190 protein-coding genes and 4 pseudogenes (1 of these 194 cut by a window edge) are annotated in these 230,686 nt (G+C 62.0%); 98 read left to right on the forward strand and 96 right to left on the reverse strand.

All coding sequences use genetic code 11. The annotated features are described in order from the left end of the window. Positions 1 to 126: 126 nt before the first annotated feature. The 4 genes and pseudogenes from NP503_RS12145 to NP503_RS12160 form a co-directional block, all read left to right on the forward strand. Positions 127 to 339: pseudogene (locus NP503_RS12145) on the forward strand (aldehyde dehydrogenase family protein); the annotation flags it as partial. Between the two features lie 25 nt (positions 340 to 364). Next, positions 365 to 1,867 (forward strand): aldehyde dehydrogenase family protein, encoded by a 1,503-nt coding sequence (locus tag NP503_RS12150; RefSeq protein WP_236383216.1) that lies wholly within the window; start codon positions 365 to 367, stop codon positions 1,865 to 1,867. A gap of 12 nt (positions 1,868 to 1,879) precedes the next feature. Then, entirely contained in the window at positions 1,880 to 2,794 is a 915-nt protein-coding gene (locus NP503_RS12155) for an SMP-30/gluconolactonase/LRE family protein (RefSeq protein WP_127330553.1), read from the forward strand. Between the two features lie 58 nt (positions 2,795 to 2,852). Continuing rightward, positions 2,853 to 3,779, forward strand: coding sequence for a LysR substrate-binding domain-containing protein (locus tag NP503_RS12160; protein ID WP_112619573.1), 927 nt, complete (start codon positions 2,853 to 2,855; stop codon positions 3,777 to 3,779). A 314-nt stretch (positions 3,780 to 4,093) separates the two neighbouring features. Here NP503_RS12160 and NP503_RS12165 read toward each other — a convergent pair whose 3' ends face one another. Then, positions 4,094 to 4,351, reverse strand: coding sequence for a hypothetical protein (locus NP503_RS12165; protein ID WP_236383215.1), 258 nt, complete (start codon positions 4,349 to 4,351; stop codon positions 4,094 to 4,096). Further along, complete coding sequence (locus tag NP503_RS12170) at positions 4,348 to 4,563, reverse strand: hypothetical protein (RefSeq protein ID WP_127330549.1); 216 nt, start codon at positions 4,561 to 4,563, stop codon at positions 4,348 to 4,350. The genes NP503_RS12165 and NP503_RS12170 overlap by 4 nt, the downstream gene beginning before the upstream one ends. Positions 4,564 to 4,644: 81 nt before the next feature. Here NP503_RS12170 and NP503_RS12175 point away from each other — a divergent pair, with 81 nt between their 5' ends. From NP503_RS12175 to NP503_RS12185, 3 genes and pseudogenes are all read left to right on the forward strand, one after another. Next, complete coding sequence (locus NP503_RS12175; RefSeq protein WP_164762717.1) at positions 4,645 to 4,800, forward strand: hypothetical protein; 156 nt, start codon at positions 4,645 to 4,647, stop codon at positions 4,798 to 4,800. Positions 4,801 to 4,878: 78 nt separating this feature from the next. After that, the gene (locus NP503_RS12180; protein WP_256754972.1) at positions 4,879 to 5,262 is read left to right on the forward strand and encodes a hypothetical protein; all 384 of its coding nucleotides are present in this window, start codon (positions 4,879 to 4,881) and stop codon (positions 5,260 to 5,262) included. 76 nt (positions 5,263 to 5,338) lie between these two features. Then, a pseudogene (locus NP503_RS12185) lies at positions 5,339 to 5,672 on the forward strand (carbohydrate ABC transporter permease); the annotation flags it as partial. A gap of 55 nt (positions 5,673 to 5,727) precedes the next feature. On the opposite strand, the gene dhaL (NP503_RS12190) reads toward NP503_RS12185, so the two are convergent. The 8 genes from dhaL (NP503_RS12190) to NP503_RS12225 all read right to left on the reverse strand — a co-directional run bounded on the left by dhaL (NP503_RS12190) (position 5,728) and on the right by NP503_RS12225 (position 14,917). After that, a complete protein-coding gene (dhaL, locus tag NP503_RS12190) occupies positions 5,728 to 6,378 on the reverse strand; it encodes a dihydroxyacetone kinase subunit DhaL (RefSeq protein WP_127330547.1) in 651 nt (216 codons plus the stop codon). Positions 6,379 to 6,436: 58 nt separating this feature from the next. Further along, a complete protein-coding gene (locus NP503_RS12195) occupies positions 6,437 to 8,533 on the reverse strand; it encodes a bifunctional sugar-binding transcriptional regulator/dihydroxyacetone kinase subunit DhaK (protein WP_236383214.1) in 2,097 nt (698 codons plus the stop codon). 268 nt (positions 8,534 to 8,801) lie between these two features. After that, on the reverse strand, positions 8,802 to 9,464 hold the full coding sequence (gene dhaL, locus NP503_RS12200) for a dihydroxyacetone kinase subunit DhaL (protein WP_127330543.1): 663 nt from the start codon (positions 9,462 to 9,464) through the stop codon (positions 8,802 to 8,804). Between the two features lie 11 nt (positions 9,465 to 9,475). Beyond that, positions 9,476 to 10,468, reverse strand: coding sequence for a dihydroxyacetone kinase subunit DhaK (locus NP503_RS12205; protein ID WP_127330541.1), 993 nt, complete (start codon positions 10,466 to 10,468; stop codon positions 9,476 to 9,478). A 22-nt stretch (positions 10,469 to 10,490) separates the two neighbouring features. Continuing rightward, positions 10,491 to 11,261 carry an SDR family oxidoreductase gene (locus NP503_RS12210; RefSeq protein WP_127330539.1) on the reverse strand — a complete coding sequence of 257 codons (771 nt, stop codon included), beginning with the start codon at positions 11,259 to 11,261 and terminating at the stop codon, positions 10,491 to 10,493. 60 nt (positions 11,262 to 11,321) lie between these two features. Further along, a complete protein-coding gene (locus NP503_RS12215; RefSeq protein ID WP_127330537.1) occupies positions 11,322 to 12,308 on the reverse strand; it encodes a substrate-binding domain-containing protein in 987 nt (328 codons plus the stop codon). Between the two features lie 85 nt (positions 12,309 to 12,393). Continuing rightward, positions 12,394 to 13,398, reverse strand: coding sequence for an ABC transporter permease (locus NP503_RS12220; protein WP_127330535.1), 1,005 nt, complete (start codon positions 13,396 to 13,398; stop codon positions 12,394 to 12,396). Positions 13,399 to 13,438: 40 nt separating this feature from the next. Further along, entirely contained in the window at positions 13,439 to 14,917 is a 1,479-nt protein-coding gene (locus NP503_RS12225) for a sugar ABC transporter ATP-binding protein (protein WP_236383213.1), read from the reverse strand. A 241-nt stretch (positions 14,918 to 15,158) separates the two neighbouring features. Here NP503_RS12225 and NP503_RS12230 point away from each other — a divergent pair. Then, positions 15,159 to 15,335, forward strand: a pseudogene (locus NP503_RS12230) (ribose-5-phosphate isomerase); the annotation flags it as partial. Between the two features lie 2,034 nt (positions 15,336 to 17,369). Here NP503_RS12230 and NP503_RS12235 read toward each other — a convergent pair. The 6 genes from NP503_RS12235 to NP503_RS12260 all read right to left on the reverse strand — a co-directional run bounded on the left by NP503_RS12235 (position 17,370) and on the right by NP503_RS12260 (position 23,286). Further along, on the reverse strand, positions 17,370 to 18,680 hold the full coding sequence (locus tag NP503_RS12235; protein WP_236383211.1) for an HlyD family type I secretion periplasmic adaptor subunit: 1,311 nt from the start codon (positions 18,678 to 18,680) through the stop codon (positions 17,370 to 17,372). Beyond that, positions 18,680 to 20,425, reverse strand: coding sequence for a type I secretion system permease/ATPase (locus tag NP503_RS12240; protein ID WP_236383210.1), 1,746 nt, complete (start codon positions 20,423 to 20,425; stop codon positions 18,680 to 18,682). Before NP503_RS12240 ends, NP503_RS12235 begins: the two co-directional genes overlap by 1 nt. Before the next feature lie 101 nt (positions 20,426 to 20,526). Next, the gene (locus NP503_RS12245; RefSeq protein WP_236383208.1) at positions 20,527 to 21,918 is read right to left on the reverse strand and encodes a family 16 glycosylhydrolase; all 1,392 of its coding nucleotides are present in this window, start codon (positions 21,916 to 21,918) and stop codon (positions 20,527 to 20,529) included. A gap of 591 nt (positions 21,919 to 22,509) precedes the next feature. Further along, on the reverse strand, positions 22,510 to 22,773 hold the full coding sequence (locus tag NP503_RS12250; RefSeq protein WP_127396655.1) for a hypothetical protein: 264 nt from the start codon (positions 22,771 to 22,773) through the stop codon (positions 22,510 to 22,512). Beyond that, a complete protein-coding gene (locus NP503_RS12255) occupies positions 22,757 to 23,020 on the reverse strand; it encodes a hypothetical protein (protein ID WP_236383204.1) in 264 nt (87 codons plus the stop codon). Before NP503_RS12255 ends, NP503_RS12250 begins: the two co-directional genes overlap by 17 nt. 122 nt (positions 23,021 to 23,142) lie before the next feature. Continuing rightward, complete coding sequence (locus NP503_RS12260) at positions 23,143 to 23,286, reverse strand: hypothetical protein (RefSeq protein WP_236383202.1); 144 nt, start codon at positions 23,284 to 23,286, stop codon at positions 23,143 to 23,145. A gap of 298 nt (positions 23,287 to 23,584) precedes the next feature. Here NP503_RS12260 and NP503_RS12265 point away from each other — a divergent pair, with 298 nt between their 5' ends. Next, a complete protein-coding gene (locus tag NP503_RS12265) occupies positions 23,585 to 24,667 on the forward strand; it encodes a RelA/SpoT domain-containing protein (protein ID WP_236383200.1) in 1,083 nt (360 codons plus the stop codon). A 16-nt stretch (positions 24,668 to 24,683) separates the two neighbouring features. Here the strand turns inward: NP503_RS12265 and NP503_RS12270 are convergent. Together NP503_RS12270 and NP503_RS12275 are read right to left on the reverse strand one after the other, a co-directional pair. Next, positions 24,684 to 24,880: pseudogene (locus NP503_RS12270) on the reverse strand (IS1595 family transposase); the annotation flags it as partial. A 157-nt stretch (positions 24,881 to 25,037) separates the two neighbouring features. Next, on the reverse strand, positions 25,038 to 27,944 hold the full coding sequence (locus NP503_RS12275) for a trifunctional glycosyltransferase/class I SAM-dependent methyltransferase/polysaccharide deacetylase (protein ID WP_236383198.1): 2,907 nt from the start codon (positions 27,942 to 27,944) through the stop codon (positions 25,038 to 25,040). Between the two features lie 903 nt (positions 27,945 to 28,847). On the opposite strand from NP503_RS12275, the gene NP503_RS12280 reads away from it, so the two are divergent. Genes NP503_RS12280 through NP503_RS12295 form a run of 4 tightly spaced genes read left to right on the forward strand, consistent with a single transcriptional unit; the run spans position 28,848 to position 33,790 of the window. Then, positions 28,848 to 29,522, forward strand: coding sequence for a hypothetical protein (locus tag NP503_RS12280; RefSeq protein WP_031212622.1), 675 nt, complete (start codon positions 28,848 to 28,850; stop codon positions 29,520 to 29,522). Positions 29,523 to 29,529: 7 nt separating this feature from the next. Continuing rightward, positions 29,530 to 32,208: an OmpA family protein gene (locus NP503_RS12285; protein ID WP_236383196.1), complete on the forward strand. Its 2,679-nt coding sequence runs from the start codon at positions 29,530 to 29,532 to the stop codon at positions 32,206 to 32,208. 13 nt (positions 32,209 to 32,221) lie between these two features. Continuing rightward, positions 32,222 to 32,716: a Rab family GTPase gene (locus NP503_RS12290; protein ID WP_236383194.1), complete on the forward strand. Its 495-nt coding sequence runs from the start codon at positions 32,222 to 32,224 to the stop codon at positions 32,714 to 32,716. A gap of 3 nt (positions 32,717 to 32,719) precedes the next feature. Next, positions 32,720 to 33,790 carry an adenylate/guanylate cyclase domain-containing protein gene (locus NP503_RS12295; RefSeq protein WP_236383192.1) on the forward strand — a complete coding sequence of 357 codons (1,071 nt, stop codon included), beginning with the start codon at positions 32,720 to 32,722 and terminating at the stop codon, positions 33,788 to 33,790. A 77-nt stretch (positions 33,791 to 33,867) separates the two neighbouring features. Here NP503_RS12295 and NP503_RS12300 read toward each other — a convergent pair whose 3' ends face one another. Together NP503_RS12300 and NP503_RS12305 are read right to left on the reverse strand one after the other, a co-directional pair. Beyond that, entirely contained in the window at positions 33,868 to 34,548 is a 681-nt protein-coding gene (locus NP503_RS12300) for a redoxin domain-containing protein (protein ID WP_127380484.1), read from the reverse strand. Between the two features lie 19 nt (positions 34,549 to 34,567). Further along, positions 34,568 to 37,864, reverse strand: coding sequence for an adenylate/guanylate cyclase domain-containing protein (locus NP503_RS12305; protein WP_236383190.1), 3,297 nt, complete (start codon positions 37,862 to 37,864; stop codon positions 34,568 to 34,570). A 384-nt stretch (positions 37,865 to 38,248) separates the two neighbouring features. Between NP503_RS12305 and NP503_RS12310 the strand changes: the two genes are divergently transcribed. Then, entirely contained in the window at positions 38,249 to 38,431 is a 183-nt protein-coding gene (locus NP503_RS12310) for a hypothetical protein (protein WP_236383221.1), read from the forward strand. A gap of 122 nt (positions 38,432 to 38,553) precedes the next feature. Here the strand turns inward: NP503_RS12310 and NP503_RS12315 are convergent, their stop codons facing one another. The 3 genes from NP503_RS12315 to NP503_RS12325 form a co-directional block, all read right to left on the reverse strand. Then, the gene (locus tag NP503_RS12315; RefSeq protein ID WP_236383188.1) at positions 38,554 to 39,933 is read right to left on the reverse strand and encodes a hypothetical protein; all 1,380 of its coding nucleotides are present in this window, start codon (positions 39,931 to 39,933) and stop codon (positions 38,554 to 38,556) included. Then, complete coding sequence (locus NP503_RS12320) at positions 39,933 to 40,457, reverse strand: GNAT family N-acetyltransferase (RefSeq protein ID WP_127319620.1); 525 nt, start codon at positions 40,455 to 40,457, stop codon at positions 39,933 to 39,935. Before NP503_RS12320 ends, NP503_RS12315 begins: the two co-directional genes overlap by 1 nt. Before the next feature lie 74 nt (positions 40,458 to 40,531). Next, the gene (locus NP503_RS12325) at positions 40,532 to 41,371 is read right to left on the reverse strand and encodes a hypothetical protein (protein ID WP_256754966.1); all 840 of its coding nucleotides are present in this window, start codon (positions 41,369 to 41,371) and stop codon (positions 40,532 to 40,534) included. 187 nt (positions 41,372 to 41,558) lie between these two features. On the opposite strand from NP503_RS12325, the gene NP503_RS12330 reads away from it, so the two are divergent. Then, positions 41,559 to 42,974, forward strand: coding sequence for an adenylate/guanylate cyclase domain-containing protein (locus NP503_RS12330; protein WP_127326879.1), 1,416 nt, complete (start codon positions 41,559 to 41,561; stop codon positions 42,972 to 42,974). A gap of 127 nt (positions 42,975 to 43,101) precedes the next feature. On the opposite strand, the gene NP503_RS12335 is transcribed toward NP503_RS12330, so the two are convergent. The 7 genes from NP503_RS12335 to NP503_RS12365 all read right to left on the reverse strand — a co-directional run bounded on the left by NP503_RS12335 (position 43,102) and on the right by NP503_RS12365 (position 52,967). Next, positions 43,102 to 43,581, reverse strand: coding sequence for a class I SAM-dependent methyltransferase (locus NP503_RS12335; RefSeq protein ID WP_127380495.1), 480 nt, complete (start codon positions 43,579 to 43,581; stop codon positions 43,102 to 43,104). A 208-nt stretch (positions 43,582 to 43,789) separates the two neighbouring features. Then, entirely contained in the window at positions 43,790 to 44,971 is a 1,182-nt protein-coding gene (locus tag NP503_RS12340) for an ABC transporter permease (RefSeq protein WP_127319624.1), read from the reverse strand. Beyond that, positions 44,968 to 45,966 carry an ABC transporter permease gene (locus NP503_RS12345; RefSeq protein WP_127326880.1) on the reverse strand — a complete coding sequence of 333 codons (999 nt, stop codon included), beginning with the start codon at positions 45,964 to 45,966 and terminating at the stop codon, positions 44,968 to 44,970. The genes NP503_RS12340 and NP503_RS12345 overlap by 4 nt, the downstream gene beginning before the upstream one ends. 2 nt (positions 45,967 to 45,968) lie before the next feature. Then, the gene (locus NP503_RS12350; protein WP_236383185.1) at positions 45,969 to 47,867 is read right to left on the reverse strand and encodes an ABC transporter substrate-binding protein; all 1,899 of its coding nucleotides are present in this window, start codon (positions 47,865 to 47,867) and stop codon (positions 45,969 to 45,971) included. Continuing rightward, complete coding sequence (locus tag NP503_RS12355; protein ID WP_127320273.1) at positions 47,864 to 49,759, reverse strand: ABC transporter ATP-binding protein; 1,896 nt, start codon at positions 49,757 to 49,759, stop codon at positions 47,864 to 47,866. The genes NP503_RS12350 and NP503_RS12355 overlap by 4 nt, the downstream gene beginning before the upstream one ends. 157 nt (positions 49,760 to 49,916) lie before the next feature. Beyond that, complete coding sequence (locus NP503_RS12360) at positions 49,917 to 51,251, reverse strand: adenylate/guanylate cyclase domain-containing protein (protein ID WP_127320275.1); 1,335 nt, start codon at positions 51,249 to 51,251, stop codon at positions 49,917 to 49,919. Positions 51,252 to 51,803: 552 nt separating this feature from the next. After that, positions 51,804 to 52,967, reverse strand: a complete 1,164-nt coding sequence (locus NP503_RS12365) for a DUF3095 domain-containing protein (RefSeq protein WP_236383220.1) — start codon at positions 52,965 to 52,967, stop codon at positions 51,804 to 51,806. 92 nt (positions 52,968 to 53,059) lie between these two features. On the opposite strand from NP503_RS12365, the gene NP503_RS12370 reads away from it, so the two are divergent. Next, positions 53,060 to 54,148 (forward strand): glycosyltransferase family 4 protein, encoded by a 1,089-nt coding sequence (locus NP503_RS12370; RefSeq protein WP_236383184.1) that lies wholly within the window; start codon positions 53,060 to 53,062, stop codon positions 54,146 to 54,148. Further along, the gene (locus NP503_RS12375) at positions 54,145 to 54,906 is read left to right on the forward strand and encodes a polysaccharide deacetylase family protein (protein ID WP_236383183.1); all 762 of its coding nucleotides are present in this window, start codon (positions 54,145 to 54,147) and stop codon (positions 54,904 to 54,906) included. Before NP503_RS12370 ends, NP503_RS12375 begins: the two co-directional genes overlap by 4 nt. Position 54,907: 1 nt before the next feature. On the opposite strand, the gene NP503_RS12380 is transcribed toward NP503_RS12375, so the two are convergent. Genes NP503_RS12380 through NP503_RS12390 form a run of 3 tightly spaced genes read right to left on the reverse strand, consistent with a single transcriptional unit; the run spans position 54,908 to position 58,981 of the window. Next, on the reverse strand, positions 54,908 to 55,762 hold the full coding sequence (locus NP503_RS12380) for an MBL fold metallo-hydrolase (protein ID WP_127320283.1): 855 nt from the start codon (positions 55,760 to 55,762) through the stop codon (positions 54,908 to 54,910). Positions 55,763 to 55,785: 23 nt separating this feature from the next. Next, complete coding sequence (locus tag NP503_RS12385; protein WP_127292062.1) at positions 55,786 to 56,232, reverse strand: cyclic nucleotide-binding domain-containing protein; 447 nt, start codon at positions 56,230 to 56,232, stop codon at positions 55,786 to 55,788. Between the two features lie 34 nt (positions 56,233 to 56,266). Continuing rightward, complete coding sequence (locus NP503_RS12390; protein ID WP_236383182.1) at positions 56,267 to 58,981, reverse strand: ABC transporter ATP-binding protein; 2,715 nt, start codon at positions 58,979 to 58,981, stop codon at positions 56,267 to 56,269. A gap of 230 nt (positions 58,982 to 59,211) precedes the next feature. On the opposite strand from NP503_RS12390, the gene NP503_RS12395 reads away from it, so the two are divergent. Beyond that, positions 59,212 to 59,886, forward strand: coding sequence for a class I SAM-dependent methyltransferase (locus NP503_RS12395; RefSeq protein WP_164762521.1), 675 nt, complete (start codon positions 59,212 to 59,214; stop codon positions 59,884 to 59,886). 37 nt (positions 59,887 to 59,923) lie between these two features. On the opposite strand, the gene NP503_RS12400 is transcribed toward NP503_RS12395, so the two are convergent. The 11 genes from NP503_RS12400 to NP503_RS12450 all read right to left on the reverse strand — a co-directional run bounded on the left by NP503_RS12400 (position 59,924) and on the right by NP503_RS12450 (position 73,689). Then, complete coding sequence (locus tag NP503_RS12400; protein ID WP_236383181.1) at positions 59,924 to 61,075, reverse strand: glycosyltransferase family protein; 1,152 nt, start codon at positions 61,073 to 61,075, stop codon at positions 59,924 to 59,926. Then, complete coding sequence (locus tag NP503_RS12405; RefSeq protein WP_128307758.1) at positions 61,072 to 62,316, reverse strand: glycosyltransferase; 1,245 nt, start codon at positions 62,314 to 62,316, stop codon at positions 61,072 to 61,074. Before NP503_RS12405 ends, NP503_RS12400 begins: the two co-directional genes overlap by 4 nt. 1 nt (position 62,317) lies before the next feature. Beyond that, entirely contained in the window at positions 62,318 to 63,532 is a 1,215-nt protein-coding gene (locus tag NP503_RS12410; protein ID WP_127396319.1) for a glycosyltransferase family protein, read from the reverse strand. A gap of 1,060 nt (positions 63,533 to 64,592) precedes the next feature. After that, entirely contained in the window at positions 64,593 to 65,693 is a 1,101-nt protein-coding gene (locus NP503_RS12415; protein WP_236383180.1) for a class II histone deacetylase, read from the reverse strand. A gap of 10 nt (positions 65,694 to 65,703) precedes the next feature. Beyond that, positions 65,704 to 67,287 carry a GMC family oxidoreductase gene (locus tag NP503_RS12420; protein ID WP_236383179.1) on the reverse strand — a complete coding sequence of 528 codons (1,584 nt, stop codon included), beginning with the start codon at positions 67,285 to 67,287 and terminating at the stop codon, positions 65,704 to 65,706. Between the two features lie 10 nt (positions 67,288 to 67,297). Beyond that, on the reverse strand, positions 67,298 to 68,365 hold the full coding sequence (locus NP503_RS12425; RefSeq protein WP_236383177.1) for a branched-chain amino acid ABC transporter permease: 1,068 nt from the start codon (positions 68,363 to 68,365) through the stop codon (positions 67,298 to 67,300). A gap of 25 nt (positions 68,366 to 68,390) precedes the next feature. Further along, a complete protein-coding gene (locus tag NP503_RS12430; protein ID WP_128308601.1) occupies positions 68,391 to 69,278 on the reverse strand; it encodes a branched-chain amino acid ABC transporter permease in 888 nt (295 codons plus the stop codon). 4 nt (positions 69,279 to 69,282) lie between these two features. After that, positions 69,283 to 70,011: an ABC transporter ATP-binding protein gene (locus NP503_RS12435; RefSeq protein WP_127326892.1), complete on the reverse strand. Its 729-nt coding sequence runs from the start codon at positions 70,009 to 70,011 to the stop codon at positions 69,283 to 69,285. Then, the gene (locus NP503_RS12440) at positions 70,008 to 70,832 is read right to left on the reverse strand and encodes an ABC transporter ATP-binding protein (protein WP_236383175.1); all 825 of its coding nucleotides are present in this window, start codon (positions 70,830 to 70,832) and stop codon (positions 70,008 to 70,010) included. Before NP503_RS12440 ends, NP503_RS12435 begins: the two co-directional genes overlap by 4 nt. Before the next feature lie 70 nt (positions 70,833 to 70,902). Further along, entirely contained in the window at positions 70,903 to 72,201 is a 1,299-nt protein-coding gene (locus NP503_RS12445) for an ABC transporter substrate-binding protein (RefSeq protein WP_236383174.1), read from the reverse strand. A 54-nt stretch (positions 72,202 to 72,255) separates the two neighbouring features. Further along, positions 72,256 to 73,689 carry an amidase gene (locus tag NP503_RS12450; protein WP_236383173.1) on the reverse strand — a complete coding sequence of 478 codons (1,434 nt, stop codon included), beginning with the start codon at positions 73,687 to 73,689 and terminating at the stop codon, positions 72,256 to 72,258. 131 nt (positions 73,690 to 73,820) lie between these two features. Here NP503_RS12450 and NP503_RS12455 point away from each other — a divergent pair, with 131 nt between their 5' ends. The 16 genes from NP503_RS12455 (at position 73,821) to NP503_RS33290 (ending at position 94,503) form a co-directional block, all read left to right on the forward strand. Continuing rightward, positions 73,821 to 74,789, forward strand: a complete 969-nt coding sequence (locus NP503_RS12455) for a LysR family transcriptional regulator (protein ID WP_127811219.1) — start codon at positions 73,821 to 73,823, stop codon at positions 74,787 to 74,789. A 497-nt stretch (positions 74,790 to 75,286) separates the two neighbouring features. Then, complete coding sequence (coxB, locus tag NP503_RS12460; protein WP_236383171.1) at positions 75,287 to 76,264, forward strand: cytochrome c oxidase subunit II; 978 nt, start codon at positions 75,287 to 75,289, stop codon at positions 76,262 to 76,264. Next, positions 76,261 to 78,789, forward strand: a complete 2,529-nt coding sequence (ctaD, locus tag NP503_RS12465) for a cytochrome c oxidase subunit I (protein WP_127317781.1) — start codon at positions 76,261 to 76,263, stop codon at positions 78,787 to 78,789. The genes coxB and ctaD overlap by 4 nt, the downstream gene beginning before the upstream one ends. Positions 78,790 to 78,796: 7 nt before the next feature. Further along, on the forward strand, positions 78,797 to 79,171 hold the full coding sequence (locus tag NP503_RS12470; RefSeq protein WP_236383169.1) for a hypothetical protein: 375 nt from the start codon (positions 78,797 to 78,799) through the stop codon (positions 79,169 to 79,171). After that, on the forward strand, positions 79,168 to 79,788 hold the full coding sequence (locus NP503_RS12475) for a cytochrome c oxidase assembly protein (RefSeq protein WP_236383168.1): 621 nt from the start codon (positions 79,168 to 79,170) through the stop codon (positions 79,786 to 79,788). The genes NP503_RS12470 and NP503_RS12475 overlap by 4 nt, the downstream gene beginning before the upstream one ends. A gap of 41 nt (positions 79,789 to 79,829) precedes the next feature. Then, positions 79,830 to 80,870: a c-type cytochrome gene (locus tag NP503_RS12480; RefSeq protein ID WP_236383167.1), complete on the forward strand. Its 1,041-nt coding sequence runs from the start codon at positions 79,830 to 79,832 to the stop codon at positions 80,868 to 80,870. Between the two features lie 38 nt (positions 80,871 to 80,908). Continuing rightward, the gene (locus NP503_RS12485) at positions 80,909 to 82,243 is read left to right on the forward strand and encodes a sorbosone dehydrogenase family protein (protein ID WP_236383166.1); all 1,335 of its coding nucleotides are present in this window, start codon (positions 80,909 to 80,911) and stop codon (positions 82,241 to 82,243) included. 226 nt (positions 82,244 to 82,469) lie between these two features. After that, complete coding sequence (locus NP503_RS12490; protein WP_236383165.1) at positions 82,470 to 83,666, forward strand: helix-turn-helix domain-containing protein; 1,197 nt, start codon at positions 82,470 to 82,472, stop codon at positions 83,664 to 83,666. Between the two features lie 103 nt (positions 83,667 to 83,769). Next, on the forward strand, positions 83,770 to 85,797 hold the full coding sequence (locus NP503_RS12495) for a hydantoinase/oxoprolinase family protein (RefSeq protein WP_236383164.1): 2,028 nt from the start codon (positions 83,770 to 83,772) through the stop codon (positions 85,795 to 85,797). Between the two features lie 3 nt (positions 85,798 to 85,800). After that, positions 85,801 to 87,768 (forward strand): hydantoinase B/oxoprolinase family protein, encoded by a 1,968-nt coding sequence (locus NP503_RS12500; protein WP_236383163.1) that lies wholly within the window; start codon positions 85,801 to 85,803, stop codon positions 87,766 to 87,768. Positions 87,769 to 87,930: 162 nt separating this feature from the next. Further along, positions 87,931 to 88,782, forward strand: coding sequence for a xanthine dehydrogenase family protein subunit M (locus tag NP503_RS12505; RefSeq protein WP_236383162.1), 852 nt, complete (start codon positions 87,931 to 87,933; stop codon positions 88,780 to 88,782). Further along, entirely contained in the window at positions 88,779 to 89,276 is a 498-nt protein-coding gene (locus NP503_RS12510) for a (2Fe-2S)-binding protein (protein ID WP_127811213.1), read from the forward strand. Before NP503_RS12505 ends, NP503_RS12510 begins: the two co-directional genes overlap by 4 nt. Further along, positions 89,269 to 91,617 (forward strand): xanthine dehydrogenase family protein molybdopterin-binding subunit, encoded by a 2,349-nt coding sequence (locus tag NP503_RS12515; RefSeq protein WP_236383160.1) that lies wholly within the window; start codon positions 89,269 to 89,271, stop codon positions 91,615 to 91,617. The genes NP503_RS12510 and NP503_RS12515 overlap by 8 nt, the downstream gene beginning before the upstream one ends. 12 nt (positions 91,618 to 91,629) lie before the next feature. After that, on the forward strand, positions 91,630 to 92,361 hold the full coding sequence (locus NP503_RS12520) for a LamB/YcsF family protein (RefSeq protein ID WP_236383158.1): 732 nt from the start codon (positions 91,630 to 91,632) through the stop codon (positions 92,359 to 92,361). 94 nt (positions 92,362 to 92,455) lie between these two features. Beyond that, positions 92,456 to 93,838 (forward strand): aspartate aminotransferase family protein, encoded by a 1,383-nt coding sequence (locus NP503_RS12525; RefSeq protein WP_236383156.1) that lies wholly within the window; start codon positions 92,456 to 92,458, stop codon positions 93,836 to 93,838. Further along, complete coding sequence (locus NP503_RS33290) at positions 93,835 to 94,503, forward strand: nuclear transport factor 2 family protein (protein WP_127380456.1); 669 nt, start codon at positions 93,835 to 93,837, stop codon at positions 94,501 to 94,503. Before NP503_RS12525 ends, NP503_RS33290 begins: the two co-directional genes overlap by 4 nt. Positions 94,504 to 94,659: 156 nt before the next feature. Here the strand turns inward: NP503_RS33290 and NP503_RS12540 are convergent, their stop codons facing one another. From NP503_RS12540 to pxpA, 10 genes are all read right to left on the reverse strand, one after another. After that, complete coding sequence (locus tag NP503_RS12540) at positions 94,660 to 95,853, reverse strand: ABC transporter substrate-binding protein (protein WP_127326908.1); 1,194 nt, start codon at positions 95,851 to 95,853, stop codon at positions 94,660 to 94,662. Between the two features lie 43 nt (positions 95,854 to 95,896). Then, on the reverse strand, positions 95,897 to 96,988 hold the full coding sequence (locus tag NP503_RS12545; protein WP_236383154.1) for a branched-chain amino acid ABC transporter permease: 1,092 nt from the start codon (positions 96,986 to 96,988) through the stop codon (positions 95,897 to 95,899). Positions 96,989 to 96,992: 4 nt separating this feature from the next. After that, positions 96,993 to 97,898 carry a branched-chain amino acid ABC transporter permease gene (locus tag NP503_RS12550; protein ID WP_027036291.1) on the reverse strand — a complete coding sequence of 302 codons (906 nt, stop codon included), beginning with the start codon at positions 97,896 to 97,898 and terminating at the stop codon, positions 96,993 to 96,995. 1 nt (position 97,899) lies between these two features. After that, positions 97,900 to 98,634 carry an ABC transporter ATP-binding protein gene (locus tag NP503_RS12555; RefSeq protein ID WP_027036290.1) on the reverse strand — a complete coding sequence of 245 codons (735 nt, stop codon included), beginning with the start codon at positions 98,632 to 98,634 and terminating at the stop codon, positions 97,900 to 97,902. Then, a complete protein-coding gene (locus NP503_RS12560; RefSeq protein ID WP_027163992.1) occupies positions 98,631 to 99,383 on the reverse strand; it encodes an ABC transporter ATP-binding protein in 753 nt (250 codons plus the stop codon). Before NP503_RS12560 ends, NP503_RS12555 begins: the two co-directional genes overlap by 4 nt. 249 nt (positions 99,384 to 99,632) lie before the next feature. Further along, positions 99,633 to 100,604 carry a biotin-dependent carboxyltransferase family protein gene (locus NP503_RS12565; RefSeq protein WP_127319973.1) on the reverse strand — a complete coding sequence of 324 codons (972 nt, stop codon included), beginning with the start codon at positions 100,602 to 100,604 and terminating at the stop codon, positions 99,633 to 99,635. Next, the gene (locus NP503_RS12570) at positions 100,594 to 101,469 is read right to left on the reverse strand and encodes an allophanate hydrolase subunit 1 (RefSeq protein ID WP_127326913.1); all 876 of its coding nucleotides are present in this window, start codon (positions 101,467 to 101,469) and stop codon (positions 100,594 to 100,596) included. The genes NP503_RS12565 and NP503_RS12570 overlap by 11 nt, the downstream gene beginning before the upstream one ends. 9 nt (positions 101,470 to 101,478) lie before the next feature. Next, a complete protein-coding gene (locus tag NP503_RS12575; RefSeq protein WP_236383151.1) occupies positions 101,479 to 102,843 on the reverse strand; it encodes an acetyl-CoA carboxylase biotin carboxylase subunit in 1,365 nt (454 codons plus the stop codon). Next, positions 102,843 to 103,076 (reverse strand): acetyl-CoA carboxylase, encoded by a 234-nt coding sequence (locus NP503_RS12580; RefSeq protein WP_013533152.1) that lies wholly within the window; start codon positions 103,074 to 103,076, stop codon positions 102,843 to 102,845. The genes NP503_RS12575 and NP503_RS12580 overlap by 1 nt, the downstream gene beginning before the upstream one ends. A gap of 66 nt (positions 103,077 to 103,142) precedes the next feature. Continuing rightward, positions 103,143 to 103,865, reverse strand: coding sequence for a 5-oxoprolinase subunit PxpA (pxpA, locus tag NP503_RS12585; RefSeq protein ID WP_236383150.1), 723 nt, complete (start codon positions 103,863 to 103,865; stop codon positions 103,143 to 103,145). A 135-nt stretch (positions 103,866 to 104,000) separates the two neighbouring features. Here pxpA and NP503_RS12590 point away from each other — a divergent pair, with 135 nt between their 5' ends. After that, positions 104,001 to 104,906 carry a LysR family transcriptional regulator gene (locus tag NP503_RS12590; RefSeq protein WP_013533150.1) on the forward strand — a complete coding sequence of 302 codons (906 nt, stop codon included), beginning with the start codon at positions 104,001 to 104,003 and terminating at the stop codon, positions 104,904 to 104,906. A 259-nt stretch (positions 104,907 to 105,165) separates the two neighbouring features. On the opposite strand, the gene NP503_RS12595 is transcribed toward NP503_RS12590, so the two are convergent. After that, the gene (locus tag NP503_RS12595) at positions 105,166 to 105,906 is read right to left on the reverse strand and encodes an NADPH-dependent F420 reductase (RefSeq protein WP_236383148.1); all 741 of its coding nucleotides are present in this window, start codon (positions 105,904 to 105,906) and stop codon (positions 105,166 to 105,168) included. A 209-nt stretch (positions 105,907 to 106,115) separates the two neighbouring features. Here NP503_RS12595 and NP503_RS12600 point away from each other — a divergent pair, with 209 nt between their 5' ends. After that, on the forward strand, positions 106,116 to 106,865 hold the full coding sequence (locus NP503_RS12600) for a TetR/AcrR family transcriptional regulator (protein WP_236383147.1): 750 nt from the start codon (positions 106,116 to 106,118) through the stop codon (positions 106,863 to 106,865). 198 nt (positions 106,866 to 107,063) lie between these two features. Here NP503_RS12600 and NP503_RS12605 read toward each other — a convergent pair whose 3' ends face one another. From NP503_RS12605 to NP503_RS12615, 3 genes are all read right to left on the reverse strand, one after another. Further along, entirely contained in the window at positions 107,064 to 108,200 is a 1,137-nt protein-coding gene (locus tag NP503_RS12605) for an alpha-hydroxy acid oxidase (RefSeq protein WP_236383146.1), read from the reverse strand. 103 nt (positions 108,201 to 108,303) lie between these two features. Next, positions 108,304 to 109,401 carry an isocitrate/isopropylmalate dehydrogenase family protein gene (locus tag NP503_RS12610; RefSeq protein WP_236383145.1) on the reverse strand — a complete coding sequence of 366 codons (1,098 nt, stop codon included), beginning with the start codon at positions 109,399 to 109,401 and terminating at the stop codon, positions 108,304 to 108,306. Between the two features lie 25 nt (positions 109,402 to 109,426). After that, positions 109,427 to 110,170, reverse strand: a complete 744-nt coding sequence (locus NP503_RS12615) for a glucose 1-dehydrogenase (RefSeq protein ID WP_023808968.1) — start codon at positions 110,168 to 110,170, stop codon at positions 109,427 to 109,429. A gap of 141 nt (positions 110,171 to 110,311) precedes the next feature. Here NP503_RS12615 and NP503_RS12620 point away from each other — a divergent pair, with 141 nt between their 5' ends. After that, complete coding sequence (locus NP503_RS12620; protein WP_236383144.1) at positions 110,312 to 111,808, forward strand: aldehyde dehydrogenase; 1,497 nt, start codon at positions 110,312 to 110,314, stop codon at positions 111,806 to 111,808. 97 nt (positions 111,809 to 111,905) lie between these two features. Here the strand turns inward: NP503_RS12620 and NP503_RS12625 are convergent, their stop codons facing one another. From NP503_RS12625 to NP503_RS12665, 9 genes are all read right to left on the reverse strand, one after another. Beyond that, positions 111,906 to 112,802 (reverse strand): LysR family transcriptional regulator, encoded by an 897-nt coding sequence (locus tag NP503_RS12625; protein ID WP_236383143.1) that lies wholly within the window; start codon positions 112,800 to 112,802, stop codon positions 111,906 to 111,908. Positions 112,803 to 112,927: 125 nt separating this feature from the next. After that, positions 112,928 to 114,427: a sugar ABC transporter ATP-binding protein gene (locus NP503_RS12630; RefSeq protein WP_236383142.1), complete on the reverse strand. Its 1,500-nt coding sequence runs from the start codon at positions 114,425 to 114,427 to the stop codon at positions 112,928 to 112,930. Between the two features lie 3 nt (positions 114,428 to 114,430). Continuing rightward, positions 114,431 to 115,525, reverse strand: coding sequence for a strictosidine synthase (locus NP503_RS12635; RefSeq protein ID WP_236383140.1), 1,095 nt, complete (start codon positions 115,523 to 115,525; stop codon positions 114,431 to 114,433). Continuing rightward, positions 115,522 to 117,639 (reverse strand): SMP-30/gluconolactonase/LRE family protein, encoded by a 2,118-nt coding sequence (locus NP503_RS12640; RefSeq protein ID WP_127326922.1) that lies wholly within the window; start codon positions 117,637 to 117,639, stop codon positions 115,522 to 115,524. The genes NP503_RS12635 and NP503_RS12640 overlap by 4 nt, the downstream gene beginning before the upstream one ends. A gap of 12 nt (positions 117,640 to 117,651) precedes the next feature. After that, on the reverse strand, positions 117,652 to 118,668 hold the full coding sequence (locus NP503_RS12645) for a sugar ABC transporter substrate-binding protein (protein ID WP_127320431.1): 1,017 nt from the start codon (positions 118,666 to 118,668) through the stop codon (positions 117,652 to 117,654). A 34-nt stretch (positions 118,669 to 118,702) separates the two neighbouring features. Then, positions 118,703 to 119,656 carry an ABC transporter permease gene (locus NP503_RS12650; protein ID WP_236383139.1) on the reverse strand — a complete coding sequence of 318 codons (954 nt, stop codon included), beginning with the start codon at positions 119,654 to 119,656 and terminating at the stop codon, positions 118,703 to 118,705. A gap of 391 nt (positions 119,657 to 120,047) precedes the next feature. After that, positions 120,048 to 120,872 (reverse strand): alpha/beta hydrolase, encoded by an 825-nt coding sequence (locus NP503_RS12655; RefSeq protein WP_164748775.1) that lies wholly within the window; start codon positions 120,870 to 120,872, stop codon positions 120,048 to 120,050. Between the two features lie 10 nt (positions 120,873 to 120,882). Then, entirely contained in the window at positions 120,883 to 122,364 is a 1,482-nt protein-coding gene (locus NP503_RS12660; RefSeq protein WP_127267876.1) for an NAD-dependent succinate-semialdehyde dehydrogenase, read from the reverse strand. A gap of 16 nt (positions 122,365 to 122,380) precedes the next feature. Continuing rightward, on the reverse strand, positions 122,381 to 123,607 hold the full coding sequence (locus NP503_RS12665) for an iron-containing alcohol dehydrogenase (RefSeq protein ID WP_127267875.1): 1,227 nt from the start codon (positions 123,605 to 123,607) through the stop codon (positions 122,381 to 122,383). A gap of 176 nt (positions 123,608 to 123,783) precedes the next feature. Here NP503_RS12665 and NP503_RS12670 point away from each other — a divergent pair, with 176 nt between their 5' ends. The 10 genes from NP503_RS12670 to NP503_RS12715 all read left to right on the forward strand — a co-directional run bounded on the left by NP503_RS12670 (position 123,784) and on the right by NP503_RS12715 (position 137,624). Beyond that, a complete protein-coding gene (locus tag NP503_RS12670) occupies positions 123,784 to 124,485 on the forward strand; it encodes a GntR family transcriptional regulator (protein WP_127267874.1) in 702 nt (233 codons plus the stop codon). A gap of 11 nt (positions 124,486 to 124,496) precedes the next feature. Next, complete coding sequence (locus NP503_RS12675; protein ID WP_127267873.1) at positions 124,497 to 126,089, forward strand: sugar ABC transporter ATP-binding protein; 1,593 nt, start codon at positions 124,497 to 124,499, stop codon at positions 126,087 to 126,089. Then, positions 126,086 to 127,075 (forward strand): ABC transporter permease, encoded by a 990-nt coding sequence (locus NP503_RS12680; RefSeq protein ID WP_236383218.1) that lies wholly within the window; start codon positions 126,086 to 126,088, stop codon positions 127,073 to 127,075. The genes NP503_RS12675 and NP503_RS12680 overlap by 4 nt, the downstream gene beginning before the upstream one ends. A gap of 54 nt (positions 127,076 to 127,129) precedes the next feature. Further along, the gene (locus tag NP503_RS12685) at positions 127,130 to 128,080 is read left to right on the forward strand and encodes a substrate-binding domain-containing protein (RefSeq protein ID WP_127267871.1); all 951 of its coding nucleotides are present in this window, start codon (positions 127,130 to 127,132) and stop codon (positions 128,078 to 128,080) included. A gap of 72 nt (positions 128,081 to 128,152) precedes the next feature. Then, positions 128,153 to 128,746: a DJ-1/PfpI family protein gene (locus NP503_RS12690; protein WP_013533129.1), complete on the forward strand. Its 594-nt coding sequence runs from the start codon at positions 128,153 to 128,155 to the stop codon at positions 128,744 to 128,746. 1,281 nt (positions 128,747 to 130,027) lie between these two features. After that, positions 130,028 to 132,763 carry an AMP-binding protein gene (locus NP503_RS12695; protein WP_372958884.1) on the forward strand — a complete coding sequence of 912 codons (2,736 nt, stop codon included), beginning with the start codon at positions 130,028 to 130,030 and terminating at the stop codon, positions 132,761 to 132,763. Further along, a complete protein-coding gene (gene nadE / locus NP503_RS12700) occupies positions 132,760 to 133,743 on the forward strand; it encodes an NAD(+) synthase (RefSeq protein ID WP_256754971.1) in 984 nt (327 codons plus the stop codon). Before NP503_RS12695 ends, nadE begins: the two co-directional genes overlap by 4 nt. A 3-nt stretch (positions 133,744 to 133,746) precedes the next feature. Further along, complete coding sequence (gene asnB / locus NP503_RS12705; protein ID WP_127267488.1) at positions 133,747 to 135,768, forward strand: asparagine synthase (glutamine-hydrolyzing); 2,022 nt, start codon at positions 133,747 to 133,749, stop codon at positions 135,766 to 135,768. Next, the gene (locus NP503_RS12710; RefSeq protein WP_164748773.1) at positions 135,765 to 137,318 is read left to right on the forward strand and encodes a class I adenylate-forming enzyme family protein; all 1,554 of its coding nucleotides are present in this window, start codon (positions 135,765 to 135,767) and stop codon (positions 137,316 to 137,318) included. The genes asnB (NP503_RS12705) and NP503_RS12710 overlap by 4 nt, the downstream gene beginning before the upstream one ends. A 39-nt stretch (positions 137,319 to 137,357) precedes the next feature. After that, complete coding sequence (locus NP503_RS12715; RefSeq protein WP_027036262.1) at positions 137,358 to 137,624, forward strand: acyl carrier protein; 267 nt, start codon at positions 137,358 to 137,360, stop codon at positions 137,622 to 137,624. A gap of 57 nt (positions 137,625 to 137,681) precedes the next feature. Here the strand turns inward: NP503_RS12715 and NP503_RS12720 are convergent, their stop codons facing one another. The 7 genes from NP503_RS12720 to NP503_RS12750 form a co-directional block, all read right to left on the reverse strand. Continuing rightward, complete coding sequence (locus NP503_RS12720; protein WP_127267487.1) at positions 137,682 to 138,374, reverse strand: class I SAM-dependent methyltransferase; 693 nt, start codon at positions 138,372 to 138,374, stop codon at positions 137,682 to 137,684. Between the two features lie 110 nt (positions 138,375 to 138,484). Next, on the reverse strand, positions 138,485 to 139,696 hold the full coding sequence (locus tag NP503_RS12725; RefSeq protein ID WP_236383137.1) for a polysaccharide biosynthesis/export family protein: 1,212 nt from the start codon (positions 139,694 to 139,696) through the stop codon (positions 138,485 to 138,487). Between the two features lie 37 nt (positions 139,697 to 139,733). Further along, a complete protein-coding gene (locus NP503_RS12730; protein ID WP_127269814.1) occupies positions 139,734 to 140,993 on the reverse strand; it encodes a hypothetical protein in 1,260 nt (419 codons plus the stop codon). Beyond that, positions 140,990 to 141,994, reverse strand: coding sequence for an SDR family NAD(P)-dependent oxidoreductase (locus NP503_RS12735; RefSeq protein WP_127267501.1), 1,005 nt, complete (start codon positions 141,992 to 141,994; stop codon positions 140,990 to 140,992). The genes NP503_RS12730 and NP503_RS12735 overlap by 4 nt, the downstream gene beginning before the upstream one ends. An 85-nt stretch (positions 141,995 to 142,079) precedes the next feature. Next, on the reverse strand, positions 142,080 to 142,754 hold the full coding sequence (locus tag NP503_RS12740; RefSeq protein ID WP_127267500.1) for a sugar transferase: 675 nt from the start codon (positions 142,752 to 142,754) through the stop codon (positions 142,080 to 142,082). Next, entirely contained in the window at positions 142,751 to 143,887 is a 1,137-nt protein-coding gene (locus NP503_RS12745) for a DegT/DnrJ/EryC1/StrS aminotransferase family protein (RefSeq protein WP_127267499.1), read from the reverse strand. Before NP503_RS12745 ends, NP503_RS12740 begins: the two co-directional genes overlap by 4 nt. Positions 143,888 to 143,926: 39 nt before the next feature. Next, positions 143,927 to 144,649, reverse strand: a complete 723-nt coding sequence (locus tag NP503_RS12750) for a sugar phosphate nucleotidyltransferase (RefSeq protein WP_127267498.1) — start codon at positions 144,647 to 144,649, stop codon at positions 143,927 to 143,929. Positions 144,650 to 145,160: 511 nt separating this feature from the next. Here NP503_RS12750 and NP503_RS12755 point away from each other — a divergent pair. After that, complete coding sequence (locus NP503_RS12755; RefSeq protein ID WP_127267497.1) at positions 145,161 to 145,835, forward strand: response regulator transcription factor; 675 nt, start codon at positions 145,161 to 145,163, stop codon at positions 145,833 to 145,835. On the opposite strand, the gene NP503_RS12760 is transcribed toward NP503_RS12755, so the two are convergent. Beyond that, the gene (locus NP503_RS12760) at positions 145,828 to 147,570 is read right to left on the reverse strand and encodes a PAS domain-containing protein (protein ID WP_127267496.1); all 1,743 of its coding nucleotides are present in this window, start codon (positions 147,568 to 147,570) and stop codon (positions 145,828 to 145,830) included. The genes NP503_RS12755 and NP503_RS12760 overlap by 8 nt on opposite strands. A gap of 213 nt (positions 147,571 to 147,783) precedes the next feature. Between NP503_RS12760 and NP503_RS12765 the strand changes: the two genes are divergently transcribed. After that, positions 147,784 to 148,491 (forward strand): helix-turn-helix transcriptional regulator, encoded by a 708-nt coding sequence (locus tag NP503_RS12765; RefSeq protein ID WP_127267495.1) that lies wholly within the window; start codon positions 147,784 to 147,786, stop codon positions 148,489 to 148,491. 82 nt (positions 148,492 to 148,573) lie between these two features. On the opposite strand, the gene NP503_RS12770 is transcribed toward NP503_RS12765, so the two are convergent. The 7 genes from NP503_RS12770 to NP503_RS12800 form a co-directional block, all read right to left on the reverse strand. After that, the gene (locus NP503_RS12770; protein WP_127267494.1) at positions 148,574 to 149,614 is read right to left on the reverse strand and encodes a glycosyltransferase family 2 protein; all 1,041 of its coding nucleotides are present in this window, start codon (positions 149,612 to 149,614) and stop codon (positions 148,574 to 148,576) included. Beyond that, positions 149,611 to 150,978, reverse strand: coding sequence for a lipopolysaccharide biosynthesis protein (locus NP503_RS12775; RefSeq protein ID WP_127267493.1), 1,368 nt, complete (start codon positions 150,976 to 150,978; stop codon positions 149,611 to 149,613). Before NP503_RS12775 ends, NP503_RS12770 begins: the two co-directional genes overlap by 4 nt. A 183-nt stretch (positions 150,979 to 151,161) precedes the next feature. Continuing rightward, positions 151,162 to 153,393 (reverse strand): exopolysaccharide transport family protein, encoded by a 2,232-nt coding sequence (locus tag NP503_RS12780; RefSeq protein ID WP_127269812.1) that lies wholly within the window; start codon positions 153,391 to 153,393, stop codon positions 151,162 to 151,164. 1 nt (position 153,394) lies between these two features. Next, complete coding sequence (gene asnB / locus NP503_RS12785) at positions 153,395 to 155,392, reverse strand: asparagine synthase (glutamine-hydrolyzing) (RefSeq protein ID WP_127269810.1); 1,998 nt, start codon at positions 155,390 to 155,392, stop codon at positions 153,395 to 153,397. Beyond that, positions 155,392 to 156,651, reverse strand: a complete 1,260-nt coding sequence (locus NP503_RS12790) for an O-antigen ligase (protein WP_127266448.1) — start codon at positions 156,649 to 156,651, stop codon at positions 155,392 to 155,394. Before NP503_RS12790 ends, asnB (NP503_RS12785) begins: the two co-directional genes overlap by 1 nt. Then, positions 156,648 to 157,856: a glycosyltransferase family 4 protein gene (locus NP503_RS12795; RefSeq protein WP_127266447.1), complete on the reverse strand. Its 1,209-nt coding sequence runs from the start codon at positions 157,854 to 157,856 to the stop codon at positions 156,648 to 156,650. The genes NP503_RS12790 and NP503_RS12795 overlap by 4 nt, the downstream gene beginning before the upstream one ends. A gap of 511 nt (positions 157,857 to 158,367) precedes the next feature. Next, positions 158,368 to 160,023 carry a calcium-binding protein gene (locus NP503_RS12800; RefSeq protein WP_236383136.1) on the reverse strand — a complete coding sequence of 552 codons (1,656 nt, stop codon included), beginning with the start codon at positions 160,021 to 160,023 and terminating at the stop codon, positions 158,368 to 158,370. A 562-nt stretch (positions 160,024 to 160,585) separates the two neighbouring features. Here NP503_RS12800 and NP503_RS12805 point away from each other — a divergent pair. Both NP503_RS12805 and NP503_RS12810 read left to right on the forward strand, forming a co-directional pair. Next, a complete protein-coding gene (locus tag NP503_RS12805; RefSeq protein ID WP_164748771.1) occupies positions 160,586 to 162,337 on the forward strand; it encodes a type I secretion system permease/ATPase in 1,752 nt (583 codons plus the stop codon). Beyond that, positions 162,330 to 163,706, forward strand: coding sequence for an HlyD family type I secretion periplasmic adaptor subunit (locus tag NP503_RS12810; protein ID WP_127266444.1), 1,377 nt, complete (start codon positions 162,330 to 162,332; stop codon positions 163,704 to 163,706). Before NP503_RS12805 ends, NP503_RS12810 begins: the two co-directional genes overlap by 8 nt. Positions 163,707 to 163,880: 174 nt before the next feature. Here NP503_RS12810 and NP503_RS12815 read toward each other — a convergent pair whose 3' ends face one another. Then, positions 163,881 to 164,831, reverse strand: coding sequence for a LysR family transcriptional regulator (locus NP503_RS12815; RefSeq protein WP_127269808.1), 951 nt, complete (start codon positions 164,829 to 164,831; stop codon positions 163,881 to 163,883). Between the two features lie 93 nt (positions 164,832 to 164,924). Between NP503_RS12815 and NP503_RS12820 the strand changes: the two genes are divergently transcribed. The 34 genes from NP503_RS12820 to NP503_RS12985 all read left to right on the forward strand — a co-directional run bounded on the left by NP503_RS12820 (position 164,925) and on the right by NP503_RS12985 (position 200,788). Continuing rightward, entirely contained in the window at positions 164,925 to 165,830 is a 906-nt protein-coding gene (locus tag NP503_RS12820; RefSeq protein ID WP_127266442.1) for a dioxygenase, read from the forward strand. Between the two features lie 3 nt (positions 165,831 to 165,833). After that, entirely contained in the window at positions 165,834 to 166,793 is a 960-nt protein-coding gene (locus NP503_RS12825) for a VOC family protein (protein ID WP_127266441.1), read from the forward strand. Beyond that, complete coding sequence (locus tag NP503_RS12830) at positions 166,790 to 167,449, forward strand: alpha/beta hydrolase (RefSeq protein WP_127266440.1); 660 nt, start codon at positions 166,790 to 166,792, stop codon at positions 167,447 to 167,449. The genes NP503_RS12825 and NP503_RS12830 overlap by 4 nt, the downstream gene beginning before the upstream one ends. Continuing rightward, a complete protein-coding gene (locus NP503_RS12835) occupies positions 167,446 to 168,510 on the forward strand; it encodes a maleylacetate reductase (protein ID WP_127266439.1) in 1,065 nt (354 codons plus the stop codon). The genes NP503_RS12830 and NP503_RS12835 overlap by 4 nt, the downstream gene beginning before the upstream one ends. A 26-nt stretch (positions 168,511 to 168,536) precedes the next feature. Then, positions 168,537 to 169,811 (forward strand): ABC transporter substrate-binding protein, encoded by a 1,275-nt coding sequence (locus NP503_RS12840; protein WP_127266438.1) that lies wholly within the window; start codon positions 168,537 to 168,539, stop codon positions 169,809 to 169,811. Positions 169,812 to 169,870: 59 nt separating this feature from the next. Continuing rightward, on the forward strand, positions 169,871 to 170,587 hold the full coding sequence (locus NP503_RS12845; RefSeq protein WP_127266437.1) for an ABC transporter ATP-binding protein: 717 nt from the start codon (positions 169,871 to 169,873) through the stop codon (positions 170,585 to 170,587). Next, positions 170,587 to 171,288, forward strand: coding sequence for an ABC transporter ATP-binding protein (locus tag NP503_RS12850; protein ID WP_127266436.1), 702 nt, complete (start codon positions 170,587 to 170,589; stop codon positions 171,286 to 171,288). The genes NP503_RS12845 and NP503_RS12850 overlap by 1 nt, the downstream gene beginning before the upstream one ends. 67 nt (positions 171,289 to 171,355) lie before the next feature. After that, entirely contained in the window at positions 171,356 to 172,219 is an 864-nt protein-coding gene (locus NP503_RS12855) for a branched-chain amino acid ABC transporter permease (protein ID WP_127266435.1), read from the forward strand. An 8-nt stretch (positions 172,220 to 172,227) separates the two neighbouring features. Then, positions 172,228 to 173,277, forward strand: a complete 1,050-nt coding sequence (locus NP503_RS12860; RefSeq protein WP_127266434.1) for a branched-chain amino acid ABC transporter permease — start codon at positions 172,228 to 172,230, stop codon at positions 173,275 to 173,277. Then, positions 173,277 to 175,031: an FAD-dependent monooxygenase gene (locus tag NP503_RS12865; RefSeq protein ID WP_127266433.1), complete on the forward strand. Its 1,755-nt coding sequence runs from the start codon at positions 173,277 to 173,279 to the stop codon at positions 175,029 to 175,031. The genes NP503_RS12860 and NP503_RS12865 overlap by 1 nt, the downstream gene beginning before the upstream one ends. A gap of 10 nt (positions 175,032 to 175,041) precedes the next feature. Continuing rightward, positions 175,042 to 175,932, forward strand: coding sequence for an intradiol ring-cleavage dioxygenase (locus NP503_RS12870; RefSeq protein WP_127266432.1), 891 nt, complete (start codon positions 175,042 to 175,044; stop codon positions 175,930 to 175,932). After that, positions 175,932 to 176,750 carry an SDR family NAD(P)-dependent oxidoreductase gene (locus NP503_RS12875; protein WP_127266431.1) on the forward strand — a complete coding sequence of 273 codons (819 nt, stop codon included), beginning with the start codon at positions 175,932 to 175,934 and terminating at the stop codon, positions 176,748 to 176,750. The genes NP503_RS12870 and NP503_RS12875 overlap by 1 nt, the downstream gene beginning before the upstream one ends. Before the next feature lie 63 nt (positions 176,751 to 176,813). Continuing rightward, entirely contained in the window at positions 176,814 to 178,121 is a 1,308-nt protein-coding gene (locus NP503_RS12880; protein ID WP_127266430.1) for an ABC transporter substrate-binding protein, read from the forward strand. 25 nt (positions 178,122 to 178,146) lie between these two features. Next, the gene (locus tag NP503_RS12885) at positions 178,147 to 178,875 is read left to right on the forward strand and encodes an ABC transporter ATP-binding protein (RefSeq protein WP_127266429.1); all 729 of its coding nucleotides are present in this window, start codon (positions 178,147 to 178,149) and stop codon (positions 178,873 to 178,875) included. Continuing rightward, positions 178,872 to 179,600, forward strand: coding sequence for an ABC transporter ATP-binding protein (locus NP503_RS12890; RefSeq protein ID WP_127266428.1), 729 nt, complete (start codon positions 178,872 to 178,874; stop codon positions 179,598 to 179,600). Before NP503_RS12885 ends, NP503_RS12890 begins: the two co-directional genes overlap by 4 nt. Next, a complete protein-coding gene (locus NP503_RS12895; protein WP_127266427.1) occupies positions 179,587 to 180,450 on the forward strand; it encodes a branched-chain amino acid ABC transporter permease in 864 nt (287 codons plus the stop codon). The genes NP503_RS12890 and NP503_RS12895 overlap by 14 nt, the downstream gene beginning before the upstream one ends. Continuing rightward, positions 180,447 to 181,472, forward strand: a complete 1,026-nt coding sequence (locus tag NP503_RS12900) for a branched-chain amino acid ABC transporter permease (protein WP_127266426.1) — start codon at positions 180,447 to 180,449, stop codon at positions 181,470 to 181,472. The genes NP503_RS12895 and NP503_RS12900 overlap by 4 nt, the downstream gene beginning before the upstream one ends. Before the next feature lie 12 nt (positions 181,473 to 181,484). Beyond that, positions 181,485 to 182,501: a zinc-binding dehydrogenase gene (locus NP503_RS12905; RefSeq protein WP_127266425.1), complete on the forward strand. Its 1,017-nt coding sequence runs from the start codon at positions 181,485 to 181,487 to the stop codon at positions 182,499 to 182,501. A 27-nt stretch (positions 182,502 to 182,528) separates the two neighbouring features. Continuing rightward, positions 182,529 to 183,317, forward strand: coding sequence for an alpha/beta fold hydrolase (locus NP503_RS12910; RefSeq protein WP_127266424.1), 789 nt, complete (start codon positions 182,529 to 182,531; stop codon positions 183,315 to 183,317). A gap of 27 nt (positions 183,318 to 183,344) precedes the next feature. Beyond that, positions 183,345 to 184,565 (forward strand): acyl-CoA dehydrogenase family protein, encoded by a 1,221-nt coding sequence (locus NP503_RS12915; RefSeq protein WP_127266423.1) that lies wholly within the window; start codon positions 183,345 to 183,347, stop codon positions 184,563 to 184,565. Between the two features lie 57 nt (positions 184,566 to 184,622). Beyond that, entirely contained in the window at positions 184,623 to 185,177 is a 555-nt protein-coding gene (locus NP503_RS12920) for a flavin reductase family protein (protein ID WP_236383135.1), read from the forward strand. Positions 185,178 to 185,567: 390 nt separating this feature from the next. Next, positions 185,568 to 187,103 carry an FGGY-family carbohydrate kinase gene (locus tag NP503_RS12925; protein ID WP_127269806.1) on the forward strand — a complete coding sequence of 512 codons (1,536 nt, stop codon included), beginning with the start codon at positions 185,568 to 185,570 and terminating at the stop codon, positions 187,101 to 187,103. Continuing rightward, positions 187,100 to 187,876: a DeoR/GlpR family DNA-binding transcription regulator gene (locus NP503_RS12930; RefSeq protein ID WP_127269804.1), complete on the forward strand. Its 777-nt coding sequence runs from the start codon at positions 187,100 to 187,102 to the stop codon at positions 187,874 to 187,876. Before NP503_RS12925 ends, NP503_RS12930 begins: the two co-directional genes overlap by 4 nt. After that, positions 187,873 to 189,585, forward strand: a complete 1,713-nt coding sequence (locus NP503_RS12935; protein ID WP_127269802.1) for a glycerol-3-phosphate dehydrogenase/oxidase — start codon at positions 187,873 to 187,875, stop codon at positions 189,583 to 189,585. The genes NP503_RS12930 and NP503_RS12935 overlap by 4 nt, the downstream gene beginning before the upstream one ends. A 423-nt stretch (positions 189,586 to 190,008) precedes the next feature. Beyond that, on the forward strand, positions 190,009 to 191,019 hold the full coding sequence (locus NP503_RS12940) for a sugar-binding transcriptional regulator (RefSeq protein ID WP_127269800.1): 1,011 nt from the start codon (positions 190,009 to 190,011) through the stop codon (positions 191,017 to 191,019). A 33-nt stretch (positions 191,020 to 191,052) separates the two neighbouring features. Continuing rightward, positions 191,053 to 191,709, forward strand: a complete 657-nt coding sequence (locus NP503_RS12945) for a DUF2291 domain-containing protein (protein WP_127269798.1) — start codon at positions 191,053 to 191,055, stop codon at positions 191,707 to 191,709. Next, positions 191,706 to 193,247 (forward strand): sugar ABC transporter ATP-binding protein, encoded by a 1,542-nt coding sequence (locus NP503_RS12950; RefSeq protein WP_127269796.1) that lies wholly within the window; start codon positions 191,706 to 191,708, stop codon positions 193,245 to 193,247. Before NP503_RS12945 ends, NP503_RS12950 begins: the two co-directional genes overlap by 4 nt. A gap of 26 nt (positions 193,248 to 193,273) precedes the next feature. Then, positions 193,274 to 194,404, forward strand: coding sequence for an ABC transporter permease (locus NP503_RS12955; RefSeq protein WP_127268473.1), 1,131 nt, complete (start codon positions 193,274 to 193,276; stop codon positions 194,402 to 194,404). Positions 194,405 to 194,442: 38 nt separating this feature from the next. After that, positions 194,443 to 195,384, forward strand: coding sequence for a D-ribose ABC transporter substrate-binding protein (locus tag NP503_RS12960; protein ID WP_013533072.1), 942 nt, complete (start codon positions 194,443 to 194,445; stop codon positions 195,382 to 195,384). 96 nt (positions 195,385 to 195,480) lie between these two features. Beyond that, positions 195,481 to 197,040, forward strand: coding sequence for an FGGY-family carbohydrate kinase (locus NP503_RS12965; RefSeq protein WP_127268472.1), 1,560 nt, complete (start codon positions 195,481 to 195,483; stop codon positions 197,038 to 197,040). Further along, positions 197,037 to 198,554, forward strand: coding sequence for a glycerol-3-phosphate dehydrogenase (locus NP503_RS12970; RefSeq protein ID WP_127268471.1), 1,518 nt, complete (start codon positions 197,037 to 197,039; stop codon positions 198,552 to 198,554). The genes NP503_RS12965 and NP503_RS12970 overlap by 4 nt, the downstream gene beginning before the upstream one ends. Continuing rightward, on the forward strand, positions 198,554 to 199,492 hold the full coding sequence (locus tag NP503_RS12975) for a sugar phosphate isomerase/epimerase (RefSeq protein ID WP_127268470.1): 939 nt from the start codon (positions 198,554 to 198,556) through the stop codon (positions 199,490 to 199,492). The genes NP503_RS12970 and NP503_RS12975 overlap by 1 nt, the downstream gene beginning before the upstream one ends. Before the next feature lie 57 nt (positions 199,493 to 199,549). Continuing rightward, entirely contained in the window at positions 199,550 to 200,317 is a 768-nt protein-coding gene (locus tag NP503_RS12980) for a triose-phosphate isomerase (protein ID WP_127269794.1), read from the forward strand. 33 nt (positions 200,318 to 200,350) lie between these two features. Continuing rightward, on the forward strand, positions 200,351 to 200,788 hold the full coding sequence (locus tag NP503_RS12985; protein WP_013533067.1) for an RpiB/LacA/LacB family sugar-phosphate isomerase: 438 nt from the start codon (positions 200,351 to 200,353) through the stop codon (positions 200,786 to 200,788). Between the two features lie 25 nt (positions 200,789 to 200,813). On the opposite strand, the gene dhaL (NP503_RS12990) is transcribed toward NP503_RS12985, so the two are convergent. The 4 genes from dhaL (NP503_RS12990) to oiaX form a co-directional block, all read right to left on the reverse strand. Beyond that, positions 200,814 to 201,455, reverse strand: a complete 642-nt coding sequence (dhaL, locus tag NP503_RS12990; protein ID WP_127269792.1) for a dihydroxyacetone kinase subunit DhaL — start codon at positions 201,453 to 201,455, stop codon at positions 200,814 to 200,816. Positions 201,456 to 201,482: 27 nt separating this feature from the next. Further along, positions 201,483 to 202,490, reverse strand: a complete 1,008-nt coding sequence (locus NP503_RS12995) for a dihydroxyacetone kinase subunit DhaK (RefSeq protein ID WP_127269790.1) — start codon at positions 202,488 to 202,490, stop codon at positions 201,483 to 201,485. Positions 202,491 to 202,620: 130 nt separating this feature from the next. Beyond that, a complete protein-coding gene (locus NP503_RS13000; protein WP_127269788.1) occupies positions 202,621 to 203,955 on the reverse strand; it encodes a four-carbon acid sugar kinase family protein in 1,335 nt (444 codons plus the stop codon). A 4-nt stretch (positions 203,956 to 203,959) separates the two neighbouring features. After that, the gene (oiaX, locus tag NP503_RS13005) at positions 203,960 to 205,210 is read right to left on the reverse strand and encodes a 3-oxo-isoapionate-4-phosphate decarboxylase OiaX (RefSeq protein WP_127268636.1); all 1,251 of its coding nucleotides are present in this window, start codon (positions 205,208 to 205,210) and stop codon (positions 203,960 to 203,962) included. Between the two features lie 174 nt (positions 205,211 to 205,384). On the opposite strand from oiaX, the gene NP503_RS13010 reads away from it, so the two are divergent. Continuing rightward, entirely contained in the window at positions 205,385 to 206,098 is a 714-nt protein-coding gene (locus tag NP503_RS13010; protein ID WP_063167520.1) for a transcriptional regulator NanR, read from the forward strand. A 2-nt stretch (positions 206,099 to 206,100) separates the two neighbouring features. Here NP503_RS13010 and NP503_RS13015 read toward each other — a convergent pair whose 3' ends face one another. The 8 genes from NP503_RS13015 to NP503_RS13050 form a co-directional block, all read right to left on the reverse strand. Continuing rightward, entirely contained in the window at positions 206,101 to 207,942 is a 1,842-nt protein-coding gene (locus NP503_RS13015) for a hypothetical protein (RefSeq protein WP_127268637.1), read from the reverse strand. Further along, positions 207,939 to 208,973 (reverse strand): Gfo/Idh/MocA family protein, encoded by a 1,035-nt coding sequence (locus NP503_RS13020; protein WP_127268638.1) that lies wholly within the window; start codon positions 208,971 to 208,973, stop codon positions 207,939 to 207,941. The genes NP503_RS13015 and NP503_RS13020 overlap by 4 nt, the downstream gene beginning before the upstream one ends. A gap of 2 nt (positions 208,974 to 208,975) precedes the next feature. After that, on the reverse strand, positions 208,976 to 210,040 hold the full coding sequence (locus NP503_RS13025; RefSeq protein WP_027036223.1) for an ABC transporter permease: 1,065 nt from the start codon (positions 210,038 to 210,040) through the stop codon (positions 208,976 to 208,978). Next, positions 210,033 to 211,589 carry a sugar ABC transporter ATP-binding protein gene (locus NP503_RS13030; RefSeq protein WP_127269784.1) on the reverse strand — a complete coding sequence of 519 codons (1,557 nt, stop codon included), beginning with the start codon at positions 211,587 to 211,589 and terminating at the stop codon, positions 210,033 to 210,035. The genes NP503_RS13025 and NP503_RS13030 overlap by 8 nt, the downstream gene beginning before the upstream one ends. After that, positions 211,586 to 212,230: a DUF2291 family protein gene (locus NP503_RS13035; RefSeq protein WP_127269050.1), complete on the reverse strand. Its 645-nt coding sequence runs from the start codon at positions 212,228 to 212,230 to the stop codon at positions 211,586 to 211,588. The genes NP503_RS13030 and NP503_RS13035 overlap by 4 nt, the downstream gene beginning before the upstream one ends. 95 nt (positions 212,231 to 212,325) lie before the next feature. Further along, positions 212,326 to 213,267 carry a D-ribose ABC transporter substrate-binding protein gene (locus tag NP503_RS13040; protein WP_127269049.1) on the reverse strand — a complete coding sequence of 314 codons (942 nt, stop codon included), beginning with the start codon at positions 213,265 to 213,267 and terminating at the stop codon, positions 212,326 to 212,328. A gap of 328 nt (positions 213,268 to 213,595) precedes the next feature. Next, complete coding sequence (locus tag NP503_RS13045) at positions 213,596 to 214,423, reverse strand: phosphogluconate dehydrogenase C-terminal domain-containing protein (RefSeq protein ID WP_127269048.1); 828 nt, start codon at positions 214,421 to 214,423, stop codon at positions 213,596 to 213,598. Between the two features lie 283 nt (positions 214,424 to 214,706). Further along, entirely contained in the window at positions 214,707 to 215,381 is a 675-nt protein-coding gene (locus NP503_RS13050) for a GntR family transcriptional regulator (protein ID WP_013533053.1), read from the reverse strand. Positions 215,382 to 215,600: 219 nt separating this feature from the next. Here NP503_RS13050 and NP503_RS13055 point away from each other — a divergent pair, with 219 nt between their 5' ends. The 7 genes from NP503_RS13055 (at position 215,601) to NP503_RS13085 (ending at position 224,086) form a co-directional block, all read left to right on the forward strand. Further along, positions 215,601 to 216,728 carry a sugar ABC transporter substrate-binding protein gene (locus NP503_RS13055; RefSeq protein WP_127273122.1) on the forward strand — a complete coding sequence of 376 codons (1,128 nt, stop codon included), beginning with the start codon at positions 215,601 to 215,603 and terminating at the stop codon, positions 216,726 to 216,728. A gap of 83 nt (positions 216,729 to 216,811) precedes the next feature. After that, entirely contained in the window at positions 216,812 to 218,341 is a 1,530-nt protein-coding gene (locus tag NP503_RS13060; RefSeq protein ID WP_127271393.1) for a sugar ABC transporter ATP-binding protein, read from the forward strand. After that, the gene (locus NP503_RS13065) at positions 218,338 to 220,422 is read left to right on the forward strand and encodes an ABC transporter permease (protein ID WP_127272523.1); all 2,085 of its coding nucleotides are present in this window, start codon (positions 218,338 to 218,340) and stop codon (positions 220,420 to 220,422) included. Before NP503_RS13060 ends, NP503_RS13065 begins: the two co-directional genes overlap by 4 nt. 13 nt (positions 220,423 to 220,435) lie before the next feature. Continuing rightward, complete coding sequence (locus tag NP503_RS13070) at positions 220,436 to 221,242, forward strand: SDR family oxidoreductase (protein ID WP_027036215.1); 807 nt, start codon at positions 220,436 to 220,438, stop codon at positions 221,240 to 221,242. A gap of 11 nt (positions 221,243 to 221,253) precedes the next feature. Next, entirely contained in the window at positions 221,254 to 222,201 is a 948-nt protein-coding gene (locus NP503_RS13075) for a 3-hydroxyacyl-CoA dehydrogenase (RefSeq protein ID WP_127268275.1), read from the forward strand. Further along, the gene (locus NP503_RS13080; protein ID WP_127268274.1) at positions 222,198 to 223,160 is read left to right on the forward strand and encodes a 3-keto-5-aminohexanoate cleavage protein; all 963 of its coding nucleotides are present in this window, start codon (positions 222,198 to 222,200) and stop codon (positions 223,158 to 223,160) included. Before NP503_RS13075 ends, NP503_RS13080 begins: the two co-directional genes overlap by 4 nt. 47 nt (positions 223,161 to 223,207) lie before the next feature. Then, positions 223,208 to 224,086, forward strand: a complete 879-nt coding sequence (locus NP503_RS13085) for an SMP-30/gluconolactonase/LRE family protein (protein ID WP_127268273.1) — start codon at positions 223,208 to 223,210, stop codon at positions 224,084 to 224,086. Between the two features lie 130 nt (positions 224,087 to 224,216). Here the strand turns inward: NP503_RS13085 and NP503_RS13090 are convergent, their stop codons facing one another. Continuing rightward, positions 224,217 to 224,978, reverse strand: a complete 762-nt coding sequence (locus NP503_RS13090; RefSeq protein ID WP_127268272.1) for a GntR family transcriptional regulator — start codon at positions 224,976 to 224,978, stop codon at positions 224,217 to 224,219. 150 nt (positions 224,979 to 225,128) lie between these two features. Between NP503_RS13090 and NP503_RS13095 the strand changes: the two genes are divergently transcribed. The 5 genes from NP503_RS13095 to NP503_RS13115 all read left to right on the forward strand — a co-directional run. Beyond that, a complete protein-coding gene (locus tag NP503_RS13095; protein ID WP_127268271.1) occupies positions 225,129 to 226,376 on the forward strand; it encodes an enolase C-terminal domain-like protein in 1,248 nt (415 codons plus the stop codon). Positions 226,377 to 226,438: 62 nt separating this feature from the next. Next, on the forward strand, positions 226,439 to 227,515 hold the full coding sequence (locus tag NP503_RS13100) for an ABC transporter substrate-binding protein (RefSeq protein WP_127273121.1): 1,077 nt from the start codon (positions 226,439 to 226,441) through the stop codon (positions 227,513 to 227,515). A 13-nt stretch (positions 227,516 to 227,528) separates the two neighbouring features. Continuing rightward, positions 227,529 to 229,019 carry a sugar ABC transporter ATP-binding protein gene (locus NP503_RS13105; protein ID WP_236383134.1) on the forward strand — a complete coding sequence of 497 codons (1,491 nt, stop codon included), beginning with the start codon at positions 227,529 to 227,531 and terminating at the stop codon, positions 229,017 to 229,019. Positions 229,020 to 229,080: 61 nt separating this feature from the next. Beyond that, positions 229,081 to 229,986, forward strand: coding sequence for an ABC transporter permease (locus tag NP503_RS13110; RefSeq protein WP_245456869.1), 906 nt, complete (start codon positions 229,081 to 229,083; stop codon positions 229,984 to 229,986). Further along, positions 229,983 to 230,686: the 5' portion of an ABC transporter permease gene (locus tag NP503_RS13115; RefSeq protein WP_127269554.1), read on the forward strand. 235 nt of this gene lie beyond the right edge of the window; 704 of the gene's 939 nt are visible here — the first part of the coding sequence; it begins with the start codon at positions 229,983 to 229,985; its stop codon lies off the right edge, out of view. The genes NP503_RS13110 and NP503_RS13115 overlap by 4 nt, the downstream gene beginning before the upstream one ends.

Below are 230,686 nucleotides of genomic sequence, written 5' to 3' on the forward strand. Positions count from 1 at the left end.
ACGCAGCGGTGTGAGACGGGCATTCTTGTGGATGTTCATTCGGACCCTCCGATGGATGCTGAAGCGTGGTAACTCCAGTCTCCTCGGTCCGGTCCGAATGGACAACCTCTCGAAAGCTCACACCTAGGACGTGCAATCCGCTTGCCCGAGCGGCTCGAGGCCGGCAGCGTCTGGGTCAACATGTACCGCGCCACCAGCTATCTCTCGCCTTTCGGCGGCTACAAGCAGTCGGGCATCGGCCGGGAGAACGGCCAGACCGCCATCTACGAATATCTTCAGGAAAAAAGCATCTGGATCGATGCCGGGAATTCCGTTCCCGCGCCTTTCGTCCAGCGCTGATCGAAGAGACCGTTCGGAGGAAGTCATGAACATACGTTTCGATGCCGTGCCACCACTCGATCCCAAGGTGGCGGCGTTCGTCGGCGGCAAGCACGCGATGCTGATCGGCAACGCATGGCTGCCGGCGGCCTCCGGACGGTCGCTCGACGTCATCGACCCCTCGAATGGCCGGGTCATCGCGCAGGTGCCGGCCGGAGATGGCGCCGATGTCGATCTGGCGGTCAGGGCCGCGCGAACGGCGATCGACGGTCCATGGTCGAAAATGGTGCCGGCCGAGCGCGCCAGGCTGATCTGGAAACTCGCCGATCTGATCGATACCAATGTCGATATGCTGGCGACGCTCAATTCCTATGAGAGTGGCAAACCGATCGGCGATTCCCGCAATGGCGAGGTGCCGTTCACGGCCGAGACGCTCCGCTACTATGCGGGGTGGGCCACCAAGATCAATGGCGAGACGATGACGGTCAACGCACCGGGCGACTGGCATGCCTACACCCGCCGCGAGCCGGTCGGCGTCGTCGGCCAGATCATCCCGTGGAACTTCCCGCTCAGCATGCTCGCCTGGAAGGTGGGGCCGGCACTGGCGGCCGGCTGCACCATCGTGCTCAAGCCGGCCGAGCAGACGCCGCTCGGAGCGCTCTACTTTGGCAAGCTGGTTCAGGAAGCCGGCTTTCCGGAAGGTGTGGTCAATATCCTGACCGGCTTTGGCCAAACGGTTGGCGCGGCGATGGCGGCCCATCCCGATATCGACAAGGTGGCTTTCACCGGTTCGACCGAAGTCGGTCGGCTGATCGCTCGCGCCGCGACCGGCAATCTCAAGAAGGTCAGCCTTGAGCTTGGTGGCAAGGCGCCGACCATCGTGCTGGGCGACGCCGATATCGACATGGCGGTGGCCGGCGCCTCGAGCGCGGCATTCTTCAATGCCGGGCAGAGCTGCGGCGCGGGAACGCGTTTCTTCGTTCACAAGAAGATCTACGACAAGGTCATGTCCGGGATCGCGGCGCGCGCCGAAAAGCTGAAGCTCGGCGCCGGGCTTGACCCTGCGACGGAGCTTGGCCCCGTCGTCTCTCAGCAGCAGATGGAACGCATCACCCGACTGATCTCGGAAGGCAGGAGTGACGGCGCCGAGATCGTCACGGGCGGCGGGCGTGCGGGTGACGTCGGCTATTTCGTCAAGCCGACGGTCATTTCCCGGACGCGGCCGGACATGTCGGTGATCCGCGAAGAGATATTCGGACCGGTGGCCTGTGCGATGCCTTTCGACGACGAGGACCTGGACAAACTCGCCAAGGATGCCAACGACACCGAGTATGGCCTTGCCGCATCGATCTGGACCAACAATCTGGGCACCGCGCATCGGCTGGCCGCAAAGATTAAATCCGGCACGGTCTGGGTGAACTGCCACAACTTCAATGACGTCACCATGCCCTTCGGCGGGTTCAAACAATCGGGCTGGGGGCGCGAACTCGGCGAGCAGGCGCTCCAACTCTACACCGAGACCAAGACCGTCGCGATCCGGCTGCCATAGGCGAGGTGGCCGATGTCCTGCTACGAAATGATCGACGCGCGGTTCGGCGACCTGATCGATCCGGTCGCATTCCTCGAAACCATCCATTCGGGAAATCGCTGGGCGGAGGGACCGGTCTATTTCGCCGATCTTCGCTCCCTGATCTGGAGCGATATCCCCAACGACCGCATGCTGCGATGGGACGAGGACACGGGGGCGGTTTCGCTGTTCCGAAGCCATGTCTGCAACCCGAACGGCAGCACACGCGATCGCAACGGAAGGCTGATCACATGCATGCAGGGGGAGCGCCGCGTCGTGCGTACCGAATGGGACGGCTCGATCACCGTGCTGGCCGCCTCTTTCGATGGCAAGCCTTTGAACTCGCCGAACGATGTGGTCGTGAAATCCGACGGCAGCATCTGGTTCACCGATCCTAATTATGGGATCATTTCAGACTATGTCGGGCGCAAGGGCCTACAGGAGCAGGCTGGCTGCCGCGTTTACAGGATCGATCCGCAGTCGGGGATGATCACAGTCGTTGCCGATGATTTCTCCATGCCGAACGGGCTCGCCTTCTCGCCTGACGAGAAGCACCTTTATATTTCGGACTCCGGCTTCCTCACCGACCGCAGCGCTCCACATCACGTCAGGCAGTTTGACGTCGACGGCGACAGATTGGTAAATTCCCGCGTCTTCGCAAACATATCGCCCGGCATTCCAGATGGCTTTCGCGTTGATATCGCGGGTAATCTCTGGATCAGCGCATGGGATGGCGTACAATGCCATACGCCCGAAGGTGAACTCATCGGGAAAATTCAGGTGCCGGAAATGGTTGCGAACCTGGCCTTTGGTGGGCCGCGCAACAATCGGCTGTTCATCACGGCGACAACGTCTGTCTATGCCGTGTTCTTGAATGTCCGAGGCCAGAAGTACCCGTTCGGCATGTGACACGGACGCCGATGGGTCAGCCCGGAGGCTCTGCAGCAGCGGACGGTTGGGGTGAGAGTTGGACACGAAGCAGCTACAGGTATTCATCGCCGTCGGTGCGGCTGGCAGCTTCTCAAAGGCCGCTCTCGACCTCAATGTCACCCAGCCTATGGTCACGCGCCATATTCGCGGGCTTGAGGAGGAGCTCGGCGTTGAGCTGTTTTATCGCAACGGCCGCGGTGTCGTGCTGACCGAGGCGGGCGTGCTTTTGAAGGCTCATGCCGACGAGATCGTCGAGCGGATGCGGCTGGCGCAAAATGCCGTCTCGAACCTCAAATCCTCGCCGAAGGGAAGGTTGGTGCTGGCCGTGCCGCCTTCGGTCGGCACCGTGCTCACGGTGCCGCTGGTCAAGAAGATCAAGAACGAGTTTCCCAATGTCGCGCTGCAAGTCATCGAAGGCTTCAGCGGCCATATCCTGGAATGGCTGATCGCCGGTCGCATCGATGCCGCGGTGCTCTACAATTCGCCGAACCATCCTTCCGTGCTGACCGAACCGCTCGCCGATGACGAACTGTTTCTGATCGGACCGGTCTTGTCCGAGCGCGTGTTGCCGCGCGGGCCAGTCGGCCTCAACATCTTCGCTGAGCTGCCGATGATACTGCCCAGCCGCCCGCACGGGCTGCGGCGGCTCATTGATAATACCCTGGCGGAGCATGGCATCTATCCGCGTGTCGAGATGGAGCTGGAGGCGATGCCTTCAACCTTGCTGCTGGTCGAGGAAGGTACTGGCTATACGGTTCTGCCCTATGCTTCCGTGCATCTCCTTGTCGAGGCTGGCCGCATCGAGGTCTGGCCATTCGACCCGCCGATTACCCGACAGCTGATCCTCGCGACCTCCTCGCAGCGACCAATGTCCTCGAACTTTCGCCCACTCTTCCGCGCGGTACGCACGGAACTGCGAGACATCATTTCCACCCACATCTGGAAACCATTGACGCCATCTTGAAAACCGATGGGCTCGGACTTGCCTGGTGCAGATAGAAGCCTCGGCGGCGACGTTCGGTTATCATTGTTCGTCGATTCGATCGATAAATTCATCCGCCGAAGCGACCGTAGGCGCGGCCAAACAAAGGGCCAATGCGCCCAAGATGAGGGTTTTTATTTCGAATCCCTTAAAAGGAAAAACGCCCTTCGTTGGGTAAACCTTGTTCAACGACTTTCGTTCCGCTGCCATCGTGTCGCGCGCCGGGTCAAGCAGGCTTAAGCGATGCTCGGCGAACGGGGTTGGAATCGCTTCCGCTTCCTCGGCGATCGAGGGACTCAGAGCCCGAGTGTCTGACCCGCTTCGAGGCGAAGGAACGCCGACGAATTCCTGAAAACCGCTTCCTGAAAAGCGTCGACGGCAGAGCCGTGGGTAACATCAACCAGCACGGCGGCCGCACGCTCAACCTTGTCGGCCGCTTCGTCAACCTTGTCGAATCGCATCAGCGTTCGATCATGGAGCATCGACAACCGCGCTGCGTGGTAAAGCACGCTTCGCTTGTGACCGTCCGAGTCCAGTGGTTCGAACAATATCATGGTCTAGACTCCTCAATGGGTGTGATCTTCAGCAGCCGCCGGCGGGCTGCTTGCGCTCGGGCCTGCCCGGCTCTTATGCGGCTGCACAGTGCAAGGCTGATCGCAAGCCCGTGCTTGCCGTCGAGCATCGTCTTCGCCTGATTGAGGGAGAGTTCGGCTCTCTTCGCGCGTTGTCTGGCGACCGCCATTTCCAAATTCAAAAGTTCAACCATTCCTCGGCGTCCTGATTGCCATCCATTCCATTAGCAAACCGTCATTTACCGCTTTGGTTCCGATTCCGGCGAGGGGGAAGCATGACGGACCCGCTCGGCATCCTCGCCGATCATCTGCAGGGCCTCGCCGATCAGGTAGCTGCTGCTCTACAGCTGCGCCGGCAATGCAGGCTGAACGCAACGAACCTGTCGATTTTCAGCCGCTCAGACATTACCCCGACTTCAGCGACGACCTGACGCGGCTCGTTGACCTTGGCCTGCGGGCCTAAGCCATCCCTCCGACATCGCGCTGTGTCATTCGCCCGCGAAAAAGGGGTGAAGTCCGAACGCGCCTGCCGCCACGAAGCGGTCGAGCGAACTGATCGCAATATTGTCCTCCACCGAATGGTCGAGGAACAGCCCTTGCTCCTTGCGGTTCTCTGGCACCATGCCGATGCCGTCGGCTATTGCCTCGAACGGATCCGCAGGACGGCTGGGGCGACCTCCAATGCGGACCGAACCGGCTGTGCGAAGGTCGGCGCCGAACGGCCACCGCATCGGGCCTCGCTCGGCATGGGCTACATGGAATGCGAGGACGGCGTCGACGATACCTGGCTCGCAGCCGCGCCACTTGAGATCGAAGTCGCGTGGAAGCGATACACCGCTATCGCGCAGCTCACGCCTTGGTACGACCCCAAGGGAGAGCGTTTGAGACTGTAATGCCAAGGCTTGGTCTCGGACACAGGTTTGTTGCAACGACTGAATCGGGGCGCAACGGGGTCTGTGGCCGCTGGTCGATGTGCCGGCCGAACTCGACGAGGCAGCGAAAGTCGATGGCGCAAGCTCCTTGCAGGTGATGATGATGATCGTCCGGCCGGTGATCCGCCCGGCTGGTCACAACCTTCATCTCCGCCTGAAACGAATTCCTCTTCGGCCTTATGCTGACAACCAGTCGTGCCGTCCCGATGACGGTCGGCGCGTCCTTCTTCTTCGCCGCAAGCGGCGGTGGCGTAAAATGGGGAACCGCTTCCGCGGTCATGATGCTGGGCGCCTTGCCGCCGGCATTGCTGGGGCTTGTGATGTATCGGCAGATATCGGAATCCATGACCGCTGGAGCGGTCAAAGGCTAACTCGGTGACAGGCCATCGTTCGGCGTGCGCCGCCTGCCACGGCCGCCAGAACCGCCTATCCCTGCGGTTCGCCAAAAGTGTCCTTCATCGCGCGCAGGATGATGACGGCCGAGGCGGCACCCGGATCCATGTGTCCCAGGGATCGCTCGCCCAGCCTGGCGGCCCTGCCGCGCGCAGCGACCATGGATCGTGTCGAATTGGCGCCGGCTTCCGCTGCCTCCAGGATGCTTTTCCACATTTCCATGCTTGAAGCTGCGCGGGCTCGCGCACTGGCGGCGGCTTCCGTTGCAGGAATCCATGCATCCAGCATCGTCTTGTCGCCGCGTTGGCCCTTGCCGCGCTCCATGATGCCGGTCGTCATTGCCTCGACAATTGCCGCCTGGCCTGTGGATGAAAGGCAATCTTCCTGCTTGAGGGCTTGCGCTGCTCTCCGGAACGCTGTCGCATAAAGCGGTCCCGTAGATGCGCCGACCGCATCGAGAAAGGCTGACGCTGCCGCAGTCAAAACCTCCGACGGAAGCGTGTCGTCGAGGTTGAGTTTGGCCAGCTCCGCATTCACTGCCATGAAGCCGAGGGACATGGTGATGCCGTGGTCGGCGTCGCCAATGGCACCGTCCAGATCCGAGAGATGGTCTTTTCCCGCCTCGATGGCGATGGAAATGCGATAGAACATCCGGCTCAGTTGCCGCGCCGCGTTGTCCGCCATCGTGTTCCTCCCAGTTCAAGCAGGATGCAGCCCTTCGTGGGGCGCATGTCTTGTGTTCTCAGCCGACCCTCAGGAAGGCGGTATCGCAAGGATGATGCAACAAGTCCGTCAACTCGGTGTCGAGATGCAAGATCGAGATCGACGCACCGACCATGTCGAGCGACGTGCAATAGTGCCCGACCCAGTTCGCCTCTATCTTGATGTCCTTGGCACTCAGCCGCTGCTCGACGCGTCTGAAGAGAATGTAGAGCTCCATCAGTGGCGTCGCCCCAAATGAATTGATCAGCACCGCGACTCGGTCGCCCGATGCCGGTTTCATCTCCGAAAAGATGCGGTCCATCACCCGATCCGTGATCTCATCGGCGCTCATCATCTTTTCGCGGAGAACACCACGTTCTCCGTGGATGCCCATGCCGATTTCGATATCGTCGGGACCGATTTCGAAATTGTGGCGGCGGGTCTGCGGCAGGGAGCAGGGCTCCAGCGCGACGCCCATAGTGAATGTCCGTGCATTCGCCTTGCGGGTTGCTGCCTCGCAGGCCTCGAGCGACCAGCCGCGGTCGCAGGCGGCTCCGGCGATCTTGAACATGAAGAAGTTGCCGGCAACGCCGCGGCGTCCCTCCCTGTCCTCCAGCGGCGAGGAGGCAATATCGTCCGTCGTCACGACCGTCCGCACCTCGATGCTGTTTTCCGCCGCCATCTCGGCCGCCATTTCGAAATTCATCACGTCGCCGGCGTAATTGCCGTAGACGAAGAGCACGCCTTGGCCGCCCGACGCGGCCTGGGCGCACTGGAAGATCGGACCCGGAGGAGGCGACGAGAAGATGTTGCCGACCGCCACCGCATCGGCGAGGCCCTTGCCGACATAGCCGAGAAAGCAGGGCTCATGCCCGGTGCCGCCGCCGATGACAAGCCCTACCTTGCCTGGCCTCGGCCCGTTTCGGGCGACAAGGGCACGATGGGACCCCTTGATCGGCTTGATGTAGGCGGCGTGGGCTTTCAACGCGCCGTCAAGCATCTCCTCGACAACATCGTCGGGGTCGTTCAGGAATTTCTTGATATGGGTCCGGAAGTTGCTGGGCAGCGCCACGCTGTTGTCGACCTTCGGGCGTTGCGACAGCTTCTGGTCAAGCTCTGTCACGCCATCGGCGTTCAGGATGCCGCGCCCCGTGGCAGCGTCGGTGATAAGCACATTGACGTAGCCGCCGCGCAGCGCGGCGAGGATTGCCGGCACCTTGTCGAAACCGCCGGCAACCGCGATCCGCAGGCCGATGGACTTCAGCATCTGCAGCGATATCCCGATCGTCCGGTCGTCGAGCGGGCCGGCCACCGGATGGCCTTGACCATCGATGAAGCGGCCGGCAACCACGCCCACCGCACCCTTGGCGAGATATTGCTGCAACGAAACCGATTCAAAGAAGCCGCTGGTGTGGATCGTTGAATTTGGCCGTAGCGAAGAGACGCCGAACAGCGCCTTGTTGGCTTTGGAAAGCGCGTCGAACTGGCTTGCAATGAGCGTCTCGCGCAACAGGATGTCGCGCACTTCAGCCGTGGAAACCACCGCAGGCGCTGTGATGTTGATCAGCTTTGCCTTGATCGCGCTGGCGATGGCGGAGGCGCAGAGCTCCGGCGTGTAAGCAAAACTGGCGCTCGTTCCGCCGGTGGCCTGAACGACGGTGACGTCCTGAAGGGCAGGCACCGACGCCTGCTCGCCGATCGCCAGCACCGTTCGTCCCCAGGCAACCGCAAGCGTGTCGCCGGATTTCAAAAGCTTGTTCAGGGCTTGGCCCGCAGCACCGCCAAGGCGATCGATCAGCGGCCGCGCATTGTCGTCGCTCGGCACGACGAGACAGTCATGCAGGCCGAAGTGACGTTTGAGTTCCTGCGCGATCGAGAGTGAACTCAGCCGCGATGGCTCGAGGGAAATGTTGACGATCCCCCTGGCGCGCGCATCAGCCAAATAACTGTTCACCGTCGCCCGCGAAATGCCCATGATGTCGGCGATATCGCCCTGCGTCATGCGATCTTCGTAATAGAGCCAGCAGGCCCAGACATAGGGGTCGTCGCCATAGCGCAACGGAATGGGTTCAGCCGTAGCGTCGGCTCCGGCTCGCACGGTTCCGTTCTTCCGTGCTGATGGTGTCTTGACGGTCATGCTGCCCGGTTTCCCCGAATCCCAAGATCGATCGCCAAGATGAGCGCAAACGGGCGAACTCTCAATCTGGCTCCGATCAGGCACCAGAACCTGCCCCATCCCGATGAGATCTGGATGGGGCTCTGGCTCTGTTTGAGCATGATCTCTGGACAAATGGTTTCCGTTTGTCCGAGAAAACCGAATTCCACTTTTCGGGATCATGCTCTGGCTCGCTCCCGGCTGGAAGGTCAGCCGGGAGCCATTGCTCGGGAGGAGCATACTTCACAATTCAACGACCTGCCGTCGCCGACAGCTGCAGTTTCTGCCTGGCACCAAGCGCCAGGGCCTTCAGGATCAAGGCACAGGATGTGGCGCCGGCATCGAGGACGCCGAGCGAGCGTTCGCCCAGGCGGCTGGCCCGGCCAATCTTCGCCACCAGATCCTTCGTGCCGTCGCGACCCTTTTCGGCCGCGACAACCAGCGCATCCAGGGCTTCCGGGAACGGCTTGCCGTCGGCGTTGGCGCCGTCGAAAGCCTCGATGGCCGGAACGAGGGTATCAAGCAGCGTCTTGTCGCCGACCTTGGCGGATCCGATCGCCTGGACGCCTTCAAGACCGTTGGTTAGCATGGCACTGAAGGTCTTTGCGTCGATGGACGGCGATGTCTCGATGGTTTCGGCGAATTGCGTGAACATGACGCCGTAGAGTGGTCCCATCGAGCCACCGATCTCCGTCATCAACACCGTGCCCAGCGTATCGAGCGCCGTGGCCAGCGACACGTCGTTGCCCCTGATTCGCTCCGCGGCCATGCCGAAGCCCTTGGCCATGTTGACGCCGTGGTCGCCGTCACCGATCTTGCCGTCGATCTCGCTCAGATAGGCCCGATTTTCGATGATCCGATCCGCGATCGAAAGAACGATGTCGCCGGCGGAAGCGTTGTCAAAGTGCTGCATTCGTCTGTCTCCTAGAGCCTTGCGGGACAATCGACGTCCACGTCCAGCAGCCTTTTCAGTTCGGCGTCGAGCGCCATGACCGTGAGCGTGGCTCCGACCATTTCCAGCGAGGTGAAATAGTTGCCGATGTAGGTTCTGTAGATGTTCAATCCGCGCCCGGCGATTTCCTGTTCGATCGTGCCGTTGAGGATGTAGAGTTCGTTGACCGGCGTTGCGCCGAGGCCGGACACCAGGACCGCAACCTCGGTTCCGGCCGCAAGGTCATGATCGTCCAGGACGATCTTGACCATGTCCCGCGCGATCTCGGCCGCGGGCTTCAGCGGCTCGATCCTGACGCCCGGTTCACCGTGATGGCCGATGCCGACTTCCATCGTGCCCGGTTCGATCAGAAAGTTGGGGTGCCCCACGGCGGGCAGCGTACAAGGGCCAAGGCCAACACCAATCGAGCGGCAGTTGTCGATCGCCCTTTGCGCCACTGCCTGCACGTCCGCGAGATCGGCACTTTCCGCGGCCTTGGCGCCGGCGCATTTCCACATGAAGATCTCGCCGGCAACGCCGCGGCGCTTGTGGCGCTCATCCGGTCCCGCCGAGCACACATCGTCGTTGGCAACGACCGTTGCGATCTCGATGCCGTCCTTGGCGGCGAGCTTGATGGCCATTTTCACATTCATGTTGTCGCCGGCATAATTACCGTACAGGCAGACGACACCCTTGCCGCCATTGGCTTCGCGCGCGGCGTCGAAGAAGCTCTTTGCTGTCGGCGACGAAAACAGCTCGCCGACCGCAACCGCGTCCAGCATGTTGCGTCCGGCATAGCCGATGAAGGCAGGCTCGTGGCCGGAGCCGCCGCCGGTGATGACGCCGACCTTGCCGCTGACCGGCGCCTGGCGGGCGACGATGACGCGGGGATTGTCGCCGAGCCTGACGATGTCGGCATGCGCCTTGACGAAGCCCTTGACCGTATCCTCGACGACCTCGTCGGGATTGTTGATAAACCGCTGCATTGTTGCTCCAATCTTGCGCCGGTCAGATTATGGTGTAGCCGCCATCGACCAGCAGGTCGGCGCCGTTGATCATGTCGGCGGCGTTCGATGCCAGAAACACCGCCGCGGCGGCTATTTCTTCGGGGAAGGCAAAGCGGCCGGTCGGAATGCGTTGCTTCAGCGCCTCGCCACGTGGGCCGTCCCAGGCTTTTTTGCCAAGCTCGGTCAGAACCACGGTAGGCGATATCGTATTCACGGTGATGCCATGCTTGCCCCATTCGGCGGCCAGCGTCTTGGACAGGCCGATGACGCCGAATTTCGAGGCGCAATAGGCAACGTGCTGGTCGATCGCGACGGTGCCGGCCTGCGACGCCATGTTGATGATCTTGCCGCCTTTGCCGGCCTTGATCAGGACGCGTCCCGCGGCCTGGGACACAAGGAACGTTCCCTTAAGATTGATGGCGATGGTCTTGTCCCAGGCATCGAGACTGAGCTCCTCGGCGGGAGCAAGCATAACGACGCCGGCGCTGTTGACGACGATGTCTATGTGACCGAAAGCGGCTTGCGCCGCGGCAAACACGGCCTCCACGGATTGCGGATCGGACACATCGCAGACGAAGGACTTCGCGCCGTTGCCGAGTTCGTCGGCCTTCGATCGCGCAACCGATTCATTGATATCGATCACGCCGACCGCAGCCCCTTTCTCGGCAAATGCCGAGGCAATCGCACTGCCGATGCCGGAGGCGCCGCCGGTGACCAGAGCGACCTTGCCGCCAAGTGAAAAGTTGAGATCAACCCGTACTGAATCCGTCATGGTTCTCTTCTCGGCCTGTTGAAAAGTGGGGTGTGCAAGAAAGCACACCCCAGTGCTGCGTTACTTGCGCGTCGCAAGAAGCTTGTCGACGTTTTCCGCCGTCACCGGCGTCCATGGCACATTGTAGATCTTCTCCTTGCCGTCCTTCCACGGCATGTCCTTGTAGGTTGCCCAGATGTCGGACTGTGGTTTGTAGTCGCCCTTCTTGGCATTGAAGATGGCAAGATCGAGCGCGCCTTGTGCCTGGGCGCGCGCGTCCTGAAGGATCGATGTCATCTCGCCGGCCTTGACGGCGTGCAGCGCATCGGTGATGCCGTCGATGCCGGCAATGGCGAAGCTCTTCACGTCCAGGCCTGCGGCCTTGATCGCCTCGATCGCCCCGAGCGCCATTTCGTCGTTCTGGCCGATCACGCCATTGATCTGCTTGGGGTGCGCGGTGAGCCAGTTTTCCATCAGCGTCTGGGCTTCGGCGCGCGACCAGTTTGCTGTCTGATCTTCGAGGATCTTGACATCCGGGCACTCGGCAAGCGCCTTCTTGTTGCCTTCGAGACGAGAGATCTGCGCGGACTGCCCCACTGGTCCTTCGAGGATGACCACATTGCCCTTGCAGCCGATCTTGTCGAGCACGGTCTTGGCTTCCATGTAGCCAGAGATCGTGTCGTCGGATCCGACATAAGAGGCCAGCAGGTCGGAATTGACGCGGGTGTTCGAGCCGACAACCGGGATGCCGGCATCGGCGGCCGACTGCACGGCAGCCGCGCCCGCGTCGACATCGATCGGCGCGAAGATGATCGCATTGTATTTCTGCGTGACCATCGTCTTGAACTGGTCCTGCTGGACCAGGGCATCATAGCGGCCGTCGAAGATCGTCAGCTCGACTTCACCGCTCTTGACGGCCGGATGATCCTGAAGCGCTGCCGCCCAGATCTGCATGAACTCGGCATTCAATCCGTAAGGCGCCGCGCCGATCTTGATCTTCTCCTGCGCCATGGCCGGCGAGGCCAACAACGCGGTCGCGGATGCGAGCGCTATCATCAATCTTTTCATTTCGTACCTCCACCTCAAGTGAGCGACCGACATGGTTCGCCTATCAACGGACACGCGTTGTGCAGGTCCGATCCCGAAAGGGGGCTTAGGCCCCGTAGTTTCTCTTCTGGTCGAGCATCACGGCGCCGACGATGAGGGCGCCCTTGAGCACTTGCTGGTAATAGGATTGGATTCCCATCAGGTCGAGGCCGTTGTTCATGACGCCGATGATCAGCGCGCCAATCAGCGTGCCGGTCACCCGGCCGACCCCTCCCGAAAGGCTGGTTCCTCCGATCACCACCGCCGCGATCGCGTCCAGTTCATAGGCAATGCCGGCCTGCGGCAGCGCGGAGCCGGTGCGGGCGCTGAGCAGCATTCCGGCGAGGCCGGCAAGACCGCCGGAGATGACATAGACGACGAACTGAATGCGGGTCGTGTTGATGCCCGAGGTCCTGGCGGCGTGAGGGTTGCCGCCAACGGCATAGATGTAACGGCCGAAGCGGGTCCGGTTGAGGATCCACCAGGAGACGGCGAACACCACCACCAGAATGATGACCGGTGCGGGCAAGCCAAGGACGTCGCCCGTGCCGATCCAGCGAAAGGCCGGCGTCAGCGCGGGAACAGGTCGGCCGCCGCCATAGATCAGCGTCAGTCCGCGTGCCGCCGACAGCATGCCGAGCGTCGCCACGAAGGCCGGCACGGAAAACCGCGACACAATCACGCCGGAGACGGCGCCGCAGGCAACGCCGACCAGCAGGCCGATGCCGAGGCCGAAGACGACAGGGTAGGGCGCGCCTGCAATCCCGGCGGTGGCGGATGTGGTGACGAAGCTGGCGCTGATGAGGCCGGCAAGCGCGACGATGGAACCGACCGAAAGGTCGATGCCGCGCGTGAGGATCACGAAGGTCATGCCGATGGCGAGGACACCGTTGATAGAGGTCTGCAACAGCACGTTGGAGATGTTGCCGGCGGTCAAAAAGAACTCGTTGGAGACCGACAGCACGGCCGCCAGGATGAGGAACGCAAGGAAGATGCCGTATTCCTGGATCAGCATCCGGCGCTGCTCCGAACCGAGCCAGCCATTCGTATTCTCCTTGTCGCCAACCGACATTACTGACTCCTCTGCTGCCGGACGGGCACCCAGTCCTTGCTCATGTTGAAAGGTGGACGAGTGATTGGGCATCCGTTTCCTCCCGGCTGTAGATGCCGGCGCTTCGGCCGGCGCGCATCACCATGATCCGATCCGACATGCCCAGAACCTCGTCGATTTCCGACGAGATCATGACCACCGTGCCGCCGACAGCGGCGAATTCGCAGATGATTCGATAGATTTCACGCTTGGCGCCGACGTCGACGCCGCGGGTCGGCTCGTCCAGAAGAAGGACCTTCGGATTTCGAAGGAACCATTTGCCCAGCACCACCTTCTGCTGGTTGCCGCCTGAAAGGCCGGAAACCGGCATCGTGTCGCGCGCCGCCTTGATCTGAAACCGCTCCTGCATCTGCTGGCTTGCCTGCGCCTCCCGGGCGCGATCCATGGCAAAGGCAGGGCTCATTTCCGGCAGGCTCGCCATGCAAATGTTGGCACGAACGGAGGCGCTCGGATTGAGGCCGGTCAGCTTGCGGTCCTCGGTGACTAGTGCCAGCCCATGCGCCATGGCATCCGATGGCTTCGAAACGGCTATCTTCACTCCGTCGACCGAGACGCTTCCCGCCGAAGGCTTGTCGAGCCCGAACAGACAATTGAAGATCTCCGTCCGTCCGGCGCCCATCAGGCCGTAGATGCCGAAGATCTCGCCCTTGCGCACGGAGAAGGAGATATCCTCGATTTTGTTGGGGCAACTCAGCCCGGCAACTTCGAGGCCGGTTTCCAAGGTGGGTGTGTTGGTCTTGATGTATTCTTCCGACAGCTCGCGGCCGACGATCATGCGAATGAGACCGGGTCGGTCGATGTCGGCCAGCGTCCCGCTGCCGACATAGGCCCCGTCGCGAAAGACCGTGTAGGAATCGGCGATCTGGAAGATCTCCGACAGCCGGTGGGAAACATAGACGATGCCGCGGCCCTGGGCCTGCAGGCGGCGGATCGCCGCAAACAGATGCTGCGCCTCGCGCTCGCCGATCGCCGAGGTCGGCTCATCCATGAAGATGACCTCGGCATCGTGGCTGAGCGCCTTGGCAATCTCGACGAGCTGCATCTGCGCGACCGAGAGGGTCATCATGTATTGCGTGGCTCGGATATCGAATTCGAGATCGTCCAGCAGCTTCTGCGCGGACCGGTTCATCGCGCGGAAATCGATGCCGCCGAACCGCGCCGAAGGCTCGCGGCCGAGATAGATGTTCTCCGCAACCGACATGTGAGGGACGGGGCTGAGTTCCTGCTCGATAATGGCAATGCCCGAGGCCAATGCGTCGGCCGGGCCTGCGAATTCCACGTCCTTGCCGCGGCGGCGGATCGAGCCGGCATCGCGCTTGAGGATACCCATCAGGGTCTTGAGAAAGGTCGACTTGCCCGCGCCGTTGCCGCCGCAGAGTGCATGGACGGTGCCGGCGCGAAGTTGAAGGCGGCCCTCGCGCAGGGCTGCGACGCCACCGAAGGACTTCTTCAGCCCTTCCACCTCGAGCAAAAATTGCAATTTCTCTCTCCCATGGACGCCCGGCACCCTCCCTTGGCGCGAGCGGATCGACACGACTGGTCTTCGTTCCTCGATGTCGATTTTTACAATAGTCGATTAGAGATCGACAAATGTCAAGCAGTGGGAGGATATACGAAAGCTCACCATTGGCCGAAATGTCTGGTGAGCACGCCCCGAGCAAGGTCCCCAACGCCGTTGAGGGCGTTGAACGGACGAACAGCAAAAACGGAAGGAAGGACCAATGAAGATTGCAGTCGGCGCCGACAGCGCAGGAAAGCCGCTTCTGGATGTGATTGCGGCACATATGGCCGGCAAGGCCGGCGTCACGGTAACGGATCTTAGCCAGCCTGGCTTTTACGCCGACATCTCGCAGAGGCTTGCTCAACGGGTTGTTGATGGCGAATTCGAGCGCGGTTTGCGGCCGTCAGTCTAGCGCGCTTCCCGACGATTGCCGAAGTGTCCACTGCTTCATCTCTATCCGTTTCTCAAGTTGTAAGTACGCTGGTCGTTAAAGCTGGCATCCCGAAGCGTTTGGTTCTGGATGCGGTTCGCGAGTCTCCTGGGGAAGGTCTGTTTGTCAGGGAACCGTCTTCTAGGATTTCGATCACCTACGACGCAGGGCATTAGACACGAGGCGCTATTCGGATTCGCACATCGAGCTTTACCGATAGGACCGAAGAACGAAGTCTTGAATAAGGTCACCCGCTCGGGGCGGTGTCCCCCTGAAGATCCTGAGGGGAATGCATCCTGAGACCGTGGCCGCCACCATCGATCGGATCATCCGGCCCTGTCCGCTTGGGGCCAAATGGCGCAAGTTGTGTGGCGTGAAATGGCCCGCTGACGGTACTTTTCGAAGCGGAGTAGGGCGCTCCGTTAGGCGCGGCAAAGTGCAAAAAACGTCCGATTGACGTCGATAGTTGGTGAAACCTCAAAATATTTTCTGCGGCGATTTCCCCTTCAAAATCAAAAGCGTAACTTTTTGACGGTCTCATGTCGGAGTTTGCACGGCGCTGAAAAATATTTGACAGTGATTTCAATGGCTTATACGCTGTTTGAACAATCGAGTGGGAGTAGGGAAGCTACGGCGATAAAGTCATTCGGCGGACTAGCCGACCTCCGTTTGCGACCACGCAGGTGACGCACGCAACAGACCTCACCCCCGCTCCGCGAACTGCGCCCGCGAGCGCGGCCTTATACGCCTCATCGAGGTTGGAGTGCCCGAGCAGCGGCAGCCTTATCGGCCGCGTGAAGACCTTCAAGCGCCAGGACAAACTACGCCATGCGACCTTGCGAGCTATCCGAGAGGCGAAGCCACGGGCCCTCGACGCGACGACGCATCCACTCAACACTGCACATCTCGGAGGCGACCGAGGCGAGGGTGGCCGACGCCTGTGGCGGGTTTGTTGGGACGTTAGGCGCCGGCCGGGCGGGCGGGGGTGGGCCGCCGCAAGCACAAGCTAATATATGACCGGCTTTAATGCCTATGGTGTGATCGCGGAATCGCTTGACGGGCAGTCTAGGCCATCGGGACTAATTGCTGCGCTTTCATTCTGCCAGTAGCTTGTAGGTCTGGTCATTTAGCCACCTTTGTGCCCAGATTGGTCGGCATGCTCACCGTCACCGGTGCTTGGTAGTTGATCGTGCCGACCTCCCTTTTTGCTACGTGGAATCGATGCCCCTGTGGCAACCGAAGAAATTGGCGAACGCGCCGCATTGAAGCTAGTCCGAGCGCTGGCGAAGGCCATTATTGAGACCGTGGAGCGTTTGACGCGAAAATAGTTGTGCCGGATAATAACGGGCGATTGTACGTTTCCGACAATCCACAATCCGGAACTATTAGTCACAGTCACAGTACCGCAGTATAGCGGCCGATTCCGCGAGGCTTTTAGCGGCTTCAAGGCCCTCTATCGTCCCTTGATGGTGGGCTATTTCTTAGCAGACCAAAGTCTTATTCTTGAAATCCAATGTCTGATACATGCATTTCACTCCCTTTGCGTTCATTGGATGTTCTATTAGTTTAGAGAATACTTATATAACATTCGGCGACAGACGAAATAGGCCCGCCACTGAGGACACAACTACAGCGGCGGGCCTTGCTTTTGAGGCTTGGCCGGGGTTGGAAGCCAAGCTGCAAACCCAACTTCGATTCAGAAACAGGTTCCAGCCTTATGAAAAGATTTAACGCTTGCCGGCTTTGCAGGTAGGCTCGCCGCTGAGGTCACAGCGACGGGCCCTGCACCAGAGCTTGGACTTGAGGGAGGGAGTGTTCTCACACCATGCAAATCCGAACTTCGCTTGCGGATGCATGTTCCTCACGTCGGTTCGAAAAGGGATTGTCGCGGTCATCGATTTCGGTTGTGACACCCGAGCCCGCCGGCAGCATCACGCAGGCGGCAGGCCCAATGAAGAGCTCGAGACGGGGAGCGGCCGGTCGCTGCAGCCCGGGCGCGTTTCACTCCTCCCGGAATGCTCGCTGGATCTGATCGGCCAAGGGCTTGACGAGATAGGACAGCATCGTGCGGCTGCTGGTCGAGAAGAACACCTCGACCGGCATGCCGGGCGCCAGGGTCAGTCTTTTGAGTCTGGCAAGTTCCGTGCGCGGCAAAACGATATGCACGGTGTAATAACCGGTGCCGGTGCGCTCGTCGGTGCTGAGATCGGCGGAGATCTTGCTGACGGTTCCGTTGAGTTCAGGCGTTGTGCGCTGATTGAAGGCCGAAAGCCGCAGCGTCGCCTCCTGCCCCTGTTTCATCTGATCGATGTCCTGTGGGGCGACACGGGCTTCGACGGTCAGTTGGTCCGCGACCGGCACGATGAGCATGACCGGTTCGCCCGCAGTGATGACACCCCCAATCGTATGTACGGCAAGCTGGAGGACGACGCCGGCCTGCGGGCTGCGAATGTCGATGCGCTTGAGCTGGTCCTCGGCCGATACCTTGCGTTCGACGAGTTCCGAGAGTTTTGCCTGGACCTCACGCAGTTCGGTGGCGACTTCGCTGCGCAGATCCTGATCGATCTGGATGATTTGCAGGCGGATTTCCGACGTGCGGCCTTTCGACTGCGCTATCGCGGCGGTCAGCTGCCCATGTTCAGCCTCCAGCCGCACGGCCTCGCGCTCGAGAGCGGTGATGCGATCGATCGAGACCAGCTTGCGCTGCCATAGTGTGCGCATACCCGCGAGCTCGGTTCCGATCAGCTTGATTTCCTGGCTCTTGGCGTCCTTTTGCTCGGTCAGGCCGGAGACTTCTTCGGCGAGCTGGGAGATACGTTCCGCCAACTGCGCCTTCTGGCCAGCGCGCGCCTGCCGGCGGAACTCGAAGAGCGACTGCTCTCCGGCCATTGTGCCGCTGGCATCCGGATCGTCCCGCCGAGACATCAGCGACGGCGGAAAACCGATGGCGTCCGCACCGTCGCGCTCGGCTTTGAGACGTGCCAGGCGGGCATCGAGTTCATCCGCGCTCTTGGTGACAATGGCCAGATTGGCGCGGGTGACGGTTTCATCGAGATGAATCAAAACCTGTCCCGCTTGCACGGCATCGCCTTCGCGCACGAAGATCTGGCCGACCACGCCGCCGGTTGGATGCTGCACCTTTTTGACGCTGGAATCGACAACCAGCTTTCCCGAGGCAATGACTGCGCCGGAGAGGTCGGTCACCGCTGCAAGGCTGCCCGCTCCACCGACCAGAAGGATGGAGGTCGCAACGCCGCCGAGCAGATAACGTCGAATGGTCCGGTCGATCACCGATGTCGCTCTCTCCGCCATCAGAGCGCCGCCTCTTCAGGACTTGAGACAACTTTTAACGGAACACTGATGGGGCGGGTCACCTTGGTCATGATCTCATTCTTCGGGCCAAAGGCCTGAATACTGCCGTTCGTCATGACAAGGATCTGGTCAAGGCTTTGCAATGCACTCGGGCGATGCGCCACCACGATGGCCATGCCGCCTCTGTCGCGCACGCCCTGGATCGCCGCCGTCAAGGCGGCTTCGCCGTCGGCATCGAGATTGGAATTCGGCTCGTCGAGTATGACAAGAAACGGATCGCCATAGAGAGCACGCGCCAAGGCGACCCTCTGTCGCTGGCCCGCCGAAAGCGCCGCCCCGGCCTCGCCGATACGCGTTTCATAACCGTCAGGCAGGTGAACCACCAGATCATGAACACCGGCGGCGCGCGCGGCGGCCAGTATTTTGTCCGAGGGGGGCTGGGGTTCGAAGCGAGCTATGTTCTCGGCAATGGTGCCATCGAACAACTCGACATCCTGCGGCAGATAACCGACATGCTTGCCGAGTTCTTCCGACGACCACTGGTCGAGCGTCGCACCGTCGAGCCTGACGGTACCGCGCACTGGCAGCCAGACGCCGGCGATCGCTCTGACGAGCGAGGATTTTCCCGAAGCGCTCGGACCGATGATGCCGAGGCCGGCGCCCTTCTGCAGCACGAAGCCCGCATCCTGAACGACAAGGCGACGCTCGCCCGGCGGCGCCACACTGATGCCCTCTACCGAGAGGCGAAACGACGGTGGCGGAAGCGAGACACTTGTTGCTGCCTCGGGCAGCAGCCCCAGAAGCTGAGTCAGGCGCGCCCAGGCCTGTCGGGCGCTGACGAAGCTCTTCCAATGCGCGATCGCGAGTTCGATCGGCGCCAGCGCCCGGCTCATCATGATCGAACTGGCGATCATGATGCCGCCCGTCGCCTCCTGATGGATGACGAGCCAGGCGCCGATCGCCAGGATGCCGGATTGAAGCATCATGCGCACGACTTTCGATGTCGTTCCGAGCGTCCCCGCCAAATCGCTCGCCTTGGCATTGGTGCTGAGATAGTCGGCGTTGATGCCTGACCAGCGCTCGGCGATGCGTGGGCCAAAACCCATTGCCTGAAGCACCTCGACATTGCGGCGCGTCGCCTCCGCCAGCGTGTTGCGCGCAGCGGCCTGCGTGTTGGCACGTTTCGCGGGCTGCCTGGTGCGCACCTCCGCAAGCAAGGTCAGGCCAAACAGGATGACGGCGCCGAGCAGCGCAGTCATGCCGATCCAGAAATGGAACAGGAAACAGATTGCGAGGTAAAGCGGCATCCAAGGCAGGTCGAACAGCGCGGTCGGCCCAGCGCTCGACAGGAACGACCGGACCTGATCGAGGTCCCGCAATGATTGCAAGCCATCGCCGGTGAGCTTCGTGCGCAACGGCAGACGCATCAGTGCGATGTACACCTGCCCGCTGAGCCGCGCATCGAGCGCCATGCCGATACGCACCAGCAGCCGCGATCGGATCAGTTCGAGGACGCCCTGAAAGACGAACAGCGTGCCCGCAAACACGCAAAGGCCGACCAACGTCGGCACGCTGCGGCCGGGAATGACGCGATCGTAGACCTGCAGCATGAAGAACGAGCCGGTCAGCGCCAGGACGTTGACGACCCCGCTCATCAAGGCGATGCCGGCGAATGCCCGGCGAAAGGAAGCGAATATCGCCGTGAGCGTCGTTCGCGGCGGCTCAGATGGATGGATGTGAGACATCTTCCTTCACCTCGGGTCCAGCGCGGGCGCAAGCGGCAATGAACGCGTCCAAGACCGGTTGGCGAAGGGTGTCGGTTTCACTCCATCTTCCAGCATGGCACCTAGATGAACCAATCATTCAGCGCGTAGGCATGGACATAGTCGACGTGCATTTCAGAAGGGGTGGCAAGCCCGTCGGCGGGCGCTCCCGCCATGCCGCCGACAGCCTGGTTGACCAGCATATACATTGGCTTGTGCATGTCGGCAGGCGTTGGTGCGCGGGCAACTTCGACATCGTCGAAATACCAGACCAGCTCGCTCGGGGTCCAAAGCACCCCATATTTGTGGAACCCTTCGGTATCCGCTGCATATACGGTCGATGTCACTTTCGTATGCGACCCCGTCGCGTTCGAGTGGCTGGTCAGGGTGAGCTTGTTGGGATCCTGGCCGACCATCTCCACTGCGTCCAGTTCCGGCGGCCAGGAGCCATCCGCCGGAAGAAGCCAGAAGGCCGGCCATGCACCCTGCTTTTCGGGCATGTCAGCTCGAATTTCGAAATAGCCGTAGGTCTGTGCGAAGGAATGGTAGGTCGTCAACAGACCTGACGTGTAATCATAGTTGTTTATGTAGGGCTTGATCGCGTCGGGAGCCCGGGCGGCCGTAATGGTGAGAACACCGTCCTGGACGCTGAACGGGTTGACCGAACTCGTGGGGGCGTAGCTGGTGTCGATATACCACTGAAGCTCGCTGTTGGTGGTGAGCGAGCTGCCGTTCGGAGCACCCCACCAGAAGTTCGTGTCCCAGGTCCCGCTAGAACCGCTGTGCAGGTTCAAAGTATTGAACTCGTCCGAGAAGGTGAGCGTCAGATGCGACTTGTCCAGGGCGAGATCGAACTGGTTGGCGCTGAACTGGTCGATGGTCTTGTTGGCGAAGACGAGAAACTCGGTTGGCGACAGGGTGAGTCGGACGTTCGATCCCGACTGCACCATGTTGGCGTGCACCTGGTCGAAGGAGGTGAAGCCGTAGCCTCCGACGCGCACGGTGTCGTCGGCGCCGAAGTCGAGAATGAGGTCGCTGCCATTGCCCGGTTTGACGACAAAAATGTCAGCGCCGGAGCCACCCTTGAGAACATCGTCGCCTTTCAAGCCGTCGAGCGTCTGCTGGCCGGAACCGCCGACGATGATATTGTTCAGAGCGTTTCCGAAGGCATATTGTTTATCGCCCGTGACCGTCAGATTCTCAAAATTCGCCGGCAGCCTGTAGCTCATCCAGGTCGAGATCGTATCGATGCCCTCGTTGGGCAGCTCCACCGCTTTGTTTTTCGCGGAGTACAGGTAGTAAATATCGTCGCCCTTGCCGCCATACATCGTGACGCTGACGCTGCCGTCGCCATACAGCGAATCGTTATAGATGCTGCCGTAGAGGGCCGGGCCCGAATTCGTTGCCGAGTACCACTTTGCGGAGGACCCACTATAGGGGAGCGGAACACCCTTGGCGTTGGTTACGGTGGCCATTTTACTCACAGCTCCGTTGGTTTGTTCCAAGCCCTAACACGATGGAAGGCAAAAGGAGCCGATACGTTTTGTCTTCCGACTTCGGAGGGTTACCAAAGAGTAAATGCGGAGGGGCCGGACGCGTCCGTCAGGCAGTCGGTGGGGAACTTGAGACTGTTTTCGACGGCGCACTCAAACCACAATTAAGGCGTCCGAAAGGGCGGCGAACTTGCGCCAGCAACGTCAGCGTTAGCGGGCCGCCGGCGATGGGGGCCGCTCCGGGTGACGGTTGCACCACCGTCTCGCAGAAGTCTATTTGGGGCGGAATAATGCGGACCACGCGAAGCTGCGCCGGAACCCGGTCGAGCGTCTCGATGACGTAGGCGGTCGCGCCGCAGTCAGTTCCCTTCGGTTTCCTCTCGGGCCACCAAAGGCCGACGCGAATTGACATCGGTATTCACTATGATGCCGCATTCGCGGCCGCTGCCTCGAATGCGGGAAAGACCAACTGGACCGCTCGCCGATCCAGATAATGCAGAAAGCTACATTGAGACGCCCCAAGCGGGCGCAGGCGGCCCTAGCTGCCGAAACACTGGCGTCATCCCTTGCAGTTCAGAGCCCAAGGGTCTGGCCTGTTTCCATCTGAAGGAAATCTGCCGACGAATTCCGGAACACCGCGTCTTGGAACGCATCGACGGCAGAGCCGTGGGTGACATCGACCAGCACGGCCGCTGCGGCTTCAACCTTGTCGGCCGCTTCGTCAACCTTGTTGAAACGCATCAGCATTCGATCGTGGAGCATCGACAACCGCGTGGCGTGATAAAGCACGCTGCGCTTGTGGTAATCCGAGTCCAGCGGCTCAAACAGTATTGTCATGACGGCAACTCCTCGCCATTTCATGTCCATTCGGGGTGATTTGGAGGCCTCCCACGTATAGATATTGGTCTGGCGCTCCCGGGGCCTCCGTCACGCGCTTTTGAGCTGCCCGGATCCTGCAGCACAGGGCGATATTCACCACGCCATTTTTCCTGTCCGTTTCTTCCTTTGCGCGCTTCAACGATTTCTCGGCACGTTTGACGCGCAACCTTGAACTGCCAAGTTCGAGATCAAGAATTTCAGCCATCGTTCCGCTTCCTATGCGGTTGCGGTCCCTCGGCTGATAATTACGGCTGTTCTGTTTGGTTCCGGCCAATCGCGACCCGGCTCCAGATTTTACAGGAGCCAGGCCGATCTGGCCCTGCCGATTTAAATCTCTCCGGCAATGGGCTTGAGCGCATCTTCTGTCGCAGGCTCCAGCGGGACGCCGGCGACGTTCTGGAGCATCAAAGCGGCGCGCCGAGATCTGAAATCCGCCTCGGTCGAGGTCTTGCCGGAGATTGCCAGTGACATAGTTCTCCTGCGCCAAATGGCCGACCTTGTGGTCGTGTGCGGTGGCGATGGTTCGGTGTCGGCGGCGGCGATGGCTGTAGTGGAAAGCCGCCTGAGCATGGCGGCATGTACGTCCGCGTCATGTCCAGGGGCGCGATCTAGGCAGATACGGCCGAGACGGTATCTCGCTCGCGGAGATCCGATGTCGCGCGCTATGGTACTTAGCTTACCCAAACGGATATGACTCTTGGGATCTGATTCCCCTGCGATAGTCCCGCCAGTCCAGAATGAGGCGGGCTACCATGACTTCTTGGCTCCAATGACTGAGTACCCGCGCCTTGCCTACAGCATGAAAGCCGTTCGCAAGGCAGGCGACCGGCTGGCAAAACCTATTCAGTTCGGACGAGACATCACTGTCGGCCAGTATGTGGACGCACTCGAAATCTTCTCAATCGCCAATAGCTGGCGCGACTCGCACTTTCTGCCGATGCGCAGCGTTCGGTTCTCTGTCCGTCATCACATAAGAGCCCTGCGACTGGAGGGCGACATGGCATCCCGGCCAAAGCGCATGGCATCCATTCGTCGGAAGCTTCGAGAGTCCACCACCAATTTGGACACCATGAACGACATCGGCGGTTGCCGGGCGATCATGGCCGATATCAAAGGTGTTCGCTCGCTTCTCGCATCGATGCGAGACAAGTTCCCCCATGAGATCCACTCTAGGGAGTTTAACTATATCGATGAGCCGAAGCCGGACGGGTATCGAAGTCACCATATTGTTTTCAAATACCGATCCCGAGATGCCGACACCGAGGCTTTCGACGGACGACGCATCGAGTTGCAAGTTCGTACCAAGCTTCAGCACTCATGGGCAACTGCGGTTGAGGCTGTCGGGCTATTCCGGGGCCAGGATTTGAAGCACGGAGAGGGCGACCAAGATTGGCTTCGCCTTTTCCAGCTTATGTCGGCGGAATTCGCGCACGTTGAGCAGTGCCCCGTTCATGTAAGTGTTCCGGATCACAATGACCGGGTTCGAGAATTGCGGGATCTCAACAAGCGTATAGATGCGATCGGCATACTAAAAAAAATCAAGAATACTACTCGATTCCCAGAAAATTTTATACGGCAAGCGGAAAAAACGCGATACTATTTGCTTCAATATGGGAAAGATCATAAACTGACTGTCGATCATTTCAGGGTAATTACATCAGGCGCACGAAAATTGAAAGAGATCGAGCAAAAAATCGAGCTAAGGGGCAGTGAGGTGAAGGCTGTCTTGGTCGAGGTGGATAAGAAAGAAAAGCTTGCTGAAATGTACCCGAACTACTTCGGAGACGTTTACTTATTTGCTCGTAATCTGAAATCCATCTGCTCGGGAAAAGCGGCTACCGAATACAGTTAGCCTGCACTGGGTCGGCTTAAGCGGCGTCGCTCCGTATGCAGTAACCCGAGCGTTTGCCGACGATACCATCAAGGCTGCGACCGGCCCACGCATCGTCGTTCATGCCAGGGGCTGCGCGTGAATTATGGCGGAAGTCATATTCGGAGAGGTAGCGGTGCAGATGCTTTCTGCGCAGGGCTGATAGGTGCCACGCATGCCACGCTTGAATATGCTGATGCGCCGGGTATTTTGGCAGTGTTTACTCAGCCGCCGGGGCAGGTCATTCCGATCTTGGGGTGACATCGAGCGATCGCGGCAGTCTGGCGAGTGCGGAGCGTTTCGTCGATCTTGCGCACGTGAGCGGAACCGATGACCGTGACAAATTCACCGTTTAATCGAGCATGGCCTCGACGGTGGCGACAAAGTCGTCGAGCGAGCGATCCCCGCGAATCTCGATGCGTGGAAGGTCGATGGGATCGCAATTAAGGTCCGCCGGCCCGTGTCTGCTGCCGAAGCCGATCCGATAGCCGGACTCCTTGGCCAGTCTGCCGAGCCGTCGGTCGGTGACAGAGAAGGGTGCCGCGAACGCCGAGGTTGGCCGACCGGTCCAATGTTCGATGAACATACGAGAGCGCAGCAGTTCGGCGGCCAAGTCAGAACTCGACAGACCATCGATCGCGCGATGCGTCGCGAGATGGCTTCCGAAGAACGCGCCTTCGGCGGCGAGCCGCCGCACCGTCCCGGCATCCATAAGCTGCGTCGGCGGACCGTTTTCGGAATCCCACTGCGCGCTTTCACCCACCAGGTCAGTCACCAGGAACACTTCCGCGGTCAGGTCGTTCGCGCGCAAGGTTGGCCAGGCATGGTCGGCAAAATTCTGGAAGCCGTCATCGAAGGTGATGAGCACTGGGCGGCCAGCGAAAGGCTGACGGTTGGCGATGGACCGTTCCAGTTGCTCGGATGTGGTTGCGTGAAAGCCATTGGCGCGCAGCCATGCCATCTGGCTGGCGAATGCGGCAGGCGTTAGCCGAAAACGGGCGAGGGCGGCCGGACCTTCTTCGGCGACGCTGTGGTACATGAGGACAGGGATACGTGGCCGCCGCTCGCTGCGCGCGACGTCGCGGCGCAAGGCCCGCGCCCCGCCCCAGACGATATTTCGGGCGACCCCGAGTCCGATAGGCGCGCGGATCGGCGCATGATCAATCCTCGGTTCCGTCACCACATCGTCCGGTGACAGGCGGCGGAATCGGTCTATGCGATAGAGCTCGGTCTGGATCGACTGCTCGAGGACGAGACCTTCGGTCGCTGCGAGCGCCTCTGAGATCGCTTGTGCCCCGAATGTGTTCCAGTCGAAGCCCGTCCTTTCAACATTGTCACGCAGCACGAATGCGTGGGCGCTGATGAAACTGCCGCCAGGCGCCAACGCCTCTGCGAATTTTTTGGCAATGCGCCGCAACTCGGCGAGATCATCCAGATAGTAGAGCACTTCCGAACAGAAGATCAGATCCATCTCACCCGGCAGCGTGTCGGCGGAGAAATCCAGTACGCCGAATTCAATATTCGGCTGATCGCTGCATCGCGCGCGGGCCCGTCCGACGGCTATGGCGGAGATGTCGGTTGCGGTCAGATGGCCCACTCGCGGCGCCAGCTGCCGCGTGAAGTGGCCCTCCGCGCAGGCCAGCTCAAGCGCCCGTCCGATGGGACCCGCAGGCAGAATCTCGAGCTGCCGCTCATATTTTTCCTGCTCATAGGACGAACCGTAGTTCCAGGGATCCTCGGTCGCGAAATAGCCATTCCAGAACGACGTGCGATCCTCGTCGTGCCTGACCCGTGCACGCCGCGGCGCCGCGGGAGGCTCCGCTGGTTCGGCGCTCGACCGGACCAATTCCCGCGCTTGCGCAGCCAATCGCGCGAGTTTGCCGAAGTGGCTGTCCGGATCAGGCCCGCGTTCGGCTGTGCCTGACAATGCCCGGGCTGGAAGCGTGTTCGGAGTGTTGGCGCCAGCCTCCTTTTGCGGTGCGAAATACCGGATCAGTTCAATCCAATGATCCCTTGTCACTGTCCCGAGCACGCCGAATTGTACGACGGCCTCGATGTGGCCATCCATCATCAGGTAGGCATAGATTTGGTCGATTCCGTCCGGCAGTTCGGTCGAGGTCGGATTTCGAGCGTCGACGCGGATTCCAAGTGTTCGCGCCAGCCTGCGCGGCGCGCCGAGATCGTCGGCGTCGAGAAGCATTTGCTCAAGCTGGTACTGGATGCGGCGAGCCGCCGCGGGATTGGCCCAGACCTTGCCGAGTTCGGTAATCAACTCGGTGATGGCGCGGCCGAACCTTCCCCACCTGGCAGCCAGTTGCGCCGGCACAGACAGGCTTCCCACCGCAAGGCCGTTGACGGCTACCTTGGCGATCTCACTCGCCCACTTGCGTCCGGCCGGAAGCGCGCGCAGGGACTGCGGGTTGATCGAGCCCGAGCCGCCGCCGCAATCCGACGCGGCGTTCCACAATGCGAACCACGCGAGTGCTTCGGAAGCGGTGCGGCCATCCGCCGAGTTCGCTCCGTTGGCGTGGACAGTCACCGGGTGTTTGACTCTGGAGTCGGCAGAGAAGCCACGGGCGATCACGATTTCCGCGTCGGCCAGCATCTGAGATGAATTGCGGGTGAGCGAGTTGGAGCTAGCCCGGTAAAAGGCGAGCGGCTCATCGACCATTACCCAATTTCTGCCGAGACGGGCGAGGCGCTGCCACAGATCCCAGTCGTCGCATGTGCGCAGCGACACATCGAAACCGCCTAACTCGACGATTGTCTCCCGGTCGACCAGCAGCGCGTGAGTGGCGATGGCACACCGGCGGGCAAATGTTTCAAAGGGCTGGATCGCAACCTCTGACGAGATGCTCAACGGAATAAGTTCGCCATCGGGCATCACGCACTGAGAGCCGCAATAGGCGGCCACTGAATCGGGTGCGGCCTCCAGTGCGGCTAGCATTTTCGCGAGGAAGCTGGCGTCTACCCAATCGTGTGCATCCAGAAACATGAGCCAGTGGCCGCGCGCCGCCGAAATCCCGCTATTGCGCGCGCCGGCGGGGCCATGCGCGCAAGAACTCAACGTCCGAAATCGGGCATCTTGCTCCACATAACCGGCAATGATCGCGGGGGTGCGGTCCGTGGAGGCGTCGTCGACGATGATCGCCTCCCAATCCACGATTTCCTGATCGAGGAGGCAATCGAGTGCGCGCGCCAGCGTTACCTCTGCGTTGTGCGCAGGAACCACGATTGAAACCAATGGATTATGCGCCATGCCGTCTTACCCACGCCTGGTTCGAAGGTACAAGAGTCCCAAGACATAGCCGGCGATTTCCCGCCAAAGGAAACGGTCATCGATGATGCTGCGTCCAAACAGTCTCCCGTGAACTCTTCCGAGCCGTCGCGCCGCCATTTGGCTGCAGGGCGAGCTTGCTCCTGTCCTGCTAGCGACGTTAGAAGCCTGGCGCAGCATTTCATCCGTGCCGCCGAGATCGGGCGCCGGCTGTCGCAGATGCACGTCAAAACCAAGCATGCCGCATACTCATGTCGATCCCTGAAATCGGCACCATGACCACAAGCTGCGGTCCCTGGCACTTGGCTATGGCAAACTGGCGTCCTTTGCAATCGACGACGCAACAATGCAAGCCCACTGAAGCTTTGGTTGAATGACTGCCAGCTATTGGGGCCTATTGCTCTCTCCTATCGACCGAAACACCGCGATTCCGGGCTGCATTCTCGATCGGCGATTCCTCGTGTGAAAAGAAGATGCTCCTTCTACTGTTGAGCTCGCGCCGGAAGCTGATGGTGGCAGTATATAGCGGAGCGAGAGGCAATATGCTGCCCGCTGGAATAGCTATTTTAGCAATTTCTAATAAAAACTTGTTACTTAAATCTGCCTAAATAGATATACATAATGCCATTGTATCACTCGGCTTCATAGTAGATTTCGCCCGATAGCCAATTAGGTTAAATGGCTATGGTTGCTATCACAGAGAGGGGTGAGAGCAACACCTAGCGGTACTGGTGCTTTTTCTGCCAGTGCAAGAGGTGTAAAAAGAGCACCCAAATTGGCTTGCGCCAAGAAGATTCCGGCTTGCGGGTCGCGGATTTTGCTGGCATCTTCATCTGTTTATGGGTCTCTGCACTGTGGCAGGTGTTCAAATAGAGGGGTATAAGGATGGCCAAGGAATCTTCGAGTACTTCGAGTGCCGTTTCCTCCGCAAACAAGGCGGACGCAAATTTGATTGGTAATGCAGACGGAAGCGGGCTGAACTTCATGGCGGCCCAGGTTCGCGAAAACGGGGGCGCCGGCGACGCCGTAGGTGTCGACAAGATACGCGATCTGCTGTTCGGCAACCAGATGCAGGACTATGACCGCCGTTTTTCCAAGCTTGAAGAACGGGTGTTGCAACGCTTCAAGGATGTCGAATCCGAAGCCAAGCGCAATCTTGAGATGTACGAGTCAAATGCAAAGAAGCAGATCGATTCGCTCGCGGCGCAATTGCGGAACGAAAAAGACTCACGAGCCGATGCCGACAAGGAGATTGACCGGAATCTTCGCGAGCAAAACCAGGCACTTGAAAAGCAGGTGCGTGCGTTGTCGGATCAATTGAGCGCGCTTGAGCGGGACGTTTCGGACCGGATAAATCGAAACGATCATTTGCTGCGTGAGGAAATCAAGCAGAAGAATGAAGGCGTTCAGATGCTGATTGAGAAAATGTTTGCCGATCTCAGCAACGTTAAGACCGACCGAAATCTTTTGGCTGGCCTGTTTGTAGAGGTTGCGAAATGTCTGAATCAGGATCCCGTCGGCAGCAAGGGCAACTCGGATCGTAGCTGGAAAGTGAGTTGATGGGACCTTGACGTCAACCGTCGACCCAATCAGTCTTCCACAAAGAACAGCCTCGAACGATACAGAAATTGATCGCGAGGCTCTGGCTCGTCTTTTGGTCGAAATTGCCCGGAACGTTGATCCGGACTATCGTGCGCGTTTCGACGGAGTCCCAACCGCCGATCCTCGCATGGAAACGCTGCGCCAGTTGCTGGTCAGCCGCGAAATTTCGGAGCTTTCACGAGTTACGCATCTGCTGGACGAACCCGAGCAGCTTGCGGCAGCAGTGGGCGACATTCTTCCCAGTGCGGCCGCGCGAGCGCCTCATGCGCAGCTCGGCGAGGCGCTTGCGCCAGCTGTCGAAAGGGCTGTGCAACGGTCAATCCAGAAGAGCCCGCGCACACTGACGGATATATTATACCCGGTGTTTCTGCCGGCAATTCGCAAGTCGATCGGGGAAAAGATCGACCAGACCTTTCAGTCGCTGAACGAAACTCTAAGACATATATTTACCTGGCATGGGCTCAAGTGGAGATTTGAATCTTGGAGGACAGGAGCAAGCTTTTCGGAAGTTGTTCTTAAGCACTCTCTTGTTTATCGTATAGAGCATGCCTTTCTCATTCACCGCAATTCCGGTCTTTTGATAGCGCATGTAACCGCCGATAATGCAACGAGCGAAGATCCTCAACTCATCTCTTCGATGCTTAGTGCAATTCAGGATTTTGTGAAGGACTCGTTTAACGAGAAAGAGCAGAGCGGCCTGGACACAATTCGTTTTGGCGACCTTCGTCTCTGGTCAGAAGTTGGACCGTTTGCGACCCTGGTTTCGGTGATCCGGGGAAATCCGCCAGAGGGATTGCATGAAATAGTTCGCGATGTATTGCTTCGCATCCATGAGGAATCCTCACAGGCTTTAGAGCAGTTTGACGGCGACGGTTCGCAGTTGGCCAGCGTAGAGGCGCAGTTGCAGACCTGCGTCGAGCTCAAGCAGGAGGAATCAAACGAGGGATTTCCGTGGCTGGTGGCGGTGGTTGCCCTGCTGCTTTTGAGCCTGGCAGGCGGTTGGTACTTTCTTTCCTGGCAATCAGCGCAGCGCTGGCAAGCTTATGTGTCGCGCTGGCAGGCCTACGTGTCGCGACTGGAGGCCCAGCCGGGCATCATCGTTGCCGAACAACAGGCGCGCGACGGCCAATTCTATATTGCCGGCCTGAGAGACCCGCTTGCCGCCGACCCGCAGTCCCTGTTGTCTGGAACTGAGGTCGATCCCGCCCGGGTTCATTCGCAGTGGCAATTCTATCAGAGCCTTGAACCGGAGTTCGTGCTGAAGCGGCTGAAGGCGTCGCTGGCTCCGCCGGATTCAGTACGACTATCAATCGACAATGAGCGCATCGTTGCCGAGGGTGAGGCCCCCGACACCTGGATAGATCGGGCGCGTGCAGCGGCCCGACAGCTTTCGGCAGGCGGACCGGAATTCGACATCTCCAAGGTTCGTGACGTAAGCCCCGAAGTACTCGAGGCGAAGCGCTGGCAGGCCTATGTGTCGCGACTGGAGGCCCAGCCGGGCATCATCGTTGCACAACAAAAGATACGCGACGGCCAATTCTATATTGCCGGCCTGAGAGACCCGCTTGCCGACGACCCTCAGTCGCTGTTGTCTGGAACGCAGGTCGATCCCGCCCGGGTTCATTCACAATGGCAATTCTATCAGAGCCTTGAGCCGGAGTTCGTGTTGAAACGGCTGACGGCGTCGCTGTATCCGCCAGATACAGTACGACTTTCGATCGTCAATGATCGCATCATTGCCGAGGGCGAGGCTCCCGACACCTGGATAGATCGGGCGCGCGCAGCGGCCCGACAGCTTTCGGCAGGCGGACCGGAATTCGACATCTCCAAGGTTCGTGATGTGAGCCCCGAAGCACGCGCGGCGGAGCACTGGCAGTATTATGTGTCGCGACTTGAGGCCCAACCGGGAATTGTCGTCGCCCAACAATCGACCAGGGGTGGACATTTCTATATTTCCGGCCTGCGAGACCCGCTCGCCGCCGACCCGCAAGCTCTGCTGTCCGGAACGGAGGTCGATCCTGCCCGCGTTCATTCACAGTGGCAATTCTACCAGAGCCTTGATCCGAAGTTTGTGGTGAAGCGGCTGACGGCGTCGCTGACGCCGCCGAAATCGGTCCGACTTTCGATCATCCAGGGTCGCATCGTTGTCGTGGGCGAGGCTCCTGCCGCCTGGATCAACCGGGCGCAGGCCGCCGCTGAACAACTTTCGGCGGACGGAGTGGTTCTGGATGTCTCGCAGCTGCGTGAACTGGACCTTGCAGAGCTCAATCATTTGAGAGAGGCCATCCAGACGACCGATATTTTCTTCTCTTCCGGCAAAGTTGTGCCGGGACCAGAGCAGACGCCGGTTCTCGACAGATTGGCGGATCAAATAAAGGAATTCGCCCAAAGTGCCCGCAAGTCAGGCGTAACTGCGCGGTTCATGTTGACCGGCCATTCGGACACCACGGGCCGTGAGACGGCCAACGCGTCGATCAGCGCCGCCCGTGCCGAGACAGTTCGTGCGCTTCTCAAAAAGCGCGGCGTCGCTCCGGAACTGCTGCTGGTTCGGGGTGCGGGTACCTTTGAACCGGCGGTGCCTGAAAATAGTCAGGCTGGTAGCTCCACCAATCGCCGGGTTTCGGTTACGGTAAACCTGGACTAGGGCGGAGCCCAAGATGTTGCAAAAAAAGATCTGTATGCTGGGCGGGTTCTCTGTCGGAAAGACGAGCCTGGTCCGCAGGTTTGTGAAAAGCATCTTTTCAGAGACCTACTTGACCACGGTGGGAGTGAAAATCGACAAAAAGAGTGTCGCACTCCCGGACAAAACAGTGGATCTGATTTTATGGGATTTGGCCGGCGAAGATGATATCGGCTCATTCCGCGTCAGCCATGTGCGAGGTGCGACAGGCCTCGTGCTTGTCGTCGATGGAACCCGCGCCGCTACCCTTACCGCCGCGCTCACGCTGCGCGAGCGGGTCGAGGCTGAATTCGGTGCTATGCCGTTCGTATTGCTTTTCAACAAATCCGATCTGGCCGATCGGTGGGTAATACCGGATAGAGAAATTGGCGAACTGAGGCAACGCGGATGGCAAGTCTATCTGACAAGTGCGCTCTCGGGTGAGCATGTCGATGATGCGTTTCTTAAACTCGCTTCGATGGTCACCAAATAGACTATGCAAAGATTGCCAAGAGAGATCGGAAACTGGATTTACGATTTCTTCTACAACGAGCGTGCTATTGCGTATGTGAAAATTGACGCCCAGCTGCGGACAGCGGCGAAGGGCGGTAACGTTGAACATTACGGGCTCTCATCCCTTCGCATCGGTAAGCCTGTTGCCGATCAGCTTGAATTCATGGAAGGTTTGCTGCCTTGCCCGGAGCTTCCATTTCATATGCCTATGGTCGAACTGCCCAGCGGGCGTGTCGCGGACCTTCATCTTTTTGCTGATGATGACTGCGTGTGGCTGCTCTTTCTTGATGCCACTGCCGAACGCGACAACAAGCGGCGGCTTCAACAGAAGGCTTATGAAATGACTCTTCTGCAAGAGAGGGAGCGCCAACTCAACGAGAAGTTACATTCGGCCAATGAGGCGTTGAGGAAGAGTCAGGAGGGATTGTCGCGTGAATACCAGCGCGCCGAAGCCCTGCTCCTCAACATTCTTCCGGCATCGATCGCGGAGCGGTTGAAAGCGCACAAGAAAATTGCAGACAACCACGCAGAGGTGAGTGTGCTTTTTGCCGACATCGTCGGTTTTACGGAAAGAGCGCGCAGCGTCGGAGCGGTGACGACGCTCGCTATCTTGAATTACTTCTTCAAGGCGGCGGATCGACTCGCGGAACGACACGGCTGCGAAAAGATCAAGACAATCGGCGATTGTGTGATGGTGGTCGCGGGCCTGCCCACCGCGCGATCCGATCATGCACAAGCCCTGGCGCACTACGCAGTTGAACTGCGCAAGGCGGTCAAACGCGAGAGCTTCGCAGGAGAACCGATAAGACTGAGAATTGGAATTCACTCGGGACCGATCGTCGCTGGCGTCATAGGCAAAAGACGGTTCGCCTATGACTTGTGGGGCGAGACCGTTAATCTCGCCTCGCGTATTCAAACGTCCGCGGAGCCCAGTGAAATCCGTATTTCCGATGCAACGCGCCAACTGCTGGGACCAAAATTTGCTTGCGATCCACTTGAGGAAACGGAATTGCGTGGTGCAGGTCGTGTACGAATGTGGCGGCTCCCAGCCTGATTGTCGCTTGCCGACGCTGGAGCGCACTGCATCTCAAGCCGCAAATTATTAACGTGAAGATTTGATCAAACGGGACCTCATTGGGCGACTTGCGACACAGCTGACATCAGTTCCTTCGGGTTGGGCGCCCCAAACATGTATCGCCCCCCCTCCGGAACCTCCGTGAAACTCCAGCGGACAATTCCCTGCCTGTCCAGCAGGAATTGACCGACCAATTGTCCGTGTCCTGTTGCGATCATCTGTTCGTCGGCTTCGGTCACTTCGTAAGGGTCCTTCCTATCGAGGATTTCGCTCGCTGCAAAAGGATCCATGGGACCGGGCAACTCGCCTGGTATGTCGACCCGCATATCCTTCGCTGCTGCCATCGAGACCTTGTACGGCCAGTTCGTCTCGTTTTGGGTGAATTCGAGATTGGGTAGTCCAAAAGCACGATGTGAAGCGCGTTCAGGGTCGGAGGCCGCAAGCAGGTTCGGCATCGGGTGGTAGCGGAAATAGAGACGCGCTCGTTCGATCGGCGTGTTGACCACCGTCAGGCTCTCCACGCCCCTTTCGCGCAGCTCCGGATCAAGCCGCGCCTGGGCGGCGATGTGGCGCCGGCAGAAGGCACAATGCAGACCTCGAAACAGGCCGACCAGCACTGGTTTTTGCCCGCGAAAGTCATCGAGCGCGATCTTGCCTTCCTGGGTAATGGCGTCAAGCACCAGGTTCGGCGCACGGTCGCCCGGTTGAAGCGGTACCAAGTCACTAGGCGCGGACATTTCCAACCCCTAACCCCGGCTAGTCGAGAAAAGGCAGCACCACAAGCGCTTCCGGGTCGAGCCCGTGCTGGGCGCATATACCCTGCGCCAGGGAAAAGTAGCGCTCGGCCTCGGCCAGATTGTCGAGGTCCAGATTAAGCGTTGCGAGACCATCATAGCACGGAAAGAGCAGTTGGGGCTCGCCCATTTCGCGGGCGACGTCCAGTGCTTCGTGGAACAGGCCAACCGCCAGTTCAGGACGGCCGTTGCACTGGTGGATCTGCCCAAGCACGATCAACGGCACCGGCAGGTGCTCGCGCTGGTCGAGCGCCCGGTCGATCTCGATAGCCTTCTCGGCGGCAGGCACGCCCTCCGTTGGACAGCGATCCGTGAAAGTACAACAAGCGACCGCCAGATTGGCGAGGAGGCGGGCCTGGAAACCCAGATCACCAATATGGCGCGCCACGTCCAGACCGCGCCGACAGACCTCCATTGCCTTTGCCGGATCGATAGTCGTGTAAAGCACGCCGAGATTGGTGTAGCCGCGGCAGGCCGCACCCAGCAGACCGGCGGCTTCGGCCAATTCAATGCTGCGCTCGACCTGGCCAACGGCTTCACGGTTTCGTCCGAGGCGAGCCAGCGCAACCGCCTTGGTATTAAGTGCCTCGGCGGTCACAAGAGTGGCATCGCGTCCTACGTCGGAAACATGCTCCGTCGTCAAAGTGCATACGCAATCCAGCGCCGCGTCCGCCCATTTTGCCGCGAGGGAGTGATCTCCGCTCCGGAACGCCTGTCGGCCACGTTCTTGCCAGAGATGCGCCTGCTCGATCGGGGCATCCGCTCCATCGAGGAGCGCTGCCGCTTCAGCATAGCGGGATTCTGCGCTGTCCCGCTTGCCGACGTCCCAGAGCAGCCGACCGACCTTACGCAAAACGCGCGCCGAAGCGACACGATCTGCCGACTGGCGGTATGCCAGCAACACCGCCTCGTAGTGGTGGTGCGCGACCTGGCGGCGGCCTGCCGGGCCGCTCAGATCGGCAATGCGCTCTGCAATTGCCAGTTTGAGCGGTGTTTGCCCGATCGCACCCAATGCGGTCAGTGCTCGCTCATAGAAACGAAGGGCGTCATCGTTGGCGTATATCATGCGAGCGCGATCACCCGCCGCCTGCAGGTAATGCGCGCCCCTTTCCCGCTCGGCGCTCTGTGCGAAATGATGACCGAGCACGGCCAAATCCTCGAGCCGTTCCGGCTTGTCGCCGCACAGTTGCTCCAAGGCAGCACCGACCCGTCCGTGGATGTCGGTCCGGCGTTGCAGGAGCAGATTCTGGTAGATCACGTCCTGCAGCAATGTTTGCGTAAAGCGGTAGCTTTGCGACGAGCCCGAGCCAGATCCGGCAACTTCCTCGATGATTTCCGCATCGCAAAGCAGTTCGCAGCCGGCTTCTAGCCGGCCGGGGTCGGATGTAACGGTTTTCAGAAGGGTGGCATCGAAGCGCGGGCCAATTACCGCGGCTTCCTGGGCCAACCGGCGCACCTCTTGGGGCAACCGGTCGACCCGAGCAAGCAACATTGCCTGGATCGTGGCGGGAATGCCGGTTGCGACTTCGCCTGCCACAGTCCGCCATCGCTGGCCCTCGCGCATCAATACACCGCGATCGATAAGGCCGCGAACGATCTCCTCTAAAAAAAGCGGGTTGCCGCCCGAGCGCTCGAGGATCTGGCCGAGAAGCCCTCCTGCGGAGTTTACCCAGCTCTCGCCGAAAAGCGCCGCCAGCAGACTGCGTCCGTCATCATTGTTGAGCGGCGAAAGCCTGAGCGCCGTGTGACTGACCCGATTTGAATCGAGTTGGTCGTTGTCCGGCGCTGGACGATGGGTGACCAGCAACATCAACCGTGTGCGTTCCAACCTGTCCATCACGAAACGCAGTGCCTCAAGTGATGCGGCGTCGGCCCAGTGCAGGTCTTCCACGACAATCAACAGCGGCGACAACGCAAGCCGCCGCTCGATGATTGTGCGGACTGCGTAAAGAATTTGCCGCCGCAGCTGCTCGGGTTCGACATGCTGCAAGGTGGCATCGGGGTCGCCAAGGCCAAGCACATGGTAAAGCAAAGGCATCAGTCGCTTCGCCTCTTCGCCCTGCAGGCCGAGATCGGTAAGCAAGGCTGCGAGCTTCCCCCTTATTTCATCCCCATTTTCGTTCTGCATCATCCCCGCAGCGCTGCGCACAACTGCGTCCAAGGCGCCAAATGATTGTTCGCCCAGCGGTGAGCACGCGGCCTGCCGCACGGCGACGTTGCGAAAACGATCCTCGTCGCCGACGCGGGCGACGAACTCCTTCACCAGCCGCGATTTCCCGATACCGGCTTCTCCGACGAGGCGGACAAGTTGGGCCGAGCCGCCGCACGCCTGGTCAAGGCTCGCCAACATTCTATGAAGCTCCGCACCGCGACCAATCATCGGCGCGCTGAGGCCGAGCGCCTCGAGCCCACGTGCTGCACGCGGGGCCGCAAGCGGTGCATCCAGTCGATGGACGAGCACGCTGCCGGCCTTGCCGCGAAGCACGACATCGCCCAGCGACTCGTAAGAAAAGGCATGCCGGGTCAGCCTGTGAGTGAGTTCGCCTACCAGCACCTCACCCGGTGCGGCCAGCGATTGCAGGCGCTGCGCCGTATTCACGGTGTCGCCGGTCACCGAATAGGATTTGGCGGTGCCGATGCCCAATCCGCCAGTAACCACCGGACCGGTGTTTATGCCGATGTGGAGTAACAGAGGCGAGCCGGAGTGGGGGGTGCCTTCACCGAGCCGCGCCGTCCGGGCGATCATGTCGAGAGCGGCGCAAAGCGCACGTTCCGGGTCGTCTTCATGCGCCACCGGCGCACCGAACAAAGCGAGCAGCGCATCGCCTATGAATTTGTCGACGAAACCGCCAAAGTTCCGCACGGCCGCCGTCAATTCCTTGAACAGCGCGTTCTGCAGAGCTTGCATCACCTCGGGGTCGAGCTGTTCGCTGAGTGTCGTGAAGCCGCAAAGGTCGGCGAACAGGACCGTTACCGTCCGGCGATCGGCGTCAGAGACGGGATGCAGCCCATAGCTTTCGATGTTCGGAGGCAGCGACAGGATTCGAGAAGGCGGCACGATGGTCCCGCTTGGTTTCGGAACAGGCCGTTCGGCGGCTTTTGCGGACGCACCAAGGCTTGCCCCACATTTGGGACAGAACTCGAAATCAGGTGTGCAGGGGTAGCCGCAGCTGGCGCATGGCACAGGCTGGCGCCTGCCACACTTCGGACAGAAGGCGTAACCGCCCTCAATCTCGAAACCGCAGCCCGAGCAGTCCATGGAAACCTCACCCGAGCATGATGCCGAAAAGTGTGAAGCGGTTTTCGGACCACATCCTGCTCTGTCTCTTTGACCTAGAGATGGATTCAGATTTCAGGTCGATTCGGCCTGCAATCATCCGGCTCTTGGGGCCATGACTCGTGATCTCGCCACGCCCTTCACGGCCAGGGTATTCACAATGATGAACCGATAGCCGTCAACCGGCAAGCGGCAGCAAATGGGCATCCGTGGGTCCGGTGGCGGAGCGTTGCCGATTCGGACGGCTGCTTGGCCGTCGTTGCGAAGTTCTCTCTTCGCCCCTCCATCTTTGTGCTATCACGGAGATGAGGAGACGGGCCTTGAGCGAGAATCGCAGACTAGTCGCAATCCTGGCTGCAGATGTGGTTGGATACAGCCGGTCGCCGGCGCGGACGAAGATTCGCCTCGCGTCTGGAGGGCGTCGCGGCGCCCGGCGCCATCTGCCTGTCCGAGGACGCCTATCGCCAGGTCAAGGCGAGTCTCGACCTCTCGGTCAGCGATCTCGGCACGCGTGGGCGGCATGGCAGGAACTGCTCGCGTCAATCCTGACTATTCGCTGGAATACCGTCGCAAAGTCTTGCCTTACAAGAACCATGCCGATTTCGAACTCATGATCGACGGGCTCCGCAAGGCCGGAATAGTGCAATGACAAATGAGGGCATGCGGTCGGATCAGACGCCAAAGGCTCGGCCGATCTTGCGCCATCGGGCGTTTTCACGAACCAGTTTCAGGTCGTCGGTCGTCTCGGCAAAGGTGTGCGAACGGTAGTGCCCGAGCAGGTCAGGAAACAGCCTCCCTGCCGGCAGGCCGGCGACCTGTTCGCGGACCGACATTTTTTCATCGATGACCCGGGTGCCCCAGGCATTTTCCCGAACCTGCAACTCGGCAGCCAGACCGCGCTCTTCCGGCGCGGTTTCATCCAGCGCAGCCAGCAGGATCGAATGGAAAAGCGCTATATAACCGATCTGCCTCAGGCCGCCCACGACCCGCACGCGAGGCAATATGGCAAGAACGAGGAACGTCAGGAACAAGTTCGGCAGCAGCACGCCGTCCAGCAGCGCCTGCTTGAGATGCGCCCGCTCGAACGGGATGGAAAGACCATTCGGCCTTTCAGGCTCGATCAGGTGCCCGTTCTCGAGGACGAGCTTGCGCACGCGCTCCTCGCGAATGCCCCAGAAATAGGCCGTGGCATTGGGCAGGAATCTGCCAAATGGGCCCGATTCGGTCTCTTGCAGGGTACGTTCGAGACGCTGACGCCTTGCGGGCTCAAGGAGCAGCTTGGAAAGAAGGCTGCCGTCATGGTCCAGATGCCGCGCCACGACGGAAGCCGCGAGCCGGTCATCGATGAACACCGGCCGAGCCATGCCAGAACGATCCCAATCGGCGACCAGATCCTCGTTGAGGTCTGTCAGTGCATCGGCGGCGGTTCCAAACACCTTGTCCTGGCTGGCGAGCAGTGTGCCCAGCCAGCGGCTGGCATCCGTTTCGTCGCCCACCGCTTCGAGCGCCCGCTTGTTGAGGGTGACCGGGCCGGCCGCGCAGGCGCTTTTGCGGCATAGTTTGTGGCGCCCCATGCCAAACAAGTTGACCTTGTCGTCGCCGACATCGAGCCATCCCGGCCCCTCCCGGCCAATTGTCTCCATGGTCATCGTCGTTCCCATGAAGCCGACGAACGCCGACAGCCCGTTTTCGACCGCGCCGAGCCAGGCAAACAGGAGGGCATCGAAGGTGATCCTGTCCATCAGCAGCAGGCAGTGGAGGCCGGACTGAATCACCGGTCTGTGGTCGAATTCTTCAAGGGCCTTGCCGACCTCTTCAGGCTGCATGATCAAATCAAGGCGCTGATGCAGTACATCAAGCAGGATCGAACGGGCAGCGATCGCCGGACCCGAAGCAGGCCTTGCCACCGGCCGCCACAGATGGCGGGCGTATTCGGAAACCGGTGCATTCCAGTTCTGCTCGATGTCACGCACGACTTCCGGGCAGAGCAGTGACAGCACTGCCAGAACATCCACCGGAGCCTTAAGGGTCGGATCAAAGTCCCTGGTCATCAGAACCGCAGCCGGGCCATGCTCAGAAGGTCGTGATACCGTCCTTCGGTAAAGCCGGCCTTCACATGCCGGCCTTCGACCTCGAAGCCGTGGCTTGTGTAGAGGCGGATGGCCGGTTCATTGTCGGCATAGACGGTCAATTCGACTCGCTTCAGGGCGCGCCAGTTGTCGGCCACGTCAAGCAGCGCGCCAAGTATGGCAGAGCCGATACCCTTGCCGACAAAGCCATCGTCAAGGCCGATATTGATCTCGCCGATGTGCGAACGGCGCGGCGAACCCTGCACGACAAGGCTGCCATGGCCGACGACCTTGCCGTCCAGCTCGGCAACGATCCAGGTGGTTTCCTGGCCGGACTTGGTGATACGCCGTTCTACCTGCTCCACCATCTCGAATGGCATCCTGAGCGTGCCCCAGCGGAAGCCCGGCATGTTGAAGATGGCGCAAAGCGCCTCCGCATCGCTTGGCCGAATGGCCCGGAGTTGCGGCTGGATTTTCTTTGGGAATGGCGAGGTCGTGCTGGTCATGGCTTTCCCGGCAAAGGCAATAGGCCCGGCACGATGCACCGGACATCATCTGAAAATCCAGCCATCTCATCATCCTATGATGCCGATTGCGCGCCGAAGTACCGGGAGACGGCGTAGAGTTTGAAGATGCCGCTGATTCCGATCCAGCCGAAAAGGGCGAGCCAGCACAATGTTCCCGTCGCCGTCCAGTCGATCCGGTGCATTACGGCCTCGGTGATGACAAGGCCAAGGATGGCAAACAAGCCGACCAGAAACTGCGCCAGACCGAGCACCAGCAGCTCTTCGCGCGGCGCGCTTTTCCAGACGAGATATGTGCCGCCCGCTCCGGCGAGGAAGATGGCGCTGTAAACCTGAGCGTGGAAGGCGTCGATCGGCCACGGCCAAAAGCCGCCGAATGTCAGGGGAAACAGCAACAGACCGACGCCATAAAGCCCAAGGATCGCCATTTCCATCGACATATAGCCGCGCCATGCAGAGTTTAAGGTCACGCCCTTTGCGGAAGGACGGCCCCCGGCCCGTAACAGGAACAGCCCGGATACCGCGACCGAAGCAAGATAGACCAAGAACCAGAGCCAGGGCGCTTTCCGCTCGAAGTTGAAATAGCCGAGATTGATGAACGAAGCCGCCGAAACGATGACGGTGAAGATGAAGGCCATGACAAGCACTAGCCTGCCTGGCGACCAGCGATTCCAGACCAGCAGCGCCGCCATCACGGCCATTTCGGCGGTGTAGAAGCCGCCGAGGAAGCGGGCGTTGAACGGCGTGACGGCCCAAGGCCAGCGCGGCCTGACCAGCGCAGGCGCGAAAAGAAGGCCGGCGCCGACAATCAGGACGATGATGACCCCCGCCGAGAAAAGCCGCAAGGCCGCGGGAAATGGCGGGTTGTCGGGTGTCGGCGCGGGAGAAAGTCCCAAAGATGAATACCCCATGGACCCACCATAGTACCGCTTGCGATCGGTGAAAATCCCGACGGAATTGACACGTCGGCGGGCTTTTCCATTCGAATGGCCGTACGATCCGTTTCGAAGTAAGATGGAGCGCTCGGAACGAAGACCGGTTCCGGTCAACCACCTCGGGGGTGCATTTTCCGGAGCCTGCACGATGACCGAAATTCAGGATCTGTTCTCGCTTTTGCGGCAATCGACCGATGTCGATCCCCAGGCAATCGACGCGATCCGGCGGACCATCGCGGAAGGCAAGGATTATGAACTTTGCCGCATCAATGTGCCGGCTTTCGCCAGCAAGCATGGCCTCGACGAGGAACGCGCCATCAGCGCCTTCCTCCATGCGGCGCGGGTAGGCATCTTCGACATTTCATGGAATGTTCTGTGCCCCGGCTGTGGTGGCGTGCTCGACACCAACGCTACGCTGAAAACCCTGCAGAAGGACGAATACACCTGCGCGCTATGCTCCGAAGGCTATTCGCCGACCCTCGATGAGATGGTTGAGGTGACATTCACCGTCAGCCCTCGCGTGCGCAGGATTGCCGCCCACAATCCACACGAACTGCCGTTGGTGGAATATTTTCGCCAGATTTACTGGGGATCCGGCGTCGATCTGCCGGAAGAGGGTTTGGCGAAAAACATAGAAGCGTTCTCGCTGGAGGATATCGAGCTGGCGCCGGGTGAAAAGGCCGTTCTGCCCATACAGCTTCCGTCCGAATTCATCATCGTCTTCGAGCCGGTCACCCATTCAGCGCAGTTCATCGACGCGAAGGGCGAACCAACAAAAGAGCGGCGAAGCCTGTCGTTGGCTTTCGACCGCGACCATGTCCAGAACCAGACACTGGAAATGCAACCCGGTCCGCTGCGTATTTCGCTGGAAAACAGGACCGACACCCGCGTGCTGCCGGCAGTCTTCATCGCCGGCGAGGCATTGCATAATCTCCTGGGCAAACGCCGGCCTTTTCTGACCGCCAAGCGCCTGCTCACCAACCAGACGTTCCGCGACCTCTATCGTACGGATACGCTCGACATCAACCAGCGCCTGAAGATCACCAGCCTCACCTTCCTGTTCACCGACCTGCGCGGATCGACCGCGCTTTACGAGCGGGTGGGCGACCTTTCAGCCTTCGATCTCGTGCGCGTGCATTTCCAGGTTCTGCACGAGATCGTCGCGGCGGAGGCAGGCGCGGTGGTGAAGACCATCGGTGATGCGGTGATGGCGACATTCGCGACGCCTGATCGCGCGATGGCTGCGGCCCTCAGGATGCGTGATGCCATGCGTGCGCTCAATGACAGAAGCGGGCGCGAGGATCTGCTGCTCAAGATCGGTGTCCATGCCGGCCCCTGCATCGCCGTGTCCATGAACGAGCGACAGGACTATTTCGGCCAGACGGTCAACATTGCCTCACGGGTCCAGAACCTGGCCAACGCACAGGCTATCTTCGCCACCCGCGCGGTGGTCGACGACAATCTCACCGCCGATCTGTTGCGCAGGAACGCTCTGACGCCCGTGCCTCACGAAGTCTCGCTGCGCGGCATCGAGCGGGAGATAGCGGTGTATACAATCCCCTGAGCAATTGGGCCGTCCAGAGCAATCCCAGGGAAAGTGTAAACGGTTTGTCGGGAAAAGCGCGTAGCACTTTCCCTTGGAATTGCGGTGGAGCAGCGTTTGCGTGAAAAGATGAGGCGCTCTCGGCCGCTCACACGCGCTTGCAGAGGAAATAACGATCGGCGGGTTCTGAAGTCGGCGCCGGGAGCCGTTGCAGCAGCGGGTGATCGAGCGGCGTGCCACTGACCGCGAAGCCGCCGACCCGAAGCAGGCTCGCAATCAGATCGGGAAGCCAGGTAGCAGTCACTGCATCCCGATCGTCATAGCCGGTGCCGATGTCGGCATGAACAAGGGCGGCTTCGATGCCAATGAACTTGCGGGCCGTCTCGCGTATTTCGCCGAGCACGAGGTTTTCGGCTTCGGGAATTGAGCTGGCATGTGCGCCGACTTCGCGGTCGAACACCACGATCCGGCGCCCGGGCAGGCGCTCTCGCAGATGGTGGAACGTCCGACCGTTGCCGAGGCCGAGCTCGAATACAAGCCCCTCCATCTTCGCCACCTCGACGCAGACTTGGTCGAGAATGTCGCGCTGTGCGGTCATCCTGCTGATGAAATTCTCGAGGCGACTCATATGCTTTTGTGTGTCCTGAACCAGCAAGAGATCGTCAATGCCGCCGACAAGAACTGTTCACGGGTGAATCCCGAAGGCGCAGTGCCAAACTCGATCACGTGTCGGCACATATAGAGGCGGACCATGAACACTGCAACAACCGTACAGGCAGCCGGCAAGGATCATACCGGGTGGAATAGGCGGCACGGCGCGCGGCAAAATAACAACCTCACTTGTAGGGATCTGCGGCGTCCCGCAAGCCGTCACCGAGGAAGTTAAACGCCATGATGACGAGAATGACGGGAAGCATCGGCAAAAGCAGCCATGGATAGAATGCGATCACGCTGACGCTGCGCGCCTCGGTGAGCAGGATGCCCCAGCTGGTTATCGGCGCTCTCAGGCCGAGCCCGAGGAAGCTCAGCGCCGTTTCGCCCAGGATCATGCCGGGAATGGAGAGCGTCGCCGTCGCGATCAGATGCGACATGAAGCCGGGAATGAGATGCCGGCCGATGATGCGGCTGCTCCCGGCGCCCATCAACTGCGCGGCCAGAACGTAATCCTCCTCGCGCAAGGCCAGAAGCTTTGAACGCACGGCCCGCGCCAGTCCGGTCCAGTCGAGCACTCCGAGGATCACGGTGATGCCGAAATAGATCAGGATCGGACTCCAGGTTATCGGCATGATCGCCGCCAGGGCCAGCCATAGCGGAATGCTGGGAATCGATTGCAGAACTTCGATTATTCGTTGAACGATCAGGTCGAAGATACCGCCGTGATAACCGGCCAGTCCGCCGATGACGATGCCGAGCAGGAAGCTGAAACTGATGCCGACGAGGCCGATTGTCAGTGAAATGCGTGCGCCATAGATCATGCGCGAGAGCACGTCGCGCCCCAGCCTGTCGGTGCCGGCCAGAAAGAGCTGGCCGTTTTCGGCAGCGCAGACAAAATGCCTGTCACCTTCGATCAGGCCCCAGAACCGGTAACTGTCGCCCTTGCAGAAGAAACGGAGCCGCTGAACATCGCCCTGGTCGTCGATGTAGTTCCGCTTGAGCGTGTCCATGTCCAGCGTCATCTGGCGGCCATAGACGAACGGCCCGACGAACTCGCCGTTGTGGAACAGGTGCACCTGCTGCGGCGGCGAATAGATATAGTCCATGTTGCGCGTGTGCAGATTGTACGGCGCCAGAAACTCGCAGATCAATATCCCGAAATAAAGCACTATCAGGAATATGCCGGATACAAGGGCAAGCCGGTGCATGCGGAATTTCCACCACATCAACCGCAACTGCGACGCCTGAAAGACCTTCGACTGCTCCGCCGTCATCGCCTCGACCGACTGCAGGTCAAAGGGCGCGCTGGAAACGTAGTGTTCTAGTGGAGCACCCGGAGCGGGGAGCGGCGAATCCGTCTTCATTTGGTGCTGCCGCCCTGCAAACGAATTCGTGGATCAAGCACCGCCAGCGCCAGGTCGGAAATCAGGACACCGATGACTGTCAGGAAGGCTAGGAACATCAGGAACGACCCCGCCAGATACATGTCCTGGCTTTGCAAGGCCTTGATCAGCATCGGCCCGGTCGTTTCCAAAGACAGCACGATCGCCGTGATTTCGGCGCCGGAGATGATGGCCGGCAGGATAGAGCCGATGTCGGAAATGAAGAAATTGAGCGCCATGCGCAGCGGATATTTGACCAGCGCCTTGAACGGATGAAGGCCTTTGGCGCGCGCGGTCACCACATATTGCTTGTGCAGCTCATCGAGCAGATTGGCGCGCAGCCGACGGATCATGCTTGCCGTGCCGCCGGTGCCGATGATTAAGACCGGGATCCAGAGATGGGCGAGTATCGACTTCGCCTTGGCCCAGCTCATCGGCTCGCTGAGATATTGCGGGTCCATGAGATGGCCGAGGGACGTGCCGAACCAGATGTTGGCGAAATACATCAGGATCAGCGCCAGCATGAAGTTCGGAATGGCAAGGCCTAGGAGGCCGAAAAAGGTCAGGCCGTAATCGCCCCAACTGTATTGATGCGTCGCGGAGTACATGCCGATCGGAAAGGCGATGAGCCAGGTGAAGATGATCGTGACGAAGGAAACCAGCACGGTCAGCCACATTCGGTCCCCGACGACGTCGCGAACCGGCAGCTCATATTCGAAGGAATAGCCGAAATCGCCGTGCAGCATCCCGCCGACCCAGTAGAAGTAGCGAATGATCGGCGGCTTGTCGAAACCATATTCCTTCCGCATCATCTCGATGCGATCGGAATCCACCCCTTCGCCCTGCGCCCGAAGCTCGGCGACATAGCTGTCGAAATAGTCGCCGGGGGGAAGTTCGATGATCGTGAACACCAGCGCTGATATCACCAGCAGCGTTGGAACCATCACAGTAATGCGCCAGACAATATATCGAAGCACGCTCAGGACTCTCCAAGCCAGAATGTATCCGGCATGTAGACACCGAAATAGGCGGTCGGATCGTAGCCGAAGAGCGCCTTGTCAGGCAGATTGCGCAGCCGTGATGACACCAGAATCGGCTGATGCGTTCCGTTCACGGTCCCGATCGAAAACACCTGATCGGTGTAGATCGACAGCATCGAATTCCAGATTTCGGCGCGCTCTGTCGCTTCGGTCGATGCGTTCCAGCGCTTGAGCAAAGCCATCAACTCGATCACTTCAGGAAGATCGGGCGCCTCGCCCATCTTGCCGTGAGACAAGTAGTGAGCACCCCAGAGCGGCCATTGCAGTTGATCGTCGATGGTGGGGGCCAGCTGGCTCGGGTTCATGTCGGCGGTCGGCACGCCATTGTCGATGCCCGACCACATCGACATCATGATCTGGCCGCCAAGCGCGCGGCTGCGGAAGATGTCGCGCTGCGAAGTCCGGATGAACAGGGCGATGCCGATCTTTCGCCAGTGATCGGTGATGAGTTCGAGCGCGTCGGTTTCCAGTGTGCTTTCGCCGGCGGTTTCCACGATTATCTGGGCAGAGCGTCCATCGGGAAGTATCCGCAAGCCGTCATCGTCACGTGCCAGAAGCCCGACCTCGTCGAGCAGTGCATTGGCCTGCTCGGGATCATGGGCAACCCAAGCTTTAGCGAATTCCGGCCGGTAGAGCGGGCTCTCGGACAATACGGTATCGGCGCTTTCCTGCGCCAATCCGTAGAACACGGCCATATTGATCTCGCGCCTGTCCACGGCGAGCGAAAGTGCGCGGCGCACGCGCACGTCACGCAGAAAGCCACGCCACACCTGGTCGGCGCAATTCAGATTCGGCAGCAGCGCCAGCCGAGAACCCTGTGTACGTTTCCACAGGTGCATCTTCACCGGATAGCGCTTCTCCGCGTCTTTCAGGAAGGAGTAGTCGCTGAAGTCAATTCCCATGCATTGCAGGTCGCTCTCGCCCGCACCGGCCTTGGCGGAGATGATCGCCGATGAGCTGACATTCATGATGATCCGGTCAACATAGGGCAGTTGCCGGCCGTTCTCGTCTATTCGATGAAAGAACGGGTTGCGCTCGAAGATGAATTGCTCGGCCGGCGGCTTGGTCCGGTTCTGCCAGGGGTCGAGCGTCGGCAGTTCCGGGTTCTCCGGGCGATACTGCCGCGACATGCGAATATGCAGGAGCGTCCATTTCTGGGTCCGGTTCTCCTTCATCAGGCCGGCGAGCCGGAATGAATCCTGATATTTCTTGTGGAACTGCTTGAGATAGGCGGCCGGCAGGACAAGCGATAGCGGCGAAGCGGCAGCGAGCTTGGGCAGGAAGTCTGGATTGGGCGCATCCCAGCTGTAGCGGACCGTCAACGGATCGACGATCTCGAAGCGTGGCGGCTTGCCGTCCGCCAGCAGGGCGGGGGCGAGCCCGCCTTGCGAAAGCTCGTCGTTCAGCCAGACATCTTCCCAACAATAGCGAAAATCCTCCGTCGTCAGCAGGCTGCCGTCAGACCATTTGTGCCCTTCCCGTATCTTGAAGGTGAAGACGCGATCATCCGCTACGTCGAAACGTTCGAGAATGTCGGGTTGCATGCTGAGCTTTTCGTCATAGCCGACCAGGCGAGAATACCCGTAGATCGTCATCATCCGGATATCTTTCTGGCTGCCGATGATTGTCCGCAGCGTGCCGCCATACTGGCCGGGCAGCCGGCCCATTGCAGCCAGATTCAGCGCGCGCGGACTCTTGGGCAGGCGCTCAGCGAGTGCCGGCAGCGCCTTGACCGTCAGTTGTTGCCGAAGAAATTCCGGCTCCAGATCGCCGGCGCGCGACGTCCCTGGCAGAAAGGCCGAAGCCATGAGACCAAGGACGGTGCGCCGGCTGATCAATGGCGTAACTCACTGATATCGGCCGAATGTCTCGCCAGCACGAGGTGGCCACCGCCAAGATCGAGTGGTGACAGCCTATCTTCGTCGCCCTCGTCGCGGAATTGCGGTCCCCATGCGCTGGTGTCGGAAGCTCCGCTGAGCTTCAGCGTCTTGAAATCCATCGGCCTGTCGAGATCGGGGAAAGGTACCGCGGCGACCAGGGAGCGCGTGTAGGGGTGGATTGGTTTCCTGAGCAGAATTTCGCGCGGCGCAAGCTCGACGATACGCCCGCCGCACATCACCGCGATGCGGTCTGCCATGTAGTCCACCACCGCCAGATTGTGGGATATGAACAGGTAGGTCAGGCCCAGTTCTTTTTGCAGGTCCTTCAGAAGATTCAGGATCTGCGCCTGGACAGAGACATCGAGCGCCGAAACCGGCTCGTCGCAGATCAGGAGTTCGGGCCCTAGCGCCAACGCACGCGCGATGCCGATGCGCTGACGTTGCCCGCCGGAGAAACTGTGCGGATAGCGCTTTATGAAGCGCGGATCGAGCCCGATTGCCTGCATCAGGCTCTTGACCGTGGCGAGTCGGGACGCCGCATTGCCACGTTGATGGATCTCCAGCGGCTCGCTCAAGATGTTCTCCACCGTCATGCGAGGTGAAAGCGACGAAACCGGGTCCTGGAAGACCATCTGGATTTTCGCGCGCAATATGCGCAGGGCATCTCCCTCTGCGCCCAGGACGTCGGTCGGTCCATCGCGGCCGTTGAAGATCACAGAACCGCCGCTGGGGGTGATGGCCCGCATGAGGATCTTGCTGACGGTTGTTTTGCCACAGCCGCTTTCGCCGACCAGACCCAGACACTCACCCCGCCTGATGTCGAAGCTCACGCCATCCACGGCGCGAACAGAGGTTTGATGACCCCCGCTGAACCATCCGGACTTGCGGGTGGTGAAGGTCTTTGTCAGATCCCTCACCGAAAGCAGAATGTCCTCCGGCCCCTTCGATGCCGGCGCAGTCTGCTTGCCGAGCAGGTTCCCAACATTCACCGGCACCTCGCGGAGCGCCTTTAGCCTTTCACCAGGCTTCAGGTCGAAATGCGGAACGGCTGCCATCAGGCCCTTCAGGTAAGGGTGGCCCGGCCGGCGGAATATCGCCTCGACAGGCCCCATTTCCATGATCTCGCCATGGTACATGACCACCACCTCGTCGGCGACATTGGCGACCACGCCAAGGTCGTGCGTGATCAGCAGCATCGCCATGTTCAGCTTGGTCTGAAGCCCGCGCAGCAAATGCAGGATTTGCGCCTGGATGGTGACGTCCAACGCCGTCGTCGGCTCGTCGGCGATCAACAAAGCAGGCCGGCAGATGAGCGCCATGGCGATCATGGCGCGTTGCCGCAATCCTCCCGAAAGTTCAAAGGGATACATGTCATAGGCGCGTTTGGGATTGGGGAAGCCGACAAGGCCGAGCATTTCCTCGGTCCGCGCCTTGCGCTCCGCCCGAGCCATAGGCGTATGAATCTGCAAGGATTCGCTGACCTGGTTGCCGATCGTGTGCAGCGGCGACAGCGATGTCATTGGCTCCTGAAAGATTTTGCCGATGCGGCTGCCTCTCAATGCTCGGATTTCGGTTCCGTCACGCTGCATCTGCAGGATATCCTGCGTCGTTCCGGGCTTTTCAGGATCGGAAAACAGGATACGGCCGCGAACATGGGCCGTATTCGGCAAAATGCCCATCACTGCCTGGCTGAGAACCGATTTTCCGGAACCGGACTCTCCCACAAGCGCGGTAACCTTGCCGGGCAGGACGCGGAGATTTGCGCGTCTGACGGCATGCAACGGTCCCCCGATTATGGCAAAAGAGATGCCAAGATCCTCGATCCGCAGCAGATCAATGCCCGAATTCATCCTCACACCAGCCCCACTCTGGCAGTCTGCCGGGCGGCAGACCCAAAAAACGAGACTAGCGTATTGCCAGCCTAGAGCAACTTGGATTCGAATCGAATTCCACGACGGAACCGGCGACCGGGCTGCACACCAAGGCTTTCGGACCGGATCGTGTCGGTTACTGAAGCTTTCTTCGGTCGCTTGCCGACAACCGCGCGGCATCGCGATGAAGCAGCATGACCTGCTCGGCGTCCGATATCCGGTCGTGAATCGGCGCAGCGTCTTCATCGAGAGCGAGAGCACCCGACAAATCGGGTGAAAGCACCGTCAGCTTCTGCTTGCTACCCGCCAGTTCCTCCGTGCCGAGTGTCAGCCAACTGTTGTCGCCGCAATAGCTGGCGAAGTCCTTGCTGGCGAGAACGCTGTGCGGATATTTCTTGGTCAGGGTCTGGAGACGCTGGACCTCGTTTACAGCCGAGCCGAAGACAGAGAACGTCAGCCGGTCGGTAAGTCCGACGTTGCCGAACATCACATTGCCGACATGCAGGCCGATACCAAACTTAATGTCGCCCAACCCCTGCTCCTTTCTGCGCAGATTGAGCTCCATCATGCGCGCGCTGGCCTTGTGCGCTGCCGCAAGAGCAGCTTGGCAGGCGATCTCGGACTGCGAGCGATGCCTTTCGCAGGGGTAGACGGCGATGAAGCCATCACCCAGGAAACTCATGATCTGCCCGCCTTTGCGATTGAAAGGCGCAGCGATGGCATCGAAAAACTGGTTCAGCGTATCGATGTAGATTTCGCGACCGGAGGTTTCGGCAAGCCTTGTCGACCCGCGCATATCGCCCATGACGAGTGCGGCCCGGATTGTGTCACCTTCGCCGCGCTTGATCTGGCCATCCAGCACACGCCTGCCGGCGTCGCCGCCAAGATAGGTGGTCATCATGTTGTCGGCGAGCTTGGTGAGCACCGCCATCTTGGTGGCGATAGCGAGATAGTTCTGGATCCGCAATAGCGCCGAAATCATGCCGTCGCTGAAGCCTGAAGCACTGTCGGTCGACCAAGACCCCATCATGCCCTGACTGGTATCGCCGTTGAAGGGATGCACGAAAGCCATGTAGTCGGTGACGCCCATACGCCCGAGGTCATCGAAAACAGGAAACTCCGACCGCACCGACGGGTCGAGCCGGCGCCGCAGGTGGTCGAGCTTGTTGCTGAGCAGATGGTAGTATGGGCTGGTCAGGAATCTGTCGGAATGAACGCCGTTCTCACTGCGGAAGCCTTCCACTTCCAGACCCTGGCCGCGAAGCCACGTAAAGCCGAGCGCGTCATAAAGCGGATGAAGCATCGAAAAGCTCAAATGCACCCGCTTCAGCGGCAGGCCGGCAGCAGCCAGCCGTTCACAAAAGCCCTTTACCAATGTTTCCAGGTCGTTGCCCGCCAGCGCCGATTGGCTCAGCCAGTCGGCAACTTTATCCATGAGAATGGTGGAAATTTCTGCTTGCGCTGTGCTCATGCCATCTCAAACCCGTCGAAGACGAGCCATCTCCTTTGATCCGCCACACAATCGAAGTCAGTGAAGCCGGCTTCGGCGACGAAAGCCGGCGAAGAATTTCCTAAATAACTCCTTGCAGGAAGGAAGCAGGCGTAAAACAGCATCTATCACCTGGAACCCTATGTGGCGAGGCTTCCGGCGGAGTGCAATCTCGATCCTGACATCGGGCAAAGAATTCGCCGTCTCAGACACCGTCGGGCCTCGTCACTGCCTCAAGTAGGATTGGCCGTTGTTCAGGCTCTCGACCTTCCGGGTTTCGATGTCGAAGCTGGAAAACCGGGGACCCGGCACGTGCGATCGCAACCGACAGCGGCAACCCGACATAGCCAGCCCGATCACGCCGACATGCGCGGCGCGCCTCGAAATCCGGTTAAGAAGACGGTCATATCGTGAGGCGTCCAAAAAATCTGCTTTCCCGTCAATTCGGACAGGTTACCCGCTCCCATGGCGAGGCTCACCGGTGCCAAGAACCATGAGTGAGGGCATATTGCGGAACTCGAATTCCGCAAGCAGTCAGCAGACCTGCGCCTTCGCCTTCAGGCTTGCGGCAGCCATCGCGTAGCCGCCGGCGGCGCCATCGATGAAGTGAACGTGATCGCGCTGCAGCGGCGAGATGACGAGGCAGGTCATCAAGGCGGACTTCTGGCGGTGCAGGCCATAATTGCAGATGCCCGCTTCTTCCGCCTGCTTCAGCCGGTCTTGGATCCGATGCAGCACATCCGCGTCAACGTCGATGGTCATCTTCAAGCCGTCGTCGAACTTTCGGAAATCCGAATTGCTGGCCACCTCGCGTTTGTAGACCTTCGGATCGAAACGGCCAATCGTCCACCCAAATCGATCGGTTGCAGCCGTAAGCGTCATCAGGAACACGATCCACAGCTTCGACCGCCACCGCCATCCTGCCGGGGCCATCGCCCGCGCCTCGACATCCAGGCCGGCGGGCAGCAGACTGTAGCCCGGGCCGTCCACCGGCACCGGGTGGCCATCGCGCTCTTGCCTGCCGGCGAGGGCGATGATGTCGGAAGCCAGAAACTGAAACCCGCGCAAGTCGCGCGACGCCCCCGGTGTGGCTATGATCGAGACGATTTCGCCATGCCGGGCCTCGATCGGGTTCCAACGGCAGGAGAGGCCGGTCAGATCCGGCCGCGCGCCGGCCGGCGCAGGATCGATGCGGTAGCGCCCCGCTTTCATCTCAGCTTCCGCCCAACTGCCGCCACCGCCGGCGAACATGGCATAGAAGGCCGCTTCGGAAGCCCGGAACCTCGCCACGCGAACGTCGAGGCCATGCGCCCTTATGTCCCCTATAGGCACGATCGCGGCGCGCAAGGTAAGGCCCAGTTCGTCCGCCACCCACCTTTGGACGGCCGCCAGCGCGTTGCGGGCGATCTCCAGCGCCGAGCCGGGAAACGCCACGAGCGCGCCGTCGCCGCCGAAGACAAAGGGGAGGTCTTGCCGACCCAGCGCATTGAGCAGCGCCGAAATGACGCTTGCGCCGGCCATATTGACGGTTTTATAGCGCCCCGCCTCGATCGCCTTGGTCGAGCCGACAATGTCGGCAGTGGCCAGCGCCCAGCCATCGGGGAGGGGCCGATAGTTATCGATGTCGGCAACGCTTTCGAACTTTGCGAAGGCCGGCAAAGAAGCGACAAACGGGTCGGACGCGACAGCTGTTTCCATGGCCATTAGATAGCATATTCCACGGCTTGAAGGTGAAGTCGATTACGCTTGGAAATTGACTTGCGCAGGCTTTCCGGTGATAGGGTCGCGCGATGCGAATTGCCTTCTACGCGCCGCTGAAGTCACCCAATCATCCCGTTGTTTCCGGCGACCGCCAGATGGCACGGATGCTTGTCAAAGCGCTGGAGCACGGAGGGCATAGCGTCGAACTGGCATCTGAGTTGCGCTTCTATCTACGCCAGCCGGAGTCGAAAAGTTTCGAGGCACTAAAGATCGAGGCCGCAGAGGAAGCCGCGCGGCTGACCAAGCTTTGGGGTCGTGACGGCAAGCCCGATCTCTGGTTCACCTACCATCCTTATTACAAGGCGCCCGACTTGATCGGGCCGGAGCTGGCGTCGGCCTTTGCTGTCCCCTATGTGACAGCGGAAGCCTCCTATTCCAGGCGACGCGAAGCCGGCTTGTGGGCCGATAGCCAAGCATTGGTGGCGCGAGCCATCGAACAGGCGGCGATGAACATCTGCTTCACCCAAAGGGATCGTCAGGGACTGGCGGATGCTATTCCCAAGGCCGCTTTCGGTATGCTTTCGCCCTTCATCGACACATCGGCATTCCGGGAAATCCCGGCACGGGGTTGTCCGACGCGCCTCATTACCGTCGCCATGATGCGCCCGGGCGACAAACTGGGCAGCTATCGCATGCTGGCGCAAGCGCTCGGCTTGATAGGTCACCTGCCCTGGACCATGTCGATCGTCGGAGACGGCCCAGCCCGCGACGAGGTCGAAGCGCAATTCGCCGGCCTGCCCGCCGATCGTATCGAGTGGATTGGCTCGATCGAGCCAGCCGCCGTGCCGGATGTCCTTTACACCGGGGGAATCTATGTCTGGCCGGGTTATGGCGAGGCCTACGGTGTTGCCTATCTTGAAGCACAGGCCGCCGGCCTTCCGGTGGTGGCTCAGGACATCGCCGGCGTGCCGGAGGTCGTGCGGGATGGCCAGACCGGGTTTCTAACCCCGCCGGGCGATGTCGCGGCGTTCGCTTCCGCCATTGAAAGGCTTCTGGCCCGTGACGACGAAAGAACCATCATGGCCGCGGAAGCCAGGCGTTTCGTTCTCGAAGAACGTTCCCTCGGTGGCGCAGCTGCGCGTCTGGCCGGACTTATTGCGAAGGTCCCGGTCTCATGACGTCCGATCCGATCTGGCAGCCCTTGGTGGAAGAGCTGGCGCGCCTGCAACGGGCGGGCCGCAAGGCGGAGTTCTGGCTGCGCGACGACGACGCCGTGGATCCGACGCCTGCGCTTAATCGGCTGCTCGACCTCACCGGTGAATTCGCGGTTCCGGTCACTCTGGCCGTCATTCCGGCCCTGACCGACGCGAAGCTTGTCGCCCGGCTTGACGAGGCCCCGCATGCCACGGTCGCGATCCATGGCTGGGCGCACCGAAATCATGCGCCCGAGGACCAGAAAAAGCAGGAACTCGGCGCGCATCGGCCACGCGAGGCGGTGCTCGATGATCTGGCTCGCGGACTGTCGCGAGTAACCGGCCTGCACGGCGCACGTGCCGTTCCGATGCTGGTGCCGCCATGGAACAGGATCGACGCCGGCGTGGTATCCGACCTTGGATCGATAGGTTTTGCGGCCTTGTCAGTCTATGGGCCGCCGAAGCCGGCTTCATTGGCGGTCATCAACAGCAATGTCGACATCATGGATTGGCATAGCACGCGCGGCTGCCTCGATCATGGTCTATTGGTCCAGGCTATCATCACACACTTGCAGCATGCATCCGACGGCGAGCCGATCGGCCTGCTCACCCACCATCTTGTACATGATGAATCGGCCTGGCTTTTCCTCGAACGATTGTTCACAGTCACCGTTCAGGCTGAACCCTGTGCATGGCTTCCGATCAGGACATTGATCGGGCGCCGCGCGGGTAAAGGAAAATAGCTCAGCGCTTTCTGTGCGATGAGACCGGGAATTTGAGCATCTGGCCATCCCGCGCGGCAAAAGCGCCGGCAAACCTGTCCTTGGCCAGCTTCTCCATCTCGTCCAGTTGCTCGTCGGTGCGTGTCGGATCGTGGTGAAACAGCGCAAGCGCCCGTGCACCAGCAGCCTCACAGAGCTTGACGCCCTGTTGCCATGTCGAGTGCCCGTTACCGCGGCGGCGTTCCATTTCCTTCTCGGTGTAGGTGCAATCGTAAATGACGAGGTCGGCATCTTCGATCAGGTCGAGCACCGACTGATCAAGTTTGTCCGGCTCGTGCTCGGTGTCGGTGATCACCGCCACGACGCGGCCGCCCCATTCGATCCGGTAGCCTATGCAGCCTCCCGGATGGGTGAGACTGCCGGTCCGAACCACCACCCCTTCGCGCGGCCGAAGCACGTCTCCGGATACAAAATCGCGGCAGTCGAGATTTGCCTTGCAGACGTTCATTTTCACCGGAAACCACGGCGGCCGTATGAACTCATCGATAATCTGCCGGGTCGTCATGCGTCCTGCAAGATGCCCGGACCAAAGCGTAAGCTTGACGCTCGGGTCGAAGATAGGCGCAAAAGCCGGCAGCCCGATGATGTGATCGTAATGGCAATGGGTGAAAAGCAGGTCGAAATCGGTCACATCCGACGCCTGAAGCGCCCTACCGGCAGGCCGCAGGCCAGAACCTGCGTCGAACAGAAGCGTATGCTTGCCGCATCGCATCTCAATGCAGATTGTGTTGCCGCCATAGCGAGCGAATTCTGGCCCGGATACAGCAATGCTGCCGCGCACGCCCCAAAATCTGACCAGGAAAAAATCGTCGTCCATGCTACCTTTCGCTCATCATAGCTCTAGGCGCTTCGTGCGTCGATCAGATCCGCGGTCGTATGGCTTAGCCGATCGGCAAGAACCCGCAATATCTCGATGGTCATTTCCGGGAACTCCTTCATAAGCCTCAGGAAATGATCCTTGCGGATTCTCAAGGCCTCCAGATCACTTGCCGCGCTGACGGTGGCAGTGCGGGAGCTGTTGCACAATATGGCGATCTCGCCGACGATCGAATTTGGCAGCAGTTCGGCAACCTTTATCGGCCCGCTGTCGGAATCGACCAGAATATCCGCCCTGCCTGAAAGGATGACATAGGCAGCGTCTGCCTCGTCGCCCTGCCGGAAAAGAATCTGGCCGGCGCTGTAATTCACGCGATCGGATGTGAACGCGAGCAGCTTGAGCTTTGCCGGCTCAATGCCGGAGAACAAGGGAACGCGTTGCAGCATTCCAACTTCATCCTTGAGCAGCATTGTCGCAAACCTTCCTAAATTCGCGTCTGCCAGACTATGACAGAAGTTCCTTGAAGATACCGTTCTCTGCCAAAAGTGTCTCGTGTGTACCGTCTTCCACCAATTGCCCCGAGTCAAAGACGATAACGCGATCGAACATCATCGCCATTGCCGGACTCGTCACGACCCACACAATTGCCGGCGAATGGCCGTCGCGTCTGGCTTCCTCGAGCACGTTTCGCAGCACCTTGTCCTGAACGCGCTGGTCGAGCGCCGACAGCGGCCGGTTGAGAATGAGAAAATCGGGACGCTTGAGCAGAGCCCGGGCAACATCGAGCTTCTGTCGCTGTCCGCTGGTCAGCCGCCTTCCACCGGCGCCGACGTTGAAGTCCAGGCCGACATCCAGAAGCTCGGCATAAAGCCCCAGCTCGTCAAGAATGTCATAGACGATGGAGCGTATGCGGTCCGGCGCGTCGGGATGGTTGTTTCCCACACGGCCGAATAGGACATTGTCCATGACGGTGGCCGCGGCAATGTATTTGGCAGGATCATACCGTTCGATCGCGTTGTGCAGCTCGGGCGGCAGGTTTTCATAGAACCGGTTGCGTGCGGCGACGATCTTGCTCATCAACTCGTCGGTCAGCAGGCCGAAGCGGTGCCGGGGCTCGATATAGGCAAAGCTCAAGGTGATGATCATGGCGCGGTCGGCCTCCGAAACCGCCTCGTAGGGGCGGTTCTTGAGCCGCTGCAGCAAGGTCTCGTAGGCGGGGATCTCCTCGGCGCTCATGAAGGCGAGCTGCTGGAAGAACTGGTGATCTGGCGGCAGGTCGGCAAACAGCTCGATCGCCTGTTCGGCGATCTCCATGCCCATCTCGTAGAGCGTGCTGTCGAGGCCGGCCTGCTTCAGCACGGAAGCAAAGTAGGGATTGGCCGCCAGAGCCTTGTCGGCCAGTTCGGGGCCGGCGGCGGCGCCGAAAAGCAGGTTCTGGCCGATCGTCGCTTCCGTGTTGTAAGCGCCCGGCTCGAAAGGAACCACCAGTTCGCGCAGCCCTTCCTGTTCGAGCCGGGTTCGCAGCGCTGCACGCAGTTCGACGATCCGCCCGGCGAGCTTCGTGTGACGCGTGAGGTCGGCCGAAGAGCGCAAGCCAAGATCCAGAATGTCGCGCGACAGAAGAACCGCGTCGAGCACCCGGCGCACCGCTTCAAAGAGGTCGTGCGGGCCGGTAGCACCGGCGGAAGCATAGTCGATCCAGTCGCTGTGGACGTCGAAATCCGGATTGCCCGACCGGCGCGCCTCGTCCATGTTCCAGCGCTGCTGGTCTGCCGCGGTGCCGTCATAAGTCACCGATGTCAGCGGTGCATGCTTCAACCCGTAGAGCAAGTTATCGCGCAGGCTTGCTTGGAACAGGAAAACATCCGACGAGGCGTAGGACATGCGCCGGCCGGTCACGGCTTCGGGGAGTTCAAGCAGGTCATCGGCGCCCAAAGCGACCTTTCCACTCTCTGGCCAGTTCAGACGCGCGAAGGCTTCTGCTAGCGCCTCTGCTCCGCCTGTCGGGGTGCTGACCAGCGCAACCGTCTCAGCCGGCTTGACCTGCATGGAGACACGGTTGAGGAGCATTGCACCGCCATCGTCTGCCATGGACAGACCGACCGCCGACAGCGGGTTTGTCATCGGACCGGGATCGTCGATCGCCAGTGCCGCGATTCCCGGCGCAATGATATCCTCGACGGTGAACTGTTCAACGACCTGCTGATATTTGACCTGGACATCCTGCCGATCCTGATCCCAGTCGATCAGTTCCTTCATCGGTCCGGGCAGGTCCTTGTAGGCTCCGATCACCGCCACGAGCTGACCGACGTCCAGCCGGCCCCCTATGACCAGATACCCGCCGATCATGTAGAACAGAAAGGGCGTGAGCTGTGCGAGAAAATTGTTGAGGAACTTTACCATGAATTTCCATTGGTAAAGATCGAAGCGGATCTTGAAGATGAGCCCTAGCCTAGCAGCTATGTCGGCGCGCTCGTAGTTCGACGTGTCGTGGACGTGAACCGCGCCGATACCGTCGACGATTTCGCCAACCCGGCCGGAAAGCGCGCGCGCCGTCAACTGCCGTTGGCGCCCAAGCACGAGGAGCCGCCGCCGCATCCGCGGGATGAGTACGATCTGGATGATCACGATCACCATCGCTATCATTCCGAGCCAGACGTTCTGGACCATGATGAACAGCATGGCCGTCAGCGCCTGGCCGCCGAGCAGCACCGGCTGCAGGAAGGCATCGCCGATAAAGCCGCCCAGCGGCTCCACCTCATCCTTCACCATGGTCGCCACTTCGGCGGATTTCACCCGCTTGAAGTAAATCGGCGGAAACCGCAGCACACGATCGATCAGATCGAAGCGAATACGCCGCAGCATGCGTTCGCCGAGGCGGCCCTTGTAGGTGTTGATGTAGAGTTTGAACAGGCCGTTGATGACGACCAGCAAGAGGAACACAAGGCTCAGGGCAAGCAGCGTCTCCTTGCGGTCCAGCTGAAAACCGGAGAAGAACTGGACCTCGCCAATGAACGGCAGGTTATAGTGCAATTTCATGAAGGGCAGGGTCGCGCCGGGTTGCTCGAACCCCTTCCCCTGGATCGGGCCGTTGACGATCAGCTTCGGCAGGTCGAAGGACATGAAATATGGGATCATCGAAAGCACGACGATCATCAATATCCAGATCTGCTGCTTCCGGGTGTGCGTCCAGATATAGCGGGCTAGGCTGGGTTCCATATGCGGCTGTCAGTTTGGAGGAAGCAGGCGGTGAAAGCACCTGCTGGCAAACGATGTATCGGCAATGTCTTCGCGGATGGACGCCGCTGGTCCGGACAGACGCAACCGGCCCCCTTCGTGACCGTGCAACGGCGAAACGGCTGGTGGCATAGTCTCATCCGCAAGTCGAACAGCCTTGGGTGAGGCAATATTGCGTTGTGTAGCCCGAAATCCCAACATAGAAGACGAATATGATGGATGTCACGCAAGCACGCAATGCCGGCATTGACGGGCACGAACAAGCCTTGGACCTCGCCCGGGGAATTGCCGCCTATGTCGACCACCCTCTTGTCGCCGGGCTGGCGCGGGTCATCGCCAAGCATCCGACGGCCGATATCGCCAACGCCTTCAACCACAAGCAGGTCGCCTGCAAGATGTGGGCGCTCGACAAGCTGTTCGAAAACGACGGCGGCCGGTTCGGGCGCATATGGGTTCTGGGCGGATGGTACGGCGTATTGCCGGCAATGCTTTTCAACGACGCCCGTTTCGACATTGCGGCGATCGACAGCATCGACATCGATCCTGAAGTCGGGCCGGTCGCCCGGACCCTGAACCGGGAAGCCGGCGACCGCTTCCGGGCGCTGACGGAAGATATGTACGCACTCGACTATGCGGCCGGTCGGCCCGACCTGGTGGTCAATACGAGCTGCGAACACATAGCCGACCTGGGTGCCTGGCTTGCCCTGCTTCCGCGGGGCACGAAGGTGCTACTGCAATCGAACGATTACTTCAGCGAGCCGACGCACATCAACTGCGTGGCTTCGCTTGCAGCCTTCGAAGCAATGGTGGCGCTACGGGAGATCAGGTTCTCCGGCGAACTGCCGACAAAAAAATATACCCGCTTCATGCTGATTGGAACAGTTTGAAGCGCGTTGCGCGAATCCAACCGAGATATGACCTGCGCTAGGATTTCGAGGACCAGGCTCGATGCCGCTCGCGCAGGATTTGCGCCGAGTGACGGGCGCCTTCCAGATCGAGACGATGCGCGGCTGGCGTCGGTCCCGCAAGCGCCTGTTCGATCGCTTGCGCCAGACACTCAGGCGTCAGGTCGTTTTCCCTCAGAACCGTCGCCAAACCCAGTTCTTCGAGCATCAGGGCTCGAACCGTCTGTTCCGTTTCCCCGCCGGCTGCAAAGGGAACGAGCAGCGAGCGACAGCGCGCGCGCAGGACATCGCAGACAGTGTTGTAACCCGCCTGCGAGACCGACAGGCGGGCGCCGGTCAGCAAGCTGGCGAAATCCTCGCGAAACCGAAAGATGGACAGGCCCGGCGTGGCATCGCGTGTAATCGCGTCAAACTCGTCCTTCGGCAGGTTTGGGCCGGTGATCAGACACCATTTCCAGGCGTTGTCGGCATTCCGCGCTGATGCGATGGTGGACCGGACAAGGCTCTTTCCGGCGGCCCCGCCGCCAACCGACACCACAACGTCGAAACGCTCGGAGGCCGCGGGCGCTGGTGGCGCGGCAACGAGCCCCGTGTACGCAACCTCGGCCCTGATCGCTCCCGCCAGTGGAAATGTCTTGTCTAGGGTTGCGAAAGCCGGATCGCCATGGACCATGACAAGGTCAAAATGCCTGTTAACGAGATCGACCGTTTCCTCGTTTCGGCCCGGCTTGACGCGCTCCTGAAGGATATCACGGACGGACGTCACCAGCAGCGGTCTGGGCGACGCCGCGTCGATGGCCTCGATCAGCGGCAAGAGTTCGAAACGCATCTGCCGGCGCCCAAATGGAAACGCCTCGACAATGACGATATCAGGCCTGCAATCCCGGAATGCCTGCAGCAGCATCTCTGAACGCCGTTTCTTGAAATCATCGTCAATGGGCTTGCCCTGCAGGTCGACAAGACCGGAAAATCCTTCATCACCGGAGGTAACAGATGGCAGGGTTACAGATATTGCCCCCAATCCCGGAAACCCCGCGACCGGCGCTCCGCCAGTGACGATGGTTACGTCAAACCCGTCATCGACCAGAGCCGCCGCGACGCGGCTGGAGCGCGCGAGATGGCCGATGCCGAGCAGGTGCTGGACATAGAAGAAAGCGCGCAGCCGCTTCATTCGGCGGCCCGCCACTCCCGTTCGAACAGCTCCTTGAGCTGTCCAATGCTTGCCATGTGATCGAAATTGCCGCGCACGCGCGCCTCTGCGGTGTCGCCGAGGCGGGCACGCAGCACGGGATCACGGATCAGTCGCTCCAGCGCCTGTGCCAGGGCAATTGGGTTTTCCGTCGGAACCAGTAGCCCGGTTTCATCCGGCAATAAAAGCTCCGGCACGCCGGAAATATCGGTCGACACGCAGGCAAGCCGTTGGCTGGCCGCCTCCACCAGAACATTCGGCAGACCATCGCGGTCACCATTTGCGGTGATCCTGCAGGCCAGGGCGAAGATATCGGCGCGGCGGTAGTGCTCAAGCACCTCTTCCTGCGCGAGCGCGCCTTTCCAAGAGATGCGACCATCCAGTCCGAGCTTTTGCGCCAACGCCTTGAGCCGCTCCAATTCCTCGCCGCCGCCAATATGCTCGAAACGCCACGCTAAATCACCGGGCAAGAGGGCAAGGGCCTCCAGCAAGGTGTCGTAACCTTTCTTTGCAACGGCGCGCCCGACACTCAGAACGATAACCGGTTCGTCCGGCGCCGAGCCGTCATGCTGTTTTCGTGCCTCGCCGAAAATGCCGAAGCGATCAAGGTCGAGCCCATGATAGCTCAAATGCACTGACGAGTTGCCGTCGGCGAGTTTTTTCAGACGGTCGAAGCCCGTTTTCGTGCAAGTTACCGTCCAGCGCGCCGAGGAAAGCTTGCTGGCCAGATCCCAATCCGCCGAAGTCCAGATGTCCTTGGCATGGGCCGAGCAGCTCCAGGGCAGACCAAGAAGCTGGCTGGCATAGCGCGTCACCGATGCCGGCGTGTGCGCGAAATGCGCATGCAGCCATACCGCGTCTTCGGGCCATTCGGCCGCTAGCACGAGCGCTTGCCCGAAACGGCGCGCGCGATTGCGCGTAAAGTCGCGCGGCATATCGACGGCCAGCGATCCCAGTGCACGCCAGAAGCCCGGCCGCAGCAAACAAGCAGAAAGCGAGCGAACCACGCGCAGCGGCTCTTCATGCAGATATTCCGGCAGATAATGGACGGGCGCTTTGATCTCGTCATGCACGGGGTGGCGTTTTGCGTCGGTCGGCCGCCTGAGCGCAACGAGTATCAGATCGAACCCCGCACGCTCCAGTCCGAGCAGTTCCTGCGCGATGAAGGTTTCCGACAGCCGCGGATAACCCTTCAGAACCACGACGATCTTGCGATGTTGCAACTCAGTTCATGCCTTCAATAACCGAAAGGTGAGGGCCAGCCTGCCGGTCGAGCAGTTCCGCGACGATTTCGGAAATATGAGGGAGCCCTTCCAGGGTCAGATGTGGATTACTCTGGGATGGACGAGGCCGATTCGGCAGCGCCACCAGTGCATCGGCAAACCGCTGGGAGTCCTTGGCTTCCTCCGGCAAAAGCATTTCGATGAGGCCCAGTTCGGCCGCGCGCCGCGCGCGGATCAGTTGTTCCTGGCGGGGTTCGATGCGCGGCACGATGAGCGCCGGCTTGTCGAAAGAAAGTATCTCGCAATAGGTATTGTAACCGCCCATCGCCACTACCGCCTTGGCGCCGGCAATCAGGTCTTCCATGCGGTTGTCGAACTCGATAATCTTGATGTAGGGGATCGTGGCCCCCTTCTTCAGCAACTTGTTGCGCTTGCGAGCCGGCATGTAAGGCCCAAGCACGATCAGCGCCTTGTGCTGCAATTTCGGATCCTGCTGATAAGCGTCGATGACGTCGTGAATCAATTCGGCCCCGTCGCCGCCGCCACCGGTGGTAACCAGGATATAGTCGCCCTCTGGCCGGTGGCCGGGCAACTGGTTCCGCTGCAGGCTCCGTTGCAGGAAACCGACGAATCTCATTTTTGCCCTGACAGCCGGCGGCACATCCAAACCGGTCAATGGGTCGTAGAAATCCGGCGGGCCATAGGCCCAGACCTTGTCGTAGAACAGGCCTATCTTGCGCATCACATCCCTGCGCGCCCACTCTGCTTCGAGCAGATGCGGTGCATCCATCACCTCGCGCAGGCCAAGCACCAGCGTGGTGCCCCGCGTCTTGAGGTAGGACAGCGTGTCCTCAATCTCACCGCGCAGGCCGAGCGGTTCCTTGTCGACGATGAAGATATCCGGCCGGAAGGTCTCGGCTGTGTGGCGGATGATCGACTGACGCATCCTTAGCGTCTCATGCAGATCGATGTCCTTTTCCAACGAGGTGTATTCGCCGTTGCGCAACTTGATGACGCTGGGGATCTTCACGAAGTCGACACGGGCGCGGTAGTCGAAGGCGCCGGCGATAGTCGCACCCGAAATGATAAGCACCTGAAGCCCACGGAAATCCTCGACTAGCGAATGCGCAATAGTCCGGCAGCGCTGCAAGTGGCCGAGCCCGAACGTGTCGTGGCTGTACATGAGAATTCGAGCGTTTTCTGCGTGCTGGGTCATTCTTGAACGTCTCTTAAAATTCTCGCCTTGAGACCGTGAGCGCCCCCCGGCTTCGAAACCATCCCGGGTGTGAAACACATGGCCGCAATTTCAATTTATATCGCTTCTATGGAATGCCGTTCAGATCTGCTTTCTGATCGCCAGTCCGGAACTAGGTGGGTTGGCGAATATCGCCGCGACGAGTGAGCAGAGACTTCCTGTTGTATTGTGGGATGGATCGAGGAGGAAAACGATGTCAAAAAAATCGGCAGAAGTCATCCCTCTTGATTCCAATCCGGACTGCTAAAAACGATTTCCCCTATCTTGCCCATATAGCCAATTGCTTGATCGGTATACGAAAGGACAAGGTCGCTGGGCGTCGCACGGCGCATTGTTGTAGAGCTCATTCGCGCGCCATTGCACTCGCCTTAGACCAAAGGTGCTGCCCATTATTCTCTTGACGGGCGGTCTGATTGTGATTCACCGACCAGAAATTGAGCCATCTGTCGCCAAGCTAGCCGGAATTTTAGCAATAATCGAGTGGATGCCAGCGCGGTCGCGCCACACCGCCCGCAGCAGGGTGTGTGCGACACCGGTTGCTTGTCGATCATTATGACCCATGCCAATGCCCTATTGGAGCGGTGACGGTACTTTTTTTAAACGGCTTGGGCAGGCGGTCGAACGTCTTGAGGTACAAAAATCGCCCAATTGGTCCCCGATAGTTGGTGAACCCTCGAAAAATTCTTTGCGGCGATTTCCCTTTAGGACCAAGGTGTAATTTTTTGACGGCTCTGGTGTCGGTCTCTTATGGGGCAATAGAAACATTCTAGTGTAATTTCAATTAGTTATAGGCTGTTTGAACAATCGAGTGGGAGTAGGGGTTAGCGTAGTCTGGAGTGCTCCGGCGTAGTTTCTCGCAAAAAACGACGCGCTTTAAGTCTTTGTTTTCGTGCATGTCGTTGTCCCAAACCGGAACTTTTGGGCGACATGCATTAGCCTACCGTCAGCGCATGCCCGCATTTGCGAGATTGGCCGCCGGTGTGTCTTGAGATCGCCTCATTGGCTGACCGCAATCAGAATTCTAGGCGATGCCGTCCAAAAGTTCCTCCGCCCTGGAAACAGCGGCCGCCTGATGTGGCTGCAAGGGTTGGCCGGCGTAGCTTTCGAAGACAGGCAGGAACGGGTCGTCGATATGCGTCCTGATGCCGGACAACTGCTCCATCACCGCCAGGCCGCAATAGGGAACGTAGGAGGCGGAATAGCCGCCTTCGTGCGACATCATCAGGCGCCCGCCGCAGAGGTCGTCCGCTGCCTGCATCAGCATCCGCGTCATGTCGCGGTAGCTGCCGCTATGCAGCATCATGCGCCCCAGCGGATCGGCCGCCGAGGCGTCGAAGCCCGACGGCACGACGATGAGATCAGGCTTGTAGCGATTGAGCGCCGGTAGCACAACGCGTTCGAAGACGGACATGTAAACGCCGTGGCCGCAGCCGGCCGGCAGCGGTACATTGATGTTGTAGCCTTCGCCCTTGCCCTCGCCGCGTTCCTTGTGAAGACCGCTGTCATGTGGATAAAGCCCGTCCTGATGGATCGAAATGGTCAGTACCGACGGGTCCGAATAGAAGGCGGACTGGGTGCCGTTGCCGTGATGAACATCCCAGTCGACGCAGGCGACCCGCTCGAAGCCATGTTTGGCCCGGTTCTTCAGGATAGCGACCGGAACGTTGCCGAACAGGCAAAAGCCCATGCCTTGCCCGCGCTCGGCATGATGGCCGGGCGGTCGTACCAGCGCATAGCCATTGTCGACATCGCCGCTCAACACCGCATCCATCACCGCCGCCGTGCCGCCGGCGGCCAGACAGGCGATCTCGTAGCTGCCATGGCCGAAGGGGGTGAGATAGCTCGCATCGCCGCCGCGCCCATCACTAAGCAGCTTGATACGGCTGATGTAGTCGCGGTCGTGAAACAGGGCGAGGTCATCCTCGCTCACCGCGATGGAGGCGATTTTGGACAGTTTCTCGGTCAGGCCCGAAACCTCCATCAGATTGCGGAATCGGCGTTTCGTGTCGGCATTCTCCGCATGCTCGCCCGGCTCGATGGTCAGGCTCGGCTGAAAGAACTGCGCGGCATTGCCGGTCTCGTGCCAGAGATAGAGTTCGTGGAAATTCCAGCCTGTCGTCATGTTTTGTCTCCTAGCCGGCCAGGATCATTGACGCGGCGCGTTCGGCGATCATGATCGTCGGCGCGTTCGTGTTGCCCGACACCATTTTCGGAAAGACCGAGGCGTCGGCGATGTAAAGCCCGTCCAGCCCATGAACCTTCATCGACGTCGGATCGACGACGGCCATCGCATCTGAACCCATGCGGCAGGTGCTGGTCGGGTGATAGAGCGTCGTGCAGTGGCCGCGTATATAGTCGGCGATCTCGGCGTCGCTCTCGCATTCGGCGCTCGGCGTGATTTCGCCGGCGAGCATTTCGGCAAGCGGCGACTGCGCCGCGATGCGCCGGCTGATGCGGATGCCTTCGACCAGCGTGGCGATGTCCGAGCCATCCTCGTCGCTGATGAAGTAACGTGGGTCGATCGCCGGATATTCGATCGGATTGGCCGAGCGCAGGCGAATCTCGCCGCGGCTGTCTGGCCGCTGCAGCGTGGTGTGCAGCGTGATGCCGGGTCTGGACGAAAGGAACCGAACATAGTCTCGATGCGGGCTGATGGCGCCGTAAAGCTGCAGGTCCGGCTCGATATCGGGCCGGCTCTTGACGAAGCCGCCCGCCGCCACCCAGGGTGAGGAACGCGGGCCGCTGCGCGATGTCTGCCATTCGGCGAAGTCGCGCTGCAGCGTCTCGTCGGTCCAGGCGCCGACGCCGATCTTGTCCTTGGTATAGAAGGTGATCGGAATGTTGATGTGGTCCTGCAGATCCTTGCCCACGCCCGGCAGGTCGTGCACGGGAGCAACGCCGACCTGGGCGAGTTCGTCGGCCGGCCCGATGCCCGAAAGCAGCATCAGCTGGCAACTGCCAATCGAGCCCGAGGACAGCACCACCTCGCTGTCGGCGAAAGCGGTCTCAGGTTCGCCATTGACGAGATAGCGGATGCCCTTGACCCGGCCCTTCTCGACGATCAGGCCCGTCGCCAGCACACCGGTTTTCACGGTCAGGTTGGGTCGTTCCCGCGCCGGGCGCAGATAGGCCTTGCCGGTGCCCCAGCGTTCGCCATTCTTGATGGTGAACTGGAACAGGCCGACGCCTTCCTGCTCGACGCCGTTGAAATCGCGGTTCTGCTTGTAGCCTGCGGCCTTGCAGGCCTCGATCCAGGCAAGCTCGTTGGGATCGACATGTCCGACATTGCCGATATGCAGCGGCCCGTCGGCGCCGTGCAGCGGGTCGTTGCCGAGTTCGGCATTGCTTTCACTGGCCTTGAACACCGGCAGCACGTCAGCCCACGCCCAGCCGGGGCAGCCCATCGCCGCCCAGCCATCATAGTCGGACGGCAGGCCGCGAATATAGATCATGGCGTTCAGCGCGCCGGAGCCGCCGATCATCTTGCCGCGCGGCCAGAACACCCGCCTGCCGCGGCAGCCGGCCTGCGGCTCGGTGTAGTAGCCCCAATCGACTTCCGTGTTGAACATGGTCGGCCAGTCCGACGGCACGTCCGAGGCGAGCGGCGCCTCGCGCCCGGCCTCCAGCAGCAGCACCTTGCGGGCAGGATCGGCGCTGAGCCGGTTTGCCAGCACGCAGCCGGCCGAGCCGGCGCCCACTATGATCGTATCGAACATCGTCAGTCTCTCACTTTCCGGCCGGGGTCGGGCTTTGCACAATGCTGCTTGCTGCTGGCTTGCTGTCGGGGCTGGCGCGACGGCGCCCGAGCCAGTCGATGACATCGCCAAAACGGCCGACCAGCCCCTTGGGCATCAGCACCACCGACAGGGCGATGATCAGGCCGAGCCCGAGCGTGCGGAACTCGCCGCTCTCTCGCATCAATTCGTCAGCCAGCACCAGCACCACCGTCCCGACCAGCGGTCCCCAGAACGTGCCGACGCCGCCGACCACGACGATGGCGATGATGAACATAAGTTGCGACATCGACAGCACACCGGGGCCGATCGCCTGGAAATGCGCGGCATAGAAACCGCCGGCCAGCCCGGTGAAGAAGGCGGAGATGCCGAACACCAGAAGCTGCGCCTGGAAGCGGTTGACGCCGCGGGCCACCGCATAGCCCGGATTGTCCTTCAGCGCCCGGAAGGCAAGGCCGATCGGGCTTTTGACGATCGCGTAGGTGAAGACCATGGTGAGCGCGAACAGCACCGCGATGATGGCGTAATTGCCGACCAGCCACTGCGCCCGGAGCAAGGCCCTGGTGCCGAGGTCGCCGAAGCGGGCAAAGCCGACGGCGCCGCCGGTGAACTGGCGGCAGACGGAGCCGACCATGACGAAACATTCGGTATCGGTGACGATCAGCAGATACATCGTCTGGGCGATCGCCAGCGTCAGCAGCGCCACATAGACGCCGGTCAGGCGAAGGCAGGCGAGGCCGACGACCAGCGAGAACAGCACGGCGCCCAGCGCGCCAGGCACAAGTGCTGCCCAGACGTTCCAGCCGAAATAGAAGCAGAGCATCGCCGTCGCATAGCCGCCGAAGGCAAAGATCGCCATTTGCGCCAGCGAGAAGATGCCCGAGAAGCCGAACAGGAGGTTCCACTGCGAGGCGATCGTCGCATAGAACAGCGCCAGCACGATCTGGCCAAGGATGTAGCGGCTGTCGACCAGGAACGGCAGCGCGATCGCAGCCGCGATCAGCATCAAGCTGATGGCAAGATCAGTCCTGGCCGAGCGGGACATGGAGGAACGGGACATGGGACGTGTCTCTGTCATGATGCCCTCACATGCGCCGGATTTCGGCGTGGCCGAAAAGGCCGGACGGCCGCCAGATCAGCACGCCAATGACGACGAACAGCAGCGATGGAAAGCCCCACCTGGCGCCCAAGGCGTACTGGACGAAGGATTCGAGCAACGCCAGCCCAAGTGCTGCTGCGATGGCGCCCGGCAGATTGCCGAGACCGGCGACCACGCACATGATGAAGGCCTTCAGCATCGGGTCGTTGCCGAGTGGCGGCGACAATTGCGTCATCGACGAGACCATGACGCCGCAGATGCCGGCGAGCGCGCCCGACAGCATCAGCACCTGCAGGTAGACGCGGTTGACGGCGACGCCCATGAGTTGCGCCGCGTCGCGGTTCTGCGCCGTCGCCCGGATCGCACGGCCCATCCGCGTGCGGCCGAGCGCCGCCGAGACGACCACCATCATCACGACCACCACCGCGATGATCAGAAGGTTCTGCCAGGGCAGCGTCAGCGGCCCCAGGCGTAAGGCACCGGCGATCGAGACCGGCTGCTTCAGCGGCTGCCCGCCATAGGTCAGGAGGATGGCATTCTCGAGGGCGATGCCGATGCCGACCGTGGCGATCATGACGTTGGCTTCGAATGTCGATTTGTCGTTCTGCAGGAGATTGCGAACGATCGCGAAATAGAGGATGGCGCCGGCCAAAGCACCGGCGACGATGGCACCGGCGAAACCGATCGCGACCGGCAGGCCGAGCGAGGTGATCACCGTGAAGGCGACGTAGCCGCCAAGCGTCAGCATCGCCGCATGGGCCATGTTGAGCATGCCCATCGAACCCCAGACCAGCGACAGCCCGACCGTCGCCAGCGCATAGAGCGCGCCCGAGGTGAAGCCGGCGACGAGAATGGCCATGAGAACGTCGGTCATGGCGTCAGCCTCCGAGATAGGTTGCGAGGAGTTCGTCGCGCGCCATCAGTTCGGCGGGCTTGCCTGACCAGACGATGGCGCCGTCGTCGAGCAGATGCAGGCGGTCGGCGAGGTCCTCGACCCGGGCCGGGTTCTCCTCCACCAGCAGGATCGTGCGCCCAGCCTTGCTCAGTTGCGAAATGACGTCGTAGACCTGATCGATGATCAGTGGCGCGAGGCCAAGCGACGGCTCGTCGATCAAAAGGATGCGCCCGCCCATCATCAGGCCGCGGCCTATGCCGACCATGCGCCGTTCGCCGCCCGACAGGCTCGAGGCGATCTGGTTGCGACGGTCGGCAAGCTTCGGCAGAAGCGCGTAGACCTCGTCCAGCCGACGCGCGATCTCGGCCTTGTCCGGCGCGAGATAGCCGCCCATCAAAAGGTTTTCGAGCACGCTCATCTGCGCGAACAGCATATCGCCCTGCGGCACGTGGGCGACGCCCAACATCGCCGTCTCATGCGGCTTGCCGGACAGGCGCCGGCCGTCGATGCTGATCTGACCGCCGCGCAGCGGCACCAGGCCGGAAATGGTCTTGAGCAATGTCGACTTGCCATGGCCGTTCGGGCCGACGACGGTGACGAATTCACCGGCATGAACGGTCAGCGAAATGCCCTTGAGCACGTCGAGTCCGTCATAGCCGCAGACGATGCCGTCGAGTTGCAGGACAGGTGGTTTTGCGGCTGCGCCCGTCATGGCGTTCCCCCCACCGCCGGATTCGTCGCGGCAGCTTGCTCATCGAAGAATTTCTTCAGCCGTTTCTGCGTGCCCTGGCCGAGATAGGTTTCTACAACGGTCTGGTCCTCGGCGACCTTGTCCGGCCGGCCTTCGAATATCACCTTGCCATGGTGCATGATGATCACGCGGCTGGAGAGCGCCAGGAGAAAGCGCATGACGTGCTCGATCAGGACGATGGTCAGTCCCTGGTCGCGCAGTTTCAGCACCATCGCCATGATCTGGTCGATCTCGGCGATGTTGAGCCCGCCCACCGGCTCGTCGAGGAAGAGCATTTTCGGCCGGGTGGCGATGGCGCCGGCAATCATCAGCAGCTTGCGGTCGAGCACCGGCAGCCGCGCCACGGTCTCGTCGGCCTTGGCCGCAAGCCCGACGAAGTCCAGCGCTTCGATCGTTGCCTGCCGGACATCCTCGCCGAGGCGGAAGCCGGCCAGCCTTCGCCGCTGCCGGCCGAAATAGGCGGCGATCTCGATGTTTTCGCGAACGGTCAAGCTGTCGAAGGCGGCATTGAGCTGGAAGGTGCGGGCGATGCCGAGTTGGCAGATGCGGTCGGCCGGAAGCGCCGAAATGTCGGTGTCGCCGAAATGCACCCGGCCGCCACTGGCCGGCGTGATCCCGGTCACCACGTCGAAGAAAGTTGTCTTGCCGGCGCCGTTTGGCCCACCAATGCCAACGATCTCGCCCGCATTGACCACCATCGACACGCCGTCGACGGCGGCCAGCGAGCCGAACCGTTTGACCACACTGTCACAAACCAGCATCGGACCGGCGGCCTCAGTCATATTTCTCACCCAATGGAGCCGGTCGGGCAAACGGCCCGGCCGGTGTCGTTGGTTTCATTTCCGCGTCCGGTCACTTGATCCATGGCGGCAGGATGAAGCTGTTCGTGGCATAGAGCACCGGCGCGATCAGCTTCGGATCGGTTTTGTAATCCTGATGCTGCAGGAACTGGTGCGGCATGCCAAGCGACGGATCGGCTACCTGCGTCGGATAGCAGAAGGCCGATTGGCCGGCCGGATCGGCCCGGTAGGTGCCGTTGACCCCGCGATAGACCAGGCGCTTCATCGCATTGGCCACCTTGGTGGTCTGCGCCTTGTCCATCGGTTCGCCTGGACCACCGGCGATTGCCGCGGCAAGCGCCCACATCCACAGGCCGTCATAGGTCTGCGATCCTGTGATGTAGGCCGAGTTCGGACCGAATTTGGCCCGGTAGCTCTCGCGGAACGGCTTGGAGAAGTCGTCCGGCAGGCAGCCGATCACCGTCGAATAGACGACGCCGTTGACCGCCTCGCCGCCGATCTCGCGGAAAGCCGGCAGCGATGGTCCGTACTGCATGTAGATCAGGCTGTTGATCGGCTCGGCGAGGAACTGGACCATGAACTGCGCCAGGTCCTGCGGCAGGAAGTGCGTGACCAGGATCGCCGCCGGCGGGTCCTGGCGGAGTTTCGCCAGCGTCGGTCCCCATTGGTTGGTCGGGAACGGAACGGTCTCGAACAGACTAACCTCGAAGCCGTATTCGGCGGCCTTGTCGCGGATCGCGTTGGCGATGACGATCGAATATTCGTTGGCAGACGGGATGATGGCGATCTTCTTGTTGGGCGCCTTCCATTTGCCGTCCGCGGCAAGCGTCTTGAGGAAGTTCAGGCAGCCCGGTCCATACCAGAACTCCGGCGGATCGCCCTGGAAGGAGCTGTAATAGCGGGCAGGGTCGGTCTTGAACTTCTCATTGTGCGAAATCAGCGTGTTGTAGTGCATCATGATGACGTCGTTGTCGGCGGCGACGTCCATCTCGATCATGTTGGTGCCGAGATTGTAGCCATTGATGATGACCGGCGCCTCGAAACGGTCGATCAGGCGCTGCATCGACTGGCTGACGAGGTCGGCGCCCATTTCCTTGGTGTCTTCGATGTGGATCTCGACAGGCCGGCCGAGAATGCCGCCCGCCGCATTGATCTCCTCGGCGGCAAGTTCGAGACCGTTCTTGAACTCGATGCCGTCGGCGGCGGCGATGCCGGACATCGGCAGGGCCGAGCCGACCGGAATGGGCTTGGTGTCCTGGGCGATCGCCGCAGTGTTCATATCGGCAAGAAGCGCGGCACCGGCCGCACCCGCGCCGACCGCGCCCTGCAGCATTGCACGTCTGTTCATCATGGCAAAGTTCCCCTTTTTGGCGTTGGTTAGAGTCTTTTCTTCATGCGAAATCTTTCACACCAGATCTTTCTGGCGAAACGCGTGGGTCATGGGCACGAAAGCGGCTTCCAGGTCGGCTGCCGCCGAAAGCACGCGGGCATCGTCGCCGCGCGCGCCGATGATCTGGAAGCCGACGGGCAGGCCCACCTCGGTCATGCCGCAAGGGATGACGCAGGCCGGTTGCTGGCTGAGATTGATCGGGTAGCTGAACGCCGCCCATTCGATCCATCGCGAGAGGCCGCTGCCCAGAGGCACTTCAAGGCCAACGTCGAAGGCTGGAATCGATGTCCCCGGCGAAACGATGAAATCATAGTCGTCCAGCAGCCGGTCCATGGCGGCGCCGAATTCGGCGCGCTCCAACTGTGCGGCGACGAGCGTATGGACGTCGAACGCCGCCCCAGCCTGTGCGATCTCCAGGAAGCCCGGATCGATGCCCGCCCGTTCGCTCGGCGGAACCAGCGCCAGCCGCGCCGCGGCGCCGGTGAACCAGTGATGCTGGAACAGATCGAGGAGATCGCCACCGGGAAGATCAATCGGCTCGACCGTCGCGCCGAAGGCGTCGAAACACGTCAAGGCGTGGGAGACGACGGCGGCGATCCCGGAATCCAGCGCTCCTGAAGGCGGCTTCGACCAGTAGCCGATCCGGGCGCCCCGCAAAACTTCTTCGATCCGGCCAAGCGGTGCCAGCGTTCCCACGCCTTGCTGCCAGTCGCTGATATCGCGGCCGGACATGGCGCCGGCCATGACGGAAAGATCGAGTGCTGTCCGCGCCATCGGTCCGATATGGGCGACGGTTCCGAACGCGCTGGACGGATAGGCGGGCACGCGGCCGAAGGTCGGCTTCAATCCGGCGATGCCGGTGAACGAGGCCGGAATGCGGATCGAGCCGCCGCCATCGGTACCGAGATGGAAGACGCCGGCGCCGGTGGCGGCGGCCACCGCCGCTCCGCCGGAGGAACCGCCGGGCGTCTTTTGCGCATTCCAGGGATTGCGCGTGATGCCGCAGAGGCCGCTGTCGGTAATCGCCTTCCAGCCGAATTCGGGCGTCGTCGTCTGTCCGATGAAGACGGTGCCGGCTCTGCGCAGCAGGGCAACGGCGGGGGCATCCTTGTCATAGGCGGCGGAAGTCGTCGTCCTGCTGCCGTAACGCACGCTCCAGCCCTCGACCCAGACGATGTCCTTCAGCGTCGTCGGTATGCCGTCGGCCGCCGACAGCGGCTCGCCTGCCCGCCATCGTTTCTCGGAAGCACCTGCGGCCTCGATCGCACCCTTGCGGTCGATCATGGTGAAAGCGTTGAAAAGCGGATTGATCGCTTCGGCGCGATCCAGCGCCGCCAGCGTCACCTCGACGGGCGACAGCGATCCAGCGCGGTAGGCGGCGCTAAGCTCCGCAGCAGCCAGGCGGCACAGATCATCGGCGTCGGCAATGGGAGACAGCCCATTCGGCATGCAGTTCGAACCCCTCACTTCATGGCCGCTCTTCCGGCAGCCTTGTCAGCCCAGGCAATCTGGCGGGTTTTTTCATCACCATAAAATGTATTGTTGTGGGGAATATTCGCTATTTAATGTAACAAAGAGCCATGAATCTGACCATTCGGCAGTTGCGCTATGTCTGCGAAGTCGCCCGCCTTGGCAGCGTGCTGGCGGCCTCCAGATCGCTCTACATCTCGCAATCCTCCATCCTCGCGGCGATCACTCTGGCCGAGGCCGGGATGGGGGCGCGCATTTTCGACAGGCGGCCGGCGCGCGGCGTCTCCATCACGCCGGCCGGCCAACGCTTCGTCGCCGCCGCCCGCATCATGCTGGCGGCGGAAACGGAGTTCAACCGGTCGATCGGAGACCTCAACGGGCGCGTGCCGAAGGTCCTGCGCATCGGCTGCTTCGAGCCGTTCGGCGCGCTGTTCATGCCGGAGATGCTGCGCAGCTACCTCGACAGCGTCGGCGATGTCGAGATCGACCTTGTCGAGGCCGACCAGGTCCAGTTGCAGGAACGGCTTGTCGCTGGCCAGATCGATCTGGCCATTCTCTACGACATCGGTCCAATCGGTATCGACAGCGTCACCCGCATCTGCAAGGTACCGGCGCATGCCGTGCTCAATGCAGACGATCCCCTTGCCGCGCGCGACGGCATCTGGCTGGCGGAACTGGCGGCACGGCCGCTGGTGCTGCTCGACCTGCCGCACACGGCGACCTATCTCCTGACCCTGTTCGACGTGCTGGCGAAACGACCGGAGGTGCGCTTTCGCACGCGCTCTTACGAAACGGTGCGCTCGGCCGTCGCATCCGGCTTCGGCATGGCCGTCCTCAACATGCGGCCGATCGGTCGCGCCACCGCCGATGGCGAGGAGATCGTTCGAAGACCAATCCTCGATGAACTGCCGCCACCCACGCTGATCGTCGCCGACATGTACGGTTCGGCAAAGCCACTCTTCGTGCGTGTCTTCATCGACATGTTCCATCGCTTTTTCAGCGCGGTGGGCCCTTCGGGCTTTTCGGTGACGACGCCGGAGCGCGAACCTTTTCTACTGGTCGCCAGGGACGATGGCTGAGCCGCCCCCCTGGCGTTGCGGACATTTACAGGACCGGCATTGCAACCGCGCCGGAGGCGCGGGTTCCTGATCGAGATGTTCGAGATCGACGGGCGGCTCGGCGACAACTCTTCGGTGCGCGCCCACGTTTCACCAACACCAATGCTCGGTCGCCTGCTCGCAGGTTGGAGCGGAGACGGTACTTTTCGAGACGGCTTGGGCACGCCGTCGAACGCCGCAAAGTGCAAGAAATCGCTCGATTGGTCCCGATAGTTGGTGAACCTTAAAATAGGTGGCTGCCTGCTGAGACGTACAAAGGATCGCCGGAATCGAGCCTACCGGCGCGACAAATGACGAAACCGGCGCACAGATTGCATGAGCACTGGCCATTGCCGCTAAACTGAAATTTCGGCGCAACCACTCGGTTGCGGGCGCGTTTGTGAGCAAGGGCATCGATCGGAGGGATAGATTCGTCAACAGTTCCAAGCACAAGCGCCCGGATTACGAAACTCGCTGCGGTGCGCTGGCTCGCGCTGTGGTTATGCTTGGGAACCTGTTCCAGCTGCTCGGGAGCCCAGTCGGCGCTTGATCCGGCCGGAGAGGAAGCGCGCCAGATCGCTGACCTTTTCTGGCTCATGGCCATTGCTGGCGGTTTTATCTGGCTGACGGTCATCGGTCTTCTGGCCCACGCGACACGTCATGAGCGCACTCCCATAGACGAGCGTGTTGCAAGCCGGCTGATTTTCTGGGGCGGGGCAGCCATTCCTTCGCTACTCCTCTTTCTCTTGCTAGGCTATGCGCTTTGGTTGATGCCTGGACTGAGACCTTTCGCACGAGCCGGCGAAGCCAATGGTCTCAGGATCGAAGTGACCGGTGAGCAATTCTGGTGGCGGGTCGCCTACCACCCGGCTGACGGCGGAGTTCCTATTCTTTCCGCCAACGAGATCAGGCTGCCGGTTGGCGAGCGCGTCGAGTTCTTGCTGAAAAGCACCGACGTCATCCATTCCTTCTGGATTCCCGCGCTCGGTGGCAAGATGGACATGATCCCGGGTCGCGTGAATCGGCTCTCGTTGCTGGCGACCAAACCTGGCACCTACCGCGGCCCTTGCGCGGAATATTGCGGGACCTCGCACGCGCTGATGACCTTCACGGCCGTCGCCATGCAGCCCGCTGCCTTCCGGGAATGGCTGGCTGTGCGGGCGAACCCTTCGCCCGGCGCATCCTTGCCCGGACGCGACATATTCCTTCGCAACGGCTGCGGCGCGTGCCACCGCGTTGCGGGCACACAAGCTGAGGGTGGTGTCGGCCCGGATCTCTCGCATATGGGTTCGCGGGGAACGATTGGTGCCGGCGTATTGCCCACCGACGATGAGGCCGTTCGTAGCTTCATCGCCCATCCGCATTTGATCAAGCCGGGTTCGAAGATGCCCGACTTCAACATGCTGCCCCAACAGGACATCGCCGAAATCGCCGCCTGGCTGAAGGGGCTCGAATGACAACCCTCAAAGCCCGCATCAAGCGAAACGCCTTGCCCTCCGCAGAGAAGATCGAGGAAGAACAGCTGCGCCTCGTCTGGAAGACGCCGATCGGCTGGCGTTACTGGACTTCGGTCAACAATACGCAGGTTGGCCTCTGGTACGGGGGTGCGGCCTTTGCCTTCATGCTGTTTGGCGGCGTTCTGGCGCTTCTTGTGCGCACGCAACTCGCGGTTCCGGGAAACAATTTCCTCTCTGCCGACTTCTATAACCAGGCCTTTACGCTGCATGGCACCGTGATGATGTTCCTGTTTGCCGTGCCTATCTTCGAGGCCGTCGCCATCTTTCTGCTGCCGCCAATGCTCGGTGCGCGTGAACTGCCATTTCCCCGTCTCGGCGCCTTCGGCTTCTGGAGCTTTCTGATCGGCGGTGTCTTCGTTTGCGGTTCGATCTTCTTCGACGCCGCTCCCTCTTCAGGCTGGTTCATGTATCCGCCTCTTGCCACTGACAAGGCATATTCCGGCATTGGTGCCGACATCTGGCTGCTGGGCCTCTCCTTTATCGAAGTCGCCTCCATTGCTGCGGCGGTCGAACTGATCGTCGGCATCATGAAGTGCCGTGCGCCGGGCATGCGCATCAACCTAATGCCACTGTTCGCCTGGTACCTGCTGATCGTCGCGGGCATGATACTATTCGCTTTTCCGCCGCTGATCGCCGGTGACATCCTGTTTGAGATGCAGCGCATGTTCGACTGGCCGTTCTTCGACCCGACGCGGGGCGGCGACCCACTGCTGTGGCAACACCTGTTCTGGATCTTCGGGCACCCCGAGGTCTACATCATCTTCTTGCCCGCCATCGCGCTGATGGCGATGATCGTGCCAACCTTTTCGCAACGTCCGATCGTCGGCTATTCCTGGATCGTGCTTGCCGCTGTCGGCACCGGCTTCCTATCGTTCGGCCTCTGGGTCCATCACATGTTCGCGACCGGCCTGCCGCAGATCTCGCTGGCATTCTTCTCGGCCGCCTCGGAAGCGGTCGCGATTCCAACCGGCGTGCAGATCTTCGTCTTCATCGCCACCATGCTGGCCGGACGTGTCATCTTCTCGGTGCCGATGCTGTTCGGCGCCGGCGGGCTCGCTATCTTCGTCATCGGCGGGCTGACCGGCGTGATGGTCGCGCTCGTGCCGTTCGACTGGCAGGCGCACGATACCTATTTTATCGTCGCACATCTGCATTACGTGCTGATCGGTGGAATGCTGTTCCCGCTGGTCGCCGGCGTTTACTATTATTACCCGCTGATCAATGCGCGGATGCTCTCGCCCCGTCTCGGGCGCACCGCCTTCTGGCTGATGTTTGCCGGCTTCAACGTCGCGTTCTTTCCGATGCATCTCAGCGGCCTGCGCGGGATGCCGCGCCGCGTCTTCACCTACCCCGAGGGGATCGGTTGGGACTGGCTGAATCTCATCTCCACGATCGGCGCCTATGTTTTCGCGGCAGGGGTGCTGGTGGTTGTCTTCGATGTTGTACGGCCGAAGCATCGCGAACCCCGCAGCGAGCAGAATCCGTGGAAGGCGGGCACGCTCGAATGGCTGAACGAGCCCGAGGAGAACTGGGGCGTTCGATCCATTCCGATCATCGAGAGCCGGTATCCGCTTTGGGACCAGGCGGATCTGATGCAAAAGGTCAATGAGGGCGCCTATTATCTTCGCAGTGCCAAGGAGAATCGCCGCGAGACGCTCATCACCTCGGTGCTCGACGCCCATCCGCTACAGTGCCAGCGCGTGGCGACATCAACCACGATCACAATAATCTCGGCCGCATTGCTCGGCGGCGTCTTCGTCGCGCTCACCTTCGAACTCTGGATCCTCGCCCTATTGTCGGGCATCGGCACGCTCTCTGCCGTTCTGTGGTGGCTCTGGACCGGCACCGGCGAAACCCCGGAAAAGAAGACCAAGGATGTCGGCCTTGGATTGCGCTTGCCGCTCTATGCCTCCGGTCCGGATTCTGTTGGCTGGTGGGCGATGTTCATTACAATGGTTGGCGACGGAACTGCCTTCGCCAGCCTCATCTTCGGCTATTTTTTCTACTGGACCATCCATCCCGACTTCACTCTGGGGCAGCCGGGTCCCGGTATGCGGTGGCCGATGATCGCGCTGTCTCTCTTCGTCGCCGCATGGGCCGCGATGCTTGGCGCGCGCCGACTGAACGCAAGCGGGTGGATCGACGGCGCACGCCTTGCGCTTGTTGCCGCGTTTCTGCTGACGCTTGCTGCCTCTGCAGCCGGTTTTGCCGGACCCTGGCAGCATGACATGCAGCCGACCGCGCATGTCTATCCGGCGATCGTCTGGATTCTCGTCATCTGGGCGCTTGCTCATGCCGCGGTCGGATCCGTCATGCAGCTCTATTGCCTTGCGCGCAGCCTCGCCGGTCGCCTGACGCGGGAGCACGACATGGAACTGCACAACGTCGCGCTCTACTGGCATTTTATGGCGATCACCGCTGTCATCACCTTCGCCGTCATCGGTCTTTTCCCGGAAGCGATGTGAGACGGTGATGCGCATCATTCCCAAAGAGGTCGAAACGCTCTGGACGCTCTTCACCGCGCCCGTGATCTGGGCCGGACATTTCCTCGCCTGTTATGCACTGGCCGCAATCTGGTGTGCCAAGCGCGGTGACCTCGGTTTCGCTGTCGTCCAGGCTGGCATAGTGGCTATGACGCTGGGGGCACTCGCGATGATCGTCTTGTCCGGGTGGCTCGCCTGGAGGCAGTGGGGCTTCGGCACGAACGACCCGCCGCACGACGATCCCACAGCGACGGACCGCAACCTCTTCCAGGGGTTTGCCACGCTACTGCTTTGCGGCCTGAGCTTCGTCGCCGTGCTTTACGTGGCGCTGCCGCTGCTCTTCATCGACGGATGCTCCTCATGAGGACGGCAAGCCTGTTGCTGGGCTTCGTCACCCTCGCGCTGGTCTGGGCGGGACCGCTGCTCGATGCGTGGCGTGGCTCGTTCGCGGCTCACATGCTTGCCCACATGGGCGTCGTCGCGATCGCGGCGCCGCTGATAGCAATCGGTATTGCCAGGACGATACGCTCCGTGGCCACCGCCGCTCCCCTTATCGCCTCTCTCGTCGAACTGATTGTCGTCTGGGGCTGGCATGCGCCGGCTGCGCGCCAGTGGGCCGAGACATCGACCATCGCCACCATGATCGAGCAGGTGTCCTTCCTTGGCGCCGGGCTGTTCCTGTGGCTGACGTGCATGGCGCCGCGCAATGCCGATGCGCCGGCTAGGGACGCTGCCGGCGCCTTCGCGTTGCTCCTGACCTCCATCCACATGACGTTGCTTGGCGCGCTGCTCTCGCTCGCCTCGCGACCGCTCTATGGCCTCGGCGAAGTGACGTGCTTCGGCCTCGTGCTCGGGGCGGGGCAGGACCAGGCGCTCGGCGGCATCATCATGTTGATGATCGGCGCTGCCGTTTACCTCGCCGGAGGCGTCTTCCTGCTTGCCAGGCTCCTGAGCGGCAAAACCGAGAGGCTGGCCGGCTGATGCACGTCAACTGGAAACACTTGGCGATAGGCTTGGCGATCTTGCCGGCCGCGGTGCTTTTCGCGACCTGGATCGGCTTCTTCAACGTTGGTGCCTCGACCGGCCACTGGAAGGTGACCGAATGGTTCCTGCACTTCGCGATGCGCTCGGCCGTGCGGACATACGCACTCACGGTCAAGGTGCCGGACGAGCTGCCGCGCTACGCTATTCAGCCGGCTGCCGGCCATTTCGCGCGCGGCTGCGCCATCTGCCACGGTGCGCCCGGCGAACCGCGGTCGCCCGCCGTCCTTGCGATGCTGCCGCAGCCGCCGGACCTTGCCGGCAAGGTCGGCGAATGGACGGACGCCGAACTCTTCCGCATCGTCCAGCACGGCGTGCGCTTCACCGGCATGCCGGCCTGGCCGACGCAGCAGCGCGACGATGAAGTCTGGGCGATGGTCGCCTTCCTGCGCGAACTGCCGATGATGGACGAGGCGCGGTGGCGCGACCTTGCTTATGGCAGTAGCGAACCGTCGACTGGCCAAACACAAGGCCTCGAACGCGCACTCGCCGACTGTACCCGCTGCCACGGCACGGACGGGCTCGGCCGGAGCCCCGCAACGCCCGTCTTGGCCTCTCAGCGCGAAACCTATCTTCTTGAGAGTTTGAGAGCCTACGCTACCGGCCACCGCCAGAGCGGTGTCATGGGAATTTCTGTCACCGCTGTCGACCCTGCACTCCTCGCCGATCTCGCGCGGCATTTTTCCGAGCTGCCTGCGCCTGCAACGTCGACGCAACCGGACCGTGCCCGGATCGCGCGTGCCGATGAGATCGCGCGACGCGGCATCCCGGAGCGCGACGTTCCGGCATGCCTGGGTTGCCACGGTCGTCCGGACCGCAACCCCATCTATCCGGAACTGTCCGGACAGCCCGCCAAATACATTGCGACCCAGCTCGAGCTTTTCCGCGAGGAAAAGCGCGGCGGCACGCGCTTCGCCCATCTGATGCGCAACGCTGCTAAAAACCTCTCGGACGAAGATATTTCCGCATTGGCCGCCTATTTCGCGCAAATGTCGCGTGCCGCCGCAACCGGAACGCCCTGATGGCGTTACGTCACTGTCCCAATCCTCGGGAATATCCAATGCGAAAAATTCTGGGCGTCTTACTCGTCATTGTCGCCTTCGTCATAATCGCGGGGGCGGGCTTGTTCTTCTTCTCGCGCGAACAGGCCACCGTTCCGATCGAGCAGACCTACGGTCCAAACCCGACGCTTGCCGAACCCAATCCGACCTGGATACCCACGGTCCACGTTGCCGAGGCGACCCCTTGGCCCCAAGGCAAGATGCCGGTCGCCGCCAAAGGCTTCGCCGTCAACGAATTCGCTGGCGGCCTCGACCATCCGCGCTGGCTGCACGTGCTGCCCAATGGCGACGTGCTGGTCGCCGAAAGCAATGCGCCGCCAAAACCTGACGAAGGTTTTTCCATACGTGGCTGGTTCATGAAACTGTTCCAGAGCCGGGCTGGCGCCGAGGTGCGGAGCGCCAACCGTATCTCGTTGTTACGCGACGAGAACGGCGATGGCGTGGTTGAGACCAGGACAGTCCTCCTCAGCAGCCTCTTCTCGCCCTTCGGCATGACGCTGCTCGACGGCAAGCTCTATGTCGCCAATGCCGACGCGGTCGTCGCTTTCCCCTATCGCGATGGCGCCACCGAGATCACTGCTCCGTCCGAGAAGATCGTCGACCTTCCAGCCGGCCGCAATCACCATTGGACCAAGGACGTCATTGCCAGTCCGGACGGAACGAAGCTCTATGCCACCGTGGGCTCCAACTCCAATGTCGGCGAAAACGGCATGGAGGAGGAAGAAGGCCGCGCCGCCGTGCACGAAATCGACCTCGCGACGCGGCAGACGCGGCTCTTTGCGTCGGGTCTGCGCAACCCGAACGGCCTGTCCTGGAACCCTGAAAGCGGGGAACTCTGGGCGGTCGTCAACGAGCGGGACGAGATCGGCAGCGACCTCGTTCCCGACTACATGACATCGGTCAGGGATGGCGCCTTCTACGGCTGGCCCTACAGCTATTTCGGCCAACACATCGATGTCAGGGCGGAGCCACCGCGTCCGGACCTCGTTGGCAAGGCGATCGTGCCCGACTACGCACTCGGGGCGCACACCGGGTCGCTTGGGCTCACCTTCAACACCGCCGACCTGTTCGGCCCGCACATGAAGAATGGCGCCTTTGTCGGCCAGCATGGTTCATGGAATCGCATGCCGCGAAGCGGCTACAAGGTGATCTTCGTGCCGTTTGCCGACGGCAAGCCGTCGGGGCCGCCGCAGGACGTGCTTACCGGATTTCTGAGCAACGATGACAAGGCATTCGGCCGTCCGGTCGGCGTCGCCATCGACCGAACTGGCGCATTGCTGATCGCGGATGATGTGGGCAACAAGATTTGGCGGGTGATCCCGGCGGCCGACTAGGCCGCCGCATTGCTTCGCGCGTGGAAGGGTTTGGGCTTATGCCAAAACGACCGAGGAGCCGAGCGGATCGGCGCCATTTTTGGCGGAACAGGGTTTCTCGGCCGCGGGCTCGTGCAAAGTTGCCTGGCGAAGAAGTTTCGGATGCGCGCTGTGTCCCGCCATCCTCATCGCGCGAAACCAAACACGGCGACGACCGCGCCTAAGGTGCACGAGCCGGTCGAGGCCGATGTATGGTTCCAATTTGGCTTGCGGTTTGCGCGCCCAAGGCTGGTTTGATCAACTGCACACCAGGACCGTGACGATAACTGAAACCGTCGCGAGCTCCGGCTCTTGGGCCAACGGCCACATAAGTTTATTCGTTTTTGACCAATACGCGCCGGCGGATTCCTGTAATCTTCAGAAAAACACCGGGCTAACCGGGGCCAACCAGAAAGGTCGGGGAATGAAATACGTCGTCGATACGATCGGCGGTCCCACAGGCGGTGATGCCTGGCAAGCCGCTGTTACCGAAGCCTATTTTCCGCTCGACACCGAGTATCGGAACCGTCGTGAATTTTCGGGCACGCTGGAAACCTTCTCGCTTGGGCTCGTCAGCGTGTCTAAAATGCGCTGCGATGCCGTAAGCTATCGCCGCCATCGCCGCCACTTCCTCAACGAACGTGACGCCAGCCTGCTCATCACCATCCCGGAGATGTCGGAGGTGAATTTCTCGCAAGGGTCGAGGACCGTCAATTGCGGTCCGGGGGGCTTCCTCGTTGAGAGGGGAGACGCGCCTTACGAATTCTGGCACGGCAAGCCAAACGCGCTGTGGGTCCTGAAGGTGCCATCGTCGAGCGTTCGGGCGCGGATCGGGTCTGCCGAACGGCTCAGTGCGCTCAGTTTCGACGCGACCCAGGGCGTCGCCGCGCTCTTCCTCGACACGGTGCGAACCACGATCGGCCATGTCGATGAGATCACTGAAGTCGCTCGTGAGATGATGGGCAGGCACATCCTGGAAATGCTGTGCCTGTCGATCGTGAGCGACGATCGCGTGCTGGACAGCAGCATCTCGTCGATCCGGGCCGGCCATTTGCATCGTGCCGAGCAGTATATTCGCGACAATCTGAAGAATTCCGGCCTCGGCCCGCAGGCGGTGGCCGATGCCTGCGGGATTTCCCTGCGTTACCTGCAGGTTCTTTTTCAGGACAGCAACCAGTCGATCAACGGCTTCATCCGCGACGCCCGGCTTGAACTTTGCGCCGAGGAACTGATGTCGGTGACCAACATCAGCAGCGTTGCCGAGATTGCTTACCGCTGGGGCTTTGCCGACCAGTCTCAATTCTGCAAGCATTACCGGACGCGGTTCGGTTGCGCACCGACCGATACCCGTCGCGAAGCAGCGAACCGGGCAGGCCGCGCTTCGACCTCAAGAGAGCGGCACTAGACCCGGCGAAATCCGGGCCAATTCCATAATCTATTGCGACGCCGCCCCGGCAAGGGCGGCGAAAGCCGGGCCTTGCCCGCAAATATCCCGCGAAGGAACTGTCATGAGCAGAATAAGAGTTGCCGTCGATGTCGGAGGGACTTTCACCGACATCTGCATCATGGACGAAGACAGCGGCGCGATCCGCATCGAGAAGACCGCCTCCACGCCTGACGATCCCATGCAGGCGATCATGAATGGCGTGGAGCAGGGCCGCATCGATCTTTCGGAGGTGACGCTGTTCTCTCATGGTACGACGGTCGCCACCAATGCGCTGATCACCCGCCGCCTGCCACGCACCGCAATGGTCTGCACCGAGGGTTTCCGTGATGTTGTCGAGATCCGCCGCGCCAACAAGGAAGACCTCTGGGACACCTACAAGGATGTCGCCAAGCCGTATATCCCGCGCCGCGACCGGCTGACAGTCCGGGAACGGGTCAGTGCCGAGGGCACGATCCTGGAAGCACTGGACGAAGAGGCCGCTCATCGCGTCGCGGAAATTCTCCTCAAACGGCAGGTCAAGTCCATCGCCGTCTGCTTCATGAACTCCTATGTCAACGGCGCCAATGAGCGCCGCATGCGTGAGATTCTGAAGGAGGCCATGCCGGATCTGCCGGTCTCGATCTCCTCGGAGGTGATGCCGGAAATCTTCGAGCACGAACGTTTTTCCACCACCATGGCCAACGCCGTCTGCGCCCCGGTCGTCGTCGATTACGTGTCGCGTCTCGGAGAAAAGCTTGCCGCCGCCGGATACAAACGAGATCTCCTGTTGCTGCACAGCGGTGGCGGGGTCATGACGCCCGCGAGCGTCAGGGATTTCTCGGCCCGGCTCGCGGGATCCGGCATCGCCGCCGGCGCGATCGCAAGCCGCTTCATCGGAAATCTCTGTGGCTTCCCGAACTCGATCGGCTTCGACATGGGCGGCACCAGCACCGACGTCTCGCTCGCATGGAACGGGGAGTCGCGCATCACAAAAGACTGGTACATCGAATTCGGATATCCGATCCGCTTCCCCTCCATCGAGGTGCTGACCATCGGCGCGGGCGGCGGGTCGTTGGCATGGCAGGACGAGGGCGGCAGCTTGCGCAACGGACCGCAGTCCGCCGGCGCCTTTCCGGGCCCGGCCTGCTACAAGAATGGCAACCGCACCGCCACCAACACCGATGCCAATGTCGTGCTCGGCCGTCTCGGCACCAGCCTTGCGGGCGGCAAGATCACGCTCGACCCCGCCCTGGCCGCCCAGGCGGTGCAGGAGACTGTGGCGACACCCTTCAGCATGGAACTCCACCAGGCGGCCGAGGCGATCATCGCCGTCGCCAATGCCAATATGGGCAATGCCGTGCGGCTTCTCTCCATCAGCCGGGGCTATGACCCACGCGACTTTGCGCTCGTCGCATTCGGCGGTGCGGGCGCTTTGCACGGAGCGGCCGTGGCGAAGGAGCTTTCGATTCCAACCGTGATCGTGCCGCCTAATCCTGGCGTCACCTCCGCGCTCGGTTGCCTTCTCGTCGACGTGCAGCATGATTTCTCCGAAAGCTTCATGGCCGATGCTTCGACGGTCTCGCCCGCCGAGATGCAGACGGCCTTTGTTCTGATGGAAGAACAGGCCGTTGAGCGCCTGACCCATGAGGGCGTGGCGCGCGAAGACATGGCGCTGCAGCGTACGGTCGAGATGATGTACCAGGGCCAGTGGCGCTCGCTCGCGGTGTCAGCCCCGGCGCGGATCGAGAGCATCTGCTCGCTGATAGAGGCATTCCACAACGAGCACGAACGCGAGTTCAACTACCGCCGCGAAGAGGCGCCGGTGTCGATCTTCCGCATCGCGGTCAAGGCGATCGGCATCGTACCGAAAGCCGAGATGCCGCGGCATGAAGTCTTGCCTCATGTGCCCGAGCCGCTCGGCCGCCGCGGCGTCTGGTTCGACGGCGTATCTCATGATGCGGCTGTCTATGAACGCGACCAACTCAGGGCCGGCGCTGCCTTTGCGGGACCCGCCATCGTCGAACAGTTCGATTCCACCACCGTGGTTCCGCCGGGAATGAGCGCGACCGTCGACGGCTTCCTGAACATTCTCATCGTGACGAAAGGCTGAGACATGACAAAGCTGATTGAAACGAGCCCTGGCCTCGATCCGGTAACGTTCGAGGTGCTGAAGAACTCCTTCATCACCACCGTCGACCAGATGGCCGAACAGATGCTTCGCACCTGCTATTCCTTCGTCATCTACAACCGAGACTTTTCGAATGCCCTGCACGACGCCGATGGCAACTCCGTCGCCCAGGGCAACTACGACATCGCGGTCCATGTCGGCACACTGCACAACACGTGCAAGGAGGTGATCCGGGTCTTCGAAGGCGACATGGCACCCGGTGACGTCTACGCAATCAACGATCCCTATGCCGGCGGTACGCATTTCAGCGATGTTCGGCTCGTCCGGCCGATCTTCGACGAAGACAAACTGATCGGCTTCTCACAGTCGAACGGCCACTGGTCGGATCTTGGCGGCTCGGTGCCGGGTTCCTTCGACGTCACCGCCCGCGACATGTTTCGCGAAGGCCTGCGGATCACGCCGTTGCGCCTTTTCCAGCGCGGCCGCTTCTGCTCCGACGTCGCCAACATGATCGCGGCCAACACGCGCGATCCCGCATCGATCATTGGCGACATCCATTCCCAGGCGCAGGCGACGCAGGCCGCCGAGCGCGAACTGTTGCGGCTGGTCAAGAAGTACGGACGCGGCCAGGTCATGCGCGGGATGGAGGAGGTTCAGGACTACGTCGAACGTGCCGTGCGAAAGCGTCTCGCGGAGCTGCCCGACGGCACCTGGGAGACGGTCGACTACATCGACCGGGATCTCGGTGCCGGCGAAGGCATGATCCCGATCCGCATCAAGATGACGATCAAGGGCGACACGATCCACTACGATTTTACGGGAAGCCATTCGACCATTGCCTCGATGTACAATTCCGCCCCGGGCGCGACCTTCTCGGCCGTGGTCGCCGGCATGAAAACCTTCTTTCCGGACCTTCCACTCAACAGCGGGTTTTACCGGATGATCGAGGTAACCGCGCCAAAGAACAGCATCGTCAGCGCGGAATGGCCGGTGGCGGTGACCGGGTTCCTGATGCCGTTCGAAAAGATCATGAACGCGATCTTCGAGATGTGGTCGAAGATCATGCCCGAACGCGCTATCGCCTGCGCCTTCAACCTCGAATATCTGCTGGCCGGGGGACGGGACGCGCGCAAACCCGAAAAGCCGATCTTCATGTTCTACGAATGGCTGCCCGGCGGTTGGGGCGGGCGCAACGGCAAGGATGGTGCCGATGTCACCACCGCCTGCTTCGGAACCGGGCTGATGTCGCAGCCGAACGAAGGCAACGAGCGGGTGAATCCCACTCGGACACTCGAGTTCCAGATCAAGCAGGATTCAGCCGGGCCGGGCAAATGGCGGGGCGGCGTCGGCGTGCAGAAGACTTCGTTGCTGCTTGAGGCTGAAAATGCCGTCATGTCCTATATTTGCGACCGCGAGCGCGCTGTCGTCTGGGGTGTCGAAGGAGGCCTGCCGTCGATGCCCCACGGCTTGACCATGAAGCGCGCCGGACAAGAGACCGAGATTTGGCTCGGCTCCGTATTCTCCGATTACTCCGTCCACACAGGCGACCAGTTCGCTCGTCCGACGGCCGGCGGCGGCGGTTTCGGCGATCCATTGGAGCGCGAGCCCCGCAAGGTGATGGAGGACGTGATCGACGACTACGTTTCCCTGGAGCGCGCCAGGACTGATTACGGCGTGGTGATCCGCGAAATCGACCGCGACCTGTGCCAGTACGAAATCGACGGGACGGCAACCGAAGCCTGCCGTGCCGACATCCGGGCGAAACGGAAGGACTGGGCACGCATGGATCCCGAGGAGGTCGCGCGCAAATACCGCTCCGGCGAGATCGATACGCTCGATGCGGTTCGGCACTATGCCGTGATCCTCGACTGGGAGACTGGCGAACTGCTCCCCAAAACCACCGCCCAGTTCCGGGAAAGTTTTGAGAAACGGACCGTCGCCCACTGGGTCTGAGCACTAACGAGCGCGCCGCAATCTTGCGGGCGCTCGCGGGATGCCCGAGTTATCTGTTTTTTCGATACGATATTCAAAGAATTACTATTTCACAGGAGCCTAAAGCTGGAGCAACAATGCTGCAGCGCCGCGAAAGTTGGCTGCTTCCGAGGGGTATGACAGATGGCACCAAGCGTGGAACGATCGTTCACCGCAGCCAGCACGATTGAAGAGGCAATGGCCGCACGCCGGCAAGGCGCGGCGGTGCTTGCCGGCGGCACCTGGATGATGCGTGATCCACGGCGCGGGGTCGATCTTCCCGAGGCGTTGGTCGCACTCCACCGAATACCCGCCTTGTCCAAGGTCGAAATCGCACCGGACCATGTCGTGATCGGCGCAGCCGTTAGCCATGCAGTCCTTGGCCGCGCGTTGCACGGGGCGGTGGGCTTCGAAGGTCTGGTTGCCGCGGCGGAGAATGCGGCCAATCCCGGCATCCGAAGGGTCGCCACCGTGGGCGGCAACCTTTGTGCCCTGGACTTTGCCGCCGCCGATCTCCCCCCTGCGCTTCTCGTCTGTGAGGCGACGGTGGAACTGGAGACGTTCGAAGGCCCAAAACTCATCGGTATTTCGGATTTCCTCGAAGACAGGCACGCGCTGCTGGCCGAAGCGATTGTGACGAGAATTCATCTGCGCCGCGACCTTGTCGCCAGTGCTCATATCCGCCTGCCGCTTCGGAAAGCCGGCGACTATCCGGTCGCCATCGTCTCGCTTGCGGTAGACAAGGACAAACGATGTCGCATCGCCGTCGGCTCGGTGGAGCCGGTAGCGCGGCGCTGGGCGGCGCTCGAACAGGCCATGGCGGCGGACTCGGCCTCTGCGCTCGATCCGGAACGCACCGCCGGGCTTGCGCTGGAGCACAATGATTTTCAGGGCCGCGACGGCAAAGAAGCGGAGGGTTGGTACCGGCGCCAGGTTCTTGCGCCACTGGTCAAGCGCGGTGTTGCCGCACTTCTCAAGACCGGGCGCCTGGCATGACCGTGATATTCCAGCTGAATGGCGAGGACTGCCGCTTTGATGGCGATCCGATGACGCCACTCGTCGACATCCTGCGGCAGGAACGATTCCTGACGGGGACCAAAGCCGTGTGCCGCGAAGGCTTCTGCGGCGCGTGCACCGTGCATGTCGACGATGAAGCGGTGCCGTCCTGCCTGAAGCCGATTGGCCTCGTCCAGGGATGCGCGGTGACGACCATCGAGGGATTGAGTTCCGGAAACCAGGCGCTGCACCCGCTCCAGGCCAATTTCGAGGCGGCCGATGCCGTGCAATGCGGCATGTGTTTCCCGGGAATGGTCATGAGCCTTTCGGCGTTCGTGCGCGACAATCCGCATGCGAGCCGTCCCGAAATCAAGGCCGCGATGGTCGGCAACATCTGCCGCTGCACGGGATATGAGCGGATCGTCGACGCCGTGGCCGACTGGCTCGACCAAGCGCGGATGGCTGGCCAAGTGGTAGGAGGCATCCATGTCTGAGCTGTCCGCCACGGTGATGAACCTTCCCCGCCGCGATGCGCAGGACAAGCTGCGCGGGCGCACGAAATACACCAACGACCGGGTTCGCCCCGACATGTTGCATGCCGTGCTGCTGCGGTCGACCGTTGCCGCTGGGCGGATCCGCAAGCTCGACGTTTCGGCAGCACTTCGCTGTCCTGGTGTGCGCGCGGTGGCGACCGGCGCCGATGCGCCAGGGCTGTACGGCATCGGCATTGCCGACCATCCGCTCCTGGCCATCGACACGATCCGCTATCACGGCGAACCAATCGCCGTCATCGCCGCCGAAACGGAGAAGCAGGCGCGGGCGGCGCTTGCAGTCGTCGTGCTTGAGGTCGAACCGCTGGCACCGGTGTCCACCATGGCCGAAGCGCTCCAGCCCGCCGCCCGTCTCGTTCACGAGGGCTGGCGCGGCTATGAGGTGATCACCGAGGGCGGTGCACGTGCCGGCAACATCGCCTGGGAGGCAAAATCCAGTCGCGGCGACGTCGATGCGGCCTTCTCCCGTCCCGACATTCGCATTGTCGAGAGCAGCTTCACCGTCGGCCGGCAGAACCATGTGCCCTTCGAACCGCGCGTTGCCATCGGCTCCTGGGAGGACGGCCGTGCTCACATCCAGACCTCGACGCAGGTGCCTTGGACCGTGCGCAACGTCACCGGAAGGGTCATGCAGCTTCCGCCCGGGCGTGTGCGGGTCACTGTACCCCCTGTCGGCGGCGGGTTCGGCCTGAAATTCGATGCATCCATCGAGCCTATCACGGCACTTCTGGCGCGGATGACCGGGCGCACAGTGGTCCTGGAAAATACCCGGCAGGAAGAGATGGCAACCTGCCTCTGCCGCGAGAATGCGGAAATCCGCATCCGGTCCGCTGTCACTGCCGAAGGATACATTGCCGGGCGCGAGGCGGTCGTGCTGATGGACTGCGGCGCGTATGGAGGCGAACAGGTTTTTCTGACGACGATGACGGCGCACACGCTGGGCGGCAATTACAGGGTTGGCGCAACGCGGCTCGTCAGCCGCGCCGTATACACCAACACACCACCCAATGGTGCTTTCCGAGCTTGCAACGGCGTCTACAACACATTCGCTTTGGAGCGACACACCGACGAAATCTGTGATGCGCTAGGCTTCGACCCGATGGAGTTCCGGAAGAAAAATGTCCTGGGAGATGGAGATCTCGGTGCCACGGGCCAGGTTTTCGAGGCCGACGTGCTGGGTCCGATGCTAGATCGCATGGAGACACTGCGCGCCAGCACCGGTACATCAGAGGCCGAGGCCGACGGCAGGCTCTATGGAATTGCGACCACGGTCGGCACATGGTTCGTTTTCGTCGGGCCTTCGGCGGCGACGGTGAATTTGAACGCTGACGGTAGCGCAACGCTGGTCACCTCGGGTGTGGAGATCGGATCGGGCACGATGGTGCAATCCCTGCCGCAAATCGTGGCCGGGCAACTCGGCCTCGCTCCCGACCAGGTGATCGTGCGCGAAGCCGATACGGATGCCGCCGGTCTCGATGTCGGCGTTGGCGGTGGGCGCACCACCGTCTCCATCGGTGCGGCAAGTGTGGCTGCCTGCGCGGAAGTGCGGGAGAAGCTGCTGCGGACCGCCGGTGAGATGCTCCAGACCCGACCGGAAGACTTGGTGCTGCGGGATGGTCGTGTCGAGATCACGGGACGTCCCGGTTCCGGCATGTCGATCCCCGCTGTCGTCGCCCATGCGCAGGCAACCACCGGCCCGGTCACCGGAAGCGGAGCCTTTACCGCCAGGAACACTCCGGCAATGTCCGGCTGCGCGATGGGGCACTTCATCGATGCGCTCGACATCCCCGTCTTCGTCGTTCACGAGGCCGAGGTGGCGGTTGATCCGGACACCGGCCATGTCGAGGTGCTGGCCTATCGCGTCGTTCAAGATGTCGGCCGCGCACTCAACCCGCGCGCGGTCATGGGCCAGATACAGGGTGGTGTCGTGCAGGGTCTCGGCTACGCCCTGCATGAGGAGGTGACGATCACCGCTGACGGACGCATCGCGCAGGACGATTTCGAGACTTATCGCCTGCCGCTGGCGCAGGACGTGATCCCGGTCGCCGCCGACCTCTACGAGGGCGCACCGTCGATGGGGCCTCTAGGCACCAAGGGCGCGGGCGAGGTCCCGATCCTGGCCGTGGGCGCCGCGATCGGCTGCGCTGTGGCACGCGCTATCGGCAAACCGGTGCGGCAGCTGCCACTGACGCCGCCGCGCGTGCTTCGACTGCTGCATGAGCGCGAACCACCGCCGGAATTCCCGCACATCGCCCCCGGCTGGGCGTCGAACACTCTGGGCTGAGGCAAGCAAACCATGGTAACCCTGAACTGCGACATGGGGGAAAGTTACGGCAACTGGCGTTTCGGCGACGATGCCGGCATCATGCCTCACATCGATTGCGCCAACATCGCATGCGGCTTCCACGCCTCCGATCCATGGACGATGCTGAAGACCGTGCGGCTCGCGCTTTCGCACGGAAAGAAGGTTGGCGCGCATCCGTCCCTTCCCGATCGCGAGGGATTCGGCCGGCGCGAGATGAAACTTCAACCGGAGGAACTGACAGCCGCCTTCCTCTACCAAATCGGTGCTCTGACGGGGATGCTGGCCGCCGAGGGCGGGCAGCTCAGCCATGTCAAGCCGCATGGCATCATCTACGGCATGGCCGCGCACGACATGGACACTGCCCAGGCAATTGCCGCGGCGGTCAAGCCGTTCGGCGTCCCGCTCTTCGGCCTGGCGGGAACCTGTCACGAGACGGCGGCAGCCGAGCTCGGCGTTGCCTTCGTGGGCGAGTTCTTTCCCGATCTTGCCTACGCTCCCGGCGGCAGCCTGATCATCCCGCGCGTCCAGTCGGCCATCGACCTGACGCTTGCCGAGCATCGCATGGTGGGGGCGCTTACCCGACGCGAACTCGTCACGACAGACGGTACGATCCGCCCGGTCGACTTCGACACCGTCTGCATCCACTCCGATCCTCCGAATGCGCGCGACGTCGCCGCGCTGATGCGGCGGATCATCGACACCCATTCCAACAGCCTGCCATGATTCGTTTCCCGAATCGTGAAAGCTCCACGCATGCGATCGAGGACTATCTCGAACTCACCGCCCGAACCATTTCCCCAAGCCGCTGAGGACTTCCATGGATGCGCTTTCCAACTCTCTCGCCGCCGCCGACATCGCCACCTCCATGCACCCCTACACAAACCTGCGTCAGCACGAAGAAACCGGGCCGCTGATCATCAGCCGCGGCGACGGCATCCGTGTGTATGACGAACGCGGCAAGGAATACATCGAAGGGCTCGCCGGGCTGTGGTCAGTGGGCGTCGGCTTTTCGGAAAAGCGGTTGGCCGATGCTGCCTATCAGCAAATGCTGAAGCTGCCCTACTATCACACCTTCTCCTCCAAGGCGCATGAACCGTCCATCCGGCTCGCGGAGAAACTCGTGGAGATGACGCCGGAAAACCTGACGCGTGTCTTCTTCACGTCGTCGGGCTCGGAAGCCAACGACACCATCGTCAAGATGATGTGGTTCATGAACAACGCGCTGGGCCGGCCAAAAAAGAAGAAATTCCTGGCACGGACCAAGGGCTACCACGGCATCACCGTCGCCTCCGGCAGCCTGACAGGCCTGCCGGTCAACCATCGCGACTTCGATCTTCCGGCGATTCCCGTTCGCCACCTGACCTGCCCGCACTTCTATCGCTTCGGCATGGAAGGCGAAGACGAAGCCGCCTTCACGGCGCGTCTGCTCGCCGAGCTGGAAGCGGTGATCGCGGAAGAAGGGGCTGATACCATCGCAGCCTTTATAGGAGAGCCGCTCATGGCAGCCGGCGGCGTTCTGCCGCCGCCGGTCGGGTACTGGGAAGGCGTGGAGAAAATCTGCCGGGCAAATGATATCATCCTGGTAGCAGACGAGGTGATCTGTGGTTTCGGGCGGCTTGGTACGCCCTTCGGCGCTCAGAAATACGGCTTCACGCCTGATATCATGACGGTCTCCAAGCAAATCACGTCGTCTTATATGCCGCTTGCCGCCGTCATTTTCTCCGATGCGATCTATCAAGCGATCGCCGACAACACCGCAACGATCGGCAATTTCGGCCACGGCTTCACTGCGTCGGGTCATCCGGTCGCGACGGCGGTGGGTCTCGAAAACCTCGCCATTTTCGAGGAGCGGGACTTGATCGGAAACGCGGCCCGCCTTGAGACGTCGTTCCAGGCCGGCATCCGCTCATTCGCCGATCACCCGCTTGTCGGCGAAGCGAGGGGTACCGGTCTTATCGGCGCCGTTGAACTGGTGGCAGACAAGGCGACGAAACGCCCCTTCGCCAAGGTTGGGCGTGCAGGGACTATCGCAGCAGGAATCGGCCACGAGGAAGGCCTCATCTTCCGCGCCATCGGCGACCAGCTCGCGCTCTGTCCGCCGATGATCTCGACAGAAGACGATGTGAAGGAAATCATGACGCGCATGGGCCGGACGCTTGAGCGCCTGACCGGTGCGGTCGCCAAGGAGGGACTTGAATGACCCGCATGAAAGCCGAACCGGTCGTCCATATCGACGACGAACGCTTCCGGGTCACCGAATGGCGCTTTGCCACCGGGGCCGAGACCGGCTGGCACATCCATGGCCATGACTACGTCATCGTGCCGCTTACGGACGGCAAGCTCGGTCTCGAAGGCCCGGACGGCGCGCAGTCGCAAGCCGCTCTCACCCAAGGGGTGCCCTATTCGCGGCGGACGGGTGTGGCTCACAACGTCATCAATGCCGGCGATGCACCGCTCGCCTTCCTCGAGGTCGAGGTCGTTGAAGCCGGCGATCTCGCAGCCAGGCGGCTGGCCGTGCTCGACCGGTTCCTCGCGGCCTGGAACGCCCGCGACGTGGGCGCGCTGATGGACTGCATGGCTGAGAATTGCGCTTTCCACGGCTCGGCTGGACCCGATGCCGAAGGGCGCAAGCATATGGGGCGTGACGCCGTGCGCGCCGCCTATGCAGCGCTGTTCGATGCCTTCCCGAAAGCCGAGTGGACCAGGGGACGGCACGTCGTGACGGGCGACACCGGGCTTTCATCATGGCGCTTCGTCGGCACCACGGCAGCGGGGCAGAAAATCGAAGTCGACGGCTGCGATATCTTCGCTTTCTCGGGGGAGCTCATAGCGCTCAAGGATTCCTACCGCAAAGCGCGAGGGTAGCGAAAATCTGAATTCATCGGGCGACAAGGGCGGTCCAAACGGGCCGCCCTCATTTTTTGTCCAAAGGCAAGATCCTCAAAGACGAAAGGCCCGGTCGTCCCAGAGGAACAGGGCCTTTCGTAGATGAAGGGCCGGACTTATCCGGCCCATCTTCTTCTACTTGAGCAAGGCTTCCATCGGTACCGGCTCGGAAATCGTCCAGTTGCCTACAACACCCGGCTTGCCGGCCTTGGTCTCGACGATCAGGTACCGCGTCTGGTTCTGGTGATGCAGTTCCGGCGAGAAGGTACGAGGCCCGAACAGCGTCGGCTCATTCTTCATCTTTTCCAGCTCCGCGACGACCGCGTCGGCATCGGCCGTGCCTGCACGCTCCACCGCCTTGGCCCAGACGTCGACCATGACGTAACCCGGAAAGACATACTGGCTCGAGGGATCGGCGCCTGTCTTCTGCTTGTAGGTGGCATTGAACTTCAGCACGGCCGGATTGGGATCGTCGCCATAGATCGATCCCTGAACGGGGACGTAGAAGTTCGTCAGATCGGGCACAGCCGAGAGCCAATAGCTACCGTCGACGCCCGATCCATTCAGGATCATGGAGTTGATACCCGCGGCGCGAAGCTGCTTGATGGCCGAGACAGCGCCCGGCATCATCGTGCAAAGCATGATCGCATCCGGCTCCTTCGGCAGAGACTTGATGCGGGTGATCTGCGCGGCGATGGAGGCGTCCTCGTTCTTGAAGGTGTCTTCACCGACAAGCTTCGCGCCCTGGGCTTCGAGCTTCGGCATCATCCAGTCGAAGCCGTCGCAGATGCCCTTGTTGTAGGCCGTCCAAGTATCGAGCAGACGGTAGAAGTCCTTTGCGCCCTTTTCCTTGAATGCCCACTCGGCCATGGTTGCGCCCTGCACGGCCGCCAGCACCGACGCGGAGAAGCTGTGCGGGCCGACACCTTGGATACCGGCCTTGACCGATTCCGCGCACAGGAAGAAGGAGATACGGCCCGCGTCCTCGGCCGCGAGCGCAGCCGGCGATCCGAAGTCGTAATCGCAGGACACGACCACGAGATCCGCACCCTGGTCGAGCACGGAGAGGCCCGCCTTGGCGCCTTCGGCCCGGTCGGACTTGGTGTCGGCCTTGACAACCTTGATCTGCTTTCCAAGCAGGCCGCCAGCCGCATTGATCTCGTCGATGCGGATCAAGGCCGCCTCCTGCGCAGGCTTGTCATAAGCTTCCATGAAGCCCGACTCCGCGGTGGCGAAGCCGATGACGATAGTCTTGTCATCGGCCAGCGCCGGATATGCGATGGACATCGAGGCCAGAGCGGTTGCGACAATTCTCATTTTGTATGTCATGCACGTCTCCTTTTTTGTTTTCCGGTCGGGCTTGTGCCGCCGGTCACTTGTTGCGACTGCTGCGAGGTAAGGTGAGCTCGCGGTTGCCCATGAGTCCGGATGGGCGAAGCGCGAGGATCACGATCATGATGACGCCGAGGGCTATTTCCTGGACCCCTTTCGGGAGGGCGAAAGTGGACTCGCCGAGCGATACGCCTGCCTCCAGCCAGCGCAGCGCCTGGATCAGGGCGGACAGCAGGACGACACCCACCACACCCCCCGACAGGCTGCCCATGCCGCCGACGACGAGCATGGAAAGGGTGATGAAGGTGAGACCGAGATAGAATGTATCGGGTGTGACCACGCCGATGGAATGAGCCATAAGCGCACCGCCCAGCCCCATCACCGCGCCCGATACGACGAACGCCACGAGTCTTTCCCTGGGAATGTCGATACCGGAAGCCGCGGCGGCGGTGGGTTCGTCGCGGGCAGCACGAAGGGCCAGGCCGGACCGGGAGATCGCGTGCGCCCAGGCGATGAAGATTGCGACCACGGCGCCGATGAGATACGGCCAGATCATGCGCACGATCGGAATGCCGACGACCGATGAGGTCGCTCCGGTCACGCTCTCCCAATTGGAATAAATTGTGTTGATCATGGCGAGCATCGCGAAGGTCGCGATCGAAGCCGCGATGCCCGATAGCCGCATCAGCACCCGCCCGAAAATGAGAGCGGCGAGGGCGGCGAACAATGCCGCCAGCACAGCCGATTGCCAGTACGGCAAACGGGTCGCCAGCAGCCATTCGGGCAATCCCGGCAGCGAACCGCGTTTCATCATCGGATTGATGGTTAGCCATGCGGCCGCGTAGGCGCCAAGGCAGGTGAAGCCGATATGCCCGAAGCTGAGAACGCCCGAATTTCCGATAAAGATGTATAGGCCCACGACGAGGATGACACGGACGAACACGTCGATCACCGTCTGGTTGAAGGGCCGCGATCCGGTCATCACCGTGATCAGCGCGATGGCCAGCAGCAGCAGAGAAAGCAGGATCGGCGTCAGGATTGTGCGGCGGGCAAGCGCGAAGCGGGCGGGCTTTCGCTCGGCAGCCGCGGCACCGGCAGCGGTAGAGTTGGTGAGGGAGGCGGCGACACCCATGAAATCAGACCCTTTCCTTGGTGCCGCGCGCGGCAATAAGCCCTTGCGGGCGGAAGAGGAGAACGAGGATGACCGCTCCATAGACAAAGGCATCGCGGAACGGCCGGGCGTCGATGGGCAGCATGACCTGCATGATCACCGAGGCGGCACCCAGCAGGAAGCCGGCGAGCACGGCTCCCCCGAGGCTGCCGAGGCCGCCAATGACGGTGGCGATGAAGGCCATCAACATGATCGAGGCGCCCATCTGGATGTCCAGCGTGCCTGTCTGGGCGCCAAAGATCAGTGCAATGGCGGCGGCCAACGCGCCGGAGAGGGCGAACGCGCCCATGATAACCCGGTTCGCACGCACACCCAGCATGCGGGCCATCGAGAAGTTCTCGGCCGCCGCCCGCATCTCCAGGCCGAAGCGGGTTTGACGCAGGAACAGTGTCAGGCCGATCAGGATGACCATCGTGGCGACGATCGTTATGAGCTGGAGGAGGGGAAGCCTGGCACCGAGGATCTCCACCGGCTGGGACAGTTCGGGCAGCAGCGAGATCGATTTCGGCCGACTGGAGAAAAGCATGAGCAGGAAGTAGCGAATGACGAAACCGAGCGCGAAGGAGGCGATCATCATGGTTGCCGGATTTGCCTGGCGGAACCGCCTGAAGACAACGATTTCGCACAGCACCGACAGCCCGGCCCCGCAAAGGAGCACGAAGGGCACCAGCAGGTACCACGGCAATTGGCCAGCGAAGACGATGGCCATGGCGTCTGTTGACGGCCATAGCAGCGCGAAGACGCAGAAGGCGATGACGTCGCCATGCGCGAAGTTCACCAGCCGCATGACGCCGAAGATGAGGGCAATGCCAAGCGCCCCAAGCGCGTAGAGCGAACCAAGCGAGAGTGCGTCGAACAGGATCTGGAGCATCTCAGTGGTCCTCGTAACCGAAATAGGCAGCCTGGATCGCCTCGCCATTGCCGAGCGTCCGCGCGTCGCCATCGAGCACGATCTGTCCGCCACGCATCAGGATCATCCGCCCGCCCACCATCATCGCCCGGGCCGAGCTCTGCTCAACGATCAGGAGCGTGAGCTGGCGCTGCGCACGCAGCGCGATCAGCCGCTCATAGACCTGGTCGTTGATGTTGGGGGCGAGGCCCAGCGAAGGCTCGTCGATGGCTACAAGCCGCGGATTGGTCATCAACGCGCGTCCGATGACCAGCATTTGCTGCTGCCCGCCGGACAGCAATCCCGCCTGCCCATGCCGCCTCTCTTTCAGCATCGGGAAGGTTGCGTAGACGGCTTCAAGTTCGTCGGCCGCTCGGCTGCGCCAGCCGCGTTCGCGGGCGTGCATGCCGGTTCCGACCAGAAGGTTCTCTTCGGTCGTCAGCGAGCCGAAGACATCGCGCCCCTCCGGCACCATGGAGAATCCGAGCCGGGCGATGTTCTCCGGCGCCTGGCCGGTGATCTCATGACCTGCAAGGTCGATCCGGCCGCCCGCCACTGGCGTAACACCGGCGATCGCGCGCAGCAGCGAAGACTTCCCGGCTCCGTTCGGGCCGGTGATGAACAGGATTTCTCCCTCGTCCATGGAGAAGGAGACATTGCGGACCGCCGTGAGACGGCTGTAGCGGATAGTGATATCGGAAAGGGCGAGCAGGCTCATTCCATCGCCTCCAGCACAGGCAGGTCGGTGTTCGCGGCCGTGCCCATATAGGCGTGGCGCACCTTCTCGCTGTCGCGGATCGCGGCAGGCGGGCCTTCCTCGATGATCGCTCCGGAATCGAGCACGACGATATGCTGGCAAAGGCCGAGCACCAGCCCGACATTGTGCTCGATGAGCAGGACACCACAGCCGAGATCGCTGGCGATATGTCTTATCAGGGCCGAAAGCTCCCGCGCCTCCAGCGCGCTCATGCCAGCCGCGGGCTCGTCGAGCAGGATGTACGCGGGCCGTCCCATCAGGGCGCGGCCAATGGCGACGCGGCGCTCGTCCGTATATGGCAACGTTCCGGCGATGCGGGTGCCCAGCGCACCGATGCCTATCCAGTCGAGCATCGCTTCCGCTTCGGCGATGGCAGCGCGCCGGCTCATTCCCAGACCAACGCCGGTTACCTCCAAATTGTCCAGCACAGGCAGGTCGCGGAAGAGCCGCCCACCCTGGAAGGTGCGGGCAATGCCGCGCCGCCGGACCTGATGCGGCTTGAGACCTGTGAGTGCTGCCCCGTCGAGCTTGATGGTGCCTTCCGTCGGTGCCTGGAAGCCGGTCAGCACGTTGACGAGCGTGGTCTTGCCAGCGCCATTCGGGCCGATGAGGCCACTGATGCGGCCGGGCGTAATTTGGAGGTCTACCGATGACAGGGCCTTCAGCCCCGCAAACGATACCGAGACATTCTCCGCGCTCAGATGACTCATGACCCTTTCCTTCTTTCTACCGACGGAAAGGCGCGAAGCATCCGGCCTTGCGGCCAGTCGCGTTGCAAATGTCTTCCCCTGTCGGTTCCGGCGGTCTCTAGCGGACTGCTCGGGTGCCAAATTCACGCCGTTGCCCGGCGTCGTCTTGTCGTTTCGCGCACCGGATTTTGTCTTCCGCCACGCACGGTCGGTTTTGGCCGGCCGATCTCCTCGCCACCGGCTCCTCCGCCGGCATTTTCCCGGCTGACGTCAGCCGGCCAGATGCCCTTCAGCACGCGCCAGCGCGGCGCGCTGTTCGGTTCGCGCGGCAAGCGCGTCTTCCAGCGTCACCGGAACGAAGCGCGCCGGGGTGTGCGGCTGGAGCTGGGCGATAAGGTCCATGTCGGCCGATATCACCACGCCCAGCATCATGTACCCGCCACCCGAAACCGCGTCCCGGTGAAGAACGATCGGCTCCGTGCCACTCGGCACCTGGACGGATCCGTAGGGATAGCAGGCATCGACGATGTTCGAGGGGTCGGAGCCCGCACCGAAAGGCTGCTCGCGCTCGACGAATTCCAGCGGCGTCCCACCCCGGAAGCGATAGCCGATGCGGTCGGCTTCGGGTGCGACCTTCCAGGTTTCCTCAAAGAACCGAGTGCCGGCAGCTTCAGTGATCCGATGCCAGTACATGCCGGGAAGCATTCTGAGTTCCGCCGGACTATTGCCCGCGCGGCGCAGATTTGCAGGCAGTGAAAGACCGGCTTTGCCGGAACCTTCGCCGAGGGGAAGCTCATCACCCGCCTTCAGCGTGCGGCCCTGATGACCGCCGAGTGCGCCCAGAATGTAAGTCGAGCGCGAACCGAGAACCACCGGTACGTCGATGCCGCCGGAGACGGCCAGATAAGCGCGCGCGCCGCCCTTGAGGAAGCCGAAGGAAAGCCGGTCACCGGCCTTCACCGGAAAACTTTCCCAGGTCGGCCGTTCCTCGCCATTGAGTTTGGGGGGGAGTTCTCCTCCCGTGACGGCGACGACCGCGGATTGGGTGAATTCGAGTTCGGGGCCCATGAAGGTGGCTTCGAGCACCGCGGCACCCGGATCGTTGCCGACAAGCAGGTTTGCGATGCGTGTGGCAAAGCGGTCCATGCCGCCGCCTTCGGGAATGCCGACATGGTAGTGGCCTGGTCGGCCAAGGTCCTGCACGGAAGTGGAGAGGCCGGGAGAGATTACCTTAACGGCCATTGATAAGCTCCATCAGCTTTGCATTGGTGCCGTAAATATCGCTGTTGAAATCCTTCAGGCTGAAGGTGCACTCGCGAACCGTCGGCTGCCACCGATTGGCTTCGATTTCCTCCAGCGTGGCGTCGTAGTCATCGCGGCCAATGGCCTTGAACTTGACGATGTCGCCTGGCTTGAACAGGCACATATCATCTGAGAGGTAGCGCACCTTCCTGGTCGGGTCGTAGATCGGAGCCGGGGTTATGCCATACATCTGGTAGCCGCCAGCGCCGCGCACCGAATAGATCGCTGCAAAGCAGCCGCCATGGCCAATGGTGAGCTTGGGAGTGTCGGTGCGTGGACGCAAGTATTTCGGCGCCTGAATCTGTTTCTTGCGCTCAACCATCTGGTACAGGAAGGGGAGGCCGGCGACGAAGCCGACCATGGACACGAACCAGGGCTGGCCGGAATAGGCCGTGATAAACTCTTCCACCGTGGCGTAGCCGTTGATGCGTGCCGAATATTCAAGATCGGTGGAGGAGGGGTCCTGATGGCGCTCGCGGAAGCGCAGGCAGGTTTCACGCGTCCATGGATCCTGGAAATAAACCGGCAGTTCGATGATCCGGGTCTTCAGCACCGGGTCCGCCTTCGAGGCCGCCTCTTCCATCGACTTCAGTTCGCTGAGCAAATCCTGCGGCTTGACGATGTCGGGGTTGAAGCGAATCTGGAAGCTGGCGTTGGCTGGGCAGATCTCGGTGACACCTCGGATGCCTGCCGTACGCACCGCGTTCGTCATCGAAAGGCCGGTAAAGAAGGAGGTGAGCGACATTTCTTCGGACACCTCGCCGAAGATATGTTCGTCACCGCCGAAGTTGAATCGTATCGACATCGGTCCTCCTTAACCCGCCAATGCTGCGGCGTTTTCGATGAGCCAGCCTTCCAGCCAGCGGGTATGCACGTCTCCCGCCCGTACCGCCGGATCGGCGGCCAGCGCAAGAAACAGCGGCTTGGTGGTCTTGAGCCCGCCGATCTTCAACTCGTTGAGCGCGCGGATCAGGCGCACTATCGCCGCCTCGCGCGTCTCTGCATGCACGATCAGCTTGGCAAGCAGCGAGTCATAGAAGGGCGGCACCTGATAGCCTTGATAGAGCATCGAATCGAAGCGTACGCCCGGACCGCCGGGAATGCGAAGCTCGGCCACCTGCCCGGGGAATGGAGCGAACTCCTTCGCCGGGTCTTCGGCATTGAGCCGGACTTCGATCGCATGCCCCTTGACGGAGACATCGCTCTGCCTGAACCTCAGCTTCTCGCCGCCGGCGATGCGAAGCATCTCCGCAACGAGGTCGATGCCGGTGATCGCTTCGGTGACCGGGTGCTCGACCTGGATACGGGTGTTCATCTCGATGAAGTAAAAGCGATCTGCTTCATCGTCATAAAGATACTCTACCGTGCCGGCACCAGAGTATTTGACCGCCTTGGCCAAAGCGACCGCCGAAGCGCAGAGATCCTCGCGCAGCCTGTCTGAAAGTGCGCGAGACGGCGCCTCCTCCCAAACCTTCTGGCGTCGCCGCTGCAGTGAGCACTCCCGCTCGTAGCAGTGAATGGCATCGCTTCCGTCCGCCAGCACCTGCACCTCGATATGGCGGGCCTTGCCGATCACTTTTTCCATGTAGAGGCCACCGTCGCCAAAGGCGGCGAGGGCTTCTGCTTCGGCCTGAGGAAAGGCTTGTTCGAACTCGGCGAGCGAGTTGGCGATGCGGATGCCCCGCCCGCCGCCGCCTGCCGCCGCCTTGATCATCACCGGAAAACCGGTTGCGGTCAGCACCTCGTGGCCAGCCTTGAGGCCCTCGACCCGGCCAGCCGAGCCAGGCACCACAGGGACACCTGCAGCGGCGGCGGCCGATCGCGCCGAGACCTTGTCTCCCATCATCCGGATCGCATCTCCCGACGGGCCGACGAAGACCAATCCAGCGCCTGTGACCGCGTCGGAAAACGCGGCATTCTCGGCAAGGAACCCATAGCCAGGATGAACGCTGTCGCAACCGGTATCGCTGGCAGCCTTCAGAATTGCTTCGACATTGAGATAAGACTTCTTTGCTGCTGGTGGGCCGATGTTGACCGCTTCGTCCGCAAGCTGGACGTGGAGCGACACGGCGTCTGCGGCCGAATACACCGCCACGGTGGCGATCCCCAAATCTTGCGCGGCCCGGATGATCCTGACCGCTATCTCGCCTCGGTTGGCAACCAGAAGCTTTTTCAGCATCAGTCGAGATCCGCAATAGGTGCGCCGGCCATGATGGGGTCCTCATTGTCGGCAATGAAGCGGATGTTCGTACCGGCCGTCTCGGCCCTCACTTCGTGGAACGACTTCATCACTTCGATGAGACCGATTACGTCTCCGGCGGAAACCGCGTCGCCATCCGCCTTGTAGGGCGGCTGGTCTGGCGAGGCGCTCCGATAAAAGGTGCCGGGAAGAGGCGAAAGAATCTGGGCCATAAAAAGCTCCGGAAAACTGCAGACAGACTAATTTGGAACCGCCTGCGCGGGCGGGTTCGGTCGAGTTCAGTGCCAGGGGGCGATTGCGGTGCGCACGGCCCTGGCTATTTCGATGGCGTTCGGCGTATCGGAATGCACGCAGATGGTTTCGCAGCGTACGGGGAAGAAACTGCCGTCCTCTGCCGTGCCCTCGCCCTCCTTGATGGCGCGTATGCACCGCTCGGCCATCTCTGCGGGGTCCTTGGCGTCATGAACGCGTGTCAAGATCAGCTTGCCGGAGGCATCGTAGTCGAGATCGGCATAGAACTCGGCGACGAATGGGATACCGCGCTCTTGATAGATCTTCTCATGCAGGGTGCCCGTCATGCCGAAGAGGGGTACGCCGAAAATCTCTGCCGCGTCGCACACGCCATGGGCGATTGCCTCCTGCTGCATGGCCATGAAGTAGAGGCTGCCATGCGGCTTGATGTGGTGGAGTTCCACACCCTCGGCCCTGAGGAAGCCGGCAAGCGCTCCCACCTGGTAAATGATGGTGTTCCTGACTTCTTCGCGGGTCATCCGCATCTCGCGCCGGCCGAAACCCTGAATGTCGGGCAAGCCTGGATGGGCGCCGATCTTTACGCCACTCGCCTTGGCGCTGCGGACGGCGGCGTGCATGTGATCCGGATCGGAAGCGTGAAAACCACAGGCGACATTGGCAACGTCGATGATGGGCATCATGCCCATATCATCGCCAACCTTGTAGAGGCCAAAGCTTTCGCCCATGTCGCAGTTTAGCGTCACCGCCATCGCATTGTTACCCCTCGAAGCTGCCGTCTTTGCGGCGTTGCAGCATTTTTTGCGCATGCGAGGGCGTTTGTGAAATAGTAGTTTATTGATTGTCATATCAAAAAAACAGATAATGGTTCTGGGCCGGAGCGCACCATGACCATCACCTTGAAACAGCTTGATTATTTTATCGCGACCGCCGAGAGCGGACAGGTCAGTCATGCTGCGGTGGAACTCAACATCTCGCAATCGGCCGTCACTGCGGCGATAAAGACGCTTGAGGCTGACCTGGGCGTACGGCTTTTGGAGCGTAACCACGCTGGCGTAAGACTGACTATGGAGGGCGCGCGGTTTCTTGAACATGCGCGTGTTATCACCGGGGCCGTCGCTGCCGCCGTCCGAAGCCCGTTGCGCGATAGGAAAGGCCTGGCGGGCAAGCTGCGGCTTGGCATGACCTACACGGTCGTCGGCTACTACATGTCGCGCCACTACGCGCGGTTTCGAAAGACCTATCCCGAGATCGAGGTCGAGGTGCTGGAACTGCCCCGAGACGCTCTCGAAAGCGGGTTGATGTGCGGGGACATCGACATGGCCGTGATGCTGGTGTCGAACCTGGAGCACACCAAGGAGTTGGCGCAGGAGGTCTTGATGCGGTCGAACCGCCGGCTCTGGCTCTCGGCTGATCATCATCTGCTCGCGCGACAGGAAATCAGCCTCGCCGATGTGGCGGCGGAAGATTATGTCATGCTGACGGTGGACGAGGCACGTACGACGGCCGCCCGTTACTGGGATGCCGCGGGGCTTTCGCTTCGCGCCGTCCTTACCACCAGTTCGGTCGAGGCCGTGCGGTCGCTCGTGGCTGCCGGCATGGGGGTCACTGTCCTGTCCGACATGGTTTACCGCCCCTGGTCCTTGGAAGGGCAGCGCATCGAAGTGCGCGGGCTTGTCGAGCCCATTCCTACCATGGATGTCGGCCTGGCCTGGTCGCGGGACAGATCAATCGAACCGGCCGCGGCGGCCTTCCGGGCCTTCATGTCCGTGACCATGGGCGGCGGCGGCTAACCGCCTGCCGTCAGGCAGGCGCTATGGCTCAGGCTCGCTGGTTGAGCAGCAGAGCGTGCCGCGCGTGGGAGTTGATGCCTCGCATCATCAAGGGGGATTTCACCTTTGTCGCAAAAAACGCCAAGGGCTTCAGAAAACTCTAAAGAGCCGGTTCACGCCGGCCTCGTCATCGTCGTCTGGCAGGTTGTTCCCGACAAACAGAAGGAACTCTTGGACAGTCTTCTTGGTCACCACCTCGGGCCGGAACCGGAAAAGTCTCTCATTGGAGGGCGGTGACTTCACGGTTGCGGGCTACGATCTGCTCGTGGCGGAGGGGGGTCGTCGCCTCCATGAAGCCCTTGATCAGTGCGTCGCGAGCTCCGGGTGCGCACGCCTTTTCCGCCGTGGACAGCGCATGCTGAAGATCAGGCAACGTCAGTTCCGTGCAGTAGGCTGGCGTGCCCGGTTGCTGGCGCCAGGAATTCGCGAGATCGCCGGCATCAAGTGCGTCGAAACCGGTCTCGTTCACCAGTTCGCGTGCGATCGCTTTGGCATGCGCATCATCACCTGCGACGGGGATCGCGATCCGTTCGGCCGTTCCGGCCGCTGCGCCACCTTCGGCGAGCGTTTGGGCGAGGACCGCATTGAACGTCTTGACCACCGGCCGGCCGAGTTGTTCGCTGGACCAGACGCTTTCCGGCTTGCCATCGTCAACCTCCGCGATGTTCCCGTCGCGCATAGGATAATAATTGGAGGTGTCGATCACGACCACGTCGGCTGGTACATCGGCAAAGATGTTGGCGACATCGGGAATCTTCGCAAACGGGATCGATAGAACGATCGCCTCGACATCCCTGGCTGCTTCGTGCGCGGCAACCGGGAGCGCACCAACCTTCATCGCCTTCTCGCGGATATCATCAGGCCCCTTCGAGCCCGCCAGCTTCACCGCGTGTCCGGCCGCTGTCAGCTTTCGTGCGAGGGTGGTGCCGATATTTCCCGCGCCGATAATGCCGATGTTCATGTCGATTTCCTTCCAGATAATTGTGATTATGAGTTCAGCGCATGATGCGCGGATCGATCCCGTGTTGAGCGGGACATCCAGATGGTCGCGCAGGGTAGTGCCGCCATACGACCGATGGAACAGCCCGCCTCGAACTTGGTATAGCTCGCTCGCGGCATCTACTGACCGCGCGCGCCAGGCCCCAGGCAGGTTGCCGTACCGTTGCCCAGATGCATGCCGGTATCATCTGCCTGATCATCGTCCTCGTTTCGCCGGCTCATGCCGACCTGTTAGAACAGTCGACCACGGGCTATATGGAGACTGTCTCCGCTTCGACTTTAGATACGGAGAGTGTCTCCGATCTTCAAGGGTTCAAAGTCATGTCTCAATCGTCGATCGCGTCAGCCCTCCGCAGGGACGCGCAACACAATCGGGCGCACATTCTCGAGGTAGCGCGACAAGCGTTCGGCAACGACAGTGTTGACGTTTCGATGGATGCTATCGCGAAGCTGGCGGGCGTGGGGGCAGGGACGCTCTACCGCCATTTTCCAAACAAAGACGCCCTCCTGGCTGCGCTGCTAATTCTTCACTATGAAAGCCTCGACCATCGTCGCGTTGAAATCGAAGCCGGGGAGAGCGATGCAGGCCGCGCACTCGAACTCTGGGTTGAAGCTCTCGGCGACTGGATGCTGGCTTATGAGGGCTTGCCTGAACCGTTACGGGCCGCTTGCCGAGTAGAATCCCCGCTGACGCCGACCTGCCATGCTGTCATCGCGACGACGGAGCGAATCCTGAAGGCTGCACAGGACGAAAGGCTTGCACGACGGACGATGACCGGGCGCGACATCTTTTTCGGAGCGCTGGCGATCGCTTGGGCGAGCGGCGCAACGGCAGCGGGCGAAGACACACGGAACGTGCTTCGCGACGTCTTGAAGAACGGGTGGATGGAACCGAAGCCAGCACCGGGCGGCCGAGTTTAGTCCGCCTATCCGACTGCGCAGCCTTTCGAATTCATAACGACTGCCGCCAGGCCCGTGTGCATCAAACAAACGCTTTCTGAATAGGCTGCCGTCGTCTGGATGGACGGCGGCTTTTGGGCCTGGGAAGAGCGGCGTGCGAGGGCGGCAATTGGTGCTGAAACTTTGCGACCAAGCGTGAGCACACGTCTTGGCGCTATGCTATGATTTCTGATCCCGCTTCCTGAAAACGGGGGATCCCGCAGAGAGCCTGAGGCAAGTCACCACTTCGTCCTGGATGATATCGAGTGCCTTGGCCACACCGGCCTCGCCAGCCACGGCGCCGAACAGTGCGGCCCGGCCGATCGCCGCGACGGTGGCGCCGCGTGCCTTGGCCTTGATGATGTCCGTGCCCGTGCGGATACCGGAATCGATGAGGATCGGGACTTGGGCGCCAAGTGCCTGACGGATGGCGGGCAGGGCATCGATGCTCGATACAGCACCGTCGAGCTGACGGCCTCCATGGTTGGACACCCAGATGCCATCGGCACCAGCCGCCACCAGTCGCGACGCGTCGCCCGGGTGCAGGACGCCCTTGACCAGCAGCCGGCCTTTCCACCAGTCGCGGATCTGGCGGAAATCGTCCCAGTCGAAACCTGCATGGAGGCTGCCGCCAACACGCGCGGCGATCGTCAGGCCGGCGCTGTTGTCACCGAGATAGCCGCGGACGTTCTCGAACTGGGGCAGACGACCGCGCAGCAGGCGCAGCGACCAGCCAGGATGAAGCATGCCTTCCCAGAGATGCCGGGCCGAAGGCCGCAGTGGGATGGATATGCCGTTCCTAAGATCCTTTTCGCGCTTGCCCCCGGCTTGCAGATCAACGGTCACCACCAGCGTCGAATAACCAAATTCTTCCGCCCGCCTCACCAGCTGGCGATTGAAGTCGAAATCCTTGAGGACATAAAGCTGGAACCAGAGCGGCCCCTGTACGGCCCGCGCCATGCCTTCGATGCTGGCCGTGGCCATGGTGGAGAGTGTGTAGGGGATGCCGCGAGCGGTTGCCGCCCTCGCGATGGCAATGTCGGCTCCGGGCCTGACCAGCGCGCAGGAACCCATCGGGCTGATCACGAGCGGTGTCGGCAAGGTCTCGGACCAGAGCGTCGTGGAAACGTTCGGATGCGAAACATCGGTAAGCACGCGCGGCAAAAGTCTGATCTTTTCGAAATCGCTTCGGTTGGCGTTAAGGGTGAGTTCCTGCCCCGCCCCGCCGTCGATGAATTCGAAGATGGATTTCGGCAGGCGACGACGGGCAAGCCTGCGAAAATCCTCGACCGAAACCTGGCGATCGAGAGCGCCCATCTCAAGCCTCGCCCTCGTGCCGGTCGGCAATGAATATCCGGCGCATGAGCGTCTGGCCGACCTTGCGAGGTCCAACAAGATCTTTCTTCACCTTGATCATCAGTCACGCCGCTGCCGCGAGCTGGTCGCAGATCGAGCGGGTTATCTCGCTGGTCGACGCCCTGCCTTTCAGGTCGGCGCTCAGAAGCCCGTTGGCCAGGCAGTCCTCGGTCACGCGACGGATGCGCGCCGCGGCCTGGTTGAGCCTCTCGTCGCCATGCTTGTGGCCGAGCCAGTCGAGCATCGAGGCTGCCGACAGGATCGTCCCATACGGATTGGCGATACCTTGGCCGGCAATGTCGGGCGCCGAGCCGTGCGCGGCCTGGAAGAAGCCGTTGGCCGCGCCGATCTCGGCTGAAGGCGCCATGCCCATCCCGCCCACCGTCGCGGCGGCGAGGTCGGACAGGATGTCGCCGAACATGTTCTCGCTGACGATGACGTTGAAATGGCCCGGTTTCAGCACGAGATGCATCGCCATGGCGTCGACCAGCGCGTGCTCGGTCGCGATATCGGGATAGTCCTTCGCCACTTCGTCGAAGACGGAGCGGAAGAAGGCATAGCTGCGCAGCACGTTGGCCTTGTCGCAGCAGGTGACCCGGCGCACGCCGTCACGCGGCGCGCCGCCCGACTGGCGCGCCAGTTCGAAGGCCTTGCGCACGATACGCACGATGCCGGAGCGGGTCTGCACCAGCGTGTCGACCGCCACTTCGCCGCGCAACAGGGCGCCCGATCCCCGCGCGGCGTAAAGCCCTTCGCTGTTCTCGCGCAAGATGATGTAGTCGATATCGCCGGCCTTCACTCCGCTCAACGGGCTAGGCACGCCCTCGAAGAGCCTGATGGGGCGGACGTTGGCATAGAGATCGAGTTCGAAGCGCAGTCTCAGCGTGAAATCCAGGCCTGCTTCGGTTCCATCGGGATGGACGACGCCCGGCAAGCCGCCCGCACCATGCAGGATGGCGTCCGCCGCGCGGCAGGCCTGGAAGGTCGGCTCGGGAAAGCTCTGGCCGGTCTTCAGGAAATGCTCGGCTCCGGCCGGGTATTCGCTGAAGTGCAAGGGGTTGCCGGGACCAAGCGCTGCTTTCACCACTTGAACCGCTGCGGCGCAGACTTCCGGGCCGATGCCGTCGCCATGCACCACGGCGATTTCGTAGACAGGCTTCATCGCCAACTCCCAAATGGTCTAACGCTCAGATGCACTTGCCGCCGTCGACATTGAGGTCGACGCCGGTGATCATGCTGGCTTCGTCGGAGCACAGGAATGCCGCGGCGTTGCCCATGTCCGCCGGCGTAGACAGCCTGCCGATCGGAATGGTGGCGACGACGCGGGCGCGGTTTTCCTCGCCGGAGCCGATGAAGGTGGACAGAAGCGGCGTGTCGCCGGCAACCGGGTTGATGGCGTTGACGCGGATGCCGAAGGGGGCGAGTTCCACGGCCATGGCCCGGGTGGCGGCAATCGCCCAGCCTTTGGAAGCATTGTACCAAGTCAAATTCGGGCGCGGCGAGACGCCGCCGGTGGAGGCGACGTTGAGGATGGCGCCCGATTTGATGGATTTGAAATGCGCAACGACCGCACGGGCGCCATTGTAGATGGATCGCATGTTGACGTTGGCGATCCGGTCGAACATCTCTTCGTCCATCGTCTCGAGCGCCAGGGGCGGCTGGGCCACGCCGGCATTGTTGACCAGTATGTCGAGACCGCCAAAGGCCGAGCGGGCCAGGTCTGCCGCCGCTTCGAAGCTTGCGAGTGTCGAGACGTCGCCAGTGATTGGCCGCACATTTTTGCCGACTTCGGCAGCAACGCGGGCCGCGGCGGCCTCATCACGGTCCATCAACACGACCCGCGCACCTTCGGTGACGAATTTCCTGACGATGCCTTCGCCAAATCCCGAACCGCCGCCAGTGACGATGGCGACCTTGCCAGCAAGTCTCATATCTGTTCCTCCATTGCCGGCACCATCGGGGAAGTCGCGTACATTGCACAGTCCGATTATCTGAACGCCCTTTTAGCTTTCCTTGTTTGAGGTCGACCGGCGTCGGAGGCATAGTCGCCACGGAATTGTGAGGAGGAAGGGATGACGCTGAATTTCGACCCGCGGGCGAAGGCCACGGCGCTCTACCACGGCGAATTCCGGCCGATGTTCGTCGGCGGCAGGTGGGTTCCGGCACAATCCGGCCAGGAGATGCAGGCGCTCAACCCGGCGACTGGCGAAGTGCTGGCCACCGTCCCGCGTGGCTCGGCCGCCGACATCGATGCGGCGGTGGCCGCTGCGCGCACGGCTTCCGAAGGGCCGTGGTCAAAATTCTCGCCCTATGAGCGGCAGTGCGTGCTTCTGCGCATCGCCGATCTCTTCGAGACTCATTGGGAAGAGCTCAGCGTTTCCGACACTCTCGACATGGGACTGCCGATCACGCGCACGCTCGCCAACCGGCGGCGCGTCATCGGCATGCTGCGCTTCTATGCGGGCATGGCGACCGCGCTGCATGGCGAATCCATAGACAATTCGATCCCCGGCGAGATCGTCAGCTTCACAAGGCGCGAGCCGGTGGGCGTTGTCGGCGCGATCATCCCCTGGAACGCTCCGACCGCCGCGTCGATCTGGAAGATCGCACCGGCGCTCGCCACCGGCTGCACCATCGTGCTGAAGCCCTCGGAGGATGCCTCGTTGACGCCGCTGCTGATCGCCAGGCTGATGCAGGAGGCCGGCGTTCCCGACGGCGTCGTCAACGTCGTCACCGGCACCGGGACGGAGGCCGGTGCGCGGCTCGCTGAACATCCCGACGTCAACAAGATCGTCTTCACCGGCTCGACGCTGACCGGCCAGGCCATCGCGCGGGCGAGCGTGACCAACCTCAAGCGCGTTTCCCTGGAACTCGGCGGCAAATCGCCGATCATCGTCTGCCGCGATGCCGACATCGACAAGGCGGTTCCTGTCGCCGCGATGGCGGTGTTCGTGCATTCGGGCCAGATCTGCATCGCCGGATCGCGGCTGTTCGTGGCGCGCGAAATCCATGACGAATTCGTGCGCCGGGTCGCCGAGTTTGCCGGCAGGCTTCGCATCGGCCATGGCATCGAGGCTGAAACCGAAATCGGCCCGCTCATCAATGCCAGGCAGGCCGGCAAGGTGGTGGGCTATATCAAGGCCGGCCGCGACGAAGGCGCTGAACTGATAGCGGGCGGGTCGCGACTGACCGGCGAGCCCTACGACGGCGGCAATTTCATCGCGCCGACCGTCTTCGGCGCGGTGTCGGACAAGATGACCATCGCGCGTGAAGAAATCTTCGGTCCGGTGATTTCGGCGATGCCGTTCGACACGCTCGACGAAGCCGTGGCGCGGGCCAATGCGACGCCCTATGGTCTGGCAGCCGGCATTTTCACCACCCATCTGGGCACCGCGCACAAGCTCGCCCGCCGCATCAAGGCCGGCTCGGTGTGGGTCAACATGTACCACGCCATCGACCCGGCGGTGCCGTTCGGCGGCATGAAGATGTCCGGCTACGGCCGCGAGGGCGGCATCGAACATCTGCATGAATATCTGGAGACCAAGTCGATCTGGATCCAGACCGACTGAGGGTGCGCTGATATTCAGGTGAGGCCGGGCTGCGAATGACGGCGTTCCCGCACCATTCTCGGCGCTCGTGCAAGGTGCCTGTCCGAAGGCGCGATGCTCAGTTTGCCAGTTCGCGCAAATTGGTGCGGATGAGGTTCATCAGCTGTTCGGAGAAGGAGTGGTGCACATAGCCCCGCGCGGTGATGATGCCGACGGAGCGGTGGGCGTCGCGATGGTCGATCGGTACCACTCGCATGCGCTCGTCATTGCGCGAAATGGCGATGCCGGGCACCACGCAGACGCCAAGTCCCGAACACACCAGCGCTACCGCCGTCTGTGCGCTTTCGACCTCGTATTGCGGCTTGAGTTCGATGCCTTCCGCCGCCGTCAGCCGATCGACAAGGCCGCGCACGGCGGTCTTGCGGTTGAGCAGGATGAGCGGATAGCGCAGCAGGTCGGAGAGCAGCAGCTTCTTTTCGCTGCCGTATATTTCCGTGGGAATGCAGGCCATCAGCGGATCGTCGAGGATAGACTCGAACTGGAAGTCCGTCAGGTTTGGCAGTTCGGGGCCGATGTAGAACTCGACCTCCTGCTGTTGCAAAAGGCCAAGCGCGGCCTGCGGCGGGCTCTCGATGACCTCGACGATGCTGCGGGGATAGCGCAACTTGAATGTCGCCAGGATATCGCCCAGCCGGCTTGCCGCGAGCGTCGGGGCGCAGGCGATCTGCACCTTGCCCTTGCGCCGAGCGGCGACCTCCGTCAGCCGGTCGAGGCTGGTCTGCACCTGTGACATCACATTGGCGATCTCCTCGAACAGGATCTGGCCTTCCGGCGTCAGGCTTGCACGCTGTGCGGTGCGGATAAACAGCGAGATGCCGATCTGCTCCTCAAGGTCGCGAATCTGCATCGAGACCGCCGATGGCGAACGATTGCTCTCCTCGGCAGCACGACGGAAGCTGCCGTTTTCGGCGGCAAGCAGGAACGTCTGCAGAAGTTTGAGGTTAATGCTGGGCATATCCGCTCGGGCAGGGTGATCTGACCCTTTGACCTATTCAGACGCGGAACCGATTGCAAGGCAATAGGACCGGCCAGACATTGGTCCTGGCTTGACCGGCAAAAGTGTCTCTCTTGTCGGGCCGCTCAATGAACCGCGGCGAACATTACGCGCTCCTCGGTGGCCTCCGACAGCATCATCTCCTCGACCACGCGGCCGCGCTTGACCACCAGAATGCGATCCGAAACGGCGAGAATTTCAGGCAGATAGGACGAGATGACAACGACGGCCATGCCTTGCTCGGCGAGATCGCTGATGAGCTGGTGGATCTCGACGATGGCGCCGACGTCGACACCGCGTGTCGGCTCGTCGAAGATCACCAGCCTAGGCTTCTGGATCAGCGATTTGGCGATCACGACCTTTTGCTGGTTACCGCCGGAGAGCTCGATCATCCGGGCTCGGTCGCTGGTCTGCCGCAGGCTCAGGCGTTCACCCCATTCGCGGGCAAGTTGCCTGGCCCGCGCCAGCGACACCATGGAGACGGGATTGGCGCCCTCGGTCAGTTCACCCACTTGAAGGTTCTCGCCCGCAGTCATGGTTTCGAAGAAGCCGTCGACCTTGCGATCCTCTGTGACATAGACGATGCCGTCGCGCACCGCAGGCCTGGGCACCCGGTAACGCACCGACTTGCCGAGCAGGCGGATCTCGCCGCCGTGGAAGATGTTGCGCTTCAACAGTCCGGCGACGACCTTGGCCATTTCGGTGCGGCCGGCGCCGACAAGGCCGAACATGCCGGTGACCTGGCCCGAAAACACCGAGAAGGAAGAGTTGCGCACCAGGCCGGCGCAGGACAGGTTCTCGACCGAAAGCACCTTGTCGCCATAAGGCCGCGCCGTGCGCTTGACGTCGCCATGCAGCGTTTCGGTGAGCGTGCGGCCGACCATGGCCTGCACGATCGAAGCGCGGGTGAAGCCCTTGGCTTCGCCGGACGCGACGATCTCGCCATCGCGCATGACCGTGATGCGGTTAGCGACAGCAAGCGCCTCTTCCAGCGCATGGGTGATGAAGATGACGGCGATGCCCTCCTTCACCAGCCGCTGCAAAAGTTTGAAGAAGTGGCTTTTCTCTTCGGGCGTCAGCGTCGCGGTCGGCTCGTCGAAGATGATGACGCGGGCCTTGTGGTGGACGGCGCGCGCGATCTCCACCATCTGCTTGTGCGCCGCGCCCAGCGTGCTGACCTGCGCGGACGGGTCGACCTGGAAGCCCATGCCGGCGAGGAACTGCCGCGCCTGAATATAGAGGCCGCGCAACCGGTTGAACATCTTCTCTTCGCCGAGATAGAGATTCTGCGCCACCGTCATGGCCGGCACCAGGTTGGTTTCCTGGAACACCATGGCGATGCCGGCGCGCAGCGCTTCGGCGGGCGTGGCGAAGGACACATCCTTGCCGTCGAAGGTCATCTTGCCCTCGGTCAGCTTGAAGACACCGGCCATGACCTTGGTCAGCGTCGACTTGCCGGCGCCGTTTTCCCCGAGCAGCGCATGGATTTCGCCCTTGCGCAGGTCGAAATTGACACTCTTGAAGGCCGGAATGCGCGCGAACGCCTTGGCGGCGTCCTTGAGTTCAATGATGTTGGCGTCCGACATAGCTTAGCCTCGCTTGCCACTGGCGGCGCTCGCCACGCGCACGATCCTCGATCCGCCGCGCGAGGCGACCAGAAGGTCATCGCCCAGCTCGCAGGCGCTCAGCGTCCCGTGCACCTTGCCGTCGGCGCGCGAATGGAAACTCGACAGCGGCTTCATGTTCTGGTCGCAAAGGACCACCAGCCCGTAGGACCTTGTCACCGCGTATGGCTTCAGCACGTTCATCTGCTTCAACTGGCTGCCTTGCATGGGCTCGCGATAGTCGCGCCATGAGCCGAGCGACGGCGCCATCCAGTAGGCCTCCGGGACTTCCGCCAGCATGCGGGTGCGGTAGGTCTCCTCGCGCAGGATGAACTCCACCAACTGGTTGCGCACGGAATAGAAGGTCAGCCAGTAGCCGGCGTTGAAGGCCGGAGCGATGCGCGCGGGGTAGGCCGGCAGATGCTCCAGCACGGGCAGCGTCGCCTTGGTGGCAAGGTCGATCGCCAGCACGCGGTGGCGCCAGGCCTCCGAGACGTAGATGCGGTTGGAGCCGGTGGTGGCGATGCCGGCCGGCCAGGCCAAGCCATCCCTGATCAGCTCCAGCCGGCCGTTTTTCAGATCGAGCCGCCAGACCGAACCGGATACGCTCTTCTGCATCAGGTCGCGACGCCAACCGCTCGCCGGCACTGAGGCCGAGCCGTTGGCCACCAGCAAGGTGTTGCTGTCGAGGAAGGTGAGAGCGGTGATGCAGGAGAGGCGGCGAGCCTCCTCGCCCGTCGCCTCGCGCCCGTCATGCAGGCCGCCGCGGATGACGACGCCCTTGCCGTCGATGGCCATCGCGGTCATGCCGCGGGCATGGGCGAGTGCGGTGATCTCGCCCGGAAATTCCTGCAAGGTTTCGGCATGGCCGTCGGCGCTAAAGCGCATCAGCCGGTTCGCGCTGCTTGCCAGGAGGCCCTTTTCGGTGCGCACGAGATTGTCGGCCTCGGCGAGGCCGGCGAATGGCTCGGCTTCCTCCAGTCCTTGGTTGGGCAGCAACGGCCCGTCGAGCGTCGGCACGGTCACGGCCCACTCGCCACGGCCGAGAAAGCGGTCAAGAAGCTGGTTCAAACCGCTCATGACTTTTTGCCCCAGTAGGAATCCGAGCTGAACCAGTCGGGATCGACGCCTTTCAGGGGCAAAGTGCCCATGCGGTTGTTGAAGATGCCGCAGAGATAGAGGATGCCCTTGTGCTCGCGCATCGAGGTGATCATCGGATGCTTTTCGCCTGCCTGGTCCCACAGGCTTTCGAGGATCTGGCCGTTCTCGTCGAAGCGCAGCACGCAGCCGGTGTTGAGATTGGGCATCAGCCACGCATCTTCCGATACGCGCCGCGCCATGCGGCGGCGGAAGCCCGGCATTTCAAGCGAGAGATCCAATGCCGGCGTGCGCATGCCCATCAGGGCCAGCCAGTAGGTGCCGTCGGAGGCGCGGTTGATGTTGTCGGGATAGCCGGGCAAGCCCTCGATGACGCGCTCGACCTGGCCCTTCTTCGGGCCATCGAAATAGTAGCGGCTGATGCGGCAGGCCCAGCTTTCGGCGAACAGCACCGACTGGCCGTCGAAGGCCGTGCAGATGCCATTGGGGAAGACGAGGTTCGACAGCAGTGTGCGTGTCGAACCGGATTTGGGATCATGGACGATGATGCGTCCGTTGCCGCGGCTTTCCAGCGCGTCGGCATACCAGTCATGCATCTCGAAGCGCACTGTCGCTTCCGAGAAGACGATGCGGCCGTCCGGCAGGATGTCGCAGTCGTCGGCGAGCTTCATGGTGGAGTCGTCGACCACCGAGGTCAGTGAGCGGTTGGTCTCGGCGGTCAGCAGTTTTACATCCCCGGCCGGCGAGACCTGGTAGAGGCCCATGCCGGCGACGCAGATGACGAGATTGTCGTCGCGGTCGAAAGCCATGCCGAGCGGCGAGCCGCCAATATGTGCGAACACTTCGCTGTCGGTGTAGTGCGGCGGCTGGAAGCGCAGGATATCGCCTTGGCGGCTGCCGGTGTAGAGGCGGTCCTGCCGGTCGAAGATCACATCTTCCGCGCCGTCGAGAAAGCCGAGGCCGATGACGCCGACGTCCTTCAACCGGTCGTTCACCGCCATCGGCGCGCCGGGCGCGGTCGAGATCGCCTGCGGCATCTTGGCGAAGGTCGGCGAGATGTAGACGCTGCGCAGGATCTTGTGGCGGTTCTTCACCCAGCGTACGTCGAGAAGCACCGACAAGAGCAGCACGATGCCGAGGATCAGGAAATTGACCGGGCCGGGCACGGCCAGCGCAAGCAGGCTGTTCGACAGGACAAGCACAAAGACGGTGCCCATCAGCGCCTTGGCGACCGAGCCGCGCCCGCCGCCGAGCGAGATGCCGCCGAGCACGGTCGCGGTCAACACCTGCAGTTCGAGCCCGGTGCCGATGTCGGAAGCAGCACTGCCGATGCGGGCCGAGAAGAAGAAGCCGGAGAGCGCCACCAGCACCGAGCACAAGACATAGGCGCTGAACAAGATGAAGCGCACATTGATGCCGGCATTGTAGGCAGAGCGCCGCGCGCCGCCGACCGCGAACAGCCGCCAGCCATAGCGGGCGCGCGACAGCACGAGATGGATGATCAGCGCGATGACGACGAAGACCACAAAGGATGTCGGCACGCCCCAGATCGTGCCGAAACCAAGGAAATCATAGGCCGGCGAATCCGAACCGCTGGTGACGATCCGCGTCGAGACCTGCGGGAAGACGATGTCGAAGGTCGAGCGGTAGATGATGAGCGTCACCAGCGTGGTGAGAAAGGCCCGCATGCGCAGGAAGCCAACCAGGAAGCCGTTGATGGCGCCGCAGACGACGCCGAGGCCCAGGCACGCCAGAAGGCCGGTACCAAAGCTCCACTGCTCGACATTCATGCCATACAGCGTGACCAACACGGCGAGCGCGAAGGTCGACCCGACCGACAGATCGATGCCGCCCGACACCATGACGATGGTCATGCCGAGGACGACCAGCCCAAGCTCGGCGGTCTGGCCGCTGAGATTGGTCAGCGTCGCCAGATCGAAGAAGCCCGGCACGATCGAGCCGAAGATCGCGCACAAAATGACCAGCGCCGTGAAGGGGATGACGCTGTCGATCCACTTCTTGGTCAGGATCTCCCCGACCACGTGGTCGGGGAGCAGGCGGTAGCGCCAGCGCACAAGGCTTTCGGCCATGCTCATCAAGGAAGTCCGTTACTTGAGCTCGTCCAGCTTCCAGCAATTCCTGCCGGTCGCATTGGCCTTGTCGACGCGGGTGATCGGACCGAAGAAGATGGTCTTCTCGCTGCCCGCTTGCCGCTCGGGCTGCTGCAGCAGCTCGGAAATCTGCTGTGCGGCGATCTCGGCCTGGATCGGGGCATTAAAGTTGAAGATCACGTCGAGCAGCCCGTTCTTGATGCTCTCGCAGCCCGTGGCGCTGCCGGCGCCATTGGTAACGATCGTCACCTGGTCCTGCTTGCCGGCGGCCGCGACGGCGGCGCCTGCGCCGACCTCGGCATTGTCCCAGATGCCCATGATGCCGCACAGGTCCGGATGCTGCTGGAGGACCGTCTCGGTGATCTGGCGGGCCTTTTCGCTCATGTAATCGGCCGGCTGGTCGGAGACGAGCTGCAGCTCGGGATTGGCCTTCAGCACCTCGTCGATGCCGGTGCGCATGTAGATGTTGGCGGCGCCCGTCTGGACACCGGCGAGCCAGACCACCTTGTGCGAGACGGCATTGGGGCCGGTGCAGTGCTTGGCCAGTTCGCCCATTTCGAGACGGCCCATTTCGATCCAGTCGTTGCCGACATAACTGTCGGTCTGGGTGGCCGACTGCATGTTGACTTGCAGCACCTTGATGCCGGCCGCCTGCGCCTGTTTCAACAGGCGTGCGTAGGTCTGGACGTCGGGGTTCTGCACGATGATCAGGTCCGGCTTCTCGGCGATGGCGCCCTGCATGGCGCGGATGCCGGCATTGGTGTCGCCGGAGGGATCGCGCACTTCAAGGCTGAAGCCGTAGCGTGCCGCGTGACGCTGCCACACCACCACCCATGCCTGGTTGAGGTCCATGCCCTGTGAGATCGGCACGAAGATGACCTTCTTGCCCTTGAGCGCCTCGAGATACGTGGAGCGGCCGACCTGGTCGGTTTCCTGCGCCGTGGTGATTTTCGCCGCGCCCAGCAGCGCGAGCGCTGTCATGCCCGCGAACAGGCAGTTCTTGAACAACTTCATGTTTTTCCTCCCGGATTATGTCTCGGTTCTTGTTTCAGATGTCGCCGCTTTGCGAGGTCTGCTCGTCGCGCGGATTGATGATGGCGTCGATCGCCAGCGCGCCCAGCAGGATCACGCTCTTGATCAGGTTCTGGCTGGTGTAGCTGAAGTTCAGGATCGTCATCCCGTTGGTCAGGATGCCGACCAGAATGGTGCCGACGATGACGTTGCGTACGCCGCCCTGGCCACCGGAGAGGCCGATGCCGCCCAACACGACCACCAGCAGCACGTCGTAGATCAGGCTGGAATTGTAGAGGCGGGTGTCGATGCCGGTGACCAGCCCCAGCATGATGATGCCGGCGGTATAGGCAATGAGGGCGCTGATGACATATTGCGTCACGATGATCGGGCGCGTCGGCAGCCCTGTGGTGCGGGCCGCGTTCGGGTTGTCGCCAGTGGCATAGACGAGCCGGCCGAAGCGGGTCTTCCTCAGGAAGAAGCCCATGAGCGCGGCCACCGCCGCGAAGATGATCACCGACATCGGGATGCCAAGGATGGTTCCGTTGCCGACGAATTTCAGCCAGCCGATATCGGAGGGGGCATAGAGCACGTCGGACGCAAAGACGATGCGGCCAGAGCCGTAGACCGAGGATGCGATGGCAAGGGTGGCGAAGATCGGCGGAATTTCGGCCACTGCCACCATGACGCCGGTGAACAGGCCGATGACCGCGACCAGGATGGCGCCGCACATGATGGCCAGCGTGAAGTCGACGCCCCAGGTGGAGATCCAAATGCTGAAGGCGACGCCGACCACCATCACCGCCACCATGGTCAGGTCGATGCCGCGCCCGACGACGATGAACCCCATGCCGACGGCCAGCGTGCCGAGGATCGAGACATTCTTGAGAATGGCAAGGATGTTGCCCTGGCTCAGGAAATTGTTGAGCGTCGCCGAGAACACCAGGAACAGGACGGCCGAGATCGCGCCGACGACGAGTTCCTGGGACATTTTGATGCCCAAGCGCGCGGTGTCGGATTTGCCCGAACCAGCCAAGTCAGACCCTCCCTCGCTGCCGGTTTGAACCAGCGGCGTGCCAAAGCGGCCTTGCCCAGGGGCTTTGCCGCGACGACGTTTCCTCCACAGCCCTAAGCCGGCTGCTTGCGTAAAGACCATCGCGACTCAGGGCGGCAGGGGCAATTTCGATTTTCTGATGCGCTGTGCAGTTCGTCAGTGTGGAGAAAGAGGATGAGGAGTCGTCGGTTGTGTCCTCTGCCGGATTCACCTGCCGCAAAGCTCAGCCCGATGCCGGTAGCGTGCCGCGATCCCGTGACGGTACTTTCTTGAGTGACGGGAGTGTCTGGCCCGGCAGTCAAGCGGCTCTGCTTCCCCAGGTTCCGTCCTATAGGCCGTTTCCCTCGATCATCGCCATCAGGCAATCGCCAGATTGTGTGCCGCTGATGCCCAGATCACGCGCGCTGTTCATGTGGTTTCGGTCATTCAGGCGGAGGTCGCAGACAAGGTGCCCCTGCGCGCGCAAGCGCTTTCCGAAGTCGGCGGCCTGCTGGTGAAAAGGTGACGTTTCCTGATCTCCCACGAGAATGGTCGCTGCCGTCTCCGGGTCATGCCACCGCGTCATTGGGGTGAAGGCAGCTGCCTCCTCATCGGTGATTCCGATTAGCGGCTGAAGGAAGGACGTCTGAAGGGGCTTGAGGTCGTAAAGGCCGCCTAGCAGCAGCGCCGCACGTATGCGCGATGGCATTGGCGTCTTTTCGAACAGGAATGTGGCCAGGTGTGCGCCCGCCGAATGACCACTTACGCTTAGCCGGGCAGGGTCACCGCCATGGGCGGCTATATTGTCCAGCACCCATTGTTTGGCACGTCGGACCTGGTCGACGATTGCCGCCATCCTGACTTCGGGCATCAGCGCATAGTCGACGATGACCGCGATCGCCCCAGCTTTGGTGACTGTGTTCGCTACATAAGAATAGTCGCTCCTGGAGAACATGCGCCAGTAGCCGCCATGGATGAAGATGTGCACGGGAAGATCCCTGCGCGCGCCGGGCGGAAAGAAGAGGTCCAACCTTTCGGCCTTGCCCTCGCCATAGGCGATATCAGCCGACATCGGCAGGGTCGCCCGGGTTTCGGCGCTGCGGCTTACTATGTCGGCCACGATATCGTCAAAGTCGGCCACATGGTCGCGCGTGCGGAAAGGGTCGTTTGACATGACTGCCGGTTCAGAAGGTGACGGCAATATATTTAGCCTCCATGAACTCGGCGATGCCGTGGTGCTGGCCGCCTTCGCGGCCAAGGCCGCTCTGCTTGACGCCTCCGAATGGTGCGGCCGGATCCGACATCAGTCCTCGGTTGAGACCGATCATGCCGGCCTCGATCCCGGACGCCACCCGCATGCCGCGTCCAATATCGCGTGTGTATATATAAGCGGCCAGGCCATATTCCGTGTTGTTAGCATGTGCGATCGCCTCGGCCTCGGTGTCGAAGCGTGTGATGGGTGCCACCGGGCCGAAAATCTCCTCGTGCGCCATCTCCGCATCGGGCGGCACATCGGACAGCACTGTGGGCGGATAGAAGAACCCTTCTTCCTCCGAAATCGCCCCGCCGCAAAGCACCTTGGCCCCCCGGCCCACGGCGTCCTTGACCAGGCGGTCGATCTTGTCGACAGCCTTTCTGGTGATCATCGGCCCGCATTCTGTGTCTGCATTCGGTCCCGCTCCCACCTTAAGTGCCGCCATACGCTTGCGGAGCCCGTCGGCAAAAGCATCATAAATTCCCGATTGTACATAGAGGCGATTGGCGGCGGTGCAGGCTTCGCCGGCGTTGCGCATTTTGGCGATCATCGCGCCGTCGAGGGCGGCGTCGAGTTCGGCATCGTCGAAGACGACAAACGGGGCATTGCCGCCGAGTTCCATCGAACACGAAATGACATGCTTTGAAGCCTCGCCGAGCAAGGTTCGGCCGACACCCGTCGACCCCGTGAAGGACAGCTTCCTGACGCGCGGATCGGCGAGCATGGCCGAAGTAAGCGGCCCGGGACTGGTCGTGGTCAGCACGTTGACGACACCGGCAGGCACGCCGGCTTCGCTGTAGAGTGCCGCCAGCGCATAGGCCGTCAGCGGTGTTTCACTTGCCGGCTTCAGGACGACAGTGCAGCCTGCCGCCAGCGCCGGCGCGATCTTGCGGGTCGCCATAGCGGCCGGAAAATTCCACGGTGTGATCAGCACGCAAATTCCGATCGGCTCATAATCGACCACGATGCGATTGCTGCCGGAGGGCGCGGTGCCGAACTCACCGGTGATGCGGACCGCTTCCTCAGCATTCCAACGGAAGAACTCGGCGGCGTACGCCACTTCGCCGCGCGCGTCGCGCAACGCCTTGCCGTTCTCCAGCGAGATCAGCATGGCAAGCGTTTCCGAGCGTTCGACCATCAGTTCGAAACAACGCCTGAGGATTTCCGAGCGTTTGCGCGGCGCCGTCTCCCGCCATCCTTTGGCCGCCTTGGCCGCCGCCTCGACGGCGGCGGTGGCGTCCTCGACCGTCGCATCGGGAACTGCCGCGATCACCGCCCCGGAGGAGGGATCGACGACATCGATGAGCCGACCGTCGGAGGACGGCCGCCAAGTGCCGTCGATGTAAAGTCCGTGCGAAAAACCGCGCACGTCATAGCCATCCTGGTCGAGTTGCTGAGCCTTCAAATTCATCGCTTTGTTCCGTTTTTCACATAACGCAGGCGGCGAGGTCGCCGTCATGGGCAGCCTGGACGAGGCGTCGCATCGTGCCGAGATCGAAGGCACGCGGATTGTTCTTGATCAGGCGGTCGATGCCGAGCGCTTGCTCGGCTGTCCAGTCAAGCTTATCGGCGGGGAGGCCTAAATCCGCCAGTGTCGGCGTAATACCGATCGCCGCGAACAATCGCCTGATCTCCTCGATTGTGGCGGCTGCCATCTCGGCGGCGGTTCTGGCCTTGGTCTCCAAGCCAAGTGCCGCGCCGATCTCTGCCATCTCGTGAGCGGCGACGCGGCTGTTATAGGTCATCACGTAAGGCATCATTGTCGCCACGCCCAAACCATGGGCGGTGTGGGTGAGGGCGCCTGCCGGGTATTGCACGGCATGCGCCGCCGCCGTGCCGGCGGTGCCGAATGCGCAGCCCGCCGCGAGCGCGCCCATCATGACATCGGCGCGCGCGTCGGCATCGGTGCCGTCGCTGCAGGCTTTCTCCAGGCTCCGACCAAGCAGTTTTATGGCGAGCAACGCGAAATGGTCGGTCAGCGCAGTCTTGCCGATGAAGACATGCTGTTGCGGCAGATTGGGGTCTTCACCGCGCCGCATGGCGGTGAAGGCCTCGATCGCATGGGTCAGCGCGTCAGCGCCGGCGATCGCGGTCAGGCCAGGCGGACAGGTCATTGTCAACTCGGGATCGCACAGAGCGACGGCGGCGATAAGGTGAGGGCTCGATATGCCCACCTTGAGCGTCCGGTCCGGGTCGGAAATCACCGCGACCGGCGTCACCTCGGAGCCGGTGCCGGCCGTGGTGGGCACGGCGATCAGCGGCAGTGTCGGACCCGGCACCTTGAACTCCCCGTAATAGTCCTGGAGCTTGCCGCCATGGCTGAGAAGCAGGGTGGTGCATTTGGCGAAATCGAGACAGCTGCCGCCGCCGATGCCGATCACAATGTCCGGTCTGAACCCCTTCGCTTCCTCGACACAGATGCCGACCGTGTCGCGTGGCACGTCGGGCAGAACATGATCATGCACCAGAACCTCGATCGAGGCTGACTGAAGGGACTTGATGATGTCGGCGAATACCATTGTGCCCGCGAAACGCTCATCGGTGCAGACCAGCGCGCGTCGGCCGAACCGGGCGGCGACCGTCGGCAGCACATGGCGCTGCCCTTTCCCGAACAGGATTTCACGCGGCAACCGCAGGGCGGCGAAGAGGGTCATGATCGGTCCTTTGACGGCGGCTGACTGGAAACGGAGGCATTGAACTGGGCTTGGATCGGACGGTCTAAGAGCGTGTCTCTCGCCCCTACAAAATATCCGCTTTAAAATCGTATAGGATATAGGATTGCATCGACGGAACCATCGTGTTAGCAGTCCTCACTGTCAAGAGGCAAAATATGCAGACCGCAAACTTACCCGACCCAAGCGACGCCACCATTGGAGCTGGTCGCATCCAGCGCGCCAACAGTCTCGTCGAAGATGTCTATGAAGCCATCTTCGCGCAGTTGATGGCGCTGAAAATCCCGCCAGGCTCACGCATTACAGTCGATAGCCTGGTCAAGGAATTCAACGTCTCGCACACGCCGATCCGCGAAGCCCTTGGCCGGCTCGAAGGCGAAGGCCTCGTGCTCAAGACGCATTTGATCGGTTATCGTGCCGCACCCCAGATCACCCGGCGCCGTTTCGACGAATTGTACGAAATGCGTCTGCTGCTCGAACCGCACGGCGCCGCGAAGGCCGCCGCAATGATGGACGAGGCCAAGTTCAATGTGTTGCTCGAAGCCGCCGGCGTGATGTCACGCCGCGAAGGCAAGGATGATCGCGTACGCTATTCGAACTTCGCCAGGCAGGATGCGATCTTCCACGACAAGATCTTGGAGTTTTCTCAAAACGAACTCATCCGCGAGACGTTGAGCCACCAGCACACGCACTTCCACATCTTCCGCCTGATGTTTCATGCACGTGTGACCGAAGAGGCACTTGACGAACACGAGGCGATTCTTGCCGCGTTCGGCTCTGCCGATCCCGATGCCGCCGCAAAGGCGATGCGCATCCATATAGAGCACTCGCGCGATCGCCTGCTCCCGGCATTCGATTGAGGTCGGAACGGATGTCCATTGCCGCGAATATCGCCGGGGAGGGCGGGAGCACGTTGTCCAGCAATGCGCATGGTTCGCTCGAACCGGTGCTGCGCGCCCAGCAATTGTCCAAGCAATACGGCCCGGTGACGGTGTTGTCGGACATCACCCTAGACGTCCTGCCCGGTGAGATCCACGCCATCATTGGCGAGAACGGTGCCGGCAAGTCGACGTTGATGCGGCTGCTGTCCGGCTATGTCGAGCCAAGCCACGGCACATTGTCGATGAACGGACATGCGGTGAAATTTGCCAAGCCCAGCCAGGCACAGGATGCCGGTATCGCTTTGGTTCACCAGGAGATCCTGCTCGCCGAGGGGCTCACGGTCACCGACAATCTGTTTCTCGGGCGAGAGCTTTCGCGTGGCCTTGTCGTGGATGACCGCACCATGCGCCGGCTGGCGGCCGAGAAACTGGAGCAGATCGGCTGCGCGGTCTCGCCAAGGGCACTGGTGCGCGACGTCTCGCTGGCAGACCGGCAGATGGTGCAGATCGCTCGCGCTCTGCTTGACGACTATAAATTGGTTATCTTCGACGAGCCGACCGCCGTTCTGACCGGTGGCGAGGTCGAGCGCCTGCTGGAGATCGTCCTGCGACTGAAGGCTCACGGCATCGCCGTGCTGTATATCAGCCACCGGTTGGACGAGGTGCAACGGGTGGCCGACAAGGTGACCGTTCTGCGCGACGGCAAGATGGTCGGCATCTATCCCGGCAAGACGCTGAGCCAGATGGATATGGCGCGGCTGATGGTCGGTCGCGAACTGGCCGCACTCTATCCTGAAAGGACCGCAGCGCCTTCGGATGTACCGATGCTGAGCGTGAGGAACGCCTCCGTTCCCGGCTATGCGGAGGACGTGTCGTTCACGGTCCACAAAGGCGAGATCCTCGGGTTCGCCGGCATGGTCGGCGCTGGCCGAACCGAACTCTTCGAGGGCATTATCGGCCTGCGCCCGGCGGCCGCCAAGGTCGAACTTGAGGGCAAGTCGATCCATTTCCAATCGCCGCGCGCGGCGATCGACGCCGGCGTCGGTTACCTGACCGAGGATCGCAAGGGCAAGGGACTGCTGCTGCAGGAGCGCTTGGCGCCTAACCTGACGCTGTCGGCGCTCGGTGTGTTCCATCCCGGCCTCTCGATGGGTCGGCGCCGCGAAGCGGAGGCCCTGGAACAGGCCGTGGAGGCATATGACATCAGGCTGAAGAGCCTCGGCGCCAAAGCGGGCCAGCTTTCCGGGGGCAATCAGCAGAAGCTGCTGCTGGCGAAGGTGCTGCTGACCGATCCTTCGGTGGTCATTATCGACGAGCCCACGCGTGGCATCGACATCGCCAACAAGGCGCAGATCTATGCCTTCATCCAGGAGCTTGTGGCGAAGGGCAAGGCCTGCATCGTCATCTCTTCGGAGATGCAGGAATTGATCGGCATCTGCGACCGCATCCTGGTGATGCGCGAAGGCCGCATCACCGGCGAGGTCAGCGGCGCCGAAATGACCGAAAGCAACGTGGCGGTACTGGCGACCAGTGGCCCCAAGCCAGGGCCAAAAGCCAAGGGAGGCACAGAATGGCTGTCATGACCGAATCCGCACCCGGGCGTCGCGCCCTGGATCTCAATGTCAGTTGGACCGACGTCGGACCCTTCCTTGCGCTGGCGGCCCTCCTGGTCGTGGGTTACCTCATCAACCCCGATTTCCTGTCCGCCACCAATCTCGCCAACGTCATCACTCGCAGCGCCTTCATCGCCATTATCGCGGTCGGCGCGACATTTGTGATCTCGTCCGGCGGGCTCGATCTTTCCGTCGGCTCGATGGCCGCCTTCATCACCGGCATCACCATCATGTTCATGAACACGGTGGCGCCGCATGCCGGTATCTGGGCTATTCCCGCCGGCATGGCGGTGGCGATCCTGGTCGGCCTGCTGTGCGGGCTTGCCAACGGCCTCATCGTCACGGTCGGCAGGATCGAACCGTTTATCGCAACGCTGGGCACGATGGGGATTTTCCGGGCGCTGATAACCTATCTGACCGACGGCGGCACGATACCAATCGACCGATCGCTGCGCGAGGCCTACCGGCCTGTCTATTTCGGCACGGTTGCCGGCATCCCGGTTCCAATCCTCATATCCATCGCCGTCGCCGCGGTCGCATCCTTCATCCTGTACAAGATGAAATACGGCCGCAAATGCGCGGCGGTCGGCGCCAATGAGGATGTCGCCCGTTATTCCGGCATCTCGGTGATCAGGACACGGACCGTCGCCTATATCGTCCAGGGTGTCTGCGTGGCCATTGCCGCGATCTGCTACGTGCCGCGCCTGGGCGCCGCAACGCCGACGACCGGACAGCTTTGGGAACTGCAGGTCATCACCGCAGTGGTAATCGGCGGCACCGCGCTGCGCGGCGGCAAGGGCCATGTGTGGGGAACAGTCGCCGGCGCCGTCATCCTGGAGCTCATCGCCAACCTCATGGTGCTGTCGGACTTCGTCTCCGAATACCTCGTCGCCGCTGTTCAGGGCGTCATCATCATCATCGCCATGCTCATCCAGCGGTTTTCGAATTCGAAATAGCGCCGCGTCCGGACCACGCGGATCAACGTTCTTGTAGGTCCAAGGGAGAAGACAATGTTCAGTAGAAAATGGATTGCGGCGGCGACACTTGGCGCGCTGCTGCTGGCCGGCCAGGCCATGGCGCAAGACACGAAGGTCATCGCGGTGTCGATACCGGCAGCCGACCACGGTTGGACGGCGGGCATCGTCTATCACGCACAAGCGGCGGCCAAGGAAATCAATGCCGCGTTCCCGAACGTCGAAGTGGTCGTGAAGACGTCGCCGTCCGCGGCGGAGCAGGTCAGCGCGCTTGAGGACCTGTCGGCCAGCCGCAAGCTGGACGCTTTGGTGATCCTGCCTTACAGCTCGGAAGAGCTGACTCAGCCGGTCAAGGCTATCAAGGACATGGGCACGTTCATCACCGTCGTCGATCGCGGTCTGACTGACGCCTCCGTCCAGGATCTTTACCTCGCCGGCGACAATATCGCGGTTGGCACCAACACAGCCAAGTTCATGATCGACAAGCTCGGCGGCAAGGGCGACGTCGTTGTGCTGCGCGGCATTCCGACCGTCATCGACGACGAGCGCATCAAGGGCTTCCAGGACACGATCAAGGGTACGAACCTGAAAGTCCTCGACATCCAGTACGCGCATTGGAACAGCGACGAGGCCTTCAAGCTGATGCAGGACTATTTGGCCAAGTACCCGCATATCGATGCGGTCTGGGCCAATGACGACGACATGCTGCTTGGCGTGCTCGAGGCGGTCAAGCAATCGGGCCGGACCGATATCAAGCTGGCGCTCGGTGGCAACGGCATGAAGGACATCGTCAAGAAGGTGATCGACGGCGACGCCATGACGCCGGTCGAGACGCCATATCCGCCGTCGATGATCAAGACCGCGATCTACATGACCGTCGCCAACCTGATCGGCCAGGCACCCGTCCGTGGCACCGTCAAGCTCGACGCGCCGTTGATCACCCAAGCCAACGCCAAGGAATACTATTTCCCTGACTCGCCATTCTAACCCTATCCGATTTCACCGAAAGGCAGGGCGCGGTCTGCGCCTTGCCTAGCTCAAACACTGAGAGGAAGAGCCATGCCAGGCAAAAAGATACTGATGCTGACCGGTGAGTTCACCGAAGAATACGAAATCTTTGTCTATCAGCAAGCCATGGAAGCCGTCGGCCACACCATCCACGTGGTATGCCCGGACAAGAACGCCGGAGATCTGATCAAGACCTCGCTGCACGACTTCGAGGGCGACCAGACCTACACCGAAAAGCTCGGCCACTATGCGCTGATCAACAAGACTTTCTCGGAAGCTGAGAGGCAGCTCGATCAATATCATGCCGTCTACTGCGCGGGCGGCCGCGGCCCGGAATACATCCGCACCGACAAGCGCGTGCAGGCGATCGTGCGCCATTTCCACGAGGCCAAGAAGCCGATCTTCACCATCTGCCACGGTGTGCAGATCCTGATCGCTGTCGACGGCGTGGTGCGTGGCAAGAAGGTCGCAGCACTCGGCGCCTGCGAGCCTGAAGTGACACTGGCGGGTGGCACCTATATCGACCTGTCGCCGACCGAGGCCTATGTGGACGGGACAATGGTTTCTGCCAAAGGCTGGACGGCGCTTGCTGCGTTCATCCGCGAATGTTTGAAGGTGCTGGGAACGGAAATCCGCCACGCGTAAGCTTCTGGAACCGACGCATTCCCCAAGGGATGCGTCGGTTCTCTTCAATAGCGCCTCCATATCCATATCAATTCGGTCGGGATCGCGGCTGTCGAGCGCACCGGTATAGGCGAGATGCTCAAGGAGTGCCGCCTGGTTGCGCTGCTTTCGTCCTTCTTGTGCTGGCGCGCGGCGCTGTTTCGGCGTCCGGATTAGAGGTCGTGTCGTCGACCGTGCGGCCCGTCGTCGCCCCAAGCGATCACGCTCGGTGCCGAGGTCCGGTGACAAGTTCCCACAAAACCTTCTGACGACCGTTCGATCGGCGCTCAGGCGCGACGTCACCATGAAAGCGGGATGCGCCTGAGTTCAGGCCTGCGTCAGTCAAGCTGGCATCGCGGGCAAATGGTCTCCCGGCGTCCGGGTTGGTCATCGGCCTGACGAAAAGAACGGCGTCTAGGAACGATTCCGGCCGGCTGCCGTTGCCTAACATTAGATATCTCTTATGGAAGTTGCGAAAATGCCGCTGTGTCAGAATCTATGCCCTCTTGAAATGACGTTCAAATGCCCGCGTTGCGGATTGGCTTTGCTGAAACCCGGGCGCTGGTTTCAGGTTGCATCCAAATATCGCTGCGAGGGGTGTCACAGCGAAATCCGGATTACTTATCCCGACAAGATTGCACTGTTCCAGAAGTATGCGGCGCAGCGCGAGGGTCCACCTCCGCCAAAGTATAGCTCAGTCCTGACCAAGTCATTCAGCGGCTAGGCCATGGTCCTGCCAGGGCGGCGGGGCGACTGAACGCTGACTGCCGGCGGCAGGGTTGCCTATTGCATGGAACGAAATCCGTTCCCTGCGGTTGGAAGGTCATGCCTCCAGCTACACGCAATTGAACCGGCCATGCCCTGCAGTCAGGAGCAGTGATGCAAACATACCTGGTAGAGCAAATGGAAGGGGACGACGTGGTTGCGGCGAGTAATGTCAATGCGTCCAGCCCGTTCACGGCGGCGACTATATCAACAGGACGCCAGGTTACCCTGAGGACATGGGAAAACAACTGGGTTCGTGTCACGGATGAGCTTGGAGGGGAAGTATTCGCATACTGCTTCGTTTCAGGCACTGGCGAAGCGGACCGCAGCGCACAGCCCGACACTTCGGTAAGGTAGCACAGCCGAGCGAGCGCAGGCTGGCATGCTCAACTTCGAACGATTTAAGCGATCAAGACCGCCTCGCGCATCATCCGAATGATTGATGAAAAGATCATGCCGCGGGGCGATAAGCGGCAACAATCCTAGCGTGGGGCCCTTATGTCTCTGGCGCATTTAGAATCTTCGAGGGCGATTCAAACGGTGCAGACTGACTACCAAGCGGTGGTCTCTTGTCGATGGTCAAAAGTTCCCGATCATGCTCTTGACGAGGGCGGGCCCGTTCTACGTCTGCATCAACGGATGGGAACTGGCTTCGTCGATATTCCGGTCTTTGATCACCTGAGGGAAATCGCCGGGCGTTATTCCGAAAAATTAGCCGCCAGCGACGGCACCAACCGACTGACCTATTCCGAGCTTTTTCGGGCGGTCGAGGCCTTGGCCAGCCGGATTGAAGCCGTCGTCCCCGACGGAAATGCGGTTGGAATACTTCAGGCCAACTCGGTCTGGTACACCGTTGCGATGCTGGCCAGCATGGCATCCGGTCGACCGTCGGTGCCGCTTAACGTGCGAGATCCGGACTCGCGCATCAACGAAATCGTCGCCGACGCGAGGCTCTCCGCCATAATTGGCGACAAAGGCCTCCACGGCCTTGATCTGCCCCAGCACGTTGCCCGGATCGAGATAGCGCAATCGTTGCAGGCAACGCTTCGTCCAGCTGGACACCGTACCGTTTCTGTCGATGCACCGGCAATCGTGCTTTATACCTCCGGCAGCACGGGCCGCCCCAAGGGAATTGTCAACAGCCAGCGGAGCTTGCTGTGCCGGGTGCAGCAATATGTCGACGCGTGCCACATCAATGCGCAGGATGTTTTCTTGCCCATGACCGGCCCGGCAACCATCGCCGGTTGTCGGGAAATACTTGCCGCTCTTCTTACGGGTGCTACGTTGCAGCTTGTGGAGGTCGAAGCCGTCGGCCTACGCGCGGTTCGCGGCCGCATGCAATCGGAAGGCGTGACGATCACCTATCTGGTGCCGGCATTGCTTCGCGCTCTCCTGGCGGATGAGCCCGCGGACGCCTTTGGTTCACTCAGGGTTGCCCGAATTGGAGGCGAGAAGGTGTCCTCGACCGACATCCGCCTGGTGCGCAAGGCTGTCCCGCCAACTTGCCTGGTGCAGATCGGCTATTCATCGACGGAAACGACTGGATCGCAGTGGTTCTTGCCGCACGATTGGCCGGAATTCGATTCCTCAGCTCCCGTCGGTTGGCTGCTTCCGGGTATCAGCTTCGCAGTGGTCGATGAAGAGGGTTACCCGGTTCAGCCCGGCAAGATCGGAGAACTGTTGATCAGAAGCCCGTATGTCGCACTCGGATATTGGGAAAATGGGGCAGTCGTTCCGTTTGAAATAGATCCCGACGACCAGACGCTTCGTATCTTTGCGACGGGCGATCTTGTGCAAATTGGGAGTGATGGCCTGTTGCGGATCATCGGTCGCAAAGGGCGCCAGATAAAGGTCAATGGGCGGCGCGTTGAGCCGGCCGAACTCGAACGGGTTCTGCGTGGCGCGCCGTCGGTGAAGGATGCCGTGGTTATCGTCACCCCGGCGAATGAACTGGTTGCGTTCGCCGTCCCGCACGGCGGGGCGGGAGCCAGTTTTTGCGACGAGCTGCGCCAACTTGCCAGGACAAAATTGCCGCCGGCGCTTTGCCCGCTGCGGCTCCATGCAAGCGCCGAGATACCGCGACTGGCCAGCGGAAAGATCGATATGGCAATGCTGGCTGCAATCGACCTTTCGGTTCGGGAAACAACGCCCCCACCGCAAATCCCCCATGCGGGAAATGAAGTTCCGGCTCATCAGATCGTACGGCGTGCCTGGACCAAGGTCCTCAAGACGCGGGTCGCCCTGGGCTGCTGGGATGAAGCGGGGGGAGATTCGCTGAAGCTGCTGCATTGCGTGATGGAAATCGAAAGCGCGATCGGGCAGGAGCTCGGATTGGAAGCCTTCACGGTTGGAATGAGCTTCGATGAGATGGTTGCAGCGGTCATTTCCGCTCAAGGAGGCGGCGAGCACGCGCCTGCCTGGAAACACGAGCCTCCACTGCTTTTCCTTTTCCCCGGTTCGGTCGGCTATGGTCCGAGCCTTGCTTCGTTCGCATCGGCAATAAGCAAGGTCGCCAGGGTGTCTCCCATCAGATATCCGGCCCTGGGCATGATCCTGCAAGGTCAGAACACTGTCGCCGCAATGGTCGAAGCTGCAATCGATCATATCAACCGCGTGCAGCCTACCGGCTGTGTTCGCCTGCTTGGCCACTCGCTCGGAGGAGCGGTCGCTTTTGAGGTTGCCGCGCGTCTGCTTGATCAAGGGCGAGCGGTAGCGTTCACGGGCATTCTGGATACCAGTCTGGTTGGCGAGCGCAGCAAGCGTTGGGAGACCATTACCCGGACATTTCACCGGATCCGAACCAATCGTATATCGGCTAGTCGGGTGGCGTGCCGCGCGCTTGCCAAGGTCGCGGTCAAAATGCACTGCGAATCCCGGCTTGCCAGCTTCCTCGACCGCTATGCCGAGGGTCAGTTCAACCCGACGAGCTTCAGAACCAAACTGGAACTGCAGGAGGTTCTGCGGGCGCGCGCCTTCTTCCGATGGCTGGCAGAACCCAGGCCGATACTGCCGATCACCGGCACCTTGTTCCGTTGCGCGCGGCCCGGAATGCCGCTTGCACTCGGGTGGGACCGGGCATTCGTCCATCTGGACGTCATTCCGATCGCCGGCACTCACATCGACATGGTCGTGGAGCCCCATCTGACCATCAATCGCCCGCTCATCGAAAACGCTGTGACCGAGACCTACTCTTCAGTCGAGTCACGCCAACAGGAGGCAGTGTCATCGACCTGATCGGGGAATTCAGCAGCGATGTGTTGGCGCTCGATGCCCGGCTGGAGATCGATCGCATCGTCGAGACTTTGCGCGAGCAGGTTCTCGGCACACAACGGCGTCGCGGAGTGGTCGTCGGGCTCTCCGGAGGCATCGACAGTTCGGTCGTCGCAACGCTGTGCGCACGGGCGTTCGGGAAGGACAAGGTGCTCGGCCTGTTCATGCCGGAGCGCCATTCGTCAGGCGACTCGTTGAGGCTTGGCCGCAGTGTCGCCGGGCAGCTTGGCATCGACACAATCCTTGAAGATATCGAGCCGGCGCTTGAAGGCATCGGCGCATACGCCCGACAGATCGAGGCCATCCGAACTGCCGTCCCTGGATATGGCGAAGGCTGGAAATGCAAGCTGGTCATGGCATCGGTGCTGGAGAGCAGCGGCCTCAATATCACGCGCCTTACGGTCGAGGATCCGCACGGAAAGATCGACACCGTGCGTCTGTCGCCGGCGGCTTACCTGCAGATCGTCGCTGCCACCAACTACAAGCAGCGGGTTCGCAAGATGACCGAGTATTATCATGCGGACCGCCTCAACTATGCAGTGGCAGGCACGCCAAACCGGCTCGAATATGACCAGGGCTTCTTCGTCAAACAGGGCGACGGCATCGCCGATGTGATGCCTATCGTCCATCTCTACAAGACCCAGGTTTACCAGCTGGCGGAGTATCTCGGTATTGACAATGAGGTCCGAACAAGGCCGCCGACCACGGACACGTTTTCCATGGCGCAAACCCAGGAGGAGTTCTACTTCGCTTTGCCCTATCAGTTGATGGATTTGTGCCTCTATGGCATGAATCACGGAATTTCGGCCGGCGTGGTTGCCGCCGCCGCTGGCCTCACCGCCGAGCAGGTCGAGAAGGTCTATAAGGATATCGTCAGCAAACGCCGCGCCGCCCGCTATCTTCACGCACGGCCGCAGCTGCCCGCTGCGATGGACAGGGATTGACCCATGTGCGGCATCGCCGGAATTGTGGCGCTGAACGCGGCTGCGGAGCCTCCTTCACGAGCCGCGCTTCTACGAATGGCAGCCGCGCTCTCCCATCGAGGTCCGGACGAAAGCGGCCTTTACCGCGACAGGCGAGCGGGGCTGGCGCATACCCGCCTGTCGGTCATCGATCTCTCGACCGGACAGCAGCCTCTCGCCGACACAGGCAATACCACCTGGATCGTCTTCAACGGCGAGATCTTCAATTACGTCGAGCTGCGTGACCAACTCATAGCCCTGGGACATCGTTTCCGCACCCGCAGCGATACGGAGGTCGTCGTGCATGCCTACCGCGCCTGGGGTGTGGGCGCGTTCGAGCGGCTGAACGGGCAATGGGCACTCGCCATTTGGGACTCGCTGATAGGCCGCCTCGTCCTGTCGCGCGATCGGTTCGGCATCTGCCCGCTGCATTTGTGCGAACACGCTGGCCGCCTGCATTTCGCCAGCGAAGTTAAGGCCATCTTCGCAGCCGACCCGGCGATACCGCGGGCCTTCGATCCGGCGGGGGTCGACCAGACTTTCACGCTGTGGACGGTCGTACCGCCGCAAGGCGTATTTCAGGGGATACAGGAACTTACCCCCGGCCATGTCCGCATCTATGACAATGGCAGCGTTCGTGAGCACGCTTTCTGGAAACCTTGCTATCCCGAGAGCGAGGACCTGGCCCATGGCACCTTCAGGGGCTCGCTGGAGGATGCGGTGGACGAAGTGCGCGGCGCCTTGCAGGCCGCGACGGCGCTTAGAATGGTCAAGGCGGACGTGCCGGTCGGCTGCTACCTTTCCGGCGGGCTCGACAGCTCACTTGTCGCCATGCTCGGGAGGCGCTTCGCCGGCGCGCCGCTCCAGACTTTCTCGTTGCGTTTTGCTGACGCCGAATATGATGAAACCCGTTACCAGCGGCTGGTTGCCGGTGCGAGCGGCGGCGAGCACCACGAGGTGATGGTTTCGCGCGGTGACATCGCCGACATCTTCCCGGATGTGATCCGTCATGCCGAGCGTCCGATTCTCAGGACCGCGCCGGCGCCGTTGTTCCTTCTCTCGAGGCTGGTGCGCGAACATGGCATCAAGGTCGTGCTGACCGGCGAGGGGGCCGACGAGATGTTCGCCGGCTACGACCTGTTCCGTGAAGGCAAGGTCCGCCGCTTCTGGGGGCGGCAGCCCGCATCCGCCCGACGCGCGCGACTGCTGGAACGCCTCTACCCCTATCTGAGCCGCTCGCCGGTCAAGCAGCAGGCGATGGCGCGCCAGTTCTTCGGACACGGTATCCATGCATTTGGCGCGCCCGGCTTCGCGCATGACACCCGCTGGCGCACCACCAGCGCCATCAAACGGCTGTTCTCGGCCGACATGCATGCCGAAGCGGCGCGCCACGACGCAGTGGCGGACCTGCTCTGCCGTCTGCCCGAAGAGTTTCCACGATGGGGTCCTCTCGCGCAGGACCAGTATCTTGAGATCAGGACGCTGATGTCGGGCTACCTGCTCTCCTCTCAGGGTGACAGGATGCTGATGGCCCACTCCGTCGAGGGGCGCTTCCCGTTCCTGGACGACAGGCTCGTGACCTTGGCGAATTCGCTACCGGCCGACTACAAGCTGCGCATTCTGGATGAGAAACACGTGCTGAAGCGTGTGGCGAAATCGATCGTCCCCGCGGAAGTCGTGGCCCGCAAGAAGCAGCCCTACCGGGCGCCCAACGCACTTTGCTTCATGGGCGATAGCGCACCCGCCTATGTCCGCGAAGCACTCTCTGAGACTGCCCTGCGCGCGGCGAATGTCTTTGATCCGAACTCGGTCGCGCGCCTGCTGGGCAAATGCGCTGCCAAGACCGGCGATGGCGATCTGTCCAACTCGGACAATATGGCGTTGGTCGGCGTGCTGTCGACGCAGCTCCTCCATCAGCAGTTTGTCGCAAGCCGTCCATCAAGCGGGCGTGCGGTCGACCTCAGGATAGATGTCGATCGCCTGCACAGGGAAGAGGTGCTGGTATGATGCATGGCGCCGTCCCTCTGCTGCACGACTACCTCAGCCATTCGGCCGGCCGGCTCGGCGACAAGGTGGCGCTGGTGTGCGGCGGGCACCGGCTCGCCTATGATGAGCTTGAGACACGTTCCAACGCGGTCGCCCATCATCTCGTCACGTCCGGGGTCGCCCCCGGTGACCGCGTCATGATCTTCGCCGACAACACCGTCGAGACCGTGGTCAGCTTCTGGGCGGTTCTCAAGGCGAGCGCCGTCGTGTGCGTCGTCAATCCGCTCACCAAGAGCGACAAGCTGGGGTATTTGCTCAACGATTGCCTGCCGGCGGCATTGATCACCGACAAACATTTGCAGCCGATCTTTACTGAACCGGCGCGTAACTGTCCGTCGCTGCGGCGGCTCATCGTCTCCGGTTCGGTGGACGTCGCCGAGCTCCGGGGATTGCCGCATGCCGTGCGCTGGGATGAGGCGGCTGCCGGCCACGGCAAAGCGCCGGCCCGCCGCCGCATCGATATCGATCTCGCAGCCATCATCTACACGTCGGGCTCGACCGGCGAACCCAAAGGCGTGATGCTGACGCACAGGAACATGATGGCAGCCTGCACGTCGATTGCCTCGTACCTCGAACTTGGCGAAGACGATGTGATCCTCAATGTCTTGCCCCTGGCCTTCGACTACGGCCTCTATCAGATGATAATGGCATTCCGTACCGGGGCGCGCTTGGTCCTCGAGCGCTCGTTTGCCTTCCCCGCACAGATACTTGCGATCATCGAAAGGGAGAGAGTTACAGGCTTTCCCGGCGTGCCAACCATCTTTGCCGCGCTGTCGGATCTCAAGACGCTGAAGGCAGATGATTTTGCAAGCATAAGGTATGTCACGAACACTGCCGCGGCACTGCCGCTCAAGCACATTCGCCTGCTCCAGGAACTGTTTGCCGATGCTCGCATCTATTCGATGTACGGCCTGACCGAATGCAAACGCTGCACTTATCTTCCGCCGGAAGATCTTGCGCGAAAACCGTTGAGCGTGGGGATCGCCATCCCGAACACCGAAATGTGGATTGTCGATGAGGATGACCGAAGGGTCGGTCCCAATGTCGTCGGCCAGCTGGTCATTCGCGGGGCAACGGTCATGAAGGGCTACTGGGGTAAGCCGGAGGCTACCGCGAGGAAGCTCAAGCCTGGCCCTTTGCCCGGCGAGCAGGTTCTGTACACCGGCGACTACTGCCGAATGGACGAGGAAGGGTACCTCTATTTTGTCGGCCGCAGCGATGAGATCATAAAATCGCGGGGAGAAAAGGTAGCGCCCAGGGAAGTCGAAAACGTGCTGATGGAAATCCCGGGAGTACGGGAAGCCGCGGTCGTTGGAGTTCCCGACGACCTGCTAGGGCAAGCAGTGAAAGCGTTTGTCGTCATGGAGCAAGGAACGATCATGGGCGAAAAGCAGCTGCGGATGGAATGTCAGAAGCGGCTGGAAAACTTCATGATTCCGAAGTCCATCCAGATTGTGTCCAGTCTACCGATGACGGACACGGGCAAGCTCAAGAAAATAGCGCTTTCATAAAGCGACACCTGGAAATCATTTGGATCGGAGGCCAATTCAATGCTGAGCACGAACAACAGAATTGACACCTACAGCGATCAGATACGCGCCTTTCTGGCGTCAAATTTCTACGTGGCCGACCCGCGTGCCCTGGAGGTTGAAACGTCGTTGCTCGACCAGGGCATCATAGACTCGACTGGAGTGCTTGAAGTTATCGGCTTCGTCGAGGAGACATTCGGCATCACTGTCGAGGACAGTGAACTTCTGCCTGAGAATTTCGATTCCATCCAGGGAATTGCACGTTACGTGCTCAGCAAGGAAAACTGATCGCTGGGCCGCTTTAAGGGCGTCCTCCCAACCGAGCGCGCAAACCAATGGCGCGGCTCACGCTGGCGCTTTGGCCCGTGCACAAACCACCCTGGCTTCACCGGCTTTGTTTGCAACCGCGCGAATGCTCTCGTAGGCTTTGGAACGCTCAACCAAACTCATGACCTGCCGGTCCTGGCCAAGCCCGACCTCGAAAAGCAGCATGCCACCTTGCCGCAGATAGCGCCGCGCCTCCTTGATCACCCGCATGTGAATGCTCAGGCCGTAAGGCCCGGCAGCGAACGCCTCACGTGGTTCAAGTTCCATCAGGTGCGCGCGGTCGTTTTCGAGCCGCTTCTCGGAGATGTAAGGCGGGTTGCAAACGACCAGATCGATCGTGCCTTCGAGCTCCAGACCCGAGAAGGAATTGAACAGGTCGCCCTGCAGCACCGAAATGCGCCCGGCCAGGCCAAGATGGGCGACATTCCGGCAGGTGGTTTCGACACAGCTGTCAGTGAGATCGCTCGCCCAGACGCGCGCGGTGGGGACCTTGTATCCAATGGCGCAGGCGAGATTGCCCGCCCCGCAGCACATGTCCACGACACGCGGGACCGGCCGATTAAGTTCACGAAGCACATTGAGGGCGGTGCTGCCGAGCAATTCCGTCTCCGGGCGAGGGACGAGCACGCCGGGCGCCACAACCAAATTCAGCCCCATGAAGTCGGTACGGCCCGTGCTGTAGGCGCTGGCGACATCCATTTCACCAATCACGACAAACCCGCTTTCTGGATTTTTCCATTTTGATTTCTCGACGCCCCGTCTTCATGCCGTGAGGCGAGGCATTAGCCACCGTCGTTCCCGGGTCGGTTCACGTCGCGCAACTACTGGATCGCCGCGCTCTGCAGGTCGCTGCTGAACCTCACCTCGATGGTGTCTCCAGGCGCGACCTCAGTGTCCTGGTCGACCGGTCGACTTCTCGACGCGTCGCCGGCTCCACCGGTTATTGTGATCCGCGCCTGGAAGGTTTCGCCGGCGACCGGCAGCGGAAGAGCGGACGCCCCTGATGGCTGAAGCTTCTGGCTGGCTGCGTGGAGCCTTGCAGTGGTCTCGGCGAGGCGAAGGTCGGTGTCCCTCAACTCGTTCAGAAGGCCGATCCTTCGTTGATTTTCATTGCGTTCCTGCTGCCTGACGAAGTCTTCCTGCTGGCGCCGCGTTCTCATGAGTTCGACCGAGGTCTCGAGCGCCCGGCTCGACGACATCAGCACCGCACGTCTGACATCGGCGAGCCTGCTGTTGGTCAGGTTGCCCGATTCGAACGATTTGGTGACCCGCGCCAGATCGTCCTCATCCTGTTTCACCGCTGCCGCTTCCGTCTGCTCGCGCTTGAGCAGAACCTCGACCTCAGCCTCGGCATCCTTGGCGGTCTTGTCGAGATAGCTTTGCTCCTGTTGAAAATTGTTCAGCGAAATTCTGAGACCCTCCGCTTCCGCCTGCGCGACCGCCGATATCAATACATTCGACAGGGGCGAGCCCTGCGGCGGCTGCATGTCAAATTCTGCCTGGTTCTGAAGTTCGGCGCGGATGCGGGCGCCATGAAAGTAGTCCCTGATGTAATCCCCCCAGATCGACTCGTAGTCGCGTCGCAGATCAACGGGATCAGGTCCGCTTTGGCTTGCCCGCGACCGCAGAAGGCTGAAACCGCCGGCGACCGCAATCGCCTGCCGGACTGTCATGAGTGGCCGGTAAGCCTGCTGCCCTGGCGTCAGCACATCGCCAGTCACGTAGATCGGCCGGTACTCCGCGATCACGGCCGTGACGTCGCTCGGCTTGATGACGATCATTTGCTCCCGTCCATCAGGCAGACGCTGGTGGACGATCTTGGTTGGCAGCACCGCTTCCATGCGCGTCTGCAATTCGGCCGGCGTCAACCCGCCAACCGGGATCATCCCGAACTCGGGCAGCGCGATCGAGCCATCCATCTGGACAACCGCGCGTTGCGTTCGTTCCGCTATTGAGGCAATTCCTATCTCCACCGTGTCGCCGGGGGAGAGCTTGTAGGCGGCCGGCGCTTCGGCCGCGGTTGCGCTGCTCAAGGCCAGGCATCCGACAAGTGCTGCAAAGGAAATTCGGCTAACGAAGGCCATTGGTGGCAATCTCCTTTTGATTCAGATCCGGCTGCGGCGGCCAATCGAGATGGGCGACGAATTCGTAGACCGGTCCGCCCGGTACCCCCCAATTGCTAGACCAGATCACTTGCGACCCATCAGGGGACGGGGAGGCGTGTGTCTCGCTCCAATAATCGAACGGAGCGTTCCGCGTCTGCACGATCCGTCGGACCTCTCGACTGCCGTCGACACGCAGCGCGATCACCTCGCGCGAGTATGGAGCCCAGTCCGGCTGGCTTCGAACCTCCTCGGGATTGCCCCCGTAACTCATGAATGCCCATTCGGGCCGGTCCAAAGCGCGCAGCGATGCATGCTCGGCCTCGCCGAACTTCATGAGCGACGTGACCTTTCCATCGGACAGCCGACGTTTGATCACCTGATATTTGTCCGGGCTGGATTTGCTGATTCCGACGTAAATTTCGCTGCCGTCCGCGTCGAGAGTCATATCGCCATGGCCGGGCCGATGATGGTCCTTCCACGTCTGGCGCAAGGTGCCGTCGATTGCGAAAATGGCTCGCTGCTCGGTGCCGTCGGCCAGGTTTTGGAAACACAGGATGTTTTCTCCAAGCGGAGAAATGGTGCAGGAACTGGTCGTTCCGGCAACCTGGGCGAGATTGATGTCCGGGTATTTCAGACGCCGGTCGAGATCATATGCGAAGGCGACGGCAGCACCATCATCGCGGGTCGCGCGTACGGCAATGCGGCTGCCGTCACGACTTGGATTTCCCTTGGACGGGCCGAATTTGAGATCCCGATATTTCGCAGCGGCAAAAACTATGTCCTCACGATTGCTGCGGGGTGCCCAGGTCGAGATATTCTGATCATCGACACAAATCATCAGGTCCGCGTTTCGAGGGTGCCATTCGCACTCACCCGGCTTGTTGCGATGGAACAAAGGAACGTAGTTTTTCCCGTCGAGGAAGCACATGCCGTTGCAGCCGTTCATGAGGACGAGGAGGCTCTGATCGGCATTCCACGCTTGCGCGCTCGAGTACCGATGACTGCAATATATTTTGCCGCAGACAATTCCGCCGCCAAGAGCTCCGGGCTGGGTGATCCGAGTGAAGCTGATCCCTGTCGCCGGATCGGTTGCAGGTTTCAGGTAAGCGGGCAGATCCATTGCCGGCTCCGTGCCTGCCGCACCGCTCGGCCGGTTTCCGGCTGTGTGTAGCGCCAGCAGAGCGGCCATCAGCAGCACAGCCGGTATGAGCCGCGGAAAGGTCATGTCATATAGCTCATTTCGCGACGGACGCGGCCGTCGCTGAGGCGCGAACGCCACCACTCGATGGTTCTTTCCAGACCGTCACGCAGGCTTGTATGCGCCCGCCATCCGACTTTACTTTCAAGGTTCGAGGAATCGGCGAGCAACGCGCGAACCTCGGAGTTCTGCGGCCGCATCCGGCTTTCGTCGCGACGTACCGGTTTCCTGGTGCCACTCAACTCGAGCACCAACTCCAAAACGTCCGAGACACTGACGGCGCGCTGGCTGCCGGCATTGTAGGCATGGCCAAATTCAAGCTCGGCCGCCCCTGCCGCCACAAATGCCGCCGCAGTGTCTTCCACAAAGGTAAGGTCGCGGATAGGGCTGGTGTCGCCGACCATGATCGCCGGACAGTTCTCGTCCAGAGCCTGCCTTATGATGGTCGGCACGATGGCCCGCTCGCTCTGGCGCGGCCCGTATGTATTGAACGGTCGCAGGATGACCACCGGCACATCGAAGGACCTGGCATAAGACGCCGCCATCATGTCCGCGCCAATCTTGGATGCGGAGTAGGGGGACTGTCCCTGCAACGGGTGGGATTCGTGAATCGGCATGGTCAGAGCGGTGCCATAAACCTCGCTCGTGGACGTATGCACAATGCGCTCGGTTTCCCAGTGGCGTGCCGCTTCGAGGACATTCACGGTGCCCAGCACATTGGTCTCCACATAGGATTGGGCAGCAGCGTAGGAATAGGGAATCGCAATCAGCGCAGCCAGATGAAACACCACCGCCTGGCCGCGCACGATCCGGTTGATGAACGCGCTGTCACGAACGTCGCCACGAATGCATTGCAACTGGCTTCGAACGTGGTCGGGCAAATCATCCAGCCAGCCATGGCTGTCGAACGAGTTGTAGAGGGCCAGTGCCGTGACATCGGCACCTTCGTGCACCAGCGCTTCCGTGAGGTGGGATCCGATAAATCCATCCGCACCGGTGACCAGGACCTTCCTGCCGCGATAGCTCACGACCGTGCACTCCTTCGATCGTGTGAGCCGTCAAACTGGCGAACGAACAACAATCCATTCATGCCAAACTCCTCGCTTGCCAACTCTACCCACTTGCCGCGGGAGGCAGGGACACACCGAAAACCGCCCTGAAGCCCCGCATTATCCAGACGAGGTCCGATGCAATCGTGCGCCGCGGATAGTAGGCGAGGTCGATCGTTGCCTTGGCCGGGAACAGGACCTCTCGATAAAACAGGAGCGGATCAAGGGAGGGCGGGTAAAAACAGGCTTCGTGACGGAAGAGAACCTGGGTCGGGCCGAGCAGGCCAGGCTTCCACTGTAGGACAGCTTCATTGCCGCCGCGGAAACAATCGGCGAAGGCAAGGCTTTCCGGCCGCGGCCCGACAATTGCCATGTCCCCCGTGAAAACGTTCCACAGTTGGGGCAGCTCATCAAGTTTCGTTGCCGCGAGAAAGCGGCCTACCCGCGTCATGCGGCTGTCATCGTTCATGGTCAGCGCAAGGCCGAAAGGATCGGCTGTCGTCTTGAATTTGCGGAACTTGTACATGCGAAACGGTTTTGCGCCGGCACCCAGGCGCGTCTGTACGAAAAACACCGGCCAACCACCTTCGACAAAAAGTGCAACGGCAATCAGGAGCATCAGTGGAGCGAGTACCATTCCCGCTGCTGCAGCGAGGATGATGTCCATCGCGCGTCTGGCAATTCCGTGGCTGGTGCCAGCTACAGCGGGCCGATGCATGGTCACGTCGAGTGCGTTCATGCCGCAGCTCCCGCACGCCCGCTGCTTTCAATCGCCGTGGCTAATGCGACAACCACCGACTCGATCGCACTTGCCGTAATTTGCGGGTGTAGTGGAATCGTCAGCTCCCGCTGCGCGAAGTCCTCGGTCTTCGGCAGATGGATTTCAGTGAACATTTGGCGATAAAGCGTCATCTGGTGCACGGGCGTATAGTGGATTGTGGTCTGTATTCCCTTCGTTCGCAGATGGTCGATCACCGCTTGCCGGTCGACGTCATGTGGCAGGAGGACAGGCATGATGTGGTAGGCCGAGGTCCGCGGTTTGCCGAACGGGACTGTCACAGCCGAGCAGTAATCTGCGATCAGACGCCGATAGAGGACGACCAATATGCGCCGGATTTCATTCCATTCCTGCAGATTCTGAAGTTGGACCAAGCCAATAGCGGCGCGCAACTCGTCCATGCGATAATTGAAACCGAGCATCGTCACGTCGTATTGCGGCGTGCGGCTGTTCAACCGCTGATGTGTGCCACTGGTCATTCCATGTCCGCGAGCCTGGCGGATCGTTTCACGGAGCTGTCCATCCCGGGCAATAACGGCCCCACCTTCCGCGGTGGTCATGTTCTTGTTGCCGTAGAAGCTGAAGGCCGCGGCCGCACCGTAAGTCCCCACCTCCTTAAGGCCGGGAGCATGCGCGGCATCCTCGACGATATGCAGTCCTCGCACACGGGCAAATCTCTGCCATTCTTCCCGGTCGGCAAGATAGCCGGCAAAGTGGACGAGAATGACAGCCTTGGTACGTCCGGTGCATTTGGCCTCCGCGTCACTTAGGGACATCAGTGGCACTTCGGCCGACTCTATGTCGACGAATACCGGTGTTGCTCCTACGTAGAGCACTGCATTGGCGGTCGCCACGAAGGTCAGCGAGGGAACCAGCACTTCGTCTCCGGGGCCGATCCCAAGTCCATGGAGAATGAGATGCAGGGCGGCGGTGCAAGAGCTGACGGCGACGCAATCGACCGCATCATGCACGGCTGCGAAGGCCTCTTCAAAGGCTCGCACCTGGTCCCCCATCGTCAGCCACCCACTGTCGACAACTTTGGCCAGGGCTGCCTTTTCCGGAAAGCCAAGAATAGGAGCGCTGACCAAGAGCATTACGACCTCCTCATATTGGCGCGGCAGGGCGTTCAGCCCTCAAGCGGCCGCTGCCGAGACCTCGATCGATGCGGACTGCTCTTCCCAGGCGATGGTTTGTGCGTTTTGAAAATCTTCTACGCGTCCGATATCCAGCCAAAGCCCGTCATGTTTGTAGACGTGCACATTCGTGCCGTTTTGCATCATCTGCAGCATGAGGTCGTCGAATCCGAAGGCGATGCCGTCAGGTATAAAACGGAAAACATCTGGATTCATGCAATATATACCCATACTTACCAGATGAGACAGCGTCGGTTTTTCGCGAAATACCTGGACAGTATTGCCGACCTCGTCGATGACGCCGAAGTCCATCTTGATGATGCGGGAAGCTGTGGCTATGGTGACTGGATCAGTGTGAGTCCGGTGTGATGCCACAAACCGGCTGAGACTGAGATCGGTAAGTACGTCCCCATTGAGAACAATGAACGGCTCGTCCAGTTCCTCCCTGATCAGGGAGAGCGGGCCAATAGTGCCCAGAGGTTCCAACTCCTGGGTGTAGCGTATCCTAAGATTCCACTGTGATCCGTCTCCGCATACGGTGCGGATCAAGTGCCCCAGATAGCCGGTCGTTACGTAGACCTCCTGGATGCCGTTCCGTCGCAGCCACTTCAAAAGCAATTCAAGAACCGGCCGAGCACCGATCGGCATGAGAGGCTTGGGCAAGATGGATGTGAAAGGCCGAAGGCGTGTTCCCATTCCACCGCACTGAATGACCGCTTTCATCTCGTCCTCCTATTGATACGACTGTCGCGGTGTGATGGGTCCAGCCCACCCGGCCGGAAGGTACGCCAGTGTTGGTTTCACCTCTCCGGAGTGCAGCGATGGTAAGTGGCGCCCGAGAAGGCGTCGTCGTGCATTTGAATGGCACGTTCCCGGCGTTTTGATTTCAATATTCCAGCCGGTAGGGCATGGGCGCGGCAGGGTGATCAATCAGGGCTGGGAGCTGTAGCCGTTTGAATGGCAATTACCTGTGCAGATTTTCGGCGTCGGTAACGACCTTCCCGCAGAGGCATCGCCACCGTTCGTACGAAAAAAACACTTAACTATCTGGCCCTGAAATGTGTGCGATTGTAAGCTATATTAGAAGGTTGAAATGTGCGGATGGGCGACGGCGAGCGTCGACATACGGGGGATCAGCGGGCGGCTGATCTGTGTTGGGTCACCGTGCAGTCCATCCAAAGGGAGGTTTCGGCAGCTAGGGACACATGCGGGGCTGCCAAAAGGTGGGTGGTTCATGTATCGTATTATCATCGCCGACGATCACGGCTTGTATCGTCGTGGGCTGCGACTGGCATTGATGGCCGGCATTCCGGACTTGGAAATATTCGAAGCGGCATGTTTTGATACCGTCATAAGCCTGCTTGAAGATCAGGCGCCCGTTGATCTCGCCATCATCGACCTGCACATGCCGGGACTGTCGGGTCAGGATGATCTTCGCGACGTCTTACCGGCTCATCCCGACACACGGTTTGCTATTGTCTCAGGGACGGATTCACGCGCCGAGATTCTGACTGCCCTTTCGATTGGGCTTCATGGCTATATCGTAAAATCCCAAACGGACGAGGAGGTGGTCCTGGCGGTGAACGAAATCCTGGCCGGCCGCATTTACGTTCCGGCACTTCTTTCACAAAGGTCCAAGGAGTCGGTACGCCTTCCGTCCGAGGCTCCCATGCAAATGCCCCACAGGACCATCAGCGTCAACAATCTGGGGAGGCTTACGTCCAGACAGAAGGAAGTCCTCAGGTTGATGGCCGAAGGTTACTCGAACAAAGAGATTGCCCGCTCTCTTGAAATTGCGGAAGCGACGACGAAGATTCATGCTGCCGCCGTCCTGCGCGAGCTTGGAGCACGAAATCGGACGGAAGCCGCGGTCTTGCTGAAGACATGGGCCGCCAGAGACATCAACTAGCGCCGATTGCTTTTGGCGGCAGCCGGACCGAATATTTTAGTCCGTGATCCAGCATCTCGAGCTTGGAAGAGTGGCCCACGATAGGCTCACCGTCGGCTCCAATAATCAACGACCCAAAACCACGCCGAGCCGAGGTGGAGACCCGGCGCTCTCCCGATTCCGACCATTCAAACACGATGTCGGCGCCGGGCTCCTGGGCTGCGAATTGCCACGCGACCTCGATCCGGCCTGCCGGAGTGCCGAGAGCCCCATGCTTCACGGAATTGGTCGTAAGTTCGTGAACGATCATTGCGAAGCTCTCAGCCGAACCCTCTGCCATTTTTACTTCGGGTCCACTGATCGAAATGTTGTGCGTCCCCATATAGGGCTGCAATTCCTGAGCAATGAGGTCACGGAGGGAAGCCGACAGGCTGCCATCGCGTGAAAGAAGCAGATGCGTCGCCTGGAGTGCGCCGATTTTTTCGATCAGTATCTGCTTGTAACGGGCGATATCGTTGTCGGGGGCACCGACCATATTCACAAGCGCCGTGATCACCGGAAACAGATTGTTGAGCCTATGGCGCTGTTCAAGCATGGCCCGCTCTCGCTTCTTCGCCGCAGCCCGCAGCAGAATGGTTATGCGTCGATCGGTGAGATCCGCGGCGACTCCTATTCGCTGTGCACGACCGTCGCGCAATTCGTCCCGGCCCCGAAGAGCGATCCAGCGGATATGCCCGCCAGCTCGCCTGATGCGGATCTCCGCATCATAGTCGGCGCCTGATGCAAGCTCTCCCGGGGCCGTCAGATTAGGCAAGTCGGCCGGGTGAACGACAGCGGTCAATTCCTGCAATGGACGACTCGGCGCGGGTGCCAGTCCCATCATTTCCCAGAACGCGGCTGAGCCATTCACGGATCCGCTCTCGAAATCTATACGCCACGTTCCCAACCGGCTGGACGACAGCGCCAAGTCCAACCATTCCTTCTGAGCCCGGAGTGCCTCGCGGGCGGTTCGCTCTCCGGATATATCGTCCATCATTACAAAGATGCTTTGAGGGAGAGCATCGGCTGGCACGGCCAAAGACAGCGCCAATCTTGTCCACAAAACCGTGCCGTCCTTTTTCAGGAGACGGATCTCCGAGCCGAAAGAAGTCGTGTCCTTGAGGCGAGTCAACGCTTCCGCCAAAGTGTGGTTGTCGTCAGGGTGGACGAGTGCCCTGAGCGGTAGACTCGAAAGCTCTTCCTCGACATACCCTGTCATCTCACAGAGACGTTTGTTGGACCGTTGCAACTCTCCGTTCTCGCTCATGTTGGCAAAGCCGATAGCGGCACGTTCGAATGCCCAGCGATAACTGTTTTCGGTTGCCTCCAAGGCCACGAGTCTAGCCTCTGCAACCTGCAAAAGGGTGCGGTAGTCCTGCCTCTGCCGGTGGAAAGTCAGGGCGATCATCGCCCCTGCAACCAGCAGCAGAATGGCCCTAATCCAAACCTCGACGTTAATTGGGTTGCTCAGGATATCCCGCGCCAACAAGCCGACGGCCACCATCACAAACGTTGCCGCAAGGGCAATCAGGCGATCTTCGAGATATGAGATGGCAATAATGGTGGGAACAAATTCAAAAAAGCCGATGTCGTATGCCATGGAGGCGGGCAGCGCCGTCTCGACCGCAAGTGTCGCGATCAGGAGCGACATCGAGGCAAGGTGGGTCAGCAACTTGCTTGAGCTGTTCGGATGCAAATTGAGCGAAAGCAAACGCATGTGCCAAACTATAACCTTCTGACTAGTCCGTCGAGATTAGACCGAAAAGCGTACAGACTAGTCCGACCGCAGGATTGTTCCCTGGGATTGTAGCGCGCATTTTGTCCGATGTCGGGGGCGGATCGGACCGCAATTCTCCAAGCGACCTGACTGACATGTTGAAGGCACCTCCTTTTGACAGGGAGGCGTTGCCGTTTTGCGGGAGGTAAGAAAATGGCACTGGTTGGTAGGCAAGATGATGGAGTTCTTGGTCGCCAATATGGAGGTTTCGGGGGAAAGCCCGTCTCGGCCTTGAGAACGCAGGGTGGCCATGGTTCCGCCTGGCACCAAGCACCACAAAGGTTCGACGGCGTGGCCGTCGAGCCAAAGCAGAGCAGCCTTGCATCTGTTGTGGGAATGCTTGATCGCATCGGGTGTGGCTATCTGATCCTGAACAGCGACAGGAAGGTCATGGAGTGGAATTCAGCCGCTCAAAACACCTTGGAGCGCGAGGGCGAGGCAGCTGATACGGCCGGCAAGGTGTCGGTTGCTCTGAGGCGGCTGATCGCAAACGTGCCGGGGAATTTTCTTCCCGGCACGCTTTCATGGGTGGTGATCCGCGGCATGGGCGACAGGCCCTTGGTTTTGAACGAGAAGGGCATAGCAACGCCTGACGCGACGAGTATCGTGGCGCTGCTGGATCGTGAAAACAGGTCCGGGCCAAATCCCCAGACGCTGCAAAGAATGTTTGGTCTGACGAGTGCCGAAACGCAACTCGCGCTGCGCTTGGCGCAGGGCGATGCCCCTTTGGAGATAGCCCGCAAGCGGCGCTTGAGCCGGACCACGATAAGGTCACAACTGGCGTCGCTGTTCGCCAAGACCGAAACTCGGCGCCAGGCGGAACTGGTAGCTCTTCTTGGGCGCATATGCGTCCTGCCGTGAGGTAACGGCCGTACCATGCGCGCGCGCAACAGGCTTGTGCGCGCGCAATCTGTTGCCGGCGTGCTTGTCCGCCAGACTCACCCTACCGCCGTCGTGTGCGCACCCGGCCCAATCTTGGGCGGATTGCAAACACGTGGTTAAGCACGTGCCAGCCCGCCACCTTCATGACGGAAGGCCGGAAGATCTGAATCCCGTCCAGGAACGTGGTCAACCAGGACTGCTGGTGGAACCTCATGGGAATACGAGCAACCCGCAATGCCCGCAGCAATGTCTCGGGAGGCGGGAGATGGTTGCGGTCCTTGATGAGATTCCAGTTAAGCTGTTTGACGGCGAGGGTCACTTCGTCGACCTCGCGGAAACTCTTTGACGTTGTAATGCTTGGATGGTTCGTCGCATCGTAAAAGGTAAGCGGATCGCTTATCGCCACCATGTCCCCATGGCTGGCTAGATCGACGAAGAACAGTTGATCCACTCCGGCCGGAATCTCTTTGTGCGTGCGCATCAAGCAGCCGGCACGAATGACGTCGCTGTTGATCAACAATGTGGATGGAATAATCCCCAGGCAGCGTGTCGCACGCACCAGATAGAGGTCCATCAGGCACTGCTGGCTGGAATAAAGCGAGATCGGTTCCTGCTCCTTGGGGACTTGGCGAAATCGCACTCGCTTGTCCTCGATTATGTTTGCGGCTGACGTCATGAAGGCGACTGAGGGATACTGTTTGGCAACTTCGGCGAATGTCCTGAGTGCACCTGGCGCAAGCCAGTCATCGTCATGAAGCAACTTGATCCATCGTCCGGAGCAAGCCAGCATAGCGTTGTTGGTGTTCTCCACCTGACCGCGACCTCGACTGTTTTCGATAATGCGGATGCGAGGTTCGCTCCGTGCGTAGTCGGTCACGATAGCCCAGGTCTCGCCCTCCGGTCCCTCGTCGTCGCTCACGACCAACTCCCAATCGGAGTAATCCTGGCCCAAGACGCTGTCGATCGCCCTGCGGATCGTATCCGGTCGACGAAAGGTTGGTATCCCGACCGAGATAAAAGGGCGTGACCATGAGACATCGGCCCGGTCATGCTGGGTGACCGCAACTGCCGCTTGAAGGTTGTCAATCGACGACGAATTCATGGTGTTTTTTCCTCGAGACATTCATGTTGGACGCACGTTGCAGCGCCTGCTGGTTGAGGGTCGTGGGTCAACAGGTACAGTGATGCTGCCATTTTCAGAGCGAAACCCGACGCGCCGCCGGCGGCCATGAAATAGATGACGGTGACTGGCTGCCAGCCCGCCTGGGCGCCGGCGAGCAGTGGGCCAAACACGAGAACCGCCCGTGCGAGGTCGATGACCAGTCTTGTTCCTTGCCGCCGTAACAGAGCGGGAACGTCGCTGAGCGGAGTCGACAACGCCTGTGCCGCGCCCATCAGCGCCAGTGCGGTCATGATTTCCGCAGTGGGCATCCAAGGCTCGCCCAGAAGCGGAACGACCACATAAGGCGCGGCGAGGCCGAGCAGCAAGATCGGCACCGCGGTAAAGGCGGCGGCCAGCAGGAGAAGCCCGCGCGCCACACCAAGCAGGTGTCCACGATTGCTGTTCCGGTTTGCTTCGGCGACAAAAACATTGCTGAGCGGTGTGGCGATCAGCGTCACCGGACCGGTGACCAGCCGCGCGGCCACGCCCAAATATCCGGCAAATGCGGTGCCGAACAGCCCGCCGACAAGCACTGCTGGAAGATTGTTGATTGCTATGCTCGCGAGCGTTGCGGGAATATCGAACAGAGGAAATTTGTATTCCCGCCGAGCCTTTTCCAATACCGCACGCCAGGGTGCCCAGGCGATGCCACGCAAATCCTCCCAACTCATCACCCGACAGCCGATCAGCCCGATGAAGACGAACTGGCTCAGAATATGCGCATGGATCATGGCTTCGCCGCCGAGGTTGGCGATGCCGAAAGCCAATTGCAGTGCAGCCATGCTCGCCGGCAGGATCAGGCGCCCGAGAGCAAAATCGCGCAAAAGCCCGGCACGCAGACTCCAGCAGTTCATGGCTTCGACCAGACCTGCGCCTCCCATTCCAATCGGAATGAGCCAGGCGAGCGAGCCGAGGCGATCGGGAGCAAGGTTCGACAGCATCTGTCCGGCCGAAAAGGCCAGGACGGTCGTCACGAACACAGCCAAGAGAATAAGCTTGACCGTCACATAGGCCTGCGCGCTCCCCTTGACCCCATAGAGCGAAGCCTCGAAGCGCAATGCCGCGACCCCGGCGAGTATATTCACGATCGACAGGTAAATCGTAAAGACGCCGAAATCGGCCGGCGAATAGAGCCGCGCCAAAACCGGGATTGCAGCAAGAAGGGTGAGCTGGCCGACAATCGCCATTGCCGACACTCCGCTTGCCGCACGAATGATCGAGCCGATCGGGCTCGGCCGAACAACGATGATGGCTGTGCCGGCCGCAGGAACCGTCTTGGGTCTCAGAAGGTCGCTTGGTGCCATCGGTTCGCGCTTCCGAGGGAGGCAAATATCGGGGATTGCCGGAGCCTACGATGCACACCGGACCTTGCCATCATTCACCTGAATGACGCGCTCTGCTGACAGGCTGCACCGTGAATCGTCCTGGCCGCTCCCTGGATGAACCACCCCCGGATCGTTCGTAGCCCAAGGACGAGCCTGTGGCCGTCATGCTATTTGCTCGCGCAAGAGGTCAGCGCTGTCCTCGAGCCGATATCCGGCATGTTTCTTCAGATTCACGCGCGTGAGGACACTGCCGACAGGTATCGCAAGAGAACCGTTGCCCTGAAGGAGTTCCAGCACCCCGCGAGCGAGGGTGCGTGGCGTTTTCCTCCACCGGATGGCGAAAAGAACCACGTCCGCCCATCCGGGCAGAAATTTGGCTTCCGGCCGCCCCAGCGCCGACGGCAGGTTTATGATCACGATGCGATAGGTCGCGTGCAGATCCGCCATCACTTTGCCTCCATCCTCGCACGATAGCAGCGCCAGCAGGTCGTCCGACGGAGCGGCGGTCATTACGTCGATCCCGATTTCATGCAGCCTGGCAACGGCACCTTCCAGGTCGCAGCGATTGCAAACATAGTCAGCGAAGGAATGGCGGTTCTTGCGCTCGCTGAACTGGTGCAGGAACTCGAGCGTGAGCTGAACGCCCTTGCGTTCAAGATCGACCAACAGGACTCGACCGCCCAGTCGCGTGCCGGCGAGCGCCAGGCTCCACGCGAGCTCGGTCCCGCCATCCTGCGGCATACTGGAGGTGACAAGCGCCGTGTACGACGAACGAGCCCTTAGCGCATTTGGTGCCGCCGCGATCAGCAACGACGTCACGGCGCGGCTATATGCGGACCTGCGCTCCCCCAGCACGAGGTTTCGCAGTTGTTTGGCATGCATTCCGCATGCTTCGGGGATCTGCCCCATACATGGAACCTTGAGCACCGCTTCCGCTTCGGCCTCGCCACGGAAAGTCCGGTCAAAATGATTGCGCATCGTGACGTACATCGCCCCAAGGATAGCGAATAGGATCATCCCGGGGGGAACCAGGAAGATGGCTGGCAATGTCTGCGGGATAGTCGGCGGCCAAGCCGCAGACAGGATCGAAATTCCAGCCGAGGGAACTCCGATACGCCGCGTCAAATCCTGTTGTCGACCAAGGAGTTCGTTATATCGCTGGGTCAGCAGGCTGACCTGCGGCTCGAGAGCCCGCAAGCCGGAAAGCCGGCTGGCGGTGTCGGCCATGACCGCATCCAGGATGTTCTTTCGGCTTTCGAGAGCGGCGATCTGTGCACGGAAAATGTTTGCATCGGCAGCAATCTTGTCGACGCCTTGTTCGATCTTGCTTTGCGTCGTGGCTCTGAGTTCCTGGTCTGCCGGCGCGAGAGCCTGTCGAGCCGCAAGGTCGGCAAGCTCAGGCGCGCCAATAGCTTCGGCCAGGGCGATGAGAGTGGCCCCTTGCTCTCGAAGCTGCTGGACGTACCGTAGCCGAGATTCCACGGCGGCGAGATCCGCCTTTGACATCGACAATTGCTGGCTGAGGTCGGCCCGTTCCCTGGCTGCATTGTCCGCCGAGCCTTGGTCGATGGCTCCGTGACTCAGCCGATATTTCTCAAGGCGGTCAGCCGCTGCCTGCAGATCATTTTGCAGCCCGGGCAGACTGGCGGTGATTGCATCGAGCTCTTGCTGGTCGGATGCCTGCCTTTTCTTCGTTAGGGTGTCGACATAAACCTGAGCGAATGTGTTGGCCACGAGCGCCGCCCGCGCGGGGCTGTCATCGGCGAAAGCGACGGAGATCACTCTCGATCGCAGCTCCTGCCCGACCCGCATGCCTCGCCGCAAAGCTCTCAACTCGGAGGCATCCTCGGCTTGTGGACTGTTGGCTGCCTGGTCCGCCCCTGGCCACAGCCGGTCCAGTAGACCGCCGGCAAGTGAGCGTGTCCTTGGGGGAGGGGTGGCAGACGGTTCAAGCCGGGAATTCCTGCTAGCGGAATTGTCCTGTCCGGTTTCCGCCGCACCTGTCTTGCGTAGTGCCGCCATGACCCGGCGCAGGTGATCTTGCGACGATAGCATCGTGATGTGGTCATCTATGCTTGAATCAACGAGGTCCTGCGAAGACGGGGCGCCGACGGGCAGTGAACCGCGCGAGGGGGCGTCGACGATAAGCTGGGTTGTTGACTCATAGAGAACTGGTCGAAGGCTTCCCAGCAACCCCGCCAACAAGCCGCCCAACACAGCGAAAGCAATAATAGACCATTTTCTCCTTGCCAAAATCACGAAGAGTTGGCGCGACGCGGTGGGCGGCTCGACATATTCACGCAATGACCGCACGTGCACTCTGCCTTCGAGAACCGGTGCTGGCAGTTGATTGACCCGTGGCAGCTGGATCGGGCTGATTGCGGAACCTACCATCTTACACTCCTGCCAGGTCGAGTTCATGAGTTGGGCCGGTTTGCTGTGCTTGCCGATTGGCCTTGCTCCGCCAGGCCTGGAACATCAACGCGGACCACAATTCGCGGGAGCGGTTCTGGCCATCAATGTGATCGCGCCAGCAGGCGTCGATCTTCGCGGTGTCCAATACGTCACTGCTTTCGGTTCGCATGTCGGCGAGAAGATCGGTGGCCCAGTTGCGCAGCGGACCCCGCAGCCATCCAGCAATAGGGACATCGAAGCCTTGTTTCGGACGCTCGATCAGGTGCTGCGGGAGATAGCGGCGTAGCAATTGGCGAAGGATCCATTTGCCGGCGCCATCACGAACTTTCATGTTGGATGGCAGCCGCCAGGAGAATTCGACAACGCGGTGGTCAAGGAGAGGACACCGACCCTCAAGGCTGTTGGCCATGGTGGCACGGTCCAGCTTCACCAAGATGTCGCCAGGCAAGTAGCCCGCCATGTCATCGTAGAGAAGACGGGAGAGCAGGTCGTCAAGCGGCGGATCGCCGTAGCCGTAGGTTGGTTCGGTCGGCCGCTGATATCCCAGGTTTTCAGCCTGTGGCCGCGCCAGCCGCTGAAACAATTCGTCTTCATTCGATGCCGTGAGCAGCCGGGCGAGGCGTTCCATTCGGTCGCTCCGGATAAAATGCCTCGCGCTCGCAGAGAGCGGCAGTTTGCCAACGACATCGTCACGTCCGGCGCGTGCGAAAAAACCTGCTCCTGCCGCCAAGGTTCGGCGCAGTTGTCGGGGCAGGCGCAGGTGCCGTTTCAGCCGCTCCGCCATAAAGTGGCGCCCGTATCCTGCGAAGCACTCGTCACCACCGTCGCCCGACAGCGCTACGGTGACGTGCTGACGAGCGAGCCTGGCAACGAGTAAGGTCGGTATTTGTGATTCATCGGCGAAGGGTTCATCCCAGACCTGGGGCAACTCGGGAATGACGTCACGTGCGGCGCTTGGCGAGAGGTGAAGTTCGGAGTGGTCGGTACCCAGATGACGGGCAACGGCCGCTGCATATGGAGCTTCATCAAAGCCGCCCTCTGCGAACGAGATCGTGAAGCTGCGAACCGGCTTGCAGGATTGGGCCTGCATCAAGGCGATCACGGCTGAGCTGTCGATGCCCCCCGACAGGAAGCCGCCCAGAGGCACGTCGGCGATCATGCGTTCCCGCACAGCCAGCCGAAGCCGGTTGTCCAGTTCGTCAATGAGGTCTTCGTCCGTGCCGATGACGGGGTTCCGTCGCCCATCGGCAGCGACGTCAGCCAGCGACCACCAGCGGTGAACGCATCGGGAAAGACGGTCCGCGCTGCGGTCTTCGGCAAAAGTCGCCGCCGTGACGGAAAGGACAGAACCAGGCGGCAGTTTGAACACGCTTCGCCAGATACAGCGATGGTCCGGCACCCATCCCGTCGAAAGCATTGCCGCGGCGGCATCAAGATCAAGGTCGGGAGAAAAGCCCGGAAAGCAATTGATCGCCTTCAGCTCAGAGGCGAAAACCAGCGCATCTCGGATCGATGCGACATAGAGGGGCTTTTTGCCCATTCTGTCGCGGGCCAGATGCAGGGTTCTTGTCTTGAGATCCCACAATGCGAAGACGAACATCCCGGCAAAGCGATTGAGGGCGGCCTCAAGCCCCCAATGCTCGATTGCGCACAGCATCACTTCGGTGTCGCTGGCGCCTTGAAAGGTTTGGCCCGCACTCTCGAGTTCGCAACGCAAATCGCGAAAATTGTATATCTCACCGTTGAAGGTGATCACGTACCGACCGCTGGCGGAATGCATCGGCTGGTGCCCGGCGGCTGACAGATCGACAATTGCCAACCGCCTGTGGCCCAGTGCGATTCCAGCTTCGCGGTCGATCCAGAGCCCTTGGCCGTCCGGCCCCCGGTGACGCAGCGATGCAGTCATCCGCCCGATCGCTCCGAGCGGCTTTATGTCCGCGGCGTCGGAAGCCAATAGAATTCCCGCGATCCCACACATTAGGACACCCTCGGTTCAGCAAGCTGCCGCCGAAGTGCGGTCGGATTTCCGGCAACGAGGCAGAAAGCCAGCGAAAACCACACGATTGGATGGCGGATGATCAGGTGAGGCATGCTGAAGATTATCGTCGAGACACCAAGCACCAGCAGGGCGTCGAATCCTCCTCGCCAGGCGAAGGACATGGCGGCTCCCCCGATCCAGACCAACGCGATGACGGCGAGCAATCCGCCCTGCAGGTAAAGGTCGAGAACGGTATTGTGCGCTTCGAAAGGTCGCTGCAGAAATTGACGGTCGGCGACGGGCGGCCGCTCGAGGTGAGGACCAGGACCCAGTCCCAGCGACCCGGATTTCAATCCTTTTTCCACGGCCTCCTGCCACAAATAGAGCCGGAGTTCGAACGTTTCGATGGTCCCTTCCCCGCCTTCGTCTTTGGTGAGGTTCTTGGCAAAATTGGCGACGCTGGTCTCTTCGGTGAGCGCGTACGGCGTCATTGCAAGCGCTAGAGGCAAGGAACCCGCCAACAGCAGAATTGCCGCCATGCGGGGCATGCTGGCGCGGCCACTCGTTGCTATCCATGCACGAAGCCGCAATCCGATAAAGATGAGGCAGCTCAGGATGCTGGTGTAGAGATAGGTGTCGCTCTTCGTCAGCCGGCCGACATAGAAGGTCAGGAGCAGGCATGAGAATGCAAGCAAACGAGCCCATGGGTTGCGGGTGGTCGTAGCAAGATGCAAAGCCAGTGGGCCAAAAAGCGCGCAATAGAGCGCAAGTTGGTTCGGGTTCTCGGACCAGCCACGGAACCTGTCCCAGAACCAGGGATCGACGCCGGACTGGTGGGCTACCCCAAATGCCAGTCCCAGCTGAATTACGAAGCTCCCGTTGGCGATGGCGATCACCCACCACGCACTGCGGCGAAGGTGACGATCGGCGTCGGGCTCCGCGGCCGCCAAGCATGTGAAGCTTGCCAGCAACACATAGGCCATAACGTCATGTACCAGCCCGGTCAGGTAAAGGACGGTGGTCAGGTAGCCGACGATCGTGCCGATTCCCAAAGCCAGCGACAAGATCAGCCAGAAGCTCGCAAGCTGGACAAAAGCGGGCGTGACCTGGAGACGACCGCCGGCGAGTATTCGTCCAATCGCCAGAACGATCCAGATCGCGATGAACAATTCGCCATAGCCGAGCGGCAATCCCGGAACACCCAGTTGCGTCGCATAAGACATCGCAACTCCCAGGGCGAGCAAGGCGTCCCGGATCATTGATGTGCCCCGCCTCGGTGATTTGCGAGGCCGCCTCCAAGCCCAACGGCAGGGAGCGGTCGCATGTGCCCCGCGCGGAGTGTGTTGTCGTAAAGATCGCAGTACTGGTCGACCACCAGTGGCAGGGCAAATTGCCTCCGGACAAGTTCAACAGAACGGGCGCCCATCGCCTTGGCCGCCGCGCGGTCGGACAGCAAGTCTATCGTTCGCGAGGCGAGGGCATCGGCATCATGCGGCGCAACCAGGTAGCCATTCCATCCGTCTTCGACGATGTCGCTGCAGCCTGGCATCCTTGAGGCCACGATGGGCAGTCCCGCCAGCCCCGCCTCCAGCAATACACGCGGAACCCCCTCACGATACTGAGTGGGAAAGGCGAATACATCGGCCATGCCAAGGAGATCGGCGACATCGCGTCGTGGACCCAAGGCCAGCACATGAGGTGCATGCCGATCGAGCTCCGATTTGTCGATTGCGAATGAGCCCTCGGATTCTCGTGGGCCGACGAGCACAAACCGCGCCGCGGGCCTTGCGGACAGGATGCGAGGGATCGCATTGAGAAGGGTCGCCACGCCTTTCTGGCGCGTCAAACGGCCGACGAAGATCACCACTTCGGCGGACTGAAGGCCGAGGTCCTTTCGCATCTTCGTTGCTGAGGACCCGAGATGGCGCACCGTTGCGAACGCATCGACATCGATTCCGGAACTGCGTATCAGTCGCGAACTTCCGCGGCCGATCAGCCGAAAGCGCTCGAAGAACAGTTGGTCGTCGCGATTTTGGAATACGGTCGCTGCCGTCCAGGAAGACGCAAGCCATTGCAGTGCGCAATAGACCGGGCGCAAGGCCAGGGCTCGAGGCTCCAGCGATGAGAACGTCCACCCCAGTCCGTTGATGGTGCGAATGACCGGAACAGTTCCCCGTACCGAAAGGGGCGTCAACAGATTTGGCTTGGTGTCGAAGCTCTGGATGATGTCAGGCTGAAGCTCCTGCATCAAGCGGCGCATCGTTCGGAGAGTGCGCCATTCCCCGCCTCCGCTTGCAAAGCGGTCGAAGGAGAACCTGTGATGCGAAATGTCATGCCGAAGAAACGGTACGGGAGAACCGCTCGAGACCGCCGTAACGCGAAAGCCTTTCTCTCGCAGCGCGATGAGGAAGGGAACTCTCAAGGCGTGATCCTCGCCTCCCACGCAGACCAGGTGCGGGTTCATCTGCCTCTCCCAAGCGCACATGGCCGATTGGCTCTCGATGCTGCCATGGCCCGGTTTCATCACCTCTGAGCGCATGCCGCCCGAGTGCACGCTAGGGGGACACCAGGTGCCTGTCCTCGTCCGTTTGAATGACACAAGGGATGTTTGGAAGGGTAGCGACCAGCGAGGCGAGATTCCCTCGCGATTGCCGGAGCGTTCATGCGACTCGTGTCTTGCGGGATGAGCGCGGTGCTTGCCTGAGCCGGTACGGGTGGCTGGTCTGCATCACCTTGGTTGTCCAAGGTTTTCGAGTGTCCAATTGCGGCGGCGCGGTGCCTGAGCTCCGCGGTTCGCTGATGGCAAAAAATCTTTGACGCGTGGTTGCGCTGGGCCGTCAAGTCGGCCCTCGGCCTGCGTGGCCGGTCTTCAGGACGGAACCGGCACGTCAGCTGTTGGTCCACTCATCCGGAACATCTGTCGGCGAGGCCAGGGGCCTCGCCGACTTCTTAGAGCATTTCTTCGCTGGGCTGGTTCAGGTGACCAGGAAAGACGATGCGGTAATCGACAGATGCGGAGAGAGGCTCGCGAAATGGATCTGGTTTGCGCCTCCGACGCCGTCGCTGTCGAAAGAAAGAGCTCCCGTCGAACTGTTGTAGACAATGTGATCGGAACTGTCATGCGCGGCTTTGCCGGCAAAGAAAGCGTCCGACGAGAGGCCCCCCTGATCGAGACCGGCAAAGATGGAATGATCGAGGTGGATTTTGTCCTGGGCTTTGTTGAAATCAGTGATCCTGTCGACATTTCCGTCGCCAAGAGCGGTACTGAAAACGAAGACATCACTGCCGCGGCCGCCGGTCAAAGTATCGGCTCCACCGCCGCCGTCGATCTTGTTGGCGCCGGCGTTGCCTTTGACGGTTTGAGCGAACTCATTGCCCGTCAGGTCGATCGCGGCCTTGCTGGACGCCTTGCTGGTCGCGAGTTGTTCGATGTGCGAGCCAGCCGATAGGGCGAAACTCACAGAGGCGAGGACTTTATCGATGCCGCTGCCCTTCTGCTCCACCACCTTGTCGTGAGCATTGTCGACGTAATAGGTGTCATTGCCGCCATAGCCGGTCATCTTGTCGGCGCCACCGCCACCATTGATCTTGTTGGCGCCGCCATTCCCATAGATAGCTTGATCGAATTCGTTGCCGGTCAAGTTGATGGACCCCCTGCCACCCGAACTGGCGGTGGAGAGCTGCTCGATATGTGAGCCCGCCGTAAGAGCGTAACTCACCGAGGCCGCGACCTTGTCGAACCCCCCGCTTGGCGCTTCCATCACCTTGTCATGGGCATTGTTGACGAGATATTTGTCATTGCCCGTGGTCGCGTGAAAAACGTCTGCGCCGCGCGTGCCATGGAAGACATGATCGCTGTCCGACGGGGCCGGCGCGGCCGGAACTGGAGCGGCGGCGTCTGTCGGAGGCGTGGCCGGAGCAGGGGCGGCGACGTCGGTTGGAGGCGGGGTCGTGGTATCGATCGGATCGGTTACTGGGGGGGCGGCCGAGCCACCGGTGCTTTGGAGATTGTGCTGTTGGAACAAAGCCTGCAACTCCGGCGAATTTTCCAGAGCTGTGTCACCGTTCTGCGAGCCCCAGGCATAGGCATAATCGAAGGCAGGCGACGGAACCAGTGCTGCCCAATGATCTATCATCGTTTGCATCTGTTCCGGCGTCGGCATCTGATGCTTCCCGCCCGTGTCGGTCGTCCAGTTGCCACCGCCAAAAGTCTGATAGACTGGAATGATTTTGTCGATCGGGATGCCGGACTTGACGGCCGCAGCCACGGCCCTGTCGATCATGTTGTAGTCGACCGTGCTCACGTCATCGCGCACCGGGTAGGGGTCCAACCCATAGTAGTCGATGCCGGTATTTGCCGGATTATACGTGTTGGAAAAATCCGGGTTTGTTGGAGAGCCCATATTCATCATGGTGATGAACGTCTTGGCGCCTGGAAAATGGGAATGGATCCAGTCCGACTCCGCCTTCAGGGTTTCGGCACTTGCATATGTGCCCCATCTGCCGGTGGGATCTGGCTCGTCCATCAGGAAGAACCCGAACACCTTGGGATTGTTGAGAAAGGGCGTAACTTGTTCGATGAAAGAGGAGGTGACGCCGTCGTGGGCGCTGAGATAGACGAGGCCTTTCATGCCGTCCGGCAAAGCATTGACCTGCGAGAGATATTGAACATCGACCAGGTTGAACCCGGCGGTTGCGACTTCGGTGGCTGATCCACCGGACGCATAATGGAGTGTCATCCAATGATCCTTTGGTTGATTCGACTTATGCCCCGCGTCTGCTTAGGTGATTGCTACATTAGGATGAAATCAAATACGAAACACAACGGGATAGAATGTTTGATTGATCTAAGTTGTTGCTCAGTAGCAGGTATTTTGCTCAGCCGACCGTGGCACCTTTGAAAGTGTTTGGGAGCAAGGACATACGCCTCTTTTGCTGGCTCCGTTCTGACCAATTCCTTTAGCGAAAATCGTCATTTTTCGGGAAGTTATCCCCAGACAGGGAGACGTCGGCCGTCGCGTTTCGCTGGTTCACGCCACGAATCGGCTGCATTTTCCTCAAAGTCGACGTATGTAAGCAGAGCGTAATAAGGGGGGCGACGGATAGCGGCTGCTATGCGCACTAAGAAAGGTTTGAGCCATTACAACTTACGGAAGTAACGGCGCGGCAGTGTCGCGCGAACGACCGCTGGTCATGAAAACATCGGGGGCCGGTTCTCCCGAGCTCCGTTCCGCTATTCTCGCCTGCATGCCTGGGCTGCTTGGCGTGGCGCTGTTCTCGGCAGTGATAAACATTCTCGCTCTGACCGGTTCGGTCTATATGTTGCAGATCTACGATCGCGTTCTGCCGTCGCAGAGCGTTCCGACCCTGGTGGGGTTCACGATCGGAATGCTGGGCCTGTATGCCGTATACGGGCTTCTGGATTTCGTGCGGCTTCGCGTGTTGGTCCGCATCGGCAGCCGGCTCTATAGGAATTTGCAGCAAAAGGTGTTCTCCATCTCCCTGTCCCTGCCGCTCAAGGCAGGGCGTGATGCGGACCGTCTGCAGCCTTTGCACGATCTTGACCGACTGCGCGGCTTTCTCTCCGGAACGGGACCCACGGTCATCTTCGACGCCCCGTGGATCCCCTTTTATCTGCTGATCATTTATTTGCTCCATCCTTCGCTCGGCCTGCTGGCGACGGTCGGTGCGATCGCCGTGGTCCTCTTAACAGCGATTGCGGAAGTGTTTAGCCGAGGCCCCGCCGCGCGTGCCTCGGAGGAGCTGCTGTCGCAGCGGGCGCTTGCCGATTCCGGCCGCCGCAACGCCGAAGTCGTTCACGCAATGGGGCTTTCTGGTCGACTGGCTCGACGCTGGAGCGACGTCAGCCGAGCCTATCTCGCCCAGCAGGAACGTCTCTCGGACGTCGTTGGTGGCGCCAGTTCGCTGTCGAAGGCCCTGCGGATGGCGTTGCAGTCCTGTGTTCTCGGTCTCGGCGCTTACCTGGTGATCGGCGGCGAGGCTTCACCTGGGGTGATCATCGCATCTTCCATTTTGCTTGGCCGCGCCTTGGCCCCGGTCGATGCTGCGATCGCAAACTGGAGAGGCTTTCTGTCGGCCCGGCGCAGCTATTCCGAGCTGGCGGCGGTCATGGCGGCATTCGGCCGCCAGGACGAGCCAATGGAGTTGCCTCGGCCGCAGGCGCGGTTTGCGGTCGAGCAATTGACCATTGCGCCGCCCGGCTTGCCAAAGCCAACCGTGGTCAATGTGAGCTTCCATCTGTCGAGAGGCGCTGGGATGGCCGTAATCGGCCCAAGCGGTTCCGGCAAGACAACTTTGGTGCGTTCGTTGGTCGGGGTGTGGAAGCCGCTCCATGGCTCGGTGAGATTGGACGGCGCCTCTCTCGATCAATGGAACTCGGAACAACTCGGCGCCCATATCGGCTACATGCCGCAGGATGTGGAGTTGTTTGACGGCACGGTAGCAGACAACATTTCGAGGTTCCGAGGCAAGACGGATCCAAAAGGCGTCCTTGCGGCGGCAAGAGCAGCCGGCGTCGAGAAAATGATAATGCAACTCCCCCAGGGATTTCAGACCCGCATCGGCGAGGGCGGAGCGGCCCTGTCGGCAGGGCAGAGGCAACTCGTGGGTCTCGCCCGAGCACTTTATGGCGAGCCGTTTCTTGTCGTGCTCGACGAACCGAACTCGAACCTCGACGTGGACGGGGACGCTGCCCTGGCCGGCGCCATACGGGCAGTGCGTCAGCGCGGAGGCATCGTCATTGTCGTTGCGCATCGTCCCTCAGCTCTCGCCAACATCGATCAGGTACTGGTTATGTCGAATGGGACGGTTCATGCCTTTGGCTCGCGCGAAGAGGTCTTGGCGAACGTGCTCCGACCGTCACCGCCTGTTCCACCTCGGCCATCTTCTTTGGCGCCGATACCGGGGGTTGCCGGGCATGCATGAGGCTCTGCTCGAAACATTCGTCACCTTCTCGTCGTATGCTCGGACCCTTCGTGGCAGCAAACCGCCTGCCGTGAGCGCGCCAGATCTGTCGGACGGTATACGGGCCAACCTGATATTCGGCTTGGCGATTACCGGTCTGCTGGTTCTTGGCGGTGGTCTGTGGCTGGGGTTGACCAACATCGCCGGCGCTGTGGTTGCACCAGCCACCGTGGTGGTGGAAACCAACGTCAAGAAGGTCCAGCATCAAACCGGAGGCACAGTGGGCGGGATCTTCGCGCAGGACGGAGATCATGTACGAGCCGGCGACGTGCTGGTCAGACTGGATGACACGCTGCCTCGTGCGAACCTGCAAATCATCAGTGAGGATCTCGATCGCGCGACCGTCCGCCTCGCCCGGTTGGAGGCCGAGCGCACGGGCCTGGCGGAAATGCAGCTGCCGGCCGGCCTGAAGGCGCGAATGAACCAGCCGGAGCTGGCTGCGCTCGTCAATGGCGAGCGCGCTCTCTTTGAAACGCGCGCTTCGGCTTTGGCTGGACAGAAGGCACAGTTGAGAAGCCAATCCCAGCAACTTGAACGTCAGATCGACGGCCTTAAGGCGCAACAGAGCGCGGTGGATGAATCGGTTGCTCTGCTGAACAAGGATTTCGCGGACGTTGATTCCCTCTACGCCAAAAAACTCGTCTCCAAGGAGAGGCTAAGCAACATCAAGCTGGATGCCACCCGGGCCAGGGGAGAATCGGGGCGCCTCGCTGCAGCAGTAGCTGAAGCGCAGGCGCGCATCAGCGAAACGGGGTTGCAGATGCTGCAACTGGATGACCAAAGGCGCACTGACGTGACGACCGAACTCCGCGAGACGGAAGCTAAGCAGACCGAACTCAACGAACGGAGGATTGTGGCCCAGGATGAATTGACCAAGACAACGATCCGCGCGCCGCAGTCCGGAACGATACAGGAATCGGCTGTCCATACCGTCGGCGGCGTTATCGCGCCTGGCGAGATGCTCATGACCATCGTACCTGATGCCGATGATCTTGTGGTGGACGCGCTGATCCCGCCGTCGCGGGTCGACGACGTCCGCCCGGGGCAGCCGGTATCGATCCGTTTTCCGGCGTTCGACGTGGGAACCACTCCGGTCTGCCAAGGGTCAGTGAAACACATCTCGGCAGATCTGATTAAAGATCCGCAACGTCAGCTTTCCTATTTCTCGGCGCGTATCAAGGTTGAAAGCAAATCGAACTGCCTGACCGAAGCGAAGGTGCTGAGGCCAGGTATGCCCGCCGAGGTTCATATCCGCACCGATGAACGCAATGTCTGGTCCTATCTGTTGAAACCCTTTGTGGACCAGATGTCCAAGGCGTTTACGCAGTGATGGCGAGGTGGAGGAGGGAGAGCCAATAGGATATCGGGATTTCTGGCGGCCCGACGGCTTTTGGGGGCGGGCGGCCGTCGAGCCTAACCGGCGACGCGGGGATGAAGCGCCTCCGGCTGGAGGAAACATGCGCGTTATGTGACGCCACCGCATCATTCGAATAGCGAGGCCGGATTACCGCCCCCAGACGACGGCATTCTCGTGCCGTTTGATGATGTGCTTCAGATTCTCGAAGGCGGTCGTGACGTGGCCGGCGAAGCGCTCTGCCGCGGGCGAGCGTGGCCCGCTGACCCGGCGCAGGATTCCAAGCGAGCGGCTGGGCTGCGGAATTTCATAGGGTAGCACCGTCACCCGGTTTTCCTTGCGCTGCGCGAAGACCACGGAGAATGGCAGCACCGCCAGCGCATCGGTTTCGGCAAGGAAGTTGATCACGCTCATCAGCGAGCCTCCCGAATAGCGGACGTTGAGGTCCGACATGCCGATGCTCATCAGGATCATCTGCAGGTCCGACATCAGCGGAGAGCCGGGTAGGGGGGCAACCCAGGGAAAGCTGGTCAGGTCATGCGCCCTGAGGCGGCGATTTCGCAGCAGGGGATGGTCGGGCCGGCAAGCCACGACGTTGCGTCCGGGCAGGATTTCCGTGAATTCGAAGCCGGGTCCCAGGTCTAGCACGCCGATCGGCACGATCCCGAGATCGATCTGGTTGCTCTCCAGCGCCGCGACCATCTCGGGCAGGTTCATGTAGCTTTGCTGGACGGTGACCTCGGGCTCGAGCTTCTGGAATTCTCCGATCATCCGGCTGATCATCGCATCCATGAAGAAAGGCACGCCGCCGACACGGACGACGCCCTTGGTGCCTTTCATGAAGCCCTGCACCGCATCCGACGCCTTGCGCGACGCGGTGATCATCGTGCGGCCCTGCGCCGCCAGCTGGAAGCCGAGCGGTGTCGCCTGCAGGGGCCGGCGACCCTTGAGGAAAAGCGGCTCGCCCACCCGTGCCTCCAGCATGGCCAGCGATCGACTGACTGCCGGCTGGGTCAGGCCCAGCATAGCGGCTCCTTCCGACACGCCGCCTGCATCCAGCACCGCAGCGAGCTGCATGAGGTGGCGCTCGTTCAGCTTCATAGCAAAACGCTATACAAGGGACGCCACATCTCATCAAGCATCGCGTCGGGCCGTGCTATCCCGCTTGGCAAGGGGAAGGGAGGCCCCGGCGGAATGCACGGCCAGCACGACCCGAAGCGAGATGAATTCCCCAAGGCGATCTCGACGCAGGCCGAGGAATTCTCACGGCGCCTGACGGCAATGGGCCAGTCCCGCCTGGCGGCGGCGGCACAGGCAGCCGTCGACGGTTTGCACGCGCTGATCGTCGAGTTGCGCCCCTCCGGCGAGGAATTCCGGCAGGCGATCGATTTTCTGACCGAGGTTGGCCACTACGCCGATGCGCGGCGCCAGGAATGGGTGCTGTTCGCCGACGTCCTGGGCGTGTCTTCGCTGATCGAGGATCAGAACAGCCCGCGCCCTGTTGGGGCGACCCCAAACACCCTGGCCGGCCCCTTCTACCGGGCCGACGTGCCGGAGATGCCGCTCGGCGCGAACATCTCGCGCGATCACAAGGGTGAGCCGCTGGAAGTTGCCGGCCGGATCGTCGCGCTCGACGGCGCGGGGATCGGCGATACGATGGTCGAGATATGGCAGGCCAATGCCGAGGGTCTCTACGAGAACCAGGAACCTGATAAGCAGCCTGAATTCAATCTGCGCGGGCGCTTCCGTACCGATCCGCAGGGGCGGTTCCGCTTCACGACGGTGAAGCCGAAGGGCTACACGCTGCCGTCGGACGGCCCAGTCGGCCAATTGATGTCGGCGCTTGGCCTTGGCCTCGAGCGGCCGGCCCACATCCATTTTCGCGTCTCGGCGGAGGGCTTCGAAACGCTGACGACCCACATCTTCGACCGGTCGGACCCCGCGATCGGCCGGGATGCGATCTTCGGGGTCAAGCCCGAACTCATGGCCGAGTTCCGCGCGCTGCCGCCCAACGGAGGAAAACGGAAGCACGCGCTCGACCTCAACCTCGTGCTCTGTCCGCAGCGGCGGGGCGAAACCGAAACCTCTGGGAGGAGATGACCGATGGCACGTGTCAGCGGCTACCACCATTTGACGCTCTCGACGGACAGCGCTCAGGAAGATTTTGATTTCTATACCAAGGCACTGGGCCTGCATTCGGTCAAGCGCACCGTCTTGTTCGACGGCGTCATCCCGGTCTATCACCTCTATTACGGCTCGCCCAACGGCGATGCCTCGACGATCATCACCACCTTCCCGTTCCGCAAGCCAGGCGTCTATGGCCGCCGCGGATCCAACCAGTCGCGTACCATCATGCAGTCGATCCCCAAGGGGGCCGTGGATTTCTGGGTCGACCGGTTGAACGCGCGCGGCATCGAGGCCATCAAGATCACTCGTTTTGGCGCCGACCGTGCGGCTTTCGCACATCCCTGCGGCATCCCGCATGAGCTGGTGGAAAGCGACAGGGATCCACGCGCGCCCATCGCCAACGAAACGCAGGGCATCGGCAAGGCCCACGGCATCAAGGGAATCTACGGCGCCGTGGTGGCGGTGATGGACCGCACCGCCATGGACGACTTCCTGACCATCGCATTGCCGATGGAGAAAGAGGCCGATGACCACGAGGGGCTTGTGTTCCGCGTGCCGGACGCGGCCGGCGTCGCGCAGCGCGTGGAGGTCATTGTCGATCGCGACAGCCCGCAGGGCACCTGGACGCTGGCTGGCGGCACCATCCACCATCTAGCCCTCAACACCGGCGACGAAGAGAACCAGCTGAAACTGCGCGCCCATATAGAGGGCCTCGGCTTCACCGATATATCGGAGCAGAAGGACCGCAACTACTTCAAGTCCTGCTATGTCCGCTCGCCCGGAGGCGCGCTGTTCGAAATTGCCTGGACCACGCCGGAAGGCTGGGCCAAGGATGAGCCTCCGGGCCAGATCGGCAAGACGCTGGTCTTCCCGCCGTGGTTCAAGGACCGCGAGAGCGAATTGCAGGCCGGCCTGGAAGAGGCGGATTTCACGTGAGTTCAGGCAGCGGTCCGCTCCGGCTTGGGCCAAGAGGCCCGGAGGCGAAGGCGATCTGCGTCTTCGTCCACGGCCGCGGCCAATCGCCCGAAGAGATGCAGTCGCATGTGCTGTCGCGGCTTTCCGCGTCCGCCGTGGCCTTCATCCTGCCGCGTGCACCGCACGGCATCTGGTGGGAGGCGCGTGCCGTCGATCCGTTGACGCCGGTCGCCCGCGCGCAGCTTTCGGATGCGCTCGACCACCTTGCGGCCGCAATGGTCGCGGCGCGGGCCGAACTGCCCGGACTGCCGCTTCTTCTCGCGGGCTTCTCGCAAGGGGCGTGTCTCTCGATCGAGTATCTCTGCGCGGGGCTGCCGCCGCCGGACGCTTTGGCGGCCTTCACGGGCTGCCGTGTCGGCGTTCCGGCGGACGAAAGATCCGAGGCGGCGCCGGCCGGAATGCCGATCTATCTTTCCGGTGGCGATGCTGATCCCTGGATTCCGGTCTCGGCGTTTGCCGATGCCGCGCAATCGCTGGGCCGGTTTGGCGCGAGCCTGCGGGCCGATCTGTTCCCGGGCCGCGGCCATGAGGTCTCGGACGCCGAGATCGCCATGCTGGGCACGATCCTCGACGACCTCGCGGCCGGGCGTGGCCCGCGCATGGAGGCGGCGCGATGATGGACAGCTTCACCTTTCCTGGCCTGACGACACGGGTGGTCTTCGGTGCCGGCAGCATGGCTCGCGTCGAAGAGGAAGTCCGGCGGCTCGGCCATGACAAGGTGATGGTGCTGTCGACATCGCATCAGAAGGGCGATGCGGAAAGACTGGCCGCAAGCCTTGGTGGCCTCGCGGCCGGGATCTTTGCCGGCGCGGTCATGCATACCCCTGTCGAGGTCACGGAAAAGGCCGTCGATGCCTTCCGCAGCAGCGGCGCTTCGGCGGTCGTCAGTCTTGGCGGCGGCTCGACCACCGGGCTCGGCAAGGCCATTGCCGTGCGCACCGGCGCCGACCAGGTGGTCATTCCCACCACCTATGCCGGCTCGGAAATGACTGACATCCTCGGCGAGACGGCGGCCGGTGAGAAGACCACCCGCCGCTCGCCGGACATCCGCCCCGAGACGGTGATCTACGACGTCGATCTGACATTGAGTCTGCCGGTAGGTCTCACCGTGACCTCGGCGATGAACGCGATCGCTCATGCGATGGAGGCCTTCTATGCCCCCGATCGCAACCCGGTGATCGTGCTGATGTGCAGGGATGCCATGATTGCCTTCAAGGACGGCATTCCAAGGCTGATCGGCGACCCGCAGGATCGCGCGGCGCGGACGCAGGCGCTCTATGCGGCGTGGTGCTGCTCGACCGCACTCGGCTATGTCTCGATGGCGCTGCATCACAAGCTGGCGCATGTCTTCGGCGGCTCGTTCGATACGCCGCATGCCGAAACCCACGCCATCCTGCTGCCCTACACGACCGCCTTCAACGAAGCGGCAGTGCCCGATCTGCTGCGCCCCATCGCCGAGGCATTCGGCGGCGGCTCGGCGGGCGGCGGGCTCTGGGATTTCGCACAGTCGGTCGGCTCTCCGCTGAGCTTGAAGGCGATCGGCATCGAGGAGACCGATCTCGACCGCGCGGCGGCGATCGCGGTCAAGAATGCCTATGCCAATCCGAGGCCAATCGATCCGGGATCGATAAGGGAACTCCTTCAGGTGGCGTGGGAGGGACGCCGTCCGGGGGCTTGAGAATAAAACAAGAGGGAGGAACTACAGTGATCACAAGACGCAGCCTACTGAAAGCCTCGGCGGCGACAGGCCTGGCGCTGGCCGGTTCGCGCCTGGCGACGCCGGCCATCGCGCAAGGCGCCAAGATCCGCCTGGGCTATGTTTCGCCGCAGACCGGGCCGCTTGCCGGCTTCGCGGAGAGCGATGCCTACAACATCAAGGCCTTCCTCGCTTCCGAGGCGGGCAAGAACTTCGAGGTCATCGTCAAGGACAGCCAGTCGAATCCCAATCGCGCGGCCGAGGTGGCGAAGAGCTTGATCGTCGATGACGAGATCAACCTGATGCTCGTCGGCTCGACACCCGAGAACACCAACCCTGTGGCCACCACCTGCGAGGCGGAGGGCGTGCCGGTCATCTCGACGATGGCGCCGTGGCAGCCCTGGTTCATCGGCCAGCAGGGCAATCCGGCCGATCCGGCCTCGTGGAAGCCTTTCAACTTCGCCTATCATTATTTCTGGGGTCTCGAAGACATCATCGCCGTCTACACCGGCATGTGGAAACAGCTTTCCACCAACGGCAAGGTGGGCGGGCTGTTCCCCAACGATGCCGACGGCAATGCCTGGGGCGACCCGAAGAATGGATTGAAGCCCGGCCTCGATGCCGCCGGCTTCAGCCTTGCCGATCCTGGCCGCTATCAGAACCTTTCGGACGATTTCACCGCGCAGGTCAACGCCTTCAAAGCCGCCAATGCCGAGATCGTTACCGGGGTGGTCATTCCCCCCGACTTCACCACCTTCTGGAACCAGGCCCGCCAGCAGGGCTTCAACCCCAAGGCGGTGACGGTCGCCAAGGCGATCCTTTTTCCGCAATCGGTCGAGACGCTCGGCGATGCTGGCCACAACCTCTCGTCCGAGGTCTGGTGGTCGGCCTCGCATCCGTTCAAATCGTCGCTGACGGGCGAGAGTTCGGCCGAACTCGCTGCGGATTTCACCGCCAAGACCGGCCGTCCCTGGACCCAGCCGATCGGTTTTGTCCATTCGCTGTTCGAGGTGGCGGCCAATGTCATGGGCCGCGTGTCGGATCCAACCAATGCCGAGGCGATCGCGGCGGCGATAGCGGCCACCGACATGACGACGGTGGTGGGCAAAGTGGCCTGGAGCGGTGCGGGATTGCCACCTTTCGCCGCGAAGAACGTCTGCAAGACACCGCTCGTTGGCGGGCAGTGGCGCAAGAAGGCCGGTGGCGGCTTCGATCTGGTGATCGTCGAAAACGCCGGCGCCTCCGAGATACCCACCGCCGGCAAGATGGAAGCCCTGGCCTGACGCTGCCGAGGGCGGCTGATACCGCCGCCCTCGTTCGGCGCGACCCAAGGATGATAGTGATGATACTCAGGCTGGAAAACGTTTCGAAGTCCTTCGGCGCCCTGAAGGTTGCGGATTCCGTGACCGTCAGCGTGCCGCGCGGCGAAGCGCTGGGCATTATCGGCCCGAACGGCGCGGGAAAATCGACGCTCTTCAACCTGATCACCGGCAATCTGTTTGCCAATGAGGGGCGCATCGAATTGCTCGGCCGCGACGTGACCCGTGCTCCGGCGATGGAGCGGGTGCGCATGGGCGTTGGCCGCAGCTTCCAGATTCCGCAGCCTTTCGAGGGGCTGACCGTGTTCGAAAATCTCTTGACCGCTGCCGCTTTCGGCCGCGGCGGACGCGAGGCCGAGATGGTCGACGATTGCGCTGGTATCCTCGAGGAGACGGAGCTTCTCAGGAAGGCCAATTTCGTGGCCGGCTCGCTGAGCCTTCTCGACCGCAAGCGCCTCGAACTCGCCCGCGCCCTGGCGACAGGCCCTGAGCTTCTGCTTCTGGACGAGATCGCCGGCGGTCTGACGGAGGGCGAATGCAAGGCCCTGGTCGCGACGATCAAGGCGATCCACGCCAGGGGCACGACAATCATCTGGATCGAGCATGTGCTGCACGCCCTGAATTCGGTGGTAGAGCGGCTTCTCGTGCTGGATTTCGGGCGTGTGATCGGGATCGGTGCGCCTGATGAGATCATGGCCTCGAAGGCGGTTCGCGAAATCTATCTGGGGCTCGAGGTCTGATGCTGGAAACGCGTGGCCTCACCGCGAATTACGGCCAGTTCCGGGCGCTGTTCGGTGTGGATATCAGCGTGGCCGCGGGCGAATGCGTGGCGATTATCGGCGCCAATGGCGCCGGAAAATCCACGCTGATGCGCTCGATCACGGGCGTGATCGGCAACGAGCCCGGTATGGTGCTGCACAGAGGCGAGTCGATCGGCGCGCTGTCGTCGGCCGAGATCATGAAGCGCGGTATCGCCATGGTGCCGGAGGGGCGCCGACTGTTCCCTTCGCTGACTGTCGAGGAAAACCTGCTGGTCGGCGGGCAGGCGCGCAAGGTGCCGGGGCCGTGGAACCTCGACGCGGTCTATGATCTTTTTCCGATCCTGCGCGAGCGGCGCAAGAGCCCCGGCACAGCGCTCTCGGGCGGCCAGCAGCAGATGGTGGCGATCGGCCGGGCGCTGATGTCGAACCCCGAATTGCTGCTCTGCGACGAGATCAGCCTCGGCCTCGCGCCCGTCGTCATCCGCGACATCTACGCAGCCCTTCCCAGGATCCGCGAAGGCGGCGCCGCGATCGTGCTGGTGGAGCAGGATATCGGCAAGGCGCTGGCGGTCGCCGACCGTGTCTACTGCATGATGGAGGGCCGCGTCACGCTGGCCGCCAGGGCGGCCGAGGTCAAGCGCGAAGACATCCATTCTGCCTATTTCGGAGTGGCGGCATGATCCGGAAACCGAGGCTCCGTCATCTGCTCGCGCAGCGCTCTTGTGGCCTGATCGAGGTGGCGCGGCGATGATCTGGCTGGACACCCTCGTGCAGGGGATTCTGCTGGGCGGGCTCTATGCCCTATTTGCAGCGGGATTGAGCCTCGTCTTCGGCATCATGCGGCTGGTGAATCTCGCCCATGGCGACCTCATCATCCTTGCCGCCTATCTGGTTTTGATGGGCGTCACGCTGCTCGGCCTGTCGCCCTGGATCGCTGCCCTGGTCGCCATGCCGGCGATGTTCGCGCTCGGCTGGCTGCTGCAGGCCGCCGTGCTGAACCGCGTGCTGGGCAAGGACATCCTGCCGCCGCTTTTGGTCACCTTCGGCCTGTCGGTCGCCCTGCAGAACGGCCTGCTCGAGGCCTTCTCCGCCGACAGCCGCCGTATTCCGGTGGGCGCGTTGGAAGGGGCATCGCTCGATCTCGGGCTGGTCACGGTGGGGATCATGCCGCTGATGACCTTTGCCTCGGCGATCGTGATGATCATTGCCCTGAACGGGCTCTTTTACCACACCGCGCTCGGCCGTGCCTTCCGCGCCACCTCGGACGACGCCGTGACGGCGGGGCTGATGGGGATAGAACCGAAGCGGATTTTCGCGATCGCCACCGGGATCGCCATGGTCGTGGTGACGCTGGCGGCCCTCTATCTCGGCATGCGGGCAAACTTCGATCCTTCGATCGGGCCGGCGCGGCTGATCTATGCCTTCGAGGCGGTGATCATCGGCGGCCTCGGCAGCCTATGGGGAACGCTCGCGGGCGGGATCATCATCGGCGTGGCGCAGACGTTTGGTGCCGCGCTCAATCCGGAATGGCAGATCCTGGCCGGCCACATCGCCTTCCTGGCCGTGATGCTGCTCAAACCGCGCGGGCTTTTTCCGCGCGCAGTGGATTGAGGGGCGGCATGTATCGACTGACAACCCGCACCCGCGCCGGAACCGTAACCGCGATCACGGTGCCGATCGTCATCGTCGCCGCGCTCGCGCTGCCTGCCGTGGCCTCGCGGGGCGTCATACAGGATCTGTTCTTCATCCTCACCATGCTGACGCTGGCGCAGATATGGAACCTTCTGGCGGGCTATGGCGGCCTGGTCTCGGTGGGTCAGCAGGCCTTCGTCGGCATCGGCGCCTACGCGATGTTCGCCGGCGTGATCCTGCTTGGCTGGAATCCGGTCCTGGCGATCCCACTGGGGGGGCTTGCGGCGCTGGTGCTGGCGGTTCCGACGGCCTTCTTCGCATTCCGTTTGCAGGGCGCCTATTTCGCCATCGGCACCTGGGTAATCGCTGAAGTGACGCGCCTGCTGGTCGCGCAGTGGAAGGCGCTCGGCGGCGGCACCGGCACTTCGCTGCCGCGCGAGGCGACGAGCAGCATCCTGGGCACCGATGCGATCAGGGCGCTGTTCGGCGTCCGCGAGGCCGCGGCACGCGACGTCCTGGCCTACTGGCTGGCCTTGGCGCTGGTCGTGGCGGTGACCGGCGGCATCTATTGGCTGCTGCGCAATCGCCTCGGGCTGGCGCTGGCGGCGGTGCGCGACAATGTCGACGCGGCGCAATCGGTCGGCGTCGATACCGGCCGGCTCAGATGGGCGGTCTTTCTGATCGCCGCGGCCGCCACCGGGCTGATCGGCGCGCTGATCTTTCTGCAGACGGCCCGCATCTCGCCGGGAGCGGCCTTTGCCGTCACCGACTGGACCGCCAACGTCATCTTCATAGTCGTCATCGGCGGCATCGGCACCATCGAGGGGCCGATCCTCGGTGTGCTGGTCTTCTTTGCGCTGCGCTCGGCGTTGGCCGACTACGGCAGCTGGTACTTGATGACGCTCGGCCTCATCGCCGTCGTCGTAATGCTTTTTGCACCAAAGGGGCTGTGGGGCCTGATCGCGTCCCGCAAGGGCCTGCACCTGTTTCCGGTTCGCCGCAGGCTGACCGGTCCGAAGATCGAGGGAGGAATTTGATGGCGGATATCGAAACCGACGTGCTGATCGTCGGCACTGGCCCGGCCGGCTCGGCCACCGCCGCGCTGCTGTCCAGCTACGGCGTCGCCAACATGATCGTCAATCGCTATCGCTGGTTGTCGAACACGCCGCGTGCCCACATCACCAACCAGCGCACGATGGAAGTGCTGCGCGACCTTGGGCCGGAGGTAGAGGCCGAGGCCATGATGCACGCCTCCCCGCAGGAGCTGATGGGCGAGAACGTGTTCTGCGAAAGCCTGGCCGGCGAGGAGATCGGCCGCATGAAGAGCTGGGGCGTCCATCCGCTCTCCAAGGCCGAACATCTCCTGTCGTCTCCCTGCTTCATGAACGATCTGCCGCAGACCTTCATGGAGCCGATCCTGTTCAAGTCGGCCTGCGCCCGCGGCACGCAGGCCCGCATGAGCACGGAATATGTCAGCCATGTCCAGGATGCGGACGGCGTGACCACGACCTGCCACGATCGGCTGTCGGGCAAGGATTTCACCGTGCGGTCGAAGTTCCTCGTCGGCGCCGACGGCGGCAACTCGCTGGTGGCCGAGCATCTGGGCCTGCCGCTCGAGGGCAAGATGGGCGTTGGCGGCTCGATGAACATCCTGTTCAGGGCTGATCTCTCGAAATATGTCGCCCACCGGCCGAGCGTCCTCTACTGGGTCATGCAGCCCGGCGCCGACGTCGGCGGCATCGGCATGGGTCTCGTGCGCATGGTGCGGCCGTGGGACGAATGGCTGATCGTCTGGGGCTACGACATCAACCAGCCGCCGCCTGAAGTGACGCCGGAACTGGCCACCAGCGTCGCGCGTCAACTGGTCGGAGATCCCGCGCTCGAGATCGAGCTCCTGGGCGCCAACACCTGGACCGTGAACAACTGCTTCGCCACGCACATGCAGAAGGGGCGGGTGTTCATCATGGGCGATGCCGCGCACCGGCATCCGCCCTCGAACGGGCTCGGCTCGAACACATCGATCCAGGACGGGTTCAACCTCGCCTGGAAGCTTGCCAAGGTCGTCAAGGGGCAGGCGGGGGTCGGGCTTCTGGACAGCTTCTCGGCCGAGCGCGCACCGATCGCGCGCCAGATCGTGACACGGGCGAACCAGTCCATCGCCGAATTCGGACCGATCTTCGAGGCGCTCGGCATGGACGGCGGCGTGGATCACGACAAGATCCACAGGAACATGGAGGCTCGCGCCGATGCGACGCCCGTCGCCGAAGCGCAGCGCGAGGCGCTCCGCAAGGCCATCGCCTTCAAGAAGTACGAGTTCGACGCCCATGGCGTCGAGATGAACCAGCGCTATGCCTCCGGCGCGGTGGTGACCGACGGCCAGCGCGAGCCGCCTTTCGAGAAGGATCGCGAGCTGCATTATGCGCCGACAACGTGGCCCGGTGCGCGCTTGCCGCATGTCTGGGTCTTCGAGCGCTCCGGCAGGAAAGTCTCGACGCTCGATCTTTGCGGGCATGGCGAGTTCACGCTGTTGACCGGCATTGGCGGCGAGGCGTGGGTCGCAGCGGCGGAGACGGTGGGCGCGGAACTCGGTCTGCCGATCCGCAGCCATGTGATCGGCCCGCGTCGCGCGATCGAGGATCATACCGGCGACTGGGCCGGCGCGCGGGAGATCCGCGACAACGGCTGCCTGATCGTTCGTCCCGACCATCATGTTGCCTGGCGTTCCGAAACGCTGGCGGCCGATCCGGCGGCCGAACTGCGCCGGGTCTTCAAATCCGTTCTGGCGCGCTGAGGAGGATCGCATGATCGACGAACACGAATCCGGCTATTTCACCGAAGCGAACTCGGCCGAGGTCGTGGTGGCGCGGAACAGGAACGCCAAGGACGAGCGACTCAAAGAGGTGATGGAGGTCATCACCCGCAAGCTGCACGAGGCGGTGAAGGAGATCGAGCCGACACAGGAGGAATGGTTCGGCGCGATCATGTTCCTGACGCGGACAGGCCAGATCTGCAACGAGTGGCGGCAGGAATACATCCTGCTGTCGGATGTTCTCGGTGTCTCGATGCTGGTCGATGCGATCAACAACCGCAAGCCGTCGGGCGCCTCGGAATCGACGGTGCTGGGACCCTTCCACGTCGCCGATGCGCCCGAACTGCCGATGGGCTCGAACATCTGCCTCGACCAGAAGGGCGAGCCCATGTTCGTGCATGGCCGCATCCTCGATACCGAGGGCAAGCCGATCGCAGGCGCCAAGATCGACGTCTGGCAGGCCAATGACGAGGGCTTCTACGACGTGCAGCAGAAGGGCATCCAACCCGACTTCAACCTGCGCGGCGTCTTCCGCACCGGCGCGGACGGGCGCTACTGGTTCCGCGGCGTGAAGCCCAAATACTACCCGATCCCGGATGATGGCCCGGTCGGCAAGCTGCTGGGCGCCCTGGGGCGTCACCCCAATCGTCCGGCGCATCTCCACTACATCGTCGAGGCCGAGGGCTTCGAAGCGCTGACCACGCACATCTTCGACCCGGACGACCCGTACATCGATTCAGATGCCGTCTTCGGCGTGAAGAAGAGCCTGCTCGCCGAATTCCGCAAGATCGAGGACGCCGAAGCTGCCGCCAGGGTCGAGGTTGCGGCCCCGTTCTACGACGTGGAGTTCGATTTCGTGCTGTCGCACAAGGGAGGAAACTGATGGCCGCACTTGAAAAGATGTTCGATGTCAGAGGCAAGTCGGTGATCGTCACCGGGGGCGCCAGCGGCATCGGGCAGGCCTATGCCGAGATCATGGCCGAGCACGGGGCGAAGGTCTGTATCTTCGACCTGAACCCTGCCGGGCTTGACACGACCGTGGCCGCGATCAGGGCGGTGGGTGGCGATGTCTGGGGCCAGGTTGTCAATGTCGGCGACCGCGCGGCCATGGCCGCAGCCTTCGACAAGGTCGCCGGGAAGGCGGGCTCGATCGATGTCGTGTTCGCCAATGCCGGGATCGATGCCGGGCCGGGCTTCAACACCCCGACGGGCGAAAGGAACCCCGAGGGCGCCATCGAGAACCTGCCCGACGAGCACTGGGACAAGGTGATGGAGATCAACCTGACCTCGGTCTACACCACGATCAAGCATGCCGTCCGGCACATGAAGCCGAATGGCGGCGGCCAGATCATCGTCACGTCGTCCATTGCATCGCTGATCAACGAGAGCATCGTGGGCACGCCCTACATGCCCGCCAAGGCCGCGGTGAACCATCTCGTTCGCCACATGGCGATGGAGCTTGGCGCCTACAACATCCGCATCAATGCCATCCTGCCCGGACCGTTCATCACCAACATCGCCGGCGGCCGGCTGCGCAATCCGGCGGACCGCAAGGCCTTCGAGGCCCAGTCGCTGCTCGGTCGGATCGGCGACCCGGAAGAGATCAAGGGCCTGGCGCTTTATCTGGCGTCGCCGGCCGCGTCTTACGTCACGGGCTCGCTGATCGTAATCGATGGCGGCTCACTGCTGAGGATGACCTGAAGCCGCTTTGAACTGAGACCGGTCCCGTGGGCCGGAGAAACTTAACCCAGGGAGGAACCGACGATGAGCTACTACAACAGACTGGTGAAATCGGGCTTGCGGCCCAGCCGCCGAAGCGTCCTGAAGGGGATTGGAGCCGGCCTTGCCGCCAGCACGCTTGGCATGCCGGCCTATGTGCGCGCCGCGACGGCGGGAAAGATCAAGCTCGGCTATCTCAGCCCGACGACCGGACCGCTCGCCCTGTTTGGTGAAACGGATGGCTACACCTTGCAGAAGATCCGCGCCCTGCTCGGCGGCCAACTGCAATGCGCCGACGGCAATACCTACGAAATCGAGATTCTTGACCGCGACAGCCAGTCCAATCCGAACAAGGCATCGGAAATCGCCGGCAATCTGATCCTGAACGACGAGGTGCATCTGCTCGTGCCGGCCTCGACCACCGACACGATCCTGCCCGCGGCCGAGCAGGCCGAGCTTTATGAAACGCCCTGCATTTCCTCGGGCGCTCCCTGGCAAGCGGTGATCATGCCGCGCGGCGGCGGCAAGCAGACCTTCGACTGGACCTATCATTTCTTCTGGGGCCTCGACGAGGCGTTGAACACCTTCGTCGGGCTCTGGAACCATCTGGAGACCAACAAGAAGGTCGGGATGCTGTTCCCCCAGAACATCGACGGCGAGACCTGGGGCAACGACGAATATGGCTTGCCAGCGCCGACCCGCAAGGCCGGCTACGAGGTCGTGGTGCCCGGCTATTTCCAGCCCCGCACCAATGATTTTTCCGCACAGATAGCCGAGTTCAAGAAGCAGGGCTGCGAGATCATCGGCGGCATTACCTATCCCGACGATCTGAAGACCTTCGTCACCCAGTGCAACCAGCAGGGCTTCAAGCCGAAGGCGGTCACGGTGGCGGCGGCGCTCTTGTTCCCGGGTGGCGTCGAGGCCATGGGTCCTCTAGGCAACGGCATGTCCTCGGAGGTCTGGTGGACCCCGGCCTTCCCGTTCAAGTCGTCGCTGACCGGCCAGGTCAGCAGCGACATCGCCAGCCAATGGGAAGCCGATACGAAGCGCCAGTGGACGCAGCCGCTGGGCTATTCGCATGCCTTGCTCGAGGTCGCCCTCGACATACTGAAGCGCTCTTCCAATCCGCTCGACCGTGCGGCCAATCGTGACGCTCTGGTCGCTACCGATCTGCAGACGCTGGTCGGTCATATCAAGTTCGACGGCTCACCCCACAAGAACATCTGCAAGACGCCGATCTTCGGCGGCCAGTGGGTGAAGGGCGAGAAATGGCCTTATGACCTGAAGATCGTCGACAACACTGTCAATCAGCTCTTCGCGCCGCAGCAGGCTATCCAGCCGATCGCCTGGTGACATGAGCGGGAACGCGGGCAGAGTTATGGGTAGGGAAATCCTGCTGAAAGCGCACGGCGTGTCGAAGTCCTTCGGCGCTGTCCGCGTCCTGCATGAGGTGAGCTTCGACGTGCATCGGGGCGAGGTGCTGGGCATCCTCGGCCCGAATGGGGCGGGCAAAACGACGCTGTTCAACATGATCAGCGGCGATTTGAAGACGTCCGGCGGCGAGATCCAGCTCGGCGACACCGCGCTTCGCGGCGAGCCGCCCTTCCGGCGCTGCCAGATGGGGATCGGGCGGACCTATCAGATCCCGCGTCCCTATTCCGGCATGACCACCTTCGAAAACCTGCTGGTCGCCGCCGCTTTCGGCGGCGGCCGGTCCGAGAAGCAGAGCTATGCTTTCTGCGCCCAGGTCCTGCGCGATTGCGAGCTCTCCGACAAGGCCAATGTCTCGGCCGGCGCGCTCACTCTGCTCGATCGCAAGCGGCTGGAGCTGGCGCGCGCGCTGGCGTCGGATCCGAAGCTGCTGCTGTTGGACGAGATCGCGGGCGGGCTGACCGACGATGAATCGAAGGCGCTGGTGGCGCTGGTGCGCCGCATACGCGACCGCGGCATCACCATTGTGTGGATCGAGCATGTGCTGCACGCGCTGCTGGCGGTGGCCGACCGGCTGTTGGTGCTGAACTTCGGCGAGAAGATCGCCGAAGGCGTGCCAGCCGAAGTGATTGCGCTGCCCGAGGTCCAGCGCGTCTACATGGGGATCGAGGCATGACGGCCGTTCTTTCCACCCACGGCCTGTTGGCCCGCTATGGCGATTTCCAGGCGCTCTACGGCGTCGACATCGAGCTGCACCAGGGTGAGGCCGTGGCCTTGATCGGCGCTAACGGGGCAGGAAAATCCACACTCCTGCGTTCGATCATGGGCTTGCTCCCGGTTGCGCGCGAGATGGTGCTGCTGCACGGCGAGGCCGTTGGCGGCACCACCACCGACCGCATGGTCCAGAAGGGTGTCGCCATCGTGCCGGAGGGCCGTCGGCTCTTCACCGGCATGTCGGTCGAGGACAATCTGCGCGTCGCCATCGACCAGGCCGCGCGCATGGGCGCTAAGGGCGGATGGACGTTGCCGCGGTTGCACCTGCTGTTCCCGATCCTAAAGGAGAAGGCCCGCACGCAGGTCCAGAGCCTCTCGGGCGGACAGCAACAGATGGTGGCGATCGGCCGCGCGCTGCTCTGCCAGCCGCGCGTGCTGCTCTGCGACGAGATCAGCCTTGGTCTTGCGCCGAAGGTGATCCGCGAGATCTATGCCGCCTTGCCCGAAATCCGCGCCACCGGAACGGCGATGATCGTGGTCGAGCAGGATGTCGGCCTCGCCCGAACCGCTACGGACCGCCTCTACTGCATGCTGGAGGGGCGCGTGACCCTGACCGGCAGGTCCGCCGAGATCACGCGTGAGCAGATCGGCAAAGCCTATTTTGGAGCAGGCCATGGAGTGGTTTGACGCCTTGGTGCAGGGAGTCCTGCTGGGCGGCATGTATGCCCAGTATGCGCTCGGCATGGCGCTGATGTTCGGCGTCATGCGGATCGTCAACATCAGCCATGGCGATCTGGTGATCCTTTTGTCGCTGATAGGCATTTCGATAGCCACGGCCTGGGGTCTGGGACCGCTGCCTGTGCTGATCTTACTGGTGCCGCTCGCGGTGCTGATGGGCTGGGTGCTGCAGAAGGCCGTGCTGAACCGCGTGGTGGGCAGCGATCCGCTGCCCTCGCTGATCGCCACCTTCGGACTTTCGATCGCGCTGCAGAACCTGATGCTGCAGATATGGTCCGCGAACAGCCGATCGTTGCCCGGCCATGGAATAGAGAGTCAATCCATCGAGATCGGCGGTATCTATGTCGGCCTCCTGCCGCTGATCGTGCTGGCCGTCGCCACGGGGTTGACAGGAGGCCTCGACCTGACGCTGAAGCGCACGCGCTTTGGCCGGGCGCTCCGCGCCGCGTCGGCCGATGTCGAGGCAGCGGCGATGACCGGCATCAATCCGCGCGCCGTCTATGCTATGGCGACAGCGGCAGCGGTCGGCATCCTCGGCTTTGCAGCCGTCTTCCAGGCGTTGCGGTCGACCGTCGCGCCGGCCGACGGACCTGCCCAGCTGATCTACGCCTTCGAAGCGGTGATCATCGGCGGCATGGGGACGGTATGGGGCGCCTTCGCCGGCTCGATGGTCCTCGGCATCTCGCAGGCCATCGGCTTCCGCATCGATCCGGGCTTCGGCGTGCTCGCCGGACATATCGTCTTCCTGATCGTGCTGGCGACCCGCCCGCAGGGCCTGTTCGGAAAGGCATTGTCATGAGTGCGATCCCCTATGTGGCAACCGAGGTGCCTGAGGTCCTGGTCCAGCGCCAGACCCGGTCCGGTCGCATCGCGATGACGCTGGCTGTGCTGGCGCTGATCGGTGTCGCCGCCATGCCATGGTGGGCCTCGACCGGCACGATCCGGTCGATTCTGGTGCTGTGCTGCTACATCGCCGTCGCTCAGATGTGGAACCTGCTCGCCGGCTATGCCGGCCTCGTCTCGGTGGGTCAGCATGCCTTCATGGGAGCGGCCGGCTATGCGCTCTTCGTGTTGGCCCAGACTTACGGCATCAATCCGTTTGTGGCGGTCTTCCTTTCGCTGCTGGTGCCGGCCGCGCTGGCCGTGCCGATCTACCTGCTGCTGCATCGCCTGGATGGCCCCTATTTTTCGATCGGCACATGGGTGGTGGCCGAGGTCTTCCGGCTGACCGCCTCGAACCTGCCGCTCGTCAATTCCGGCGCGGGCATGTCGCTTCGCGTGATGAAGGACTATTCGGCCTTCGAGCGGAATGTCGCCATGTCGCTGCTCTGCGCGGGGATGCTGCTCGTCACGCTGGGCGGCAGCTACTGGCTGCTTCGCTCGCGCTTCGGCCTTGCGCTGATCGCCATGCGCGACAATCCGGTCGCGGCCGCAAGCCAGGGCGTGAATGTCGTCAAGCTGCGCTTCCTGATCTACGTCGCGTCGGCGGTCGGCTGCGGTCTTGCCGGGGCGATCTATTTCATGGCGCAGCTCCGCATCACCCCGGGTTCGGCCTTCGATCCGATGTGGGCCAACGTCGCGATCTTCATCGTCATGGTCGGCGGAATCGGCTCCATCGAGGGCGTTCTGATCGGATCCCTGATTTTCTTCATCGCGGACCGCTGGTTCGGCGAATACGGCGCGACTTATTTCGTTGTCCTCGGCCTGATGACGCTTCTGGTCGCGCTCTACGCCCGGACGGGCATCTGGGGCCTGATCTCGAAACGGTGGGATGCACCATGGTTCCCGATCCGACGCAAGCTCGTCGACCCGAACCGCTGACGAGGAGGATTCATGAAAGCCGCCATCTTCGATAGGGTCGGCGTCCCGCTGCGGATCGGCACGGTGCCGGACCCGACGCCGGCACCGGGCGAGGTCGTCTTGCGTGTCGCCGCCTGCGGCATCTGCGGCAGCGATCTGCATATCACCGAGGACCCCGTGCCTTTCGGCATCGAGGCAGGCTTCGTGCTCGGCCATGAATTCTCTGGGGACATCGTCGCGGTCGGATCGGAGGCAACAGGCCTTCGGATCGGTGACCGTGTCGCCGTCGCGCCGATGCGCGGTTGCGGACACTGCGAAGCCTGCGAGCGCGGCGATCCGGCGCGCTGTCGCGAGATGGAGCTGATCGGCGGCGGCTATGCGCAATACGCGACCGTGGCCGCACGCCAGTGTCATATCCTGCCCGGCGATGTGGCGCTCGAGGATGGTGCGTTGGCCGAGCCACTGTCGGTCGCTCTGCATTGCATCGTCCGCTCGGGCATGAAGCCGGGGGATCGGGTCGCCATCCTGGGCGCTGGGCCGATCGGACTGCTCGTCGCCTTCTGGGCGCGGCGGATGGGGGCGTCGCGTGTCGTGGTGGCCGACATCCACGGCCATCAGCGCGAGCGTGCGCTTGCTCTCGGCGCGACCGGCTTCGCGCTTTCGGGCGAAAAGCTGACCGAAAACCTCGCCGATCTCTGTGGCGGAGCGCCAGACATTGTCTTCGAATGCGTCGGCAAGCGCGGCCTCATCGGCGCGGCGGTCGAAGCGGTGCGGCTGCAGGGCACGGTGGTTGGCGTCGGCTTGTGTATCGGCGGCGACGAATGGGATCCGTTCATTGCGCTGACCAAGGAAGTGAACCTGCTGTTCTCGGTCTTCTTCCATCAGCACAACGAATTCGGCGTCGCCCTCGATGCGCTGCGCGGCGGACCTTTCGCACCGCAAGCTCTGGTCACCGACCGGATCGACCTCTCGCCAGTTCCGCAGATATTCGAGAGCCTTCGCCGCCGCACCACGCAATGCAAAGTGCTGATCCAGCCGGACCTTGTTTGAGGCCGCACCTGTTTGAGGAGAGTGAAAATGGCCGTTCAATTCGAAACCCTCGAATACGATATCGGCGGCACGGAAACGGTGGTGAAGGCCATCGGTAGAGGCAAGCCCGTGCTGTTCCTGCACGGCGCCTCGACGCTTGAAGGCTTCGACTTCGCGGAGGGCCTCGCCGACCGCTTCCGCGTGCTCTGCCCGAGCCATCCGGGCTTCGGCTTTTCTGGCCCGGCGCCGCATGTCGCTGCGATGTCCGACATGGTTCTGCACTACCTGAACCTGCTCGATGTTCTGAACCTGCCGGAGAAGCCTCATCTCATCGGCTTTTCCATGGGCGGCTGGATGGCGACCGAGCTCGCCGGCCTTGCGCGGGAGCGTTTCGACAAGGTGGTGCTGATCGCGCCGGCAGGGCTCAACGACCCCGCGCATCCGGCCACCGATCTGGGCGCGGTCGCGCCGCAGGAGCTGCCGGCCTATCTGGCGCATGACGTCTCGGTGGCGCTGCGCTATTTCCCGGACGGCTCAGACCCCGCCTTTGCCGAGGCCTTCGGCGCCGACCGCGTCCGCGAAGGCGACACGCTCGGCCGGCTACTGATGCCATTCGGCATGGGCCATCCGAACCTGCGGCGCTTCCTGGCGCGCATCACCAACCCGACGCTGGTCGTCTGGGGCACCAAGGACCGTCTGCTGCCGGCGAGCCAGGCGCCGCTCTTCGTCGAGGCGCTGCCCGATGCACGGCTGATCCTGGTCGAGGATGCCGGTCATTTCGTCATGCAGGAAAAATCCGAAACGCTCAGGAAGATCGGCGACTTCCTCGCCGGCTGACCGCATTTGAAAAAGGAGGAGAAGACAATGAACAAACCCATCAAGCATGGCTCGTGGGGGACGACCACCGACTATCGCGACCTGCTGACGAAGATCGCGGAGATCGGGCCGGCCCTGGAAGCCAACGCCATCGCCGACGAGGAGAGCGGCGAACTGACTTCGGCCACGTTCGAGCTGCTGAAGCCGTTGCGCATGTCGCATATCTTCGCCGCGGAGAGCCTCGGCGGCGCGCAGTTGCGACCCACCCATGGTCTCGAACTGCTGGAGACGATCACCTGGTATTCGGGAGCGGCTGGCTGGGTTTCCATGGTGCATTGCTGCATCGGTGCGATGTCGGCGGCCTTTCTGCCGGACAGCGCGGTCGAGCGGCTTTTCGCGCCGGGCACCGACAACCGTTTCTCGGGGCAGGGCGCGCCGCTTGGCATGCTGAAGAAGGTCGACGGCGGCTACCGGCTGAACGGCAAGTGGAGCTATGGCAGCGGGTTCAGCCACGCCACCTATAGCCACAGTGCCGCCTTCGTCGATGACGGCACCGGCAAGCCCGCGAAGGACGACAAGGGCAATGTGATTATCATGTGCGCCCATGCGCCGATCTCGCAGCACAAGCAGCTCGGCAATTGGGACGTTCTGGGCCTCGGCGGCACCGGCAGCATCGACTATGCGGCCGAGGATGTCTTCATCGCCGACGATCTCGTCTTCCCGATCCTGACCGCACCGCCGCTGCGCCAAAAGGAGTTCTTCAGTCTCGGTGTCGTGGGCCTCGCCGCCATCGGTCATACCGGCTGGGCGCTCGGTACCGGGCGGCGGATGCTGGACGAGATCGCCAAGTTCGCCCGCACCAAATCCGGCCGCGCCGGACTGATCGGCGAGAGCGAGAAGTTCTGGCACGATTATGGCCGCGCCGAAGCCCGCTATCGCGCTGCCCGCGCCTTCGTCTTCGAAGTCTGGCGCGACATCGAGGCGACGGTCGAGGCCGGCAATAGCGTGTCGACGCGGCAGATCAGCCTTGTCCATCTGGCCAAATCCGAGATTCACGAGGTTGGCGTCGATATCTGCAACTTCGCCTACCGCGCTGGCGGCGGCGCATCGCTCCGCGCCGGTGTGATCCAGCGCACCTTCCGCGAGATGATGGTAGCGGCCAACCACTTCACCATCGCGCCGTCGATCGTCACCTCGGCCGGCCGCGACATCGGCGGCGTGTGGAGCGATCGAACCTGGCAGTTCTACGACCTGATCGAGAAGAAGTAGTTGCAAGGGCCGGACAGCGGACGCCGTCCGGCCCCTTTTTCATGCTGCAGAAGAGACATGTCGATGAGCATCCCGCACCCCATGACCAACGCCTTCCGCGAAGCCTTTCGCCACCATCCGGCCGGTGTCGCGGTCATCACTGCCGATCCCGGCGACAGGCCGGTGGCGATGACCGTGTCTTCGCTGATCTCGGTAAGTGCCGCGCCGCCGGTCGTCGCCTTCTCGCTCTCGATGAAATCGACTTCGTCCGAGCCCTTGCTGCGGGCCGAGACCATGGTGATCCACCTGCTGCGCTTCACTGATATCGACCTGGCGCAGCTCTGCGCGTCCAGCGGCGCGGAACGTTTCCCGCCGGGAGGCGCCTGGGCGCGGCTGCCCACCGGCGAACCGCGCTATACCGGCGTTTCGACCTGGTTCCGCGCCCGTCGGCTCGGCGTTCTGCCGATTGAGGGCGCGACACTGGTCGCGGCCGAACTCCTTGACGGCGAGGTACAGCCGGACGAGGTCCCCCCGGAGGCGCATTCGCTTGTTTATCTCGACCGTCGCTGGCATCGCCTGCACAAGGAACTGGACGGGGTGGCTGAGCTTCTTGAGTCGTCGCGTTTTCTTTGAAGGCGCCGAAGCGGTGCGGGTTGTCCGGTCGTTGCGCAGGAACTCGCAAAGCCAGTCGAAGCGCGTTCGGCGTCAATCGTACCGTGCTCTCTGGCTCCCAGCGCGGGGTTGAAGCCTATCCGGCCAGTTGGGCACTAGCCGGAACTTCGTCCGCATCGGATGCGGTACGAGGGGATGGCAATTTTCGTCGCAGATGACGTCAGACATATCCGCAAAATATCTCACGTATTGACGTTAACTTAACATGCTACTATGGTCTTTTTACCGCGTCGGATGCGTCGCTTTTGTATCACCGTTGCTCGTTGATTGTCGTCATGCCTGTCATCCCTATCCCAACCTGCAGGTTTGCCTTGCAGCGCCCTTCACCAGTTGCTGAAAGCGGCGGCGCCCATGCCCAGTTTGCTCGGAATCGATAACGGTCTCACGGTCACCAAGGCGGTGATCTTCGATGCCGATGGCACGCAGTTGTCGGTGGCGCGCCGGCGCGTCCCGCAGTCGATGCCCCATGCGCGCTGGGTGGAGCGCGACATGGCAAGGCTATGGCAAGCCACCGCCGATGCCATCCGCGAAGCGATCGCATTGTGCGGCCGGGCCGCCAACGATATCAAGGCGGTGGCGGCGACCGCACACGGCGATGGTCTCTATTTGCTCGACAAGGATCGCCGGCCGCTAGGCCCCGGTATCCTGTCGCTTGACAGCCGCGCCGGCGAGATTGTCGAACAATGGTCGGCGGATGGGGTCTTCCAAAATGCGTTGGCGCGTACCGGACAGGCGCCGCACGTTTCGGCTCCGTCGGCGCTGCTGGCCTGGATCAGGAAGAACCAACCCGACCGCTATGGCCGCATCGGGCATATACTGGCCTGCAAGGACTGGCTGCGCTTTTGCCTGACCGGCACGATCGGCACCGACCGTACCGAGGCCAGCACCTCATTCACGGATTTCCGCACGCAGGATTACGCGCTGGAAGCGATGCGCATCTTCGAACTGGACGATCTTTTCGACGCGCTGCCGCCGATGGCGCATTCGGCCGAGATCGCCGGCCACGTTACCGCCGAGGCCGCCGACATGACCGGCCTTGCCAAGGGGACACCAGTGGCGAGCGGCCTGCATGACGTAACTGCCTCCGCACTTGGCATGGGCGGCCATGAGGAGGGTGTGCTTGCCATTGTCGCCGGGACCTATTCCATCAACGAAGTGGTCTCTTCGCAACCGCGCGTCGACCCGCGTTGGCTCTGTCGCAACGCCATCGACGCCGGCCGCTGGAACAACATGGCGATCTCGCCGGCCTCGACCGCGAACTACGATTGGTTTCTCGACACGTTCTGCCGCTCGGAACAGGAGAGGGCATCGGTCGGTGGTGGCTCGATCCACGAGGTTTTGGCAACAGAGATCGACGAGGCGCTTAAAAAGCGGTCGACCATCCTGTTTCATCCCTATCTGTTCGGCTCCCCCTTTGGCGATGTCGCCAGCGGCAGCTTTGTCGGCCTTCATGGCTGGCACAATCGCGGCGATATGCTCAAGGCGGTTCTGGAGGGCATTGCTTTCAATCATCGTACCCATGTCGAAGCCTTGCGCGACGGCTTTGCCATCAGCGAAATCCGCCTGACCGGCGGCGGCTCGCGCAATCCGGCCTTCGTCCAGATGTTTGCCGATGTGTTGAACGCCCCGGTCATCGTTACCTCGACCGACGAGGCCGCGGCGTTTGGCGCTGCGCTTTGCGCGGGTGCGGCGGTTGGCATCTTCGCGACGCCGCAAGAAGGCGCCAGGCAAGTCGGCATGACCGCGCGCCAATACGAGCCAGTGCCGGCCTCGAGTGCTGTGTTCAACGAGCGCTTTTCCCTCTATGGCCGCATAGCCGGTGCGCTCGAACCGCATTGGCCTGACATCGAGAAACTGGCGCGGCCAGACACCGGGGGAAGCGCATGATCAAGGCCGACGAACGACGCGAAGAGATCGCCGATTATGTGATCAAGCTCGGCCAGGTACGCATCGACGATCTGGTCGAGCATTTCGGCGTGTCGCGTATGACCATCCACCGGCACATCGACCGGCTGGCGCAGCAGGGCGTGTTGCGCAAGCTGCACGGTGCGGTCACGGTTCAGCCTTCCGGTCTCTACGAAAGCGCCTTCCGCTACCGGGTGACGGTCAACCGTGCCGAAAAGGATGCTCTGGCGCGGACAGCACTCGATTATATCGAAGCTGGCCAGGTGGTGATGCTGGACGATTCGTCAACGGCAAATGCGGTCGCTACGCTCCTGCTCGACGTCAAGCCGCTGACCGTCATCACCAACTCAGTGGCGACGGCTGCACTGCTGACCCATGTCGACGAACTCGACTTCATCTGTCTCGGCGGCCAGTACCACAACACCTACAACGCCTATATCGGCATCGTCTGCGAGAACGCGGTGGCACAGCTTCGCGCCAATGTGCTGATCTGTTCGGCTTCGGCCATCACCGGAACCACCGCCTTCATCCAGGATCCCAATGTCGTGCGGGTCAAGCAGGCGATGATGGCCGCATCGGTCAAGCGTATCCTTCTGATCGACCATGCCAAGTTCGATAGGATCGCGCTGCATGTCTTCGATGATCTGACCAGCTTCGATGTCGTGCTGGCGACCGAAGGCCTGGGCGATGCGCGGGCGCAAGCCCTCGAACGGGCCGGCGTGAAGCTGCGCATCGTCAAGACGAAAGCGCCATGAGCTCGAGCGAAGCAATACGTACGGAAAATCCAGCCGGGCGTCTGGCCGCCATGGCCGGAGCCGGGGAGGTCGACGTCGTCATTCTTGGCGCCGGCATCAACGGGGCAGGGCTGTTTCGCGATCTGTGCGCGCAAGGCGTCAGCTGCCTGATCGTCGACAAGGCGGATTTCGGCTCCGGCACGAGTGCTGCGCCATCGCGGCTCATTCATGGCGGTCTGAAATATCTCGAAACCGGCGAGTTCAGGCTGGTGGCGCAGTCGACGCTCGAACGCAATTTGCTTTTGAAAAACGCGCCGCACTATGTCAGCCCGCTGCCAACGGTCATCCCGATCTTCTCCTGGAGCAAGGGCATGCTGGCGGCGCTGCGGACGCTGTTCGGCTCGACCAGCGCGCCGCGCAGCCGTGGCGCCGTCCTGATCAAGATCGGCCTGATGATCTATGATTTCTATGGCTCGCGAAACCAGGTCATGCCGCGTCACCGCATGGTCGGGCGGCGCCAGGCGCTCAGTGAGATGCCGGCGCTCGCCCCCTCGATCGTCGCCACCGGCACCTATTACGACGCCAAGATAAGCCACCCCGAGAGGCTCGTGCTCGAACTGATCCTCGATGGGCTGCAGGCAAACGAGGCCTCGGCCAGCGCGAACTACACGGCGCTGGCGAAGTCCGCCGATGGCGTGCTGACCTTCCAGCCGGAAAACGGCGCGGCCTTTTCGGTGCGGCCGAAGCTGGTGGTCAATGCCGCCGGTCCATGGATCGACGATGTCAACGATTCGCTAGGCGCGCCGTCGAAGATGATCGGCGGCACCAAGGGCTCGCACATCCTGTTGAAGCACGACGAGCTGGTCAAAAGCCTGGCCGGACGCATGCTGTATTTCGAAGCCGATGACGGCCGCATCTGCCTTGTCTACGACTATCTCGGCCTGGCGCTGGTCGGCTCCACCGACATCAAGGCCGACAACCCCGACGCGGTGCGCTGCGAACCTGACGAAGTCGAGTACCTGCTCGACAGCGTACGGACGCTGCTGCCGGGGATGGCGTTCGAGCGCGACCAGATCGTCTATGCCTATAGCGGCATCCGGCCGCTGCCGGCCTCGGATGCATCGGTGCCCGGCTTGATCAGCCGTGACCACTCGGCGCCCGTCGCCGAGCCGGATCGGAACAGACCTTTCGCAGTCATCTCGCTGATCGGCGGCAAGTGGACGACCTTTCGCGGCTTCGCCGAGGAAGTCGCCGACACCGTGCTCGGCCGCCTGCAGCGCAGCCGCAAGGTGACGACGCAGACCATGCCGATCGGCGGCGGCAGGGATTTCCCGGCTGATGCTGCAGCGCGAGCAAGTTGGCTGGCTCTGGCTCACTCGGAGACGGGCGCTGGAGAACGGCGTCTCGAGGCGCTGCTGTCGCGATATGGCACCAGAGCCACGCAGATCGCCACACATGAGCCGGATGATGAGGGCCGACTGCCGGATTCAGAAAGCTACAGCCGATCGGAAATTGACTACATCGTCCGCACCGAGTTCGTCGAACATCTGGCCGATATCGTCATGCGCCGCAGCACCCTGGCGATATCAGGGTCACTGACGGGCCGGGATCTGCAGGAGATTGCGACGATTGCCGGACGGGCGCTGGGCTGGAGCGCCGGGCGCCTCGCAGAGGAAGTCGAGGCCGCCGCCCTGGAACTCGAGGACCGGAACCTGATGCGGCTGGGCTGATCATTCCGTCGCCGATGCTCTTTCCCAAGGCAATCCGGTCGGTTTGCCTAAGGATGCGCCGCATCCCCAATCGCTCAACTCACAGGTGGATTGGGATTTTGCCGATGTCAGATATTATTATGGAGAAACAGCTAGTTAGAAAAAAATTAGATAGCCGATGGCTGTGCAATTCTACTGGCTCAGGCACGAAATAACACAGATTGACGTTAAATTAACATAGCCGTATGATCGAGTAACATGCTCACCTCCTAATAGGTCGATGTTGCCCGCCGAAATGCCGGCAGACCGGCGTTTCGGGAAGGGCGAGACCTGTGAATTCCCCATATGTGCATGCGCCAAATCCGGCGAGGGATTGACAGCGATGCAGGGATGTGAAAATTTTTGCACACAAAGATAATAATATCATCTCAGGGAGGAGATGTCTTGAAATCCGGCGGAGCCACTAACCGCGATCATGAGTCCAGCCTCGCCACCCGCGCGGCCTGGCTTCACTATGCCGGGGGTCTGACGCAGGCCCAGGTGGCCAAGCGGCTCGGCCTGACCAGCCTCAAGGCGCATCGGCTCATCACCCGGGCCACCCAGGATGGCCTTGTCAGGGTGATCATCGACGGCGATGTCGGCGAATGCATCGACCTCGAGCAGCAGCTGATCACTGCTTACGGGCTCGACTACTGCGAGGTTGTTCCTGATCTCGATCAGGACGAGCTGCCGCTGAAGGCGCTTGGGATCGCCGGCGCTCAGTTTCTGAAACGAGAGATCGATCGCGGCGAGGACATGCTGATCGGCGTCGGCCATGGCCGTACCCTTGCCGCAAGCGTCGAGTATCTGACGCGCACCGCCGCTGCCCATATCCGTTTCGTCTCGCTGCTTGGCGGCGTGACGCGCAAATTCGCGGCCAACCCGCACGATGTCATGCATCGGCTGGCCGAGCGGACCGGCGCGCAGGCTTATGTGATGCCGGTGCCTTTCGTCGCCAACACCGCCGAGGACCGTGAAGTGCTGCTTGGTCAGCGCGGCATTAGCGATGTCTTCGACCTCGCAAGCCGGTCCGACCTGATGTTCGTCGGCATAGGGACCGCCGAGCGGGAAGCTTCGTTGGTCGCTACCGGCATGATCGAACATTCCGAAATCGATGAGGTGAAACGCGATGGCGGCGTCGGCGAGCTGCTCGCCCACTTCTTCGACGACAAGGGGCGCCCGGTGGAAACGGCGCTGTCGGACAGAATTCTCGCGCTTCCGCGGGACCAGTTGAAGGGCCGCCGGATCGTCGCCGTCGCCGGCGGCAAGATCAAAGTGCGTGCCATCAAAGCGGTGCTCGAAAGCCGCTATCTGAGCGGCCTGATCACCGACGAGTCCACCGCTCGTGCCCTTGTCGAACAGAACAAACCCAATGGCGCGAAGCGCCATGTGAACGGAGGATCGTCAAATGCGTGACAAGCGCGGATCAGCCTTGCTGGCGGTTGCGTCATGAGCGCGAAAGCCGCCACCGCATCGACCAGGCCGGCTTCGCCCGCCCTGCGTCGGGCACTTGCCGGCGCCGCGGTTGTCGTCCTGCTCGGCGCCATGGCGCTCGACACCAAGGTGGTCAGGATCGGCTCTGCCGGCGATGTCCGCAGCGCCGTCTTTTCCGCCGCTGACTACGGCAAGTCGGAGTTTCCCAAGGTGCAGGCCGATGTCGAGGCACGCGCCGCCGACGCGGTGACGGTGGCTGCTGCTATCGCCAAGGACAGGGCGACGGCGGAAAAGGAATATGGCGTGCCAGCGGGCGTCGGACCGGTCATCTCGGTCAAGTTCACCGGTGTCGTCGGCGAAGGAAAATCCGGCATCTACAAGGTCGCCGTCGAAGGCGTGCCGGACACGCTGATGATCCGGGTGCAAACGGGACCGGCGATCAACGGCACCGAGCTTCGCGACGCCACCGGCAAGATCACATTCGGCCAGTTCACCAACCAGATCGAATACCAGGACGCCGGTTCGGCGTTGAACAACGAGATGAAGAAGGAAGTCCTGGCCAAGGTCGACACCAGCACCTTGACCGGCAAGACCGTATCGGTGGTAGGCGCATTCAAGCTGGTCAACCCGAAGAGCTGGCTGGTCACTCCGGTGAGGCTGGAGGTCAAATGAGCGCGGCTGCAGACACCGGACCCGCGACCGGCGACGCCGTGCTTTCGGCGCGCAACATCGTCATGTCGTATGGCGGCGTTCATGCGCTCAAGGGCGTCAATTTCGACATCCATCGCGGCAAGGTCACGACGCTGTTCGGCGAGAACGGCGCCGGCAAGTCGACGCTGATGAAGATCCTGTCCGGCGTCGTCACGCCGACATCCGGCGACATCGTGCTCGACGGCAATCTCGTCAGCTTCTCCTCATCCTCGGACGCGCGCGATCGCGGCATCTCGATCATCCACCAGGAACTCAGCCTGGCGCCGAACCTCAGCGTTCGCGACAACATCTTCATGGGCCGCGAACTGCGCACCAGAACCGGCCTCGACTTCGCCGAAGAATCGCGCCAGGCGCGCGCGCTGATGGCCGATCTCGAAGAGGACATCGACCCGATGACTCTCGTCGAGGATCTGCGCCTGGGTCAACAGCAGATCGTCGAGATCGCGCGGGCGCTGTCGGTCGATTCACGCATCCTCATCATGGACGAGCCGACCTCCGCGCTCAGTGCAACCGAGGTCGAGGTGCTGTTCAAGGTGATCCGCGATCTGACCAGCCGCGGCGTCTCCATCGTCTACATTTCACATCACCTCGAAGAAGCGCTGCAGATCACCGACTACGCCGTTGTCCTGCGCGACGGCGCCATAACGGCAACGGCCGAAGCCAGGGACATCGACCTCGAGTGGATCGTGCGCAACATGGTCGGCGAGAATTTCGATCTCGGCTCGCCGCCGACCGGTCATGCGTTCGGCGAGGTCGCCCTTTCGATCGAGGACGTCAGCGTCGTTGACACTTCGGGCTCGGGCTATTCCGTCGTCGATCACCTGTCGCTGGACGTCAGGGCCGGCGAGATCGTCTGCATCTATGGGCTAATGGGCGCCGGGCGCACGGAATTGCTGGAGGCCGTCGCCGGACGAGTGCCGATGGCGGGCGGTCGCGCGCTTCTGGAAGGCGAGGACGTCTCGGGGTTGAGCATTGCCCAGCGCATCTCCAGAGGGCTTGTGCTGGTCCCCGAGGACCGCCAGCGCGACGGGCTGGTGCAAACGATGACCGTCGGCCGCAATCTCTCGCTTGCCAGCATCGAGGCGTTCGCCAAGGGGCTGTTTCTGTCCCGTTCCAGGGAGCGAGAGCTGGTCGAAGACTCGATCCGCAAGGTGACTGTCAAGACCGCAGGTGGCAACGCCATGATCGGATCGCTGTCGGGTGGCAATCAGCAGAAGGTCGTCATCGGCAAGATGCTGACGACCAAGCCCAAGGTCATCCTCCTCGACGAGCCGAGCCGCGGCATCGATGTTGGCGCCAAGGCCGAGGTCTTCCGCTTGTTGAGCGAACGCGCCGCTCAAGGGCTTGCGGTCGTCTTCTCGACCTCTGAGGTCAACGAATGCCTCAGCATTGCCCACCGCATCGTCGTCATGCGGCGTGGCAGGATTTCAGCTGAATTCGGCGCCAACGCCACCAAAGAGCAGATCATGGCCGCCTCCGGCGAAGCCGTGGTCGCCTGATCACCAGAATTTCGGAGCCCAGACCCATGACCGACGTCAGCCAGGCCAGAAAACAGTCCAGTCCAAGCGCGAGCGAAGGCTTCGATCTCGCCAAGTTGCTGCTCGAGGGCCGGGCCTTCTTTGCCCTGATCGTCATCATCGTCGTCTTCTCGATCCTGTCGCCCTACTACCTCTCGGTGGCGAACTTCCTGACCATGGCTTCGCATGTCGCCATCTTCGGAATCCTCGCGATCGGCATGCTGCTCGTCATCCTCAATGGCGGCATCGATCTGTCGGTGGGGTCGACGCTGGGTTTGGCCGGCGTCGTTGCCGGATTCCTGATGCAAGGGGTGACGCTGACCTGGCTGGGCGTCGTTCTCTATCCGCCGGTCTGGGTGGTTGCGGTGCTGGCCTGCATGCTGGGCGCGGTCGTCGGGCTGATCAACGGCGTGCTCATTGCGCGCTTCAAGGTTCCGGCGTTCGTCGCCACGCTCGGCGTCATGTACATGGCGCGCGGCCTGGCGCTGCTGATGACCAGCGGCCTGACCTATAACAATCTCGGCGGCAAGCCGGAGCTCGGAAACACCGGCTTCGATGCGCTTGGCTTCAACCGCTTGTTCGGCGTGCCGACGGGCGTCGTGGTTCTCGTGGTCATCGCGCTGATCGGCAGCATCGTGTTGAACCGCACCGCCTTCGGGCGCTGGCTCTACGCCTCGGGCGGCAACGAGCGCGCGGCCGAACTGTCCGGCGTTCCGGTCAAGACGGTGCAGATTTCGGTCTATGTGCTGTCAGGCATCTGCGCCGCTATTGCCGGCCTGATCCTGTCATCGCAGTTGACGTCGGCGGGACCGACCGCGGGCACCACCTACGAATTGACGGCCATCGCGGCCGTCGTCATCGGCGGCGCGGCACTGACCGGCGGCCGTGGCAACATCCGCGGAACCCTGCTCGGGGCCTTCGTCATCGGCTTCCTGTCCGACGGTCTGGTGATCATCGGCATCTCATCCTACTGGCAGACAGTGTTCACGGGCGCGGTCATCGTGCTCGCCGTGCTCCTCAATGCCGTTCAGTATCGCCGCCGTAGCAAGCTCCCAAGCGCGACAGGTGGCCAACCGACTTCTCAGAAACGGGGGAAGGCCGAACCGGCCAATCCTGCCCAAGGGAAGATTGCCAGGTGAACTGGCAGCAACACCGCGTAATCATTGGAGGAATGTACATGAAAACCATGCTGAAAAGTCTGCTCGCCGCCGCGATGGTCGTCGGGTTCACGGCCGCCGCGTCAGCCGCGGGCCTGATCTCGATCATCGTCAACGATCCGGCCAACCCCTACTGGCTGACTGAGGGCAACGTCGCCAAGGCCGAGGCCGAGAAGCTTGGCTATACAGCCAATGTCGGCGCCCACAAGGGCGATACCAATACCGAAAGCAATTTGATCGACACCGCCATCACCAACAAGTCGGTGGCGATCATCCTCGATCCGGCCAACGCTGACGGCTCTGTCGGTGCGGTGAAGAAGGCGATTGCAGCCAACATCCCGGTGTTCCTCGTCAATGCCGAGATCAATCAGGAAGGCCTCGCCAAGGGTCAGCTCGTTTCCAACAACGCGCAAGGCGCTGCTCTCGGTGCCCAGCAGTGGGTGCAGGCCGTCGGCGAAAAGGGCAAATATGTCGAACTGCTCGGCGCCCCGTCTGACAACAACGCCGCTACGCGCTCGAACGGTTACGCGACTGTGCTGAGCCAGTACCCGGATCTCGAAAAGGCTGCTTCGCAGGTCGCCAACTGGGATCGTACCCAGGGCCACGACAAGATGCAGAGCATGCTGCAGGCCAATCCCGACATCATCGCCGTGATCAGCGGCAATGACGAGATGGCGCTTGGCGCGGTTGCGGCGCTGAAGGAAGCCGGCAAGCTCGCCGGCATCAAGGTCGGCGGCTTCGACGGCTCCCCGGATGCGGTTGCGGCGATCAAGTCCGGCGAACTGCAGTACACCGTGCTTCAGCCGGTCGCCATCTTCTCGGCCAAGGCCGTGCAGCAGGCGGACTCGTTCATCAAGACAGGTGCCACCGGTGCGGCGACCGAGAAGCAGCTGTTCGATTGCCTTCTCATCACCAAGGACAATGTCGACAAGTACACCGCACCCTTCGTGCTGTCTGAGTAATACCTGTACAGGGGGTGTCCTTGCGGACACTCCCTGCCTCTTCTACGAAATGACTGCCCTCGTGAACCGCCTTCGCAACCAACCGGAATTTGCGGCATGAAAGACCTGCTGATCGGCATCGACGCGGGAACGTCGGTGATCAAATCGATCGCTTTCGACCTGTCCGGGCGGCAGCTCGCCATGACGTCGGTGCCCAACAGCTTCGTCACGCTGGAAGGCGGCGGCGCCGAGCAGGACCTCGACCAGACCTGGCGCGACATGGCGCGGACCGTTCGCGATCTCGCGGCCAAGGTTCCCGACCTCGCGCAACGAACCGCAGCGGTGGCCATCACCGGGCAGGGCGACGGAACCTGGCTGATCGATGGCGAGGGCTTGCCTGTCTCGCGCGCCTGGCTGTGGCTCGATGCCCGCGCTGGACATTTGGTGGACGAGATGCGCGCCGATCCCCGGGATCGCAGGCGGTTCGAGTTGACCGGCACGGGTCTCAATTCCTGCCAGCAAGGCGCCCAGCTTGCCTTCATGAAAAAAAACTATTCCGACATGCTGGAGCGGGCGGCGACCGCCCTGCATTGCAAGGATTGGCTCTACTTCAAGATGACAGGCGAACGCGCCACGGATCCCTCCGAGGGAACCTTCACCTTCGGCGATTTTCGGTCGCGCAGCTATTCCGACGAAGCCCTCGACATCCTGGATCTGACGACGCATCGCCGCCTGTTGCCTCCCATGCTCGAAGGCACCACCGACCATCATCCGCTGTCGCGGTCGGCGGCGGCAGAGACCGGCCTGCTCGAAGGCACGCCGGTGGTGCTGGGTTACGTCGATATGGTCATGACGGCGCTCGGAGCCGGCCTCTATGATCCCTCGGGCAATGTCGGCTGCACGGTCATCGGCTCGACCGGCATACACACACGCTTTGCCGCCACTCCCGACGATGTCGTGCTGAACGACGATGGCTCCGGCTACACGATCGCCATGCCTATTCCAGGCGCCTTTGCCCAATTGCAGTCCAACATGGCGGCGACGCTCAACATAGATTGGGTGCTTGGCCTAGCGCGCGACGTGCTCGCCACGGCTGGCGGCAAGCCTTCTCATGACGAGTTGCTGAAGGCCCTCGACGCTTGGGTGGAAGCATCGGAGCCTGGTTCGCTGATCTACCAGCCTTATATATCGCTGGCCGGTGAAAGAGGACCGTTCGTCGATCCTGACGCACGCGCGGGATTCATCGGCCTTTCGGTCAAGCATGGCTTTGGCGATCTGGCGCGCGGCGTCCTCGAGGGACTGGCCTTCGCCGCACGCGATTGCTACCAGGCGATGGGCGCCGTGCCGGGCGAAATCCGCCTGTCGGGCGGCGCCGCGCGCAGCCCGTCCCTACGCCGCATCATCGCAGCGGCGACAAGGGCACAGGTGCGCACCAGCAGTCGCCAGGAAGCCGGCGCGGCAGGCGCCGCGATGATGGCCGCGGTCGGCCTCGGCGTCTATGGCTCGATGGAAGACTGCGCCGCCGAATGGGTGACGCCGCTTCTCGGCGACTGCGATGCCTATGACGAGGCGCTTTCGCAAACCTACGATGCCCTCTTCCCTTCCTTCGTTGCAGCGCGTCAGGCGCTTCGGCCGGTGTGGAAGGGCATGGCGCACCGCACAGGAGCAGGATCTTGAGCAATACAACAGATGTCGTCGATCTCTTCGTGATCGGCGGCGGCGTCAATGGAGCCGGCATAGCGCGTGATGCGGCAGGTCGCGGGCTGTCCGTCATCCTGTGCGAAAAGGACGATCTCGCGCAAGGCACGAGCTCGCGCTCCGGCAAGCTGGTGCATGGCGGCCTGCGCTACCTCGAATATTATGAATTCCGGCTGGTTCGCGAAGCACTGATCGAACGCGAGGTGCTGCTCGAGGCGGCGCCGCACATCATCTGGCCGATGCGCTTCGTTCTTCCGCACAGCCCGCAAGACAGGCCGGCATGGCTGGTCCGGCTCGGGCTGTTTCTCTACGACCACCTTGGCGGCCGTAAACGCCTGCCGGGGACAAGAACACTGAACCTCAAGACTGCGCCGGAAGGTGCGCCAATCAAGGACGAGTTCAAGCGCGGTTTCGAATATTCCGACTGCTGGGTCGACGATGCGCGCCTGGTGCTGCTCAACGCTCTGGATGCCCGGCAGCGCGGTGCCAGAGTGCTCACGCGCACCGCCTGTGTCGCGGCCCGTCGCGAAAACGGACTGTGGTCGATCGACATGCAGGATGGTCGCACGGGTTCGGTGACGAAGGTCCGGGCGCGGGCGCTGGTCAACGCGGCAGGCCCCTGGGTCAACGACATTGTCAGCCGCGTCGCCGGCCAGAATTCCACCCGCAATGTTCGTCTGGTGAAGGGCAGCCATATCGTCGTGCCCAAATTCTGGGAGGGGCGGCAAGCCTATCTCATTCAGAACAACGACAAGCGGGTGATCTTCGTCAATCCGTATGAGAACGATCTGGCGCTGATTGGCACCACCGACATTCCCTACGAAGGCAGGCCCGAGGAAGTGGTCGCCGAGGCCAGCGAAGTCGACTATCTGATCAAGGTGGTCAATCGCTATTTCAAGCGGCAGCTGACGCCACAGGACGTGGTCTACAGTTTCTCGGGCGTGCGTCCGCTCTATGACGACAATGCCGACAATCCAAGCGCGGTGACGCGCGACTATATTTTCGAACTCGACGCCTCCAACGGCAACGCGCCGCTGCTTTCGGTATTCGGCGGCAAGATCACCACCTTCCGCAAGCTGTCGGAACACGCGCTGGAAAAGATCCAGCCGTTTTTTCCGATGATGAAGAAAGCCTGGACGGCCAAAATTCCCTTGCCGGGAGGCGACCTGCCCAATGCGGACTTCGAGCAGTTCCTGAGCGATCTGCATTCCGAGTTTTCATGGCTCAGCCCGTCGCTGGTGAAGCATTACGCGCGAAGCTATGGCACCCGCGCCAGGCAATTGCTCGCTGGCGCACAGCGCGAAGCCGATCTCGGCCGCCGCTTCGGTCCCGATCTATATGAACGGGAGGCAAGGTTCCTGGCCGAGACCGAATGGGCCGGCACATCAGCCGATATACTGGAACGCCGCACCAAACATGGCCTGCATATCGATGCGGCCGAACGGAAAGCATTCGAAGACTGGTTCGATAACATCATGGCGACGGCGGACTGATGGCCTTCACGCTTTCCCTCAACACCAATCCGCTGGTCAATCGTTTCGCCGATCCAGACGATCTGATCGATGCGATCGCCTATGGCATCGGCATCCGCGACGTGCAGCTGACGCATGAATTCGTCAATCCGGGCTGGCCGGCGGCGACGATTGCCAAATTCCTGCGCCGGTTCAACAGCGCCTTGGCGCGGACCGGTGTCAAGATCACCTCCGGCATGACGGGGCCTTATGGCCGGCTCAACCATTTCGGCCACCCGGATGCGGATGTGCGGCGCTATTATGTCGACTGGTTCAAGACCTTCGCCGATATTTCCGCGGAACTCGGTGCGTCGGGCATGGGCACGCAGTTCGCCATCTTCACCCACAAGGACTTTGACCATCCGCAACGGCGGGCAGCGCTTCTCGATATCGCCCTCGAGTGCTGGCGCGAGGTGGCCGAACACGCCAAGGCGGCGGGTCTGACATACCTGTTCTGGGAGCCGATGTCGGTCGGCCGCGAGTTCGGCCACACGATCGAAAGCTGCGCCACGCTGCAAGGCGCCATCGATGCGGCGAAGCTGCCCATACCGATGAAGATGATGGTGGATATCGACCATGGCGACGTGACCTCGGCCGATCCTGCCGATACCGATCCCTATGCTTGGGCGAAAGCGTTTCCATTGCAATCGCCGATCATCCACATCAAGCAGTCTTCCATGAACAAGGGCGGGCACTGGCCGTTCACGGCCGCCTACAACAAGGACGGCCGCATAGTGCCGCAGAAGCTGCTGGACGCGGTTCGGCAGGGCGGTGGAACCGACAATGAAATTTGCCTTGAACTTTCCTTCAGGGAGAGGGAACCAGTCGACCATCAGGTTATCGAGATGATCCGCGAGTCGGTGGATTTCTGGGCCCCTCATATCGACAGCGGTCGCGACAGTCTCAAGCCCCGGACCTGAGCGAATACGTCGCCCGAAAGCCGGCTTCGGCCGCAAAAGTATCGAAGGAGAAGAAGAATGGCCCCATATTGGGTCGGCACGAGCTGGAAGATGAACAAGACGCTGTCGGAGGCGTTGCAGTTCGCCGATGCGCTGGCGGCCTTTGTGCCCGATTTCGATCTGGCAATACAGCCCTTCGTCATTCCGCCGTTCACCGCAGCGCGCCAGGTCAAGGCCGCGCTGGCCAACACCCGCGTCAAGATCGGTGCCCAGAACATGCATTGGGCCGATGCTGGCGCCTGGACGGGGGAGATCTCGCCGGTGATGTTGAAAGATTGCGGGCTGGATGTGATCGAACTCGGCCATAGCGAGCGCCGCGAGCATTTCGGCGAGGCCGATGCGACTGTGGGACTAAAAACGGCGGCCGCTGTCAGGCACGGTTTCGTGCCGCTGATCTGCGTCGGCGAGACGCTGGCTGAGCGTGAATCAGGCCGCGCCGAGGCGGTGCTGACGGCACAGGTTCTCGGCGCGCTGCAAGAGCTGAGCGGCGATCAACTGAAGGCGGAAATCCTCTTTGCCTACGAGCCCGTCTGGGCAATCGGCGAGAAGGGCATTCCCGCAAGCGCCGACTATGCCGACAGGCAGCAACAGCTGATCAAGAAGGTTGCCGCCGACCGGCTGCCGATTGCTCCACCTGTGCTTTATGGTGGCAGCGTCAATCCAGGCAACGCGGCCGAACTCATCGGCCAGCCGCATATCGATGGCCTGTTCATCGGCCGCTCGGCGTGGCAAGCGGAAGGCTATATCGACATTCTGAAAAAGGCGTCGGCCGCCATCGCGCGCTGACTGCCAAAAGACCTAGCAAAGGAGCTCATCATCATGAAGATCGCACTCGGAGCCGACAGCGCCGGCAAGCCGCTGCTCGACGTCATCGCCAAGCATCTCGCCACCAAGCCGGAACTGCAGGTCGTCGACCTAAGCCAGGCCGGATTCTACGCCGATATCGCCGCCTCGGTCGGCCACGAAATTCTCGACGGCAATTACGACCGGGCCATCCTGTTTTGCGGCACCGGCATCGGCGTCAGCATCTCCGCCAACAAGGTCCCGGGCATTCGCGCCGCATTGACCCACGACACCTATTCCGCCGAGCGCGCCGCCAAGTCCAACAACGCCCAGATCATCACCATGGGCGCCCGCGTCATCGGTCCCGAACTAGCGAAATCGATCGCCGACGCATGGTTGGCCTCGGAGTTCGATCCGAATGGCCCCTCCGCCACAAACGTGCAGGCCATCGACAAGCTCGACGCCAAGCGCTGAAAGACGCGGGGAACCCGTTACTGAGTTAACTGGTCAAGGCGACCCGCATCGCCTCGATCACGGTAACGGCGGACGCTGCGCCCGGGTCCATGTGGCCAAGCGAGCGTTCGCCGAGGCGCGATGCCCGGCCTTTCGTGGCGACCATCGACTTAGTCGCCTCCGCGCCTGCGTTTGCCGCTTGTGCAGCAGCTTCGAGACTGCCCGCCAGATCCTTGCCGGAGGTCAGCGCTTCGCCCGCTGCCTGCGCAGCCGGCGCCCATGCATCGATCATCGTCTTTTCGCCAGGCTCGGCCTTGCCGCGATCCTGAATGCCCTTGGCCATAGCCTGGAACAGGGCGACCACGTCCGAATCGTCGAGCGTCGTCTTGCCCTTGACGGCTGCCGCGCCCCGCATGAACGCGGTCGCATAGAGCGGCCCGGAGGAAGCGCCGACGGCATTCAGGAACGATTTGGCAGCGGTGTTCAGCAAGGTGGTCGGGTCGGTTGCCTCTGCATCCAGTGCGGCGACGGCATCGCGTGCAGCGGAAAATCCAAGCTCCATCGCGATGCCGTGGTCGGCGTCGCCGATAACCCCGTCAAGCGCGCACAGTCGGTCCCGGTCGGCGGACATGGCGGTTGCGATCGCCGCGAACATCGCGACAAGGTGGGCGGTGTCGATTGTCGTCATGTCTTAGTCCTTGCCACAGAAGTGGGTTTAGCCGGCGCGAAACATGGCGCAGTCGCAGGGGTGATCCAGCATCGTCTGCAACTCGCCGTCGAGTTGGTGCAGCGTGATCGATGCACCAGCCATTTCGAGCGAGGTGCAGTAATTGCCGACCCAGCTTGCGTGTATGGACACACCGATCTCATCGAGCCTCTGCTTCACGCGCCGGTTCATGATGTAGAGTTCCATCAGCGGCGTTGAGCCCAGCGAATTGACGAGCACCGCGACCTTGTCGCCGCGCGTAGGCGCCATCTCGTCGAGGATCCTGTCCAGCATCTCGTCGGTGATCTCGTCGGCTGTTTTCAACTTTTCGCGCGCGATGCCCGGCTCGCCATGGATGCCCATGCCGATCTCCATCTCGTCCGGCCCGATCTCGAAATTCGGCCGGCGGGTCTGCGGCAGCGAACAGGGCGACAGCGCCACGCCCATGGTGAAGGTGTGGTCGTTGGCCTTGCCGGCGATGCGCTCGCATTCGTCGAAGGACAGCATCCGGTCGCAGGCGGCACCGGCCGCCTTAAAGATGAAGAAATTGCCGGCGACGCCGCGCCTCTTGTGCCGCTGGTCGCGCGGTGCCGAGGCGACGTCGTCGGTGCTCAGCACCGTGCGCACCTCGATGTCGTCCATGGCGGCCATCTCGGCCGCCATGTCGAAATTCATCACGTCGCCGGCATAGTTGCCGTACATGAACAGCACGCCGGCGCCGCCGCTGACTGCCTTTGCGCATTCGAGGATCGGGTCCGGCGGTGGCGAGGCGAAGACATTGCCGATGGCCGCCGCATCGGCCAATCCCTTGCCGACGAAGCCAAGAAAGCTCGGCTCGTGGCCCGAGCCGCCGCCAATGACGAGGCCCACCTTGCCCTGGCGCGGTCCGTCGCAGGCGATGATGGAGCGTGGGCTACCCTCCACGCTTTTGAGATGGCGGGGATGGGCTGCCAGGATGCCTTCCAGCATCTCGTCGACGGCGCGGTTGCCGGCATTGATGATCTTCTTGGTCTGCACCCGGCATCCTCCCGATTTCGGCATTTTCGCAGATAATACCGGGTGTTACCGGGATTTCCACCCGGCAAGGAGCATTTCGTGCGCAGAGGTGTTCCCGCAGGCTATCACCTGGACGTAGGCGTTAGTTGTTTCAACCGCCGAGGCCGTCGCGGATGGCTGAGAAATAGCGATCGGTTCCGACCTGGCCGCCCTTGAGCGCGACCTCCAAGCCGTCGATCGCCTTGACGCGCGCGTGAGCAACGCAGAGCGGCGAACCCGGCGAAGCGGGCAGCGGCATGCGGATTGTCAGGGCATCGACACCCATCTCGCCCAGCGCGTGGCTCGACGTATCGCCGCCGGCAATGACCACGCGCCGCAGGCTCTGTTCGATCGTCAGGCTGCGAAGGATTTCTCCGAGTCCGCGGCCAAGCCTGTGGCGGGCGCCTTCCTGCCGGTCGATTTCGGCGCCCCTGTCGGCAGTGGGACCAAGCGCGGTGTAGAGGATGACGCTGCGCCCGGCTTGCAGACTGGCACGGCCGCTTGCCGTTGCGCGCGTGATCGACTGCTGCGAAGCCTCCGAAACCAGTTCGACCGGGTCGACCTCGATGCCGTCGAAACCGTCGGTCAGGGCATGCCGGATCTGCCGTTCCGTGGTCGGCGAGCAACTGCCCGACACGACGGCTATCCGCTCGGCTGCGCCCGGTGGCGTGAAGCCATGTCCGGCGCCGACAATGCCATTCGACGCCCATTCGGCCAGCAACGCATACTCGACCCCGGACGAGCCGACGACAAAAGAACCGCCGGGCTTGCGAACGCGCCACAGCTCCTTGCCGGCAAGGGCCTGGGTTTCCAGATTGTCGACATCGACAAGCACGATGCCGGTGCCGTTTCCGATCATGCGATCGAACGCCACCGACCGCGACGCCGACTGCAGCGTCGCAAGGTCGACCAGCCCCGAGCTCAGCGCCGTCTGCCGCGACAGATGGATCAGCAGGTCCGACTCATCCATCGGCGTCGTCGGGTGGCGGCTCATCACCGGGTGGCGGTCGATGCGGAAATATTGGTCGCGATAGGCGGCGAACAGGTGGCCGAAGGCGGTGTAGCGCTTGAGCTGCGGCGCGCCGACCAGCAGCGGCACGCTGGCTTGCGCGAACACCGAGCGGCCGATCTCGGTGGCCCGGCCGATGCTGCCGATCGTCGGGCTGGAATCGAAGGTCGAGCAGACCTTGTAGTGACAAATCTCGGCATTCAGTGTCTTCAGCCAGGCAAAGGCATCGCGCAGGTATGTGTCCATCCATCGCGGTGTCTCGCTGCGGCTGGTGCCGGCGAGGCCGATCGCCCGGCAATGGGCAAATCGTGAAAGCAAGGCATCGTCCGGCTGGCGCATGAACAGCACGGTCGGCACACCACCGAGCTCGAGCGCCTCCATCACATCGGTCGAGCCGGTCAGGTCGTCGCCGTAATAGCTGAGAAGCAGGTCCTGCATCGTCTCAGGCTGCCTTGCCGTCGCCGAATTTTTCGATCGACCGCGCCAGTTCGGGATGGTTCAGGGCGAAGTCCGCCAGCGGAATGCCGTCGACCGCCGCTTGCCAGGCCTGCTGCACGGCGCGCACACCGGCGCCCGGCCCGTCCGGATGGCTGACGATGCCGCCGCCGCAGAGATAGAGAAGATCGACGGTCCGTCCGGTCCGCGCATATGTCTCAGGAGCCTGGCCACCCCACTGGCCAGAGCCCGCCACCGGCAAGGCGCAGTCCTCGGGTGAAAAGATCGGTGTCGTCACCGCCTTGAACGATTCGACGAAAGAGTCGTCCGGCTCCCAGTATTTCGAGGCGATGCCGTTGATCTGGAACTGGTCGACGCCGAGCAGTCGCCAGAATTGCTGCCAGACCTTGAAGTCCATGCCTAGCCCGGGGTGCCGGGTGAGGATGTCCCAGCCGTTGCGGTGAGCATGCAGCACCAGACTGGAGCGCTTCCTCAGGAACGCCATGCCACCGAAGCCGATCGAATTGATGTTGATGACAGCGCAATTGCCGCCAGCCTTCGCCACCATATCGTGGTTGCGCATCATCTCATCGGGGTCGGCATGCGAGATGCCGAAGGCATACATCACCTTCTTGCCGGTCTTCTGCTCGTGGTCGAGGATCAGCGGCACGATCGCCTTCACTCGTTCCGACAGGGGCGAATAGGCCGGGCTCATCAGCTTCTCGTCGTCCTTGATGAAGTCGACACCGGCGGCGATCAGTTCCGCCACCATTGCGGCCGTCTCATGTGGCCGCAAGCCCAGCGCCGGCTTGACGATCGTGCCGATGATCGGACGGTCCATCACACCAGTCAGCCGGCGGCTGCCGGCGACACCGAACTGGGGGCCGGGATGCGCGCCGCGATACTCCTCCGGCAATTTCATGTCGACGATGCGAATCCCGGTGAGGCCCTTGATCGAATAGGTGCCACCGATGGCAATGGTCATCAGTGCCGAAAGGTCGGTGCCGATGGCATCGAATGGAAAGGCGATATCGATATCGGCGCGCCTGAACGGCCCGTTGCCGCTGTCGGGAAGCGACGGCCGCTCGGCATCGGCCAGAGGCCGTATCGCCAGCACGCGCGCCGCCACCCGGGCTTTCAGTTCCTCGGTCTCGCCGGGCAGCGCGACGAAGGTGCCGGTCGACTGATCGCTGGCGATCTTGGCCGCCAGCGCTTCGATGCTTCCAGGCGTTTCGATGCGGTAGGTGAGGGTTATCATGGTCCGCTGTCTCAAGCCGAGGCGTTCGAAAAAGGTTCACTGGTGTTTCAAATCTGGTATAATGAGTACATAAGTATTGCAAGCCATATCCGGCAGTCGGATCGACAGACGGCAATTCCGGGAATTGTGGCGGCAGTGTTAGATAGGGCCGGGTCAAGGGAGTGATTCGCGACGATGAACCGTTCGGAACCGATTGTCCGGCGCAAGCTTTCCGATGAGGTCTTCTTGCGGCTGAAACGCCTCATTACCAGCGGCGAATTGATGCCGGGCGACGACATGCCTTCGGAACGCGAACTGATGGAGCGTTTCGAGGTCGGCAGGCCGGCGATTCGCGAGGCGATGCAGGCGCTGAGCAATATGGGCCTGGTCGCGATCTCGCATGGCGAGCGCGCCAAGGTGCTGCAGCTGACCGCCAAGTCGATCATCAAGCAGGTCGATGGCGCCGCCAAGATCATCCTGTCGTCGTCGAAGGACACGCTGGAGCACCTGAAGACCGCGCGCATCTTCTTCGAGCGCGGCATGGTCAGGGAAGCCGCCGAAAAGGCCACCGCCGAGGATGTGCTGCGGCTCAGGGCCACCGTTGCCGAACAGCGCGGCTTTCGCGGCGATTCCGAAGCCTTCATCTCCGCCGACATGAAATTCCATACGCAGATCGCCGCGATCTCCGGTAACCCGATCTATGTTGCCGTCAGCGAGGCGATGCTGGGCTGGCTGAAGGAATACCACACCGAAATGCTGATCTGGACCGGCAAGGAAAAGTTCACGCTGACCGAGCACGAAGAGATCATCGGCCGCATCGAGAAGAAGGATGCCGATGGCGCCGAGAAGGCGATGATCAAGCATCTCGAACGCTCGCGCGCGCTCTATGTGATGAATTCCGAAAAGTAACTTCAGCCGAGCCGGGTGATCGCGTAAGGCGTCATCACGACCTGGCCTCGGTCAAAAGCTGAAATGTCGACCTGCACGTCTTCCGCCGTCAGGTTCGCCAGCCACGCGATTGTCTTGCCCGAGGCGGAGCGCCCGGCCAGCGCCAGCACCTTGGTTTCATCGCTCGTCCTTGCCGACACATGCGCAAGGCCGGCCAGCTCGCAAAGCCCCTTGATGGCCCCGAAGATCGGCCGGCGCGATCCTTCCGCGACGGGTTCTCCGGATGACGCCAGCACGCCGAACGGTCCGGTGAAGCTGGAGAGCGTGAGCTGTTCCAGTCCAGCGGGCGCGACGCGCGCGGCATATCCGATCGTCCATGCAGCAGCGAACTGACCGGTGTGGCGAGGATCGCTGGCGGCCATGGCAACGCGCTGTCCCCCGGCATTGGGTTTGGTCGCGCTGCCATAGGGGTTCTGGCGCATGGCAATCGTCGACGGGCCGATCCGATAGGGCTTTGCCCCGAAGATCATCGCCCGCGCCGATTGGGTGATGAAAGGCAGCGCCTCCAGCGATTGCATGATGCTGAGATCGTCGGCGGCATGCACGATCGGGCAAGTACAATGGGTGATGAAATCGAGCTGGTCCGCCGGCACGCGCTTGCGGTTGAGTTCGGTGAAGTAGCTGAACATGCCGCCGCCGAGGCGGATATCCGGAAAGGCGCGCCGCGCGGCCGCGTAAACATCCTCGAGCGGCGGACAGTCCGGCCACGTGCTGCCCGGCGGTGTCGACTGCCGGTCGACCGAAGGCGACACGGCAATGGCCGAGAGTTTTAGCCCGGCCTGGCGCACCAGGTCGGCGACACCTGACATCTCGGCGTCAAGATCGCCGGCGCACACAACGACGCATTCGAGGGTCGTTGCGGCAGCGTGGGCATTTGCGAGCCGGGCGAAAGCGCGCAAGGCGTCGAGCCCGTGGCCGCGCGTCGGATCGTAGTGAAACAGCAGCTGTTGTGGGCCGAGTGTCGTCAGCGTGGAGAGGTTCGCCAGTGCCGTCTCGACATCTTCGGGATAGATGACCACGCCGACATCCGGCAGCGTTGGCCCGGCTTCGCCGAGTTCGACGCGGACCGGTTCGCTGGCCACGGCGGCAGCCGGCGCTTTGCCTTCACCTGCGATGCGCAGGCTGATCGTCTGGCGCAGGGTTTGGCCGGCAGGCAGCACATAGGGCCAGGGCAGCGCCAGCGGTCGCACATAGGTCTTGTAGGAGGCGTCCGACCAGTTGCGCTGGTCCTCCATTTCGAAAGTATCGCTTTCCATCCGGCATTCGGCGGTGACGCCAGGCCGAACCTGATGGGTGATGGCGCGGATATCCTTGAAAGGCTGCCAGGGGTCTATCAGTTCGGGAAGCTTTGTCGCCTCCACGCTGCCGTCCGTATGCTCGACCTTGACCGGGCTGCCGGCGAGGTCGGCGATCGGGTGAAGGATGCAGAAGCCGCAGCGGTTGGTTTCGAAATCGCTCTCGGGAAGGGCGCTGACCTCGAAGACCAGACGGCCATCGGCGGAGCCTTTGATGGTGGCGCGGAAGCCGAGCCGGGTTCCATCGGGGGCCAGGCAGCTTGCCGAATAGCTGACCGAAAAAGCGTCGGCAGCCTGGTCGATGATCAGGTCCGTCAAATTTGGCTCATAGGTGCCCCAGTCGCGGTCACGCACGATATAGGCGACGGCGCGTAGCACTTCGGTGCCGCCATGCTGAATGGTGCGCAGATTGCCATTGACGAAGTCCGCGCTGAGCGCGCCCGCGCTGAGCCTGACCGGCTCGACCTCGACCGTACGCGTGCCGTAGAGCAGGAAGGCGTCGGCGGTCATTTCAGCGAGGCGTCGAGTTGCACCGGTTGCCGGCTCGCGGCCCCAGCATAGGCGGCCTCGACCAGCGCGAACGTCTTGAGATTGTCCGCACCCGAGGTCGCCGGTTGTACGCCCTTTGCCAGGCAATCGACCCAGTGCTGCTGGATGGCGACGACGCTTTCCTGGATGTTGTGCCAAGGCCGCGACGCCCACGGCAGCAGCGGCGGCGAAACGTCGGTGACGGCCGTGCCGCTCTTGCCGGTGACGGTCAGCCGATATCCCTGCGCCAGCCGGATCGTGCCGTCGCTGCCGTCGATCTCGATCAGCGTCTCGGGAAACGGCTCCGTGGCGAGCTTCGTCGCGTAGCTGCAGTCGACCACCGAGGTAGCACCGCTGTTGTGATCCATCAGCATCGTCGCGACGTCCTCGCCCGATATGCCGGGGTTGATGCGCACCGTCCGCGTCGTGATCGTGGACACATCGCCGAGCAGGAAGCGGGCGATGTCGAGGATGTGGATGCCGAGATCCTCGATGATGAAGCGCCTTCCCGTCGCCAGATAGGGCTGGCCGGAAAACACGTCATAGGCGGAGCGGAAGGAGATGCGACCGAAGAAGGGCATACCGATCTCGCCGCTGTCGAGCACGGCGCGCACCGCCTGGATCGGCGACTGCCAGCGAAAATTCTCATGCACCATCAGCGGCACGCCGGCTTCCGCGCATGCCCCGACCATCGCCTTGGCATCGGCGAGCGTCGGCGCGAACGGCTTTTGGCAGATCACCGGCACGCGGTGCTGTGCCGCCATTTCGACAAGCGGACGATGGCTGGGCGCGCTGGTGGCGATATCGACGAAGTCGAGGTTTTCGCCGGCAAAAAGTTCCCCCGCATCGGTATAGCGCTTCGCAATGCCGAATTGGTCGCCGACGATCCGCAACCGTTCCGGGTCACGGTCGCAGATGGCGACGATCGAGGCGCCCGCTATGTCGCGCCAGGCATGCATCTGGTTGACGGCAAAGAAGCCGCAGCCGATCAGCGCTCCTCGCAACTCCGCCATGCTCAGCCTGCCTTTGCCATCTGCATCAGCGTCACCCGACTTTGCAGCCGGCGCTGCGCCTGGTCGACGACGACGGCAACGATGATGACGAGGCCCTTGATCACCATTTGCCAGAACGAACTCACACCCATCATCACCAATCCGTCCGAAAGAATACCGATGACGAAGGCGCCGACGATGGTGCCGCCGATCGTGCCGCGCCCGCCCGACATCGAGGTGCCGCCGAGCACCGCCGCCGCAATGGCGTTGAGCTCGAAACTTTCGCCTGTCGCCGGATGCGAGGCCATCAGCTCGGACGAGATGATCAGGCCGACGATCGCCGCGCAGAAACCGGAGAACATATAGACGAACATCTTCACCATGTTGACACGGACGCCTGAAATCCGCGACGCCCGTTCATTGCCGCCGACGGCGAAGATGTGGCGGCCAAGCGGCGTGTATTTGGCGAGATAGGCGGCTCCCAGTGCAACGACGATCAGGATCCAGATCGCCACCGGCAGGCCGAGCAGCCGGCCGGCACCGAGGAAACCGAAGCCGGTGGTGCCAAGTTCCGGTTTGCCGACCAGGTTGGGGAAGGTGCGGCCATCCGACGACAGCAGCGCCAGGCCGCGCGCGACGTAGAGGACGCCGAGCGTGGCGATGAACGGTGCAACGTTCAGCCTGGTGATCAGCAATCCGTTGACGGCGCCGATCAATATGCCGACGGCCAGTGTGATCAGCGCGATCTCGAAGACGTTGAAATAGATGGTGTAGCCGATCTGCAGGTCGATGCCGTTGAGCACGAGATAGCCGGCCACCATACCGCACAGGCCGACGATCGAGCCGACCGAAAGGTCGATGCCGCCAGTGATGATGACGAAGGTCATGCCCATCGCCAGGAATGCGTTCAGCGCCACGTGCTTCGACATCAGGATCAGATTGGCGGTCGATAGGAAATTCGGCGCCGCGATCGAGAAGAAGATCAGCACGGCGATCAGCGCGATGAACGTCCGAAGCTTCATCACGGTCAGCAGCACCGAGCCGCTGGAAGTGGAGGGAGCGGCCGCTTTGGCTGGGATGTCAGTCATGGGCGGTGCTCTCCGTGCGTGGGGTCGGTCCGTGGCCAAGCGCGGATGCAGCCACGAGTGCCGCCTCCGTCGCTTCGGCGCGATCGAACATGCCGGTCAGTTTTCCGTTGCTCATCACCGCGATGCGGTCGGACAGCGCCATCACCTCGTCGAGGTCGGAGGTGGCGAACAAAATCCCCAAACCGTCGCGGGACAGTTTGCGCATGGTGCGGAAGACGTCGGCCTTGGCGCCGACATCGATGCCTCGGCTGGGCTCGTCCATCAGCAGCACCTTGGGTTCGGTGAGCAGCGCCTTGCCGATCACCACTTTCTGCTGGTTGCCGCCCGACAGCGACGACACCTCCTGCGCAGGGTCGGCGACCTTGATCGCCAGCTCCCGCACCATCTGCGTCACCGCCTGCCTTTCGTCGGCGCCACGGATATGGAACAGGCGGGCAAATCGCAACAGGCTGGCCAGCGTCAAATTGCTGGCGACCGAGAGGATCGAGACCAGCCCTTCGCGCTGACGGTCTTCGGGGATCAATGCCAGGCCACGCCGGATGCGCCGCGTCGTATCGCGCTCCTTGACCTTTATACCGCCAATGAAGATCTCGCCCGTCGAATGGCCGTGACGGCCCATGATGCAGTCGAACAGCTCGCTGCGCCCGGCGCCCATCAGGCCGTAAATGCCGAGGATCTCGCCGGCACGCAGCGACAACGAGACATGGTCGACGGCAAGTCCGCCGGTGGCGCGGGGCAGGCAGATCTCCTCGGCACGAAAAATCTCTTCTCCCGGAAGATGGCCGTCGGCCTTGGCGAAGTCCTTGGCGTCGGAGCCGATCATCTGGCGAACGATCCATTGCGTGTCGACGTTCTTCATCTCTTCCTGGCCGGTGATGCGGCCGTCACGCAGCACGGTGATGTAGTCGCCGATGCGGATCAGCTCTTCGAGCCGGTGCGAGATATAAACGATCGCCACGCCGCGTGCCTTGAGGTCGGCGATCACCTTGAACAGGATCTCGACTTCCGCAGCGCTCAGCGCCGAGGTCGGCTCGTCCATGATCAGGATGCGCGCGTCGAGCGAGACCGCCTTGGCGATCTCGACCAGCTGCTGCTGACCGATGCGCAGATCCTCAACCAGCATGTCTGGCCGTATGCCGGCTTGCAGGCGTTCCAGAAATTCCGCAGCGCGGTTTTCCTGTTGCTCGCGGTCGATCTTGCCGAAGCGGTTGGTGATCTCCCGGGTGGCGAAAATATTCTCGGCGACGCACATATTGCCGAACAGGTTCAGCTCCTGGAACACCATGCCGATGCCGCGGTTCACCGCGTCCGCGGACGAGGAGAAGGAAACCTCTTCACCTTCCAGCAGGATGCGGCCGGCGGTCGGCCGTTCGACACCGGCGATGATCTTCATCAGCGTCGACTTGCCGGCGCCGTTTTCACCGACCAGCACGTTGACCGCGCCCTTGCGCACCTCGAAATTGGCGCGCTTGACCGCAACGGTGCCGGAATAGACCTTGGAGACGTCCTCGAGCTTCAGGATGATTTCGCGCTCAGCTGTCGCGCTCATGGTTTCGGCCCGATCTCTGCCTCCGCCGGCGTCACCAGCGGCAGGTCCTGGCCGCTCCCCAGCGTATAGGCGCCGAGCACCTTGGCGCTGCGGCCTTCCAGCGCATCGCGTGGCAGCTTGGAGAGCACCGTCTTGTCGGCATAAGCGTTGAACGCCTTGCCGAACTGGGCGAAGTCGATCTGGTTGGTGAAGTCGTTGAACTGGATGAAGTCCAGGCTGTCGCGCAGCGCGGTACCGCGCACCGCCGGTCCGATCTGCACTCGTGCATCGGCTTTGCCGTCGCCGTCGATATCGACGTCGACGGTTGCTGCCCGCGACTGCGTGTTGGCCGTGACGATCTTGCCTTCCAGGCGAACCGCGAAAGTCCAAGGCGAATTCGCCTGCTTGTTCGGATTGCCGTATTTGGCGCCGGCAGCCGATGGATCGGTTGTCGCCAGGGTGTGAACCTGCGCAAACGGTCCGGCTTTCTGCTGGAGATAGGGCACGACCTTTGCCGCCCATGTCTCTTCGACCATCTTGTCTGGATTGAAGGCGGGAGCGTTGTCTCCGGCTTCCGATTTCGTAGGCAGGATCTTGCAGGCGGTCAGGCTGATGCCGACCATTACGGTAAGGGTCGGCCAGTTCGGCTTGGTGTTCAGCATGGCGGCCTGTCGTTCAGCATCGTGGGCGGCCCACGGAAAATGGCGGCGAGGGGCGAAAACCGATGTTCGCCCCTCGCTATTGAAATCACGCTGGCTCAGTTCGTCAGCGCGAAGGTCTCCAGCTTGGCGGCATTGTCGCCATTGATCAGAACGCAGTCCATCAACTGCTTTTCCTTGGCCGGCGACTTCTTGTTCTTGATGAAGTCGTTGGCCTGCTCGACCGCCATCTGCGCCTGCGCGAAGGCCGGCTGCAGCACGGTTGCCTTGATACCGCCCGACGCGATGGAGTCCCGTACGTCGTTCGATCCGTCGAAGCCGACGACGATGACGTCCTTGCGGTTCGCCGCGGCAAGTGCCGCATAGGCGCCCATCGCCATCGTATCGTTGCCGGAGATCACGCCCTTGATGTCGGGGTTGGCCTGCAGGATCGATTCCATCTTGGAATAGGCTTCCGTCTGGCTCCAGTTGGCCGACTGCTGGGCAACCATCTTCAGGTCCGGATAGTCATCGATGACGTCGTGATAACCCTTGGAACGAATGCCGGCATTGGTGTCGGATTCCTTGCCGACCAGTTCGACGAAATTGCCCTTCTCGCCCATCAGCTTGACGAATTCCTGCGCGCCGAGCTGGGCGCCCTGGTAGTTGTTGGAGACGATCTGCGCCACGGCCACGCCGGTGGCGTTGATCTCGCGGTCGATCAGGAAGGACGGAATGCCCGCATCCTTGGCCTTCTGCACGGCGGCGACGGTGGCGTCCGCGCCTGCATTGTCGAGGATGATCGCCTTGGCACCGCGGCCGATCGCGGTGTCGATCAGCTCGGACTGCTTGTTGGCGTCGTCGTCATGGACCAGCACCAGCGCCTCATAGCCGAGTTCCTTGGCCTTGGCTTCCGCGCCGACGGCTTCCGCCTTGAAGAACGGATTGTCGTGTGAGGGCGTGATAATGGCGATGAGATCCGCCGCATAGGCGGGCACTGCCGTGCCAAGCGCCAGCATGCCGGCGAAAGCCGCAAGCGTCATTCTGCGTGTGAGTTTCATGAAGTCCTCCCGTTTGAAAAATTGCCTTGATCGGCCAATGGCTTTGTCTGCATCCGAATTCGTCAGGCAGCGCGGGCCGCGGATCGCTTGGGTCGAAAACCGTTGCCGGCTTACCCAGGACGGATCGTTGCTCCCCAGCCATCCTCCACTTGCCCAGGCATCGTGCTCCCTGCGAAACCTTGTCGATCCGAGCCATGAACAGCTAAGCCAACTGGTATGATGAGTCAACCACAAATTCAGGTGACATGTACCTGATGAGCTACCAAAACCGAGGATCGGCAATGGCATGCCGGGCCTTCGAGGTGCTGCGTCAAGCACCTGTCTTCTCTCAGGTGATCCGCTGAATGCTGGCGGCGATCTCTTCCGGTTCGAACACGCGCTTCCAGTCGTCACGCATCAGCACCGGCTTGCCGAACTCGATCGCCTTGTTGCATGCGTCGGAGAAAACGCCCTTGGTCTCGCCGAAAATGACGGCGCCGAGCACGTTCATATGGCCGAGCAGGAAGTCGAGTGCCGCCTGCTGGTCGACGCCGCGCGCCACGACCTCGTCGACGGCTTCTTTCATGACCACCAGCAACGAGGCGCACACCGTCTCCGAAAGGCCAGGCTCGAGCAGCGCCATCTGTTCGACGCTGACGCGGTGCGAACGCATCACCGGCGCCCATATGATCTTCGCGATCGCCTCGCCCTTGGCGTAGTCCTCTTCCGGGCCCTGCATCAGGGCGCTGACCATGTGCTGCTTGGCCTTCACGCCGCCGAAATAGTCCTTCTTGGCTGCCATGTCGGTCTCGTCATTGAAGATCGGCGGATGGCAGGGGTGAGTGACGAAATAGGTGAGGTCAGGCCGCTTCGGCAGATGGCCGGCGAAAGGTGCCGCCGCGTCGAGCACCACCACCATCGTGCCTGGCGCCAGCTTGCTCTCGATGCTGGCCGCTACCTTGCCGATATGCGTGTCGGGAACGGCCAGGATCACCACATCCGCGTCCTTGAGCGCCTCGTCGGCACTGACCGTATCGAAACCCAGTCCGGTCTTCAGCCGTTCGCGGCCGGCATCGCTGACCTCGACATGGCGTATCGTGTAGGGCGACCCGCGAAAATTGGTCGACAGGCGGTAGCCCATTTTCCCGCCAGCCCCGAACAGCGCAATCGTTGTCATCTGGTCACCACTCCTGTTCTTCGGCGACGGCATCGCGCGTCGTCAACTGATCAACTGGTATAATCACGCTACCAGATTTTGGCAATGCGATAATGACCATGCGATGCGTTCGCCGCGTCATCGGCTGCCGCCGGTAGCACGAGAATCATGGATGGCGCGCTCGGGATATGATCTCTAGATCACCAGAAGAAGCCCGCGCTTGCCCGCTGAGTGCGCATGAGCGCTGCTCTGCCATCCCCAGAAATAGGAGGCATGTGATAGGGGTCGGAGGTCGGGCCGGGCGCTACTTCAAAAGATCGACCAGCATGTCGAAAGCCGCATCGATATCGCCACGAACCGCCGCCTGAACTGCCTGCTCGTCCCGGTCGCGCAGGGCCGCAAACATCTGTTGATGGTATGTGTTCGCGGTCGAGTAGGACCCATGCAGCATATTGAAATAGGGGCTGATCTGCAGCCATAGATCCTTGATGATCTTGAGCAGGGTTTCGGATCCCGCTGCTCGGTAGATTGCGAAGTGGAAGGTATAATTCGCCCTGAGATAGGCCTTTACGTCGTCCGCGCCATTCGCGCGTTCCAGTGAGTCCAGATCGCGCGCGAAAATCGCAAGATCCGCATCACTCCGGTTCTGTGAGGCCCAGCCGGCGGCGATGGCCTCTATCTCAAAACGTACATTGCGCAAATCGGTGAGCCGCTCGCGGCTGAGCGCCGGAATACCAATGGAGCGTCCGGATACCACAGTGAGCGCGTTGGCTGCCGTCAGGCGCCGCAGCGCTTCCCTGACCGGCATCGGGCTGACGCCAAAGGCGTCGGCGAGGCTCTGAACCGTGACCATCTCGCCCGGTACGATGCTGCCGTCGAGGATCAGTTCGGTGACCTGATTGTAGACCCGGTCCTGCAGAGTTTCCTTGGACAGTGGAATGATCTCGACACCAGGCTTCCTGAACGCCGATCCAGCCATCTCCGGTCAACCTTCCCGCCCAAGGGCGACACTATTGCTTGTCTGGGAATGCAAGGTTCGTGGTGCCACGTCAAGCGGCCGACATAGCCCGTTTTGATATAAACGATTTCATCATTGATATTTGATCAAACGATGTTACGGTCGCTGGCATCGAATGGCAAGGGTTACGTTTTGTGCCCTTGGGAGGCATTCGGTCGTTCTGTTTGGGAGGAGTTTCACATGGGTATCGGATCGAAAGTCCGGCGGCTCGCGCTGCTGGCTGGGATGGCTGCATGCGCCTTCGGCCTGTCCGCCGCGCAGGCAGCCGAGAAGCACAAGATCTTTCTCAGCATGAGCTACATCGGCAATGATTGGCAGGCGGAGGCGGCCAACATGGTCAAGGCCATGGCCGCCCACAAGAGCCTGGCCGACAAGGTCGACCTGCAGGTCCAGGTCGCTGGCCCCAACGCGCAACGCCAGATTCAGCAGATCAACGCGATGGTGCAAAGCGGCGCCGAGGCGATCGTCGTGTATCCGATTTCCCCGACCGCGCTCAACCAGGTCGTCAAGAATGCCTGCGACAAGGGCGTGAAGGTCTTTGCCTACGACGCCGAGATCACCGAGCCTTGTGCCTACAACGTCCACATCGACCAGCTGGAAGCCGGCAGGGTGACCGCCGAATGGCTGGTCAAGAAGCTCAACGGCAAGGGCAACATCATCGCCATCACGGGTGTCCCGGGAACATCCGTCGACGATCAGCGGACAAAAGCCGCCAAGGAAGTCTTCGCCAAATATCCTGATATCAAGATCGTCGGCGAGGCTGTCGGCATGTGGAGCCAGGCGGTCGCCCGCACCGAGCTCTCGAAAATCCTGGCCACCCGCAATTGGGACGACATCAACGGGCTGTGGATGCAGGTCGGCTGCTTCACCGCCAACTCGATGCAGCTCGAGGCTGGCAAGAAGACCAGCGAACTCCTGCCTTGCGCCGGCGAAGGTTCCAATGGCGGCCGCATCCAGATGCTGCCGGAGGGCACCGAAGTCGAAGGCGCGGCCGCGCCCTACGCGCCGGCCGGCGCACAACGCATTTCCTACGCCTCGCCGCCTTATTCGGGTGCGCTGGCGCTGAAGCTTGCCGTCGAGGCGATCGAAGGCAAGGACGTGCCTAAGACCACCATCCTGCCGCTGCCGGTCGTCACCAACGAGACGATCAAGCTGTGCGACGAAGGCACATGGGCGGAGATGAAGGCCGGCTGCAACGCCTTCAAGCCGTCGCTGGTCTCCAACCCGGGCTGGTTTGCCTCGATCTTCTCGGACCAGACACCCGAGGTCGGCCTCGCGGCTGCCCTCGTCGGACAACCGGAAGAATAAGCCTCCCAAGGCGATCTTGACGATGCGCGGACATTTTCTGTCCGTGCATCGTCAGCCCATGCCAAGCCTGGCGATCGAGGACAATGACAGAACATTCCGAGCTCCCCGCCATCGAGATCGACGGCATCAGCAAGGCGTTCGGACCGACCGTTGCGCTGGACGGCGTGTCGTTTGCGATCGCGCCCGGCAGCGTCCATGCCCTGCTCGGTGAAAACGGAGCGGGCAAGTCGACACTGGTGAAGCTGCTGTCCGGACTGGTCCGGCCGAGCCAAGGCCATGTCCGTGTCTTCGGCAAGGAGATCGCTTACGGCGCGCCGCGCGCAGCACATGCGCTGGGCATGCAGACAGCATTCCAGGAGATGACCTTGGTGCGCGACCTCTCCGTCCTCGACAACATGATGCTGCCTTACGCCCCGGTCGGCATCTCCGGCCTGATCCGCCGCGGTGCCGCCCGCAAGGCCGTCCGCCGCCATATCGAGGATCTCGGTTTTTCCGTCGATCTCGACGCCGAGGTGAGTGAGCTCGAGCTTTCGGTGCGCCAGAAGATCGAGATCGCGCGTGCCGTCTACCGCAAGCCGCGCATCCTTTTGCTCGACGAACCGACCTCGACGCTCGCCGGCCGCGATGTTGACTGGCTGGGCGACATCATCGCCGGGCTGAAGGCGGCGGGTACCACCATCGTCTTCATCACGCACCGCATGCGCGAGGTCCGCGCCTTTTGCGACACGCTGACGATCCTGAGAAACGGCCGCCACATCGTCACCGCGCCGGTTGCCGATGTCTCGGATGGCGACGTCATCGAAAAGATCATCGGCCGCAGCATCGAGCAGACCTTCCCGCCCAAGCCGGACAGCGCCCAGGCTTTCGGGCCGCCGGTTCTGGGCGTGCGCGACCTAAAGGTCGGGCGCAAGCTCGACGGCGCCGGCTTCGATCTGCGCAAGGGCGAAATCCTCGGCGTCGCCGGGTTGCAGGGCATGGGCCAGCAGGACCTGTTCCTGGCCTGCTTTGGCATGGCCGAGATCGAGCGCGGCCACATCCTCGTCGACGGCCGCAAGGTCTGGCTCGGTTCGCCGGCCGATGCCTTGCGCCCCAACATGGCCATCGGCCTGGTGCCGGAAGACCGCAAATCCGAAGGCCTGTTCCTGAAGCTGTCGGGCAGCCAGAACGCCACCCTGCCGGTGATATCGCGCTTCACACGGCTAGGCCTTGTCGACGCGCAGGCTGAGACCCGCTCCGTCGAGGCGGCATTCGACACTGTCGAGGTCGACCGCCGCGCGCTTTGGACGCGGGCCGGTGCGTTTTCCGGGGGCAACCAGCAAAAAATCGCCATCGCCAAATGGCTGGTGGCGCAGAGCCGCATCCTTCTGTTGTTCGATCCCACCCGAGGCATCGACGTCGGCACCAAGCACGAGCTTTATGTGATGATGCGAAACTACGTGGCTTCGGGCGGTTCGATCCTGCTGCACTCGACCGAGATTCCCGAACTCGTCCACCAATGCGACCGGGTCCTGGTTCTCTACGACGGGCGCATCGCCGCCGAACTCGAAGGCGACGCCATCACCGAACCGGCCATCATGCGCCCGGCGCTTGGCCATGCCGGGGAAGCCGCATGAGCAGCGCAGCAGCCTCATCCCCTGTTCCCGGCGGCTTCGGTCTGCGCCGCGCGCTGGTGCGCAATCGTGGCGCGCTGATTGCCGCGATCGTCCTGGCGATCCTGCTCTTCGTTGTCGACTGGATCAACGCCGGGCCGCTGACCTATTTCGACGTGTCGTTCCTGTCGAGCGGCGGCACCACCTCGGCGCTCGCCGCGATCGGTCAGACCATCGTCATCCTGTCGGGCGGTTTCGACCTCTCTGCCGGCGCGGTGATATCGCTGGTCAATGCCGTGCTGGCATCGAGCATGGACCCGATGGCGCCAGGCGCCAGCATCATCCTGTGGACCGCCGTCGGCATCGGCGTCGGCATGGCGGTGGGCGCCTTCAACGGCTTCTTCATCGCCGTGCTGCGCATGCAGCCCATCGTGGTGACGCTGTCGACCATGTTCATCCTGCAAGGCGTGACGCTGCTGGTGATGGACAAGCCCGGCGGCTTCGTGTCGCCCGATCTCGGTACCTTCTATCTTGGCGACGCGATCACCGGCTGGCTGCCGATGCCGCTGGTGGTGATCGGCGTCGTCCTGCTCGCCTGGTTCTGGCTGAAGGGAACCCGCTTCGGCACAGCACTTTATGCGGTCGGCAGCGATCCGGAGTCGGCCGCTTCCGTCGGCATCAATGTCGTGCTGGTGCGCTTTGCCGTCTATGTCATCGCCGGCGGCTGCTATGGCCTTGCCGGCGTCTTCATCAGCGCCCAGACCGGCAGCGGTGATCCGCTGGTCGGCAATCCGCTGCTGTTGTCGATGTTCGCGGCGGTCGTCGTCGGCGGCACGCGCCTCGGCGGCGGGCAGGGCGGCCCGGTGGGTTCGGTCTTCGGCGCCTACATCCTGATGATCGTGGTGAACATCCTGCTGGTGCTCAATGTCTCGGCCTATTATGCGACCATCGCCGAAGGCACCATTCTGGTGCTGGCAGCACTTGCCGGCTCCATCTCGCATGCATCGGTGCTTGCCGTGCAGCTACGCGCCGCGCGTGCCCGGCTCGCCGCCTGGCGCGCCGGCATACTGCCCTCGCAACTCGAGCGCGTGGACCGGCGTCTCAAGACCGCCGAACCAGCCCATGCCCAGCGCAGTCCGGCGGCGCCGCGCCCTGCCTTCCACCTGCGCAACGCGGAAACGCTGCGTTATGCGCTGCCCGCCTATGTCTGCCTGCTGCTCATCGTGGTCGTCACGCAGGTCTGGCTCGGCCGCGCCATCCTCAATCCGGGGTACTGGAATTCGCTGCTGGTGCTATCGTCCTTCCTAGCCGTCCTGGCGCTGGGGCAGGGAACCGTCATTCTGACCGGTGGCCTCGACCTCTCCGTGCCGTGGACGATCGGCATCTCCGGCATCATCCTGGCCGGCATGGTCAACGGCTCCGACGCCGCCCTTGTCTACGCCTTGCCGGTCGTCCTGTTGATGGCCTGCGCCATTGGCTTCGCCAATGGTTTCGGCATCGTCTATCTCGGCATCTCGCCGATCGTCATGACGCTCGCCACCAACGGCATCCTGCAAGGCTGTGCGCTGCTCTATTCGCAGGGCACGCCGGCCGGTTTTTCCTCGCCGATGCTGCGCTGGGTCATGACGGCCAAGCTCGCCGGCCTGCTGACTCCAATAGTGCTGCTGATGGTCGTCTTTGTCGTCGCGGCGGTACTGCTGCTTGGCCGCACCCCGTTCGGACGACGCGTCTACGGCATCGGCAATGGGCTACGCGCGGCGCGCTTGTCGGGCATCGGCGTCGAGCGCACGCTGATCCTGGTCTATATGCTTTCGGCCGTCTGCGCGGCTGTTGTCGGCATCATGCTGACCGGCTTTTCGGGTCAGGCAAGCCTTGGCATGGGCGACGACTACCTGTTGCCGTCGATCGCTGTGGTGGTGGTCGGCGGCGCGCTGATCACCGGCGGACGCGGCCACTATCTCGGCATGCTCGGCGGCGTGTTGTTGCTGACCGCACTGCAGATGCTGCTCGCCGGCACCACGCTTCCCTATGCCACGAGGGCAATTCTTTACGGACTGGTCGTTCTGGGCGCCGTCATGGCGCTGCGCGAACGGCGGCTGCAATGAGAAGGACAGGACCATGAGCACAAGGGCGCCGGCATCGGCGGACGAATTTTTGACCGGGCTGAAAGGCCAGCGCGTGCTGGTCACGGCGGGCGCCGGCGGCATCGGGTTTGCCATAGCCGACACGCTGTCACGCCTCGGCGCTCGCATCGTCGTCTGCGATGTTTCCGACGAGGCGTTGGCCGCTGCTCCCGGCAAGATCGACCTTGTCGCTGCGGTCAAGGCCGATGTCTCGCGCGACGAGGATGTCGACCGCCTGTTCGAGGCGGTCGAGAAAAAACTCGGCGGGCTCGATGCGTTGATCAACAATGCCGGCATTGCCGGGCCGACAGGCGGTGTCGACGAGATCGACCCTTCCGACTGGCGGCGCTGCATCGACATCTGCCTGACCGGCCAGTTCCTGTGCGCTCGGCGCGCCGTGCCGCTGATCAAGGCGGCGGGCGGTGGTTCGATCGTCTCGATGTCGTCTGCCGCCGGCCGCCATGGCTACGCCTTCCGCACACCCTATTCGGCGGCCAAGTTCGGTGTCATCGGTTTCACGCAGAGTCTCGCCAAGGAGCTCGGACCGCACGCCATCAGGGTCAACGCCATCCTGCCCGGCATCATCGAGGGGCCCCGCATCGAAGGTGTTATCTCGGCGCGCGCCAAGCAGGTCGGCATCAGCCACGAAGAGATGACGGATCGTTATCTCCAAAACATCTCGCTGCGCCGCATGACCAGCCCCTATGATGTGGCGTCGATGGTCGCCTTCCTGCTCTCCGATGCGGGGATCAACATTTCCGGCCAGTCGCTCGGCGTCGACGGCAATGTCGAAACACTTTGAGGAGCCTATCCATGGCCAATGTCGCAATTGTCGGAAGCGGGTTCATCGGGCGGGCCTGGGCAATCAGCTTTGCCCGCGCCGGCCATGATGTGCGGATGTGGGACCAGTTGCCCACTGCCACGGGTGGCGCCCGCGACTACATTGCCGGCGTGCTCGGTGATCTCGCCCGGAACGACCTGTTGCGGGGACAGGCGGTCGACGCCGTGCTCGGCCGGATCACCATTGTCGCCGAGCTGGCAGAGGCGCTGGCTGGTGCGGTCCATATCCAGGAGAACACGCCTGAAAACCTCGAGGTGAAGCGGGAGGTGTTCTCGCTGATCGACAGCCTTGCCGATCCGCAAACAGTCATCGCCAGTTCCACCTCGGCGCTGTTGCCGTCGAAATTCACCGACCATCTGCAAGGGCGGCAGCGCTGCCTGGTCGTGCATCCGATCAACCCGCCCTATCTCATTCCGGCGGCCGAAATCGTGCCGGCGCCATGGACGTCCGCCGAGACGGTCGAGACAACCCGCGCCTTCCTCATCGACGCCGGTCATGCGCCCCTGGTGATGAACCGCGAACTCGACGGCTTCATCATGAACCGCCTGCAAGGCGCATTGCTGGAGGAGGCTTTCCGGCTTGTCGCCGACGGCTACGCCAGTGTCGAGGATGTCGACATCGGCATCCGCGACGGGCTGGCGCTGCGCTGGTCGTTCATGGGTCCATTCGAGACCATCGATCTCAATGCGCCTGGCGGCGTGCGCGACTATGTCGAGCGTTATCAGGGCATCTATTCCAACATCTTTCCCCAGACGCAGCGACGCGTCGACTGGGCCGGCAAGGTCATCGACACGGTCGAGGCTGATCGCCGCAAGCGACTGCCACAGCAAAGCCTGGGCGACCGGCAGGTGTGGCGTGACCGCCGGCTCATGGCGCTCGCCGCCCACAAGAGAAAATCGGATCAGGAGTTCGGAGAATGACGCAAACCAGCCGCAAGCCGGGGCCTGCACAGACCAAGGGCAAGGTCATCATCACCTGCGCGGTGACAGGTGCCATCCACACGCCGACGATGTCGCCTTATCTGCCGATCACGCCAGACCAGATCGCCTCGGAGGCGATCGCGGCTGCCGAAGCCGGTGCCGCAATCCTGCATCTGCATGCGCGCGATCCGGAAACCGGCAAGCCCGACCAGACGCCGGAGGCCTTCGCTCGCTTCCTGCCGCGCGTCAAGCAAGGCACCAACGCCGCCATCAACATCACCACCGGTGGCAGCCCGTACATGAAGGTCGAGGAGCGCGTGCGCCCGGCCGCCCAGTTCAAACCGGAAGTCGCCTCGCTCAATATGGGCTCGATCAATTTCGGGCTCTATCACCTCGCCGACAAATACGAGACCTTCAAATTCGACTGGGAAAAGCCGCATCTGGAAGCGACCCGCGACCTCGTCTTTCGCAACTCGTTCAAGGACATCGAGTACATCCTGGCGACCTGCTACGACAACGGCACGCGCTTCGAGTTCGAGTGCTACGACATCGCCCATCTCTACAACCTCTCGCACTTCGCCGACCGCGGGCTGGTGAAGCCGCCTTTCTTCGTGCAGTCGGTGTTCGGACTGCTCGGCGGCATCGGCACCCATCCCGAAGACGTCGCCCATATGAAGCGCACTGCCGACCGGCTGTTCGGCGACCAGTTCCGCTGGTCGGTTCTCGGCGCTGGCGCCAGCCAGCTGCGCATAGCCGCGCAATCGGCAGCGCTTGGCGGCAACATCCGAGTCGGGCTGGAGGACAGTCTGTGGGCAGGCAAGGGCAAGCTTGCCAAATCGAACGCCGAGCAGGTCTTGCTGGCCCGCAAGATCATCGAAGGGCTCGGCATGGAGGTGGCGACGCCCGACGAGGCACGCGAAATCCTGTCATTGAAAGGCGGCGACAAGGTCGCTTTCTGAGGCGGCCCGAACAATCGCCGCGAGACGCAAAAACGGAGGAGGACGGCATGAAGATCGAAGTCGTGGTGGACGTGAAGACCACGCTGGGCGAAGGACCGCTGTGGGACGTCGAACAGGAACGACTCTACTGGATCGACAGCTTCGACGGGCGCGTGTTTCGGGCGACCGCCGACGGACGCGAGATCCGGTCATGGGATGTGCCGATGAAGATCGGCTCGATGGCGCTGCGCAAGGACGGTAGCGGCGCCGTGGTGTCGCTGCAGCGCGGTTTCCATCTGCTCGATTTCGCCTCCGGCGATGTGACGCTGATCCACGATCCCGAGCCGGACAAGCCGATGAACCGGCTCAACGACGGCAAGGTTGACCGGCGCGGCCGCTTCTTCGCTGGCTCCATGGACACGATGGAAGAGGGGCCGTCCGGCGGGCTCTACCGGCTCGATCCGGATTTCTCCGTCACCCGGATCGATTCCGGCATCATCTGTTCCAACGGTCCATGCTGGAGCCCCGACGACCGCACCTTCTATTTCGCCGACACCTGGACCGGCGAGATATGGGCCTACGACTACGACATCGCCACCGGTGTCGCCACCAACAGGCGTACCTTCGTGCGCGTCGACACGAGCCGGGGCGGTGCGGCGGACGGCTCGACCGTCGATGCCGAGGGCTATCTGTGGAATGCGCTGGTCTATGACGGCCGACTGATCCGCTACGCCCCCGATGGCAGCATCGATCGCATCATCGACATGCCGGTCAAGAAGATCACCAGCGTCATGTTCGGCGGACCGAAGCTCGACACCCTCTACGTCACCTCGATGGCCAAGCCGCCGCTACCCCGTTTTCCCGGCGACGGCGTTTTGCGCGGTAGCCTGTTCGCCATCACGGGCCTTGGCATCAAAGGCGTTGCGGAACCGCGCTTCGGCGGCTGACGCCAGGCAAGCGAAGCGCCCGTAGCATACGCGCATCAGGCCTTGGCGCGCAGGAATCCCTCATTAAGAATGTGGCAGCACGTCCGAGGCGTCTGCTCTTCACCCAATGGCACAATGAGCGGTCGACGGATCATTGGCCAAAGAGGTCCGGGCGGGCCACGTTGAGCCGTTGAACCGTGCGAAGCACTTCGCGCAAATGCGCCGCCATACGCGCGCCTGCCTGCTTTGCCTCGCCGGTCTCCACGGCCTCGAAGATCGCCACATGCTGAGCGAGCAGCGTTTCGAGGTGGCCGGGCTCTGGCAGGCTCAGATAGCGCACACGGTCCATCTGCAGCTTGACCACCTGGATCACCCGCCAGCTCTTGGGCAGGCCGGCCTCTTCGCAAAGGCTGCGATGGAAGCCCTCGTCGAGCTCGAGAAAAAGCTCGCGGTCGCCCTCGGCCACTGCCTTGGCCTGCTGGGCAAGGTTCACCCTGCCTGCCGCGATGAAGGCGCTCGAACCGTGGCCGGCCAGCTTCTGCACGACGGAGACTTCGAGTGCCTCGCGAATGAACTGCGCTTCCTCGACGTCACTCAGGCGGATCGGCGCGACGAAGCTGCCGCGTTGCGGCAGGATGTCGATCAGCCCTTCATCGGCAAGCCGGATCAGCGCCTCGCGCACCGGTGTACGGCTGACACCGAGCTGCTGGGCGAGGTCCTGTTCGCTGAGCGCCTCCGACGGCAACATCGCCAGCGTCGTGATGGCGCGGCGCAGGCGCTCGTAGATCTGCGGCGAGATCGGCATGCGATTGTTGACCGGCTCCAGCACCCGCGAGGGGTCGCGCTGACCGGCGTTCTTCAGCCTGGCAGCATTGCCTGAAAACCTGGTCGCCCCCGAAAGCTTGGTCCCCATGACGAATCCGTTGCTGTGAATGGCGCTGCACTGCTCCGGTCATGACACCACGCACGTCCCAACTCAAGCGGCAAGCAGGATTGACGCTGTATTGACATACTACCATGGTAGTGTGTATGACGCCGGCAGGCTAGGGGGAGAGGAGCCGGCATGAAGATCACGGACATCAAGGCGACCACCATCACCGTTCCGCTGGAAGCAGCATTGCGGCACAGCAACGGTACGCATTGGGGACGCTTTGTCCGCACCGTGGTCGAGGTCGAAACCGACGAAGGCATTGTTGGGCTCGGCGAGATGGGCGGTGGCGGCGCCGGCGCCGAACTCGCTTTCGCCGGGCTGAAATCCTACCTGGTCGGCCATGACCCTTTCGATCTCAACCGGATGCGCTATGCCATCTGCAATCCGACGGCGTCGCTCTACAACAATCGCACGCAGCTCCACGCAGCGCTGGAATTCGCCTGTCTCGACATTATCGGCAAGAAGCTCGGCGTGCCGGTCTACCAATTGCTTGGCGGGCGCGTGCGCGACCGGATCGGCTTCGCCTCCTATCTGTTCTTCCGTTATGCCGACCGCCGCAGCGGCAAGGGAGAGGTCCGCACCATCGATCAATTGCTCGAGCATGCCCGCGCGCTCAAGGCCGAACATGGTTTTCACGCCCACAAGCTCAAGGCCGGCGTGTTTCACCCCGACTATGAGCTGGAGTGTTTCAGGGCGCTCGCCGCCGAATTTCCTGCCGACACGCTGCGCTACGATCCGAACGCCGCCCTGTCGGTCGAAGAGGCGCTGCGTTTCGGCCAAGCCATTTCCGATCTCAGGAACGACTATTTCGAGGATCCGACCTGGGGCCTTGCCGGCATGCGCCGCTTGCGCGAGAAGCTCTCCATCCCGCTGGCCACCAACACCATCGTCATCGATTTCGAACAGCTCGCCACCAATGTGCGCGACCCTGCGGTTGACGTGATCCTGCTCGACACCACCTTCTGGGGCGGCATCCGCGCCTGCGTGCGCGCCGCGCAGATCTGCGACACGTTCGGTCTCGGTATTGCGGTGCATTCCTCTGGCGAACTCGGCATCCAGCTCGCCACCATGCTGCATCTTGGCGCTGTGCTGCCCAACCTGGTCTTCACCGCCGACGCGCATTATCACCACCTTGCCGACGACATCATCATCGGCGGCAAGATGCCCTACGAGAATGGTGCGATCGCGGTGCCGGAGGCACCGGGCCTCGGTGTCGAGCTCGATCGTGACAAACTCGCCACCTATGCCGAGCTCTATCGCTCGCTGGGCGGCTATGCCTACGACCGCGATCCCGGCCGTCCGGGCTGGTATCCGCTGCTGCCCAACACGAATTTCGCCGACCATTTGAACGATGCCGTGCCTGATCTCGGGCTGGGCTGAGATTTTTCGTTCGAAAGGATCGGCGGGAGGACGCTATGACTTTCAACCGGAGGAGAACAACAATGAGCAGGACCACAGCCTTATTCATTGCAGCCATGCTCGGCTGCACCAGCTTTGCAGCGCTGGACGCGCGCGCCGATGAAGGCGTCGCCAAGGGCGACACTTCGGCCAAGAAGATCGCCTTCAGCAATTCCTACGCCGGCAATTCCTTCCGCCAGGTGATGATCAAGAGCTTCGAGGAAATGGGCGCCAAGGCCGTGGCCGACAAGCAGATCGCCGCAACAGCCGTCGTCAGCTCGAACAATTCGGTGACCGAACAGGCCAGCCAGATCGAGAACCTGATCCTGCAGGGCTACGACGCGATCATCGTCCTTGCCGGCTCCGACACCGCACTCAACGGCGCCATCAAGGATGCCTGCAATGCCGGTATCACGGTCGTTGCCTTCGCCAGCGGCGTCACCGAGCCTTGCGCCTATGTCGTCGACTACAACCTTGACTCCTATGCCAAGGCAGAACTGGATTTCATCTCCAGCAAGCTCGGCGACAAACCGGCCAACATCCTCGAGATCCGCGGTATGGCCGGCGACGGTTTCGACAAGCGCCTGCATGAGGGCGTCGAGAAGGCGATGAAGGCGCACGCCAGCTACAAGGCTGTCGGCGAGGTCTATGGCCAGTGGACGGCGACCGTGGCACAAAAGGAAGTGTCGGGCATCCTGCCGTCGCTGCCTCAGGTCGATGCGGTGCTGACGCAGGGCGGCGACGGCTATGGCGCGGCGCAGGCATTCAAGGCCGCCAACCGGCCGCTGCCGATCATCATCATGGGCAACCGCCAGGACGAATTGGCGCTGTGGAAGCAGGAGCATGATGCCGGCGGCTACGAAACTTTCTCGCTGGGCGCCACGCCCAGCGTCTCGCAGGTCGCGTTCTGGGTCGCGCAGCAGATCCTGGCCGGCAAGCAGGTGCCGAAATTCGTCGAGGTGCCGCTCCTGCAGATCAATCAGCCTGACCTCGACGCCTGGCTGAAGACGGTTCCCGCAGGCGGCGTTGTCAATGCCGAATATCCGCAGGAGCTAGTGGCCAAGATCATCGACGCCAACGTAAAGAAAGAACCTCTGCCCGGCGTACCCGCGCCGAAATGAGCAGCATGGCCGAATGATGAACGATCCCACGTCGCCCAAAAAGGACGCAGCAGAGAGAGGCGATGCTGACAGCCCTCTTGTCGAGGTAGGCAATGTCCGCAAGAGCTATGATGCCGTGCATGCCTTGGGCGGCGTGGATTTTCATCTGAACCCCGGCGAGGTCGTTGGCCTGGTCGGTCACAACGGCGCCGGCAAGTCGACGCTGATGAACGTGCTGGCCGGCACCATCGAGCGCAGCAGCGGCAGCTTTCGCGTCGGCGGACGTGAGATCGGTGCCTGGAGTGCGGCCAGTGCCCAGCAGGCCGGTCTGCGCTGTATCTTTCAGGAACTGTCGCTCTGCGCCAATTTGACGTCGGCGGAAAACACCCGCATCGTGCACAGGTCCTTGCGTGGGTTGGGCTGGCGGCGGCGCGCGCGCCAGGTAATCGGTCCGGTGCTGGACGAGATCTTCCCTGGCCACGGCATCGACCTCGACAGGAAGGTCGCCGACCTGCCGATCGGCGAGCGACAGATGGTCGAGATCGCTCGCGCCTTCACGCAGACCAGCATCAAATTGCGCGCCGTCATTCTCGATGAGCCAACCTCGGCGCTCGGCCATGAGGCGACGGAGCAACTGCTCACCCACATTCGTCGTGCCGCCGGACGTGGTATCGCCTGCATCCTGATCACCCATCGACTGAACGAGATCCTCGCCGTCTGCGACCGCACCGTCGTCATGGTCGACGGCAAGGTCGTCGCCGAGCGGCCGACCGCCGGCCTGTCGCGCGCCGCGCTTGTCGAATTGATGGGCAGCATCGAGCGGCCCCGCGATCGCTCCGTAGGCAAGGCGTCGTCGGTGCAAGCTCCGGTTATCCGGCATGCCGGCCGCGACACCGCTGATCTGACCATCGAAGTCGGCAAGGGCGAGATCATCGGTTTCGCCGGGCTCGACGGCCACGGCCAGCGCGAGCGGCTGCGCGCGATGTTCTATGCCGCGCGCCGGCAGCGCGAGGCCTTGCCGGGTGCCTATGTTGCCGGCGACCGCGGCTCTGAAGGCGTGTTCTCACTGTGGTCTATCGCCGACAATCTGACCATCCGCAGCCTGAATGCGCTGACGCGGGGCGGCATGATTTCAGGCGCCGCCGCTCGCAAGCTGGCCGAGACCTGGTCGGAGCGGCTCAAGGTAAAGGCGCCTTCGATCGACACGCCGATCATGTCGCTGTCCGGCGGCAACCAGCAGAAGGTGCTGTTCGCTCGTGCGCTGGCGTCGGACGCCGAGGTGATCTTCCTCGACGATCCGATGCGCGGCGTCGATGTCGGCACCAAGCAGGAGGTCTACCGGCTGATCCGCGCGGAGGCCGAGAACGGACGCGCCTTCGTCTGGTACACAACCGAACTCGAAGAGCTGACCAATTGCGAGCGCATCTATGTCTTCCGCGAGGGCCGCGCCGTGACCAGGCTGGAAGATGAGGCCATCGAGACCGGCCGTATCCTGCAGGCGTCGTTCGGAGGCGACCATGTCTGACGCGGCTGCCCGAGTTCCGGCCCGTTCTCCTTCCAATCCGCGTTCGGCCTTGCTCAATGCCATGCAGGTCGGCCTGCCGGCTATCGCGCTGCTGGTTATGCTGGCCATCATCTTCAGCATCCGCCCGGCGGCGATGAGCTATTTCGGCTTCCATCTGCTGTTCAAGCTCTCGGTGCCGCTGGTCTTTGCCGCGCTGGCGCAGATGATGGTGATCATGCTGGGCGACATCGACCTGTCGAACGGCGCCTTTGTCGGGCTGATCACCTGCGTCACGGCGCTCTATCTCGGGGACGCGCCGGCAATCGCGGCGCTGTGCTACATCGTCCTGATCGCCGCCTATGCCGGTTTCGGCCTGCTTATTCATGCCCGGCAATTGCCCTCGATCATCGTGACGCTGGGCATGTCCTTCATCTGGCTCGGCATCGCCGTCATCCTGTTGCCGGCACCGGGTGGCTCGGCACCCGCATGGCTTGCCGCCTTCATGAGCTGGCAGCCGCCTTTGATGCCGCTGTCGATCTGGCTGGCGGCACTGGCGGCGCTCGCCGGCCATCTCGTCATCTCACGCTCCTCCTATGGCGTGGTGCTGCGCGGCGCAGGCGGCAATCCGCGCGCCGTCGAGCGCGCCGGCTGGTCCGTTATCGGCATCCGGGTCGCGGTCTATGCGGTCGCCGGCCTGCTCGCCTGTCTGGCCGGGCTGACGCTGACCGGCCTCACCACATCGGGCGACGCCAATGTCGCGCCGGCCTATACGCTGCTCGGCGTCGGCGCGGTGATCCTCGGCGGCGGCGCCTTTACCGGCGGCGTCGTCTCGCCGGTCGGCACGGTGGTCGGCGCTCTGACGCTGTCGCTCGCGGGCTCGCTTTTGTCTTTCCTGCAGGTGCCGCCGACGTGGCAGATCGGCGCCCAGGGCGTCATCCTGTTTCTCGTGCTGGCCGGGCGCGTGCTTTTGTCGGAGCGGACGCGATGACCCGGAGATTGAGCCTCGCGCCGTGGACCTACGGCTTCATCGTGGCGCTCGCAATGTGGCTGGCGACGACAGCCTATTCGGGCATCGGCAGTGCCGGCGCCACGTTGTCGGGCGCGCTCGCCTTCGGTGCCTTCAGCGTGGTGGTGGGAACCGGGCAGATGTTCGTGGTCGCTTCCGGGCCGGGCAATATCGACCTGTCCGTGCCATCCGTGCTGACGCTGGCCGCCTATGTGTCGATGACGGTGATGCAAGGGTCCGACGGCATGCTGCTGCCTGGCCTGCTTGCAGCACTTGCCGTCGGCGCTGTCGCTGGTGCCGCGAACTTCCTTGCCATCGTCGCGCTCAGGCTGCCGCCGATCATCGCGACGCTCGCCTGGAGCTTCGTCTTCCAGTCGCTTGCCTTCAATCTCGGCGGCCAGGCGACGCTGAAGCCGCCGGCAGGCCTTTCCCGGTTCACCTCGATGAGCCTTGGCGGTGTGCAATTCATGCCGATCGCGGTGATGCTGCTGACGCTGGCCGCCATGATCGCTCTCAAACGCACGGTCTGGGGCCGGCAAGTGCTGGCCACCGGCCAGAGCGAACCGGCGGCGCGGCTTGCCGGCATCAACGTCGCACGGGTGCGGTTGATTGCCTATATGCTGTGCGGCACGGCGGCGGCGCTCGCCGGCTTCCTGCTTGCCGGCTTCAGCGGCGGGGCAGC

Source organism: Mesorhizobium sp. SEMIA396 (assembly GCF_024518615.1).
In the GTDB taxonomy this organism is placed as follows: domain Bacteria; phylum Pseudomonadota; class Alphaproteobacteria; order Rhizobiales; family Rhizobiaceae; genus Mesorhizobium.

What these genes read in the sequence shown, in the direction of transcription:
- NP503_RS12960 (WP_013533072.1), top strand. Translation starts at nt 194,443, where the DNA reads ATGAAAACCATGCTGAAAAGTCTGCTCGCCGCCGCGATGGTCGTCGGG.
- NP503_RS12690 (WP_013533129.1), top strand. Translation starts at nt 128,153, where the DNA reads ATGCCAGGCAAAAAGATACTGATGCTGACCGGTGAGTTCACCGAAGAA.
- NP503_RS12580 (WP_013533152.1), bottom strand. Translation starts at nt 103,076, where the DNA reads ATGGCCCAGATTCTTTCGCCTCTTCCCGGCACCTTTTATCGGAGCGCC.
- NP503_RS12280 (WP_031212622.1), top strand. Translation starts at nt 28,848, where the DNA reads ATGGCCAAGGAATCTTCGAGTACTTCGAGTGCCGTTTCCTCCGCAAAC.
- NP503_RS12900 (WP_127266426.1), top strand. Translation starts at nt 180,447, where the DNA reads ATGAGTGCGATCCCCTATGTGGCAACCGAGGTGCCTGAGGTCCTGGTC.
- NP503_RS12625 (WP_236383143.1), bottom strand. Translation starts at nt 112,802, where the DNA reads ATGCCCAGCATTAACCTCAAACTTCTGCAGACGTTCCTGCTTGCCGCC.
- NP503_RS12485 (WP_236383166.1), top strand. Translation starts at nt 80,909, where the DNA reads ATGCGAAAAATTCTGGGCGTCTTACTCGTCATTGTCGCCTTCGTCATA.
- NP503_RS12925 (WP_127269806.1), top strand. Translation starts at nt 185,568, where the DNA reads ATGCCCAGTTTGCTCGGAATCGATAACGGTCTCACGGTCACCAAGGCG.
- NP503_RS12495 (WP_236383164.1), top strand. Translation starts at nt 83,770, where the DNA reads ATGAGCAGAATAAGAGTTGCCGTCGATGTCGGAGGGACTTTCACCGAC.
- NP503_RS12235 (WP_236383211.1), bottom strand. Translation starts at nt 18,680, where the DNA reads ATGGCGGAGAGAGCGACATCGGTGATCGACCGGACCATTCGACGTTAT.
- NP503_RS12490 (WP_236383165.1), top strand. Translation starts at nt 82,470, where the DNA reads ATGTATGGTTCCAATTTGGCTTGCGGTTTGCGCGCCCAAGGCTGGTTT.
- NP503_RS12175 (WP_164762717.1), top strand. Translation starts at nt 4,645, where the DNA reads ATGACGGACCCGCTCGGCATCCTCGCCGATCATCTGCAGGGCCTCGCC.
- NP503_RS12275 (WP_236383198.1), bottom strand. Translation starts at nt 27,944, where the DNA reads ATGGCGCATAATCCATTGGTTTCAATCGTGGTTCCTGCGCACAACGCA.
- NP503_RS12245 (WP_236383208.1), bottom strand. Translation starts at nt 21,918, where the DNA reads ATGGCCACCGTAACCAACGCCAAGGGTGTTCCGCTCCCCTATAGTGGG.
- NP503_RS12665 (WP_127267875.1), bottom strand. Translation starts at nt 123,607, where the DNA reads ATGACCCTCTTCGCCGCCCTGCGGTTGCCGCGTGAAATCCTGTTCGGG.
- NP503_RS13030 (WP_127269784.1), bottom strand. Translation starts at nt 211,589, where the DNA reads ATGAGCGCGACAGCTGAGCGCGAAATCATCCTGAAGCTCGAGGACGTC.
- NP503_RS12975 (WP_127268470.1), top strand. Translation starts at nt 198,554, where the DNA reads ATGGCCTTCACGCTTTCCCTCAACACCAATCCGCTGGTCAATCGTTTC.
- NP503_RS12820 (WP_127266442.1), top strand. Translation starts at nt 164,925, where the DNA reads ATGCACGGCCAGCACGACCCGAAGCGAGATGAATTCCCCAAGGCGATC.
- NP503_RS12375 (WP_236383183.1), top strand. Translation starts at nt 54,145, where the DNA reads ATGACGTCCGATCCGATCTGGCAGCCCTTGGTGGAAGAGCTGGCGCGC.
- NP503_RS12515 (WP_236383160.1), top strand. Translation starts at nt 89,269, where the DNA reads ATGTCTGAGCTGTCCGCCACGGTGATGAACCTTCCCCGCCGCGATGCG.
- NP503_RS12500 (WP_236383163.1), top strand. Translation starts at nt 85,801, where the DNA reads ATGACAAAGCTGATTGAAACGAGCCCTGGCCTCGATCCGGTAACGTTC.
- NP503_RS12155 (WP_127330553.1), top strand. Translation starts at nt 1,880, where the DNA reads ATGTCCTGCTACGAAATGATCGACGCGCGGTTCGGCGACCTGATCGAT.
- NP503_RS12415 (WP_236383180.1), bottom strand. Translation starts at nt 65,693, where the DNA reads ATGACGACAGGCTGGAATTTCCACGAACTCTATCTCTGGCACGAGACC.
- NP503_RS12865 (WP_127266433.1), top strand. Translation starts at nt 173,277, where the DNA reads ATGGCGGATATCGAAACCGACGTGCTGATCGTCGGCACTGGCCCGGCC.
- NP503_RS12680 (WP_236383218.1), top strand. Translation starts at nt 126,086, where the DNA reads ATGACCGAATCCGCACCCGGGCGTCGCGCCCTGGATCTCAATGTCAGT.
- NP503_RS12855 (WP_127266435.1), top strand. Translation starts at nt 171,356, where the DNA reads ATGATCTGGCTGGACACCCTCGTGCAGGGGATTCTGCTGGGCGGGCTC.
- NP503_RS12470 (WP_236383169.1), top strand. Translation starts at nt 78,797, where the DNA reads ATGCGCATCATTCCCAAAGAGGTCGAAACGCTCTGGACGCTCTTCACC.
- NP503_RS12650 (WP_236383139.1), bottom strand. Translation starts at nt 119,656, where the DNA reads ATGTCCCAGGAACTCGTCGTCGGCGCGATCTCGGCCGTCCTGTTCCTG.
- NP503_RS12790 (WP_127266448.1), bottom strand. Translation starts at nt 156,651, where the DNA reads ATGATCCGGGACGCCTTGCTCGCCCTGGGAGTTGCGATGTCTTATGCG.
- NP503_RS13105 (WP_236383134.1), top strand. Translation starts at nt 227,529, where the DNA reads ATGATGAACGATCCCACGTCGCCCAAAAAGGACGCAGCAGAGAGAGGC.
- NP503_RS12965 (WP_127268472.1), top strand. Translation starts at nt 195,481, where the DNA reads ATGAAAGACCTGCTGATCGGCATCGACGCGGGAACGTCGGTGATCAAA.
- NP503_RS12445 (WP_236383174.1), bottom strand. Translation starts at nt 72,201, where the DNA reads ATGATGAACAGACGTGCAATGCTGCAGGGCGCGGTCGGCGCGGGTGCG.
- NP503_RS12335 (WP_127380495.1), bottom strand. Translation starts at nt 43,581, where the DNA reads ATGAGTCGCCTCGAGAATTTCATCAGCAGGATGACCGCACAGCGCGAC.
- NP503_RS12150 (WP_236383216.1), top strand. Translation starts at nt 365, where the DNA reads ATGAACATACGTTTCGATGCCGTGCCACCACTCGATCCCAAGGTGGCG.
- NP503_RS13050 (WP_013533053.1), bottom strand. Translation starts at nt 215,381, where the DNA reads ATGGCTGGATCGGCGTTCAGGAAGCCTGGTGTCGAGATCATTCCACTG.
- NP503_RS12505 (WP_236383162.1), top strand. Translation starts at nt 87,931, where the DNA reads ATGGCACCAAGCGTGGAACGATCGTTCACCGCAGCCAGCACGATTGAA.
- NP503_RS12980 (WP_127269794.1), top strand. Translation starts at nt 199,550, where the DNA reads ATGGCCCCATATTGGGTCGGCACGAGCTGGAAGATGAACAAGACGCTG.
- NP503_RS12520 (WP_236383158.1), top strand. Translation starts at nt 91,630, where the DNA reads ATGGTAACCCTGAACTGCGACATGGGGGAAAGTTACGGCAACTGGCGT.
- NP503_RS12670 (WP_127267874.1), top strand. Translation starts at nt 123,784, where the DNA reads ATGCAGACCGCAAACTTACCCGACCCAAGCGACGCCACCATTGGAGCT.
- NP503_RS12540 (WP_127326908.1), bottom strand. Translation starts at nt 95,853, where the DNA reads ATGACATACAAAATGAGAATTGTCGCAACCGCTCTGGCCTCGATGTCC.
- NP503_RS12260 (WP_236383202.1), bottom strand. Translation starts at nt 23,286, where the DNA reads ATGTCACTGGCAATCTCCGGCAAGACCTCGACCGAGGCGGATTTCAGA.
- NP503_RS12890 (WP_127266428.1), top strand. Translation starts at nt 178,872, where the DNA reads ATGACGGCCGTTCTTTCCACCCACGGCCTGTTGGCCCGCTATGGCGAT.
- NP503_RS12730 (WP_127269814.1), bottom strand. Translation starts at nt 140,993, where the DNA reads ATGACCTTTCCGCGGCTCATACCGGCTGTGCTGCTGATGGCCGCTCTG.
- NP503_RS12435 (WP_127326892.1), bottom strand. Translation starts at nt 70,011, where the DNA reads ATGACGGGCGCAGCCGCAAAACCACCTGTCCTGCAACTCGACGGCATC.
- NP503_RS12400 (WP_236383181.1), bottom strand. Translation starts at nt 61,075, where the DNA reads ATGAAGCGGCTGCGCGCTTTCTTCTATGTCCAGCACCTGCTCGGCATC.
- NP503_RS13035 (WP_127269050.1), bottom strand. Translation starts at nt 212,230, where the DNA reads ATGCTGAACACCAAGCCGAACTGGCCGACCCTTACCGTAATGGTCGGC.
- NP503_RS12385 (WP_127292062.1), bottom strand. Translation starts at nt 56,232, where the DNA reads ATGCTGCTCAAGGATGAAGTTGGAATGCTGCAACGCGTTCCCTTGTTC.
- oiaX (WP_127268636.1), bottom strand. Translation starts at nt 205,210, where the DNA reads ATGATAACCCTCACCTACCGCATCGAAACGCCTGGAAGCATCGAAGCG.
- NP503_RS12545 (WP_236383154.1), bottom strand. Translation starts at nt 96,988, where the DNA reads ATGGGTGTCGCCGCCTCCCTCACCAACTCTACCGCTGCCGGTGCCGCG.
- NP503_RS12525 (WP_236383156.1), top strand. Translation starts at nt 92,456, where the DNA reads ATGGATGCGCTTTCCAACTCTCTCGCCGCCGCCGACATCGCCACCTCC.
- NP503_RS12620 (WP_236383144.1), top strand. Translation starts at nt 110,312, where the DNA reads ATGACGCTGAATTTCGACCCGCGGGCGAAGGCCACGGCGCTCTACCAC.
- NP503_RS12905 (WP_127266425.1), top strand. Translation starts at nt 181,485, where the DNA reads ATGAAAGCCGCCATCTTCGATAGGGTCGGCGTCCCGCTGCGGATCGGC.
- NP503_RS12430 (WP_128308601.1), bottom strand. Translation starts at nt 69,278, where the DNA reads ATGACCGACGTTCTCATGGCCATTCTCGTCGCCGGCTTCACCTCGGGC.
- NP503_RS12390 (WP_236383182.1), bottom strand. Translation starts at nt 58,981, where the DNA reads ATGGAACCCAGCCTAGCCCGCTATATCTGGACGCACACCCGGAAGCAG.
- NP503_RS12825 (WP_127266441.1), top strand. Translation starts at nt 165,834, where the DNA reads ATGGCACGTGTCAGCGGCTACCACCATTTGACGCTCTCGACGGACAGC.
- NP503_RS12195 (WP_236383214.1), bottom strand. Translation starts at nt 8,533, where the DNA reads ATGACCGTCAAGACACCATCAGCACGGAAGAACGGAACCGTGCGAGCC.
- NP503_RS12885 (WP_127266429.1), top strand. Translation starts at nt 178,147, where the DNA reads ATGGGTAGGGAAATCCTGCTGAAAGCGCACGGCGTGTCGAAGTCCTTC.
- NP503_RS12955 (WP_127268473.1), top strand. Translation starts at nt 193,274, where the DNA reads ATGACCGACGTCAGCCAGGCCAGAAAACAGTCCAGTCCAAGCGCGAGC.
- NP503_RS12675 (WP_127267873.1), top strand. Translation starts at nt 124,497, where the DNA reads ATGTCCATTGCCGCGAATATCGCCGGGGAGGGCGGGAGCACGTTGTCC.
- NP503_RS12755 (WP_127267497.1), top strand. Translation starts at nt 145,161, where the DNA reads ATGTATCGTATTATCATCGCCGACGATCACGGCTTGTATCGTCGTGGG.
- NP503_RS12645 (WP_127320431.1), bottom strand. Translation starts at nt 118,668, where the DNA reads ATGAAGTTGTTCAAGAACTGCCTGTTCGCGGGCATGACAGCGCTCGCG.
- NP503_RS12565 (WP_127319973.1), bottom strand. Translation starts at nt 100,604, where the DNA reads ATGGCCGTTAAGGTAATCTCTCCCGGCCTCTCCACTTCCGTGCAGGAC.
- dhaL (WP_127269792.1), bottom strand. Translation starts at nt 201,455, where the DNA reads ATGACGACAATCGACACCGCCCACCTTGTCGCGATGTTCGCGGCGATC.
- NP503_RS12395 (WP_164762521.1), top strand. Translation starts at nt 59,212, where the DNA reads ATGATGGATGTCACGCAAGCACGCAATGCCGGCATTGACGGGCACGAA.
- NP503_RS12745 (WP_127267499.1), bottom strand. Translation starts at nt 143,887, where the DNA reads ATGCTCTTGGTCAGCGCTCCTATTCTTGGCTTTCCGGAAAAGGCAGCC.
- NP503_RS12610 (WP_236383145.1), bottom strand. Translation starts at nt 109,401, where the DNA reads ATGAAGCCTGTCTACGAAATCGCCGTGGTGCATGGCGACGGCATCGGC.
- NP503_RS12330 (WP_127326879.1), top strand. Translation starts at nt 41,559, where the DNA reads ATGACCGAAATTCAGGATCTGTTCTCGCTTTTGCGGCAATCGACCGAT.
- NP503_RS12410 (WP_127396319.1), bottom strand. Translation starts at nt 63,532, where the DNA reads ATGACCCAGCACGCAGAAAACGCTCGAATTCTCATGTACAGCCACGAC.
- NP503_RS12750 (WP_127267498.1), bottom strand. Translation starts at nt 144,649, where the DNA reads ATGAAAGCGGTCATTCAGTGCGGTGGAATGGGAACACGCCTTCGGCCT.
- NP503_RS13020 (WP_127268638.1), bottom strand. Translation starts at nt 208,973, where the DNA reads ATGGCGGAGTTGCGAGGAGCGCTGATCGGCTGCGGCTTCTTTGCCGTC.
- NP503_RS12950 (WP_127269796.1), top strand. Translation starts at nt 191,706, where the DNA reads ATGAGCGCGGCTGCAGACACCGGACCCGCGACCGGCGACGCCGTGCTT.
- asnB (WP_127269810.1), bottom strand. Translation starts at nt 155,392, where the DNA reads ATGTGTGGGATCGCGGGAATTCTATTGGCTTCCGACGCCGCGGACATA.
- ctaD (WP_127317781.1), top strand. Translation starts at nt 76,261, where the DNA reads ATGACAACCCTCAAAGCCCGCATCAAGCGAAACGCCTTGCCCTCCGCA.
- NP503_RS12380 (WP_127320283.1), bottom strand. Translation starts at nt 55,762, where the DNA reads ATGGACGACGATTTTTTCCTGGTCAGATTTTGGGGCGTGCGCGGCAGC.
- NP503_RS12985 (WP_013533067.1), top strand. Translation starts at nt 200,351, where the DNA reads ATGAAGATCGCACTCGGAGCCGACAGCGCCGGCAAGCCGCTGCTCGAC.
- NP503_RS12715 (WP_027036262.1), top strand. Translation starts at nt 137,358, where the DNA reads ATGCTGAGCACGAACAACAGAATTGACACCTACAGCGATCAGATACGC.
- NP503_RS12935 (WP_127269802.1), top strand. Translation starts at nt 187,873, where the DNA reads ATGAGCTCGAGCGAAGCAATACGTACGGAAAATCCAGCCGGGCGTCTG.
- NP503_RS13085 (WP_127268273.1), top strand. Translation starts at nt 223,208, where the DNA reads ATGAAGATCGAAGTCGTGGTGGACGTGAAGACCACGCTGGGCGAAGGA.
- NP503_RS12945 (WP_127269798.1), top strand. Translation starts at nt 191,053, where the DNA reads ATGAGCGCGAAAGCCGCCACCGCATCGACCAGGCCGGCTTCGCCCGCC.
- NP503_RS12630 (WP_236383142.1), bottom strand. Translation starts at nt 114,427, where the DNA reads ATGTCGGACGCCAACATCATTGAACTCAAGGACGCCGCCAAGGCGTTC.
- NP503_RS13025 (WP_027036223.1), bottom strand. Translation starts at nt 210,040, where the DNA reads ATGACTGACATCCCAGCCAAAGCGGCCGCTCCCTCCACTTCCAGCGGC.
- NP503_RS12355 (WP_127320273.1), bottom strand. Translation starts at nt 49,759, where the DNA reads ATGAATTCGGGCATTGATCTGCTGCGGATCGAGGATCTTGGCATCTCT.
- NP503_RS12915 (WP_127266423.1), top strand. Translation starts at nt 183,345, where the DNA reads ATGAACAAACCCATCAAGCATGGCTCGTGGGGGACGACCACCGACTAT.
- NP503_RS12850 (WP_127266436.1), top strand. Translation starts at nt 170,587, where the DNA reads ATGCTGGAAACGCGTGGCCTCACCGCGAATTACGGCCAGTTCCGGGCG.
- NP503_RS12800 (WP_236383136.1), bottom strand. Translation starts at nt 160,023, where the DNA reads ATGAAAGGCCTCGTCTATCTCAGCGCCCACGACGGCGTCACCTCCTCT.
- NP503_RS12560 (WP_027163992.1), bottom strand. Translation starts at nt 99,383, where the DNA reads ATGAGTCATCTGAGCGCGGAGAATGTCTCGGTATCGTTTGCGGGGCTG.
- NP503_RS12910 (WP_127266424.1), top strand. Translation starts at nt 182,529, where the DNA reads ATGGCCGTTCAATTCGAAACCCTCGAATACGATATCGGCGGCACGGAA.
- NP503_RS12815 (WP_127269808.1), bottom strand. Translation starts at nt 164,831, where the DNA reads ATGAAGCTGAACGAGCGCCACCTCATGCAGCTCGCTGCGGTGCTGGAT.
- NP503_RS12250 (WP_127396655.1), bottom strand. Translation starts at nt 22,773, where the DNA reads ATGACAATACTGTTTGAGCCGCTGGACTCGGATTACCACAAGCGCAGC.
- NP503_RS12165 (WP_236383215.1), bottom strand. Translation starts at nt 4,351, where the DNA reads ATGATATTGTTCGAACCACTGGACTCGGACGGTCACAAGCGAAGCGTG.
- dhaL (WP_127330543.1), bottom strand. Translation starts at nt 9,464, where the DNA reads ATGCAGCACTTTGACAACGCTTCCGCCGGCGACATCGTTCTTTCGATC.
- NP503_RS12685 (WP_127267871.1), top strand. Translation starts at nt 127,130, where the DNA reads ATGTTCAGTAGAAAATGGATTGCGGCGGCGACACTTGGCGCGCTGCTG.
- NP503_RS12920 (WP_236383135.1), top strand. Translation starts at nt 184,623, where the DNA reads ATGTCGATGAGCATCCCGCACCCCATGACCAACGCCTTCCGCGAAGCC.
- NP503_RS12255 (WP_236383204.1), bottom strand. Translation starts at nt 23,020, where the DNA reads ATGGCTGAAATTCTTGATCTCGAACTTGGCAGTTCAAGGTTGCGCGTC.
- NP503_RS12895 (WP_127266427.1), top strand. Translation starts at nt 179,587, where the DNA reads ATGGAGTGGTTTGACGCCTTGGTGCAGGGAGTCCTGCTGGGCGGCATG.
- NP503_RS12210 (WP_127330539.1), bottom strand. Translation starts at nt 11,261, where the DNA reads ATGACGGATTCAGTACGGGTTGATCTCAACTTTTCACTTGGCGGCAAG.
- NP503_RS13090 (WP_127268272.1), bottom strand. Translation starts at nt 224,978, where the DNA reads ATGGGGACCAAGCTTTCGGGGGCGACCAGGTTTTCAGGCAATGCTGCC.
- NP503_RS12340 (WP_127319624.1), bottom strand. Translation starts at nt 44,971, where the DNA reads ATGAAGACGGATTCGCCGCTCCCCGCTCCGGGTGCTCCACTAGAACAC.
- NP503_RS12880 (WP_127266430.1), top strand. Translation starts at nt 176,814, where the DNA reads ATGAGCTACTACAACAGACTGGTGAAATCGGGCTTGCGGCCCAGCCGC.
- NP503_RS12775 (WP_127267493.1), bottom strand. Translation starts at nt 150,978, where the DNA reads ATGGCACCAAGCGACCTTCTGAGACCCAAGACGGTTCCTGCGGCCGGC.
- NP503_RS12805 (WP_164748771.1), top strand. Translation starts at nt 160,586, where the DNA reads ATGAAAACATCGGGGGCCGGTTCTCCCGAGCTCCGTTCCGCTATTCTC.
- NP503_RS12215 (WP_127330537.1), bottom strand. Translation starts at nt 12,308, where the DNA reads ATGAAAAGATTGATGATAGCGCTCGCATCCGCGACCGCGTTGTTGGCC.
- NP503_RS12300 (WP_127380484.1), bottom strand. Translation starts at nt 34,548, where the DNA reads ATGTCCGCGCCTAGTGACTTGGTACCGCTTCAACCGGGCGACCGTGCG.
- NP503_RS12615 (WP_023808968.1), bottom strand. Translation starts at nt 110,170, where the DNA reads ATGAGACTTGCTGGCAAGGTCGCCATCGTCACTGGCGGCGGTTCGGGA.
- NP503_RS12240 (WP_236383210.1), bottom strand. Translation starts at nt 20,425, where the DNA reads ATGTCTCACATCCATCCATCTGAGCCGCCGCGAACGACGCTCACGGCG.
- NP503_RS12780 (WP_127269812.1), bottom strand. Translation starts at nt 153,393, where the DNA reads ATGGTAGGTTCCGCAATCAGCCCGATCCAGCTGCCACGGGTCAATCAA.
- NP503_RS12265 (WP_236383200.1), top strand. Translation starts at nt 23,585, where the DNA reads ATGACTGAGTACCCGCGCCTTGCCTACAGCATGAAAGCCGTTCGCAAG.
- NP503_RS12770 (WP_127267494.1), bottom strand. Translation starts at nt 149,614, where the DNA reads ATGAATTCGTCGTCGATTGACAACCTTCAAGCGGCAGTTGCGGTCACC.
- NP503_RS13055 (WP_127273122.1), top strand. Translation starts at nt 215,601, where the DNA reads ATGGGTATCGGATCGAAAGTCCGGCGGCTCGCGCTGCTGGCTGGGATG.
- NP503_RS13010 (WP_063167520.1), top strand. Translation starts at nt 205,385, where the DNA reads ATGAACCGTTCGGAACCGATTGTCCGGCGCAAGCTTTCCGATGAGGTC.
- NP503_RS13100 (WP_127273121.1), top strand. Translation starts at nt 226,439, where the DNA reads ATGAGCAGGACCACAGCCTTATTCATTGCAGCCATGCTCGGCTGCACC.
- NP503_RS13000 (WP_127269788.1), bottom strand. Translation starts at nt 203,955, where the DNA reads ATGCAGGACCTGCTTCTCAGCTATTACGGCGACGACCTGACCGGCTCG.
- NP503_RS13015 (WP_127268637.1), bottom strand. Translation starts at nt 207,942, where the DNA reads ATGACCGCCGACGCCTTCCTGCTCTACGGCACGCGTACGGTCGAGGTC.
- NP503_RS13110 (WP_245456869.1), top strand. Translation starts at nt 229,081, where the DNA reads ATGCAGGTCGGCCTGCCGGCTATCGCGCTGCTGGTTATGCTGGCCATC.
- NP503_RS12570 (WP_127326913.1), bottom strand. Translation starts at nt 101,469, where the DNA reads ATGTCGATACGATTCAACTTCGGCGGTGACGAACATATCTTCGGCGAG.
- NP503_RS12450 (WP_236383173.1), bottom strand. Translation starts at nt 73,689, where the DNA reads ATGCCGAATGGGCTGTCTCCCATTGCCGACGCCGATGATCTGTGCCGC.
- NP503_RS12710 (WP_164748773.1), top strand. Translation starts at nt 135,765, where the DNA reads ATGATGCATGGCGCCGTCCCTCTGCTGCACGACTACCTCAGCCATTCG.
- NP503_RS12930 (WP_127269804.1), top strand. Translation starts at nt 187,100, where the DNA reads ATGATCAAGGCCGACGAACGACGCGAAGAGATCGCCGATTATGTGATC.
- NP503_RS12365 (WP_236383220.1), bottom strand. Translation starts at nt 52,967, where the DNA reads ATGGAAACAGCTGTCGCGTCCGACCCGTTTGTCGCTTCTTTGCCGGCC.
- NP503_RS12600 (WP_236383147.1), top strand. Translation starts at nt 106,116, where the DNA reads ATGCATGCCGGTATCATCTGCCTGATCATCGTCCTCGTTTCGCCGGCT.
- NP503_RS13080 (WP_127268274.1), top strand. Translation starts at nt 222,198, where the DNA reads ATGACGCAAACCAGCCGCAAGCCGGGGCCTGCACAGACCAAGGGCAAG.
- NP503_RS12595 (WP_236383148.1), bottom strand. Translation starts at nt 105,906, where the DNA reads ATGAACATCGGCATTATCGGCGCGGGAAATATCGGCACCACCCTCGCA.
- NP503_RS12550 (WP_027036291.1), bottom strand. Translation starts at nt 97,898, where the DNA reads ATGCTCCAGATCCTGTTCGACGCACTCTCGCTTGGTTCGCTCTACGCG.
- NP503_RS12555 (WP_027036290.1), bottom strand. Translation starts at nt 98,634, where the DNA reads ATGAGCCTGCTCGCCCTTTCCGATATCACTATCCGCTACAGCCGTCTC.
- NP503_RS12635 (WP_236383140.1), bottom strand. Translation starts at nt 115,525, where the DNA reads ATGAGCGGTTTGAACCAGCTTCTTGACCGCTTTCTCGGCCGTGGCGAG.
- NP503_RS12590 (WP_013533150.1), top strand. Translation starts at nt 104,001, where the DNA reads ATGACCATCACCTTGAAACAGCTTGATTATTTTATCGCGACCGCCGAG.
- NP503_RS12220 (WP_127330535.1), bottom strand. Translation starts at nt 13,398, where the DNA reads ATGTCGGTTGGCGACAAGGAGAATACGAATGGCTGGCTCGGTTCGGAG.
- NP503_RS12760 (WP_127267496.1), bottom strand. Translation starts at nt 147,570, where the DNA reads ATGCGTTTGCTTTCGCTCAATTTGCATCCGAACAGCTCAAGCAAGTTG.
- NP503_RS13070 (WP_027036215.1), top strand. Translation starts at nt 220,436, where the DNA reads ATGAGCACAAGGGCGCCGGCATCGGCGGACGAATTTTTGACCGGGCTG.
- NP503_RS12810 (WP_127266444.1), top strand. Translation starts at nt 162,330, where the DNA reads ATGCATGAGGCTCTGCTCGAAACATTCGTCACCTTCTCGTCGTATGCT.
- NP503_RS12845 (WP_127266437.1), top strand. Translation starts at nt 169,871, where the DNA reads ATGATACTCAGGCTGGAAAACGTTTCGAAGTCCTTCGGCGCCCTGAAG.
- NP503_RS12420 (WP_236383179.1), bottom strand. Translation starts at nt 67,287, where the DNA reads ATGTTCGATACGATCATAGTGGGCGCCGGCTCGGCCGGCTGCGTGCTG.
- NP503_RS12475 (WP_236383168.1), top strand. Translation starts at nt 79,168, where the DNA reads ATGAGGACGGCAAGCCTGTTGCTGGGCTTCGTCACCCTCGCGCTGGTC.
- NP503_RS12455 (WP_127811219.1), top strand. Translation starts at nt 73,821, where the DNA reads ATGAATCTGACCATTCGGCAGTTGCGCTATGTCTGCGAAGTCGCCCGC.
- asnB (WP_127267488.1), top strand. Translation starts at nt 133,747, where the DNA reads ATGTGCGGCATCGCCGGAATTGTGGCGCTGAACGCGGCTGCGGAGCCT.
- NP503_RS12205 (WP_127330541.1), bottom strand. Translation starts at nt 10,468, where the DNA reads ATGCAGCGGTTTATCAACAATCCCGACGAGGTCGTCGAGGATACGGTC.
- NP503_RS12795 (WP_127266447.1), bottom strand. Translation starts at nt 157,856, where the DNA reads ATGAACCCGCACCTGGTCTGCGTGGGAGGCGAGGATCACGCCTTGAGA.
- NP503_RS12660 (WP_127267876.1), bottom strand. Translation starts at nt 122,364, where the DNA reads ATGAATTTGAAGGCTCAGCAACTCGACCAGGATGGCTATGACGTGCGC.
- NP503_RS12870 (WP_127266432.1), top strand. Translation starts at nt 175,042, where the DNA reads ATGATCGACGAACACGAATCCGGCTATTTCACCGAAGCGAACTCGGCC.
- NP503_RS12835 (WP_127266439.1), top strand. Translation starts at nt 167,446, where the DNA reads ATGATGGACAGCTTCACCTTTCCTGGCCTGACGACACGGGTGGTCTTC.
- NP503_RS33290 (WP_127380456.1), top strand. Translation starts at nt 93,835, where the DNA reads ATGACCCGCATGAAAGCCGAACCGGTCGTCCATATCGACGACGAACGC.
- NP503_RS12425 (WP_236383177.1), bottom strand. Translation starts at nt 68,365, where the DNA reads ATGTCCCGTTCCTCCATGTCCCGCTCGGCCAGGACTGATCTTGCCATC.
- NP503_RS12605 (WP_236383146.1), bottom strand. Translation starts at nt 108,200, where the DNA reads ATGGGCGCTCTCGATCGCCAGGTTTCGGTCGAGGATTTTCGCAGGCTT.
- NP503_RS12305 (WP_236383190.1), bottom strand. Translation starts at nt 37,864, where the DNA reads ATGGACTGCTCGGGCTGCGGTTTCGAGATTGAGGGCGGTTACGCCTTC.
- NP503_RS12170 (WP_127330549.1), bottom strand. Translation starts at nt 4,563, where the DNA reads ATGGTTGAACTTTTGAATTTGGAAATGGCGGTCGCCAGACAACGCGCG.
- NP503_RS12740 (WP_127267500.1), bottom strand. Translation starts at nt 142,754, where the DNA reads ATGAACGCACTCGACGTGACCATGCATCGGCCCGCTGTAGCTGGCACC.
- NP503_RS12640 (WP_127326922.1), bottom strand. Translation starts at nt 117,639, where the DNA reads ATGAGCATGGCCGAAAGCCTTGTGCGCTGGCGCTACCGCCTGCTCCCC.
- NP503_RS12370 (WP_236383184.1), top strand. Translation starts at nt 53,060, where the DNA reads ATGCGAATTGCCTTCTACGCGCCGCTGAAGTCACCCAATCATCCCGTT.
- NP503_RS12860 (WP_127266434.1), top strand. Translation starts at nt 172,228, where the DNA reads ATGTATCGACTGACAACCCGCACCCGCGCCGGAACCGTAACCGCGATC.
- NP503_RS12315 (WP_236383188.1), bottom strand. Translation starts at nt 39,933, where the DNA reads ATGACCAGGGACTTTGATCCGACCCTTAAGGCTCCGGTGGATGTTCTG.
- NP503_RS13060 (WP_127271393.1), top strand. Translation starts at nt 216,812, where the DNA reads ATGACAGAACATTCCGAGCTCCCCGCCATCGAGATCGACGGCATCAGC.
- NP503_RS13045 (WP_127269048.1), bottom strand. Translation starts at nt 214,423, where the DNA reads ATGACAACGATTGCGCTGTTCGGGGCTGGCGGGAAAATGGGCTACCGC.
- pxpA (WP_236383150.1), bottom strand. Translation starts at nt 103,865, where the DNA reads ATGGCGGTGACGCTAAACTGCGACATGGGCGAAAGCTTTGGCCTCTAC.
- NP503_RS12440 (WP_236383175.1), bottom strand. Translation starts at nt 70,832, where the DNA reads ATGACTGAGGCCGCCGGTCCGATGCTGGTTTGTGACAGTGTGGTCAAA.
- NP503_RS13095 (WP_127268271.1), top strand. Translation starts at nt 225,129, where the DNA reads ATGAAGATCACGGACATCAAGGCGACCACCATCACCGTTCCGCTGGAA.
- NP503_RS12575 (WP_236383151.1), bottom strand. Translation starts at nt 102,843, where the DNA reads ATGCTGAAAAAGCTTCTGGTTGCCAACCGAGGCGAGATAGCGGTCAGG.
- NP503_RS12695 (WP_372958884.1), top strand. Translation starts at nt 130,028, where the DNA reads ATGTCTCTGGCGCATTTAGAATCTTCGAGGGCGATTCAAACGGTGCAG.
- NP503_RS12875 (WP_127266431.1), top strand. Translation starts at nt 175,932, where the DNA reads ATGGCCGCACTTGAAAAGATGTTCGATGTCAGAGGCAAGTCGGTGATC.
- NP503_RS13075 (WP_127268275.1), top strand. Translation starts at nt 221,254, where the DNA reads ATGGCCAATGTCGCAATTGTCGGAAGCGGGTTCATCGGGCGGGCCTGG.
- NP503_RS13065 (WP_127272523.1), top strand. Translation starts at nt 218,338, where the DNA reads ATGAGCAGCGCAGCAGCCTCATCCCCTGTTCCCGGCGGCTTCGGTCTG.
- NP503_RS12510 (WP_127811213.1), top strand. Translation starts at nt 88,779, where the DNA reads ATGACCGTGATATTCCAGCTGAATGGCGAGGACTGCCGCTTTGATGGC.
- dhaL (WP_127330547.1), bottom strand. Translation starts at nt 6,378, where the DNA reads ATGGCGGACAACGCGGCGCGGCAACTGAGCCGGATGTTCTATCGCATT.
- NP503_RS12765 (WP_127267495.1), top strand. Translation starts at nt 147,784, where the DNA reads ATGGCACTGGTTGGTAGGCAAGATGATGGAGTTCTTGGTCGCCAATAT.
- NP503_RS12320 (WP_127319620.1), bottom strand. Translation starts at nt 40,457, where the DNA reads ATGACCAGCACGACCTCGCCATTCCCAAAGAAAATCCAGCCGCAACTC.
- NP503_RS12655 (WP_164748775.1), bottom strand. Translation starts at nt 120,872, where the DNA reads ATGTCAAACGACCCTTTCCGCACGCGCGACCATGTGGCCGACTTTGAC.
- NP503_RS12290 (WP_236383194.1), top strand. Translation starts at nt 32,222, where the DNA reads ATGTTGCAAAAAAAGATCTGTATGCTGGGCGGGTTCTCTGTCGGAAAG.
- NP503_RS12295 (WP_236383192.1), top strand. Translation starts at nt 32,720, where the DNA reads ATGCAAAGATTGCCAAGAGAGATCGGAAACTGGATTTACGATTTCTTC.
- NP503_RS12360 (WP_127320275.1), bottom strand. Translation starts at nt 51,251, where the DNA reads ATGAGCACAGCGCAAGCAGAAATTTCCACCATTCTCATGGATAAAGTT.
- NP503_RS13040 (WP_127269049.1), bottom strand. Translation starts at nt 213,267, where the DNA reads ATGAAACTCACACGCAGAATGACGCTTGCGGCTTTCGCCGGCATGCTG.